Annotated in this window: 206 protein-coding genes, 10 tRNA genes and 5 riboswitches (2 of these 221 running past the window's edge); of the genes, 66 read left to right on the top strand and 150 right to left on the bottom strand. The window is 61.1% G+C overall.

The window, feature by feature from the left end; translation table 11 throughout:
• From ldhH to GPICK_RS07450, 4 genes are all read left to right on the top strand, one after another.
• A protein-coding gene (gene ldhH / locus GPICK_RS07465; protein WP_039741807.1) for an L-lactate dehydrogenase (quinone) large subunit LdhH crosses the window boundary here: on the top strand, positions 1-1,639 show its 3' portion. The gene continues 491 nt to the left of window position 1, outside the view; only the last 1,639 of its 2,130 coding nucleotides appear in the window; its start codon lies off the left edge, out of view; it ends in the stop codon at positions 1,637-1,639.
• Positions 1,640-1,796: 157 nt separating this feature from the next.
• On the top strand, positions 1,797-2,156 hold the full coding sequence (locus tag GPICK_RS07460) for a response regulator (RefSeq protein ID WP_039741804.1): 360 nt from the start codon (positions 1,797-1,799) through the stop codon (positions 2,154-2,156).
• A 58-nt stretch (positions 2,157-2,214) separates the two neighbouring features.
• Entirely contained in the window at positions 2,215-3,078 is an 864-nt protein-coding gene (locus GPICK_RS07455) for a chemotaxis protein CheX (RefSeq protein WP_039741803.1), read from the top strand.
• Positions 3,079-3,323: 245 nt separating this feature from the next.
• Positions 3,324-4,151 (top strand): hypothetical protein, encoded by an 828-nt coding sequence (locus GPICK_RS07450; RefSeq protein ID WP_039741801.1) that lies wholly within the window; start codon positions 3,324-3,326, stop codon positions 4,149-4,151.
• 37 nt (positions 4,152-4,188) lie between these two features.
• Here GPICK_RS07450 and GPICK_RS07445 read toward each other — a convergent pair whose 3' ends face one another.
• The 3 genes from GPICK_RS07445 to GPICK_RS07435 all read right to left on the bottom strand — a co-directional run bounded on the left by GPICK_RS07445 (position 4,189) and on the right by GPICK_RS07435 (position 9,892).
• Entirely contained in the window at positions 4,189-6,813 is a 2,625-nt protein-coding gene (locus GPICK_RS07445; protein ID WP_236685676.1) for a cation-translocating P-type ATPase, read from the bottom strand.
• Entirely contained in the window at positions 6,810-9,284 is a 2,475-nt protein-coding gene (locus GPICK_RS07440; protein WP_039741800.1) for an AMP-binding protein, read from the bottom strand. Before GPICK_RS07440 ends, GPICK_RS07445 begins: the two co-directional genes overlap by 4 nt.
• 143 nt (positions 9,285-9,427) lie before the next feature.
• A complete protein-coding gene (locus tag GPICK_RS07435; RefSeq protein ID WP_039741798.1) occupies positions 9,428-9,892 on the bottom strand; it encodes a hypothetical protein in 465 nt (154 codons plus the stop codon).
• Between the two features lie 283 nt (positions 9,893-10,175).
• Between GPICK_RS07435 and GPICK_RS17570 the strand changes: the two genes are divergently transcribed.
• Positions 10,176-10,328, top strand: a complete 153-nt coding sequence (locus GPICK_RS17570) for a hypothetical protein (protein ID WP_169745365.1) — start codon at positions 10,176-10,178, stop codon at positions 10,326-10,328.
• A gap of 115 nt (positions 10,329-10,443) precedes the next feature.
• On the opposite strand, the gene GPICK_RS07430 is transcribed toward GPICK_RS17570, so the two are convergent.
• Positions 10,444-11,154: a PEP-CTERM sorting domain-containing protein gene (locus tag GPICK_RS07430; protein WP_039741797.1), complete on the bottom strand. Its 711-nt coding sequence runs from the start codon at positions 11,152-11,154 to the stop codon at positions 10,444-10,446.
• A gap of 477 nt (positions 11,155-11,631) precedes the next feature.
• On the opposite strand from GPICK_RS07430, the gene GPICK_RS07425 reads away from it, so the two are divergent.
• The gene (locus tag GPICK_RS07425; protein ID WP_039741795.1) at positions 11,632-13,077 is read left to right on the top strand and encodes a glyceraldehyde-3-phosphate dehydrogenase; all 1,446 of its coding nucleotides are present in this window, start codon (positions 11,632-11,634) and stop codon (positions 13,075-13,077) included.
• Between the two features lie 164 nt (positions 13,078-13,241).
• A complete protein-coding gene (locus GPICK_RS07420; RefSeq protein ID WP_039741793.1) occupies positions 13,242-13,502 on the top strand; it encodes a hypothetical protein in 261 nt (86 codons plus the stop codon).
• 105 nt (positions 13,503-13,607) lie between these two features.
• Here GPICK_RS07420 and GPICK_RS07415 read toward each other — a convergent pair whose 3' ends face one another.
• From GPICK_RS07415 to GPICK_RS07385, 8 genes are all read right to left on the bottom strand, one after another.
• Entirely contained in the window at positions 13,608-13,916 is a 309-nt protein-coding gene (locus tag GPICK_RS07415) for a hypothetical protein (protein WP_039741792.1), read from the bottom strand.
• 2 nt (positions 13,917-13,918) lie between these two features.
• Positions 13,919-14,386 (bottom strand): bacterioferritin, encoded by a 468-nt coding sequence (gene bfr / locus GPICK_RS07410; RefSeq protein ID WP_039741790.1) that lies wholly within the window; start codon positions 14,384-14,386, stop codon positions 13,919-13,921.
• A 171-nt stretch (positions 14,387-14,557) separates the two neighbouring features.
• Entirely contained in the window at positions 14,558-14,764 is a 207-nt protein-coding gene (locus tag GPICK_RS16945) for a 4Fe-4S binding protein (protein WP_084201370.1), read from the bottom strand.
• A gap of 144 nt (positions 14,765-14,908) precedes the next feature.
• Complete coding sequence (acnB, locus tag GPICK_RS07405) at positions 14,909-17,452, bottom strand: bifunctional aconitate hydratase 2/2-methylisocitrate dehydratase (RefSeq protein WP_039741789.1); 2,544 nt, start codon at positions 17,450-17,452, stop codon at positions 14,909-14,911.
• A gap of 206 nt (positions 17,453-17,658) precedes the next feature.
• Positions 17,659-18,912 (bottom strand): histidine--tRNA ligase, encoded by a 1,254-nt coding sequence (gene hisS, locus GPICK_RS07400; RefSeq protein ID WP_039741787.1) that lies wholly within the window; start codon positions 18,910-18,912, stop codon positions 17,659-17,661.
• Positions 18,913-18,953: 41 nt separating this feature from the next.
• A complete protein-coding gene (locus tag GPICK_RS07395) occupies positions 18,954-20,333 on the bottom strand; it encodes a GGDEF domain-containing response regulator (RefSeq protein WP_039741785.1) in 1,380 nt (459 codons plus the stop codon).
• A gap of 77 nt (positions 20,334-20,410) precedes the next feature.
• Positions 20,411-22,795 carry a DNA internalization-related competence protein ComEC/Rec2 gene (locus tag GPICK_RS07390; protein WP_039741782.1) on the bottom strand — a complete coding sequence of 795 codons (2,385 nt, stop codon included), beginning with the start codon at positions 22,793-22,795 and terminating at the stop codon, positions 20,411-20,413.
• An 11-nt stretch (positions 22,796-22,806) separates the two neighbouring features.
• Positions 22,807-24,000, bottom strand: coding sequence for a carbohydrate-binding protein (locus GPICK_RS07385; RefSeq protein WP_236685675.1), 1,194 nt, complete (start codon positions 23,998-24,000; stop codon positions 22,807-22,809).
• A gap of 169 nt (positions 24,001-24,169) precedes the next feature.
• On the opposite strand from GPICK_RS07385, the gene GPICK_RS07380 reads away from it, so the two are divergent.
• The 3 genes from GPICK_RS07380 to GPICK_RS07370 all read left to right on the top strand — a co-directional run bounded on the left by GPICK_RS07380 (position 24,170) and on the right by GPICK_RS07370 (position 28,876).
• Positions 24,170-25,441: a GGDEF domain-containing response regulator gene (locus GPICK_RS07380; RefSeq protein ID WP_236685674.1), complete on the top strand. Its 1,272-nt coding sequence runs from the start codon at positions 24,170-24,172 to the stop codon at positions 25,439-25,441.
• Positions 25,442-25,674: 233 nt separating this feature from the next.
• Entirely contained in the window at positions 25,675-27,786 is a 2,112-nt protein-coding gene (locus GPICK_RS07375; protein ID WP_236685673.1) for a response regulator, read from the top strand.
• Between the two features lie 37 nt (positions 27,787-27,823).
• Positions 27,824-28,876, top strand: coding sequence for an HD domain-containing phosphohydrolase (locus GPICK_RS07370; RefSeq protein ID WP_039741776.1), 1,053 nt, complete (start codon positions 27,824-27,826; stop codon positions 28,874-28,876).
• A gap of 89 nt (positions 28,877-28,965) precedes the next feature.
• Here the strand turns inward: GPICK_RS07370 and GPICK_RS07365 are convergent, their stop codons facing one another.
• The gene (locus tag GPICK_RS07365) at positions 28,966-29,235 is read right to left on the bottom strand and encodes a hypothetical protein (protein ID WP_039741774.1); all 270 of its coding nucleotides are present in this window, start codon (positions 29,233-29,235) and stop codon (positions 28,966-28,968) included.
• Between the two features lie 39 nt (positions 29,236-29,274).
• On the bottom strand, positions 29,275-30,219 hold the full coding sequence (locus GPICK_RS07360) for a class 1 fructose-bisphosphatase (protein WP_039741772.1): 945 nt from the start codon (positions 30,217-30,219) through the stop codon (positions 29,275-29,277).
• Between the two features lie 170 nt (positions 30,220-30,389).
• On the opposite strand from GPICK_RS07360, the gene GPICK_RS07355 reads away from it, so the two are divergent.
• The 4 genes from GPICK_RS07355 to GPICK_RS07340 all read left to right on the top strand — a co-directional run bounded on the left by GPICK_RS07355 (position 30,390) and on the right by GPICK_RS07340 (position 33,249).
• Positions 30,390-30,809: a QcrA and Rieske domain-containing protein gene (locus GPICK_RS07355; RefSeq protein ID WP_039741770.1), complete on the top strand. Its 420-nt coding sequence runs from the start codon at positions 30,390-30,392 to the stop codon at positions 30,807-30,809.
• Positions 30,810-30,820: 11 nt separating this feature from the next.
• A complete protein-coding gene (locus GPICK_RS07350) occupies positions 30,821-31,924 on the top strand; it encodes a cytochrome b (protein WP_039741768.1) in 1,104 nt (367 codons plus the stop codon).
• The gene (locus GPICK_RS07345) at positions 31,921-32,751 is read left to right on the top strand and encodes a cytochrome c3 family protein (RefSeq protein ID WP_039741767.1); all 831 of its coding nucleotides are present in this window, start codon (positions 31,921-31,923) and stop codon (positions 32,749-32,751) included. Before GPICK_RS07350 ends, GPICK_RS07345 begins: the two co-directional genes overlap by 4 nt.
• A gap of 294 nt (positions 32,752-33,045) precedes the next feature.
• Positions 33,046-33,249 (top strand): GSU3473 family protein, encoded by a 204-nt coding sequence (locus GPICK_RS07340; RefSeq protein ID WP_039741766.1) that lies wholly within the window; start codon positions 33,046-33,048, stop codon positions 33,247-33,249.
• 81 nt (positions 33,250-33,330) lie between these two features.
• Here GPICK_RS07340 and ettA read toward each other — a convergent pair whose 3' ends face one another.
• A complete protein-coding gene (ettA, locus tag GPICK_RS07335; RefSeq protein ID WP_039741764.1) occupies positions 33,331-35,010 on the bottom strand; it encodes an energy-dependent translational throttle protein EttA in 1,680 nt (559 codons plus the stop codon).
• 156 nt (positions 35,011-35,166) lie between these two features.
• On the opposite strand from ettA, the gene GPICK_RS07330 reads away from it, so the two are divergent.
• The gene (locus GPICK_RS07330; RefSeq protein WP_039741763.1) at positions 35,167-36,141 is read left to right on the top strand and encodes a Tim44 domain-containing protein; all 975 of its coding nucleotides are present in this window, start codon (positions 35,167-35,169) and stop codon (positions 36,139-36,141) included.
• A 109-nt stretch (positions 36,142-36,250) separates the two neighbouring features.
• Here the strand turns inward: GPICK_RS07330 and GPICK_RS07325 are convergent, their stop codons facing one another.
• Positions 36,251-37,207 carry a diguanylate cyclase gene (locus tag GPICK_RS07325; RefSeq protein ID WP_039741761.1) on the bottom strand — a complete coding sequence of 319 codons (957 nt, stop codon included), beginning with the start codon at positions 37,205-37,207 and terminating at the stop codon, positions 36,251-36,253.
• A 136-nt stretch (positions 37,208-37,343) separates the two neighbouring features.
• On the opposite strand from GPICK_RS07325, the gene GPICK_RS07320 reads away from it, so the two are divergent.
• Positions 37,344-37,841 (top strand): ferritin-like domain-containing protein, encoded by a 498-nt coding sequence (locus tag GPICK_RS07320; RefSeq protein WP_039741759.1) that lies wholly within the window; start codon positions 37,344-37,346, stop codon positions 37,839-37,841.
• Positions 37,842-37,913: 72 nt separating this feature from the next.
• Here GPICK_RS07320 and GPICK_RS16640 read toward each other — a convergent pair whose 3' ends face one another.
• From GPICK_RS16640 to GPICK_RS07300, 4 genes are all read right to left on the bottom strand, one after another.
• Positions 37,914-39,263, bottom strand: a complete 1,350-nt coding sequence (locus GPICK_RS16640; RefSeq protein ID WP_052263342.1) for an HD-GYP domain-containing protein — start codon at positions 39,261-39,263, stop codon at positions 37,914-37,916.
• Positions 39,264-39,485: 222 nt separating this feature from the next.
• A complete protein-coding gene (cydB, locus tag GPICK_RS07310; protein ID WP_039741758.1) occupies positions 39,486-40,514 on the bottom strand; it encodes a cytochrome d ubiquinol oxidase subunit II in 1,029 nt (342 codons plus the stop codon).
• A 1-nt stretch (position 40,515) separates the two neighbouring features.
• The gene (locus GPICK_RS07305) at positions 40,516-41,868 is read right to left on the bottom strand and encodes a cytochrome ubiquinol oxidase subunit I (protein ID WP_039741757.1); all 1,353 of its coding nucleotides are present in this window, start codon (positions 41,866-41,868) and stop codon (positions 40,516-40,518) included.
• Between the two features lie 128 nt (positions 41,869-41,996).
• On the bottom strand, positions 41,997-42,407 hold the full coding sequence (locus tag GPICK_RS07300; protein ID WP_039741756.1) for an RrF2 family transcriptional regulator: 411 nt from the start codon (positions 42,405-42,407) through the stop codon (positions 41,997-41,999).
• 312 nt (positions 42,408-42,719) lie between these two features.
• Positions 42,720-42,796, top strand: a riboswitch (cyclic di-GMP riboswitch).
• A 190-nt stretch (positions 42,797-42,986) separates the two neighbouring features.
• On the opposite strand from GPICK_RS07300, the gene GPICK_RS17810 reads away from it, so the two are divergent.
• The gene (locus GPICK_RS17810) at positions 42,987-44,138 is read left to right on the top strand and encodes a c-type cytochrome (protein ID WP_052263341.1); all 1,152 of its coding nucleotides are present in this window, start codon (positions 42,987-42,989) and stop codon (positions 44,136-44,138) included.
• Positions 44,139-44,218: 80 nt separating this feature from the next.
• Here the strand turns inward: GPICK_RS17810 and GPICK_RS07285 are convergent, their stop codons facing one another.
• The 6 genes from GPICK_RS07285 to xseA form a co-directional block, all read right to left on the bottom strand.
• Complete coding sequence (locus GPICK_RS07285) at positions 44,219-45,499, bottom strand: peptidase MA family metallohydrolase (RefSeq protein WP_039745462.1); 1,281 nt, start codon at positions 45,497-45,499, stop codon at positions 44,219-44,221.
• 7 nt (positions 45,500-45,506) lie between these two features.
• The gene (locus GPICK_RS07280) at positions 45,507-45,797 is read right to left on the bottom strand and encodes a J domain-containing protein (RefSeq protein ID WP_039741754.1); all 291 of its coding nucleotides are present in this window, start codon (positions 45,795-45,797) and stop codon (positions 45,507-45,509) included.
• 113 nt (positions 45,798-45,910) lie between these two features.
• On the bottom strand, positions 45,911-47,788 hold the full coding sequence (gene dxs, locus GPICK_RS07275) for a 1-deoxy-D-xylulose-5-phosphate synthase (RefSeq protein WP_039741753.1): 1,878 nt from the start codon (positions 47,786-47,788) through the stop codon (positions 45,911-45,913).
• On the bottom strand, positions 47,788-48,681 hold the full coding sequence (locus GPICK_RS07270; protein ID WP_039741752.1) for a polyprenyl synthetase family protein: 894 nt from the start codon (positions 48,679-48,681) through the stop codon (positions 47,788-47,790). Before GPICK_RS07270 ends, dxs begins: the two co-directional genes overlap by 1 nt.
• Positions 48,682-48,750: 69 nt before the next feature.
• Positions 48,751-48,981 carry an exodeoxyribonuclease VII small subunit gene (locus GPICK_RS07265; RefSeq protein WP_039741750.1) on the bottom strand — a complete coding sequence of 77 codons (231 nt, stop codon included), beginning with the start codon at positions 48,979-48,981 and terminating at the stop codon, positions 48,751-48,753.
• A gap of 75 nt (positions 48,982-49,056) precedes the next feature.
• A complete protein-coding gene (gene xseA / locus GPICK_RS07260) occupies positions 49,057-50,397 on the bottom strand; it encodes an exodeoxyribonuclease VII large subunit (protein ID WP_039741749.1) in 1,341 nt (446 codons plus the stop codon).
• Positions 50,398-50,493: 96 nt separating this feature from the next.
• Between xseA and GPICK_RS07255 the strand changes: the two genes are divergently transcribed.
• On the top strand, positions 50,494-51,900 hold the full coding sequence (locus tag GPICK_RS07255; RefSeq protein WP_039741748.1) for a ParA family protein: 1,407 nt from the start codon (positions 50,494-50,496) through the stop codon (positions 51,898-51,900).
• 51 nt (positions 51,901-51,951) lie between these two features.
• Here the strand turns inward: GPICK_RS07255 and GPICK_RS07250 are convergent, their stop codons facing one another.
• The 48 genes from GPICK_RS07250 to tilS all read right to left on the bottom strand — a co-directional run bounded on the left by GPICK_RS07250 (position 51,952) and on the right by tilS (position 97,190).
• Entirely contained in the window at positions 51,952-52,929 is a 978-nt protein-coding gene (locus GPICK_RS07250; RefSeq protein WP_039741747.1) for a divergent polysaccharide deacetylase family protein, read from the bottom strand.
• 146 nt (positions 52,930-53,075) lie between these two features.
• Positions 53,076-54,443: a cohesin domain-containing protein gene (locus GPICK_RS17315; protein WP_144400059.1), complete on the bottom strand. Its 1,368-nt coding sequence runs from the start codon at positions 54,441-54,443 to the stop codon at positions 53,076-53,078.
• Positions 54,444-54,692: 249 nt separating this feature from the next.
• Positions 54,693-55,337, bottom strand: a complete 645-nt coding sequence (locus GPICK_RS07240) for an AfsR/SARP family transcriptional regulator (protein ID WP_039741746.1) — start codon at positions 55,335-55,337, stop codon at positions 54,693-54,695.
• 149 nt (positions 55,338-55,486) lie between these two features.
• On the bottom strand, positions 55,487-56,818 hold the full coding sequence (locus GPICK_RS07235; protein ID WP_039741744.1) for a S41 family peptidase: 1,332 nt from the start codon (positions 56,816-56,818) through the stop codon (positions 55,487-55,489).
• A gap of 30 nt (positions 56,819-56,848) precedes the next feature.
• Entirely contained in the window at positions 56,849-58,033 is a 1,185-nt protein-coding gene (locus tag GPICK_RS07230) for a murein hydrolase activator EnvC family protein (RefSeq protein ID WP_039741742.1), read from the bottom strand.
• Positions 58,030-58,980 (bottom strand): permease-like cell division protein FtsX, encoded by a 951-nt coding sequence (gene ftsX / locus GPICK_RS07225; RefSeq protein WP_039741740.1) that lies wholly within the window; start codon positions 58,978-58,980, stop codon positions 58,030-58,032. The genes GPICK_RS07230 and ftsX overlap by 4 nt, the downstream gene beginning before the upstream one ends.
• On the bottom strand, positions 58,967-59,638 hold the full coding sequence (ftsE, locus tag GPICK_RS07220) for a cell division ATP-binding protein FtsE (protein WP_039741738.1): 672 nt from the start codon (positions 59,636-59,638) through the stop codon (positions 58,967-58,969). Before ftsE ends, ftsX begins: the two co-directional genes overlap by 14 nt.
• A gap of 51 nt (positions 59,639-59,689) precedes the next feature.
• Positions 59,690-60,109, bottom strand: coding sequence for a type IV pilin protein (locus tag GPICK_RS07215; protein WP_039741736.1), 420 nt, complete (start codon positions 60,107-60,109; stop codon positions 59,690-59,692).
• Positions 60,110-60,114: 5 nt separating this feature from the next.
• Positions 60,115-60,609 carry a type II secretion system protein gene (locus tag GPICK_RS07210; RefSeq protein ID WP_039745457.1) on the bottom strand — a complete coding sequence of 165 codons (495 nt, stop codon included), beginning with the start codon at positions 60,607-60,609 and terminating at the stop codon, positions 60,115-60,117.
• Between the two features lie 10 nt (positions 60,610-60,619).
• Positions 60,620-63,220: a cohesin domain-containing protein gene (locus tag GPICK_RS07205; protein WP_236685672.1), complete on the bottom strand. Its 2,601-nt coding sequence runs from the start codon at positions 63,218-63,220 to the stop codon at positions 60,620-60,622.
• Positions 63,183-63,800, bottom strand: coding sequence for a hypothetical protein (locus GPICK_RS07200; protein ID WP_039741734.1), 618 nt, complete (start codon positions 63,798-63,800; stop codon positions 63,183-63,185). The genes GPICK_RS07205 and GPICK_RS07200 overlap by 38 nt, the downstream gene beginning before the upstream one ends.
• Positions 63,797-64,345: a type 4a pilus biogenesis protein PilO gene (gene pilO / locus GPICK_RS07195; RefSeq protein ID WP_039741733.1), complete on the bottom strand. Its 549-nt coding sequence runs from the start codon at positions 64,343-64,345 to the stop codon at positions 63,797-63,799. The genes GPICK_RS07200 and pilO overlap by 4 nt, the downstream gene beginning before the upstream one ends.
• Entirely contained in the window at positions 64,342-64,881 is a 540-nt protein-coding gene (locus tag GPICK_RS07190; protein ID WP_039741731.1) for a PilN domain-containing protein, read from the bottom strand. Before GPICK_RS07190 ends, pilO begins: the two co-directional genes overlap by 4 nt.
• Entirely contained in the window at positions 64,881-65,780 is a 900-nt protein-coding gene (pilM, locus tag GPICK_RS07185) for a type IV pilus biogenesis protein PilM (protein ID WP_236685671.1), read from the bottom strand. The genes GPICK_RS07190 and pilM overlap by 1 nt, the downstream gene beginning before the upstream one ends.
• Positions 65,781-65,827: 47 nt before the next feature.
• The gene (locus tag GPICK_RS07180; protein WP_039741727.1) at positions 65,828-67,549 is read right to left on the bottom strand and encodes a GspE/PulE family protein; all 1,722 of its coding nucleotides are present in this window, start codon (positions 67,547-67,549) and stop codon (positions 65,828-65,830) included.
• A 34-nt stretch (positions 67,550-67,583) separates the two neighbouring features.
• Positions 67,584-68,795 (bottom strand): type II secretion system F family protein, encoded by a 1,212-nt coding sequence (locus tag GPICK_RS07175; protein WP_039741725.1) that lies wholly within the window; start codon positions 68,793-68,795, stop codon positions 67,584-67,586.
• A gap of 553 nt (positions 68,796-69,348) precedes the next feature.
• A complete protein-coding gene (locus tag GPICK_RS16940; RefSeq protein ID WP_084201369.1) occupies positions 69,349-70,443 on the bottom strand; it encodes a multiheme c-type cytochrome in 1,095 nt (364 codons plus the stop codon).
• Between the two features lie 11 nt (positions 70,444-70,454).
• Positions 70,455-71,270 carry a cytochrome C gene (locus tag GPICK_RS16935; protein ID WP_236685670.1) on the bottom strand — a complete coding sequence of 272 codons (816 nt, stop codon included), beginning with the start codon at positions 71,268-71,270 and terminating at the stop codon, positions 70,455-70,457.
• A complete protein-coding gene (locus GPICK_RS07170; protein ID WP_236685703.1) occupies positions 71,270-72,382 on the bottom strand; it encodes a 6-bladed beta-propeller in 1,113 nt (370 codons plus the stop codon). The genes GPICK_RS16935 and GPICK_RS07170 overlap by 1 nt, the downstream gene beginning before the upstream one ends.
• A gap of 114 nt (positions 72,383-72,496) precedes the next feature.
• A complete protein-coding gene (locus GPICK_RS07165; RefSeq protein ID WP_039745451.1) occupies positions 72,497-73,240 on the bottom strand; it encodes a polyprenol monophosphomannose synthase in 744 nt (247 codons plus the stop codon).
• A 232-nt stretch (positions 73,241-73,472) separates the two neighbouring features.
• Positions 73,473-73,549: transfer RNA gene (locus GPICK_RS07160), tRNA-Asp, on the bottom strand.
• A 22-nt stretch (positions 73,550-73,571) separates the two neighbouring features.
• Positions 73,572-73,647: transfer RNA gene (locus GPICK_RS07155), tRNA-Val, on the bottom strand.
• A gap of 7 nt (positions 73,648-73,654) precedes the next feature.
• Positions 73,655-73,731 (bottom strand) — tRNA-Asp (locus GPICK_RS07150).
• A 106-nt stretch (positions 73,732-73,837) separates the two neighbouring features.
• Positions 73,838-76,252 carry an endopeptidase La gene (lon, locus tag GPICK_RS07145; RefSeq protein ID WP_039741724.1) on the bottom strand — a complete coding sequence of 805 codons (2,415 nt, stop codon included), beginning with the start codon at positions 76,250-76,252 and terminating at the stop codon, positions 73,838-73,840.
• Positions 76,253-76,264: 12 nt separating this feature from the next.
• Positions 76,265-77,518 (bottom strand): ATP-dependent Clp protease ATP-binding subunit ClpX, encoded by a 1,254-nt coding sequence (clpX, locus tag GPICK_RS07140; protein WP_039741722.1) that lies wholly within the window; start codon positions 77,516-77,518, stop codon positions 76,265-76,267.
• Positions 77,515-78,114 (bottom strand): ATP-dependent Clp endopeptidase proteolytic subunit ClpP, encoded by a 600-nt coding sequence (clpP, locus tag GPICK_RS07135; RefSeq protein WP_039741720.1) that lies wholly within the window; start codon positions 78,112-78,114, stop codon positions 77,515-77,517. Before clpP ends, clpX begins: the two co-directional genes overlap by 4 nt.
• Before the next feature lie 15 nt (positions 78,115-78,129).
• Positions 78,130-79,431 (bottom strand): trigger factor, encoded by a 1,302-nt coding sequence (gene tig, locus GPICK_RS07130; protein ID WP_039741719.1) that lies wholly within the window; start codon positions 79,429-79,431, stop codon positions 78,130-78,132.
• 115 nt (positions 79,432-79,546) lie between these two features.
• Positions 79,547-79,629 (bottom strand) — tRNA-Leu (locus tag GPICK_RS07125).
• Positions 79,630-79,684: 55 nt separating this feature from the next.
• A tRNA-His gene (locus GPICK_RS07120) sits at positions 79,685-79,760 on the bottom strand.
• 11 nt (positions 79,761-79,771) lie between these two features.
• Positions 79,772-79,848, bottom strand: a tRNA-Arg gene (locus GPICK_RS07115).
• 5 nt (positions 79,849-79,853) lie between these two features.
• Positions 79,854-79,931 (bottom strand) — tRNA-Pro (locus tag GPICK_RS07110).
• A 46-nt stretch (positions 79,932-79,977) separates the two neighbouring features.
• Positions 79,978-80,577: an XTP/dITP diphosphatase gene (locus GPICK_RS07105; protein WP_039741717.1), complete on the bottom strand. Its 600-nt coding sequence runs from the start codon at positions 80,575-80,577 to the stop codon at positions 79,978-79,980.
• Positions 80,574-81,290, bottom strand: a complete 717-nt coding sequence (rph, locus tag GPICK_RS07100) for a ribonuclease PH (protein WP_039741716.1) — start codon at positions 81,288-81,290, stop codon at positions 80,574-80,576. The genes GPICK_RS07105 and rph overlap by 4 nt, the downstream gene beginning before the upstream one ends.
• A gap of 60 nt (positions 81,291-81,350) precedes the next feature.
• Positions 81,351-82,427: a DHH family phosphoesterase gene (locus tag GPICK_RS07095; protein WP_039741715.1), complete on the bottom strand. Its 1,077-nt coding sequence runs from the start codon at positions 82,425-82,427 to the stop codon at positions 81,351-81,353.
• 472 nt (positions 82,428-82,899) lie between these two features.
• On the bottom strand, positions 82,900-83,466 hold the full coding sequence (locus GPICK_RS07090; RefSeq protein ID WP_039741713.1) for a ComEA family DNA-binding protein: 567 nt from the start codon (positions 83,464-83,466) through the stop codon (positions 82,900-82,902).
• A complete protein-coding gene (gene cimA, locus GPICK_RS07085; RefSeq protein WP_039741711.1) occupies positions 83,463-85,049 on the bottom strand; it encodes a citramalate synthase in 1,587 nt (528 codons plus the stop codon). Before cimA ends, GPICK_RS07090 begins: the two co-directional genes overlap by 4 nt.
• A gap of 107 nt (positions 85,050-85,156) precedes the next feature.
• Positions 85,157-86,374 (bottom strand): aspartate kinase, encoded by a 1,218-nt coding sequence (locus tag GPICK_RS07080; protein WP_039741709.1) that lies wholly within the window; start codon positions 86,372-86,374, stop codon positions 85,157-85,159.
• Positions 86,375-86,450: 76 nt separating this feature from the next.
• Positions 86,451-86,927, bottom strand: coding sequence for a tRNA (adenosine(37)-N6)-threonylcarbamoyltransferase complex ATPase subunit type 1 TsaE (gene tsaE / locus GPICK_RS07075; RefSeq protein ID WP_039741707.1), 477 nt, complete (start codon positions 86,925-86,927; stop codon positions 86,451-86,453).
• A 5-nt stretch (positions 86,928-86,932) separates the two neighbouring features.
• Positions 86,933-87,382 (bottom strand): CBS domain-containing protein, encoded by a 450-nt coding sequence (locus GPICK_RS07070; protein ID WP_039741705.1) that lies wholly within the window; start codon positions 87,380-87,382, stop codon positions 86,933-86,935.
• Positions 87,383-87,384: 2 nt separating this feature from the next.
• Positions 87,385-88,941: a bifunctional ADP-dependent NAD(P)H-hydrate dehydratase/NAD(P)H-hydrate epimerase gene (locus GPICK_RS07065; protein ID WP_039741704.1), complete on the bottom strand. Its 1,557-nt coding sequence runs from the start codon at positions 88,939-88,941 to the stop codon at positions 87,385-87,387.
• Entirely contained in the window at positions 88,938-89,318 is a 381-nt protein-coding gene (locus GPICK_RS07060; protein ID WP_039741701.1) for a holo-[acyl-carrier-protein] synthase, read from the bottom strand. The genes GPICK_RS07065 and GPICK_RS07060 overlap by 4 nt, the downstream gene beginning before the upstream one ends.
• Before the next feature lie 7 nt (positions 89,319-89,325).
• The gene (locus tag GPICK_RS07055) at positions 89,326-90,045 is read right to left on the bottom strand and encodes a pyridoxine 5'-phosphate synthase (protein WP_039741697.1); all 720 of its coding nucleotides are present in this window, start codon (positions 90,043-90,045) and stop codon (positions 89,326-89,328) included.
• Positions 90,046-91,401 (bottom strand): phosphoglucosamine mutase, encoded by a 1,356-nt coding sequence (glmM, locus tag GPICK_RS07050; protein WP_039741694.1) that lies wholly within the window; start codon positions 91,399-91,401, stop codon positions 90,046-90,048. It lies immediately after the preceding gene.
• A gap of 22 nt (positions 91,402-91,423) precedes the next feature.
• Complete coding sequence (locus GPICK_RS07045) at positions 91,424-91,819, bottom strand: YbbR-like domain-containing protein (protein WP_039741691.1); 396 nt, start codon at positions 91,817-91,819, stop codon at positions 91,424-91,426.
• Positions 91,816-92,580 (bottom strand): diadenylate cyclase CdaA, encoded by a 765-nt coding sequence (cdaA, locus tag GPICK_RS07040; protein WP_039741689.1) that lies wholly within the window; start codon positions 92,578-92,580, stop codon positions 91,816-91,818. Before cdaA ends, GPICK_RS07045 begins: the two co-directional genes overlap by 4 nt.
• A gap of 62 nt (positions 92,581-92,642) precedes the next feature.
• On the bottom strand, positions 92,643-93,845 hold the full coding sequence (gene folP / locus GPICK_RS07035) for a dihydropteroate synthase (protein WP_330217063.1): 1,203 nt from the start codon (positions 93,843-93,845) through the stop codon (positions 92,643-92,645).
• Positions 93,842-95,668, bottom strand: coding sequence for an ATP-dependent zinc metalloprotease FtsH (ftsH, locus tag GPICK_RS07030; RefSeq protein WP_039741686.1), 1,827 nt, complete (start codon positions 95,666-95,668; stop codon positions 93,842-93,844). Before ftsH ends, folP begins: the two co-directional genes overlap by 4 nt.
• Positions 95,669-95,798: 130 nt before the next feature.
• Positions 95,799-97,190: a tRNA lysidine(34) synthetase TilS gene (gene tilS, locus GPICK_RS07025; protein ID WP_039741683.1), complete on the bottom strand. Its 1,392-nt coding sequence runs from the start codon at positions 97,188-97,190 to the stop codon at positions 95,799-95,801.
• A gap of 64 nt (positions 97,191-97,254) precedes the next feature.
• Between tilS and GPICK_RS17805 the strand changes: the two genes are divergently transcribed.
• A complete protein-coding gene (locus tag GPICK_RS17805) occupies positions 97,255-97,488 on the top strand; it encodes an HD-GYP domain-containing protein (RefSeq protein ID WP_039741680.1) in 234 nt (77 codons plus the stop codon).
• A gap of 72 nt (positions 97,489-97,560) precedes the next feature.
• Here GPICK_RS17805 and arsB read toward each other — a convergent pair whose 3' ends face one another.
• The 7 genes from arsB to recC form a co-directional block, all read right to left on the bottom strand.
• Entirely contained in the window at positions 97,561-98,604 is a 1,044-nt protein-coding gene (gene arsB, locus GPICK_RS07015; RefSeq protein WP_039741677.1) for an ACR3 family arsenite efflux transporter, read from the bottom strand.
• Positions 98,601-99,017, bottom strand: coding sequence for an arsenate reductase ArsC (locus tag GPICK_RS07010; protein WP_039741675.1), 417 nt, complete (start codon positions 99,015-99,017; stop codon positions 98,601-98,603). Before GPICK_RS07010 ends, arsB begins: the two co-directional genes overlap by 4 nt.
• Positions 99,018-99,069: 52 nt before the next feature.
• Positions 99,070-99,342 carry an ArsR/SmtB family transcription factor gene (locus GPICK_RS07005; protein WP_407920197.1) on the bottom strand — a complete coding sequence of 91 codons (273 nt, stop codon included), beginning with the start codon at positions 99,340-99,342 and terminating at the stop codon, positions 99,070-99,072.
• Between the two features lie 283 nt (positions 99,343-99,625).
• A tRNA-Met gene (locus tag GPICK_RS07000) sits at positions 99,626-99,702 on the bottom strand.
• A gap of 68 nt (positions 99,703-99,770) precedes the next feature.
• Positions 99,771-101,582 (bottom strand): exodeoxyribonuclease V subunit alpha, encoded by a 1,812-nt coding sequence (gene recD / locus GPICK_RS06995; RefSeq protein ID WP_052263338.1) that lies wholly within the window; start codon positions 101,580-101,582, stop codon positions 99,771-99,773.
• Positions 101,572-105,189, bottom strand: a complete 3,618-nt coding sequence (gene recB, locus GPICK_RS06990; protein WP_052263337.1) for an exodeoxyribonuclease V subunit beta — start codon at positions 105,187-105,189, stop codon at positions 101,572-101,574. The genes recD and recB overlap by 11 nt, the downstream gene beginning before the upstream one ends.
• Positions 105,190-105,192: 3 nt before the next feature.
• Positions 105,193-108,372: an exodeoxyribonuclease V subunit gamma gene (gene recC, locus GPICK_RS06985; RefSeq protein ID WP_039741669.1), complete on the bottom strand. Its 3,180-nt coding sequence runs from the start codon at positions 108,370-108,372 to the stop codon at positions 105,193-105,195.
• A 384-nt stretch (positions 108,373-108,756) separates the two neighbouring features.
• Positions 108,757-108,833: riboswitch (cyclic di-GMP riboswitch) on the top strand.
• A gap of 63 nt (positions 108,834-108,896) precedes the next feature.
• A riboswitch (cyclic di-GMP riboswitch) is annotated at positions 108,897-108,973 on the top strand.
• Between the two features lie 67 nt (positions 108,974-109,040).
• Positions 109,041-109,117: riboswitch (cyclic di-GMP riboswitch) on the top strand.
• Positions 109,118-109,848: 731 nt separating this feature from the next.
• Here recC and GPICK_RS17305 point away from each other — a divergent pair.
• Entirely contained in the window at positions 109,849-110,379 is a 531-nt protein-coding gene (locus tag GPICK_RS17305; protein ID WP_039741667.1) for a c-type cytochrome, read from the top strand.
• A gap of 162 nt (positions 110,380-110,541) precedes the next feature.
• Positions 110,542-112,860, top strand: a complete 2,319-nt coding sequence (locus GPICK_RS06975) for a TolC family protein (protein ID WP_084201366.1) — start codon at positions 110,542-110,544, stop codon at positions 112,858-112,860.
• Positions 112,861-112,952: 92 nt separating this feature from the next.
• On the opposite strand, the gene gltX is transcribed toward GPICK_RS06975, so the two are convergent.
• The 4 genes from gltX to GPICK_RS06960 form a co-directional block, all read right to left on the bottom strand.
• Complete coding sequence (gene gltX / locus GPICK_RS06970; protein WP_039741664.1) at positions 112,953-114,353, bottom strand: glutamate--tRNA ligase; 1,401 nt, start codon at positions 114,351-114,353, stop codon at positions 112,953-112,955.
• A 71-nt stretch (positions 114,354-114,424) separates the two neighbouring features.
• Positions 114,425-114,610, bottom strand: a complete 186-nt coding sequence (locus GPICK_RS06965) for a DNA gyrase inhibitor YacG (protein WP_236685669.1) — start codon at positions 114,608-114,610, stop codon at positions 114,425-114,427.
• 164 nt (positions 114,611-114,774) lie between these two features.
• A complete protein-coding gene (locus tag GPICK_RS17565; RefSeq protein WP_169745364.1) occupies positions 114,775-114,942 on the bottom strand; it encodes a hypothetical protein in 168 nt (55 codons plus the stop codon).
• A gap of 118 nt (positions 114,943-115,060) precedes the next feature.
• On the bottom strand, positions 115,061-116,350 hold the full coding sequence (locus tag GPICK_RS06960) for an SAM-dependent methyltransferase (RefSeq protein ID WP_039741661.1): 1,290 nt from the start codon (positions 116,348-116,350) through the stop codon (positions 115,061-115,063).
• A gap of 146 nt (positions 116,351-116,496) precedes the next feature.
• Between GPICK_RS06960 and GPICK_RS06955 the strand changes: the two genes are divergently transcribed.
• Positions 116,497-117,507: a methyltransferase gene (locus tag GPICK_RS06955; protein ID WP_039741659.1), complete on the top strand. Its 1,011-nt coding sequence runs from the start codon at positions 116,497-116,499 to the stop codon at positions 117,505-117,507.
• A 200-nt stretch (positions 117,508-117,707) separates the two neighbouring features.
• Here GPICK_RS06955 and GPICK_RS06950 read toward each other — a convergent pair whose 3' ends face one another.
• Positions 117,708-118,307: a YceI family protein gene (locus GPICK_RS06950; protein ID WP_039741656.1), complete on the bottom strand. Its 600-nt coding sequence runs from the start codon at positions 118,305-118,307 to the stop codon at positions 117,708-117,710.
• Between the two features lie 75 nt (positions 118,308-118,382).
• A complete protein-coding gene (locus tag GPICK_RS06945; RefSeq protein ID WP_039741653.1) occupies positions 118,383-118,829 on the bottom strand; it encodes a MarR family winged helix-turn-helix transcriptional regulator in 447 nt (148 codons plus the stop codon).
• Positions 118,830-119,075: 246 nt separating this feature from the next.
• Here GPICK_RS06945 and GPICK_RS06940 point away from each other — a divergent pair, with 246 nt between their 5' ends.
• The 9 genes from GPICK_RS06940 (at position 119,076) to GPICK_RS06905 (ending at position 130,582) form a co-directional block, all read left to right on the top strand.
• Positions 119,076-120,293 (top strand): PP2C family protein-serine/threonine phosphatase, encoded by a 1,218-nt coding sequence (locus GPICK_RS06940; RefSeq protein ID WP_039741650.1) that lies wholly within the window; start codon positions 119,076-119,078, stop codon positions 120,291-120,293.
• Positions 120,290-121,261, top strand: a complete 972-nt coding sequence (locus GPICK_RS06935; RefSeq protein WP_039741648.1) for an ATP-binding protein — start codon at positions 120,290-120,292, stop codon at positions 121,259-121,261. Before GPICK_RS06940 ends, GPICK_RS06935 begins: the two co-directional genes overlap by 4 nt.
• Before the next feature lie 59 nt (positions 121,262-121,320).
• Entirely contained in the window at positions 121,321-121,632 is a 312-nt protein-coding gene (locus tag GPICK_RS06930) for an STAS domain-containing protein (protein ID WP_039741645.1), read from the top strand.
• Between the two features lie 21 nt (positions 121,633-121,653).
• A complete protein-coding gene (locus tag GPICK_RS17560) occupies positions 121,654-121,800 on the top strand; it encodes a hypothetical protein (protein WP_169745363.1) in 147 nt (48 codons plus the stop codon).
• 15 nt (positions 121,801-121,815) lie between these two features.
• Positions 121,816-123,123 carry an EAL domain-containing protein gene (locus GPICK_RS16630; RefSeq protein WP_052263336.1) on the top strand — a complete coding sequence of 436 codons (1,308 nt, stop codon included), beginning with the start codon at positions 121,816-121,818 and terminating at the stop codon, positions 123,121-123,123.
• Positions 123,124-123,232: 109 nt separating this feature from the next.
• Positions 123,233-124,315, top strand: coding sequence for a hypothetical protein (locus GPICK_RS06920; protein WP_039741642.1), 1,083 nt, complete (start codon positions 123,233-123,235; stop codon positions 124,313-124,315).
• Complete coding sequence (locus GPICK_RS06915) at positions 124,312-125,898, top strand: GH3 family domain-containing protein (protein ID WP_039741639.1); 1,587 nt, start codon at positions 124,312-124,314, stop codon at positions 125,896-125,898. Before GPICK_RS06920 ends, GPICK_RS06915 begins: the two co-directional genes overlap by 4 nt.
• A 45-nt stretch (positions 125,899-125,943) precedes the next feature.
• Complete coding sequence (locus GPICK_RS06910) at positions 125,944-128,355, top strand: glycosyltransferase (protein WP_039741638.1); 2,412 nt, start codon at positions 125,944-125,946, stop codon at positions 128,353-128,355.
• A gap of 70 nt (positions 128,356-128,425) precedes the next feature.
• A complete protein-coding gene (locus tag GPICK_RS06905) occupies positions 128,426-130,582 on the top strand; it encodes a hypothetical protein (protein WP_039741635.1) in 2,157 nt (718 codons plus the stop codon).
• 33 nt (positions 130,583-130,615) lie between these two features.
• Here GPICK_RS06905 and GPICK_RS16625 read toward each other — a convergent pair whose 3' ends face one another.
• The 3 genes from GPICK_RS16625 to GPICK_RS06890 all read right to left on the bottom strand — a co-directional run bounded on the left by GPICK_RS16625 (position 130,616) and on the right by GPICK_RS06890 (position 134,989).
• A complete protein-coding gene (locus GPICK_RS16625) occupies positions 130,616-133,087 on the bottom strand; it encodes a methyl-accepting chemotaxis protein (protein ID WP_052263335.1) in 2,472 nt (823 codons plus the stop codon).
• An 81-nt stretch (positions 133,088-133,168) separates the two neighbouring features.
• Positions 133,169-133,906, bottom strand: a complete 738-nt coding sequence (locus GPICK_RS06895; RefSeq protein WP_039741633.1) for a substrate-binding domain-containing protein — start codon at positions 133,904-133,906, stop codon at positions 133,169-133,171.
• Positions 133,907-134,242: 336 nt separating this feature from the next.
• Positions 134,243-134,989, bottom strand: a complete 747-nt coding sequence (locus GPICK_RS06890; RefSeq protein WP_052263334.1) for a hypothetical protein — start codon at positions 134,987-134,989, stop codon at positions 134,243-134,245.
• 228 nt (positions 134,990-135,217) lie between these two features.
• Here GPICK_RS06890 and GPICK_RS06885 point away from each other — a divergent pair, with 228 nt between their 5' ends.
• From GPICK_RS06885 to GPICK_RS06870, 4 genes are all read left to right on the top strand, one after another.
• Positions 135,218-137,635, top strand: a complete 2,418-nt coding sequence (locus GPICK_RS06885; protein ID WP_052263333.1) for a hypothetical protein — start codon at positions 135,218-135,220, stop codon at positions 137,633-137,635.
• Positions 137,636-137,648: 13 nt separating this feature from the next.
• On the top strand, positions 137,649-138,650 hold the full coding sequence (locus GPICK_RS06880) for a phosphatidylserine decarboxylase (RefSeq protein ID WP_039741630.1): 1,002 nt from the start codon (positions 137,649-137,651) through the stop codon (positions 138,648-138,650).
• 36 nt (positions 138,651-138,686) lie between these two features.
• Positions 138,687-139,739 (top strand): prolipoprotein diacylglyceryl transferase family protein, encoded by a 1,053-nt coding sequence (locus GPICK_RS06875; RefSeq protein WP_039741627.1) that lies wholly within the window; start codon positions 138,687-138,689, stop codon positions 139,737-139,739.
• 165 nt (positions 139,740-139,904) lie between these two features.
• Entirely contained in the window at positions 139,905-141,827 is a 1,923-nt protein-coding gene (locus GPICK_RS06870) for a pyruvate kinase (RefSeq protein ID WP_084201365.1), read from the top strand.
• Between the two features lie 22 nt (positions 141,828-141,849).
• On the opposite strand, the gene GPICK_RS06865 is transcribed toward GPICK_RS06870, so the two are convergent.
• The 9 genes from GPICK_RS06865 to GPICK_RS06825 form a co-directional block, all read right to left on the bottom strand.
• Positions 141,850-143,415 (bottom strand): Ppx/GppA phosphatase family protein, encoded by a 1,566-nt coding sequence (locus tag GPICK_RS06865; protein WP_039741625.1) that lies wholly within the window; start codon positions 143,413-143,415, stop codon positions 141,850-141,852.
• Positions 143,412-144,242: a CHAD domain-containing protein gene (locus GPICK_RS06860; RefSeq protein ID WP_236685668.1), complete on the bottom strand. Its 831-nt coding sequence runs from the start codon at positions 144,240-144,242 to the stop codon at positions 143,412-143,414. Before GPICK_RS06860 ends, GPICK_RS06865 begins: the two co-directional genes overlap by 4 nt.
• 65 nt (positions 144,243-144,307) lie before the next feature.
• The gene (locus GPICK_RS06855; RefSeq protein ID WP_039741619.1) at positions 144,308-144,694 is read right to left on the bottom strand and encodes a hypothetical protein; all 387 of its coding nucleotides are present in this window, start codon (positions 144,692-144,694) and stop codon (positions 144,308-144,310) included.
• Positions 144,695-145,381 carry a dTMP kinase gene (locus tag GPICK_RS06850; RefSeq protein ID WP_236685667.1) on the bottom strand — a complete coding sequence of 229 codons (687 nt, stop codon included), beginning with the start codon at positions 145,379-145,381 and terminating at the stop codon, positions 144,695-144,697.
• 10 nt (positions 145,382-145,391) lie between these two features.
• A complete protein-coding gene (locus GPICK_RS06845) occupies positions 145,392-146,078 on the bottom strand; it encodes a dTMP kinase (RefSeq protein WP_039741616.1) in 687 nt (228 codons plus the stop codon).
• The gene (locus GPICK_RS06840; RefSeq protein WP_039741613.1) at positions 146,078-146,602 is read right to left on the bottom strand and encodes a helix-hairpin-helix domain-containing protein; all 525 of its coding nucleotides are present in this window, start codon (positions 146,600-146,602) and stop codon (positions 146,078-146,080) included. The genes GPICK_RS06845 and GPICK_RS06840 overlap by 1 nt, the downstream gene beginning before the upstream one ends.
• Before the next feature lie 52 nt (positions 146,603-146,654).
• The gene (gene sixA, locus GPICK_RS06835; protein ID WP_039741610.1) at positions 146,655-147,164 is read right to left on the bottom strand and encodes a phosphohistidine phosphatase SixA; all 510 of its coding nucleotides are present in this window, start codon (positions 147,162-147,164) and stop codon (positions 146,655-146,657) included.
• A 289-nt stretch (positions 147,165-147,453) separates the two neighbouring features.
• On the bottom strand, positions 147,454-148,401 hold the full coding sequence (locus tag GPICK_RS06830; RefSeq protein ID WP_039741608.1) for a DMT family transporter: 948 nt from the start codon (positions 148,399-148,401) through the stop codon (positions 147,454-147,456).
• A gap of 192 nt (positions 148,402-148,593) precedes the next feature.
• On the bottom strand, positions 148,594-149,043 hold the full coding sequence (locus GPICK_RS06825; RefSeq protein WP_039741605.1) for a methylglyoxal synthase: 450 nt from the start codon (positions 149,041-149,043) through the stop codon (positions 148,594-148,596).
• A 100-nt stretch (positions 149,044-149,143) separates the two neighbouring features.
• Between GPICK_RS06825 and GPICK_RS06820 the strand changes: the two genes are divergently transcribed.
• Positions 149,144-149,767, top strand: a complete 624-nt coding sequence (locus GPICK_RS06820) for a phosphatase PAP2 family protein (RefSeq protein ID WP_052263332.1) — start codon at positions 149,144-149,146, stop codon at positions 149,765-149,767.
• Between the two features lie 38 nt (positions 149,768-149,805).
• Here GPICK_RS06820 and GPICK_RS06815 read toward each other — a convergent pair whose 3' ends face one another.
• The 15 genes from GPICK_RS06815 to GPICK_RS06745 form a co-directional block, all read right to left on the bottom strand.
• Positions 149,806-150,732, bottom strand: a complete 927-nt coding sequence (locus GPICK_RS06815) for an AraC family transcriptional regulator (RefSeq protein ID WP_144400057.1) — start codon at positions 150,730-150,732, stop codon at positions 149,806-149,808.
• Between the two features lie 467 nt (positions 150,733-151,199).
• Positions 151,200-152,231 (bottom strand): sulfate/molybdate ABC transporter ATP-binding protein, encoded by a 1,032-nt coding sequence (locus GPICK_RS06810; RefSeq protein WP_039739734.1) that lies wholly within the window; start codon positions 152,229-152,231, stop codon positions 151,200-151,202.
• A 127-nt stretch (positions 152,232-152,358) separates the two neighbouring features.
• Positions 152,359-153,195 carry a sulfate ABC transporter permease subunit CysW gene (cysW, locus tag GPICK_RS06805; protein WP_039739732.1) on the bottom strand — a complete coding sequence of 279 codons (837 nt, stop codon included), beginning with the start codon at positions 153,193-153,195 and terminating at the stop codon, positions 152,359-152,361.
• A gap of 15 nt (positions 153,196-153,210) precedes the next feature.
• On the bottom strand, positions 153,211-154,044 hold the full coding sequence (gene cysT / locus GPICK_RS06800) for a sulfate ABC transporter permease subunit CysT (RefSeq protein WP_039739730.1): 834 nt from the start codon (positions 154,042-154,044) through the stop codon (positions 153,211-153,213).
• 161 nt (positions 154,045-154,205) lie between these two features.
• Complete coding sequence (locus tag GPICK_RS06795) at positions 154,206-155,219, bottom strand: sulfate ABC transporter substrate-binding protein (protein ID WP_039739727.1); 1,014 nt, start codon at positions 155,217-155,219, stop codon at positions 154,206-154,208.
• A gap of 68 nt (positions 155,220-155,287) precedes the next feature.
• Positions 155,288-155,749, bottom strand: coding sequence for an RrF2 family transcriptional regulator (locus tag GPICK_RS06790; RefSeq protein WP_039741602.1), 462 nt, complete (start codon positions 155,747-155,749; stop codon positions 155,288-155,290).
• 71 nt (positions 155,750-155,820) lie between these two features.
• The gene (locus GPICK_RS06785) at positions 155,821-157,134 is read right to left on the bottom strand and encodes a radical SAM/SPASM domain-containing protein (RefSeq protein WP_039741599.1); all 1,314 of its coding nucleotides are present in this window, start codon (positions 157,132-157,134) and stop codon (positions 155,821-155,823) included.
• A 20-nt stretch (positions 157,135-157,154) separates the two neighbouring features.
• On the bottom strand, positions 157,155-158,000 hold the full coding sequence (locus tag GPICK_RS06780; protein ID WP_039741596.1) for an FAD/NAD(P)-binding protein: 846 nt from the start codon (positions 157,998-158,000) through the stop codon (positions 157,155-157,157).
• Between the two features lie 129 nt (positions 158,001-158,129).
• Complete coding sequence (locus GPICK_RS06775) at positions 158,130-159,134, bottom strand: 4Fe-4S dicluster domain-containing protein (RefSeq protein ID WP_039741594.1); 1,005 nt, start codon at positions 159,132-159,134, stop codon at positions 158,130-158,132.
• Between the two features lie 8 nt (positions 159,135-159,142).
• Complete coding sequence (locus tag GPICK_RS06770; RefSeq protein WP_039741591.1) at positions 159,143-160,072, bottom strand: 4Fe-4S dicluster domain-containing protein; 930 nt, start codon at positions 160,070-160,072, stop codon at positions 159,143-159,145.
• 159 nt (positions 160,073-160,231) lie between these two features.
• Positions 160,232-160,729 carry a hydrogenase iron-sulfur subunit gene (locus tag GPICK_RS06765; protein WP_039741588.1) on the bottom strand — a complete coding sequence of 166 codons (498 nt, stop codon included), beginning with the start codon at positions 160,727-160,729 and terminating at the stop codon, positions 160,232-160,234.
• Between the two features lie 134 nt (positions 160,730-160,863).
• A complete protein-coding gene (locus GPICK_RS06760) occupies positions 160,864-162,861 on the bottom strand; it encodes a CoB--CoM heterodisulfide reductase iron-sulfur subunit A family protein (RefSeq protein ID WP_039741585.1) in 1,998 nt (665 codons plus the stop codon).
• A gap of 191 nt (positions 162,862-163,052) precedes the next feature.
• Positions 163,053-163,943: a CoB--CoM heterodisulfide reductase iron-sulfur subunit B family protein gene (locus GPICK_RS06755; RefSeq protein WP_039741583.1), complete on the bottom strand. Its 891-nt coding sequence runs from the start codon at positions 163,941-163,943 to the stop codon at positions 163,053-163,055.
• On the bottom strand, positions 163,940-164,524 hold the full coding sequence (locus tag GPICK_RS06750; RefSeq protein ID WP_039741580.1) for a 4Fe-4S dicluster domain-containing protein: 585 nt from the start codon (positions 164,522-164,524) through the stop codon (positions 163,940-163,942). Before GPICK_RS06750 ends, GPICK_RS06755 begins: the two co-directional genes overlap by 4 nt.
• Before the next feature lie 447 nt (positions 164,525-164,971).
• Entirely contained in the window at positions 164,972-166,312 is a 1,341-nt protein-coding gene (locus GPICK_RS06745; RefSeq protein WP_052263331.1) for an aldehyde dehydrogenase family protein, read from the bottom strand.
• A 313-nt stretch (positions 166,313-166,625) separates the two neighbouring features.
• On the opposite strand from GPICK_RS06745, the gene GPICK_RS06740 reads away from it, so the two are divergent.
• Positions 166,626-168,596: a sigma-54-dependent Fis family transcriptional regulator gene (locus GPICK_RS06740; protein ID WP_039741575.1), complete on the top strand. Its 1,971-nt coding sequence runs from the start codon at positions 166,626-166,628 to the stop codon at positions 168,594-168,596.
• A 120-nt stretch (positions 168,597-168,716) separates the two neighbouring features.
• On the opposite strand, the gene GPICK_RS17495 is transcribed toward GPICK_RS06740, so the two are convergent.
• The 9 genes from GPICK_RS17495 to GPICK_RS06700 form a co-directional block, all read right to left on the bottom strand.
• Positions 168,717-168,890, bottom strand: coding sequence for a hypothetical protein (locus GPICK_RS17495; protein ID WP_158414160.1), 174 nt, complete (start codon positions 168,888-168,890; stop codon positions 168,717-168,719).
• Positions 168,891-169,009: 119 nt separating this feature from the next.
• The gene (locus GPICK_RS06735; protein WP_144400056.1) at positions 169,010-169,621 is read right to left on the bottom strand and encodes a TetR/AcrR family transcriptional regulator; all 612 of its coding nucleotides are present in this window, start codon (positions 169,619-169,621) and stop codon (positions 169,010-169,012) included.
• Complete coding sequence (locus GPICK_RS16620; RefSeq protein WP_084201484.1) at positions 169,618-170,028, bottom strand: TetR/AcrR family transcriptional regulator; 411 nt, start codon at positions 170,026-170,028, stop codon at positions 169,618-169,620. Before GPICK_RS16620 ends, GPICK_RS06735 begins: the two co-directional genes overlap by 4 nt.
• An 87-nt stretch (positions 170,029-170,115) precedes the next feature.
• Positions 170,116-170,412 (bottom strand): putative quinol monooxygenase, encoded by a 297-nt coding sequence (locus tag GPICK_RS06725; protein WP_039741572.1) that lies wholly within the window; start codon positions 170,410-170,412, stop codon positions 170,116-170,118.
• 28 nt (positions 170,413-170,440) lie between these two features.
• Positions 170,441-171,319, bottom strand: coding sequence for a hypothetical protein (locus GPICK_RS06720; RefSeq protein ID WP_039741569.1), 879 nt, complete (start codon positions 171,317-171,319; stop codon positions 170,441-170,443).
• A 106-nt stretch (positions 171,320-171,425) separates the two neighbouring features.
• Positions 171,426-171,710: a hypothetical protein gene (locus GPICK_RS06715; protein ID WP_039741567.1), complete on the bottom strand. Its 285-nt coding sequence runs from the start codon at positions 171,708-171,710 to the stop codon at positions 171,426-171,428.
• A 30-nt stretch (positions 171,711-171,740) separates the two neighbouring features.
• Entirely contained in the window at positions 171,741-172,271 is a 531-nt protein-coding gene (locus tag GPICK_RS06710; RefSeq protein ID WP_039741562.1) for a hypothetical protein, read from the bottom strand.
• A 68-nt stretch (positions 172,272-172,339) separates the two neighbouring features.
• Positions 172,340-172,612, bottom strand: coding sequence for a DUF4242 domain-containing protein (locus tag GPICK_RS06705; RefSeq protein WP_039741560.1), 273 nt, complete (start codon positions 172,610-172,612; stop codon positions 172,340-172,342).
• A gap of 46 nt (positions 172,613-172,658) precedes the next feature.
• Entirely contained in the window at positions 172,659-173,864 is a 1,206-nt protein-coding gene (locus GPICK_RS06700) for a porin family protein (protein ID WP_039741558.1), read from the bottom strand.
• A 591-nt stretch (positions 173,865-174,455) separates the two neighbouring features.
• Here GPICK_RS06700 and GPICK_RS06695 point away from each other — a divergent pair.
• From GPICK_RS06695 to GPICK_RS16920, 10 genes are all read left to right on the top strand, one after another.
• Positions 174,456-175,619, top strand: a complete 1,164-nt coding sequence (locus tag GPICK_RS06695; protein WP_039741555.1) for an iron-containing alcohol dehydrogenase — start codon at positions 174,456-174,458, stop codon at positions 175,617-175,619.
• Position 175,620: 1 nt separating this feature from the next.
• Complete coding sequence (locus tag GPICK_RS06690) at positions 175,621-176,829, top strand: two-component system sensor histidine kinase NtrB (RefSeq protein ID WP_039741553.1); 1,209 nt, start codon at positions 175,621-175,623, stop codon at positions 176,827-176,829.
• Entirely contained in the window at positions 176,817-178,190 is a 1,374-nt protein-coding gene (locus tag GPICK_RS06685; RefSeq protein ID WP_039741549.1) for a sigma-54-dependent transcriptional regulator, read from the top strand. The genes GPICK_RS06690 and GPICK_RS06685 overlap by 13 nt, the downstream gene beginning before the upstream one ends.
• 670 nt (positions 178,191-178,860) lie before the next feature.
• Positions 178,861-180,066, top strand: a complete 1,206-nt coding sequence (locus GPICK_RS06680) for an iron-containing alcohol dehydrogenase family protein (protein ID WP_039741546.1) — start codon at positions 178,861-178,863, stop codon at positions 180,064-180,066.
• A gap of 217 nt (positions 180,067-180,283) precedes the next feature.
• Positions 180,284-181,186, top strand: coding sequence for an AAA family ATPase (locus GPICK_RS06675; RefSeq protein ID WP_039741543.1), 903 nt, complete (start codon positions 180,284-180,286; stop codon positions 181,184-181,186).
• Between the two features lie 2 nt (positions 181,187-181,188).
• The gene (locus GPICK_RS06670) at positions 181,189-182,580 is read left to right on the top strand and encodes a VWA domain-containing protein (protein WP_039741539.1); all 1,392 of its coding nucleotides are present in this window, start codon (positions 181,189-181,191) and stop codon (positions 182,578-182,580) included.
• Positions 182,581-182,598: 18 nt separating this feature from the next.
• Complete coding sequence (locus GPICK_RS06665) at positions 182,599-184,512, top strand: PAS domain-containing sensor histidine kinase (RefSeq protein WP_039741535.1); 1,914 nt, start codon at positions 182,599-182,601, stop codon at positions 184,510-184,512.
• Positions 184,513-184,586: 74 nt separating this feature from the next.
• Entirely contained in the window at positions 184,587-185,408 is an 822-nt protein-coding gene (locus tag GPICK_RS06660) for a DMT family transporter (RefSeq protein ID WP_236685666.1), read from the top strand.
• A gap of 143 nt (positions 185,409-185,551) precedes the next feature.
• Positions 185,552-185,848 (top strand): type II toxin-antitoxin system Phd/YefM family antitoxin, encoded by a 297-nt coding sequence (locus GPICK_RS06655; protein ID WP_039741531.1) that lies wholly within the window; start codon positions 185,552-185,554, stop codon positions 185,846-185,848.
• A 128-nt stretch (positions 185,849-185,976) separates the two neighbouring features.
• Positions 185,977-186,273: a Txe/YoeB family addiction module toxin gene (locus GPICK_RS16920; protein WP_084201364.1), complete on the top strand. Its 297-nt coding sequence runs from the start codon at positions 185,977-185,979 to the stop codon at positions 186,271-186,273.
• Between the two features lie 379 nt (positions 186,274-186,652).
• Here GPICK_RS16920 and GPICK_RS17295 read toward each other — a convergent pair whose 3' ends face one another.
• From GPICK_RS17295 to GPICK_RS06645, 3 genes are all read right to left on the bottom strand, one after another.
• Positions 186,653-187,126: an SHOCT domain-containing protein gene (locus tag GPICK_RS17295; protein ID WP_144400054.1), complete on the bottom strand. Its 474-nt coding sequence runs from the start codon at positions 187,124-187,126 to the stop codon at positions 186,653-186,655.
• Positions 187,127-187,262: 136 nt separating this feature from the next.
• The gene (locus tag GPICK_RS06650; protein WP_039739717.1) at positions 187,263-188,348 is read right to left on the bottom strand and encodes an IS5 family transposase; all 1,086 of its coding nucleotides are present in this window, start codon (positions 188,346-188,348) and stop codon (positions 187,263-187,265) included.
• A gap of 514 nt (positions 188,349-188,862) precedes the next feature.
• Positions 188,863-189,375, bottom strand: a complete 513-nt coding sequence (locus GPICK_RS06645; RefSeq protein WP_039741529.1) for an NUDIX domain-containing protein — start codon at positions 189,373-189,375, stop codon at positions 188,863-188,865.
• Between the two features lie 358 nt (positions 189,376-189,733).
• Between GPICK_RS06645 and mftA the strand changes: the two genes are divergently transcribed.
• The 13 genes from mftA to GPICK_RS06585 all read left to right on the top strand — a co-directional run bounded on the left by mftA (position 189,734) and on the right by GPICK_RS06585 (position 201,740).
• A complete protein-coding gene (gene mftA / locus GPICK_RS16915) occupies positions 189,734-189,841 on the top strand; it encodes a variant-type mycofactocin precursor (protein WP_084201363.1) in 108 nt (35 codons plus the stop codon).
• 1 nt (position 189,842) lies between these two features.
• Positions 189,843-190,100, top strand: coding sequence for a mycofactocin biosynthesis chaperone MftB (mftB, locus tag GPICK_RS06640; RefSeq protein ID WP_039741528.1), 258 nt, complete (start codon positions 189,843-189,845; stop codon positions 190,098-190,100).
• Positions 190,081-191,124, top strand: a complete 1,044-nt coding sequence (gene mftC, locus GPICK_RS06635) for a mycofactocin radical SAM maturase (RefSeq protein ID WP_039741526.1) — start codon at positions 190,081-190,083, stop codon at positions 191,122-191,124. Before mftB ends, mftC begins: the two co-directional genes overlap by 20 nt.
• A gap of 118 nt (positions 191,125-191,242) precedes the next feature.
• Positions 191,243-193,204 carry a mycofactocin system FadH/OYE family oxidoreductase 2 gene (locus GPICK_RS06630; RefSeq protein ID WP_039741524.1) on the top strand — a complete coding sequence of 654 codons (1,962 nt, stop codon included), beginning with the start codon at positions 191,243-191,245 and terminating at the stop codon, positions 193,202-193,204.
• Positions 193,204-194,208 (top strand): electron transfer flavoprotein subunit alpha/FixB family protein, encoded by a 1,005-nt coding sequence (locus GPICK_RS06625; RefSeq protein WP_039741523.1) that lies wholly within the window; start codon positions 193,204-193,206, stop codon positions 194,206-194,208. The genes GPICK_RS06630 and GPICK_RS06625 overlap by 1 nt, the downstream gene beginning before the upstream one ends.
• Entirely contained in the window at positions 194,205-195,509 is a 1,305-nt protein-coding gene (locus GPICK_RS06620) for an FAD-dependent oxidoreductase (protein WP_052263329.1), read from the top strand. Before GPICK_RS06625 ends, GPICK_RS06620 begins: the two co-directional genes overlap by 4 nt.
• Positions 195,506-195,784, top strand: a complete 279-nt coding sequence (locus GPICK_RS06615) for a ferredoxin family protein (RefSeq protein WP_039741519.1) — start codon at positions 195,506-195,508, stop codon at positions 195,782-195,784. Before GPICK_RS06620 ends, GPICK_RS06615 begins: the two co-directional genes overlap by 4 nt.
• A 12-nt stretch (positions 195,785-195,796) precedes the next feature.
• The gene (locus GPICK_RS06610) at positions 195,797-196,678 is read left to right on the top strand and encodes an electron transfer flavoprotein subunit beta/FixA family protein (protein WP_039741517.1); all 882 of its coding nucleotides are present in this window, start codon (positions 195,797-195,799) and stop codon (positions 196,676-196,678) included.
• The gene (gene mftF, locus GPICK_RS06605) at positions 196,675-198,108 is read left to right on the top strand and encodes a mycofactocin biosynthesis glycosyltransferase MftF (protein ID WP_039741516.1); all 1,434 of its coding nucleotides are present in this window, start codon (positions 196,675-196,677) and stop codon (positions 198,106-198,108) included. The genes GPICK_RS06610 and mftF overlap by 4 nt, the downstream gene beginning before the upstream one ends.
• A 7-nt stretch (positions 198,109-198,115) precedes the next feature.
• A riboswitch (molybdenum cofactor riboswitch) is annotated at positions 198,116-198,238 on the top strand.
• Positions 198,239-198,277: 39 nt separating this feature from the next.
• Positions 198,278-200,014, top strand: a complete 1,737-nt coding sequence (locus GPICK_RS06600; protein ID WP_039741514.1) for an aldehyde ferredoxin oxidoreductase family protein — start codon at positions 198,278-198,280, stop codon at positions 200,012-200,014.
• A gap of 70 nt (positions 200,015-200,084) precedes the next feature.
• Positions 200,085-200,690: a hypothetical protein gene (locus GPICK_RS16615; protein WP_052263328.1), complete on the top strand. Its 606-nt coding sequence runs from the start codon at positions 200,085-200,087 to the stop codon at positions 200,688-200,690.
• Between the two features lie 5 nt (positions 200,691-200,695).
• Complete coding sequence (locus GPICK_RS06590; protein ID WP_039741513.1) at positions 200,696-200,920, top strand: MoaD/ThiS family protein; 225 nt, start codon at positions 200,696-200,698, stop codon at positions 200,918-200,920.
• Between the two features lies 1 nt (position 200,921).
• The gene (locus GPICK_RS06585) at positions 200,922-201,740 is read left to right on the top strand and encodes a HesA/MoeB/ThiF family protein (RefSeq protein ID WP_039741511.1); all 819 of its coding nucleotides are present in this window, start codon (positions 200,922-200,924) and stop codon (positions 201,738-201,740) included.
• 204 nt (positions 201,741-201,944) lie between these two features.
• On the opposite strand, the gene GPICK_RS06580 is transcribed toward GPICK_RS06585, so the two are convergent.
• The 7 genes from GPICK_RS06580 to GPICK_RS06555 all read right to left on the bottom strand — a co-directional run bounded on the left by GPICK_RS06580 (position 201,945) and on the right by GPICK_RS06555 (position 207,460).
• Positions 201,945-202,021, bottom strand: a tRNA-Met gene (locus tag GPICK_RS06580).
• Between the two features lie 61 nt (positions 202,022-202,082).
• The gene (locus GPICK_RS06575) at positions 202,083-202,874 is read right to left on the bottom strand and encodes an SPOR domain-containing protein (RefSeq protein WP_039741508.1); all 792 of its coding nucleotides are present in this window, start codon (positions 202,872-202,874) and stop codon (positions 202,083-202,085) included.
• 13 nt (positions 202,875-202,887) lie between these two features.
• A complete protein-coding gene (gene argS / locus GPICK_RS06570; protein ID WP_179944516.1) occupies positions 202,888-204,573 on the bottom strand; it encodes an arginine--tRNA ligase in 1,686 nt (561 codons plus the stop codon).
• A 17-nt stretch (positions 204,574-204,590) separates the two neighbouring features.
• On the bottom strand, positions 204,591-204,746 hold the full coding sequence (locus GPICK_RS17555) for a hypothetical protein (RefSeq protein ID WP_169745362.1): 156 nt from the start codon (positions 204,744-204,746) through the stop codon (positions 204,591-204,593).
• A gap of 55 nt (positions 204,747-204,801) precedes the next feature.
• A complete protein-coding gene (locus tag GPICK_RS06565; protein WP_039741504.1) occupies positions 204,802-205,140 on the bottom strand; it encodes an FtsB family cell division protein in 339 nt (112 codons plus the stop codon).
• Between the two features lie 16 nt (positions 205,141-205,156).
• Positions 205,157-206,092 (bottom strand): UDP-glucuronic acid decarboxylase family protein, encoded by a 936-nt coding sequence (locus tag GPICK_RS06560; RefSeq protein WP_039741502.1) that lies wholly within the window; start codon positions 206,090-206,092, stop codon positions 205,157-205,159.
• A 12-nt stretch (positions 206,093-206,104) separates the two neighbouring features.
• A complete protein-coding gene (locus tag GPICK_RS06555) occupies positions 206,105-207,460 on the bottom strand; it encodes a UDP-glucose dehydrogenase family protein (RefSeq protein WP_039741500.1) in 1,356 nt (451 codons plus the stop codon).
• A gap of 174 nt (positions 207,461-207,634) precedes the next feature.
• Between GPICK_RS06555 and GPICK_RS06550 the strand changes: the two genes are divergently transcribed.
• Complete coding sequence (locus tag GPICK_RS06550; protein ID WP_039741498.1) at positions 207,635-208,198, top strand: Slp family lipoprotein; 564 nt, start codon at positions 207,635-207,637, stop codon at positions 208,196-208,198.
• A gap of 69 nt (positions 208,199-208,267) precedes the next feature.
• On the opposite strand, the gene GPICK_RS06545 is transcribed toward GPICK_RS06550, so the two are convergent.
• The 6 genes from GPICK_RS06545 to GPICK_RS06520 form a co-directional block, all read right to left on the bottom strand.
• Positions 208,268-209,467: a cofactor-independent phosphoglycerate mutase gene (locus tag GPICK_RS06545; protein ID WP_039741496.1), complete on the bottom strand. Its 1,200-nt coding sequence runs from the start codon at positions 209,465-209,467 to the stop codon at positions 208,268-208,270.
• A 40-nt stretch (positions 209,468-209,507) separates the two neighbouring features.
• Positions 209,508-210,395 (bottom strand): site-specific tyrosine recombinase XerD, encoded by an 888-nt coding sequence (gene xerD / locus GPICK_RS06540; RefSeq protein WP_039741495.1) that lies wholly within the window; start codon positions 210,393-210,395, stop codon positions 209,508-209,510.
• A gap of 15 nt (positions 210,396-210,410) precedes the next feature.
• The gene (gene glnD / locus GPICK_RS06535; RefSeq protein ID WP_039741493.1) at positions 210,411-213,119 is read right to left on the bottom strand and encodes a [protein-PII] uridylyltransferase; all 2,709 of its coding nucleotides are present in this window, start codon (positions 213,117-213,119) and stop codon (positions 210,411-210,413) included.
• A 12-nt stretch (positions 213,120-213,131) separates the two neighbouring features.
• Positions 213,132-214,508: an N-acetylmuramoyl-L-alanine amidase gene (locus GPICK_RS06530; RefSeq protein WP_084201362.1), complete on the bottom strand. Its 1,377-nt coding sequence runs from the start codon at positions 214,506-214,508 to the stop codon at positions 213,132-213,134.
• 5 nt (positions 214,509-214,513) lie between these two features.
• Positions 214,514-217,132 carry a DNA mismatch repair protein MutS gene (mutS, locus tag GPICK_RS06525; protein WP_039741491.1) on the bottom strand — a complete coding sequence of 873 codons (2,619 nt, stop codon included), beginning with the start codon at positions 217,130-217,132 and terminating at the stop codon, positions 214,514-214,516.
• 142 nt (positions 217,133-217,274) lie between these two features.
• Positions 217,275-217,349: transfer RNA gene (locus tag GPICK_RS06520), tRNA-Cys, on the bottom strand.
• 185 nt (positions 217,350-217,534) lie between these two features.
• Here GPICK_RS06520 and GPICK_RS06515 point away from each other — a divergent pair.
• A complete protein-coding gene (locus GPICK_RS06515; RefSeq protein ID WP_039741490.1) occupies positions 217,535-217,723 on the top strand; it encodes a hypothetical protein in 189 nt (62 codons plus the stop codon).
• 2 nt (positions 217,724-217,725) lie between these two features.
• Here the strand turns inward: GPICK_RS06515 and pgsA are convergent, their stop codons facing one another.
• Entirely contained in the window at positions 217,726-218,316 is a 591-nt protein-coding gene (gene pgsA, locus GPICK_RS06510) for a CDP-diacylglycerol--glycerol-3-phosphate 3-phosphatidyltransferase (RefSeq protein WP_039741488.1), read from the bottom strand.
• 9 nt (positions 218,317-218,325) lie between these two features.
• Positions 218,326-218,916 (bottom strand): lytic transglycosylase domain-containing protein, encoded by a 591-nt coding sequence (locus GPICK_RS06505; protein ID WP_236685700.1) that lies wholly within the window; start codon positions 218,914-218,916, stop codon positions 218,326-218,328.
• Between the two features lie 218 nt (positions 218,917-219,134).
• Between GPICK_RS06505 and nadB the strand changes: the two genes are divergently transcribed.
• From nadB to GPICK_RS06490, 3 genes are all read left to right on the top strand, one after another.
• The gene (gene nadB, locus GPICK_RS06500; RefSeq protein WP_039741483.1) at positions 219,135-220,730 is read left to right on the top strand and encodes an L-aspartate oxidase; all 1,596 of its coding nucleotides are present in this window, start codon (positions 219,135-219,137) and stop codon (positions 220,728-220,730) included.
• A 74-nt stretch (positions 220,731-220,804) separates the two neighbouring features.
• A complete protein-coding gene (locus GPICK_RS06495) occupies positions 220,805-221,095 on the top strand; it encodes a chorismate mutase (protein WP_039741481.1) in 291 nt (96 codons plus the stop codon).
• A 5-nt stretch (positions 221,096-221,100) separates the two neighbouring features.
• Positions 221,101-221,310 (top strand): hypothetical protein, encoded by a 210-nt coding sequence (locus tag GPICK_RS06490; RefSeq protein WP_039741480.1) that lies wholly within the window; start codon positions 221,101-221,103, stop codon positions 221,308-221,310.
• A 45-nt stretch (positions 221,311-221,355) separates the two neighbouring features.
• On the opposite strand, the gene amrB is transcribed toward GPICK_RS06490, so the two are convergent.
• From amrB to GPICK_RS06450, 8 genes are all read right to left on the bottom strand, one after another.
• Positions 221,356-222,159, bottom strand: coding sequence for an AmmeMemoRadiSam system protein B (gene amrB / locus GPICK_RS06485; protein WP_039741478.1), 804 nt, complete (start codon positions 222,157-222,159; stop codon positions 221,356-221,358).
• A 116-nt stretch (positions 222,160-222,275) separates the two neighbouring features.
• The gene (gene scpB / locus GPICK_RS06480; protein ID WP_052263327.1) at positions 222,276-222,878 is read right to left on the bottom strand and encodes an SMC-Scp complex subunit ScpB; all 603 of its coding nucleotides are present in this window, start codon (positions 222,876-222,878) and stop codon (positions 222,276-222,278) included.
• Positions 222,865-223,683, bottom strand: coding sequence for a segregation and condensation protein A (locus tag GPICK_RS06475; RefSeq protein WP_052263326.1), 819 nt, complete (start codon positions 223,681-223,683; stop codon positions 222,865-222,867). Before GPICK_RS06475 ends, scpB begins: the two co-directional genes overlap by 14 nt.
• The gene (gene trpS / locus GPICK_RS06470; RefSeq protein WP_039741476.1) at positions 223,680-224,663 is read right to left on the bottom strand and encodes a tryptophan--tRNA ligase; all 984 of its coding nucleotides are present in this window, start codon (positions 224,661-224,663) and stop codon (positions 223,680-223,682) included. Before trpS ends, GPICK_RS06475 begins: the two co-directional genes overlap by 4 nt.
• A gap of 19 nt (positions 224,664-224,682) precedes the next feature.
• Positions 224,683-225,363 (bottom strand): site-2 protease family protein, encoded by a 681-nt coding sequence (locus GPICK_RS06465; RefSeq protein ID WP_039741473.1) that lies wholly within the window; start codon positions 225,361-225,363, stop codon positions 224,683-224,685.
• 139 nt (positions 225,364-225,502) lie between these two features.
• Complete coding sequence (gene glnA / locus GPICK_RS06460) at positions 225,503-226,915, bottom strand: type I glutamate--ammonia ligase (RefSeq protein ID WP_039741472.1); 1,413 nt, start codon at positions 226,913-226,915, stop codon at positions 225,503-225,505.
• A gap of 39 nt (positions 226,916-226,954) precedes the next feature.
• Entirely contained in the window at positions 226,955-227,293 is a 339-nt protein-coding gene (locus GPICK_RS06455; RefSeq protein ID WP_039741470.1) for a P-II family nitrogen regulator, read from the bottom strand.
• 261 nt (positions 227,294-227,554) lie between these two features.
• The gene (locus tag GPICK_RS06450) at positions 227,555-228,472 is read right to left on the bottom strand and encodes a 2-dehydropantoate 2-reductase (protein WP_039741468.1); all 918 of its coding nucleotides are present in this window, start codon (positions 228,470-228,472) and stop codon (positions 227,555-227,557) included.
• A 109-nt stretch (positions 228,473-228,581) separates the two neighbouring features.
• Between GPICK_RS06450 and GPICK_RS06445 the strand changes: the two genes are divergently transcribed.
• Complete coding sequence (locus GPICK_RS06445; RefSeq protein ID WP_039741466.1) at positions 228,582-229,328, top strand: M23 family metallopeptidase; 747 nt, start codon at positions 228,582-228,584, stop codon at positions 229,326-229,328.
• Between the two features lie 90 nt (positions 229,329-229,418).
• Here the strand turns inward: GPICK_RS06445 and hrpB are convergent, their stop codons facing one another.
• Positions 229,419-230,686, bottom strand: partial view of an ATP-dependent helicase HrpB gene (hrpB, locus tag GPICK_RS06440; RefSeq protein WP_039741464.1) — the final stretch only. Its footprint extends 1,273 nt past the window's final position; the window shows 1,268 of its 2,541 coding nt (coding positions 1,274-2,541); the start codon falls outside the window, past its right edge; its stop codon occupies positions 229,419-229,421.

Below are 230,686 nucleotides of genomic sequence, written 5' to 3'. Positions count from 1 at the left end.
CGGCAGGGAGTGCACCCCCGACATCCCCCAGCTCGTCCAGCTTGCCCGGGAGACGCTGCGCAGCGGCTTCCTCACCGGCCAGGTGGGGCTGTCGGGAGCCAACGTCGCCGTGGCCGACTCCGGCGCCATCGGCATCGTCACCAACGAGGGGAACGGCCGGCTCGTCACCACCCTCCCCCGCACCCACATCGCCCTCATCGGGGTGGAAAAGATTGTCCCTTCCCTGACGGAGGCCCTCGACGTCATCACCATCCTGCCGAAGAACGCCACGGGGCAGAAGATCACCTCCTACGTCTCGTTCATCAAGGGGCCCACCGGCGGCGACGGGAGGGAGCTCCACATCGTGCTCCTGGACAACGGCCGCCTGCGGCTGGCGGCGGACCCCGACTTCTCCGAGGCGCTCAAGTGTGTCAAGTGCGGCGCCTGCGCCAACGTCTGCCCCATCTACGAGATCGTCGGCGGCCACGTCTTCGGCCACATCTACGTCGGCGGCATCGGCCTCGTGCTGACCCCGTTCTTCCACGGCTTCGACAAGGCGGAGGATATCCTCAAGCTCTGCATCGGCTGCCGCAAGTGCAATGAGGTCTGCGCCTCGAAGATCGACATCGAGGGGCTCATCGTCGACCTGCGGGACAAGATCCGCAAGCCGGTGGGACAGAAGTTTCTCTTCGGCACCCTCATGAAGAACCGGAAGCTCTTCCACGCCACGCTCCGGGCCGCCTATCTGGCGCAGAAGCCGTTCCAGGGCGAAGGGGGGCGCATCCGTCACCTCCCCCTCATCCTGAACCGGGAGACGGCGAACCGGTCGCTTCCCCCCATCGCGGAGAAGCCGTTCCGGGACCTGATGGCGGAGCGGTCCGGGAGCCGGAAGACGGCTGCCGGGAGCCGGGAGAAGGTCCTGTTCTACTCGGGGTGTCTCGCCGATTTCGTCTATCCGGAGATGTGCATGGATACGGTGACGAGCCTGGAGGCCCTCGGCTACGAGGTGGCGTTCCCCCAGAAACAGAGCTGCTGCGGCATCCCGGCCCGCTATTCGGGCGAGATGGAGGTGGCCCGGGATCTGGCGAAGATCAACACCGATGTCCTGCTGGAGGAGGATGCCGACTACGTGGTCACCATCTGCCCCACCTGCACCATGTCGCTGCGCCACGACTTCCCGAAGCTCCTCTCCGCCGACCCAGTCTGGCGCGAGAAGGCAGAGCGGCTGGCGGCCAGGACCTTCAACTTCTCCGAGCTGGCGGCGCGCAAGAGCGAGGCTCCGGGAGTGGGACGCGGGGCTGGCAAGGGCGAACGGCCGGCCGTCACCTACCACGACGCCTGCCACCTGAAGCGGGGGTGCGGGGTGCACGAGGAGCCACGACGGGTCCTCACGGAGCTGGTGGGGGTCGAAATCAGGGAGATGACCGACTGCGACAAGTGCTGCGGCTTCGGCGGTTCCTACTCCATCAAGTACCCGGAAATCTCCCAGGAGGTGCTGAAGAACAAGATGGAAAACATCGCCGCCACCGGGGTGAAGACCGTGGCGGTGGACTGCCCCGGCTGCAAGCTCCAGATCGAGGGGGGGCTCGAAGCTGCCGGCACCGGCATCACCGTTGAGCATTCGGCCACCCTGCTGGCGCGGCGCCTGGAGGAACAGTAACGGGCAAATCCGCCCGCTTTTCAACAGCTTGCTTTAACGCATCGGGGCCGGGAACGGCCCCGATATTTTTTTCTAAATATAATCAGCAACCTGCCGATATAATGAAGTGTGCGAGCTAACTAAACGCGTGTTGCGTACCGATAGGAAGGAGGAGCGCATGAAAAAGGTGTTGGTTGTGGATGATAGTATCACGGTGGCACGTCAGTTGGAGAAGATCCTCACCGAGAGCGGCGAGTTCCAGGTGGTCGGCCACGGTAAGAACGGCATGGAAGCGATCCGGCTGCACCAGACGGAGCACCCCGACATCATCTGCATGGACATGAACATGCCGGGAATGGACGGCCTCACGGCGCTTCGGACCCTCGTGGCCCTTGACAAGAACGTGAAGGTGGTTATGGTCACCTCCCTCGGGGGGGTTGGCGACAAGTTTACTGAGGCGCTTCGGCTTGGGGCCCGGACGGTCATCTCCAAACCGTTCGAAGGGGAAAACGTCCTGAAGATCCTCCGCGAACTGTAGCCGCCTGCGGATCCTCACCACGTTCGGACAGCACTAAACTTCTCAAGGAGGACCGGATATGGCGGTCAAGTTTTTCGGACAGTTTCTCGTGGAAAAAGAAGTTGTATCGAGGGAAATCCTCTTGCAGGCCATAGAGTTGCAGGAGTCGGTCAACCTGAGCTTTGGGGCCACCGCCCAGACCATGGGGCTGCTCGCCGAGGCCGACATCGATAAGGTTCACGACGCCCAGCGGACCGAAGATCTCCGTTTCGGCGACATGGCGGTGAAGCTGGGGCTTCTGACCGGCGACCAGATGATGCAGGTGTTGGGGCGCCAGAAAAATACCCACCTCTACATCGGCGAGGCCTTGGTCAAGGTCGGCGGCATCACTACCGAGCAATTGCCGGCGCTCCTCGACGAGTTCAAGGCCGACCAGGCCCAGTACGCCACCGACAAGGTGGCAATCCCCGCCGGGGTCGCCGACGCGCCGTTCTGGGAGATGCTGGCCGACCTCTCCTACAAGATGCTGACCCGCGTGGCGCTGCTGAATTTCCGCCCCGAGCCGATCTTCCTGGCACAGGCGGTGCCGGCCCGTGATGTCTACGCCGCCATGGACTTCTTCGGAGACGTGTCGGGCCGGTACATAATGGGGGTCTCGGCCGATACCCAGAAGAAGATCGCCAAGGAGATTCTCAAGGAAGCCACCGTTGACGGCGAACCGAAGGAAGTGCTCGACGACACGATCATGGAGTTCGTGAACGTGGTGCTCGGCAACGTGGCGGCCAAGGCTGCCCAGATGGGGAAGGCGATCGAGATCGCCCCCCCCGAACTCCTGGACGGGGCTGCCGGCATCGCCCCCCCCGCCGGCCAGACGGCGCTCTGCTTCCCGGTCTGCCTCGCCGAGGGGGGCCGGGTGGAACTGGCGATCTTCATTAATCAATAAGTAACGGCGAACAATTCCGTCCGCTCCTCAAAGGGGGTGCCACCATCCGCACGGTGTGGCATCCCCTTTTTTTTCATCTGCATCCGCACGTGTCGGATAAATTTACAGTACGAGAAAAAACCTCAAGGCAACAGGCCAGATTTATTAGCAAAATTAGCACATTACATTGAGGCACCATTATTGCTTTTCCAATCAGTACCCGTCCGCAGCAGACACTCATGCCGGACCGGCAAGGGAGAGTGATCGTGAAGAGCGCCTCCGATACAGACAGGTCAGTGCCGGGCATCTCTTCCGGCATCCTCATCGACGTCGGACCCGATGCGTCCCCCGAGGAGATCCGTCACGCCTTCAGGGCATTTCTCCGGGAACAGTTTCCCAACGGCGTCGCCACGGATCCCGGGGAGGAGCTGGAGGTCCTGAAGGAGCTCTATTGCACCTACCGCAGGCTTCTGGCATCGGCCCAGGAGCACGCCGTGGTGCCCGCATCCGCAGGGGAGGTCGTCGTCATCCCCCCCACGCCGCCGGCGGTGCAGAGCCGGATTGCGACCCGGCGCCGCAGGCTCCGGCTCCCCTGGTATGCAGCGGGAGTCCTGACAGCAGCGCTGCTGCACCTGCTCTCTCCTCCCGTTGCGCCCGACAGAGTGCCGGCCGCCGGCAGCTCCATCCCTTCCCCCCCTTTGAAGCCGGCCCCTCGGGCAGCACACCCCCCGCTTCCGGCCATGGGCGTACCGGCGGAGATCCCCCATAAAACGGCATCGCTGCCCATTCCGAACCCTCCTCCGGTTATACGGGATGAGATCCCCAAACCCCCGCCAGTCGCTTCGCCCGGCAAGGGAGCACTGGGACCGGCGCACAACGTTGGCAGCGCCAGGCCCACCCCCTCCGCCCCTTCAGAGCGAAGCGCCACTCCCGTGCAATCGACGGCCAAAACGAAGGCGGGCACCGTCTCGGTGACACCAATTCCGGCACCGCATGATACTCCGCCCGAGGCAGCGCCGGCAAAGCCCGTTGCTGCCTCACCCACCGCTGACGCTGAAGTGCAGCGCTATTACCTCATCCTCAACAAGCGGTGACAGCCGCGCGCCCCCATCTTTGGGCCGCGCATCGGGTTTATGGCGCCCGGCGTCTTCGATGCCAGAGGCGCAGTGCGAGCTTGTGGCCTTCCGACCCGACGAGGATGCCGCACGCCAGCAGCAGCGTGACGGCGAGGGATTCAAGGGAGAGGGGCGAGGTGGAAAAGATCGCCGCGAGAAAGGAAACGTAGACCACCGCCAGTTGCAGGATGAGCGTGACGGCGATGGCACCGGCAAGGGGGAGATTGGCGAGAAGGCCGACCCGGAAGAGGGATTCGCGCTCGGAGCGGACCATCTGGGCCACGGCGAGGCGGTTTACGACCAGGAAGGTGAAGACCATGGTCTGCCAGGGGAGCCCGCGGCGAAGGGACCAAGCCTGGAGCGCCAGGGCAACACCGCCGATGAGGAGGCCGTAGCCGGTCACGTACAGACCGCGGCCGCCGGAGAAGATTCCTTCCGCGGGGTTTACCGGCGGGCGGCTCATGATCCCCCGGCCGGCGGGCTCCCCCGCCAGCGCCAGCCCCGGCAGGCTGTCGCAGAGGAGGTTGAGCCACAGGATCTGGATCGGCAGGAGCGGCAGCGGCAATCCGAAGAACGGAGCGAGGGTGATGGCCACGAGGGTGCCGGTGTTGCTCGTGATGGAGTAGACGATGAATCTGAGGATGTTGGCGTAGATGCGCCGCCCCTCGCGAACCGCCTTGACGATGGTGGCGAAGTTGTCGTCAAGCAGGATCATGGCCGACGCCTCCTTGGCGACGTCGGTGCCGGTGATCCCCATGGCGACCCCGATGTCGGCGCGCTTGAGGGCCGGCGCGTCGTTCACCCCGTCGCCGGTCATGGCGACGAAGTGTCCCTGGGCCTGGAGCGCCTTGACGATGGCGAGTTTCTGCTCCGGCGCCACCCGGGCGTAGACCCTGATTGCCTCCACCCGTTGCGCCAGCTCCTCCGGCGCCATTGCCGCCAGTTCCCGGCCGGTGACGACCGCCTCCCCCCCGTCCCCCACGATCTCCAGCCGCCGGGCTATGGCCAGGGCCGTCAGCGGATGGTCGCCGGTGATCATGACCGGGGTGATGCCGGCGGTGCGGCACTGCTCCACCGCCTTCTTCGCCTCTTCCCGCGGCGGGTCGAGCATTCCCGCCAGTCCCAGGAGGGTAAGACCCCGCTCTGCCGTTGCACTCTCAAGGTTATGGGGGACCGCCTCCCACCTCCGCATGGCCACCGCCAGCACCCGGAGCCCCTCCCCCGCCATCCGTTCGATGACCCGCCCGATGACGTGCCGGTCCAGAGGGATCTCGCCGTGGGCCGTCAGCACCGTCTCCGCCCGGCCGACTATCACCTCCGCCCCCCCTTTGGTGAAGGCGACGACGGCGCCGCCGGACCGATGGAAGGTGGTCATGCACTTACGCTCCGGGTCGAAGGGGAGCTCCGCAACCCGGGGATACCCCTCCTCCAGGACCGGCCGGTCGTGCCCGGCGGCACGGGCCGCCGCCAGAAGCGCCGTCTCCGTCGGGTCGCCGACGGGGTTCCCGCTCTCGTCGAACCGGGAATCGTTGCAGAGGGCCATGGCCGTCATGAAGAGGTCGCGGGGAGCCCCCTCCCCCGCCGCTTTCCCCGCTGGATGAAGAGTCCCGTCGACGTAAAGGGACTCCACCGTCATCCGGTTCAGGGTCAGGGTTCCGGTCTTGTCCGAGCAGATGTAGCTGACCGAGCCGAGGGTCTCCACGGCCGGCAGCCGCCGGATGAGGGCATTCTGGCGCACCATCTTCCGGGCCCCCAGGGCGAGCGTGATGGTAACCACCGCCGGCAGGGCCTCGGGAATTGCCGCCACGGCGAGAGAGATGGCGGTGAGGAACATCAGGAGCGGCGGCTCGCCCCGCAGGAATCCCAGGGCGAAGATCGCCGCACAGACCATGATGATGGCAATGGCGAGGCGCCTGCCGAAGGCGGCGAGGCGGCGCTGGAGGGGGGTCTTCGTCTCCGCTTCCGCCTGGATCAGGGTCGCGATGCGGCCGAGCTCCGTCGCCATGCCGGTGGCCACGGCCACCCCCGCGCCCCGGCCGCCGGTGATCACCGTCCCCTTGTAGGCCATGCAGCGGCGGTCGCCGAGGGGGACGTCATCCCCGACCACCGGCTCCGTCCCCTTCTCCGCCGGGAGTGACTCGCCGGTCAGTGCCGCCTCCACGGCGGTGAGCCGGACCGCCTCCACCAGCCGCAGATCGGCAGGGACTACGTTCCCCGCCTCCAGAAGCACCAGATCTCCCGGTACGATCTCCCGCGCCGGAACCGTCGCCGCCACCCCATCGCGCAGCAGCGTCGCCGTGTTCCCCGCCATCTCCCGCAGGGCCGCCATGGCCCGCTCCGCCCGGTATTCCTGAACGAAGCCGATGATGGCGTTGAGGATCACGATGGTCACGATGGGAGCTGCGTCCCCGGCATCCCCGATGACACCGGCCACTACCGCCGCCGCCAGGAGGACGAGGATCATGAAGTCGGTGAACTGGGAGACGAACATGGCGAGGGGGGAGCGCCCTCCCCGCTCCTCCAGCTCGTTGGGCCCGTACCGTTCCAGGCGAAGGCGCGCCTCTTCCGCCGCAAGCCCCTGCCGGCCCGACGCCAGTTCTGCCATTACCGCCGCGGCGGTGAGGCCGTGCCATCTCTTCACAGCAGCTCCTCCACCGCCCGGCGCGCCCGCGCCACGATCTCGGCCGGCGACTCGACACCGAAGCGAAGCGGCTTCCCGAACAGGACCCGCACCCGGCCCCGCCGCGGCCACGGAGCGCCGCGGGGGAAAACGCGCTGGAGCCCGTCGATCCTCACCGGCACCACCGGGACGCCGAGCTCGCGGACCATGATCCCGAGTCCCTGCCGAAACGGCAGCAGCGTCCCGTCGAAGGAACGCTCCCCCTCGGGGAAGACGAGGGTGTGCATCCCGCGGTCCGTCAGCTCACCCATGTGACGGAGCGCTCCCCTGAACCCGCGGCTCTGGGGGAGCGGAAAAACCGTGAAGGCGACGGAGGTGTAGTCGTAGGCGAGGCGCTTCCAGAGCTTCTGGGGCAGGTTGCGGTAGTTGCGGAAGAAGAACTCTTCCCAGGCCGCCGTGGCGGTGTTGTAGCGAAGTTCCGGCGGCAGGGCGAGCATGATCGCCGGATGATCGAAGTAGCTCTGGTGGTTCGAAACGAACATGACCGGGCCGGCGATCCCTTCCAGATTTCGGACGCCGGCGGCCTCCAGGCTGACGAAGCGGCGGACGAGGGGAAAGTGGAGGACGGCATCGAGAACGCGACGGACTCCCCGGGCGGCCCGACCGGCGGCCCAGGGGCGGAAGCGCTCGCGCAACTCGACCTTTTCCCGCCTGCGGACGATCTCCCGCAGGTCGCCCACCCGAGTCGCCGGCCCGATGACCGAGTCTTCCAGATCGAGGCGGAATTCGATTTCCAGGGCATTCACGAGTTCGAGGCGACCGATGGAGGTGAGCCCCAGATCGGTGGCGAGCACCGCCTCGTCGGTCACCCGCTCCGTCGGCATGCCGGTGACGGAGGCGATGAGCGCCGCCAGCCGGTCGACGGTGGTCGCCTCCCCGGCGCCGCTCCCCTGCAGCACCCGCTCCCGGACCTGGAACTTTCGGATCTTGAGGGTGGTGGTCTTGGGAAAGTCGGCCTCGGGCCAGACCGAAAACGAGGTGATCCGGTGCAGCTCGTCGAGCCTCCCGTTGACCTCGGCAATGATCTCCTCCAGAGGACGCCCGCTCCCGTCAGGAATGAGGACGGCGTGGACCTCCTCCCCCGCTCCCCGGTCGAGGCCGATGACGCATCCCTCGTGCACCCCCGCCGTCCGGTCCAGGAGCGATTCGATCTCGTCGGGATAGACGTTCACCCCGGCACCGGTGACGATCAGTTCCTTGCGCCGCCCCTTGATCCGGAGCCATCCTGAGGGGTCGAACTCGCCGAGGTCGCCGGTGCGAAACCATCCGTCGGCGAAGGCCTCCCGGGTCGCCTCCTCGTTTTCGTAGTAGCCGGAGAAGATGTTGTCGCCACGGGCAAGGACCTCCCCGTCCGCAAGGCGCAGTGCCACCCCCGGCAGCGGCGGTCCGACGGAGCCGGGCACCTGGCGCTCCATGGTGTTGGCCGTCAGGACCGGCGCACACTCGGTGAGCCCGTACCCTTCAACGACGGTGAACCCCATGGCGTTCCAGAAGCGGAAGAGCTCGGGGTCCAGGGGGGCCCCCCCCGATACGAACAGCCTGAAGTGGCGACCGAACTTCCGGCGCACCGGAAAGAAGAGGAGCTGACGCCGGGCGGGAGACATCCTGTCTGCCGCTGCCAGGAGCCGTTCGAAGATCCGCGAGAGCCCCTTTGCCGCCAGCTCCCGCTCGATGGAGCCCCGAAGGAGCTGCAGCAGCCGCGGCACCGCGATGACGGCGGAGACGTCCTCCGCCCCCAGGGCGTCGAGGATTGCCGACGGTTTCAGGGTCCGGATGTAGACGATGGCTGCCCCGTTGAGGAGAGGGGTGAGGAATCCCCCCATCTGTTCGAACATGTGGGAGAGCGGCAGGAGCGAGAGAAAGGTGAATCCCGGCGTCACCACGGGGATGTGTCGGTCCACCTGGAGGAGGTTGGCCATCAGGTTGCGGTGGGAAAGGATCACCCCCTTGGGATTGCCGGTGGTGCCGGAGGTGTAGATGAGCTCCGCCATCTCGTCGGGATCGGGGGAATGGACGGCGGAGCACGGCTCCGTCTCCGCCAGCAGGAAGGGAAGCTCCTCGAAGAGGACGGACGCCCGGCCGGCGAGACGGTCGAGCTTGTCACGGCTCTGGATCACGAGGGCGACGTCGGTGAGGCGGGCGATGGTCTCCGCCCGCTCGGCACCCGACATGAAGTCGACCGGAACCGCCACGGCACCACGGGCGACGATTCCCCAGAATGCCACCCCCCACCAGGGGGAATTGGGCCCCCAGAGGATGACGCGGTCTCCGCGCCCCACCCCCTGGCCGGTGAGCCACCCGTTCATCCGGAGAGCGAGGAGATGGAGATCAGCATAGGAATAGGTGAGGCGACGCACGCCAGTCCGGTGGACAAAGGCGGTGCGTTCGCCATGGTCGGGGAAGGTAGCCAGCAGATCGGCCAGAGTGTTCATTGCCTGCCCTGAAAGGAAAGTGGAGCTGCCGCAGCGGTGGAATACAGTATAAGGTCCAATTCAGGCCACGCAACCGTGCCCCTCGCAGGGCACAAAAAAACCGGCCCTGGTGCCGGTTGATTCCACTCGGTGTCGATTCGCTGTTATGTGCGGTCGCAGTCGGCTATGCACGGCTCGCGTTCCGACACCTCTTTCAGGAATGCCTCGCGCCGATGGGGGCGAGTCTGGCGAAGCGATGTCAGGTAATCCTTCAGGCAGCGGTCATAGAGATACGCACGGCGGATCATGGTTGCCTGGCCGCGCAGCAGAAAAACGACGAGGGGTATCGCCACAACGGCAATGAGGTTGCGCACGACGATGCCGAACCCTGCCGCGAGGATCGCGAGCCCGAGCCGGATCAGACCGCTGCGGAGCGCGGCTTCGAACGAGCTGCCCCGCAGGAAGACGAGTTCACGGTGACAATTATCTTCGTGGCGGTCAAAGAACCGGCCGGCGTTGTAGACAAGGGCGTGGGACTCCCCCCGTTTCGCCTTGGTCTTGAGGAGGAAGTGTATCTGCGAAAGATGGCTGTCCGTCGCAATGAACTTTTTCAGCGCTATGCAGTCCATGACCGTCCGCACCGTTGCGAGTGGATTTCCCTTCAGGCCATTGCGCGGCTGCCCCCGGCTGGCAACACTGTATACACAATGTGACTCTCTCGCAAGTGCTTTTCTTGTCGGAAATCAATCCAAACGAGGCGACTCCTGCAGCTTCGGGCAACGTGCATTACGGAATATACTCAGACGGGGCTTCTCATGAATTTTTCTGCTGTCGCACACTTGCTATTGGAACGGAGTTTGGATAGAGTGTGAATACACTATCAATCCTGAACGCGCGACGGAAAGGAAGAGCATGGGCAGATACTTCCGGGAGACAAGAACGCCTCAGGAAAAGGTTCGTGATACCGCCAACCTGATCATCGCCATTGTCCTGACCGTGATCGCGTCGGCACTCGTCGTTCTTCTCATCTTTCTCTTCTATGAAAACATGAAGGGTGGTGGCTAGTCCGCCGCCACATTCCCGGATTTTTCAGAATCACTGTTGTCAGCACCACGTGAAACGGGGGTACCATTCGGCACCCCCGTTCCTGTTTCCTCCATCGGCGAAATCCGCCTCTCCCCTATCCTCTCGTCCTCCATCTCGCGACCGCCGCACCGATCAGACCGATGCCAAGCAGCAGATACGTGGAAGGTTCGGGGACCGGCGCGGGCTGAGCAGCCTGCCGTTGCACCAGCGGGTTGTTGATGGCGAAGTCGTTGTGTCCCGTGACACTTGCGACACTGAACGCCACCTTGTCGATATTTGCCAGATTACTCAAGACACCGATGAACAGGGCGGTGTCGGTTTTTGAATAGTCGGAGTGCCCGTTGAGAACGAACGATCCCAAGGATGCGCCACCCTGATCAAAGGCCTCGATCGTGGCGAGGAAATCGCCAAACCTGTTGGCCTGGATCTGGGCGCCGACGCCGCTGACAGCAGAGTCGAAATCAAGGATAAGCGGGCCGTTGGAGTACCTTGTCCAGAGGAGGCTTTCGCCTGAACCGAAATTGCCCGCCCACGATTTCCCCTGGACCCGAGTCTCCATGAGACCAGACGAGGGCATACTCACCGTCACACCCAGTCCCGGCATGCCGCCAACAGCGTTTGAGAAGGGCTGCGAGAGCTTCGTACGACCCGGGCCCAGCGTTCCCCAGTCGATCGTGTCGCTGCCGGAGAATGCGCTGGCATCGGTTGCGAGACTGAGTGCGTTTGCCTTGAAGGCACAGCAAAGGACAAACGCCATCACCAACGCCACCGACAGGGAGACCAGTTTCACACGTGTGGTTTTCATAGTGTTCCCTCCTTTTCCAACCAAAAAATTATGCATTAAAACATTCAAACAATATGCCATTAACAACCCATTGATATTAAAGACAATATTTCGCAACGCAGGTGTCAGGATCAAATTTATGTAAGACAATCCGACGGACAACGGAAAGAACTCCATAATCGCCTTCAATTTTCATGAGCGCACCTCTTCCACTGCCTGCAACGACAGCATGGCGTCAACAGGCCTCATGTTTGTCCCTGAATGCCCGCATGATACAGACTTTTAGCCCAAGACCGAACGGTACGCCCCGCCACCCGTGGCGCCCGACACCGTATCCCCTTGCAGTCATCACGGCTGTGATTTTTATTGAGAAAGTGCGGTCCATATTTTACTATATGTAGTTAAAATCTGAGCTGCCATCCCGCCAACAGGGCCAGACGATGCCCTTCTGCCGGCAGTAGAAGCCAGCACTACACACAAACGGAGAAGGGATTCAAGATGACCAGCAAGAAACAGGAAACCTACCTGAAGGAGTGGCAGAGCCACGAAGAATGCGCCGAGCAGATGCTTCCGCTCATCGGCCATCTTTACCGCGAGCATAACATCGTAACCTCGGTCTACGGCCGTTCGCTGGTCAACAGTACCCCCATCGATATCCTCAAGGCGCACCGTTTCGCGCGCCTCATCCTTGACGAAGAGCTTTCGGTTCTCGACACCTATCCGCTCCTGAAGGCCATGACTTCCCTCGATCTGGCCCCGGCGCGCATCGACATCGGAAAGCTGACCGTCGCCTACCAGGCCAAGGGAGGGACGGAGGAGGTGGGTGCGTTTGTCCGCCGGGAACTGGCGGCGGTCAACACCGGCCGCGTCCCCCTGCTGAGCGAGCCGCAGGATGTGGTCCTCTACGGTTTCGGCCGGATCGGGCGGCTCCTTGCCCGCCTCCTGGTGGAGAAATCGGGGAGCGGTGAAAAGCTTCGGTTGCGGGCCGCCGTGGTCCGCAAAGGGGGGGCCGACGACCTGGCCAAGCGCGCGAGCCTTTTACGCCGCGACTCGGTCCATGGCCATTTCAACGGGATCATCACCATCGACGAGGAAGAAAACGCCATTATCGCCAACGGCAACATGATCCGGATCATCTACGCCGACGCCCCGGAAAGCGTCGACTACACCCAGTACGGCATCCACAACGCCATTCTCGTCGACAACACCGGGAAGTGGCGCGACCGCGAGGGGCTGGGCCGGCACCTCCAGGCCAAGGGGATCGCCAAGGTCGTCCTCACCGCGCCGGGCAAGGGAGACATTCCGAACATCGTCGCCGGCGTGAACAACGAGCTGATCACTCCCAGCGAGCGGATCTTCTCCGCCGCCAGTTGCACCACCAATGCCATCGTGCCGGTGCTCAAGACAGTGAACGACCGCTTCGGCATCGTCAGCGGACACGTTGAGACGTGCCACTCCTACACCAACGACCAGAACCTCATCGACAACTACCACAAGGCGTCCCGCCGCGGCCGGAGCGCCCCCCTCAACATGGTCATCACCGAGACCGGTGCCGCCAAGGCCGTCGCCAAGGCGCTCCCGGAGCTGACCGGGAAGCTGACCGGAAATGCCATCCGCGTCCCGACCCCGAACGTCTCCCTGGCGATCCTGAACCTCGAACTCTCCCAACCGGCGGACATTGCGGAAATCAACCGCCATCTGCGCGAGATTTCCCTCAACTCGCCGCTGCAGAACCAGATCGACTACACCAACTCCCCGGAAGTCGTCTCCAGCGATTTCGTCGGCTCCCGCCACGCCGGGGTGGTCGACTCCCTTGCCACCATTGTTCAGGGGAATCGCTGCGTCCTCTACGTCTGGTACGACAACGAGTTCGGCTACAGCTGCCAGGTGGTGCGCATGGTCCAGAAGATGGCCGGGGTGGAGCTCCCCTCCGTTCCGAACTGACCACGCCTTTCACCGTTGAACGAAACAAAGCGTTCCCTCAATCGTAACGTCATGTTTCGGGACGGAATAACGCTGGACGCCCCCGACACCATGCAGTATTCTGGGCCATCCGGCAGCACGAAGATCGCGGCCCCTGAGCGGCGGCCACCAGGGAGGAAGAGAGCATGTTGCACGCTGATTTGGGAGCATCACTCTACAAGACGTGGAGCGCTGAGCAACAACGCGACGAAATCGCCAAGTTGGTGGAGGGATACCGTGCGGGGCTGCCGGTCCTCATCCTCTGCCGGATGACCGAGGCCATTGCCGGCAGCCGCAAGCGTGCCCGGGAGATCCTCCACGAACTGATGACCCCGGAAGAGCGGCAGGAGGCCGCGGGGCGCGAAACCGGCGAGGCCCGCGCGCTCGTGCTCGACTTTCTCCGCTAGCCGATTGCGAAACAGCAAAGCCCGCACACTACTGCGGGCTTTGCTGTTTTACGGGAGACACGAGCCTCCCTTCTCTATTGCCAGAACGTCCCCGTCCTTCCCCTATTATACCAACTGCACCTCACTTACCCGCACAATCAGCAACTCCTGCAGGAAGCGCCGTGACAGTTCCTCCCGGTACTCCCGCCACCACTGCCGATCCAGAACCTCGGCCATCACCTCGTAAATAACGATGTCGTCATGAACCGTACTGGTGGGTGACTCTTTCCACAACCCCTTGGCAGGGGATCTCACATAGGTGGTGATCCCGCCGAAGCGCTCCGTGAGTTCGTCCCGCACCCGCAGGTACTCATCTTGCGGAAACGGTTTCCCGCCATTATCATAGAGCGGCAGAAGGATCTGGATGAGGTTCATCGCTAACCGATCTGTTCGCTCAAGTAGGAGGGTACGCCCATCTGCTTCAGTTGGTCGAGCTGCGCTTCGAGCAGGTCGATATGCCCCTCTTCCTCCCGCAGTATCGATTCGAGCAGTTCCCGCGTACCATTGTCCCCCACCTCCACCGCCAGACGGATACTCTCGTTATACCCCCGGATGGCCGCCTCCTCAGCCGCATGGTCATTCTCGTGCATCCGGGGGATCTCGGCGCCGATATGAATTCTGTTGAGATTGCTGACGATCGGCTTCCCCTCCAGGAAGAGGATGCGGGCGATCAACTTCTCGGCATGCTTCATCTCGTCGATGGAGCGCTTCCTGATCATGGCGTGGAGCCGCTCATACCCCCAGTTTTCACACATCTCGGCATGGACGAAGTACTGATTGACGGCGGTCAGTTCCTCGGCAAGACGCATATTCAGGTGCTCGATGATCTTTTCGTTCCCTTTCATGAATATCCTCCCTTCACCGGTCCGTAGCATTAAAGAACAGTCCGGACGGACGGTTCTTTCCGTAAAGTGAAGCAGAGACTGCCCAAAGGTCAAGAAAAGGAATTGGAGGAGCGGGCACAGAAAAATCTCGTCCCACGAAACGGAGGGGGGAAAAATCGGCACCACTTAAAATCAACGAGCGGAAGAGGCTGGAGGGGGAATGGTGATCACGCCGAAAGGACACTCGGTGACACACCGGCCACACCGCGTACAGCAGCCGGTGGAGATAACGGACGCACACTTTCTCGTGCCCGCCGTCTCAAGGCTGACAAAACGGTTCGGACACGCCGCCACGCAGCGTCCGCAGCCTTTGCAACGGGTGGAATCGATCTCTATCATGGTGGTCCATCCTGAGTATTCGAAGATCCGTCACGTACCGCTTCGATAATACCAGAATCCCTCCATACAAAAAAAGCCCCCGATCGGCGATTCCGACCGGGGGCTCTCGACAGTGCAGCGGGGGAGAATTCCCCCAACAGTCACTTACTTGTACTCAGGCATTTCGTCGAACTGGAGGTACTTGTAAATTGCCTCTTTCTTCGGCTCGATCTTCTCCTTGTAGAGCTGGAGATACTCGGCAGGAGTCGGGAGCTTGCCGAGATTGGTGCAGACCGCGCCGAGCTCGGCGGAACCGAGGAACACCTTGGCACCGTCGCCTATCCGGTCATCGAAGTTCCGGGTGGAGGTGGAGAAGACGGTGACGCCGTCGGGGACGCGGGCCTGGTTCCCCATGCAGAGGGAGCAGCCGGCGATTTCGATGCGGGCACCGGCGGCGCTGAAGACCGAGAAGTACGCCTCGTCCTTGAGCTGCTGCTGATCCATGCGGGTCGGCGGGCAGATCCAGGTCCTGACGGCGGGGTTGAACTTCTGCCCCCTCCAGATCTCGGCGGCGGCGCGGAAGTGGCCGATGTTGGTCATGCAGGAACCGAGGAAGACGTCATTGATGGTGGTGCCGGCAACCTCGGAGAGCAGCTTCACGTCATCCGGGTCGTTGGGGCAGGCAAGGATCGGTTCGGTGATCTCGGCGAGATCGATCTCGATCACGTCGGCATAGGCGCCGGTTTCGGCGGCGTTCTTGTCGGCCTCAAGAAGTTCCGGCTTGGCAAGCCATGCGTTGACGGCATCGATGCGGCTCTGGAGAGTCTGGGCATCCTGATAGCCATCCTTGATCATCTGCTTCATCAGGGCCACGTTGGAGCGGAGGTAGGTGGCCACGCTCTCCTTGGAGAGCTGGATGCAACCGGCAGCGGCAGAGCGCTCGGCGGCGGCGTCGGTCAGTTCGAAGGCCTGCTCGACGGTCAGGTCGGGAAGTCCTTCCATCTCGAGGATACGGCCGTTGAAGATGTTGATCTTGTTCTTCTTGGGCACGGTCAGCTTGCCCTGCTTGATGGCCCAGAACGGGATGGCGTTGACCACGTCACGCAGGGTGATGCCGGGGTTCAGTTTCCCCTTGAAGCGGACCAGGACCGATTCCGGCATATCGAGGGGCATGAAGCCCATGGCACCGGCGAAGGCAACGAGGCCAGAACCGGCCGGGAAAGAAATCCCGATGGGGAAACGGGTGTGGGAGTCGCCGCCAGTACCGACGGTATCGGGGAGGAGGAGGCGGTTCAGCCAGGAGTGGATAACGCCGTCGCCCGGCTTGAGGGGAACGCCGCCCCGCTCGATGATGAAGCCGGGAAGGGTCTTGTGCATCTTCACGTCGGCCGGCTTCGGATAGGCGGCGGTGTGGCAGAAGGACTGCATGAACATCGGGGCCAAGAACTTGAGGCAGGCCAGTTCCTTGAGCTCGTCGGCGGTCATGGGTCCGGTGGTGTCCTGGGAACCGACGGTGGTCATCTTCGGCTCGCAGGCGGTGCCGGGGAGGACGCCGGCAACGCCGCAGGCCTTGCCGACCATCTTCTGGGCCAGGGAGTAGCCCTGACTAGCCTTGGGCTCGGGGTTTACCGGCTTGGTGAAGACGTCGATATCGCCGAGGCCAAGGGCCTTGCGGGCCTTCTCGGTGATGGCGCGGCCGATGATAAGCGGGATCCGGCCACCGGCACGGAACTCGTCGGCAATGGTGTTGGGGGAGAGCTTGAAGGTGGAGATGACCTCACCGACAGCATTGGCAATCTCACCCTTTTTGGTGTTAATGGTGATTACGTCGCCATCGTTCAGCTTGGTGACGTCTGCCTTGATGGGGAGCGCGCCGGAATCTTGGGCGGTGTTGAAGAAGATCGGGGCGATGACGCCGCCGATGATGACGCCGGCGGTCTTCTTGTTGGGGACGGCCGGAATATCCTGCCCCATATGCCAGAGGACCGAGTTGCAGGCAGATTTACGGGAAGAGCCGGTGCCAACGACATCGCCGACGAAGGCCACCTGATGGCCGGCGGCACGCCACTCGGCGATATCCTTCAGGCGATTCGGGAAGCGGGTCTTGCCCATGGCAAGGGCGTGCAGGGGGATGTCCGGGCGACTCCAGGCGTCGCCAGCGGGCGAGAAGTCGTCGGTGTTGATCTCTCCTTCCACCTTGAAGACCTTGACCTTGATGGTTTCGGGGACGCCGGGACGGTTGGTGAACCACTCGGCGTTGGCCCAGGACTCCAGGACTTTCTTGGCGGCGGCATTGCCCTTGCTGAGTTCCACCACCTGATCGAAGCCGTCGTACACGAGGGTCAGCCCCGTGAGGGCCTTGGCAGCCTCTTCAGTCAGCTCGGCATCCTTCAGCGCCTCCACCAGCGGACCCACATTGTAACCGCCGATCATGGTGCCGAGGATGCGAATGGCGTCCACTTTCGATACGAGCGGCGATTTTTTGCTCCCCTTGACGATTTCGGCCAGAAACGCAGCCTTCACCTTGGCAGCGGGGTCGACGCCGGGGGATACGCGCTCCTTCAGCAGGTTGAGCAGAAACTCTTCCTTGCCGGCAGGCGGATTTCCAAGCAGATTGCACAGCTCGGCGGTCTGCTCGGGGTTGAGCGGAAGCGCCGGGATTCCCTGCGCCTTGCGCTCGGCTTCGTGGGCGAGATAGGCTTCGATCATGGTACGTATCCTCCTCTGAATTTACTGCCTTAATTGATCGTCATTTCGAGATGTTGACACTACGGAGAGACTGCGGAAAATGGATACTGTATACAATTTTCACGGTCGAATGTCAATTGCTTATGTGGGATGAAAAAAGCGGTGAGGAGGAACGAACGGGTGGAGGGAAAGGAGGCGGGGGCGGGAATAGTCCGCCCCTCAGGAGATCAGCGATTATCGGAGTGAAGCCGTGAAGCTATCCCCTCGGGGTTGAGGGAAACCTCGTCCTGGCTCCCGGCGTCCATATTCTTGAGCGCGGCGCTCTTTTTCGCCAGTTCGTCGCCGCCGATAATGAGAGTGAAACGGGCGTTGAACTTGTCGGCACGACGCATCTGACTCTTGAGGCTCTTCCCCTCATAGTCCATCTCGACGGTGAACCCGAGACGCTGCAGAGAGCTCATGAGGAGGAAAGCCTCGTCCTGGGCCTCGTCACCGAGGGCGGCGATAAAGAGATCGGGGCGCCGGGCAAAAGTCTGTTCCTTCAGGAGCAGCGCCACCCGCTCGACCCCCATGGCAAAGCCGATGCCGGGGATCCGGGGACCACCGAGATCGGAGATGAGGCCGTCGTACCGACCTCCCGCAGCCACGGCGCTCTGGGAACCCAGAAGACCGGTCACCAGCTCGAAGGTGGTTCGGGTGTAATAGTCAAGCCCCCGGACCATCCGGTCGTTGATCGCATAGGGAGTCCCGGCCCGGTCCAGATGGCGGCGCGTGGCCGCAAAATGGCCGTCGCACTCCGGACAGAGATGATCGAGCATGGCCGGCGCATCGGCCGTCGCCTCCTTGCAGTGGGCCGACTTGCAGTCGAGCGCCCGCAGGGGGTTGGTCTCGTAGCGCCGATTGCAGTCGTCGCAGAGGTGATCGAGCCGTTCCCGCAGGAAGCCTTTCAGTGCCTCGCGGTAGGCGGGGCGACACGCCGGGCAGCCGAGGGAATTGATCTGCAGTGACGGCTCCGTAAGTCCCAGCTCGGCAAAGAAGTGGCAGAGCATGGTGAGAACCTGGGCATCGATCTTCGGATCGGTGACACCGGTCACCTCGGCCCCGATCTGGTGGAACTGGCGGTAGCGCCCCTTTTGGGGACGCTCGTAACGGAACATCGGACCGATATAGTAGAGCTTCGCCACCGGATCCTGGGCATACAGCTTGTGCTCAATGTAGGCGCGCATGACGCTCGCCGTCCCCTCGGGGCGCATGGTTACGGCATTCTCGCCCTTGTCGACGAAGGAATACATCTCCTTCTCCACGATGTCGGTGGTGTCGCCGATGGAACGACAGAAAAGCTCGGTCTTTTCAAGGATGGGAATTCGTATCTCGGAAAGCCCGTAGCAGCCGAAAACGCGGCGGGCCGTTGCTTCTATGTGCTGCCAGGTCTCGACCTCGCCGGGGAGAATATCGTTAAACCCCTTGATACCGGTGATCATGTATTACCTACTCCTTCATTGCATAATGGCAGAATCCAGTACTAACGGATAGCGGTAGCCCGGAACACGCAGTTCTTGCCCTTCTCTTTTCCCTGATACATTGCCTGGTCGGCGAGCTCCAGCAGTTCGAGCTTGGACTGAGTATCGACGGGGTAACAAGCGTAGCCCAGGCTTGCGGTGAGCTTCACACCGAGGTCAACGTCGGTGAGAAAGGTGTGCCCTTCGATGGAGCGACGGATTCTCTCGGCGACGGTGGCGGCCCCCCTCTCGCCAGTCTCGACGAGGATAATGGTGAACTCGTCGCCACCGTAGCGAATGACAATGTCCACTTCACGCACCGATTTCTTGAGCAGTTGCCCCACCTCGTTGAGAACCTTGCTCCCCATCAGGTGGCCGTGGGTATCGTTCACTCTCTTGAAATGGTCCAGATCGATGAAGATCATCGAAACCGTCGCGCCGAACCGGTCGGCCCGCTTCAGTTCCCGGTCGAGGGAAATATCGAGATACCGGTAGTTGAAGAGCCCCGTGAGCTCGTCAATGTAGAGCATGTCCCGGGCATTGGCGTAACGGGCAGCATTGTCGATGGCAAGCGACGACTGCTCCAGCAGGAAGTGGATGCTCTTCTGCTTGAATCGGGAAGGAAACGGCACCCCAACTTCGTTGAAGAGTGCCACGGCCCCCTGGACGAATGTCTTCGAGTAGATGAAAAGAAACACCCCACCGGTCAGCCCCGTTTTCCTCAGGGTTTCTCCCTCGGAGAAGAGAAGGGGGTCCAGTTGCCTGATCCCGTTGCCGTCAGCCGGCAGTTCGCCGCAGCGCGGGAGGAGTATCTCGGCAAGCTGCTGTGCCTCGGCCGTGGAAAATCCCCGGTTTTCCTTGAGGTTCAGCAGATTGTTCTTCTCGGGAAAGAGACCGATGGCCCGACAGCCTCCGACCTCCTTCATCAGCGCGTCGACCACCACGGCCGAGAGCCGATCGAGATCGAGACAGTTGGCGATGCTCTGTCCCACCTGGAAGAGGTTCAGCAGTTCACGCAGCTCGAAATTCTCGTTGATCAGGCGGCGCTGTTCGAAACAGAGGGCGACCGTATGCTTGAATTCTTCGTGGTTGAATGGTTTGAGAATGTAATCCCGCGCCCCGTTTTTGAGGGCGAAAACGGCCGTTTCCAGGTTGGCATGGCCGGTGACGAGGATCACGTCGACCGTGGGGGACTGCTGCTTTACCCGCGAGAGGACTTCGAGCCCGTTCATCCCCGGCATGACCAGATCGGTAATGATGAGCTGGTACTCGTCCTGCGCCAGGAGGTCGAGCGCTTCGGCACCGGAGGTGACGGTCGTGACCTCGTATCCTTCCTCCACAAGGAGATCGGCATACATCTGTCGAAAAAAGCGGTCGTCTTCGACAACGAGTATCCGTTCCATGGGGAAAGACTCCTGACGGTGGTGGGCGGAATAGCTTCCGCATTTGTTTTAGACTATCAGATAATCGTCGGTATTTGTCAATGGAAATGCCCGTGCGCGGCGGTACGGACCGTCTCGCTGCGTCCGTCGCTCTCCACCTCGATGGTCCCGTCGCGGTCGGTGCGATAGACGGCGATCCGGCGTCGTTCGAGGCGTTCCAGGGTCTGTGCCGACGGCAGGCCGAAACTGTTCCGCTTCCCTGCCGAGATGAGCGCCACACGGGGTGATGCGGCATCAAGGAATTCCTCGGACGAAGAATGCCGACTGCCGTGATGGGGAACCTTGAGAACGGTACAGCGAAGCCTCGCCGGAGCGGCCAGCAGGCGTGCCTCCGTCGACCGGCCGATATCGCCGGTCAGGAGCACCGCCGTCGAACCATAGGAGAGGCGAAGGACCAGCGACTCCTCGTTGGCATCCTCCCCACCTCCCCCTCCCGCCGGCCAGAGCGCCTCCACCGTCACGCCCCCCACCGTGAGCGCCGGAGAGGAGGCATCGACCCGGCGGACCGGAACGCCCCGGTCCGCCAGGAGCCACTTGAGCCGCCCGTAGTCCGCTCCGCCGGACCAGGTGCCGCTCTCCCAGAACTCGCCGATCGGAAACGAAGCCGCCACGGCCGTCAATCCTTTCATATGATCCGGATGGGGATGGGTCATGACGATGTAATCAATTCCGTCGACACCCATGGTCCAGAGGGCGGGAGCCAGGAGGCGCTCCCCCACATCCATCCCTCCCTCGTAAAGACTCCCCCCGCCGTCCACCAGCATCCGCTTGCCATTGGGAAACGTCACGAGGGTCGACTCCCCCTGTCCCACGCTCAGAAACGTGAGGACGAGCCTGCCGGTGCCGGCGCTGGCAGGAAGATGAAAGAGGAGCAGCACGGCAACCGTTGCACCGCACAGCACTCGCCGCATCCTTTCGCCTGAAACGATGGTCAGCACCGTGAGGCAGAGATAGAAAAGAGCCAATTCGCCGAGGGATACGCTCCTGAGCGGTACGAGGGGAATCCGCGCCATGAAGACAATGATTGTATCGGAGATCCGCACCATCGCTGCGGCGAGCCATAACAGCGCCGTTGCGGCGCCAGGGAAAAGGGGGACGAGAGGGAGCGCGGCGAAGCCGGCAATGACGGCCCCGTACCCAAGAAGCGGCACGATGAGGAAATTGGCGGCAATGCCGGCGAGCGACGCCCGGTGAAAGGTGTGCGCCACCGGCAGAAGGGTCACGACCGTTGCCGCAACCGATGCGACGAGAAAGAGAATGAGCTTCCCGGCCACCTTGTTCTCGACGGCGCGAAACGGCTGCATGAGCACGGGAGGAAGCACCACGAGTCCCCAGAGCGCCAGGAACGAAAGCTGGAACGAGAGGTCGAAGAGATCCTGCGGAAAGCACGCGAGAATGGCGAATGCCGCCAGGACGAGGGTGTCGAGGGGGTTGCTCTCGCGTTCCAGAAGGAGAGCGACGGTAAAGGCGGCCAGCATGACCACCGACCGGACCGTGGCAGGGGCTGCTCCGCTCAGGAAGAGGTAAAAGACGATCGGCGGCAGGGTCGCCACCAGTGCAAGCCGGCGGAGGTTGCAGTAGAGAGCGCACCGCTCGGACAGGGCGAGAAGCCGGAACAGCAGCTGGTAGAGGACGATGCCGATGACGCCGACATGAAAACCGGAGATGGACAGGATGTGGTTCACCCCGGCCCGGGCGTAGGCGTCATTGGTGACATTGGAAACGGATCCCCGGTCGCCGATGAGAAGCGCCTTGAGGACTCCCCCCTCCCGGGGAAAGCGGTCGTCGATGAAGGTGCCGAGCCTCACTGCCGCCCCGTCGAACCAGCGTTGGACCGAAAAAGCGGTCCGTTCCCGCATCAGGACGATCCGGTTCGCCTGCGGGACAAAGGCGGTGGCAAACACGCTGCGGTAGGCCAGATGGCGGCGATAGTCGAACTCGCCCGGAAGGCCGTAATTCTCGGGCTGCCGCAGCCGAGCCGAAAACCTGATCCGGTCGCCGGAGAGAAAGGTCGTCCGCCCCTCTTTCACGAAAAGGAGGAGTCGCCCCGTTGCCCGGCGCTCCTGGGTGCCCGAAACGATGCGCTCCGCCTGGAGGAAAATCCGCTCCCCGGCATCGGCTCCCTCAGGACGGCTGTCGACAACCCCTTCCACGATGACCGGCTCGGGAGTGATCTGTTTGACGATGTGATCCGCGGGGAGATCGGGGGTGAGAAACGGCTTGAGCGCCACGCTCCCCCAGGTGAAGAAGAACAGCGTGAGGACGAGGGCAAAGGGGATCCGGCTGCGGAGAAAGAGCGTCGCCCCGGCGGCTGCCAGGGCTGCCCAGAATACCGGTTCGGGGAGTTCAACGGCCAGATGATGGGCGGCACACAACCCCGCGATCATCCCTCCCAGGAGGAGCAGCAGAGGGCTTCGCGTCACCCTCCCCGCCCCTAGTTGCCGCCGCGAAGCCGGCTCAGCATCCCGTTCAGGGTGTTCTCGAACTCGGCGCGGCTCACCGGAGCCTGGGGATTGCCGGTCAGGCCGACGACGGCGAGGAAATCGGCAGGGGAGCTCTTTCGCTTCACGATCTCAACGACGTCCACCCCACCCATGGGAGGGAGGACGAGCTTGAGGAGATGACGCCCTTCCCTCAGGCGCATGGTGCCGAGGTCGTACCAGGCGAGAAACGGTTTGCCGGGGCGCTCGAACCGCCTGCCGTCAAGGTCCATGATGACCGGCTCCCCCAGTAGCCGCACCCGAAGGTCGTACACGCCGGTCGCATCGAGCACCAGCGGAACCTCGATGACGGCGCCGCCGGCCCCGGCCCGGACCCACTGCGGCGGGGTGAAGGGGCCGAGGAAGGTGGCCGTGGTGACGGCGGCACCGACGGGAAGCCGTGCCACACCATGGGCGGCGATTGTCCGGCTCCCCACCCCCTTATCCATCGGCAGTTTCCGTTCGGCGCCGAGGAGCGCGGCAAACACCTCGGCCATCTCTCCCCAGGTCAGAGGAGCATCGGGGCGCCAGCCGGCCAGCGGCTCCACCGGAGGGAGGTCGTCGGCAGCCAGCGCGAACCAGTCGACCCCCCCCTCGGGGGGGAGCTGGACGGTAATGATCTGGGTCCCCGCCTTGAGCGGGATCCGTCCCGCCACTGCCTCCCGAAACGCTCCCCCCGTGCTGACCGGGAGCTCCCTGCCGCCGGCCTGCCAGATCTGGCCATCGCCACGGGAGCTCACCTTCAGTTGGTACTCTCCGTCACGGGGGAGAAAGACGGTGAATTTGACCGTCGTCGCGACGGCGAGGCCGCTCACCCATCCCCTGCCGGAGAAAGGGCCGTAGAGCGGATAATTCTTCACGGAGACGCTGTCACCTTCCGCATCATAGACATCCTCAGCCTCGAAGCGGTATTGGCGCCTGCCGCCAAGGATCGTCTGGTAGTCGGACGGCTTCGGTTCGGCAGGGAGCCCCTTTTCCAGCCCCAGCTCCTTGACGAGCCTCATCGCCAGCTCACCCTGCGTCACGGCGGGCTGTTCCTTGTCGGCGGCAGCCACCGGTACCGCGAACGCGGCCACGGCAAGCGAAAGGCTCACCATCGTCATCGCCATAGAACGAAGCTTACCCACCAGATCGACCATCGGCACCATCCCCCGTAACCCAGCGAAAAATATGATAGATCGCTTATACCACAGCTTTCTCCCATTTGCCAAATGGCAATTGGGTGCTATACGTATTGGGATTACGCAATTAATCGCTCTTTCCTGCACCACTTCTCCCCCGATCTCGTGGAGACATCATTTGAGTCAGCCACTTCGCGTGCTCATAATCGAAGACTCGGAAGACGACTGTTTTCTCCTCGTCCGGGCACTCAAGCGGGAATTCGACGTGACGTACGAGCGGGTCGACACCTCCGCCGCGCTGCGTGACGCCCTGCGGGCAGGCAAATGGGACGTCATCCTCTCCGACTACTTCATGCCCCAGTTCGACGCCCCGGCGGCCCTGGCAATTCTGCAGGAAGAGGAGCAGGACCTTCCCTTCATCATCGTCTCGGGGAAGATCGGCGAGCTCGAGGCCGTCCGGGCGATGAAGGGGGGAGCCCACGACTACGTCATGAAGGGGGACCAGGCCCGCCTGATTCCCGCGATCCGGCGCGAGCTGCGGGAAGCCGCCATCCGCGAGGAGCGCCGCAAGGCCGACCTCGACCTCCGCGAGCAGCTCCACTTCAGACAGGCACTCATCGACTCGATTCCCACCCCGATTTTCTTCAAAAACCCCGTCGGCATTTTCCTCGGCTGCAACAAGGCGTTCGAAGCATTCTCCGGCCTCGATCAAAGCCAGATCGTCGGCAGAACCATCTTCGACATCGCCCCGGGCTCCCTTGCCGAGAACTTCGAGGAGTCGGACCGCGAACTTTTTCTGCGCGGCGGCACCCAAATCTACGAAAGCTCCATATCGTTCGCCGACCGCGCCATCCACGACGTGATCTTCTACAAGGCCACGTTCCAGAACGTCGACAACTCCCTCGGCGGCCTTGTCGGCACCATTCTCGACATCACCGAGCGGAAGCAGACCGAGGAAAAGCTCCGCTACATGAGCACCCACGACGCCCTGACCGGCCTTTACAACCGCGCCTACTTCCAGGAAGAGATGGAACGGCTCGAGCAGGGGCGCCAGTTCCCCGTCAGCATCGTCATCGCCGATGTCGACCGCCTCAAGTATGTCAACGACACCCTGGGGCATGCCGCCGGTGACGAGCTGATCATCAGCGCGGCACTTGTCCTCAAGGGGGCTTTCCGCGCCGAAGACGTGGTTGCCCGCATCGGCGGAGACGAATTCGCGGTACTCCTCCCCAGTGCCGACACGGCGGCGGTGGACGAAGCGCTCCACCGGTTGTCCACCAGACTCGGCTCGCGCAACGGGTCCGACGACCAGTTGACGCTGAGCATGTCATTCGGCGTGGCAACCGCCGTCAAGGGGGAACGCCTCGAAGAGACTCTCAAGCTGGCAGACAAGCGGATGTACCATGACAAATCGACCAAGAGTTGCATCCCTGCCGAGGGGAGCGGAATATCCTTTCCTCAACCATGACCCCCCCCTGCCCACACCCCCACGGTGTGAGCGTCCGTTGTCCGGCAGTGCCGTCGCAACCTCTCGCTCCATGCCTCGTGGGGTCATCGAGCCGGTGAACCAGAAATTTCGTGCTCAACTTACCAGCCGGAATGCCGATGAATAGAATTGAAACAAAATTCCCCACGCGGTGTGCTTGCAACCGTGGACCTCGAGGAGAGGCCAGGCGGCGCGCCAAGCCTCCACGGAGCAGCATGATGATTCTCCCTCCCCTCCGCGCTCTCATCATTGACGACTCTCCGCTTGACGCAGAGCTGGTCATGCGGGAGCTGCGCAAAGGATTCACCCTCACCGTAGCCCGCATCGACTCACCCGAATCACTGGCCGACGCCCTGGCCACCGGCGAGTGGGATATTGCCATCTCGGATTACGTCATGCCCCGCTTCAGCGGCCTTGACGCCATCGCCATGCTGCGGGAAAAACAGTACGACATCCCGATCATGGTCTGTTCGGGGAAAGTGGGAGAGGACGCCGCCGTAGAGACTATGCGGGCGGGGGCCAACGACTATATCCTCAAGGACAACCTGGCCCGGCTTCTGCCGGCCATCAGACGGGAGCTTTCGGAGGCCAGGATGCGCCGGGAACGGGAGGCTGACGAACGCCGCAGCAGGGAACTTTCCGAGGCTATGGCCGCCGCCAGTCTCCGTTTTCTGGAGACCGGCAGCATCTGCCGAATGGCTCAGGTACTCGTCGATCGCTGCGTAACCCTTACCACGTCATCATTCGGCTTTCTGTATGACCTGCGCCCTAACGGTGATGCCCGGATTCTTGCCGTTTCCGCAACCTCCTCCCTGGCCGCCGGCAATTGCCGCTGCTTTACCGAGCTGGACGGTCCCATCGAAAACGAAACCGGCCATGTGGTCGCCCGTAACGACTGCCTGCTGTTCGCGCCGGTCATCGACGAGCAGACCATCCTCTGCAACGACTTTGACGCCGGCACCCATCGCCTCTGTCTCCAGGAGCACTCACGCCGCCGGATCAGCTCGTTCCTCGGCACCCCCCTGAAGGTTGGCGGTAAGGTGGTGGGAGTGATCGGTCTCGCCAACAAGCCGGGAGGGTTCACCGAGCGGGAGCGGAGAGAACTGGAAACCTTCGCCCAGACCGCGGCCCTGGCACTGCACAGTGCCCGGGCGGAACTGGAGCACAAACAGGCCATGGAGCAGCTGCGCCAGGCCCAGAAGATGGAAGCGGTCGGCCAGCTGGCCGGCGGCATCGCCCACGACTTCAACAACCTGCTCACGGTGATCAACGGCTACAGCACCCTGCTGCTCCATGAAATGCCCTCCGACGACCCGTACCGCCCCGAAGTGGAGCACATCCTCCAGGCGGGTGAGCGCGCCGCCGACCTGACCCACCAGCTGCTGGCCTTCAGCCGCCGCCAGATTCTCGAGCCGAAGGTTATCAACATCAACCACTTGGTCAAGAACATCGAAAAGATGCTGAAGCGGCTGATCCGGGAAAACGTGATCCTCAACACCCGCCTTGCCGATGAAATCGGCATGGTGAAGGCAGACCCGGGACAAGTTGAACAGATCATCATGAACCTGGTGGTAAACGCCCGCGACGCCATGGAAAACGGCGGCATCGTCACCATCGAGACCGGCGAGGCCGTGTTCGACGACCTTTTTGTGGCGGAAAACCGGGGTGCCCTGGCCGGCAATTACGTGATGCTCGCCGTCCACGACAACGGCATCGGCATGTCGGAGGAGATAAAGCGGAAGATTTTCGAGCCGTTCTTTACCACCAAGGCCCAGGGACGGGGGACGGGGCTGGGCCTGGCGACGGTGTACGGCATCGTGAAGCAGAGCGGCGGCTATATCCAGGTGCTGAGCGAATCCGGCAAGGGTTCGTCGTTCCGGGTATTCCTCCCCCGTGAAGAGGCGGCGGCCGATGCGGCGGGGGCGCGCTCCCGGCACGAGGGGCCGCGGGGCTCGGAAACGATTCTCGTGGTGGAAGACGAGGTCGGCGTGCTCAATCTGGCCGCCCGCACCCTGAGAAGCCGGGGTTACAACGTGCTCCAGGCCGGCTCGCCGGAGAGCGCCGTAGAGATCTTCCGCCAGAACCGCGACCGGATCGATCTGGTTCTCTCCGACGTGGTCATGCCGGACAAGAGCGGACCGAAACTGGCCGCTGAGTTCCGAGAGCAGTCACCCGGCCTCAAGGTCATGTTCATGTCCGGCTATACCGAAGAGAGCATCGTGCCCCAGGAGATCGCCCACGACCGCACGGCCTTCATCCTGAAGCCCTTCAGCCCCGATGATCTGGCGGGGAGAGTGCGCGAACTTCTCGGCAGCCGGGCCGGCTAATGATGTTTTACCGAATGCACTCCAGGGAGGAGATCACGTGCAGACGACGATCCTGACAGTCGATGACGAGGAGATGATCCGGGAACTCCTCGTCACCGCCCTATCCCGCGAGGGGTACCGATGCTTCCAGGCCGGCAGCTCCGAGGAGGCACGGACCGTGCTCAACGCCGCCAAAGTGGACCTCGTGCTGCTCGACATCATGATGCCGGGTCGTTCCGGCGTCGACGTTCTCAAGGACATCAAGGCACTGAACAGCGAGATCGTGGTGCTCATGGTCACCGCGATCAGCGACATGGAAACCGCCATGCGTTGTATCCACCTGGGGGCCGACGACTATATCCTCAAGCCCTTCGATATCGAACGGGTGCTTCTCACCATCCGCAATTCGCTGGAAAAACAGCGCCTGCTGGTGGAAAACCGGGAATATCAGGCAAACCTGGAACGAAAAGTCGAGGAACAGACCGGCCAGATCCGAATGGCCATGGAAGAGCTGAACCAGACCTACGATCACACCCTGACCGCCCTCGTCAGGGCCCTCGACGCGCGGGAAAAAGAGACCGGCTCCCATTCGGAGCGGGTGATGAACTACACCATTCTACTGGCGGAGATGATGGGGATCGCGGAGCCGGAACTCGGCATCATGGCCCGGGGGGCGCTGCTGCACGACATCGGCAAGATCGGCATTTCGGACAACATTCTCCTCAAACCGGCTCGACTGGATGACGCGGAATGGATCGAGATGAAACGCCATCCGCAACTCGGCTACGACATCCTCTCGGGGATCAGGTTCCTCAAAGGAGCGGCGGAAATGGTCTACGCCCACCACGAACGGTTCGACGGCACTGGCTATCCGAATCGCCTTGCCGGGAGCAGCATCCCGCTCGGCTCCCGGATTTTCGCCCTTGTCGACACCCTCGACGCCATGACGTCGGACCGCCCCTACCGCAAGGCACTTCCCTTCGAGGCGGTGACTGACGAGATCAAACGATGCACCGGGAGCCAGTTCGACCCGGACATCGCCCGGATCTTCCGGTCCATTTCCCGCGCCCAGTGGGAAGATGCCGGCAAATACCGTTTCAACGGCCGGTAGCTCTCCAACCGCACCAATCAAAACAAAAAAGGGGCTGCCCACCAAGGACAGCCCCTTTCTCATAACCGCACGGCTTCGCGGGGACCGTGTTATTCCTCTTCCTCTTCTCCATACTCGTCGACGCCGAACGCTTCATCGTACCCCATATCTTCGGCCCCCTCGGCATCGTCCAGTTCATCGGCGAGATACTGCTCGGGGGAACGGAGGTCGTCCTCGGCGATCGCTTCGAACTTTGCAATCAAATCCCCCTTGGTGCAGTAGCGGCCGTCACGGTGGCCACAGGCGTCCGAGGCTCCCTCGCAGAGGTCGAACAATTGAATTTCCGTGCAGAGTCTCTGCTGTTTTGCGTTCTCTTCCATGAAAACCTCACTCGATGCCAATAAAGAGATTGACGGGAATCAGTTCCCGTTGACGAACTCCATCGCCTTGTTGACGTCATTGCTGCACCCGATGAAGACCGGAGCCCGCTGGTCCAGGGAATGGGGTTCGATGTCAAGAATCGGGTTTTTGCCGTCGGTGGCCGCCCCGCCGGCATTCTCGATCAGATACGCCATGGCGTTCAGCTCGAAAAGAACGCGCAGCTTGCCGTTGGGCGAACCGTTGAGGGCCGGATACATGAAGATCCCCTTCCCCTTCATGAGCACCTGGTTGATGTCGGGGACAAACCCGCCGGAGTAGCGGAGCTTTGCCCCCTTGTCCTCGAGGTAGCGGACGAACTTCTCGGTTCCCGCAGGGTACTTGTTACGCAGCCCCCCCGGAGCGTAGATGTCGCCTTCGGGCTTCATGGTGACGTTCTCGCGGCTGAGGGTGTACTCCATGAGGTGGTTCATCGTGAACTCGTGAACCCCTTTCCCGACGGAGTACACCAGGGAGACCCGCGGTCCGTAGAGGATGTACATCGCAGCGACCTGGTTGCGTCCCTTCTGGAGCAGATTGCACCCCTCGTAGATCGAGACGATGGTTCCCACCGCCAGATTAACGTCGACGAGCGACGAACCGTCGAGGGGGTCGTAGGCCACCGAGTAAAGGCCGTCGGCATCGGCCTGGGCCTGGAAGATCTCGTCCATCTCCTCGGAGGCGATGTTGCAGACGACCCCCGAATGAATGAGCCGCTTCCTGATGATCCGGTCCGAGAGCACGTCGAGGGCAAGCTGCTCCTCGCCGTAGAGATTCGAGGTACCCGCCACGCCGAGATCGCCGGTCCGCACCGCGTTGATCACGTACTTGCTCGCCTCGGCGATCTCGCAGATCAGATGGACAAGGTTGTCACTGATATCCTGATCGCGCAGATGGCGGCGCAGGTCCACCTGGAATTTCGTTTTGCCCGGCTCAGACATCGGCATGCTCATCCTCCTGTGGCATAGGTAATTAAACGATCAAACAGTCAGAGAGTATATGTAAACAGCGGGTCAAATCAAGCGAAATCTGGGGAGGTTCCTTCGGGCCAGAACGTTGAAAAGTGCCGGCCAGCGTCTATACTTGAGGCCGAAAGCGTACCAATCTCGGAGGTCCCATGCAGACACCCACCAGGCGAACCTTTCTCGGCATCTGCCTCGGCGGCCTCGCTGCAGCGGGGGCGGTGGCCGCGGCATATCCGCTCCTGAGCTATCTCGCCCCGCCCTCCACCGGCAGTGAGGGTGCAAAGGTCTCGTTTCCCGAAACGGACATCCCCCCCGACGGCGCCAAGTTTTTCGACTATCGGGGGTCGACCGGTGTTGTAATCAGGACGAGACAGGGACAACTGCTGGCTCTTTCGGCCATCTGCACCCATCTCGGATGCATCGTGCAGTGGGAAAAGGAAAAACAGGACTTCCTCTGCCCCTGCCACGCCGGGCGATACTCACCCGAAGGGACCGTCATTGCCGGCCCTCCCCCTCGCCCCCTGGCAAAGCTTCCCTTCGTCGTCGTCAACGGCGTGATCACGGTCGGATAGGAGGCCATTCCATGACGATCATCCGTGCGATCCGCCGCTGGCTCGAGGTACGGCTCGGTATTGACGAGCTTGTGGAGAAGCAGCTCACCGGCTATCTGCTCCCCCGCAACATAAACGCCTGGTACTCACTGGGAAGCGTGCTCCTCGTCATCTTCGGCATCCAGGTGGCAACCGGCATTCTGCTCCTCGTCTACTACGTTCCCGACGCCCAGAAGGCTTTCAGCAGCGTTTCGCAAATCATGAACGACGTCCCCTTCGGCTGGCTGATCCGGATGTCCCACGCCGTCGGCTCCAACATGATGGTGGCGGTTCTGCTGCTTCACATGCTCTCGACGCTCTTCATGGGGAGTTACAAGAGCCCGCGGGAACTCAACTGGCTCACCGGCTTCATCCTCTTCAACCTGGTCCTGGCAATCTCGCTCACCGGCTATCTCCTTCCCTGGAGCCAGCTTTCCTTCTGGGCCACCACCGTTGCCACCAACAGCGCCGGAGCCATCCCGGTCATCGGCACGTACCTCACCGAATTCCTCCGGGGGGGAAAACTCGTCGGACCGGCCACCCTCGGCCGCTTCTTCGCCGTTCATGTGGCGCTGCTTCCCGTCGCCATCGCCCTCCTCGTCGGAGCCCACCTTTTCATACTCGAACGGATCGGCGTATCCACTCCCCCCTTCGGCCTGAAGGAAACGACTAACACCTGGCAGGGAGACCGGTTCCGCTATGAAGGGCATCCCGGAGGGATTCCGTTTTTCCCCAACTATCTCCTTCAGGACGCAACCACCATCATGATCTATCTGGCGGTCTTCTTTGCCGTGGTCTTCTTCGACCCGTATCTCTTCTTCCCCCCCACGGCCTTCGTGCCGGCAGATCCGTACCGGACTCCCGCCCACATCAAGCCGGAGTGGTATTTTCTCGCCAATTACCAGACCCTCAAGGTCTTTCCGAACGAGTTGCTGGGGTTGATGGTGCAGGGGGCCGCCATGACGTTCCTTGCCCTGCTCCCGTTCATCGACCGGGGAAGAGAGCGGCATCCCCTGAAAAGACCGGCCTTTCTCGTCTGCTTCATCGGCGGGATCATCCTGTATCTCGCCATGATGATCTGGGGGCACTACTCATGAGACCGACACCTTCCGCGCTGCTTCTGCCCCTCATGGCCGGGATTGCGGCGGTCCTGACACTCGCGATCCCCCTCCCCTCCTTCGCCCAGGCGGTAACGGCCTGCCTCCAGTGTCACGGAGCGCAAACCGGCCGGGGTGAAGCCCCCGTACCGAAGTGGCAGGGGAGCGTACACGCCGACAACGGAATTTCCTGCCACGATTGTCACGGCGGAGACCCCAAAGACATCGTCAACGCCATGAATCCAGCCCGGGGCTTTCTCGGCGTTCCCAGGGAGAAGGCCATTCCGGCATTTTGCGGCCGGTGCCACGTCGGCATCATGCGCGAGTACCTTCGGAGCGCCCACGGCAAAGCGCTCGGCGCGGGGGGGCCGACCTGCGTCACCTGCCACGACTCCCACGCCGTCAAACGGGCAACGATCGATCTCATTAACGAGGCATCCTGCGGCCGCTGTCACCCCTACGCCCGCGCTGTGGAGATCAAGGAGGCGATGCGCCAGACCGAAGGGATCATTGGCGGTATAGAGAAGGATTTGACACGACTGCGGAACGAGGGGATCGATGTCGAGGCCAGCGAAAAGAGCCTCTTTTCTCTCCGAAACACGTATCGCCGGCTCTTTCATGTGGTCGACACAGCCAGGGTCAAACGGGAGTCGGGCACGATCCAGCAGGAACTCGGAAAGATCAGACTCTCCCTGACGCAGATCGACGAACGGCAGAGGATCCGGAAGATTGCCGGTGCGTTCGTGGTCGGCTCGCTTCTGCTCTCAGCACTGCTTCTTCACCTCCTCAGAAGAACCTATGACGATGCGTCGCCACCGGGTGACTAACCGGTCAACATGAACGGGCACGCTCCCAGGGCGACGCTTGCTGTCCCTCAGCCTCCACCGGCGCCAGACAGGTACCTGAAATCCTTGACATTCGGCAACGCAAAATAATTAATTTAAACTAATTTTTTTATTTACTCCCAAAGGATTTTTATGTATACACTAAGGGCGTTTGCTCGATCCGGTGATGGAACGGAGGTGAAACTGCCCAAGCGCACGGATGCGTCGCAGGACGGCCCGACACCGGCCGTTCCGGAGAAACCTCGTACCAAGGCTTGCGTCAAAGGAGGAAGTGACATGGTTGTACTCGTACGCTTGATCGACGACACCGTTACCGTTGCCCTGGAGGCGAATCTGGGCCGGCTCATTAAGGACGGCCTGATCAAATCGTTTCTGAGCTCCGGTGACTGGATCGAGACGGTGAATCGTCAGTGTGATCGCAAACAGCGCACGACCCCGCTTTCCGACCCCCGCCACACGGCATACGTTTCCTGCTTCTGAGCAGCTGCTCCCCCATCAGCATGCAAAAAGGGCGACTTTTCAGTCGCCCTTTTGTGTTTCGCTCCCCTTACCGGCCCGCCATTACGCTCTGGTCAACTGCCGGTACTTGATCCGGTGCGGAATGTCGGCGGCGGTGCCGAAACGCTTCTTGCGGTCTTCTTCATACTCCGAGTAGTTGCCGTCGAACCAGACCACCTGGCTGTCCCCCTCGAAGGCGAGAATATGGGTGGCGATGCGGTCGAGGAACCAGCGGTCGTGGGAGATGACCACGGCGCATCCGGCAAAATTCTCCAGCGCCTCCTCCAGCGCCCGCATGGTGTTCACGTCCAGGTCGTTGGTCGGCTCGTCGAGGAGAATGACGTTCCCCCCCTCCTTCAGCATCTTGGCGATGTGGACCCGGTTCCGTTCCCCTCCCGACAGCATCCCGACCTTCTTCTGCTGATCGCTGCCGGAGAAGTTGAACCGGGCCACGTAGGCGCGTGAATTGACGTTCACCTTGCCGAGCTGGAGCGTTTCCTGGCCGCCGGAGACCTCCTCCCAGATTGTCTTGTTCGGATCGAGGGCATCGCGGCTCTGGTCGACGTAGGCGAGCTTCACGGTCTCGCCGACGCGGATCGTTCCCGAATCGGGCTGTTCCTGACCGGTGATCATCCGGAAGAGCGTCGTCTTGCCGGCGCCGTTGGGGCCAATGATGCCGACGATGCCGCCGGCGGGCAGCCGGAAGCTCATCCCCTCCACCAGAAGACGGTCGCCGTAGGCCTTGGCAACGGCATCCGCATCGATGACGATATCACCGAGACGCGGTCCGGGGGGGATGTAGATTTCCAGTTCCCTGGCCCGCTTCTCACTCTCCAGGGAGAGGAGCTGCTCGTAGGAGCTGATGCGCGCCTTGCTCTTGGCGTGGCGCCCCTTTGGGCTCATCCTGATCCACTCCAGTTCGCGCTGCAGGGTCTTCTGACGATCGCTCTCGGACTTCTCCTCCTGGGCAAGGCGGTTCTGCTTCTGCTCGAGCCAGGATGAGTAGTTCCCCTTCCACGGGATCCCCTCGCCCCGGTCGAGCTCCAGGATCCAGCCGGCCACGTTGTCGAGGAAGTAGCGGTCGTGGGTAACGGCGATGATCGTGCCGGGGTAGCCCTGCAGGTGATGCTCGAGCCAGGCGACGGTTTCGGCGTCCAGATGGTTGGTCGGCTCGTCGAGGAGGAGGATGTCCGGCTTCTGGAGAAGCAGCCGGCAGAGAGCCACCCGCCGCTTCTCACCGCCGGAGAGGACCGTAACGGAAGTCTCGCCGGGGGGGCAGCGCAGGGCATCCATGGCCATTTCCAGGCGGGAGTCGAGGTCCCAGGCATCCAGGTGGTCGAGCTTCTCCTGCACCGCCGCCTGCCGCTCCAGCAGCTTGTCCATGTCGGCGTCGGGATCGGCGAAGGCGGCCGTGATCTCGTTGAACTCGTTCAGGAGGTTGACGGTTTCCTGCACCCCCTCTTCCACCACTTCGCGAACGGTCTTCGTTTCATCGAGTTTCGGCTCCTGCTCCAGGTATCCGACCGTGTACCCCGGCGAGAGGACTGCCTGGCCGTTGAAATCCTTATCAACACCGGCCATGATCCGCAAAAGCGTCGATTTGCCGGCGCCGTTCAGGCCGAGAACGCCGATCTTCGCCCCATAGAAATATGAAAGGGAAATATCCTTGATGACCGGCTTCTTATCGTAATACTTGCTCACCCGCATCATCGTGTAGATGATCTTGTTGCCGTCAGTGCTCATGGCAGTGCCCAACCTCCTGGAATGAAATCGGTCCTTTTTACCTTTTCGCGCAACAGGCTGTCAACTGCCCATTGATTTTCACTGTCTGAATGATTATCGTTAACGCCAACGATCCGTCATCACTCCCGATTACCCGGAGCACAAAAGGAGCTCTCCATGAAACTTCCCCTTCCCGCCCGCCTTGCCGTCACGGCATGCATTCTCGCCATTCTGGCAGCTTCCTGCCAGGAATCCTTCGCCCGCGCCGGCGGCGGCAGATCCATCGGCAGCCGCGGGACACGCACCTACCGCGCACCGGCCTCACCGACGTCACCGTCGTCGCCCACTTACTCCCAGCCATCACCGGCGCCGGCTGCCCCCCAGCCGCTCCCCGGCCAGCAGCCGTTTCCCCAGCGTCAGGGGGGCTTTTTCCGCAGCCTTGCAGGAGGGCTCGTTGGTGGACTCCTCGGCGGGATGCTGTTTCGCAGCCTCGGCTTCGGCGGCGGCTGGGGCGCCGGCGGCGGCTTCGGGCTCTTCGACATCTTGCTGATCGGCGGCATCCTCTATCTCATCTACCGGTTCGTGGCCGCCCGCCGGCAGTCGGCCGCCGGCTCCGACTGGCAAAACACCAACCGAAACGCACAGCAGGAGCCGTTCCGCTCCGAAGCCTCCTCGGCTTTCACCAGCCGCGAGGGGGGAAGTGTCGATGAGACAAGCTTCGGCATCGCCCATATCCGCCAGATGGACCCATCCTTCAGCGACGCGCAGTTCCTGGAAACGGCCCAGGACATCTTCTTCCGGATCCAGGGGGCGTGGACCCGCCGGGACCTGACGCCCGCCGCCGACCTCCTCACGCCCGAAATGCAGGTCATCTTCCGCCAGGACATCGACGCCATGAAGCAGCGGGGAGAATTCAACCGGCTCGAAAACATTGCGGTACGCGAGGCGCGAATCACCGAGGTGTGGCAGGAGGAAGGGAGGGACTATCTTACGGTCCATCTCCTGGCAAACCTCCTCGACTACACCACGGACGAGTCGGGAAAAGTCATTTCCGGAAGCGATGTTGCACCGGTAAAGTTCGAGGAGTACTGGACCTTCACCCGTCCCGTGGGACCCAACCCGTGGAAACTCTCCGCCATTCAGCAAAGTTGAGCCGTACACGGCGCAGCTGAAGCGTTCTGCGCCCCATCCGCCCATTAACGAGAAAAGCCGCCGGAATCGCCCGGCGGCTTTTTCTTGTTTCCATCCGACGGAAAGGGGGTCAGAGTTCCGCCCCTTTCACGCGGTTGCGCCCCTCCCCTTTCGCCACGTAGAGCAGATTGTCGGCACATTCGACGAGACTCTCGGCCACCGCCAAATCCTCGGTCTGATCGGGTGGGGTAAAACTCGCCACGCCAAAACTCGCCGTTACGGTTATGGTTCCCTGGCGCGTCTCGACTGCATGGGCCTCGATCTGCCGGCGCAGCCTTTCCGCCACCACCAGGGCGCCGGAAAGGTCGGTTTCGGGAAGCACCACGATGAACTCTTCCCCGCCGTAACGTGCCAGCCAGTCGATGTTCTCCCTGATCCCGTGCCGAACGCACTCCGCACACCCCCGCAGCACCTGATCCCCCGCATGATGACCATGGGTATCGTTCACCTTCTTGAAGTGATCGATATCGAACATGATGAGCGACAGAGGCCGTTCGTACCGAAAGGTCCGCTTCAGTTCCTGGACGAGGCGGTCGTCAAGATAGCGGCGGTTGTACACGCCGGTGAGCGGGTCGCGCATCGAGAGGCGCCTGATCTCCTCCATGCTCTGCTTGAGGGAGCCCTCCAGGTCGATGATTCGACGGGCGGTCTTGAGCCGGACCGTCAGTTCCGCCGGGTCCACCGGTTTCACGAGATATTCGTCGGCTCCCGCCTCCAGCCCCTTGATGATGTTCTCCCGCGAGTCCTGCGAAGTGAGGAGTATGATGTAGGTATAGTGATCGAGGGAGATCGAACGCACGGCACGGCAGAGCTGGACGCCGTCCATCTCGGGCATCACCCAGTCGGTGATGATGATGGGATAATATCCCTTGGCGAACATTGCCAGCGCCTCGCGGCCATTAGTGGCCGCGACCACGTCATAGCCGATCTCCCGCAGATGTCCCTCCAGGATCTTCCGCAGCAAAAGATTGTCCTCGGCGATCAGGATCGGAAACGGATGGCTCGTTTGGAAATTATCTTCATTCATGACAGTCCGCTTTCGATTCGGCCGGGAGACGGAAGTCGACGTCCGATGCCGCCTGGCCGCTCATTTGACTTCGCTTCATAATCCGGTAAGGTTAGCACTATCATTACCCGTATACATCATGTCAAGGAGGAATGGAATGTTTGAAGAGATCGACGTGCAAGGCGCCATCAGGAAATCGATCCAGACGGAAAAGAACGCCATGAACTTCTACGAACTTGGGGCCAAGCAGATGAAGGACCGGGACGCGGTGCGGGTATTCGAGACCCTGGCACGGGAAGAGCGCGAGCACGCCGGCCATTTTTTCAGAATCTACAAAGGAGGGGATATCTCCGACTTCGACGAGTTCATGGATGCCCCCCCCGACCATGAATCAAGCTGGATGGCTGCCATAGCCAAGGCTATCACCTCCGATTTCACCGAGCAGAAGGCGATGGAACTCGCCATGGAAAAGGAACAGAATCTGGAGCAGGCGCTGCGCGAAACTGCCGCGCAGATGACGGACCCGGAGGTGCGCTCCATTTTCGAGCTCAATGCAACGGAGACGCACAACCACTACGAGATGATCGAATCGGAGTATGCACGCATCATGACCATGGTCCACGAATCCGACATGGACATCTACGTACGCGAATAGCGGCATCCGCCGTCAGCAATTTCTCGCGAGACAGAAACGGGCGCGCCATCGGTGCGCCCGTCGCGATCTCAATCAGTCACCCTTCCCATCGACATTGAGCCGGCACAGAAGGTTCTCGACCGCGGCATTCACCGTATGGTGGATCCCCCGGTCGACGATTTCATTACCCAGTCTCGCATACTCCTCCTGGCTTATCCCCATGAATACATCCACGATCTCAGGGTCGAAATGCTTTCCCCTCCCCTCCTGTATCACCACACTCGCCGCTTCGAACGACATGGGGCGACGGTACGGGCGCTCGCTGATCAGCGCATCGAAGACATCGACCACCGCAAAGATTCGCGCCGTCAGCGGAATCTCGGCCCCGTTCAGACCGGCGGAGTAGCCGGTGCCATCCCATTTTTCATGGTGGTACCGCACCACCTCGGCCGCCGGTCCGAGGAACTCGATGGTGCTGATGATCTCCAGCCCCTTCTCGACATGGGAATGGATGATCATCTCCTCTTCCGGTGAAAGCCCGCCCGGTTTGAGCAGGATGGAATCTGGAACCCCAATCTTGCCGATATCGTGGAGATAGGAGCCGAGGACCAGCTTGTCGAGTTCGTCCGCAGGAATGCCGAGCCGTTCGCCGATGAACAGGGAAATGGCAACGACGCGCTCCGAATGGCCTTCTGTCTCCATATCGCGCAGTTCCAGGGCCTTGATGAGGCTTCTGATGGTATCGAAATAGGAAAGCCCCAGAGAACGGTACGCGCCCTGAAGCTTGTCGTCATAGGCGATGATGCTTGTGGCGGCCGCCTTGAACCGGCCGTAGAGCAGGACGTAGAGGAGCATGAAGATGACAACCGCCGTAGATACCACCAGCACGATGTGCGCCGTGAGGAGCTCGAACTTCGGCGCTTTGCGATAGACCTCCGCCGCCCCCCGTACCGTGCCGTCGACAAAAACCGGCGCATATATCTCGACCAGCGTGCCGAACTCCGCCAGATCGGAATTCTCGCTGTCGCGCGTATCCTCGATCTCCACAAACGTCTTGCCGGATCGCAGCGTTTTTATCAGGCGTGGGTTGTTAGGGAAGCGGTGCCCGACAAGCGGTTTGGCATGATAGGAATAAATCAGCGTTGCATCTGTCGACCAGAGCCGGAACTCTACCAGATCTCCAAACTCCATAAAGACGTTGATGTTGGAAACGGTTGCCTCAAGACTCTTTGGATTGTCGAGGAGGTCGTGGGGCGAGAAGCAGATTTCTCTCTGGATGAAGCGATTGAGAAGCGCAGCCGACTCCGCCTCGTACTGGCGGAGATGGTAGCGGTAGATTACCAGGGGAACAACGATCGAAAGAATCAGGGCGAGGATAACGGTAATCCAGAAGCTGCGCTTGAAGAACGTCCTGAGGAGTTTGTGGGCAACCGTGTTTGACATGGATATGCTCTCAGTTGCGGGTAACCAGCGGGTGATGCCACGCGAAACCGTTCAGCTCCTTTCTTACCGTATCGGTTGAAAGTACTATCACTTTACCGGAAAGGACAGAATTCTCCGCCCCAACAGCCATTCAGCGGTCACGGCAAAGGGGGGCGTACTATACAATGAAAAAAGCCTGCAGTCACGCAGGCTTTTTTCCCGGCATATCGATCTGGTCGTGAATCAGTAGGCGTGCTTGTCGCCGAGAACCTCGGCCTCCGTCACCGGCGCCCGGAAGATGCGGTAGACCCAGATCTTGTAGGCAATGACGATCGGCACGAAGATGAAGGCAACAATGGTCATGAGTTTCAGCGTATAGGGGCTCGACGATGAGTTGTAGATCGTCAGGCTGAAGTTCGGGTCGAGACTCGACGGGATCAGATTCGGGAAGAGTCCCGTCACGCCGGTGGCAACCACCATCAGGACCGTCACACAGGAGGCTGCGAAAGAAGCCAGCGTCGCCCCTCTGGCGGAGAGGATTCTCGTGGCAAGGAGCGCCGCCACCGCCAGGAGCGGGACGATGAAGAGAACAGGCGTCGAGAGGTAGTTGTCGAAGAGCTTGGTGGCAAACTTGGTGTAGGCCAGGAAGGCCACCGCCACGACAAGCAGTGCCGGCCACGTTTTGTCGGCAAGGGACTTGGCCCGCGCACTCAGGTCGCCGACGGTCTTCACCGCCAGATACAGCGCGCCATGCACCGTGAAGAGCAGTACGAAGAGGACGCCGGTCAGCAGGCCATATGGGTTGAGCAGCGAGACGAGCGAGCCGTGGTAGCCGGCGGCATCCATGGGGAGCCCCATGAAGATGTTGCCGAAGGCCACGCCGAAGAGAAGCGCCGGCAGGAAGCTCGACACCTGAATCGCCACGTCCCAGGCACTCTTCCACCCGTCCCCCTCTATCTTGCCGCGGAATTCGAAGGAAACCCCGCGAACGATGAGCGCGAAGAGCAGGAGCAGCAGCGCCGTGTAGAGATAGCTGAACATCAGCGCGTAGGTGGTTGGAAACGCGGCGAAGGTGGCGCCGCCGGCGGTGATAAGCCAAACCTCGTTCCCATCCCAGACAGGACCGATCGTGTTGATGAGAACCCGCTTCTCGCCGTCGGTTCTGGCAAGCACGTTGTGCAGGATGCCGGTGCCGAGAACAAAGCCGTCAAGCATGAAGTAGACTGCCCAGAGAACAGCCCAGAGCACGAACCAGGTAATCTGCAGTTCCATGTTACGCCCCCCTTACCGATGCAGGTTTGATGATGCCGGACAGATCGTCGTCGGGCCCTTTCCGGGCGTACTTGATCAGAAGATAGATATCGATCACCCCGAGGAAGCCGTACAGAAGCGTGAACCCGGCGAGCGAGCCGAATACCTGGGCGCTCGTGATCGATTTGGAAACCCCGTCGGAGGTCTTGAGCACCCCGTACACGATCCACGGTTGCCGCCCTACCTCCGCCACCACCCACCCCAACTGGTTGGCGATATAGGGGAGCGGGATGGCATAGACCAGGATCCGGAGAAACAGCGGATAGTTCGCCAGCCGCCCCGTGCGGGAGAGGAAGACGGCCACCAGCGAGAGGAGAATGAAGAGCGTGCCGAGCCCCACCATTGCCCGGAAGCTGAGGTAGGTGAGCGTCACCGGCGGACGGAGCTCGCGGGGAAACTCCTTGAGTCCCTTGATCTCGGCGTCGGGCTGGTGAAACGCCAGGAGGCTGACCATGTTCGGGATGCAGAGACGCTCGATCGCGTTGCATTCGCGCTTCTCGTCCGGGAGGAGGATCAGGTTCATCCCGACCCCCTTCTTGGTCTCCCAGACTGACTCCATGGCGGCAAACTTCGTCGGCTGGGTCTTGGCCACTTCCACCGCGTGGAAATCGCCGATCACTCCGACAAGTATTGCGGAAACCAGGCCGAAGACCGCTGCCAGCTTGAAGGACCGGGTGAAAAATTTAGGCTGGTTCTTGCGCAGAAGGTGCCAGGCGGAGATTCCCATGACGAAGAACGCCGCCACGGTATAGCCGGAAACGATCTGGTGGCCGAATTTCAGCACGCCATAGGGGTTTGTCACCATTGCCAGAAAATCGACCATCTCGGCGCGGCCGTTGCGAAGCACGTACCCTACCGGATGCTGCATCCAGCCGTTCGCCAGAAGGATCCAGAGGCCCGAGAGATTAGTGGCGATTGCCACCAGCCAGATGGAAACGGCGTGGAAGCTCTTCGAGACCTTGTTCCAGCCAAAGATCCAGACACCGATGAAGACCGACTCCATGAAGAAGGCGACAGTGGCCTCGATGGCGAGCGGCGCGCCGAAGATGTCGCCAACGTACTTGGAGTATTCGGCCCAGTTCATGCCAAACTGGAACTCCATCGTGATCCCCGTGACGACCCCCAGGGAGAAGTTGATCAGGAAGAGCTTTCCCCAGAATTTGGTCATCTTGAGCCAGGTTTCGTCGCCGCTGATAACGTAGCGCGTTTCCATGTACGCCGTGAGAATGGAGAGGCCTAGGGTGAGCGGTACGAAGATGAAATGGAACATGCAGGTGACCGCAAACTGCAGCCTGCTCAGGGATAGTACATCCATTGCCGTATTTCCTCCTTTGAAGTTTGGTTTTTTCTATGAGTGAGCCGTTGCAGGCCCTAAGATTCCCGAAGGTAACGGGTAAACATTACCATACAAGACCGATTTTATCCTGTATACGGGCAAAAAAATTACCTCGTCCGGGCAGCCAGCTCTTCGATGGTCACCCCTTCGAGGACTTCAACCACTTTTCCCTGCACTTCACGCCAGACGGGGTGAACGCCGCAGGTCCCATCCCGCTCACAGCTGCCGGCGCCGAGCAGGCACCGGTTGGGCATGATCGGCCCTTCCACGGCCTCGACCACCTCACGCAACGTGATCTTCCCGGCGGAACGGCCCAGAGTGAAACCTCCGCCGGCGCCCCGGAACGACTTGACGATGCCGATCTTGGCGAAACTCTGGAGAATCTTCGCCAGAAAGGTCTGGGGGACGTCCGCCGCCTCGGCAATTTCACTGATGAGCGCCACTTTCCCCGGTGGAAGCTGCGCCAGGTAGACAATGCCCCGGATTGCGTATTCGCCCTTGCGGGTCAGTTCCATCATAAAAACACCTTTAGGACCGTTTTGGTCTTATTTATAAATGAGCCGATGAAGACTGTCAAGGGATAATCTCCCCTTTCTCGCCCTGACCAGAGATTCCTGCTCAAATTTCTCTGGAACCGTCACCGACGCAACGGCCGCAAGCCATCAATTAAAATCGTGCTACTAGTCATATTAGCCATAAATACGCTGAGTTGCCTTACACTTACGACATCAAATTTCATACCGGTAACAACATGACAACATTTTTATTGACAAGGCGAAACCGTATTTGCTATCTCTTAGAAAAACGACGCCATAAGCAGCACGGCAGATAGACGACAATACTAAACCATCCGCGAGGATGGGACGGAAAGCCTACAGGGTCTCACCGAGACAGCCGGGTCGCCGAAATATCTCACGATATTCCGCCCCGGCTTTTTTTGTGCCCGGGCGCCTCTCTGACAAAACCCGACGGAACCGATCTCTTCACCCCTGCGCGGAAACCGCGACAGGCAATACGGCACGAAGCGAACGACACACGGTAGCTGGTGAACCCAGGGACGGCAACAATCCAGGCCCCCCCATACGAAAGGAGCTCTCATGACGAGAACGATGACGAAACTGATAACACTCTGCGCTGCGGCAGCGACGCTTGCGCTTGCCGGCTGCGGCAGCAGCGGCAGTGGCGGGACTACCGCGACGGTGGGCAATCCGGCCCCCTCGACCGCAACCAATCCTGCCGATACCACCCCCCTTACAACCACGACGATTGACGGTGCAGCACTGTACGCATCCAACTGTGCCGGCTGTCACGGCTCGCTGGCCTCATCGTCCAAGACCGGCGCCACTGTCACCAGGATTCAGAACGCCATAAGCGGCAATGTGGGCGGCATGGCCTTCCTCGCTTCCCTGTCGGCCGACCAGATCCAGGCCATCGCCAATGCGTTGAACGGCACCCCCACCACCACGGTGACTACTCCCGCACCGACGCCGACGCCTGCTCCGACCCCGACCCCGGCGCCTGCGCCGACCCCCTCACCGACGCCCGCTCCGATCGACGGTGCTGCCCTCTATGCAAGCAACTGCGCCGGCTGCCACGGTGCCCTGGCCACCTCCTCCAAGAAGGGAGCGACCCTCGCGCGGCTCCAGAGTGCCATCAGCGGCAACACCGGCGGCATGGGCTTCCTTTCCACCCTGACCGCTGCCCAGCTACAGGCCATTGTCAATGCGCTGAACGGAACAACTACGACAACTCCTGCGCCAGCTCCGGCACCGACACCTGCTCCAACCCCGACTCCCACGCCTGCTCCGACACCGGCCCCCGCGCCGATTGACGGTGCCGCCCTCTATGCGAGCAGCTGCGCCGGCTGCCACGGCGCCTTGGCCACTTCTTCCAAGAAAGGGGCAACCACCACCAGGATCCAGACCGCCATCAACGGCAATGTGGGCGGCATGGGCTCTCTTTCCACCCTGACCGCTGCCCAGGTACAGGCCATCGCCACGGCGTTAAGCGGCACCACCACGACCACCCCCCCCACGCCGGCTCCGACTCCTGCACCGGCCCCCACGGATGGCGCTACTCTCTACGGTACTAACTGCGCCAGCTGCCATGGCGCCTTGGCACAATCCGGCGTAAGAGGTGCATCGGCGACCTTGATCCAGTCGGCGATCAAAGGGAACACCGGCGGGATGGGTTTCCTCTCAGGCCTCACCGCCACGCAAATCCAGAACATCGCCACCGCCCTCAAGTAGCATCGGGCAGTAGCACAAAAAGGAAAAGGGCCTGCATTCGCGGGCCCTTTTCGTATCTGCCATCTCTTTTACGGCGGAATTCAGCGCCCGTTGCCGCCATATTCCCGCGCCATGTACGCATGCCACTCCCCCACCACCCCGTCGTAGTCCAGCCCGAAATCTTTCAGCCCCGCGGCGATGGCAGCCTCAATGGTCGCCCCGCCGCCAAGGGCCGTCAATATCGCACGCACCCGGTACCAGCCGTAGGTCGACACCATGAAGTTGACCGTGGCATAGCTCTGTTCGTAGGCCAGGCGGACCTCCCGGGGACCGAGGGATGAAAACGATCCCTCCAGCGTCTTGAAGGGGAGGTATCGACCCTCCTTGGCCGCCCGTCCCAGTTCCGTCAACGGCGTATTGTACTCGAGCCGCTCCTGGAGTTCGGCGAGGCCCTCGTTGAGCCAGGTGGGACAGTTCCCCTTCGTCAGATCGCGGACAACGGCATGGGTGAACTCGTGGCGAAGCGTGGCCCTGAGTTCGGGGGTGATCTCCGTCAATCCCCGCACCGGAAGGCGAATCTTACCGTCGTAAAGTCCGCCCGACCAATCGGGGGAACGGGTCACCTCGCGGTAATCCCTGGTGGTGTAGAGGATAACCGGTACCCGTGCTTCGGGAAAGTAGTCGAAATCGGTCCCGACGCTGTTGTAGATGGTTTCGAGGGCACTCAGGACCGCGAGGGCGATGTCGGGCTTGACGTCTGAATCGTAGGAAACGATGAAGCGCGAACTGTGCCCCCGGTCCATCTTCGCTTCAACCGCCTGCTCCCTCCGGATCCGCTGGAGCAGAGCCTCAAGGGACGGATCAGACGGAGCGAGCGTGGCTGCCTTCTCCCAGTATCTCAGGGCCTCGTCCGTCTCGCCGTTCTCGTACTGGATCCGCCCGAGGAAATAGAGACCCTCCGCCGTCTCCCCGCCGAGCGACCGGGCGCGTTCGAGCTCATAGCCGGCGGGAAGATAGTTCTTCGCCAGGGTGAGCGCGATCCCCTTCAGAAGATGGTAACGGGGCTCATCGGGGAAGAGGGCGCTTGCCTTGTCGAACTGCTCGGCTGCCTCCGGATAGGATTTCTTGTCGAGCAGCCGGTGGCCGAGGAGAACATATGCCATGGCCAGATTCCCCTTGAGGGTCTGGTCCATGCCATACAGGCTGTACGCCTTCTCCAGCTGCTCGATCCCCTTTTCGAGTTCCCCGCGGTCAAGGAGCTGGACGCCGTAATTGTTGTGCAGAATGGGATCCGCAGCATAAACATGCCGGGAGGAAACGGGGAGAGAGGCCGTGGCAAGGAGACAGGCGAGCGGAACGAGGGGGGCGATGCTCCGTTTCATGGCACGCTCAGCGGACATTCCATAGCGGGGTACCTTCGAACTGCATCCGGAGTCGTTCTTCGGGATTCTGCTCGTAGAACTCCTCTTCCGAGAAAGAGAAGCGGTAATTCTCGGCATAGTCGACAAGGAGCCGGTAGGCGGCGTTGATGAGCCGAATCTCCGTGGAATCGGCGGCCGCGCCGGCATCGGGATGACAGCGCTTCACCAACTCGCGGTGCCGGCGCTTGATTTCCCGAAGCGTTACCCGATCGGTCAGGCCGAATATCTCCAGGGCCTTCATGAGATCTGGATAGGTCATAGTTCCTCCGGTTTCCTGGCGCATAGTATATCAGTCCCCCTCGTTTCTAGCCACGCCTGGAGTGCCTCAGGGAAAAAACAAGGCCGGGTGATCGCCCGGCCTCCGTATCTCTCTTATTTTCCGAAAAACTCCCGCGCCCGGGCCGTAATCCCCGGCGCATCGAGCCCGTGGATCGCCCGAAGTTCGTGCTGTTCGCCCTGCTCTACGAAATCATCGGAGTAGCCGAGCCGAAGAACCGAGACGCCCGTCACCCCCTCCTCTTCCAGAAGTTCCAGTACCGCCGTACCGAACCCGCCCTGAACGGCGTTCTCCTCGACGGTCATCAGCCGGTCGAACCGCTGCGCCAGGGAAAGGATGAGCTCGCGGTCCAGGGGCTTCACGAAGCGGCCGTTGACCACGGTGAGGTCGATCCCCGCGCCGGCAAGCTCCTCCGCCGCATCCCGGGCCGGATAGACAGTGGTTCCGAGGGCAAGGATCGCCCCCCGGCTCCCCTCGCGGAGCACTTCGCCCCGGCCAAGCGGCAGGGCATGGTACGTCTGGTCGAGGGAGACGCCGTAGCCGTTGCCGCGGGGATAGCGGACCGCGGCAGGCCCGTCATGCTCCAGGGCGGTCTTGAGCATGTGCTGCAGCTCGTTCTCATCCTTGGGAGCCATCAGAACCATGTTCGGCAGATGCCGCAGGTAGGAGAGATCGAAGAGTCCGTGGTGCGTGGGACCGTCGCTCCCGACCACGCCGGCACGGTCGATGGCGAAGGTTACCGGGAGATGCTGGAGACAGACGTCGTGGAACACCTGATCATAGGCCCGCTGGAGAAACGATGAATAGACGGCGAATACCGGATGGTACCCATCCGCGGCCAGCCCTGCGGCAAAGGTGACGCCGTGCTGTTCGGCAATCCCCACATCGAAGAAGCGCTCTGGAAACTCGGTGGCGAAGGGGGTCAGGCCGGTGCCGTCGGGCATGGCGGCGGTGAGGGCGACGATCCGTTCGTCCTCGGCCGCCAGCTTCTTGATCGCCTCGCCGAAGACCCCGGTGTAGGAGGCTGCTCCCCCTTTTCCCTTCAGCACCTTGCCGGTCTCGATCTCGAAGGGGCCAACCCCGTGGAAAAGGGCCGGCCGTTGCTCCGCCGGGGGGTACCCCTTCCCTTTCTTGGTCAGAACATGGATCAGGACCGCATCGTCGAAACGTTTCACCTTCTCGAAGGTTTCCGTCAGCCGACCGATGTCGTGGCCGTCGATGGGGCCGATGTACTCGAAGCCGAAGGCCTCGAAGAGCATCCCCGGGGTGAAAAGCCCCTTGAGTGACTCCTCCGCACGCTTGGCAACCTTGAGAACGCCGCGGCCAAGCCGGTCGAGGCTGCCGAGGAATCCTTCGAGCTCCTTCTTCATGGTGTGGACGAATTCACTGGTGACGGTACGGTTGAGAAAGTTGGAGAGCGCTCCCACGTTCTCGGCGATGGACATCTCGTTGTCGTTCAGGACCACCACAAGATCCTTGTTCAGGTGGCCAGCATGGTTGAGCCCTTCGTAGGCGATCCCGCCGGTCATGGAGCCGTCGCCGATCACCGCGATCACCTTGTTGCGCTCCCCCCGCAGGTCACGGGCAGCGGCAAAGCCAAGGGCAGCGGATATCGACGTGGAGGTGTGCCCCGTATCGAAGGCGTCGTGGGGCGACTCGTTGCGCTTCGGAAATCCGCTGATCCCGCCGAGGGTACGGAGGGAGCCGAATCGCTCCCGCCGGCCGGTAATCAGCTTGTGGGCATAGGCCTGATGTCCCACGTCCCAGATGATCCGGTCCGTTGGCGATTCGAACACGCGGTGCAGCGCCAGGGTTAACTCCACCACCCCAAGGCTCGGGGCGAGGTGCCCGCCGTTTTTCGCGCAGACGGCGATGATCTCCTTGCGCAGTTCGCCGGCAAGCTGCGCCAACTCTTTGGGACCCAGCCCTTTCAGATCGGCAGGGGACGCGATGCGATCGAGAATACCGGTCATCAGGACTTCCTTGAGACGATGTAGCGGGCGATCTCCCGCAGCGGTTCGGCCTTGGCGCCGAACGGCTCCACCGCCGTCAGGGCGATATCGACCAGTTCCTGGGCGCGGCGCTTCGAATCGGCAAGTCCCATGATCGCCGGATAGGTTGCCTTCCCCCGGGCCTCGTCGCTGCCGGCGTCCTTGCCGATCTGCTCCGTGGTCCCCTCAATATCGAGGATGTCGTCGGCGATCTGGAAGGCGAGACCAACGGCCTCACCGTACTTCGTCATTGCCTCCAGCGCCTTTTTGTCAGCGCCGCCGAGGATGGCGCCAGCCTTGACCGATGCCTTCATGAGGGCGCCGGTCTTGTGGGTATGGATGTACTGCACCGTGGCGAGGTCAATCTCTTTGTTCCCCTCACTCTCCATGTCGACCACCTGCCCCCCTACCATGCCGCGGGAGCCGGCGCAGTAGCCGATCTCGCGGATCACCGGCAGGAGACGCTCGGTGCCGACCCTGGCGGAATATTCAGGGGAGCTCATCAGGATGAACGCTTCAGTGAGCAGCGCGTCTCCCGCGAGGATCGCGATGGCGTCGCCGAAGACCTTGTGGTTCGTCGGCCGGCCACGACGGAAATCGTCGTCGTCCATGGCCGGCAGGTCATCATGGATGAGGGAGTAGGTGTGGATCATCTCCATGGCGCACGCCGCCGGCATGGCGTCCTCGATGGTTCCTCCCACCGCCTCGCAGGCGGCGAGCATCAGGATCGGCCGGACCCTCTTCCCGCCGGCAAAGACCGAATAGCGCATGGAACGGTGGATGGAGGAAGGGAGCTCATCCTCAGCCGGAAGGTAGCGCTCGAGGGCGTTGTCAACGATCGTGCAGCGTTCTTTCAGATAACTTTTCAGTTCCATGGGATCTCACTTTGATTATGAATGGATTGCTGTATCGCGGGAGGGAGGAGCAAAACCGGGCAGAAGGCGTTATTCGTCGTCGAGTCGAAACGCTTCCTTCACGAAACTCCCATCCTTTTTCCTGAGGAGGAGTTCCACCTTTTTCTCGGCCTCGTCGAGCTTCTTCGTGCAGAAAGAAGCCATCTTGACCCCTTCTTCAAAGGCCTTGAGGGAATCATCGAGGGAGAGCTCCCCTTCTTCGAGCCTCTTGACCACATCTTCGAGTTTTTTGAGGGCGGTTTCGAACTTTTCGACGGCCATAGCGCTACTTTCCCGGTAAAAATAAAGGAATTATTATACCGATTGTATACTTTGAGTCAAGGAATTGCACACCTTTCACTCGTCGACCGACTCGACCAGGCAAAGGGCGGAGCCCCGGTGAAACCGAAGTTCCAGCCGGTTTCCGGGGACAATCTGGCGAGCTTCCCTCACCACGTGCCGGGCGGGAAGCCTAAGGGCAATGCTGTACCCCCGGGCCAGGGTTCCGAGGGGCGAAAGCGAGTTAAGCCGCGCCGCCGCCACGGCCGTCTCCTCCCCCATCCGGTCAAGCCGGCGCCGCACGGCTGCTTCGTTTCGCGCTGCCAATACCAGAATCCGCTCCCGGATCCGCTCAACTTCAAGGGCCGGGTTCGTCAACCGCAGGTGAGTGCCCAAACCGTCAAGGGTTCCGCGGTGCTGGCGCAGTATCCCGGCAATCGCCCGTTCTCCTCGGAGCGCAAGATCGTCCACCCGCTGGGCGAGATGACCGAGGAGCATGGTCGGGTCGCGCAGTGACCGGCTCAGGCTGTCGAGCTCGCCCCGGAGCTCAGCGAGCTGTCCCCTCACGCCCTGAACGAGCCGGTGGCGCAGGAAATCGACGCGGGCTCCCAGCTCTTCCTTGCTCTTGACCACCATCTCCGCCGCCGCGGATGGCGTCGGTGCCCGAAGATCCGCCACGAAATCGGCGATGGTGAAATCCACCTCGTGCCCCACGGCAGAGATGACGGGAATCCGGGACCGATGAATCGCCCGGGCGACCGCTTCCTCGTTGAAGGCCCAGAGATCTTCGAGGGACCCTCCTCCTCTGCCGACAATCATGACATCGATCGAACCATGGCGGTTGAGGTCGTCGATGGCAGCGGCGATCTCCTCGGCGGCCCCCTCCCCCTGCACCTTCACGGGGCGGATCAGCACCTCAACGTTGGCAAAACGGCGATTCAGGACGTTGAGCATGTCGTGGATGGCCGCACCGGTGGGAGAAGTCACGATACCGATTCGCTGCGGCAGGGCCGGGATCGGCCGTTTGCGCTCCTCGGAAAAGAGCCCTTCCCGACCGAGTTTCTCCTTGAGCTGGATGAAGGCAAGCTGCAGCGCCCCGATCCCCCGCGGCTCCAGATACTCCACGAGGAGCTGGTAATCGCCCCGCTGGTCGTAGACGGTGACCCGTCCCCGCACGATCAGCCCCATGCCATCCTTTGGCCGAAACTTGAGTGCCCGGGCGGAGGCTCGGAACATCACGCACCGCAGCTGCGCCCCGGCATCCTTGAGGGTGAAGTAGAGATGGCCAGACGACGGCATGGCAAGGTTCGACACCTCGCCCTCGACCCAGACGTGCTCGAAGTTTTCCTCCAGGACACCACGGATGAGGCCGGTGAGCTGGCTTACCGTAAGTATGCGTTTTTCAGCAAAAAGCTCCACGTATCTCCTCGTTCCGGTCCGACCTTCTCACCGTTTCTAACACAGGGGTGTGTGAGTGTCAAACCGGGTTGACCGCCGATGCGGCGACAGTGTAGTATGGTCGCCATGCAGAGTTACCCATACGTAATCACCGTCTCTTCGGAAAAAGGGGGGGTCGGCAAGACCACCCTGGCCACCAATCTGGCAATCTACCTCAAGGCGCTCGACGAGAACCTCCCGGTTTCCATCTTCTCCTTCGACAACCACTTCACCGTCGACCGGATGTTCGAGATCAGGGGTCAGCGCACCGCCGGCACCGTCGCCGACCTCCTCATGGAGACCCCCGGCAGGGATCTCATCCATACCGGACAGTACGGTGTCGGCTACATCCCGTCGTCAGGAACCCTCGCCGATCTCAAGGGGGCCGTAAAGGGACCGATGGTGCTGGCGCGGCTTCTGGCCCTTTCCCGCATCCCCGGCATCATCATCGTGGACACGCGCCCCGATCTGGACATACTCACCCAGAACGCCCTGTTCGCCGCCGACCGGGCGATCATCCCGGTGAAGGATATGCCGAGCCTGGAAAACTGCAAGAATATCTTCACCCTCTTCGATCAGCGGGGGCTGGACCGCAAGAGCCTCTCCCTCATCCCCTGCCTGGTGGATGAGCGGATCAAGTTCGACGGGCCCTTCGCCGATCAGAAGTCGCTCCTGAAGGCCTATGCCATCCATCGCGGCTACCGCTGCTTCGACACCTACATCTCCAAGAGCCCGAAGGTGGAAAGCCTCAATACCAACCCGGACGGGAAGATCTATCCGATCCTTACCCACGCCAAATGGACCGAGGTGCACGGCCAGTTTGCCCAGCTCGCCCAGACCATCATGGAGGAATACCGGGCAACCACCGAGCCCCGCGCCATTCTCTTCCATCAGTGGCTCCAGTCCGAGGAGGAGCGGAAGAAGGAAGCCTTCTTCGCCCGGCTTTCGGGTCTGAAATCGGAGTGCATTCTCTGCAATCGTCCCGTTTCCGGCGAGGGGAACGACCGTGTCTCCTTCTATTTCGAGGTTTCCGACGGCAGCGCCGCCGGGTTCCTTGAGGAAGCGTGTTTCTTCAACCTCCTCACCACCAACATCTACAACCTGGACGCCACCCTTGACGACGATGACCCGACGCTGCACATCCTGCGCGACACGGCACGGGAGTCGGCGTTCGTCTTCAGACCCGTTACCAACGGCAGCGGCACCACGGTCGACTTCCACCGCTTCGATCTCGATGGGGCTCACCTGATGCGGAAGAGTTACTCTCTGAAAGAATACGACGGGGGACTGTTGCGACGGGAACGGAGCAGGCTCTACACCATGATGGCGGAAACGTTTGCGGGACGGCTCGAAACGACTGCGGACAGCTTTCTCCTCGTGCATCCGGTAAACCGGGAAAAACCCGAGGCGATCCTGAGCGAAGACAACTACCGGGGGATTGCACGGCTGAAGAAGCGGATCGCCCAGGAGGTCATGGCGGTCTGACCGACGCGGCAGCGCCTCCCCCGCGCCGCGAACGGCGATCAGGCCATCGCCCTATCTGACGAGTTGCGACACGGGGACGAAGGTGATCCCTTCATCTCTCAACCGTGGCAATTCTGCGGCAAGGGTCTGGATGGTGGCCGGATGGGGGTGACAGATGGCAATGGCGCTTCCCCGCTTGCGGGCGATGGAGATCGCCTGGGCCAGCTGCTTAGCGATGTAGCCCCGTTCCTGGATATTATCGAGAAAGACGTTCCGCGCCGCCGTCCGCACTCCCTGGGCACGGGCCACGTCGTATCCCACCGAGACCGGCGAGGTCTTGCTGTCCACGAAGAAAAGCCCCCGCTCCTTGAGCACCCCGAGCACCACCGCCATCTTTTCCCGATTCTCCGTGAACGCGGACCCCATGTGATTGTTGGCACCCACCGCCCGGGGGAGTTCCCGCAGGTAGGCATTCAACCGGCTCACGATTTCCTCGTCACTCTCCCCGAGTAAAAGACCGTTCCCCTCGATCTTCTGTGCCGGATATCCCTTCGGTTCCATGGGCATATGCACCATCACCTCGATGCCGCGCCGGTGTGCCTCTTCCGCAACCTGCTTCACCTTGGCCAGTCCGGGAATGATGGAAAACGTGACCGGGACCCCGATATCGCTGAGCGAACGGGCCTCCTGGACCCCTTTCCCCATGTCGTCAATGATTATGGCGAGGGTGCCCGGGCCGGTGCTCGCCGGCAAGGGGTGCCTCTCGGAACGAGGCGTTGGAGGCGGCGGCACAACTGCCGTGTAATCCTCATGGACCGGCTCTTTGTCCTGCTCGCGAACGGGAAGTCTATGCTGTTCGCGTGCCGGGAGGTGCGCTGCCTTGCCGTTTCCGGGAAGCTGCCGGTTCACTTCCTTGCGGGAATTGGTGAAATAGACGAGGGAGCCGACAACGATCAGGAGGAGGACTGCTGCCAGGGCCAACGGGAGAAGAGCCCTTCGTCCCTCGCCCCGCTTGCGGTTCGACCGGACATTTTTGCGCGGTTTTGCCAACGGAACACACCTTCGGAATGGATTTGCCAACGCCTCGTTGTATAGCACACGACTTGATGAGACATAAAGGAGAATGTATCCTCAAAGACAAAAAGCCCGCTGGAGTTCCAGCGGGCTTTTTGCAGGTAATCAATGCAGAAGCAGAGTTACTTTTTCTTCCCCTTCGCCTTTCCTTCACCCTGAGCGACCAGATAGTTGGCGGTGAAGATGAACTCGTCGACATAATCGCGCTTGCCATCACCGTTGAGATCGAAACGGGGAGCCTTGTCGGTGCCCGTCTCCTTCAGGAACAGGTTGAAGTCCTTCTCGGTCAAGGCATCGGTCTTGTCAATATTCACATCAACGGGAGGGGCGACCGTCAGTGGATACTCGATCATCCGCTCACCGGCGACAATGATCAGTACCGCTTCGGTGCGGCGGGCCTCCGGAAGCACCACTACCACCCATTTGCCACCATCCTTGCTGAGAGACTTGAGGGTCGCCCCACGGAGGGCGAAATTCGGGGCGGCGCCACTCTCGTCAAGATCAACCTTGAGGGTGACGGTCTTCACGCCGTCGCTCAATGCGATGGGAGGGATCTGAGTGATGGTGGCAGCGACCTGCTCGCTGAAAAGAGCCATGAGATTCTTGGGATTCTTTTCTCCCTTGAAGTCACGGAACCGTTCGATAATCCCTTTATATACCGTGTACTTGCTGTCGGCACTCTTCTCGTTCACGGCAGGCCTCTGCTCGGCCATCGGAGCGGTTTCGTCCACATGCTCGACCTCCTCCAACGGGACAAGGGGACCGGTATCGCGCGGCGGCTCTGCCTGCGGAGGCGGTGCAGCAACGCCGCCCGTGGTCGGTGCAGGAACTCCGGTGGTGGGTATCACAGTGGTTGTCGCAGTGGCTGGCGTCAATGCAGTTACTGTAGTTTCACCGAGCGCTACCGTTCCAGCCGTCCCTCCTGCTGTCGCCGTTTTTCCCGTGACGACCGTGGCCGCGCCGGAACCGGTCTGTGAAGCAGTTGCAGGAACACTTCCAGTAGTCGCGGCAGGCGGCTGAGCAGTGACCGTCCCGCTCTCTCCCGGCGCAGCACTCGCACCGGCGTCAGCGGTGGGCTGGGCAGCCTCGCCCTTGGTGATGGTATCGTCGCCGGTCAGCTCATACATGAATCCAATCTTGATCGGCGTGGTGGTCTTCTTGTCGAAACGGATGGTGGCCAACTGACCGCTGCCGGAATTCGGAGAGGTATTGAGGAACACGACCGTCACCTCTCCAGGTTTCTCAACACTAGGGAAGAATACCATCCAGCTTCCGAATCCCCCCCGCTCGACGCGGGGATTCGTCAGAGCGTTCTGGTCATACGTTACGGTAAAACGAACGGCCTCAATTCCGGTCAGTCCGTTGGCGCTGACGATATAGACGCCGTTACCACGATCATCATATGTCACCGTCCCGCCCGCAAAACAGACAGAACCAAACGACAGGACAACAAGCAGCGAGAACAGGCAGTTAAACCATTTGATATTCATTCATAGTCCCCTTTTCGTCCCGTAGATAAGAAATTCGTCCTTCCCTCTCATAATTTGGAACAGAAAAAACCCGTTTTATTATACCCCTCATTACCTCCAATTTCCATTCAAACGGACGGCAACCAGATGAACATAACCCTCCGCTACCACGAGACGGTGAGATGATGAGATTCCCTGAGAAAATCGATCTTAGCGTTGACAACTTTAAGGGGCTGAGCGGAGTGAAAATAATCTTTATAAAAAGAGTGGTTAAGAGGCAGAAGCAGAGACTGGGGGCGTAAGGAGGGATATAGCTTCGACGGCATCGTGATTGCCTTCAAGGTGATACACCTTCTGGAGTGAGAACAGCACGGAACCGTAAAGTTTCTCCAATTCGGCCCGTTCGACGGAAATGACTGCGTCAAACGGTTCTTCAGGCAGAAACTCGCTGACATAGATGTCCTGGGCGGCCTCAAGATATTTGCGTGCGGCGGATATCTCACCCCGAGCCAGCATCTTGATGCCATGTGCCGCATGGTATTTAAACTGGCTGGAGTCGAGCTGGAAAAGATTGAAATCGAGCCGGATCGCCTCGCCAAGGGTCAGGACAGGGTTGACCGTCCGGGCCCCCGAAAATGATTTTCTGAGGCGACTCAAAGTGGTCTTGAAATTCTTTGCACCGGCAACCATGTCGCAACCGGGCCAGATCATCTCGATGAGCTTGTCACGGTGCAGCCATTGATCGTACGAAATGAGAAGATAGCAGAACAGTATCCGCGCCTTTTGACTTTCCCATATGATGGAGACAGGACTTCCCTGATACGTAAGCGCAAGCCCGCCAAAAGTCTTTATGCCGATCCCTTCCCGTCCTGAAGAAGTTCGATCGTTTACCGGTTTTTCATTCCGCAGACGCATACTTATTAACCATTATTAAGACATTGAACGCTTGTGCCTTTTTACTATAAACGCGCTGGCTAGTCAACATAAAGAGAATCGAATACAGTCCCTGTCAATCACAAAAAAGGGGGAGCTTGGCTCCCCCTATGTTTCGTGTGATTGATAACCTATTCCGACTTGCCCATCTTCTTGAGTATTTCCCACCCCTTGAGCAAATCGAGGGCCCGGAGCACTTGATAGTCTCCTTTCAGCTGGTCATCGGACTTATATGCCGGCTGCTTTTCTTTCTCAAGTTTCTTCTCGTCGGGAGCACCTTTCTCACCCGACTCGAAGTGATTTTCAAGGTCCTTCTCCCGGATGTGCCCTTCTTTTTTCTCGGTGGACTGGATCTCGGCACGCTCAACCGTAATGTCAGGCGTTATCCCTTTTGCCTGTATCGATCTTCCGCTGGGGGTGTAATAACGGGCCGTGGTGAGGCGCAAGCCCGATTCATCGGAAAGCGGAATGATGGTTTGAACTGAACCCTTCCCGAAGCTCTGGGTCCCCATGACCACCGCCCGCTTGTGATCCTGCAGTGCACCGGCCACGATCTCGGACGCACTTGCGCTCCCGCCGTTGATCAGGACGACCATGGGGTAATTCGGCTCGGTGCCCGCCTTCTTGGCGGAAAATTTCATCTTCGAATCTTTCTCGCGCCCTTCGGTATAGACGATGAGCCCATCCTCAATGAAGTGATCAGCAACCCTGACCGCCTGGTCCAGCAGTCCGCCCGGATCGTTACGCAGATCAAGGACAAGCCCCTTGAGCTGACCGCCATTCTCACCTTTCAACGCGCTGAGTGCCTTCGCTAGGTCGTCGTCAGTCTTTTCCTGGAACTGGGCGATCCGGACGTATCCGTAGCCATTGTCAAGGGTCTTGAACCGGACGCTCTTGACCTGGATAACATCGCGCACCAACGTGTAATCCTTGGGCTTATCAAACCCTTCCCGCATCACCGTCAGGGTCACCTTCGTCCCCTTCGGGCCGCGCATCCTCTTGACCGCATCCATGATGCTCATATCTTTGGTGAATCGATCCTCAATCTTGAGAATCTGATCGCCGGATTTAATGCCGGCACGAAACGCCGGAGTATCCTCGATGGGCGAAATAACCGTAAGGATGCCGTCCTTGATCGTTATCTCAATGCCGAGTCCACCAAAGGACCCCTTGGTGTCGATCTTCATCTCCTTGTAGGTATCGGGAGGCATGAAGGAGCTGTGAGGATCAAGAGAGGCAAGCATCCCATTGATTGCACCGTAGATGAGCTTCTTGGTGTCCACTTCCTCGACATAGCTTTTCTTCACAATTGCAAGGACGTCAGTGAAAAGCTCGATCGATTCGTAGTCATTCCCCCCCTCGGCAGCACAGCGCTTCTGAACCACAATCCCGCTCACGGCAACCACTACGAGCAGAGAGGCCACCAGAAGCGCAATCTTCTTCCCCTTCATCTTTTTAAACATCGTTCCTCCCAGAACTTGCCGTGTGGATACCTATCTGAACCAGGGGGCCGGATCCACCGGTTTTCCCTGGTATCGTAATTCGAAGTAGAGCATCGGCCCGCGCGGAGAATCGACATCCCCGACGCTGGCCACCACTTCGTTGCGGGTGACCTGCGCCCCTACCCGCCTGGCGATCCGTGATGCATGAGCGTAGAGACTAAAGTAGCCCCCGCCATGATCGATGATCACCATATTGCCGTACCCCTTGAAGTAGTCGGCAAAGATGACCTTTCCTTCGTAAACGGCGTGAATATCAGCTCCGGCGGATGCCACGATCGATATTCCGTTATTGACGGTGTACGAATTGAATTCCGGGTGTTTGTGCCTACCGAATCGTCCGACGAGGTCACCGCTTACAGGCATGGAAAGTCGCCCGCGCTGCGAGCCGAATCCCTTATCGGGAACAGGAGGGAGGTCACGAGAAGGCCCTTTTGTCGCACCCTTATCAGCTTTCGAAGTATAACTCTTTCTACTCATCGCTTCAAGCTTTTCCACCATTGACTGAAGACGGTGAGCGTTGACCTGAAGCTCTCGCAGGGATGAGAGGTATTGCTGCTTGTCCTGTCTTACCTTGGTCAGATAAGAGGATTTCTTCTGCTTTTCCTCCTCGACTTCCTGTTTCTTGCGGGCAATCCCCGACAACAGCTTTCCCTTGCGGGCGGCATCAGCCTCAAGACGGGTTTTCAGGGTGGAAAGTTCGGCAACCTTGCCGTTGTACTCGGCAAAAAGCCGCCGGTCGTTCTCGATTACCCCCCTCATGTACCGGAGATTTTCGACCATCTGGGGAAATGTCCCGGAAGAATAAAACATTCGCAGATTTCCGATCTCTCCTGCCTTGTAGACCGATACGAGGCGTCGCTGGATCTCCTGCTTTTTCCGCTCCGTTTCGCCCTTGACCCGATCGATCTCTTTCTCGGTCCGGGTAATATTCTGCTCTGCACCCTTCAGATCCTGATTGAGAAGTGAAAGTTGCGCCTGTTTCTCCTTCAGGGCCTTGTCGATTTCAAGGAGTTCTCCCGACACCTGCAGCTCAACTTTGGCGGTCTTCCGGAGCAACTGCTTCTTTTCCTTGATCTCTTTCTTGACTCCCTGCAGTTGATCCCGCACATCGGCACCGATCGCAACGGATGAAAAGGTCAGGGCAGAAATGACTGTGACGAGCGCGACAGGTATCATGACAGATTGTTTATAAATTTCCTGAGAGAGGTGATGCTCCCGAGGAAACCGAGGATAATACCCCCCCCGACAATGCCGGCGATATATGCGGGTGGCAGGAACGAAAGTCCGGCGACGGAAACAGAAAAATTGACAAAATTAGTAGCGCTGTGGAGGAATCCGAAATAGGCAGCCACCAGAATGAGCAGGGCAATAAAGGCACCGACTGCCCCCTGGATGATCCCTTCGATGAGAAATGGTGCCTTGATGAACAGACGGGTCGCTCCAACGAGCTCCATCAACTCCAGCTCGTCTTTCCGGGAATAGATAGTCAGCTTTATCGTGTTCGAAACGATAAACAGGACGGCGAGAAGCAGGAAGGCCCCGAGTAGCGCCCCCACAAAGCGGAGGAAATTCATAAAGGCATTGAACCGCTTGACCCACTCTTCGCCGTACTGGACTTCGGTAATACCCGGCACCTTTTTCAATCGGGCAACATAGGTTTCGATTGCCCCATCCTCGCGACTCTTGCGCTTCAGTGCTATCTCCAGCGACGAGGGGAGAACGTCAGCGGGAACACCGTCCAAGAGTGTTTCCTGTCCCTTAAGACGGGCCCGGAAACGCTTCATCGCCTCAAGCTTGCCGACAAACGTAACCTTGTCAGTTCCCTCTATCGCCTTCACTCGGCTCATGAGGGCCGAAAGCTCCGCGGAGTCAGGCTCCTTATCGAAATAGGCGGTAACCTGTATCTTGCCGCTCCACTCATCGGCGGTCGACTCCAGATTCACAAACACCAGGAGAAACAGTGAAACAATGAGGAGAGCAAGGGCGATGGTTCCGATGGTCAGCACGTTCACCATTACATTCTGGCGAATGTTGAGCAGCGCCCTTCCGAGAAAATACGCTACCCGTCCCTGCCCTCTCTCGCCGGAGAGCACCGGACGTTTTGTCTGACTAGTTCGAGACATCACTATCCTCCACAATGCGACCGCTCTCCAGCCTGACCACCCGCTTGTGACTGCTGTCGATGACACGACGGTCATGGGTCGCGACAACAACCGTAGTTCCCCGGATATTGGCTTCCCGGAAAATGGAGATTATCTGTTCTTTGTTCTCGTCGTCCAGATTGCCGGTCGGTTCATCGGCGAGGAGAATCTTGGGGTCGTTAACAAGGGCGCGGGCAAGGGCCACCCGTTGCTGCTCGCCACCGGAAAGTCGGAGCGGCGTTGCATTGATCTTGTGCTCAAGCCCCATCTGTTTGAGCATATGATAGACCTTCTTGCCGATATCCCGCTTCCCCCACCCCAGAACCTCCAGGGTTATGGCGACATTCTCCAGCACCGTACGGTTGGGGAGCAATTTGAAATCCTGGAAAACGACCCCAATATTCCGCCGCAGGTAGGGTATCTGTGAACGGGTGAGCCGTGTTATGTTCTGTCCGTCGACGATCACCTGGCCCTTGCTGGGGGTGAGTGCTCCATAGATCAGTCTCAGCAGGGTGGATTTACCGGCCCCCGAAGAGCCGGTCACAAAAACAAAGTCCCCTTTGGGGACCTTGAGGGATACATCGTTGAGAGCGGCCGTGTCGCGCTGGTACGACATGGACACATTGTGAAACTCAATCATGCTTACCTCTCGTCCAGAGCCCGTAAAGGCAAAGTGCTTCGCCCGAGGCTGTCACCATTCGTTATAGGGTCTTCCGTCATTTCCAACCAAATCTGAACCACTGTGCACGTCAAATACCTTGCCCATATCCTTCGTTCCCGGCCCCGAGGAGCCCGCTGTCGGCTCCGGTGGAGGAACGGTGACCCAGCTGTCATTTTTGCCGGTGAACGGGTCGCGCGGAAGTTCCCGCATGTACTTCTTGTCAACGATATCCTGGAGCGCATCGGGGTATTTCCCCTGGTCGGCAAAGAATTGATCGATCGTATTGCGGAGATTGTAGAGATTCTCCCGCAACACCGCCTCGCGCGCCCTGATGAGCCCCCACTTGTAGTTGGGAACGGCTATGGACGCAAGGATACCGATAATGGTAACGACTATCATCAGCTCGATCAGAGTGAACCCGCGGCGGTTCTTTAACAGGCGTCTCAGCATGCTCGTTACCAATCCTTGTAGTTGCTTCCGTCGATCGCAGTAGCCTCGCTCATGGAATAGACGTCAAACACGTCCTCCCCTCCCCAGTTCCGGCTCTCAGGGTCATCGGCGTACGAACGGAGCCCCCACTGCGGCTTCTCTCCATGTGCGGGGCGGTTGAATGGATCTTGCGGAACCCGCCGCAGATACTTTTTCTTCAGGGGCGAGGCCCCACCGAAATCTTCCCCTTCCACCAACTTCTCAAGGGTTTCCGGATAGCCCGACTTGTTCAGCGACTTTATCTTGACAAGCTCATCATAATCCTTCTTGTAGGCGTCAAGTGCCGTACGAATTTCGCGCAGATCCCTGCGCAACTCAAGCTCCTTGGTCCGCTTCACCGTCATTTGCGAAAACGGCACCACAACCGACGCGAGGATGCCGAGAATTGCAACCGTCATCACCAGCTCAATGATCGTCAGACCGCGAACATCTGCGCCGGAACGCCTTGTCGATGGTAGCAACCGCCTCACGTCATTTCACTTCAACGACCGTGTTGTATGGAATAACATCAAGAGGACGATTGGCCTGGTCGGTGAACCTCACCCCCTGGAATCCTATGCTTGCCGGTCCCTTGTTCTTCGCCGTAAACGTCGCCGCCAGCAGCGTGCCGGAACCGCTCACCCCTTCCGCAGTGCCAGTGCGTGCCAACGTGAAGGTAACCTTCCCTGCAGCTTTCTCCGGGAGGGCGTTGAAGCTGGTCGGCTTGCCGTCGCGGTTCAGCAGATTCCCTTCGGTCGCACCGACGTACTCAATAAAGATCGGATCGAAGAGAAGAACGAAGGGGGCCTTGGCAAGCCCGTTGACATCCGAGGCCTTTATCTCCACCCGGAATTGCGCCCCAACGGCGACGGACGCCGGTGCGGCGATATTAAGGCTTCCTCGGGTGACGGGCTGAGGTGCCTCGGCAACGGGCGCTGCCGCAGCCTGAGGGATTGGAACTGCAACTGTCGGTACCGGCGCAGGGACCGGTGTTACAGCCTGCACCGTCGGTGACGAGGTCGCGGGAACAGCCACCGCCGACTGGGGAGCAGGAGCCACGGGCGTAGTCGGCGCTGCAGGAACAGCAGGAGGTGCCGTCACAGGCTGCGGAACTGCAGGCTGCAAGACTTTGGCCGGTGCTGCGGGTTTAGGCTGGTGAGGCACGACGGGAGCAGCAAACTCAGGCTCCTGAACAAATGAGGAAAAGACCTTGGTCACGGCAGGGTCGTCTTCCTTGCCGGACCAGAAGGATACAACATCCGATTCCGGCACGGAGACCGCCCGGACTATCCGTGGCGTAATGGCGAGAATCAGCTCATTCTTGGTGCCGGTATTTGCGTTGTTCGACAGAAGCGGTCCAAGGAACGGAATATCTCCAAGAAGGAATATCTTCTGCTTGCTCTTGGTTTTATTGTCCTGGATCAACCCCCCGATAATGCTCGTCTCGCCATCCTTGAGATTCAGCACCGTATCGAGGTTACGGGTGCCGATAGTAACGACCGTCGTTGCCGAATCGGTCCCGCCGACGGTCTTCGTGTCGATGATGGAGCTCACCTCAAGGCCCAGCTTAATGGAAACGTCGTTGTTAAGCTGGATGGTCGGTTCGGCGTTGAGCTTCACGCCGACATCGACATACTGGACGTTGACGCTGAACCCGCCGGTGGTGCCGGTGGTGGAAGTCGTTGTGATCGGCACCCGCGTTCCGACGGTAAATTTCGATTTCTCGCGGTTTTTGACCCGAATTTTCGGATTGGCCAGGACTTCGGCATTGGAGATGTCCTTGCTGAAATTATATGTGGCGCTCGGAACGGTAATGAAGCCGCCAAATCCCTTCCAGCTGAATGTCTGCAGAAGGTTTGTGGGCTGCGTTCCCTGGGTGGTGTTGACCGTCGAGCTAGTAGTCGACGAGGCGGTGAAGCTGTCAGCGAGAAAAGCTCCCCCCGGCGCCAGCGTATTCAGCGATACGGCACGCCGGCTCAGTCCGAGCCCAAAATTCTCCGAGTTGGTCTTCGAGACCTCAATCACCTCGACCTCAAGCAACACCTCGGCGTCGGGGATGTCGTTGGCATCAAGAATCTTGCCCGCAACGTCTATAACATCGGGGGTGTCGCGGATGACAATCGCATTCATCTCCTCGTTCACATAAACCTTGCGGACCTGGAGCATGGTCCGGAGCAGGTTAACCGCCTTCTTGGCATCCAGTGAGTTGAGGTAGAAAGTCTTGACAACCAGATCTTCGTACTGCTTCGCTTTTTCCGGGTTCTTCGGGTAGATGATGAGAGTGCCCTCGTTCAGCACCTTCTTCCCCAGTTTGTTCATGTTGGTGAGAATATCAAGGGCCTGCTCGAACGTTGCGTTCTCGAGATGAACCGTCACGTTCTGGTCCTTCACCGCCTCGTCGAAAATGAAATTGATGCCGGAAAGCTGGGTTATGATATAGAAAACATCCTTGATCTTGGCATCTTTAAACTTGAGCGTGATCGGCTTGGTCGACTTCAGGTTGAGATCATATCCCTCAAGCCGCGTCTTCTTGGTTTGAAGCAGGCGGTTGAGCGCCTCCTTGGCCGCCGTGTTATCCTGATTGAGATCAAGGGCCTTACGGTACGACTGAAGCGCCTCCCGCGGCTTGTTCCCTTTTTCGAGCTCCTGCCCCTCTTTGAGATATGCCAGAGAATTCTTGAATCGGACCAATTTTTCGCTCTGCTGCCGCGCTCGGTCCAGGGACGCGTCAAGAGCGACGGCATTCTGATACTCCCGTAACGCCTCATCGTACTTCTGCTGATGAAAGAGCTCTTCCCCCTTCTCGAAGTGGATACGTGCAGCGCGTTCGCTCGCCTTCATGAGCCTCATGCGATACTCATTGGTCTCAGGGCTTGATGCCGCGGCCTCGGCATACTTCAGAACCGCCTCGTCCAATCGCCCTTCCTTCTCAAACTTTTCACCCTTGTTGAATGCAGTCAGTCCCGCACCGCAACCGGTCAAAGCCAGCAGTGACAGAAGGAAAGCTATCTTGAGCATGGTTCGCATCATAAGGCTCCTTGAACCTGATCGTCGTTCATCGTACCTGCGCAGCCAACGGCCTGTTCTCAACAAGCGGGATTACAATCTCGCTTCCATCGCTCAGCACCCGAATCGTGAGCGCCGTGTCGGTAACGCTTGTTGCCTCGTACTTTCCGGCCAACTTGTCTCCTTGCCGGACGAGAAGAATCTCCTTATCCTTGGAAAGGAAAATTGTCTTCTGATTATCTTTTTTCAGATACCCCAGAAAGGTAAACCGTGCCATATCCCGCACCACAGGAGGAGGCTCGGGCGGTGCAACAACAGGAGGGGGTGAGGGCAACTTCGGAACCGGCGGGACCAGCGGCGGAGGGACCGGCGGCGGCAAGACCGGAACTGCTGCCACCTTCCCTTCGGCATGAAAAATGGGGCTGAAGATATTCCTGCGAAAACCGGCAAACCGTCCCTGACGGCATTCCATCAGATCCAACCGCAGCTTCTTGCCATCGTCGGCAGGCGGAACAGCTCGCGGGGGGACCTTGGCAGAGCGGGCATCCACGGGTGAATGCCTCAACTGACCAACGGTCTGCTGTCGTGGCATCCTGAAATAACTGTATACCAAGGAAACGACAAGGACCGCGAGCAGAATGAAGAGAACGAGCCGCTGCCGGTTCATCGCGCCTCCGCCCTAAGATACAAGGAAAGATCCAATTTGAGGCTCAGCGTCTCTTCAGTGACACTCCCGGAAGCAATCTGGAAAGAATCGACTGTCATGAGCGTATGCTGGCATTGCAGGTCTGACACAAAGCTCTTAATGCCGGCATATCTCCCCGACAGATTCAAGGTAATGCCATTGATCAGGAGATCTCCATCCTTTGATGCAGCTGGTTTGTAGGCAATTGAAACGACCTTGAGGCCATTATTGGAAGCCATTTCAAAGATTTCCATGATCAGACGGGTGAAATCCCTCTTGAGAGGGGCGCGCTCCCGAAATTGGGCCAAGTCGGCGAGACCCTGGCGATAAATTTCAGAAATGTCTCCCCGGCCCCCGGCACTTCGCGAACGTTTCGCGGCCCATTCCTGCTCAAGGCGTACAATCCGTGGCTCCTGAACGGTGTGTTCGTAGACCGCCAGCCCCACGTTCACGAGGATCAGGAGAACCAGGAGTATCAGGGTTTTGGGTCTGGAACGGCAAAGCTCCAGCAATTGCTGTTTCGTCATGAAAGCTGAACCTTGCAGATAACGGTAAAGGAGATTCCCTTTTGCGTTGCTCCGACCGCAGTTTCACTCTGACTTTGCAGAAAAACATCCGAAACCTGCGGCGTGCTCTCCAAATTTTCGACAAACTCCCTCAGGCCTCGAAACTCGCGAGTTATTCCGGTGATTTTGAGCGACCCGTCCTTGGGGCTCGGATCGACCGATGCGAGCGCGACACCATTGGGTACTGCAGCTTCCAGGCGATCAAGAAGCACGAGCCAATCGAACGACTTCTTGCGGATAATCCCGTTGGCAGCGGTGATCCGCTTGAGAAGTGCATCGTAGTCCTTCTCGGACACGCCACGGGCTGATGCGCTGAATCGTGCCTGAAACGCCGCGATATCGGCCGTCAGACGCTTTTCCCTGCCAGCGTTGCCTGCAATGGTGGCAACCAGATACCAGAGAACGAGAAGCATCAGAACGGCACACGAAATGGTCACAGCGGAGAATTTTCTCGCATCGACAAAATAGCGGGTTGCAAGATTGATCTTCAGTTCCATCAAAGATTCCTCATTGCAGCGCCCAACGCCGCGCAAAGGGATGTAGGCGCACCGTTTCCGCCGGCCATCCCGTCGGGGAGCGTGATGAAACGCCCGAGTTCAAGAGCCTGTGGCTCAACACCGCTCGCTTCGCTGATCACCGAACGGAACATATCGACATCTCCGCTCCCCCCAAAACAGAAGACCTCTTTCAGCTCACGCCCGGCGTTCTTATCACGGTAGATGAGGAGAGAACTGTTGATTTCCATGAAGACCCGGTTCATATCGGACTCGGTGCCGCCAAGCTCTTTGGTTCTGAAGAACTCAAGTATCCCCTCGGAAAACACCAGGATGCTCAGCACTCCCTCATAATAGGCGACAAACAGCGAACTTTCACCTAACTCCAGTCTGCGCGCAAAGGGACGACAGAGATTGAAGGCGGTGAAGTCAATACGGTTCGGCTGGATGCCAGCCTCAAGAATAAGATCTTCGTACTGTGTGACAACGTGGCGGGAAATGATCGCGACAAGCACCGAAAGCTCACCGTTCTCTTTCTCGCGTAAAGTCTGATAATCGAGATGGATATCACTCACATCATAGGGGAGACTCTTCTTGAGTTTCCAACGAATGATATCGCGACCTTCCTCGTGGCTGCGGAAGCGGGTTTCAACGTCGAGAATCATGACGTGGCCGGCCGCATCAGGAAGCGATACCGACACCTGGTTTGACTTCACCAGGAGGCGATGATACGCCTCTCGCACCGTCTTGACGAAAACGCCAGGGTCGAGCACGTTCGGCTCGCGATGGAGAATGCAAAGCTTCCCCTCTGGAAACGCGGCACTGCCGTGAGCGACCAGCTTAGGAGCTTTCGAGCCCCCCCCCACAGCCGCCACCGTAATGCCGTGCGGGGTAATGTCCATACCGACTGCCGTGCGACTGAATAACATGAATCCCTATTCCCCGTCCCCTACTCCACAAAGGTAACGCGATTTATCTCGCGGAGCGTCGTCTCGCCCGCAAAAACTTTTTCCACCGCCGACTCGCGAAGGAAAACGGTCCCTGCCTCTTTGGCTGCGGCCTTGAGCTGAACCGCCGGCACCTTGGATATGATCAGTTCACGGATGTGATCATTGAGGTCGAGTAACTCGACAATTGCCGATCGGCCGCGATAGCCGGTACCATTGCACTCTTCGCAGCCGCGGGAGTCGTAGAAGGTTACGCCACGACACTGCAGCGGGTCAAGCCCTGATTCGACGAGGACTGCATCGGAGTGTTCCGTCGGGTGCTTGCAATGAGGGCAGATCTTGCGCACGAGGCGTTGGGCCATAACACAGTTCAGACTCGAAACGAAGTTGTACGGATCGATCCCCATGTGGATGAACCGGCCAAGGACATCGAAAACGTTGTTGGCATGGACGGTGGTAAAAACCAGGTGGCCGGTGAGGGCTGACTGGACGGCGATCTGGGCGGTTTCGGGGTCACGAATCTCACCGACCATGATTTTATCAGGGTCATGCCGGAGGATGGATCGCAGACCTCGGGCGAACGTAAGCCCTTTCTTCTCATTCACCGGAATCTGGACGATCCCCCTCAATAGGTACTCGACCGGGTCCTCGATGGTGATGATCTTCTCTTCACCGGTATGGATCTCTGTGAGGGCGGCATACAGGGTCGTAGTCTTGCCGGAGCCGGTCGGACCCGTAACCAGGACCATGCCGTAAGGTTCACGAATCTTCTTTCTCAGGCGCTTCATCTCACGGGGATTCATACCGAGGGTTTCCAGCGTAAGCCCACGCAGATCGGACGCAATACTCTCCTTATCGAGAATACGAATTACCGCATCTTCTCCAAAGGCGCTCGGCATGATGGAAACCCGGAAGTCGATGGCCTTGTCATTGATTCGAACCTTAAAGCGGCCGTCCTGCGGGATGCGACGCTCCGAGATGTCGAGCTCGCTCATGACCTTGAGGCGGGAGATGATGGGGGCCTGAAAATGGATATCAAGGGGCTCGGTCGCCAGGTAAAGAACCCCGTCGATCCGGTACTTGATAATGACCCCTTCCTGGGCGGTTTCAATGTGGATGTCGCTTGCCCTCCTGCTGAGGGCATCAAGCACCGTGGAGTTCACCAACTTGATGATCGGGCTGGTATCGGCAGAGATCTTTTCCATTGAGAGGATCTCTTCGCCCTTCTCGGTCTCCCGCACCAGCTGCAGCATGAAGTCCTCGGAAACCTCCTTGAGAACCCTGCTGGTGGCCTCTCCCTTCTTGAGGATTGAGGATATGGCCGACTCAGTGCCGAGCTTGATGATGAGCGGGCGGTCAAGCAGCAACTCCAGTTCATCGAGCTTGATGACGTCGGTCGGATCAGAGATCAGAATGACGAGACTATTCCCCTGCTCTTCCAGCGGCACGAAACGGTAACGGTGCATGGCGTCGGGAGGGAGCTTGCCGATGACTGCTTCTGTGAGCCGCACCCTCAACGCATCAACAAACTCGATACCGAACTGCTCGGACAGTGCCCGGGCCAGTGCCTCCTCGGACACAAGACCTTCCTCGACGCAAATCTCTCCGAACCGTTTGTGGCCGATCTTCAGCTTTTCGACGATAAAAGGAATCTTGTCGGGATCGAGATCACCCCGCTCCACAAGAAGATCACCGATATTTTTCCGTCTGAAAATATGTTTCATAATGACTCTAATGTACCCTGAGGAATGAAGCTTCCTAGCCTCCAACCGCTCCCGCGATCTTGAAAATAGGAAGATACATGGTGATGATGATAACTCCTACTACCAACCCCATGAAAATCATGATGAAGGGTTCGATGGCTGTGGTAAGCAGGTGAAGCCGGGCATCAATCTCTCCCTCAAAATAGTCGGCGATATCGGAAAGCATCTCCTCCAAAGAGCCGGTGGATTCGCCTACACCGAGCATCCTGAGCGCAAGGGGCGGCATGATCCGGACCGATTCTATGGCTGACGAGAGACTCGTCCCCTCCTCCACTTTAACGACCGCTTCCAGCAGCTTTCGTTCAAGGACCACATTATTCAGAGTCCCGACTGACATCTTGAGTGACTCCACGATCGGAATACCGCTCCCGATAACAGTGGCGAGGGTCCTCGTAAAAGAAGTAACCGCAAATTTCGAAAAGACTTCTCCCAGGAAGGGAAGCCCTATCTTCAGGCCATCAACCCGGTAGCGCCCCGTTTCGGTGGCAGCCCAACGCCGCACTGCCATACCTCCAAAGATCAGCAACACAGTCAGCAGGAAGAAATATCGCTTCAACGTCGAAGAAAACGCAATGAGAATCTGTGTCGGCAACGGCAATTGAGAACCGGCGTCGGCATATATTTGACTGAATGTTGGCACGACGTAGACGAGCAGGAACGTGACGGCAACCGTTGCGACGGTTACAAGGATCGCGGGATAGACGAGGGCTGAAAGGAATTTCTTCCGAACCTCTTCGATCCGTTTGAGAAAGGCAATGTATCGACGGATTGTCATCGGAAGATCACCGGTGCGCTCACCGGCTCTGATCGAGGCTACATAGAGGTGCGGGAATGCCCGTGGGTACCGCTCCAGGGAATCGGAGAGAGCCGTCCCCCCCTTGACGTCCTCTCGAACTTCCCGAAGAATCTCGGGAAGTAATCCCCGTTCGCTCCGTTCGAGGACCGTATCAAGCGCCTGAATGATCGGAAGTCCAGCCTTTATCAGAACCAGAAATTCCTGATTGAAAACCAGCAGGGTCTTGTTGTCGACCTTTCGACGGGAAGTCCCTCTATTCCACAGAAACTGGAGTGGCTTTTTTTTTATTTCAAAAACGAAAAAACCCTGCTCTTCCAACGTAGTCCGCAACATATCCGGGCTTACGGATTCAAACTCCTTGACAACAATTCGCCCTTCGGCGGAGCCGAGCTTGCAGGTGTAGAGAGACATGGGTTTCTCTTAGCACAAAAACTGGAAAAAATGAATCCAAAAACCCGTAAAATACGGGCTTCGGCATCATGTGACACGATTGAAACCTACTTGTTGTGACAAGACACGCAGAGCTTTTCAATGGGGAGGCGAAGATGATAGCGCCCCTGATGACGGTCTGATACAGCCGAGAGGTGCATATTGTGGCAGGTGACGGCACAGGTGATAGTGCCATCCGCGGTAAGGGGGAGTGATTCGCGGTTCAGTTCAGGCTTTTTGCCGACGCCATGACCAAACCCGACACCATGGCACTGTCGGCAAACGGCCGCTAAATCGGCACGGAGGTTTCGCTTTTTGTTCCCTGCCGTAGAAAAATTGTTGAGTTCGACCACAGACAGAACATGACATACTTCACAGTTTGCATCCCCACCATGGGGATTCGCACTTCCTGGCGGAACGGAGATCCCCCCCTCACCCTGCGCCCATACCACACCCGATGACGCAACGAGTATCAGCAGGGTCATGACAAGTGAAAGAGCTTTCCCGCTATCAGTTGTCACGTGGCTGACTCTCCTCAGTAGGATTTGGGGTTGTGATCAACTCCGTGGCACGAGAGGTAACACTCACCGTGGAACGTCGCAACACCCTTCTCGACAAATTTTAGCATCCCTTTGGAATTTGGATAGACCACGGCCGTATTAAATCGGATGAGATACCTGTTATCGACACTTCCGTGGGAATTATGACAGGTGTAACAGGATGTCCCGTTGGCTCCCGCCAGTCCGCCGCTCCCCTGAATGTGGAGCGCATGATAACGGAAGCTCTCGTTACCGAGGATACTCGTACGGTTATGGCAGCGGTAACAGAGGGCGTAGGCGTAGGTACTTTCGGATTGATTGTCGCGAGTTGAATAGCTGTCGACGAGAATGTGCTCGTGAAGCGAACCGTGGGGCCCCCGCGGCGAGGAGGAACTCTCGCTGCCGTGGCAGTCACCGCAGGTGATCATCGCAACGTCCCCCGCATTCACTTTTTTCTCTTTGTATGGCTTGAGAAGACTTACAACGGCCGTATTCTTCCCTTCTGCCTCAACCGGATGATATGAGGGGTTTGTGGTATTGAATTCCATCCTCTTGTTCGTGTAGCGACCGGGAAGATTTGCGCTCTCGGCATGACAGCGGTAGCACAACTCATATTCCTGCGAAACGGACGAAACCAGGTTGCCGACTCTTTTGCCGCGAATCCCGGCAAACTTGTTCGCCGATGAAACAAAGTGCGGATTGTGGCAATCAGCGCAATCCGCATGGCGAGGTGCGCGGGAATCCGTCTCTGGCAACGTCTCGCTCCCGACATGAACTCCTCGGACATCAAAGGTCGGATGCCGATAGGGTTTGGTGAATTCGGCCTCGATATTCTTCATATCGCGTGCCACCGGAGCAAACCCTCTGGGCATCGAGCTGTTTTGCTGCCTGAGCCGTGAAGGGTCGCCATGACAAACGATACAGGTTTCAGGCCCGCCCCCCGCCTTGAAATTGAATTTCAGGTGGCAGGTGGAACACCCCTGCGGAACGGACTGGGGATCCAAATGGATACCGATCCCGCCGGGAGCGGCTGACGTAACGAGGGGCAACGCGAGAAGAAGTACTACGAGAGAGACCCGCACGAAATTCATGATTCGTCCTTTTACGGGTTTGGTGAGACAAAGTTGTGACAGGCAGTGCATACTTCGTCATGGACTGTAGTGGGAGAAACTGTTGCAAGTCCCGAACCGTCATAGACCCAGAACGGGGTGAGCGGCGGATTGTTAACAGTGTCCAGATACTGACTCTGATGGGGTTCGTGGCAACTGATGCACTGTGCCCGCTGGTCCCTGTCAAACTTGATGAAAGTCCTGGCATTGGAAGTCGAATTTACCGGAAGGGTATAGGTATGCGTAGGGTTCTCAAGAGTGTTAAGTCGGGCAACAACGTTCGCCGTGTACTTGAACGAAACGGGATGATGGTGGCTGGTCACTTTCGCCTTATTGAAAACTTTTACCCCTGTCATTACGGTCGAAACACTGTTGTTGATTTCGATAGCGGAATTATCGAACCCGCCATGGAGAATCGCCCCCAGAGCAGTAACCCCATCGTGGCAGCTGAGGCAAAGACGTGAAGAGCCGTTCGGTTCAGCCACATAGTCGCTCAAGCTTTGGGCAGTGGCATCCTTATTTATTTTCAATGTTGAAGAGGTGTAATGGCCAAAGGTCTGAGTGCTGTCGGCACGGTTCCAGAGAGGGGTCTGGGCGCGGGCATTGTGAGGGGTGTGACAGAATATGCAGACCTGAGTGGCGCGCGGGTCCGTCGCATTGGTAGCCTTGTAGTTTACACCGGTATTGCTGAAGGAAAGGTTATGAGGGTTTCCGCCTTGTCTGAATAACGGTCCCTTCGCGGCTTGACCCGTTGTAGCCCAGAAAAACGCGAGGGAAACAACCGAGAACAGAAGAAATATTCGGACCATCAGTTAGCACCCTTCTTCAAATATTCAAACACCTGAATCCGTCTGTTAAATGTATCCGTTAGAAAAATACGGTCGTTTTGGTCGACATATATCCCGCTCGGGAGAGAAAATTCGCCGGCCTTTTTCCCTTTACTCCCCACGAAAAGCAAGAGACGCCCCTCTTGGTCAAATATCTGAAAGTTATCAAAAGTAGCGTCAACCACGTACACATGGAGCTCACTATCAACGGCAATTCCCCGCGGCCTCGCGAAAGAACCGGGTGCATCCCCAATTTCACCGATACTCCGCCGGTAAGTGCCGTCGCGGTCGTACACTTTGACGGCGAAGTTCATCGAATCGGTCACATAAACGGTGCCAGTACGGTCCACCGCCACATTGGATGGAAAGCTGAGCGGCTCGCCACTTCCCTGTTTGGGGAACTCACCGAGATAAGCACCATCCGCTGAGAAAACCTTCAAATTATGTGCCAAGACATCAACTACAAAAATTTCACCGGCACTATTGACAGCGATCCCGGCAGGACGCTTAAAAGCAATCTTCCCATGACCAAGCTCATACTTGAACTTTCCCCCCGGGGAAAAGACGTAGACCCTGGCATTCACCGAATCTGACACGAGGAGGTTTCCAGCGCCATCAAGTGCAACGGCAACGGGGCTGATCAACTGCTCATCACTGCCCGCGTGGAGAAGATAATCAACCTCATGCCGAGCAAGATCGTAACAATGGACTACCCCGGCACCGGGATCCGCCACGTAAAGCATGGCACCATTCCAGACCAGACCATAGGGGGCGGAGAAGGGAACTGAAATTTTCTTCTCACCGGTGATCATTTCCCAGAATTGGCCGACCTTCCCCTGCTTTTCCACAACCTGATCCGGACCGGTTATTTCACGAAGAAAACGTATTTTAGGAGGGGCAGGTGGCGGAGGCCAGACGAGATCGACAGCAGGATCACGAAGGACAACCGGTGCAGGAGAAAACGCAGTGCATGCAGGGAGAACGGCCAAAAACATGGCCATCAGAAAGGGCCACGTGAAACGAGTCATGCGTATCATGCCTGAACCATTCCCACTATCCATAGCGAGAAAAAAACGACGACCGCCATCCCCCATCGCCACGCGGGAGTTCTTTCAAAAATGCCGCGAGAGGGGAATGCTGTGACGATAAAACAGACCGTCGACGCAATCCATCCCCACAACCCGAGTTCGCAGGCTATTGACCATCCATCATGAAGCATTGTCACTGCTCCTCCGCCGGAAAATCCTGTTCAGAATGGTTCCCACCTTCAACTTCCAGACCATAACAACAGCTTCCCGGACGATTCTCTTCGACATTTTCGAACTTCCGGAGTGTCGATCAATGAAAATGATGGGAATTTCTCCGACCCGAAAACCTTTTTCAACGCAGCGATAATTCATTTCGATTTGAAATGAATAGCCATCGGAGCGGATCCGGTCAAGTTCTATCGCTTCAATAACGCTTCGCCGAAAACACTTGAAGCCACTGGTGCAATCCTGAATTCGCAAACCGGTAATCAGGCGGGTATAAACATTGGCGAAATAACTCAGCATAAGGCGGCGCAACGGCCAATTAACCACACTGATACCATTGAGGTACCGTGACCCTACAAGAACATCATAATTTCCCATCTGCTCAAGAAAACGTGGGAGTACAGCGGGATCATGCGAAAAATCAGCATCCATCTCGATAATGAAGTCGGCACCACGACCAAGCGCAACCTTGAACCCTTCGCGATAGGCTGATCCAAGCCCCATTTTCCCTGGTCTGTGGAGCAAATGAACACGAGGGTTAGAGGAAGCAATTTGGGAAACGAGTGCGCCGGTCCCATCAGGAGAGTTATCATCGACTATCAACACTTCGATATCTGTGCGTTGCGCGAGGACCTGCTCAATCAACCGCTCTATATTGTCGCGTTCATTGTACGTTGGTATTACTGCAAATACCTTCAATCGCACCCCCACCGCTCCGCAAAATATGGAGCAAGGCAAATCACAGGCTCTCTTGGTGAATCCCGCAGTGCGGGGGAGTTCACTAAGCACAATCCCTTGTTTTAATGAAATGATAAACGAATTACGCCGAAAGCGTCAAGAAAAACACCCTGCCGACAGAGGTGGATCAAACTCTCTGATTTCAACGCAGCCAAAACCAAAAAAGGCCATGCAATGCATGACCTTTCGATGTTGGCGGGGTCGACGGGGCTCGAACCCGCGGCCTCCGGCGTGACAGGCCGGCGTTATAACCAACTTAACTACGACCCCAAACTGTAAATATTCGGTTGTATGGTGGGCGAAGAGGGGATCGAACCCCCGACATCCAGCTTGTAAGGCTGGCGCTCTCCCAGCTGAGCTATTCGCCCTCTAAATTGGCGGGGTCGACGGGGCTCGAACCCGCGGCCTCCGGCGTGACAGGCCGGCGTTATAACCAACTTAACTACGACCCCAGTAAGTTCCAACTATATGCGGTACAATAATCCGCTGCCATCCCACTCGCAAACGGATTTCTCTTATAACAAAGGCAGCACATAGAGTCAAGCAGTATTTTCTCCCCTAGTGAGCCGTCAACGGCTCCGAAGCCATTTCGTCCCCCGATGGTATACCTTGCGCTGCCGCCTGAATGGGCTCGCCGAGAAGGGCTCGAGAAAGCACCTCGTCCATATGCGCTACCGGATGAACCACCATCCCCCGATACACCTCACCGGGGACTTCTTCCAGATCCTTCCGGTTATCCTGCGGGATGATCACCTCGGCAATCCCTCCGCGACGGGCGGCAAGAAGCTTCTCTTTGAGCCCACCAATGGCAAGAACATTGCCGCGAAGCGTGATCTCACCGGTCATTGCGACATCCCTTCGCACCGTCCGCCCCGTCAGCGCAGATGTTAGGGCAGTCGCAATCGTTATCCCCGCAGATGGTCCATCCTTCGGTACCGCTCCTTCAGGGACATGAATGTGAATCTCGATGTTCTGGTAAAAATCCCGCTCAAGTCCCAGTATCTGCCACCGCGAACGGACATAGGTCATGGCGGCCTGGGCAGACTCTTGCATTACCGCGCCCAGCTTCCCCGTAACCGTCAGCTTTCCTTTGCCGGGGACCACAGACACCTCTATTGTCAGAAGATCCCCTCCGACCTCCGTCCAGGCCAGACCGGTGGCAGACCCTATAACATCGCGCTCTTCAGCGAGACCGATTCTAAAGCGTCGCGGACCGAGAAAGTCCTTGATATTTTTCAATTGAACGGCAATCTTTTTCTTCTCGCCTTTTACCACCCGATGGGCAGCCTTGCGGCAGAGAGTTGCAATTTCCCGTTCCAGATTCCGTACCCCTGCCTCGCGAGTATAGTAGCGAATAATATCCAGAAGTGCTTTCTCGCCGATGCTTATCTGGGCGGCGGTCAAGCCGTTTGCTGCCACCTGCTTCCTCACGAGATACCGCTCGGCAATATTGAGCTTCTCGTGCTCCGTGTACCCTTCGAGTCGAATGATTTCCATGCGGTCAAGAAGTGGCCGCGGAATCGAGTGAGTACTGTTGGCCGTGGCAATGAACATGACACGGGAAAGGTCATACTCAACATCAAGGAAATAATCGCTGAAATGGGAGTTCTGCTCGGGATCAAGCACCTCAAGCATCGCGGAGGCCGGATCACCGCGGAAATCGGAACTCATTTTGTCAATTTCGTCGAGGAGAAAAACCGGGTTGTTACTCCCGGACTTTTTCAGGTTCTGAATGATCTTGCCCGGCATGGCTCCAACGTAAGTGCGACGATGTCCTCTGATTTCCGCCTCATCGCGCATCCCGCCGAGTGACATCTTCACAAAGTTGCGACCTGTCGCAGTGGCGATCGAGCGTGCAAGGGATGTCTTGCCGACACCCGGTGGACCAACCAGGCACAGTATCGGACCTTTGAGAGATTTTACGAGGGTCTGTACGGAGAGAAATTCCAGAATCCGCTCCTTTACCTTCTCAAGTCCGTAATGGTCCGCCTCCAGAACCTCCTCGGCAGCCACAATGTCATGTTTCTCGCGACTGGTCTTGCCCCAGGGAAGGGACACGAGCCAATCGACGTAATTACGGACCACGGCAGCTTCTGCCGAGGTCGGCGCCATCAGCTTAAGCTTTTTCAGTTCAGCAAGCGCCTTCTGCTTCGCCTCCTTTGACAGCTTCCCCTTTGAAGCCTTCTCCTCAAGGTCAAGAAGTTCCTGCTTGAAGTCGTCCTTACCCCCAAGCTCTTTCTGGATTGCTCTCATCTGCTCGTTGAGGTAGTACTCCTTCTGGTTCTTCTCCATCTGCTTCTTGACGCGGGAACGGATCTTGTTTTCGAGCTGCAGGATCTCAAGCTCAGCCTCCATAAACGCAAGGAGTTGCTCCAACCGCTCTGCACCGTTCGCTACGGCGAGGAGATTCTGGCGATCAGACAGTTTAAGGGTCAGATGGGGTGCAAGGGTATCGGCAAGTCTGCCAGGGTCGGCTATCCCGGCAACAGCAGTCGAGGTTTCCTGAGGCACCCCTTTGGTGAGTTTGGCGAAAAGCTCGAAGGTCGTCTTTGCACTTCGAATGAGCGCTTCGCTCTCCGCTGTCGGATCTGCAATTTCGTCGACCGGCTGAACATCAACGACAAAATAGTCGTTTACGGGAAGAAATGATTCGATAGTGCCGCGCCGTTTCCCCTCCACCAGCACCTTGACCGTACCATCCGGTAATTTGAGGAGTTGGATGATCTGGGATATCGTCCCCACCGAATAGATATCTTCCTTTTTCGGCTCTTCGGTCTTGGCGTTCCTTTGAGCGGCCAGGAAAATGAGACGATTGCCGTTCATTGCCGCTTCCAGCGCCAGGATGGATTTCTCCCTCCCCACGAAGAGCGGGACAACCATATGCGGAAAAACGACAATATCTCTTAAAGGCAAAAGAGGGAATCTTTCCAGATTCCCTCTCGTAATGCTTTCGTCGTGCGAGTTCAATTCCATGCAATCCTCTGGTCAGGCAGACTCCGCTACATTCTCATAAACTATGATAGGTTTCTCTTTGCTGTAGATGACATCCTCGCTGATGACCACTTCCTTCACCATGGTCTGCGACGGTATCTCGTACATGATGTCCAGCATGGCGTTTTCAAGGATGGACCGAAGTCCACGGGCACCGGTCTTGCGCTTCAAGGCCTCCTTGGCAATTGCAACCAGAGAGCCATCGGTAAACTTGAGTTTCACGTGCTCCATCTCGAACAGCTTCTGGTACTGTTTAACGAGCGCGTTCTTCGGCTCCTTGAGAATTTGCACCATGGCACTCTCATCCAACTCGCTCAGGGTCGCAAGCACGGGAAGACGGCCGATGAACTCCGGAATAAACCCAAACTTCAGCAGATCCTCGGGGGTCACATCCGAAAGGAGTTCTCCGGCTTTCTTTTCCATTTTCTTCTTGACTTCGGCTCCGAAACCGAGCGTCTTTACGCCGATCCGTTGCTGTATGATGCTGTCCAGGCCGGCAAAAGCTCCCCCGCAGATGAAGAGTATGTTGGTCGTATCGACCTTCAGGAACTCCTGTTGCGGGTGCTTACGCCCCCCCTTCGGCGGAACGCTTGCGACGGTGCCCTCGATGATCTTGAGCAGAGCCTGCTGAACCCCCTCACCTGAAACGTCCCGGGTAATGGACGGAGAATCCGATTTCCGCGCGATCTTGTCGATCTCGTCGATATAAATGATCCCCTTTTGGGCCCGATCAACATCATAGTCGGCGGCTTGCAGAAGGCTCAGGACGATGTTTTCCACGTCCTCGCCAACATATCCCGCCTCGGTGAGGTTTGTGGCATCTGCCATCGCGAAGGGAACCTTGAGAATACGGGCAAGAGTTTGCGCCAGAAGTGTTTTACCCGAGCCCGTGGGACCAAGCAGAAGAATGTTGCTCTTCTGCATCTCAACATCACTCGGCTTGCCCAACGATTCAATCCGCTTGTAATGGTTATAGACTGCAACGGCAAGTATCTTCTTGGCCTGATCCTGTCCGATCACATACTCGTCAAGGACATCCTTGATCTCGCGGGGTTTGGGAAGCTTCTTGATATCGGGCCCCATCGCCTCTTCAAGCTTGGTTTCTTCGGCGATGATGTCATTGCACAACTCTATACACTCGTCGCAGATATAGACGGTCGGCCCGGCAATGAGCTTCTTGACCTCGTCCTGACTCTTTCCGCAGAAGGAACAGGTCAGGTTGTCGCTGCTGTCGTTTCTCCTACTCAACGGGAACCTCCGGTGATGACATTCCGCTCAATTATGTCATCAATAATACCATACTTCTTCGCTTCCTCACCAGACATAAAATAGTCCCGCTCGGTATCGGTCTCAACCTTATCCAGCGGTTGGCCGCAGTTCTCGGCGAGGATTTCATTGAGGCGCTTCTTCATCTTGAGGATTTCCTGGGCGTGGATGTGTATATCTGTCGCCTGCCCCTGAAACCCTCCGATCGGCTGGTGAATCATGATCCTTGAATGAGTCAGACTGAACCTCTTTCCCTTTTCGCCGCCCGAAAGGAGAAGCGCCCCCATCGAGGCGGCTTGCCCGACGCAGATGGTCGAAACGGGAGCCTTTATGTATCTCATGGTGTCATAGATGGCCATCCCCGCCGTAACGACCCCCCCGGGAGAGTTGATATAGAGGTGGATATCCTTGTCAGGGTCTTCGGCCTCCAGGAACAGAAGCTGCGCGATTACCAGGTTGGCGACACCATCGTCAATCGCCCCCCCGAGGAAGACGATCCGATCCTTGAGGAGTCGTGAATAGATATCGTACGCCCGCTCACCCCTGCCGGTCTGCTCAACTACCATCGGTACGAACATACTGCCCCCCGCGATTTAGAGTTCGTCCTTCGAGACTTCAGTCACAATGGCTTTCCCGAGAAGAAAATTCAGCACCTTATCTTCATTCAGGTGAGCCACAAGGTTCTCTTTGGCATTATTATTCTGGTCATAGTACGACTTGACCTTTTCGTACTCCTGGCCACTCTCTACCGATATCTCACGAAGTTTTGCCTCGATATCAGCCTCTTCAACCTTAACTGCTTCCTTTTTCCCGACGGCATCAAGAAGCAACGACCCTTTGACCTGGCTCTCGGCAACACTGCGGTACTGCTCCTTGAACTTCTCATCGTCCATCCCCATCATCTCCAGGGAAAGGCGCTGATAGGCAAGCCGGTTCTTCATGTTCGAGAGCATCATCTCCAGCTGACGCCCCACGAGGGCAGCGGGAACTTCAATCTCGTTCCGCTCGATGAGCGCCTTTACGAGACGGTCCTGAAGGTCGGACTGGACCCGGTCAGCCTCCTGCTTTTCGAACATTTCAGCAATTTTAGCCTTAAGTTCGGCAAGCGTCTTAAATTCGCCAAACTGGCCGGCAAACTCATCATCAAGCTCAGGAAGTTGCTTTACCTTCACCTCCTTGACGGTGACCTCGAATTTTGCCTCTTTGCCCGCGAGATCCTTATTCCAATATTCATCAGGGAAAGTCACCGTGATCGTCTTCTCGTCGCCAACCTTCATTCCCACAACCTGTTCTTCGAAACCGGGAATGAAACGGCCAGAGCCAAGTTCGAGCTCATAACTCTCGGCAGCCCCCCCCTCGAAAACAGCACCATCCACCGAACCACTGAAGTCGATAACGACAAAGTTTCCGTTTTCCGACTTCTTCCCTTCTTCAACCGAGACCATCTGCGACATGCTCTCCCGCATCTCGCCCAGGCGCTTCTCCACCGCCGAATCGTCAAGCACCAGCTTTTCCTTCTTGACGTCGAGACCCGCATAATCCTTGACGTCAATCTCGGGCATGACCTCGACGGTGGCGGAGTACTTGAGAGGGGCTCCGCGCTTTATCTCGTCACTCTCGATAACCGGATGCGAAACAGGGAAAATCTTGTGTTCGGCAAGAGCCTTGAAATACGTCTCGTCGAAGATGTTTTTCAAAACGTCATTTTCCATCATATCCGCATAATGCTTCTCAACGAGCGCCTGGGGAACCTTACCCTTCCGGAACCCTTTGATGGCGGCGCGCTTACGGATTTGCGCAAAAACCTTCTCGATTTCCGCAGCAACCCGTTCGGCGGGAACGTCGAAAGTGATTTTTTTCTTTACAGTGCTGAGTGCTTCAACGGTACTTGTCATGAGTCGACCTCTCTTGTGGATTAGATTGCAGAAAATTTGTTTGCCTGGAGGATATAACTAAACCTTTGCGGAGTCGAGTTGGCTCTGGGGCGGGATGTCTTTCAGTCCACATGGTTGGTGCGAGAGAGGGGAGTCGAACCCCTACGGTTGCCCGCTGGATCCTAAGTCCAGTGCGTCTGCCAGTTCCGCCACTCTCGCACAAGCTTCCTGCACATACGAATAAGCCCCGTTTGTCACGGGGCTCTCTGTTAATTGGGGTGGCTAGTGGGATTCGAACCCACGCATGAACGAGTCACAGTCGTTAGTGTTAACCGCTTCACCATAGCCACCATATTGGGATTGGCACGCCTGAGAGGATTCGAACCTCTGACCTACGGATTAGAAGTCCGTTGCTCTATCCAGCTGAGCTACAGGCGCAGAGTTGGTCGGGGTGAGAGGATTCGAACCTCCGACCCCCTGCTCCCAAGGCAGGTGCGCTAGCCAGGCTGCGCTACACCCCGTGGAATTTGTATAACTAGCACATCACGTTTCGCCATGCAAGCATTTTTATACGGACCCGCCAGCAGCCAGATACTCCTTGAGAGCGTTCAAAGCCCTCCCCCGATGACTGACCTGGTTTTTTTCATCCAGTGAAAGTTCGGCAAGGGTCTTATCGAAAGCAGGAACCAGAAACAGTGGATCGTAGCCAAACCCTTCCGTCCCCCTCTCCTCTGTGAGCAACACCCCCGAAAGCGTGCCTTTGAACGACTCGCATCTCCCGTCGGGGCAGCAGAGGGCGATAACGCAATGGAACGCGGCGCTCCTTTCAGAGGGCGGGGTATTTGCCAAGGCCTGTAACAGCTTCATGTTGTTCTGTTCGTCGGTGGCCGATTCACCGGCATACCGGGCCGAGTAGACCCCGGGCTCCCCTCCCAGGGCATCGACAGCAAGGCCGGAATCATCGGCAAGTGCCATCACCCCCGTGGCCTGCGCCGCTACCCGGGCCTTCTTGACGGCATTCGCCTCGAATGTTTCGCCATCCTCGACCACGTCAGGGAGATCCGGGAAATCTGCTGAAGAGAGGAGCAAAAACCCCATGCCGGACAGCAGTTGCTCGAACTCCTTCAATTTACCCCTGTTGCGAGTTGCGACAACCAGTTGCTTCATTGCCGCAGTGCCTCTTGCTGAACGACGAAGAGCTGCCGAATTCCCGCCATGGCCAGATTACGCATGGCATCCATCTGCTCACACGTAAAAGGCTCGGCTTCGGCCGTCCCTTGAACCTCCACGAACCGGTTCGAAGAAGTCATGACAAAGTTCATGTCAACCTCGGCGGAAGAGTCCTCGCGGTAGTCAAGATCAAGCAGAGCGGTACCATCAACGATCCCGACGCTTACGGCCGCGACTGCCTCCCTGATCGGCAGCGACGCGAGTGCCCCACGGTCAACCAGCCACTGAAGCGCATCAACAAGGGCAACATAGGCCCCGGTAATGGAAGCGGTCCTGGTGCCTCCATCGGCCTGGATTACGTCACAGTCTATCAACACCGACCTTTCGCCGAGAAGCGTCAAATCCATGACGGCCCGAAGGGACCGTCCGATCAAACGCTGAATCTCGTGGGTCCTCCCACCGATCTTCCCCCGTGCGGCTTCCCGAGACGAGCGGCTATGGGTTGCACGGGGGAGCATGGAATACTCAGCCGTCACCCATCCGCTCCCTTTTCCGCGCAGAAAGGGAGGAACACTCTCTTCCACCGAGGCGGTACAGATAACCTTGGTATCTCCGAACTCCACAAGTACGGCCCCTTCGGCATGTTTGAGATAATTGCGGGTGATTTTTATCGCTCTGAGGGATTCGGCCCCACGACCATCAGTACGCATATGACTCCTCTTGTTCTGGATTCAAGCAGCAACGTACCTTAAACGATCGGCATACCCTTGTCAATCAGCCGTTCGGGAGCCTCGCGACGCATTCCTCAGATTGCCAAGAGAAACGGCCTCTGCCTCTTCGAGTCCCAGCTCGACCAGAATTCTTGTCACCAACAGATCCCGAATCTCTCGCGTGTCCTTATCCGACGCTCCGGCCGCATCGATTTTGCCACCGGCCATCATGCCATGACCACCGGCGAGGCCACGCCCTTCGACGAGCTTTCTGATGAGCACACCGGCATTGAGATCGTGGCGGACCGTTCGCACTGAAAGGATCATCTCGCCAGCATAGTGCCCCATCGCCAGCACCGTCTCGATTCCTTCCAGTCGGAGAAAATAATCGGCCATTTCCGCCACGATTTCAGGGAAACAGAGATTACCAAGATTCGTGATGAGGAGGCGGTCGTAAATCGAGGTGTTCTCGATGGCTCTGTTAATGGTGAGGAAGTATTCAACTGGCAGTTTGGGGTGAGTTATCTCGTAAAGAAGCTTTTTGTTGGCGATTGCAAAAAGTCGCAGATACGCATCGCGATCAGGCCTGTTTGCCTCCCTCCCCAAGTCCTGGGTCTCGGATTTGATCGCATAGAACAATGCCGTTGCGAGCTTGGTGCTGATGGGGACCTTCTGGGCACTGAGGTATTCGTAGAGAATCGTCGCCGTAACCCCGTAATCGTCCCGGATGTCGACCCAGCGACATGACCTGCTTGCCTCCCGGCTCGGATGGTGATCGATAAGGATGTCAACCTTGACATCCGCAGGGAGTGAATTATTCCCTGTTCCCGGCTGAGTGTCGAGCATACAGACAACGGAAAACTCACGAAAATCAAGCAACCCCATCGGAGCGAGGGGAATCTGGAGTTCCTTTGCCATCGCGAGATTTTCGCTTCGCCCAATCATGCCCGAAAATGCAATGGTCGCGTCACGGTTGAGCTTCATCACAAAGAGATGCCGAAGGGCCATTGCCGATGCAAGACAGTCGGGATCAGGGTTATCATGCACCACAATAAGTATCTTGCCGCGCCCTCGTACCCAGTTGAGCAGTTCGTCAGTGAAACGCTCCGTATTCTGAACAAGGCTTTCCCCGGCCATCGCCCCTCCCGGACACTCGATGAAACACATTATCCTCACAAACGGTACGTGAGTACTCTAATGCCAACGACGCATCTCTGCAAGATGACCACATTGACTTTTTTGCGGACAAAAAAAGAGGGGAAAGCCGGAACTCTCCCCTTTTTTTAATCTATGTCGTCTCAGGCCTAGCCGAGGAACAGATTGTAATTCCTTGCCCTGTTCGCCAGAATAGTGGGATCAATAACTTCTCCGCAGCAAGTGCACTTCCATGCGTCGAAGGATCTCACAAAATCATAAAACTTCTCGGCAAACATTCTACCCCTGCATTTCGGACATTTCATATGGCATCCTCCCATCCGTGTAGTTTACTAAAGTGAGTGCTCAGGATGATTTCACCATATGTGCCAAACTCTGAAAATAATCATGTACCGGAACTAACCATTACCCCCTTACAGCAAAAAACTTTTTAATTTACACATGTTACAGGGAATCAAAAGTAGCCCCGTAATTTCTCCAGTGTTGCAGGACCAATTCCGGGTACCTGCTCAAGCTCCTGCCAGGCATGAAAACCGCCATTCTGTTGACGGTACTCCACAATCCGCTTGGCAAGAGTCGGACCGATACCGGGAAGCAGCTCCCACTCAGATTCGGTCATCGTGGTCGGGTCAAGGGGAATTCCGAGAACCATTCGTTCTCCCACTGAGATGCTTTTCAGTGTTATTTCAACAGGTTCCCCCTTTTCATTCTTTATTGCGACCAGATCACCATTTTTCAGACGTTGGTGAAGCACGGGCTTCCCTTGCAGTTCCGTTGGGACCCTACCGACCGCCATAATAATGACGGTCTCGGACGAAACGCCTGGCGAGAGATGATAAATGCCACTCGCTCCCGGGATTCCCTCCAGCTTCACACACACCTTGCGGGAGTGGTCGCCGAAATGGAACGAGGCCACGGAGAGCACCCTTGAAGAAGGTTGTCCGTGGCCTCGAAATACAAAGGGAAGAGCGATCAGGGCGGCCAGCAAGAACAGTGCAAGCCGCCGACCCCGCTCGATCACTTTTTGACGTTCTCCGTTTCCTCGCTTTTGTGAAGCTTGTACTCGATGCTATCGATAAGCGCCTGATAAGAAGCGTCGACGATATTTTCAGAGACACCGACGGTCCCCCACCGACTCTCCTTGTCCCCCGACTCGATAAGGACTCGGATCGACGATGCGGTCCCCTGACCGGCGGGAAGAACCCGCACTTTGTAATCGAGGAGTTTCACTTCCTTGAGCTTCGGATAGAATTTCTCGAGGGCCTTGCGCAGAGCATTGTCGAGTGCATTGACCGGCCCATTCCCCTCCGCGGCGGTATGCTCGATCTTGCCGCCCACCTTTACCATGACCGTCGCTTCGGAAAGGGGCTTCTGGTCCTCGTGACGCTTCTCGTCGATACAACGGAAGCCGATGATTGAAAAGAATTTCCGATGGGTACCAAGGGCGCGCTTCATGAGGAGCTCGAAGGAGGCCTCCGCTCCTTCGAACTGGTAACCGCGGTTTTCCATCTCCTTGATGTTGTCGAGGATCTCGAGGGTTACCGGATCCTTGCTGTCCATGTTGATCTGGAACTCTTCGGCCTTGGCAAGAATATTGGAACGGCCGGACAGGTCGGAGATCAGCACTCTCGTCATGTTGCCGACGAGCTCGGGACGCAGATGCTCGTACGTCTCGGGATGACGCTGGATCGCACTCACGTGCACTCCCCCCTTGTGGGCAAAAGCGGAGTTCCCGACGTAGGGCTGGTGCTTGTTGGGAGAGATGTTCGCGAGTTCGTAGACGAACCGTGAGAGAGCGCGGAGTTTCTTGAGTTGCTCGTCGCTAACGCACTCTTTCTGCATCTTCAGTCTGAGAGCCGGAATTATGGAGCAGAGATTGGCATTGCCACAACGCTCACCGAAACCGTTGATGGTTCCCTGAATCTGCACGATCCCCTGGTCGACTGCATGGAGCGAATTGGCGACGGCGCAGTCGGAATCGTTGTGGGTATGGATCCCCAGCGGCGTCGAAATATGCTTGCGAACTTCCTTGATGATATCGACAAGCTCAAACGGCATGGTCCCGCCGTTGGTATCGCACAGAACGATACAATCCGCCTTGGCGTCCTGTGCCGCCTTGAGGGTCTTGATGGCATATTCGGGATTGGCCTTGTAGCCGTCGAAGAAATGCTCGGCGTCGTAGAATACTTCGGGAACCCGGGACTTGAGAAACTCCAGAGAATCGAAGATCAGCTCCACGTTCTCTTCGAGTGATATCCGCAGGGCCTCGCGGACATGGAAATCCCATGTCTTGCCGAAGATGGTGCAGACGTCCGGCTCGGCCTGGACGAGCGTTTTCAGATTGTGGTCCTTGTCAGGCGTAATCTTCGCCCGGCGAGTGGAACCAAACGCAGCAATTTTTGCCTGCGAAAGCTTTTCCTTCTTAATGTCTTTGAAGAAAGCCACATCCTTGGGGTTGCTTCCGGGCCACCCCCCCTCGATGTAGTGAATGCCGAGCTCGTCGAGCCTGTGGGCAATACGAAGTTTATCTTCAACGAGAAACGAGATGTCCTCCGCCTGTGTGCCGTCGCGGAGCGTGGTGTCATACAGTTTCACGAGACTCATTGGTCCACCCTTGCATGTATGAGATTAGATACGCGAATAGCGTTTAGCATCGCGATGGGCCACCGGACACTAGACGCTATCCGCAAAACGTTTCTTTGCCGTGGCAGTTACTTGCCGGAGAGTCCGAAGGCGTCGTGAAGGACCCGGACCGCCAGCTCCGTGTATTTGGCATCCACGATGACAGACACCTTGATCTCGGAAGTGGAGATCATCTGAATATTGATCCCCTCCCTGGCGAGAGTCTGGAACATCTTGGTCGCCACACCGGCGTGACTGCGCATCCCCACGCCGACGACGGAGATTTTGGAAATATTCTCGTCTTCGGCGACTTCCTTCGCACTGATCTCCGTCGCCACTTCCTTGGTGATGGCGAGCGCCTTCTTGAAATCCGCCTTCGTGACCGTGAAGGTGAAGTCGGTCATCCCTCCTTCACTCGCGTTCTGGACGATCATGTCAACCGAAATATTGGCATCGGAAAGAGGCGACAGGATCTTGGCGGCGATTCCCGGCTTGTCCGGAACCCCCATGACAGCGATCTTCGCCTCATTCTTGTCGTAGGCAATCCCTGAAACGAGAACAGCTTCCATATCCTTATCCTCCTTGGTAACCATTGTTCCTGGATTATCATTAAAACTGGAACGCACGTGCACGTCCACATTATATTTTTTGGCAAATTCGACGGAACGGATCTGGAGCACCTTGGCGCCAAGGCTCGCCAATTCGAGCATCTCGTCGTAAGAGACTTTCTCGATCTTCCGGGCATCCTGGCAGATGTTCGGATCGGTGGTATAGACACCGTCGACATCGGTGAAGATTTCGCAGACATCGGCCTTCATGGCGGCAGCCAGAGCCACCGCAGAGGTGTCCGATCCGCCGCGGCCCAGCGTGGTGACGTTACCGTCGCGGTCAATGCCCTGGAAGCCGGCAACGACGACAATCGTTCCGTCCTTCAGGTCGGCACGGATCTTCGTGTCGGGAATCTCTTCGATGCGGGCCTTGCTGAAGGCGCTGTCGGTGATCACCGGGACCTGCCACCCATGGTACGATTTCGCCTTGTACCCCATCGACTTGAGGCACATGGCCAGGAGAGCAATGGAGACCTGCTCACCCGAGGCGACCAGGACATCGTATTCGCGGTTATCCGGGAATTCACAGATATCGTTGGCCAGGGCAACAAGCTTGTTGGTTTCACCGGACATCGCGGAGACGACGACCACCATGTCGTTGCCGGCATCGTATGTTTTGGCGACCCGCTTCGCAACGTTGCGGATACGTTCAACCGACCCCATCGAGGTGCCGCCATATTTTTGGACCACCAGAGCCATCTACAGTTCCTCCTTTGCCATGTTCAGTGCGGACAGGCATCTACCCGTATACAGCCCGGCGCATCGTCCCTTAATATCAGGAATCAATACGCCGGTCAAAACATTTTTTTAATAATGCCTCATAGTTCGGGCCGTGGGGAACGAACTCGAGCCTGCGGGTAGCTTCATCCACGTAAGAAAGGGCGACATCCAACCGTTCCCCGGGAAGCTCTTCGCCAAGGCGCTCGGCCCACTCGACAAGACAGGCGCCTCTCCCGTGGAAGTATTCGTCAAAACCGAGTTCTACCGCATCACTCCCCCCACCGAGGCGATAGAGGTCGAAATGATACAGAGGAATTCTCCCCGGGTACTCGTTCAACAAGGTAAAGGTGGGGCTGGTGACGGGAACGGTCGCCTCGACGCCAAGCCCCGACGCCACCCCCCGGGCAAAATGGGTCTTGCCGCTGCCGAGCTCTCCCGAAAGGGAAACGAAGCTTCCAACGGTCAGCACCCCCCCGAGACATTCGCCGAGGCGGACCGTCTCATCGACACTGCGCGAAATAATGGTAATCACGAACCTTACTTCACCATGGTCTTGATGAGATCGATGCGCGACACGATGCCGACGAGTTTCGTCCCCTCGACCACCGGCAGGGTGTGAACCTTCTTGGTGCTCATGATGTCGGCGACGTCCGAAACCGACGTCTCGGGCGTTACCGTTTCGGCCGTACCGGTGTAGATGTCCGCCACCGTCTGGCCGGTCATCTTCAGCAGCTCCTTCTCGAATTTCTTCTCGCTCTCGACGTAGAAAACCCAGTCGAACAGGGAAACAACCGTCGGAATATGAAGATTGCGATCCTGCTCGATCAGGTCGGACTCGGTAACGATTCCGACCAGGTTCCCCGCTCCGTCCACCACCGGCACGCTGCCGATGCGGCGGGTGGTGAAGATCTCCGCCAATTCCCTGATGCCGGTTTCCAGCCTCACGGTGACGACCTCCGTCGTCATTATGTCCCGAACCTTCAGCATGGTCATTCTCCCGTCTGCATTATGAGGTTGTTGAATGCCCAGGGGAGATGCTCCTGCACATCGACTGCCGACATGCCGATCTCCCCCTTCTCCGCGGCAACGATATCGGCCGCATGTCCGTGTATGAATACTCCCAGGCAACAGGCGTCGAACGCCTCGTACCCTTGCCCCAGGAGCGCCGAAAGGACGCCGGTCAGGACATCCCCCATCCCCCCCGATGCCATTCCCGGGTTGCCACTGCCGTTGATCGCAATCCTGCCGTCGGGGGCGGCCACTACCGTCCGCGCTCCCTTGAGGAGAAGGTAAACGCCGTATCGCGCGGCAAATTCCCGGGCCACACCCAGGCGGTTCGCTTCCACCTCAACCGTGGATAGTCCCGCCAGCCGGGCCATCTCCCCCGGGTGCGGCGTGAGCACGACGACCGGTGATCGCTTGCCCTTCAGCACATCAATCTGCTCCGAAAGGGCATTCAGGCCGTCGGCATCGACCACGAGGGGGGCCTCAATCTCGGAGACGAGCTGCCGGACCAGGCAGGCGGTCTCCGGGGCCCACGAGAGTCCGGGGCCGATGGCTACGGAGCCCTTCCCCGCCGCAGCCTGCATCACCAGAGGGAGAACCGTTTCATCGAGCAGTCCTCGTCCCCCGTCGTCGAGGGGAAACGTCATCGCCTCGGTGGTCTTGATTTCCAGGACCGTATTCAGCGCCGCGGGTGCCGCCAGCGTCACGAGTCCCGCACCGCTTCGCACCGCGCTGTTCGCCGCCATGGCCGCTGCACCGCTCTTCCCCGTGGAGCCGGCGATGATGAGACAGTGTCCGAAACTCCCCTTGTGGGCATTGCGCTCACGCCGATGGACAAGCAGTCGTGCCGCCCGACGGTCGACGTACTCGATCCCCGGCGCCCCTTCGGCCAGCTCTCCGGGAATCCCGATATCGACGACCCTGAGGATGCCGCAATGATCGACCCCCGGGAAAAGGACGTGGCCGCGCTTTGCCAAGGCGAACGTCACGGTAAGAGCGGCCTTCACCGCCACCCCGAGCACCGTGCCCGTCGCCGCATCGATGCCCGAGGGGATATCGACCGCCACCACCGGTTTCCCGCACCCGTTCATCAGGGAAATGGCTTCGGCGTAGACACCCTGCACCTCGCTGCGCAATCCCGTCCCCAACAGGGCGTCGACGACGACGGTCGCCTGTTCCAGGTCGGTGTGCCAGGGAGCGAGCCCCGAAGGAGCGGGAGAGAAAACAACCGCAGCGGGAGCGAGTCGATCCAGATTTGCCCGAGCGTCACCGGTAATCTCGTCCCGCTCGGCCAGGACGATCGTCTTGACCAGCCACCCCTCCTCCCGCAGAAGGCGCGCGATCACATAGCCGTCTCCTCCGTTGTTCCCCTTCCCCGCCACCACGAGGATCTTCCCCGGCCCCTGCAGGCCGAAGGTCGCCTTGATGGCATCGGCACACCCCCGGCCGGCGTTTTCCATCAGGACGAGCCCCGGCACCCCGTATTCCCGAATGGTACGCCGGTCCATCTCCTGCATGACTTCGCCGGTAACCACCTTCATGAGCGCTCCAGGACCACCATCGCCACGGCAAAGTTGCCGTCGTGCGAAAGGGCGACGAACGTCTTTGCCAGTTCGAGATCCGTGAAAATTGCGAGCGCCCTGCCGTGGAGCCGCAGTTCGGGCTTGCCGAGGCGGTCGCTCACCACCTCCACATCGTGCCAGGTCATCCCTTCCCGCAAACCGAGGCCGCAGGCCTTGAGGAACGCCTCCTTGGCCGCAAACCGGAGCGCATAGTGCTGGGCACTCCGCGCCTTGCCGGCGCAGTATTCGCGTTCGTGCTCCGTGAAGAGCCGCCCGAAGAGCCGCTCGTTCCCCTCTCCGAGCAGACGCTCGAAGCGGGTGATGTCAACGATGTCCACCCCCGTACCGAAGATCACGTTGCGCCTACGCGTACTTCACGAGATCGACCATGTCCCGCACCGCGCGGTCGAGTCCGGCAAAAACCGCGCGGGAGATGATCGAATGGCCGATATTGAACTCCTCGATGCCGCCCAGGGCCGCAACCTTCCGAATGTTGCTGTAGTTGAGGCCATGGCCGGCGTTGATCCCCAGGCCGAGCTTGGTGCCGAGCTTGATGGCGTTCTCGATCCGCTCCAGTTCGGCACGCTCGCTCTTCCAGTCCCGCGCCTCGGCAAAGGTGCCGGTATGGATTTCGATATAGTCGGCGCCGATCTTGCTGGCGGCCTTCACCTGATCGGGATCGGGATCGATGAAGAGGCTAACGACGATGCCGCCATCCTGCAGCCTGCCGACGGCTTCCGCGAGCCCTGACATGTTCAGCCGGACGTCGAGCCCCCCTTCGGTGGTCAGCTCCTGTCTCTTCTCCGGGACGAGGGTGCACATGTCGGGTTTGAGCGTCAGGGCGATCCCCACCATCTCCTCGGTAGCCGCCATCTCCAGGTTGAGCCTGGTCTTCACGGTCTGGCGCAACAGCTTCAGGTCCCGGTCCTGGATATGCCGCCGGTCTTCGCGCAGGTGGACGGTTATGCCGTCGGCACCGGCCATCTCAGCCAGTGCGGCCGCAGCGACGGGATCGGGCTCGGCTCCTCCCCGCGCCTGACGGATCGTTGCCACGTGATCGATGTTCACCCCAAGCTTTGCCACTTACTTTCCTCCGATCTTCTGCTCCACCAGATCGGCGATCTCCTTCGCCCAGCCGGTGATATGATACTTGTCCTGCCCCTCGAGCATGATCCGCAGGAGCGGTTCGGTCCCCGAATAGCGGATGAGGATCCTCCCCTCATCCCCGAGTTTCCCCTCAATGTCCCCGATGAGGGAGGCGACCTCCGGGATCGTCCTGATGTCCTTCTTCTCCGCAACCCGGACATTCACCAGGACCTGCGGCAGCGGGATCATGACCTCGGCCAGCTCCGAAAGGGTCCTTCCGGTCCGGCGCATGATGGCGAGGACCTGGAGTGCCGAGAGCATGCCGTCGCCGGTGGTGTTGTGATCGAGGAAGATCATGTGGCCGGACTGCTCTCCCCCGAGATTATACCCCTCCTTCAGCATCTCCTCCACCACATAGCGGTCGCCGACGGCCGTTTTGACCACCTTCCCCCCGCCCCGCTTCACGGCGATGTCGAGTCCCATGTTGCTCATGACCGTCGCCACGAGGGTATTCTTGTGCAGTGTCTTATTCTTCAGCATATCGGTGGCACAGATGGCCATGATGTGGTCGCCATCCACCTCGTTGCCGAACTCATCAACGAAGATCACCCGGTCGGCATCACCGTCGAGGGCGATCCCCAGATCGGCCCGGTGCCCCTTCACCGCTTCGCTGATGACCTCGGGATGGAGCGAGCCGCAGCCGGCATTGATATTGGAGCCGTTGGGCTTCACGCCGTAGGGGATCACCTCCGCGCCAAGCTCTTCCAGAACCGCCGGCGCAACCTTGTACGCCGCGCCGTTGGCGCAATCGAGGACGATCTTCATGCCGGTGAGGTCGAGTTCCTTCGGGAAGGTGTTCTTCAGGAAAACGACATAGCGACCCACGGCGTCATCGATCCGGTACGCCTTTCCGACCTCGGTCGCGATGGGACGCAGCGAATCGATCTTTTTGGAAAAGATGAGATCCTCGATCTTCAGCTCGATCTCGTCGGGAAGCTTGAAGCCGTCGCGGGAGAAGAACTTGATCCCATTGTCCTGGAACGGATTGTGGGAAGCGGAGATCACAACCCCTGCGTCGGCCCGCATGGACGAGGTAATGTTGGCGATGCCGGGGGTCGGAAGGGGGCCCACCAGCAACACATCGACCCCCATGGAGCAGATTCCGGCAACCAGCGCATTTTCAAGCATATAGCCCGAAAGACGGGTATCCTTTCCGATCACGATGCGATGCCGCCGGTTGCCGTTCTTGAAGAGATAGGCGGCGGCCCGGCCGATCTGCATGGCCATCTCGGTAGTCATCGGGTAAACGTTGGCGACGCCGCGGACACCATCGGTGCCGAAGAGCTTTTTCATAGATACTCCTGCGTGATATTCATCAGGGATTTTTTTCGGCGGGACTCCGGACGAGCAACACTTCGACCGAAGCGGGGTAAACGCGGGTCACCCGCACCTCGCGCGGGAGAGGAAGCGACCGGTCGAAGCCAGCGAAAAGCACACGCCCCTCTTTGAGCCCCCCCATGTCGAGCGGCATGATAATCTTTTCACCCCGGAGCTTCAACAAAAGAATTTTCGGACCCGAGAGGGTCACCTGGAGACCGTCGTGCTCCATCCGGGCAACGGCAAGACCGGCAGGAAGAGCCCGGGCTGACAGAGGAACGGTGAGCGTCATTTCAGCCGTGCGGTTTCCCGCCACGGAGATCCAGAGCGTACCGGCAAGGACGAGAGAGAGGAGCTTGATCTCGGCGTGTCGTGTCAGATCGGCCCACTTCATGTCAGCCACCGCCGCTCGAGAAGTCGTCTCAGGAGTTTGCGCAGCGCCCCGGCGTCCGCCACGGGAGTCAGTTTCCCCCCCGACGAGACCGACATCATTCCGGTTTCTTCGGAGACTACCAGCGCCACCGCATCGGTCAGCTCGGTCAGGCCAAGTGCCGCCCGGTGGCGAGTCCCCAGGGACTTGCTGATGTTCGGGTTCTGCGAAAGGGGGAGGAAGCAGCCAGCCCTGGTCAGCTTCCCCTTGCGTACGATCACCGCTCCGTCGTGAATCGGCGAATAGGGAAGAAAGATGGAGGTGAGGATCTCGCTCGTAATCTTGGCGTCGATCTCGGTACCGGTCTGAACGTAGGGCATGAGCCCCATTTCCCGTTCCACGATGACCAGGGCGCCGTGGCGACGGGAGGAGAGGTCGGTCATGGCGCCCACCAGTTCGTCAAGGACCTCCGAGGCCTCATCCTGGTCGACTCCCCGTGCTGGCCGCGACCGCCCCAGCGTCACGAGAGAGCGGCGGATATCGCTCTGGAACACGAGGACCAGGATGAGGACGAGCGAACCGAAAAACGAATCGAGCAGCCACTGAAAGGTCTCAAGACCGGCAAGGCGGGAAAACGACAGGAGAAGAGCGAGGGACGCCAGGACGAAAAGCAGGCGGACCGCCACTCCGCCCTTGAGGAGCAGAATGAGCCGATAGATGATGAACGCGACAACGGCGATGTCGACGAGGTCACGCCATTCGAATAATTGAAGGGAATCGGGCATCATTGCCACCGGACAGGAAGAATCATACCCCCGCTTCCCGTCCGGCGAACCGGCAGGAACGGTCAGTCGGCGGGATACGCAATGGCATGGGCCATGTCCGCAACGTCACGCATCGCCTTGACGTCGTGGACCCGGAAGATGGAAGCTCCCCGCGCGACACCGAGGGCTACGGTAGCCGCAGTGCCGAAGAGCCGCTCATCCACCTCTCGACCGAGGACCTTGCCAATGAAGGTCTTGCGTGAGGTGCCGAGAAGAACGGGGCGCCCCAGGCCCGCAAACTCGGACAGCCGCCGCAGAATCTCGAGATTGCCTGCAACGCTCTTCCCGAAGCCGATGCCCGGATCGATCACCACCCGCTCGTCGGGGATGCCGGCTGCCCGGGCGCGGTGGAGGGATTGGCCCAGAAAGGAAACCACATCGGCCATGATGTCGTCGTAACCCGTGCTGAGCTGCATGGAGTCAGGCGTCCCCCGCGTATGCATCACAACGAGGCCGGCACCGCTCTCGGCGACGGCGGCCGACATGGCGTCATCGAACGTGAGCCCACTGATGTCGTTTGCGATCTCCGCGCCGGCGTTCATGGTGGCACGGACAACGGCGGCCTTGTACGTGTCAACGGAAATGGGGATCGAGAGCCGGCCCGCCAATGCTTCGACGACCGGCACGACCCTCCGCAGCTCCTCATCGACATCCACTGGCGGAGAAAATGGTCGGGTGCTTTCACCGCCGATGTCGATGATGTCGGCCCCTTCAGCCTCCATCTCCAGGGCCCTGTCCACGGCCCGAAAACGATCGAAGTATGTATTTCCGTCCGAAAACGAATCGGGAGTTACATTGAGAATCCCCATGATGCAGGGGCGACGCGACAAGTCCAATGAACGCCGGCCGAAGGCCCAGAGAGTCGCGGAGGGGGATTCCTGCTCAAGGAGCCTCATCGCCCGATCGGCAAGGGGAGCCAGACCGGGTTGATTGAATTGCTGCGGTGAAAAAATGCTTCGGAGAATCTGCAGGGAAGCCGCAACGGCAAGGCGATGGCCACCACCGGAAACGGAATGGACCGTGTCGACCGCACCACCGTGGAGTGCAGCCAGGGCAGAGATGGTGCGGGCCTCGTCAGCCCCGAGCCCTTCCAGGAGGAGAACCCGGGCCGAACCGTTCGCCGCGAGCGAACGCGCCGCCTCTTCCCCTACCCCCGCAGTTACGAGGCAGCGCACCGCCTCGCCGGGTGAGGCGGCGGCAGCAAGGACTCTGACCGAAGGGATCATGGAGCCTCGGGAGCCGCCTCAGGTGCGCCCTTCGCGCGGCCGGCACTGATGATCCTGTCGACCTCGTCGCCGCTCAGGTTTTCCTTCTCGATGAGTTGGAGGGAAATATCGTGCAGAAGGTCGACATTGTCCCTAAGCAGGGTCTTCACCCGGCTGTAGCTTTCCTCCACGATCCGCCGGATCTCGACGTCGATCTCCACGGCGGTCGCCTCGCTGAAGTTCTTGTGCATCGACATGTCGCGGCCAAGGAAGATCGATTCTTCCTTCTTCCCGAAGGTGACCGGCCCCATCTTCTCGCTCATCCCCCACTCGCAGACCATCTTCCGGGCGATTTCGGTGGCGCGCTCGATATCGTTCCCCGCGCCGGTGGTGAGGCTCGCGAAGATGAGTTCCTCGGCGGCCCGTCCCCCCATGAGAACGGCAATCCGGTTGAGGAGCGACTCTTTCGAGTAGCTGTGCTTGTCCTCGATGGGGAGCTGCATGGTGACCCCCAGGGCGCGTCCGCGGGGGATGATGGAGACCTTGTGAACCGGATCGGTGCCGGGGATGAGCTTAGCGACGAGGGTATGGCCGGCCTCGTGGTAGGCGGTGTTCTTCTTCTCCTCTTCGGAGATTACCATGCTGCGCCGCTCGACCCCCATCAGAACCTTGTCCTTGGCGTCGTCGATGTCCTGCATGTCGACCACGCTCTTATCCTTGCGGGCGGCAAGCAGCGCAGCCTCGTTCACCACGTTGGCGAGATCGGCACCGGAGAAACCGGGAGTCCCCCGGGCAATCACGGCGAGATCGACGTTGGGTCCCAGCGGGGTTTTCTTGGTGTGGACCTTGAGAATCATCTCCCGCCCCTTCACGTCGGGCTGCGGCACCACCACCTGCCGGTCGAAGCGCCCCGGGCGCAGCAGCGCCGGATCGAGAACGTCGGGGCGGTTGGTGGCGGCAATGAGGATGACCCCCTCGTTGGACTCGAAACCATCCATCTCCACCAGGAGCTGGTTCAGGGTCTGTTCCCGCTCGTCATGCCCCCCCCCCAGGCCGGCACCGCGATGACGACCGACGGCATCGATCTCGTCAATGAAGATGATGCACGGCGCATGCTTCTTACCCTGCACGAAGAGGTCGCGGACCCGAGAAGCGCCGACGCCGACGAACATCTCCACGAAGTCGGAGCCGGAGATCGAGAAAAACGGCACCCCGGCCTCACCCGCCACCGCGCGGGCCAGAAGCGTCTTGCCGGTTCCCGGAGGGCCTACCAGCAGGACCCCCTTGGGGATGCGGCCGCCGAGCTTGGTAAATTTCTTCGGATCCTTGAGAAACTGGATGATCTCCTCCAGCTCTTCCTTCGCCTCGTCAACACCGGCGACGTCTTCGAAGGTGATCCGCCCCTGGGCCTCGGTGAGGAGCTTTGCTCGGCTCTTGCCGAAAGCCATCGCCTTGCCGCCCCCCCCCTGCATCTGCCGCATGAAGAAGATCCAGACCCCCACGAGGAAAAGCAGCGGGAACCAGGAGATGAAGATGGAGAACCAGGAGACCTTTTCCTCTTCCGGCTTGGCGGTTACGGTGACCTTTTTCTCCAGGAGCTTGTCGGAGAGCATGGCATCCATCGGCCGGTAGCTGCGGAACTCCTTCCCGTCCGAGAATTTGCCGATGATGTCGTTCCCCTGAATGACGACCGAATTCACCTTCCCCGCATCGACCGAGGCGATGAAATCGCTGTAGCTCAAGCGTTCGGCAGTGGTGCGCGGCTTGTTGAAGAGGTTGAAGAGAAGAATCATCATCAAGCTGATCACCAGCCAGAGCGCAAGGTTTTTGTAGAACTGGTTCAAGGTTACCCCCGAGGAATGGATGGAGCGAACGCTCCGGTGGCGGCCACCGAAACGGGCACCCTCAGCGCGAAGTGTCTGATTAATTGAAAAAAGCTATCATAACCAACATCGGTTGACAAGTGATTTCAGGTCACTTCAGGGGCCTGTAGCGGACCTCCGCGCGGGCGACGAGGACGGTATCGGCGGTGACCCGCCCCCCTTCGGCCACCCGGTATCCACAGACCCAGATCAGTTCGCCGCCACTGAAAACCAGGGGGATATTCCGCCGCAACTCCCGCGGGACCTTCTCGTCGATGAAGATGTCCTTGACTTTCCTGCTGCCACCCATCCCGAGGGGACGAATCCGGTCACCCGGTTGCCCTCCCCGCACCAGCCAGGGGAAGGGAGTCCGCGCCAGGTCGAAACACCCCGCGTGCGGCGGCAGATCGACGCCTTCAGGGGGTCCCCCCACCTCCACGACCAACTCCCCCCCCCCCGGCAGGGGGAAGGTGCCGGGGCCATCGACGAAGAGTTCCCCTTCAAACTCCTCCTTCACCGCCGCCGGCCCGACGACGAGCGTCCCGTATGCCCTCGTTACGTTCACCCCCTCCGGCAGCGTACAGGAAAGATTGGGCCGTGGGGAACGGACGAGGTCGTCGATCTGCCTGACATGGCTGAAGGCGAGGCGGGCAAGATCCCCTTTCACCAGCTCCACACACCGGCGATAGAGCCGATAGCGGATCCCCCGCGGCTCCCGAAGCAGCGCCGCCACGTCAAGTTCGACTCCCGCATCACCTCTGCCGTGACAAATTCGCTCAAAGGCTGATGCCACGGCCCGCTCCAGCACCTCCTCGTCGGCAGCGAGCAGCTCGGCCGTCACCGCCAGCCGGCGGGAGATCTCCGGATTGTACCCGGCAAGGGCCGGGAGGAGCTCATGGCGGAGCCGGTTGCGCAGAAACGCGATATCGGCATTGGACGAATCGACCCGGAAGGAAAGGTGCCGCTCGCGGAGATAGCGCTCGATCTCGTGACGGGTGAGTGCCAGCAGCGGCCGGACATAGCGCCCCGCCGTACGCGGTGCCATGGCGGAAAGCCCCGTCGTCCCCGCCCCCCGCAGCAGCCGCAGCAGCAAGGTTTCGGCCTGATCGTCGGCATGGTGGGCCAGCACCACGGACGACGCCCCGCAACGTCCGGCGAGCCGGTCGAAAAAAGCGTAGCGGCAACGGCGGCCGGCGTCTTCCAGCGAGAGGCACTCCCTCCGGCTGAAATCGCGCACATCGACCGTCTCGCCGTGGAACGGCAGGCCATAGGATGCCGCCAGACTGGCGACAAACCGCTCGTCTTCATCCGATTCGGCTCCGCGCAGACAATGGTTCACATGGGCCACGACCAGTTGCAGCTCCAGCGAGGAGAGGGATGCGAGGATATCGAGGAGGGCTACCGAGTCAGGGCCGCCGGACACGGCGACGACCACCGTGTCTCCGGGAGAAAAGAGCGAATGCTCCGTGGCAAAGGCGAGGATTTTCGATGAGATCGTTTTCACCGGCGGGCTCCAGGGAGAACTAAAGCTTGCACAATAAACGTCGATGGTATAGAACGCCAACGGATTGACGAAACGAAAGGCGCGCGACTACCCCGTCGGGCTCAAGGGGAACGATATCCCCCGCAACGCCCAGTTGGGAGCAATCTGTGATGTCTATCTGGCTCTGACGGCCGACCGATCATACCAGAAGGCAGTCTCTTCTTCGCAAGCGCTTAAAACCATGCAGGCAGAATTGAAGGGACAGTTTAACAAGGAGCTGCTCCAGCGGTTTGCAGCAATAATCACCGGTAATGAGTAATTCTGGCCGGTCAGATTAAATACCACGAGCGCCATAAAAAAATCAGGGCCGTAGCGTCCTCATCCTACATCATCACGCAAAAATCCTCTTCCTCAAACCAAAGGCCACATTCACAAGACCTATCATGACCGGCACCTCAACAAGTGGCCCAATGACCGCAGCAAACGCAGCCCCCGAGTTCAACCCGAACACAGCCACGGCAACGGCTATAGCCAGTTCAAAATTATTGCTGGCCGCAGTAAATGCAAGGGTGGTGGTCTTACCGTAGTCGGCTCCAAGCTTCTTTCCCATCCAGAAGGATACCAGGAACATTACAACAAAATATATCAGCATCGGGATAGCGATTCGCACAACATCCATTGGCAGATGCACAATCAGCTCCCCCTTGAGGCTGAACATCACAACGATGGTGAATAGCAAGGCTATCAGGGTTATGGGGCCTATCTTGGGGACAATATCACGATGATAGCGCTCCTTGCCCATGATCTTTACTCCAATGAGCCGTGTTGCTGCTCCGGCTATGCAGGGGATGCCAAGATAGATGAATACGCTCTGGGCAATCTGCCCGATGCTCACGTCAACAATACTGCCAGACAACCCGAACAGTGGGGGGAGCTTGGTAATGAAGAACCACGCATAGACGCTGTAAAAGAGTACCTGGAAGACGCTGTTGAAGGCCACCAGGCCAGCCGCATATTCCGTGTTACCCTTTGCCAGCTCATTCCAGACAATCACCATCGCAATGCATCGTGCCAGACCTATCATTATCAGACCGACCATGTACTCGGGCTTATTCGGCAGAAAAACAACCGCAAGTACGAACATCAACACCGGCCCAATCAACCAGTTCTGCACCAACGACAGCCCCAGCACCCTCTTGTTACGGAAGACCTCGGGCATCTCCTCATATTTGACCTTGGCGAACGGTGGGTACATCATCAGAATCAGACCGACGGCGATAGGAATGTTAGTCGTACCTACCTGGAAGCTGTTGATGAAGGTCTCGACACCAGGGACCAGATAACCAAGGCCCACACCAACAGCCATTGCCGCAAAGATCCAGACGGTCAGCCAGCGATCAACAAACGACAGTTTTTGTCCCACACGTTCGCTCATGCCTTTACTCCTGTCAGGTAAGCAATCAGTCTATCCTTTAGTTCATCCCGTACCCTACGGAATTCACTCAGCACATACTCCTCGGCACCTACAACCCTCGATGGGTCTTCAAAACCGATATGCACCCTCTGAACTCCACCAAAGAACAGAGGACATTGCTCATTTGCTGAACCACAAAGCGTTATCACGCGATCGAACTGCACTCCGGCAAACTGGTCAAACACCTTGGAATAGTGCCCGGACATATCAATTCCCAGCTCAGCCATTACCTTTATCGCCAGTGGATTGACCCTTGTCGCCTCAGTACCGGCAGAGCAGGCCTGATAGGTTTCTCCAAGATAGTGGTTCACCAGACCTTCGGCCATTTGAGAACGACAAGAGTTGTGGGTACAGAGGAACAGCACTTTCTTCACCCGTCTTTCCTCCCTTATATCCGGATTAGCATATGTGATAGCTCAAAAAAAATCAGGCGCAACTCCTCCCCTTAGCCAACCCTTTAAGATTCTCGGAATCCAGCCTTACAATCTCTTGTTGCTGCGAGAAGTACCGTATGGTGGGCAAGAGGGATTGGTGCACCGGTCCTGGCTGCTTGACTATAGAGTAGTATATCCAGATTCCTACCCGACGGTCCTGGAGCCAACCAGCATTCTTGAGGTGGGAGAGATGCCGAGAAACGGTAGATTGTGGCAGCTGCAATACCGCTATCAGGTCGCAGACGCACAACTCACCAGCCTCCATCAACAACGCCAGAATGCGGAGGCGGATTTCCTCTTCCAGGGATTGAAATATACTGGTCAGCTCTTGCATGGGCACAATATATCCGCCTTAACGGATTTCGTCAAACTACTTCCTTGAACACCACAATCCCGCCGTCTCACAGCATCCATGAAGGCTTGTGGGTTACCTACCGCTCCGCCGTGGTTCATTGTAGACCTTTCTGTGGATCTACAGAGACCGAAGCATGGACGGTAAAACCAAAAAACCCTCTAGCCTTGGCGACTTAGAGGGTTCCTCAGTTAAATGGTGGCGGTGCAGGGACTTGAACCCCGGACACTACGGATATGAGCCGTATGCTCTAACCAGCTGAGCTACACCGCCGTAAAGAGACGTGTTTAATAACCCACCTTTGCCGCATTGTCAAGGAAAAAGCTGCTACGAGGGAGCCGTCAGGGCGCGGGCGCACCGGCGACCTCCACGGAGCTTCCCCAGAGAGCTTCCCGGAGCCCCGACCGGCGCTCGATCCGGCGCAGCACCGCCCGGCGGAAAATCTCCTCACCGCACCAGAGTTCGACCCCGGAGCGGGCGCGGGTGATCCCGGTATACAGAAGCTCCCGCGTCACCACCGGTGACTCCACCGGCGGAACAACCAGCAAAACGGCATCGAACTCGCTCCCCTGACTCTTGTGGACGGTCATGGCGAATGCCGTCTCATGGGGGGGGAGCCGCAGCGGCGACAGTTTCCTGATCCCTCCGTCGGGTGCCGGGAAATAGACGGACAGCCCGCCCGAAGCCTCGTTGTCAGGGAGCGCGATGCCGACGTCACCGTTGAAAAGCCGCAGCGAATAGTCGTTCACAGTGATCATGACCGGCCGCCCCCGATACCAGCGCCGCCCGCACTCGGCAAGTCGTGCGGAGGTGAGAATCCGCTCGACGGCATGATTGAGGCCGTTGACGCCGTACCGCCCTTCGCGGACGGCGGAAAGGATCCGGAACCGGTCGAAGGCGGCCAGCGCGGCAGCGGGATCGTCCCCCCCCAGGTAATGGCGGTAGCCGTCGATCACCCTCTGTTCGAGAACCGAGTGAAGCGAGTCCGCAGCAGGAGTCTCGCGCCACGTCACCCCGGCGTGCTCTTCGCCGTGGAGCAGCGCGAGCGCCCCCTCCGCTTCCCCTTCGTTCACCAGCCGGCTCAGGCGGCCGATGCCGCTGTCGGTACCGAACCGGTAGTTCCTCCGGAGAATGACCACCGAATCCGCCAAGGGGGCCGGATCAGGCTCCGCATCGCCGGGACCGGCCCCCTCCCCCGTCACATCGGCGACAAACTGCCGGAACGAGAGAGAAAAGCGGTGCAGTCGCCCCACATCGCAGATATCGCCGAGGACTGCGCCCGCCTCCACCGACGCGAGCTGGTCGCGGTCGCCGAGAAGAATCAGGCGGGTGCGGGCGCCCAGGGCGGCCGCAAGTTTCGCCATGAGCGGCAGGGCCACCATGGAGGCCTCGTCGACGATCACCACATCATAGGGGAGAAGATGGTCCGCATGGTGACGGAAGCGGTTCGAATCCGGGATGACGCCGAGCAGCCGGTGGAGCGTCATCACCTCGTCGGGGATCAGATCCCGGATCTCCCCGGAGACGGCAAGGCGCTCCTTTGCCCCGCGGATCGATTCCCTGAGCCGCGCCGCCGCCTTGCCGGTGGGGGCGGCAAGGGCGATGCGCACCGGCCGTTCCCCCCCCTGTTCAAGGAGGAGCGCCATGATCCTGACCACCGTGGAGGTCTTGCCGGTGCCGGGTCCGCCGGAGATGACCGATACGCAGCTTCGCACCGCCGCCGCAGCGGCGATCCGCTGCCAATCGATATCGCGCGGGTCAGGAGGGCCAAAGAGCCGGACGATGCCGTCGGCGAGCCGCTCCCCGTCCACCTCCGGCGACACTGAGGCTTTTTCCTTCAGTGTTTCAGCAAGATCGGATTCATATCTCCAGTAACGATAGAGGTAAAGGCGCCCCCCCTCGTCGAGGATCAGGGGGGCATGCTCCCCCGGCCTGCCGACCGCCCCCGATGCGCGCAGCGCCTCCACGCGGCGCTGGGCCCCACCTTCCGCACAACCGTCGGTCAGGTCGATGCAGACGTGGCCCTGCCCCACGGCGCTGCTCAGGGCGCGCACGGCATCGGTCAGCTCCTCGCTCGGACGGAGGGCGATGCGGCCGATGAACTCGGCGAAGCGGTGATCGATGTCGCGTAGAACCGTGGCTTCAGAGAGCATGATTCCCTCCCGCGCTCCCAATCAAGAGCGATCCGAGTTCCTTTACCAGCGCAGCGGGAGGGGTGTCGCGGTAGATGCCGAGCTCGGGCCGCTGCGGGTCCACTCCCCGGAGAAAGACGTACCGGACCCCGCCGAAGTGCGTTTCATAGCGATAGCCGGGGATTCGCGCCGCAAGGTAGCGATCCAGGGCAACGGTGTAGAGGAGGTACTGGAGGGGGTAGAGTTCGCGCTCCATTTCGCGGACGAGGCGCTCCCGGCGATACTCCTCGGTGCGGTTCCCGAGGTGGTTCGACTTCCAGTCGATCAGGTAATATCGCCCGCCGTGGCGAAAGACCATGTCGATGAATCCCCGCACCATCCCCCGCGCCGGCCTGAAATCGAGGCGGTCCGCGACTTCCGCCAGACTGGCGCCGCCGGGGAGCCCCCCCCACCGCCGCAGCACCTCCGCCACCCTCTCCGAGGTGACGAACCGGAGAGGAACGTAGAATTCCAGCTCCGGAATCCATTCGCCCTTTTTCAGGGCGGCAAGGAACCCGGTCCCCTCCGCATCCGCGAGAGGAGCCCGGAAAACGTTCCAAACCAGAGCGCAGACCGGCCCGCACCACGCGGCGTCGAATCCGTACCGTTCGAGCTGGCGCGCCACAACCCCGCGAACCGCACCCTCGTCGGCCCCGGCAAAGTCGAGTTTCTCGAAGATGGCATGGAGCGCGATACCGGCCTGGGCCCCGCGCGGGAACGCGAAGATCGAATCCGGCGGCGGGACGGAACGCTCTGCCTCCGGCGGCTCCGCAGCACCTCCGTCCCGTTGATCGCGGTCGGGGAGCTCCTCCTCCGGCCGGTGGCGGGCGACAAAGGAGGTAAAGCTGGCAACGCGCCACTCCCCGTCGATCCGCCCGCGAAACTGGCGGCAGACGGCGGCGGAAGGGATGCCGCGGTCGCCCCGATAGCGTTCCCCCGCCGGCTCGGGGTTGACGGTGACGGTGAGGAGCGCCTCGTTACCCTGGCGCAGGTCGGCAAGACGCTGCACCAAGGTGGCGTCGGAGAGCTTCTCGAACGCCTCCGCCAGGGCAGCCGCCACATCGGCGGCGTCACCGCCGGCGGGGGGGTGGAGCAGATAGGCCGGGGCCGAGGTCCCGGCATACCGGATCTTCCCCCAGGCGAGATAGCAGCGGTATTTCGCCCGGGTGAGGGCAACGTAGAGGAGGCGCAGGTTTTCGGCAAGGTTCTCGGTGCGCGCCTTTCTCCGGTGCTCGTCGAGCCGATCAGATCCGAAATCGGCCACCATGCGGTACCCGTCGTGGTAGACCGCCATCCCGTCGTCGTCCCGGACCCCGCCCCAGGCGAAGGGGCAGAAGACAATGGGATATTCGAGCCCCTTGCTGACGTGGACGGTGACGATCCGCACCGCCTTCTCGTCCGATTCGAGGCGGATCTGGTACTCCTCCCCCTCGGGAGGGGTGCTCACCCGCTCGCCGAACCAGGCGCAGAGCCGGTCCATGCCGAGACCCCCCGCCACGGCGGCGCCGTGGACCACCTCACTGCAGTGGTTGATGTCGGTGAGGCGCCGCTCGCCGTCCTCCAGCGGCAGGAGACGCTCCCGCACCCCCTCCTGGGCCAGAAGCGTCCGGAACATCGTCATGAAGCCGCGCGTCTGCCAGAGCTCGTGGTAGGTGCGAAATGCCGCCAGCCGCCCCTCCCACCCCTTCTCGTCGTCCAGCAGCCGGGCAATCCCGATGGCCGGGACGCCGAAGAGCGACGTGGCGAGGGCGGCCCGCACCCGGGATTCCCGGCCAGGCTCGGCAACGGCCTGCATCACGCGCAGGACGTCCCGCGCCGCATCGGTGTCAAAGAGGCTCCCGGTGCTCTGGACCACCGACGGAATGCCGAACCCCGCCAGGGCCTCGCGGACGAGGGCCGCCTGACCGTGGCTTCGAACCACCACCGCAATATCCTCCGGCACGAGCGGTTCGCCCTCGATGGTTGCCGTGCCGGCGCGTCCGTCGGCAAGGAGAGAGGCGATCTCCCCCGCCACCGCGGCAACGATTCGCTGCCGCGCCTTGGCGATCCCGATGCTGGCGCCGTCGTCCCCAGTCCGCTCCAGAAACCAGAACTGCAGCGGCGCACGGTCGCGCCCCTCAAGAGACAGGGGGTGCCCCTCCCGGGCCGCGGCAACATTGGGATAGCCGATATCCTCCACCACAAAGGGGCGGTCGGCGCGCTGCGCGAAAAGATGATTCACCGCCTTTACCATCTCCGGCGTGGAGCGCCAGTTGCGGTCCATGGTGAACCGCCGCTCCGGCGGCACGTCGGCCCGGGCCTCCAGGTAGGCGAAGATGTCCGCCCCGCGGAAGCCGTAGATCGACTGTTTCGGGTCGCCGATCAGGAAAAGGGGGACCGTGCCGTCGGCGTAGATGCGCCGGAAGATCCGGTACTGGACCGGATCGGTGTCCTGAAACTCGTCGATGAGAGCTGCCCGGTACTGCCGGCGCAGGCGCAACGCCAGCTCGTCCCCCGTCCCCCCCTCCAGCGCGCGATAGAGATCGGCAAGGAGATCGTCGAAGAAGCGGATGTTCCGCCGTCCCTTCAGCGCGGCGAGGCGCTCCGCGGCGAAGGTCACCAGGCTCCCCCGCAGGGCGAGGAGCCGGCGCCTCACCACGTCGGTCATCGTTTCGCAGAGGTCGAAGAAGCGGTGCTCCGGCGGATCGGCCTTCTTCATCCGGTTGTCGCGCATGAAGGCGGCGGAGAACTTCTCGAAGCCGGCGGGGAGGTCGAAGGGATTCCCTCCGTCCACGTAGGTGGCCATCCCCGCCAGAAGGAGCGGCACGAGGTCGGGGTGGTAGTTGTTCCGTGAACGACTCAACCCCTTGTGCTCGTGGAGGATCGCTTCGATCTCCCCCCGGCGCTGGCGCCAGAGGTCTGCAAGGGCGGCGTAGACTGCCCCACCCTCCCCCGCAAGCGCCGCCACCTCGTCAGGGGTGAACGCCGGCAGGAGGAGGAGTTCGGGATTGCCGACCTTCCCGCGCAGGAACGAGGCGAGTTTCTCGGGGGTCCATCCGTCACGCAGGGCCGCCGGCAGCAGCTCGGCATCGGCGCCGAAAAAGGAGCGGCGCCAGAAGTCGTCGGCGATTTCCTGCAGGAGCCCGCGCTGGTCGGCGACGAGCTCGGTATCGTAGAGGGAGCCGCTTTCGAAGGCGTTCTCCTTGAGGGCCCGGAGGCAGAAGCCGTGGATCGTCGAGATGGCGGCGCAGTCGAAGGTCTGGAGGGCGCGGTCGAGGCGCTCGATGGCGGCCGTGGTTCCCGGGCCGGCGCCGTTGCCATTGGCGACCAGCCCCTTGAGGAACGGATCGATGTGCGACGGCGGGAGGAGGCCGGCGAAGGCGTCGCGGGCATCCCGCAGCCGCTCCCTAATCCGGGCACGCAGCTCCTTGGTGGCCGCTTCGGTGAAGGTGACCACCAGGGTCTGCTCCGGGAGCAGCTCCTTTTCCACCACCAGCCGCAGGAAGAGGCAGGCGATGGCGTAGGTCTTGCCGGTGCCGGCGCTCGCCTCGATGAGGTTCACCCCCTCAAGCTCCATACCCAGGTTGTCGTAGGTCAGCATGGCATCCATGGCTCATTCTCCCCGGTGGTGCGCGAGGGGCTCGAAGATGACCCGGGCGACCCGCTCGAACTCCCCGTCGAGGGGATCTTCCCCCCCGTAGCAGAGCCGGTAGTAGGGATTGTTCCCCTCGGGATTGAATTCCCCTCCCCAGGTGGTCCGGGCGCTCCCGATTTCCCACTTCCTGGAGTAGGCGGCGGCAGCGCGGGGGAAGAACCGCAGCGGCGTCCGGAGCCCGTCCCAATAGAAGTTCAGCAGCGTCTCCAGGCAGGCGCGGCTCTCCGCCACCGGCACGAAGGAGAGGGAGCCGTCGGTCATGGCCAGGGCGCTGGCGGTGGGGTACCCCGTCTCGGCAACGGCGTTCAGCACCAGATGCTCGATCCAGAGCCGCACCTGGTCGCGCCCCGAAAGGCGGGCGCAGCGGTAGCGGACAAGCCGCTCGCTCCGGATTCCGTCCAGAAGTCCCGTCACCCGGAACGGACCGATGGCCAGATCGACGGCGAGGGGCTCCAGCGGCTCCCCCGCCCCCCTCAGTCCGGCGACCCGCCCGGCAAACTCCGTCACCTCCGCGGCCAGGGCATGAAATGCCATCTCTCCCTGGCGGGCAGGGGGCAATACCCCTTTGGCGCGGGCCACGGGGAGGAGTGCCGCCGGATCATCGCCCGCCAGCGCCCGCTCCAGCAGCTCGCGCCGCAGATCATAGGCGGCGAGGGAATCGAGGCCGAAGGGCTCCCGGTCATCCAGGGGGGAAGCGGCTTCATCAAGGGTAATCCCCAGTCGGGTGCGGACGAAGGCGCGGGACGGGTTGTCGAAAAAGGCAAGGAGGCTCCCGAGGGTAACGGTACGCAGCTCGTCGGGAGGGGACGGCAGCGGCTCCGCGACGAAGGAGGGAGCCGGCACGCTCCCCCGCAGCCGGTTCGCCACGGCCCGGCACTCCTCGTCGGCATAGCTGAACAGCTCTTCCGTCCCGGTGAAGTATGCCGGGCTGAAGGGCTGGAGGCGGTGACGCGTCACGAGCGATGCCGGGAAACCGGGAGTGCCGTCGGTGTACCGGCGCTCCAGATAGTCGAGGAGCTCATCCACCAGGACCGACGGCGGAACGGGGCTGTTGTCGCGCACGCTCTGGCCGATGGAGCTGATGATGAGCCGCTCGCGGGCAGAGAGGAGCGCCTCAAGGAAGAGGTAGCGGTCCTCGTCGCGCAGCGAGCGGTCGCCGGGGCGGCGCTCGGCGGCGATCAGGTCGAAGCCGGGGGGGCGGTTCTGCCGGGGGAAGGAATCGTCGTTCATCCCGAGCATGGCGATCACCCGGAACGGGATGCTCCGCATCGGGAGCATGGCGCAGAACGTGACGCCGCCGGACATGAAGCCGACCGCGGGCTGCTCGCGCCGGAGGCGGCCCTGGAACCAGGAGCGGATCACCGGCAGCCCCACCGTGCCGCCGAATCCGGACGCGCTCTGAAGCTCCCGCACCTCGTCGAGGATCCCCTGGAGCGTCGCCATCTCGAAGCCCGACTCCTCCGGTGCCGCAAAGAAATCGTCGGGAATCCGCCGGCAGAGCCCTTCCCACTCCATCAGCGAACGGGGCCGCTCGAGATCGGCCAGCAGCCCGTGCAGCCGCTCAACGAAGGTGAGAAACCTGCCGAGGATCGCCGGCCCCTCCCCTTCCATGGCATCGAAGGGGAGAATGCCGTCGAAGAGGCGCCCCCCCTCGTCGGGCATGGCGTAGCCGAGGAGGAGCCGGTCGAGCCCCGCCCGCCAGCTGTTCTCCCGGAAGGGGGGAAACCCGGCGGCGCGCCGCTCCTCCTCATCCATCCCCCACCGGATGCGGGTCTCCTCGAGCCACCGGCGAACGAGGTCCAGCTCCGTGTCGCGGACGCCGAACCGTTCGTGCACCGGAGCGGCGGCGAATATCTCCATGACCGCCGTGACCGGAAAGCGCCTGCCGGGGAGATCGAGGATCGCCAGGAACGTCTCGGCGAGCCCCCCGCCCGCACCGATGCTCCGGTCGGCGATGGTGTACGGAATCCGTTTCTTCGGGTCCTGGCAACCGTCGAAGACCGCCGCGATATACGGCGCATATGCCTCGATGTCCGGCGTCATCACGAGGACCTGCCGCGGCTCCAGATCCGTCATCTCCTCGAAGTACGCGAGCAGGGTGTCGTGGAGCACCTCGACCTCGCGCATCGGGCTGTGGCAGGAATGGAGCCGGAGGGAGCGGTCCCCCCCGTCGATGGCCGTCTTGGGGCGGTGCGGCTCTCCACCCCGGAGGTTGAGGATGTCGTCCTGGATCGCCGCCAGCAGGGTCCCGTCGTCCCCGCCGCGGTAGAGGTCGGCCTCGCCGCCGGCGGTAGCGCTGAGCTCGACGATGGTCTCCGAAAACTCCCGGCCGAGCCGGCCGAGAGAGGCAAGGAGCGGATTCCCCTCGATCCGCGCCGTACGCTCTTCCGGGGTGAGCCGGGCGAGCACCCGCTCGGGAAGGATATCGGCCCAGTACTCCCGGCAGGGGCTCAGCACAAAGAGGTTCACCTCGGTAAAGGGTGCGATGCGGGAAAAGATTTCCAGGTGAAATTTCGGCAGGTACGAGACGCCGAAGACGGCGATCCGCTCCGGCAGCCCAAGGGTAGCGACATCGCGCCGGGCAAGCCGGGCGAAGAGCTCCTCGCGCAGCCGCTGACGGTGCAGCCCCCCCTCCGTTGCCAGTGCCCGCCAGAGCAGCGCCTGCCAGTGGTCCTCGCGCCCCCTCTCCCACCCGGCAAGCATCTCGGGGCGGAAAATGGTGTACTGGTCGAAGGTGTCGGCGATCTTTCCGGCCAGCTGGTACCGCTTCAGCTCCCGCTCCCCCCCCGCAAGATAGCCGCCGATGCTTGCGAAGGCCGGCTGATCGAGGAAGCCGGGCAGCGTCTCCATGACCCGCCAGGTCATCACCGCCGGATCGAAGGGAGAGAGGTCGCCCGCGCCGGGAACCGCCGCCGTGAAGAGCTCCTGCACGAATGCGTTGGGGAAGGGATAGCGGGCATTGGCCCAGACGCCGAACCGCGTTGCCAGCTCCATCGCCAGCCAGCGCTGCATCCCCCTGCTCTGGACAACCAGAACCTCGGATGAAAAGGGATCGGCAAGGGGCCGGGCGCCGAGAACATCACCAAGCCGTGCGACCAGTTCCTCCATCCGGTTGCTCGTATAGACATTAAGGGGCACGGATAAAGTCTCCTCCCGCGTCGTTTCTAACCGTCGCCGGAACGGGTTGCGGCGGCTTCCGGGATACTCTGCACCATCAGCGGGTCAGAATACGTCATATCGGTCCTGGCGGGCAAGCACCTTCGGCGAAGCCCTCTCGGGTCGCCACCACGATGCGGCAATGCACGAGTCTGATCGGCATGAATGCGTTATGGCAAGCAGATCTCGCCTGACTGTCAAATCGGTGTTCGCGCCGATAAACAATGGGCTGAGGACCCCACCAATATAATGTGTTTAACTTCATGAAACGTCACAACAGAAATTATTTTCGTTTTTGACTGACAAAAAAAATATTGACATAATTTTTTCGATCAAATAAAGTCACAGAAAACTTGCTGAGAAGATAGACGATAATACTAAACCACTCGCGAGGGTGGGGCGGAAAGCCTACAGGGTCTTACAGAGACAGCCGGGATGCCGAAATATCACTAAATGATAGTCGGCCCCGGCTGTTCTGTTTTCTCAATCGTTTATCAACGCTCGATAGTCGATAATACTAAACCATTCGCGAGAGTGGGGCGGAAAGCCTAAAGGGTCTCTCTGAGACAGCCAGGATGCCGAAATATCACATTGATATCAGGCCCTGGCTGTTTTTGTGTGTATAGTATTATCGTCTGTCAATAGGCGATAGCCGACAAGACTAAACCATTCGCGAGAATGGGGCGGAAAGCCCATAGGGTCTCACTGAGACAGCCGGGATGCCGAAATATCACCTGATCTTCGGGCCCGGCTTTTCTGTGTCCGGACACAGACAAAGCCGGGACAACCACAAGGAGGTGTTCTGAACAAGAACGAAGAACAGAGTGGACACATTTTCAGAAACAGAATCAAAACAGGAAACACAATCTCAAAGCAGCACACAACACAAATTCGGAGGAATCACAATGTTTAATAAGTCCAAGAAGTTTGCATCTGTCTGTGGTATTACCAGCCTTCTCGTCGCGGGTATCGTTTCTGCCGGTTATGCCGAGTATGAGCGTGGCGAGAGAAATGACGACGGCGTAAGAAAAGTGCGCCGGGTTCCGGCTCCGACTCCGGCTCCGGTTCCGAAGCCTACGCCTGCTCCGACCCCGACTCCTACGCCTGCTCCGACTCCGGCTCCTACGCCTGCTCCGGCCCCGGCTCCTGCGCCTGCTCCGACTCCTGCACCTGCTCCTGCACCCGCTCCGGCTCCGACTCCTACGCCTGCTCCGGCTCCTGCTCCGACCCCGACCAAAACCTGGGCAACTTACAACCAGTACTGCGCCGGTTGCCACGGCACGGCAAAACAGGGTAGGTCTGCATCCGCCATTCAGAGCGCGATTAACGCCAACACCGGCGGCATGGGCTCCCTCAGCTTCCTGACCTCTGCCCAGATCACTGCCATCGCCTCCGGCCTGTAACACCCCGACAGTTGCAACCCAACACGAAACAAAGAAATACCAAGGAGTTATACTGATGAAGAATATGACGAAACTCGCAGCACTGTTCCTTGCCCTGACCATGGCTCAAACCGCGGTGGTTCCGGCCGGCTATGCCGATGACTATGCCACCAAGGTCCAGAAAGAGCAGAAGGAAAAGCAGGAAAAAGAGAAGAAGGATAAAGAGCGTGCCGAAAAGGAGCGCAAGGAGAAGAAGCGGAATACCTCGCCCAAGCCCGTTCCCGCTCCGACTCCGACCCCCACGCCGGCCCCGGTTCCGAAGCCTACGCCCGCTCCGACTCCGGCCCCGGCCCCGGCGCCTGCTCCCACTCCGGCGCCGACCCCGGCCCCCACGCCTGCTCCGACTCCGGCTCCGGCTCCGACTCCGGCTCCGACCCAGACCTGGGCTCTTTACAACCAGTACTGCGCCGGCTGCCACGGCACGGCAAAACAGGGTAGATCCGCTTCCGCCATTCAGAGCGCGATCAGCGCCAACATCGGCGGCATGGGCTTCCTCAGTAGCACGCTGACCTCCGCCCAGATCTCCGCCCTTGCTGCCGGGCAGTAACGTTCGACACCGGTAGAATACCTGCCAGACAGAGCCCTCCCCTCCCCGGGGAGGGCTCTTCTTTTTTCCACTCTCGCTACGCTCGACCTTCACGCGCGGCACACGTGAGATTCCACCAACAAATGATATACTTTGCCCACCTATGCGAAGGAGGAGATCCGTATGAAGCATCATGCCGGCGCACCAGCAATCCAGTTTTCTGCCAGGGGGGCCCTTGTCTTAGGGCAGGCACTCCTCGCCTTTGGCCTCCTCGCTGCCAGCAGCGCCCGGGGTGAAGGTGTTCCCACCACCCTGGATCTGTCGCGAAAAGCCGCCATCGAGATGGCGATCCGCAAGAATATCGACCTGAAGACCGAGGCGCTCAACTCCTCCATGGCGGTGATCGATGTCAGCAGGAGCCGGGGGATCTACGACCCGCTCTTCGGCATTTCGGCCAATGGCGGAGTCGTGTCGACCCCGGGTGATCCGTTCTTCAGAACGAAGAGCGGGGTTGCCTCCATCAGCCTGAGCCAGCTCCTGCCGACCGGCGGCAGCATCAGTGCCGCAACCCAGTCCGGCTTCACCAACGCGGAAGCATCGACCCTCACCACGACGACCACCGAATGGCAGTCCTCGGTCGGCCTGAGCGCCACCCAGCCCCTCCTGCGGAACGCGGGGAAGGAGGCCACGGAACTCAGCATCACCCTGGCCGAGAACAGTCAGCAGGACTCCGTGGAACGGCTGCGCTTCTTCATCTCCGACACCGTCCTGTCGGTCATCACCTCGTACAACCGCCTCTTCACGCTGCGCAAAACGCTGGAATCGAGACTGACGGCCCTGAACTCCGCCCAGGGGCTCCGGGACGAAATCCAGACCAGGATGAAGGGAGGGAAGAAACAGGACCTTGAGATTGCCAACGCCGAATATGCCATTGCCCAACGGCGCAAAGACCTGGTTGAAGCCGAACGGAACGTCCGGGACCAGGAAGCAACGCTGCGCTATCTGATCGGGATAGAAGACAAGACCCAGATCGTCACCGTTGATCCCCCCTCGCGGGAAGAGCCGCCGGAAACGGAAGACCAGGTCCTGAAAAAGGCGCTGGAGCTCCGCAACGACCTGAAGCAGCTCCAGCTGTCCTTGAAGTCGAGCCAGTTGCAGGAACGGGTCGCGCGGCACCAGGCGCTCCCCGACCTCTCGCTCAGCGCCAGCGGCGGATTCACGGGAACCGCGGACAACTTCGGGAGAAGCTATCGGCAGATCGGGGAGCGCCCCGGGAGTTACTGGTCTGCCGGAATGGTGTTCAGCGTTCCGCTCGGCAACACCGCACTGAGAAACGACTATCTCAAGAGCAAGATCAGGACCGAGCAGCTGGGAAATCAGATCAAGGCGCTTGCGTGGAAGATCCGCAATGACGTGGAGTCCGACCTGCGCGCCCTCATCTCGGCGCGACTCCAGATGCAGACGGCCGACCGGGCGCTGCAGTATGCCGAGCAGCGTCGCGAGGAGTACCGCAAGCAGGGCCGGGCCGGTACCACCACGGTTCAGGATGTGATCAACGCCGATAACGACCTGACCGCTGCCAGGACCGCACAGATGGAGGCGCTGGAGACGTTTGCCTACACCGTCTCCAAGCTCTGGCGGGATGCGGGCGAGCTCCTCGAGCGTCAGGGAATCCAGATTGATGCGGCACAGCCGGAAAAGATCGTGGGAGATGATGGCGGGGAAGGATCGCCACCCAAAGGGGATGGGAAGCAGAGCGAAGAGACGACCTCCCCCTCCGTCGCGCTTCAGCGCGTGGCGTTTCACACTGACCGAGACGCCCTTGCCGTGTCAGACGGAGGGAATGCGCTCTTCACCGGGCCGGTGAAAACGGCATCGGAGCAGCCGGGAGACGTACTACCCCATCGTCAGGGTGACAGCCAGCCGGCGGCCGGAAGTGCCGGGTCGGCGAAGGGGGTGACCGTTCCGGGAGCTGATGCAAAGGTTCCCCAAGATGCGCCCTCCCCCACTGTCGAAGGGAGTGACCCATCCGGCAGAGAGAAGCGTTACACCCTGAGGATCGGAGAGTATGTGGCGAGAAGTGCGCTTGAGGAAAGCCGAAGCAAGGTCGCCGAAGCGGGCCTCTCCTCGACGGTGGAACAGGGGTCGAAAAAGACGGTGCAGATGCTTCGGCTCTACCTCGACGAATACCCGAATCGCGAGGCGGCCCGGATGGCCGTGGAGAAGCTTCGCGCCCTCGACGCCGATCCCTTCATCATCAGAAGCGGCGAACACCGTCACCGGGTCTACGCCGGCTCGTATTCCGACCGGGAGAGCGCCCTCCGGGAACAGGCGCGTCTCTCCGGCAAGGGGATGAAGTTACGCATGGTGGCCGCCTCCGTGACGATGCCGACCCTCGTGCTCGTGGCGGGTAATTTTTCGACGGAGGAGGCGGCGAGGATCGCGGTGGCGAGACTGGAAGAACGGGGGATACGGGCGAGCGTGGCGGAGAGCGGTCTCTAACACGGCTGCACCGCCATGCCGCACCGCAAAAAAAGAAAGGGCGCCCGATCAACGACCGGGGCGCCCCGTTTCTGCCCGTGCCGGCGGCAGATCTATCCGGCGATGAACGCCACGGCCCGCCGGAGCCTGGCGACGGTCTCCTCCCGCCCCAGGGCCTCCACCACCTCGTAAATGCCGGGGGACGCCGTCCCGCCGCAGAGGGCGACGCGGACCGCCGGCCCCACCTGCCCCAGCTTGATTCCCTTGTAGGCGATGAACTCCTTGAAGAGGGCCTCGATCCCCGTCTGGGAGAAGTCGGCGAGCGCTTCGAGCTTCCCCGCGAGCGCCGCAAGAAGCGGTGCCGCATCGGGAACGAAATGCTTGGCGGCCGCCTGCTCCTCGTAGGCAAAATCACCCTTGTAGTAGAAGATAGCCCCATCGGCCATCTCCACCATGGTCCGCGACCGCTCCTGCAGGGTCTTCACCACGAGGGGAAGCCTCGGTCCGGCCGCCGGGTCGACACCCCGCTCCTTCAGGAACGGCACGAGGAGCTCCGCCAGCCGCTCGGGGGCGCTCTCCTTGATGTAATGGTGGTTGAGCCAGAGAAGTTTGTCGGGGTTGAAGACCCCGGCCGATTTCCCTACCGCCTCGATGGAAAACTTCTCGATGAGGTCGTCGCGGCTGAAGATCTCCTCGTCGCCGTGGCTCCAGCCGAGCCGCACGAGGTAGTTCACCATCGCCTCGGGGAGGAAGCCCATGTCGCGATAGGCCATGACGCTGGTGGCGCCGTGGCGCTTCGAGAGGCGGGTCTTGTCGGCGCCGAGGATCATCGGCACATGGGCGAAGCGGGGAACCGGATAGCCGAGGGCCTCGTAGAGGAGGATCTGGCGCGGGGTGTTGTTCACGTGGTCGTCGCCCCGGATCACCGTGGTGATCCCCATGGTGGCGTCGTCGATCACCACGACGAAGTTGTAGGTGGGGGTACCGTCGCTACGCTGGATGATCAGGTCGTCGAGCTCCTCGTTGTTGAAGGCGATCCGTCCCTTGATGAGGTCGTCGAATGCCGTCACCCCCTCGTAAGGGGCCTTGAAGCGAACGGTGTAGGGGCGGTCCGGCAGTTCGCCGGTCCGATTGCGGCAGGTGCCGTCGTACTTCGGCTTCCGTCCCTCCCGCATCGCCAGCTCGCGCCGCTCCTCAAGCTCCTCCGGCGTGCAGTAGCACTTGTAGGCCTTCCCCTCGGCCAGCAGCTTCTCGACAAATTCCTTGTAGACCGGGAAGCGCTCCGACTGGTAGAAGGGCCCCTCGTCCCAGTCGAGACCGAGCCACTCCATCCCCTGAAGGATAGCGTCGACCGATTCCTGGGTGGAACGGGCCACGTCGGTATCCTCGATACGGAGGACGAACGTCCCCCCCTGCTTTCGGGCGAGCAGCCAGTTGAACAGCGCAGTCCGGGCGCCACCTACGTGGAGATAGCCGGTGGGGCTCGGTGCAAAACGGAGACGTACGGTGGACATGTCAACTCCTTCTCGATGCGAAGCGTTTGCGAAACGATTGCGGGGCCGCTCTGCGTTGCGAGGACCCCATGTCAGCGATCATTCGATTCGTCATCGACGGCAACCTCGTCGCTGGCGATGCGGTATTCCTCGTCGGCCCACGCCGCCAGGTCGACGTTCTTGCACCGTGCGGAGCAGAACGGGCGGTGGGGGTTCCCCTCCCAGACGGTCTCGGTCCGACAGCGGGGGCAGTTTATTTTCATGATCTTCTTTTCCATGGGCGTACAAACAAAAAACCCCAGGCGCTCACGCATCCCCGGGGGCTGGTGTATCAACTCCGGCCACGCTTCCGAAGCCGGATTCTACTTCCAAAGACGCCGGCAAGTCAACGGGTAAACACCCCCGCCACGCCGGCACCGGCAGACGACGCTGCAGGCAAGACTCAGGGGCAAAACTCGAAACCGCGCCGATAGAGTTCCTGGGCGAGCCGGTCGGAAACAACCCAGTACATCTGGTCCGGCCCGAACACGATGGAGACGGGGCGGTCCATGGCAAAGGAGTGGACCTGGGCCAGGGAAAGGAACGGGAATTTGAATACGGCCTCTTCCATGAAGCTGCTCCAGAAGGCGATTGATGCGGAGATGTTCTCTCCTTCCAGTGTTCTATCGGCAAACCTGTCAGAACCTTTAGCTTTTTATGCCCCGACAGGTACATCACTGCCGATAAGCTTAAGAATAGAGATAGTCCCGCGTGAGCGGAAACCCGCTCGCCCCTCCCTGCGGCTTCACGAGCAGGAGCTGATACAGGTTCAGCCGCCCCGTGGCGAAACCGTGGGCCGATCCGGCCATGTAGAGGCGCCAGACGCGGCACGTCACCTCGTCGGTTGCCTGCCGGGCGGCGTCCCAGGCGGCATCGAGGCGCGACACCCACCTCTGCAGCGTCAAGGCGTAGTGCTCCCGCAGGCTCTCCATATCGCGCACCTCGAAGCCCGCTGCCTCGGCGACCCGCACCATCTCGCTCACCGGCACCAGTTCGCCGTCGGGGAAGACGTAGCGGTCGATGAACGATCTCCCTCGGGGGGGAGGATTGGTGAGGCTCTCGGAGATGCCGTGGTTGAGGAAGATCCCTCCCGGCCGCAGGAGTTGCCAGGCCAGCGCGAAGTATTCGGGCAGGCGCTTGCGTCCCACATGCTCCACCATTCCGATGCTCACCAGCTTGTCGAACGCCCCCTCGTTTTCCAGGTCGCGGTAGTCGCGAACCGCCACCCGGCAGCGTTCGCCGAGCCCCGCCCGGCCGATTTCCCCGGCGGCCAACTCCGCCTGGGCCGCGCTGAGGGTGATCCCCAGCGCGTCCACCCCGTAATGCCGCGCCGCGTGCATGACCATCGCCCCCCAGCCGCAGCCGATGTCGAGAAGCCGCTCGCCGCGCTCCAGGCGGAGCTTCCGACATATGTAGTCGAGCTTTCGCTCCTGGGCCGGGTCGAGCTCGTCATCCGCAGAGGAAAAGTAGGCGCAGGAATAGACCATCCGCCGGTCGAGCCAGAGACGGTAGAAGTCATTGGAGATGTCATAATGGAAGCCGATCGCCTGACGGTCCCGTTCCCGGGAGTGGACCGCCCCCCGCAGCGGCGTCCCCAGCCCGCCGCTGCGTTCGGGCGCCGGCATCCGCAGCAGCCGGCGCCCCAGGGCGAGCCGCTCCCGCCATCGCCGCGACCGGTCGAGGAGCGCATCGCCAAAAGAGAACGCGGCATCGAGATCCCCTTCGATGTCGAAATCACCGTGGATATAGGAATCGCCAAGGGAGAACTGGCTCGGAGAGAGGAACATGCGGCGCAGGGCGCCCGGATGATGCAGGACGAGGGTGAAGCGGGGGGGAGCATGGGGGACCGGACTCCAGACGGTGCCGTCCCAGAGGCGGATCGCGAACTCCGCCGGCCGTACCTGCGCCAGGGCTGCCTCCAGAAATTCCAGGGCGACGCTCCGCAGCTTCTCCCTCCCCCCGACGACGTGCTCGTGCATGACGTCCCTCCGTGGTCATCATGGAATCCAATATCCCAATTCTACGACGGAATGTGATGCTGGCAAGGGCCGACAACGCCCCGTTGCGCTGCCGGTCATCCCGGTTTAAACTGGGAGAAACGTGAATTCACCCCAAGGAGGCGCCCATGGAAAAAAACGGATGGACTCCGGCCGATCTGCTGCAGCTTTCGGGTGGCTACTGGAGCACCTGCGCCCTGCACGCCGGCGTAAAGCTCGACCTCTTCACCCCCCTGACGGAAGGAGCGCTCACCACCCCCGCACTGGCCGGACGCCTGGGGTGCGATGCACGCGGCCTCGCCATGCTGCTGAACGCGCTGACGGCCATGGGGCTGCTGACCAAGGAGGGGGAACGCCATGCCGCCACCCCCTTTGCCACCCGGTTCCTTGCCCGGACCTCCCCGGAGTATCTCGGCCATATCATCCTCCACCACCATCATCTGATGGCGAGTTGGCTCCGTCTGGCCGACGGGGTGCGGAGCGGCCGGCCGGTCCGGGACCAGGTCTCCCATACCGATGATGCGGCGGTGCGGGAGAGCTTCGAGATGGGGATGTTCAACCTCGCCATGCTGGTGGCGCCCCGCATCGTCCCCCACATCGACCTCGCGGGGCGGCGCCGACTCCTCGACCTGGGTGGCAGCCCCGGCACCTACGCCATCCACTTCTGCCAACAGAACCCCGGCCTCGCCGCCGTCGTGTACGACCTCCCCTCCACCCGCCCCTTTGCCGAGAAAACCATCGACCGCTTCGGGCTTGCCGACCGTATCGAATTCCGGGATGGCGACTTCATCGTGGGCGAGATCGAGGGGCGCTATGACGTGGCCTGGCTCTCCCACATCCTCCACGCCGAAGGGGCGGAAGGGTGCGCCGTGATCCTCCGCAAGGCGGCGGCCGCCCTCGATCCCGGCGGCATGGTGCTGGTGCAGGAGTTTATCCTCGACGATTCGAAGGACGGCCCCCTCTTCCCGGCGCTCTTCTCTCTGAACATGCTCGTCGGCACCACCGCCGGACAGGCCTATTCCCAGGGCGAATTGACGGCCATGCTGGCGGCGGCCGGGTTCGAGGAGATCCGCCGCCTTCCGCTGGAGCTTCCCAACGGCGCCGGCGTCATCGTCGCCACGGTTCCACGCGGCAGGTAACCCCGGCCGTTCAGGACGCCGGATGCAATCCGGGCCGGTCAGCTGTGTGCCGACCGGCCCGGACGCCATCCTTCGTGATTTTTACCCCTCACCCGGCCTTCGGCCACCCTCTCCCCGTGGGAGAGGGTTTGACTTTCCCCCCCGTCCATTGGGAGAGGGGCGGGGGGGGGGGAAGTTGCCAACGAGAAGGCAACGTGGAATTACTTGGCCTGGGCCTTGACCATCTCGATCTCGAGGGTGATGGTCACTTCGTCGCCCACGACAACGCCGCCGGACTCAAGCGCCTTGTTCCAGACGAGGCCGAAATCCTTGCGGTTGATCCTGGTGTTGGCCGTGGCGCCGCGACGGATGTTGCCCCAGGGGTCCTTGCTCTCCTTCGACGGCCCTTCCACATCGAGCACCACCTGGCGGGTCACGCCGTGCAGCGTCAGATCGCCGGTCACTTTGAGCCTGTCTTTGCCGGCCCGGGCCACCTTTTTCGACACGAACGTCATGGTCGGATACTTGGCCACATCGAAGAAATCGGCACTGCGCAGATGCTCGTCGCGCTTCTGCACATTCGTGTTGATGGAACTGGTGTCGATGGTGACCTCCACCTTCGACTTGGTGATGTCCTTTTCGTCGATCTCGACGGTCCCGGAATGCTTCTCGAAGTTCCCCCTGACGTTGGATACCATCAGGTGGCGCACCTTGAAACCAACGTTGGAATGGTCGGGGTCGATGTTCCAGCTGGCTGCCGGGGCGACCGCCGGCAGGGCCAGTGCGATGATGGCGGCTACGGATGCAATAAGGCGTTTCATGTTTCGTCTCCTTTTTTGTGTAGTACATCACTCATGATTAGTTTGATGTTAAATTGCTAGCTCAATTTTTTTGCGTCAACTGCCCCCTTTCTTCAATCCCAGCGTCTTGCACAACCTTCCCAGCAGTTCCTGCTCTTCATCGTTGAGCGCCGCCATCTCCGCGAAAATGGCCGCCTCCACCCGGGCGAAGGCCTCGGCGATAATCGCGGTCCCCTCGCCGGTAAGATGCACGGTCAGATAGCGCCGATCGGCGCTGTCCCGCTCCCGGCGCACCAGTCCCCGCTTCTCCAGATTGTCGATGACCAGGGTAATATTGCCGGTGCTCTTGAGGATCTTGGCCGCGATGTCCCGCTGACAGAGCGGCCCTTTGTGGTAGAGGGCCTCCAGGACACCGAACTGGCTGATGGTCAGGTCGAACGCCGCCATGGAACGGTTCACCCGGCCCGTGACCGACTCCGCCGCGCGCATCAGCTTGGTGTACGTGTTCAGGGCGCGATATGTCGTGGTGTGTGATGATTTCATTTTTATCTCCGCAACTAATCCATGTCAAACGATTTGATATTAAACTATACCTTGACACCGATCCTGTCAAGTATGAAAAAGAGCGCCGTTATCATTGACAGATGTGCCGTTCGAAGTACTGAAACATTCAATCAAATGTGACATAACGGTAACATTTCGGGCCGATACTGTTTAATGAAAGGATGACGCCCCGGGAGATTCGGCGGGGCACCGACCGGGGGGGGCGCCGTCACAGCGGGTACCGACATGGCCGAAGGATCTGAACTGACCGAAGTACCGCGGGTGCGGGAGATCACGGTGGCAAGCGCGGGGATCTCCCCGGATACCCTTGTGCGCGATGTCGTCGGCATATTCCGCCGGGACGAGACACTTCTCGCGCTGCCGATAATCGACGGTGAAGAGTTTCTCGGGATCATCAGCCGGAAGGTGCTCTTTTTCCGCCATCTCGGCCGTCCCTTCTCCATGGAGCTCTTCGGGAAAAAACCAATCCGATTCCTCCTGGAAGAACGGCCGCTCGCCCTGGATGCCGATCTCGACGTGAACAGCGCGCTGGAGCGACTCCTCGCGGCCGATCCGGCCCTGGAGATCGACTCGTTTCCGGTCATGGAGGGCGCGCGCTGCCTCGGCATCGCGTCGGTGGCGCTCCTGATGATGAGCATCGCCCGGACCCAGGCGGACCTGCTGAAGACCCTGAACGCCCTCACGGCGCGCATTCGCGAGGAGGTCGACAAGGCAAGCCGGATCCAGCAGGATCTGCTCCCGCTCCAGACCGCCCGCTTCGGCGACATCGTCATCAGCGCGGAGATGATCACCTCCACGGAGATCGGAGGCGACTTCTACGATTACGTCCCCCTCGCCGACGGCACGGTCTGCATCGTCATGGGAGACGTGAGCGGTCACGGCGTTCAGGCCGGAATGGTAACCACGGCGGCCAAGGCGAGCCTCCACACCCTCATCGCCGCGGGAGTCACCACGCCGTCGGCCCTCCTGTCGGGGATGAACAACGCCGTGCTGGCCACGGCACGGCAGAGACTCCTCATGACCTGCATCGCCATCAACATCGATCAGCAGCGGCGGATCGCCACCATGGCCAATGCCGGCCACACCTTTCCGTACCGCTTCCGGCACTCCTCGGGGGCGCTCGAGCTGATCGAGGAGGCCTCCGGCTTTCCGCTCGGTTTCGAACACGACGCGTTCTATCCGGAGTGGAGCACCCCCTTTGATACGGGTGACCGGCTCTTCGTCTATACCGACGGGATCATCGAGGCCGCCGACTGGACGGGGAGCGATTTTGGATACGACCGGTTCGAGGCGTTTCTTCGCGAACACCTGGAGGCCCCGCCCGGTCTTCTGAGACGACAGCTTCTGGCGGCAATCCATAGGTTTACCGCCGTCTCAACCCTCGACGACGATGTCACCCTCCTCGTCGCATCGTTCAACAACCGTACACAGGAGGAGTCATGACCACCTACCCGACCATCCTCGCCATCCTCAGGGACGACGCGGATCGATACCTCTGGCAACGTGACCTTGCCTCGATCCCCGGCACCCTGACCGCCGTGGCCCGCGCTCCGCTCACCGCCTCGATCCGGGAAGCGTGCGAAGCCGTTCCCCATCCCCGTTTCATCCTCCTGTCGGCCCGGTTCTACCCCAATGAAGCCTCGGATGTCATCGAGACGATCAGGGAGTATCACGCGGCGGTGGAAATTCTCCTCGTTTCGCCGGCGGACGATCCGTTTCCCGCCGTCGCCCCCCTCTTCCGGGACGGCATCCGCAATCTCGTCGTCGCTCCGGTCCCGCCGGGGGAGGGTGACGGCCGGCGAGAGTCGCCCCTGCGCATCGCCGTTGCCTCCCTCGGAGACAACGCCGGCGACCGCGTGTCGACCTGCCTCATGCCGGGCACGGCGATCCACGAGTTCGCCCTCTCCTCCAGCGACGACAAGGAAGCGCTCATTGCCCGCCTCGAACGGACGGTGAACGGCACCACGGCCGAGGCCGAGTTTCTCCGCCAGCGGGCCGCCCTCGTCGCGGACGAAATGATTGAAAACTCCCTCTCCGGCGCTCCCCGCGACAGCGGAGGGGGGCGTCTCTTCCACAAGGGAGAGTCCCGCAGCATGCTCCCCGGGGAAAAAATCGCGTTCCGGTTCGGGTTCGACGGAGAGACCCTCGCCATGGAAGTGGCCGACGGCTGGGGAAGTCTGCGGCCGGAAGAGGTTATCGAGCATTTCAGCCGAAACCGCGACCGGGAGGGGCTCCCCCCCACGGACGGCGGGTTGGGGCTCTTTCTCATCTGGCGCTTCATCGACCACCTCCATGTCTCCATAACTCCCGGCCAGGAAACCGTCGTGAGCGGTCACGTGAAGCTCGCCCCCCCCGGCGACCTGCCGGACGCGAAGGGATTCCACATCACCGCGTGGCGCGACTGCGCCTGAATTGCACACCGTGCAGCACTCAGGGAGGAGGGAGGCACACGAACGAAAGGAGAGATTTCATGGAAACCGATTTCAAAACCGAGGTCATGCGCGATGGCATCGTTGAGGTCATCAACTTCTACGGGACGATCGATGCCAAGGCGGAACAACAGATGGCCGCGCTGGGCGGCAGGGTGAGCGGCCCTGACATCCGCTGCGATTTCAGCGGCACCGGAAGGATCAATTCCATGGGAATCGCGTTCCTGCTGCGACTCTTCAAGGCATTGCGGGATGAGCGGAACATCCGGATCACCATCCGCGGCCTGAGTCAGATGAACGCCATGCTTTTCAAGATGACGGGCATCTTCCTTCTGGCCACCCCCGAATCCTGACGGGACGAAAGGAGCTCCTCCATGAAATTCATTCGGCGCCTCCCCTCCATCAGCGGCCTCTCGGAACTGGACCGACAGATCGAAAAGCTGCGCGGCCTCAGGGATTCCTACTACGAGGCGAACGTGGCCTACTACGGCAGAGAAATTGCCGACATGCTGAACGGCTGACCGCGGTCCCATCCAGTGAACAATCTCGACATCACATATCCGTCCGCACCGATCCCCTTCCGCCCCCCCCTTCCCCGGGTCGAAGACTCCCTCGCCGACTGCGGGTATCTCTTCGCCCGGTTCCGGGAGCGGCTCCTGGCCTCGCGGCAGGTGGGGATCATCGGCGTCTATCTCTCGCCATCCCTGGAGATCGCCGAGAGCGGCTCGCGGCTGATCACGCTCTTCCTGCGCATGGTCAACGGCAGGCTCACCGGGACCATCGAGGGGGGGTACCAGGCGGGCGAGGGAGAATTCTTTTTCCTGCTGGCTCCGGAAGGGGAGTACGGAGATGAGGAGTTCCGGCGCGACCTGGAGCTGGCACGGAGGAGCCTGAAGCGCCATCTCCACGTCCTGGGGGGGCAGGAGCATGCCCTGTTCTCCCCGGAAGAGAACGACGGAATCCACGTCGACGGCGTGCTTCTGGTGAACCAGCCGGGCGAGACCACCGACAACGCCCTGTTCAGGGCCTTTCAGGAGCTCTTCGGCGCCCAGTCGCCCGCCTCGCGCCGGGCCACCGAGGAGCGGGACGAGATCCGGAGGATCATCGCCGCCGCCGGGGTCACCCCCGTCTACCAACCGATCTTCTGCCTCGCGACCGGGGAGCTGCACGGCCACGAAGCCCTCAGCCGCATCTCCGGCTCCTCCCTGTTCGCCAACCCCGATGAGCTCTTCGAGAAGGCCCAGGAGCACCAGCTGGTTTCCCCCCTCGACATCCTCTGCCGGCGGAAGGCGCTGGTAAAGGCAGCGGCACTGGGAATCGGCGGACGGATCTTCCTCAACGCCTGCCCCACCCTGCTGGCGGACCCCCGGCACCGCACGGGGGGAACCGCCGAACTCCTCGACGATCTCGGCATCGACCGGACCCGCGTCACCTTCGAACTCACCGAAAAGGCCCTGATATCCGATTACGGGCTCTTCCGCAAACTCGTCGACCACTACCGGGACCAGGGGTACTCCATCGCCATCGACGACCTGGGCGCCGGGTACGCCGGACTCGGGATGCTGACCGAGATCGTGCCCGACTACGTGAAACTCGCCCGCTTCCTGGTGGCGGGGATCGACAGCTCTCCCATGAAGCAGGCCCTCCTCGACTCGCTGGTGATCTTCTGCGACCGGATCGGCGCCCGGATCGTCGCCGAGGGGATCGAGCGGACCGAAGAGCTCGACCACCTGATCAAGGCGGGAGTCGCCTTCGGCCAGGGGTACCTCCTGGCGAAGCCGTCCGCCACTCCCTACTCCGCCACGCATCACCCCTTCCTGCACCTGCGCAGCGACCAGCCGTAACCGCGGTTTTGGCCCTTCTCCCGCCGTCACAACCCAACTTTTTCATTCCCGAAACAGCGCTGTAACCGTCCCATGCCATAACAATAGGCAAAAACGACGGAGAATTTAGATGATCAACAGCGCCGTGCTCCCCCTGGCTCACAAGGTCACCCGAGGCAATCCAACCCTGATGGGAATGGCAAGCGCCGCCAGCAGCATCTTCCGCCAGATGGCCATCAAACCGTTCACCGCCAGGATCCGGCGGCGGGAGTTCGCGCTGAGGGAACGCCTGTCGGGCTTCCACGCGGTCCGCAATCATATTTTCAAGGAGAAGGGGGCCGGCACCACGCCGACCATCGTCATCGGCGGATTCGTCCCCGACGCCACGGAGGCGGTGGAGTTCCAGCGGGAGCTCTTCCGCCGCTACGGCAGCATCTACTACCTCAACTTCGCCCGCAACGGCTTTTCCGCCGAGATGTTCTTCGCCCAGCTGGCCGATCTCATCGAACACCTGAACCGCCGCGGCGAACGGCCGATCATCTTCTCCATCAGCTTCGGCTGCTCCCTCGTCAGGCGGTTTCTCCGGGCCTGCGCCCACGACTCCCTCGCCATCGGCGGGACGGTCTTTGTGAGCCCGGTCCTCTGCACCGCCGACCTCGTCCGCCCGGAACGGGAAAAAGGGGGCGGGGTCAGGATGCTGGAGAGCAGCCTGCGGCGCATCTTCCAGGCGGAGCCGGAAAAGGCCGGCGACGTGGAACGCCAGATCGAGCGGGCCCGCCGCGGCTTCCAGGCCCTCTTCGAGACGGGGGCGGAGAACCGGACGCTGTCCCACCGTCACCTCTCCATCCGCCGGAAGATCATGGGGGTCATCCAGTCGACGCCGTATTTCGGGGGGTACCAGCGGACCCTGGCCCTCAAGGATGCCTCCTTCGACGTCGCGGCCCCCATCTTCGGCGGCCCGGCCCTGGTCATGATCGCCGAGGATGAAGAAAATACCCTCGTCCCCACCTCCCCCACCCTGACGGCGCTGCGCGACTCCACCCTCCGGGTGCGGCTCTTCCCCCGCGGGAAGGTCCGCACCGTCGCCTCCAGCGGGAACGGGGACACCGTCGCCCATGCCTCCCTCATCTTCCACCACCACTGCTACAATCCGCTCATCGAGGGGTGGTACGACAAGCTCGTCTCCGGCGTCAGACTGGCGGTGGTTTCATGATCAGATCCGGCATCGACCTGATGCTCAAGGCCGGAGCGAGCGCCATGGCGCGGAATTTCGAGTGCCGCGACCCACAGGCCATCCAGCGGGAGATCCTCTCCAGCCTCGTCGCCACGGCCGCGACCACCCGCTTCGGCCGGGAGCACGGCTTCGCGGAACTTGCCGGCGAGCCGTTCGAGCGCCTTTACGCCGAGTTCCGGCGGCGCGTCCCGATCAGGACCTACGCCGATTTCTGGCGGGACTACTTCAGCGCCGGCCTCCGGGAGGTGAACGGCGCCCGGCGCCTCATCCTGGAGGACGTCACCTGGCCGGGAAAGATCCCCTTCTTCTGCGAGACCTCGGGGACCACGGCGCCGACCAAATACATCCCCTTCTCCCGCGCCATGTTCGCCGCCAACAAGCGTGCGGCCCTTGACATGACCGCCTGCTACCTCCACCGCAATCCCCGGAGCCGGCTCTTCAAGGGGAAGCTCCTCTACATGGCGGGGAGCACCGATCTCTCCGACCTGGGCCCCGGCGTCAGGAGCGGCGACATGAGCGCCATCACGCTCCGCCACCGCCCCTTCTACCTCCGCCCCTTCGTGGCGCCGGGAATGGCGGTCTCGGCCCTCCCCTGGGAGGAAAAAGTCGTCTCCCTCGCCTCTCTCCTCCTGACCGACAGCTCCATCCGGGGGATCTCCGGCGTCCCCCCCTGGATCATCCTGCTCCTGCAGCGGGTGGAGGAGATGGGACACCGCTCCGTGGGCGAGCTCCTGCCAAACCTGGAGCTCATCATCCACGGCGGCACGAGCATGAAGCCGTACCGGCGCGAGTTCGACCTCCTCTTCGGTGAGCGGCGCCCCCACTTCCTCGAAGTCCTCCCCTCCTCCGAGGGGTTCATGGCGTTCCAGCTCCTGGACGAGGAGCGGATGCGGCTCGCCCCCTCCTACGGCATCTTCTTCGAATTCGTTCCCTTCGAGGCCCTCGACGAGCGGGGGGTGCCGGCACCGGACGCCGCGGCGGTACCGCTTGAAGAGATCGAGACGGGACAGCGCTATGCCGTGATCCTCTCCACCTGCGCCGGCCTCTGGCGCTACCACATCGGCGACACCATCCGCTTCACCGACCGCTCTCCCCTCTTCATCGAGTTCACCGGCAGGGACAAGTTCCTCGACCGCTTCGAGGAGAAGGTGACCCAGGGGGAAGTGGAGGAGGCCGTCGCCCGGCTCAACCACCGGGCCGGGGTGGAGATCCGGGAGTTCATGGTGGGCCCCGACATCGCGGGGCGGCGACACCTCTGGGTCCTCTCCGTCGGGGAGATGCACGACGAGCGGGGAGCGGAACCGGGGCGACACCTCGACGCGGCCCTGCGCTCCCTCAATGCCGACTACGCCACCTTCCGCGAGCAGGGGAGAATCGCCGAGCCGCGCGTCGTCTGCGTCGACGAGGCGTGCATCTATCACTGGTCGAAAGAGGTCCGCGGCAAGCTTGGCGGCCAGAGCAAGATCCCCCACATCGACCCGACGGTGGATGGCGAGCTGATCCAGAGCCTCGCCTCCTTTGCCGAGCGCCCGGCGGGATCGTCAATTGTTTCGCACCCGTAACGGACCGTTCAAGCGGTCGTAAGACGGCCGCGCCATACTTGCGCCATGAAAACATACAAGTGTGACCTCCACGTTCATTCGAGCCACTCCAACAAGCCGACCTACTGGGCGCTGAGGAAGTTCAACTGCCCGGAGAGCTTCACCTCCCCCCAGCATCTTTACGCCACCGCGCGGGAGATGGGGATGGACTTCGTGACCATCACCGATCACAACACCATCTCGGGAGCGCTGGAAATCGCCCACCTCCCCGGCGCCTTCATCAGCGTGGAGGTGACGGCCTACTTCCCCGAGGACAACTGCAAGGTGCACGTGGTGGTGCTCGACATCACCGAGGCGGTCTACCGCGACATCATGCAGCTGCGGAAGAATATCTACGAACTCGCCTCCTACCTTCACGCCAGCGGCATCCCCCATTTCCTCGCCCATCCGCTCTACGCCCAGAACGAAAAGCTCAGCGCCGACCACATCGAAAAGCTCCTCCTGCTCTTCACCATCTTCGAGGTGAAAAACGGCGCCCGGGCCAGGCGGTTCAACACGTTCACCGAGAATGTCATCTCCTCCCTCACCCCCCAGCGGCTGGCGCACCTGGCGGAGAAGCACGGCCTTGAGCCGATGGGTGCGGAGCCGTGGCGCAAGGGGATGGTGGGCGGTTCGGACGACCATGGCGGGCTCTTCATCGCCCGGGCCCATACGGCCGCCTCCCGCGGCGAGACGCTGACCGAATTCATGACCGAGGTGCTCGACCGCCGCTCGTGGGCCGAAGGGGAGGACGGGGATGCCCTGACCCTCGCCCACAGCATCTACGGCATCGGCTACAGCTTTTACCGCGAGCGCCTTAAAGGGGGCTCTAACCGCGCGACACCCTTCGTCAACGCCCTCCTGAAGAAATTTTTCGACAGCGGCGCCGAGCCGCTCTCCCTCATGGAAAAGATCCGGTTCTTCGTCCGGAAGAACCTCCCCGAGGTCTACGAGAGCCGGGAGGGAGGGAGCTTCGAGCAGCTCCTGGACCGGGAAGCGCGGCGGCTGATGAACGACACCGGCTTTCTGCAGAAGATCGACAGCGAGACCCGGAACCGGAAGATCTTCACCATCACGAGCTACCTCGCCAACCGGATGATCTACCTCTACACCGAACGGCTGACGCGGCTCTCGCTGAAGGGTGGGATCTTCGACCTGTTCCAGTCCTGCAGCACCATCGGCCTGGTGCATCTCCTCATCTCCCCCTACTATGTCTCGTTCCATCACCAGCACCGCGGCAAGGGGCTCATGAAGGAGCTGGACGACCGGTTCATGCTCCTCGGCAAGGTGGAGCGGAAGGAAAAGATCGCCCTTTTCACCGACACCCTCCACGAGATCAACGGCGTCGCCATCACCATCAGGCGGCTCATCGAGACCGCCCGCAGCCGCGGCATCGAGCTGACGGTCATCACCTCGTCCCCCGCCGAGACCGGCTATGCCGACGGCGTGATGAACTTCAAATCCATCGGCGATTTCGTCCTCCCCGAGTACCCGGAGATCAAGCTCCACTTCCCGCCGATCCTCGACGTCATCGACTACTTCGAGCGGGAGGGATTCACCAGCATCCACGTCAGCACCCCGGGGACCGTCGGCCTCCTGGCCCTGCTGGCAGCCAAGTTGATGGACATCCCCATCGCCGGCACCTACCATACCGACATCCCCCAGTACGTGAAGAGCCTGACCAACGACGAGATGCTGGAGAAGGCCGCCTGGAGCTACATGGTATGGTTCTACGGCCAGATGGGTGAAATCATGGTCCCCTCCGCCAGCACCCGGACGCAGCTGATCGAGCAGGGAATCCCCGCGGAGAAGACCCGCCCGCTGCCGCGGTGGGTCGACACCGCCGCCTTTTCACCCTCCCGGAGAAATCCCCGCTACTGGGACCACTACGGCCTCGGTGACGGGGTGAAGTTTCTCTATGTCGGCCGGGTCTCCCGCGAGAAGAATCTGGAACTCCTGGCCGAGGCGTTTATCGCCGTCTGCGAGGGGGGGCACGACGCCCGGCTGGTGATCGTCGGCGACGGCCCCTACAAGCGGGAGATGGAGGAACGGCTGGCGGGGTACCCGGCCCTCTTCACCGGCTACCTGGCGGGGGAGGAGTTGCAGGAGTGCTACGCCTCGGCCGATGTCTTCGTCTTCCCGAGCACCACCGACACCTTCGGCAACGTCGTCCTGGAGGCCCAGGCTTCCGGGCTTCCGGTCATCGTCTCCGACGAGGGGGGGCCGAAGGAGTTGATGGTTGACGGCGAGACCGGCCTCGTCATCGAGCACATCGGCCGGGAGGGGCTCGTGAACGCCCTCCTCTGCTTCCTGCGCAATCCCCGCAGCATCGGGGCGATGGGGGAACATGCCCGTGCTTTCACCGAAGCGGGGGCCCTCGCCACCGGTGACGCCTACAGCACCATCCTGCGGCAGCACCACCGCACCGTCAACGGCTGAGGCTGCACCGCCGGTTCAGGCTGCGCCCCTTCCGTTTTCACCCAGTCGCACACTGCCGCCCTTCCCTGCCATGATCCGTCTTCGCCTCGTCCTCTTCGTCATCTTCATTCTCAGCGCCTGGGGCAGCGCCGCCGCCTCAGCTCCCCCCGCGGCATCGCTCAGCATCATCGCCCCCGCACCCCTCCTGGCCGATCCCGTTGCCCGCAGCGCCGTCGACGACTCGCTCGCCCTGCTGAAGCAGGCATTTCCCGCCGCCCGGGTCTCCCTCAACGACCGCACCGCCCGGGTCGCGCTGGTTCTCACGGCACCGGCGGCCCGCGGAGGCGGCTCCGTGGCTGACGACGCCTATGCGTGGCGCTCGGAGCGCACCGGCGGCAGGATCGTGCTGCGGGAAGAGAGCCGTTCGTCCCGCGGGACGGCGGCCGCCCTCTACGGGCTTCTCCAGGAACGGCTCGGCTTCAGGTTCTACCATCCGGCCCGGACCATCGTCCCGCACCACCGGCACTGGCCCCTGCCGGACCGTTTCACCTGGGAGGCCGCCCCGCGCTTCGCAACGAGGGGATTCCACCTCCACACCCTCCACCCCATCGAGCTCACCGAGCAGCTCCACGACCCGACGCGCCCCGGCGCCCTGGCCGACGTCCAGGGATACATCGACTGGCTCGCCCGCAACGGGCAGAACACCATGCAGTTCTACCTCCTGCGGGATGTGGACCGGAGACGCTGGCCTCCCCACGCCCGGGCCATCGTGGAGTATGCCCACCGGCGCGGCGTCGCCGTGGGGGTGGAGTTCTCCCTCTGCATGCTCCAGCAGCAGGCGTTCCAGCTCTTCAAGCCGCTGCGCCCCGTCCCCTACCGCCGGCAGGTGGACCGGACCCTTGCCTGGCTCTTCCAGGTGCCGTGGGATTTCGTCTCCGTGGAGCTCGCCATGGGTGAGTATCTCCCCGACCTCGGCGGGGTCCTCACTGGCCTCAAGGGCTACCTCGTGCAGGAGATAACGGGGCGCTACCGGACACGGGTCATGGAAGTCACCCACGTCATCCGGAGCAGGGAGGAACGGGCGGACGAATCCGCCGGCGCCACCCCACCCCCGACCGAACCGGAGAAGAAGAACTGCGGCGTCCTGATCCACACCGTCATGTGCTATTCCGCCACCGAACCGAAGGCACCGGTCTACGGCAACGTCAACCAGCGCTTCATGATGGAGCGGGCCCGGCGGGAGAGCCTCCGACGGGAGACCTGGTACTGGCCCGAGTCGGCCTACTGGGTCGCCTTCGACAACTCGGTCCCCCTCTTCCTCCTTCCCTACCTGGAGGCCCGCTGGTCGGACATGGAGAGCATGGAAAAGGCCGGGGTCCCCGGCCATCTCACCTTCACTTCAGGGTGGGAATGGGGGTACTGGCTGACGGACTGGAGCATCGCCCGCTGGTCCTGGCGCTTCCGCGCCAATGGCAGCCCCGTCCCCACCACCCCCCTCAGCGTCCTGGGCGACCTCGCCCCCACCCCGCGGCTCCGGACCCTCTGGCAGGAGGCACTCCAGGTGCAGACCCGCTACCTGAAAGAGCACGAACTCCTCCGGTACCTGGCGGCCCTGGCTCCCTTCTCCGAGCTTCCGCCCCCCTTCAACGAGCCGTTCCAGCCCGAGCCCCCCTTCCGGTATGGGTGGCTCATCAGTGGCGCCTCCGACCGGGAGGCGGATGCGGTCCTGAAGGGGCCGGTTGCCCTCCTGGAGGAGTATGCCTCCGTCGTGGAGGACCTGGTGACGCGGATCGAGCGGGAAATGGCGCGGGAACGGGAACGAAACGAAGGGGGTGAGGAGGAACGGGGACTCTGTGGTGAACTGGTCCGCGGGATGCGGGTCACGGCCCTGCGCGCCCGGCACCGCGCCCTCACCATCAGGGGGCTTGTGGCGCAGCGCGCGGCGCCGCACTGGTGGCAGCCCGCGGGCTCCGCAGCGAAGGAGTGCCTGGCCCGGGCCGCCGCCCTCCGGGAGGAGGGACTGACCCTGGTGCGGGAACAGGAGGCAGGGTACCGCTACCCCCTCCCCCTCATCGCCCGCCGGCGGCCGGACCATACCGCCTACGACTTCGGCTATCTCTACCCGGCTAGCGATCTCTTCTTCTGGCGGCGCGAGGAAGAACAGGTGCGGCAGCGGCGGTTCGACGCCCTGTTCATGAAGCTGTGGAACTTCAGGAAGACCCTCGGCCTGGAGAGCCTTCTCTTCTGAGGACGGACGGTGCGGACGAGGCACCGCCCCCCGCTACGCCGCCCGGTTTCCGCTCACCTTGAACCATGCGGCCATGCTGGAGAGTTCGTCCGCAATCCGCTGCAGTTCGGAGGAGGAGCGCATGATCTCGTCGGTTTCGGCCTCGGTCCGGCGCGTGATGTCGGCGATGCTCTCGACGCTGGCGGCCACCTGCTGGGCGGTGGCCGATTGCTCCTCGGAGGCGGTGGCGATCCGCCCGACCATGTCGGTCCCCCGGTTGGAAGCCTCCACGATCGCCTCCAGGGCCTGCCGCGCCTCCCCCGCCTTGCGCACCCCCTCCACAACCCGGGCATTGCCGGTCTCCATGGCGCTCACCGAGTGGGTGATCCCTTCCTGAATGTCCCGGACCATGCCGGCGATCTCGGCGGTCGCCTCCGTGGTGTGATGGGCGAGCTTGCGCACCTCGTCGGCCACCACGGCAAATCCGAGCCCCACCTCGCCCGCCCGGGCCGCCTCGATGGCGGCGTTGAGGGCCAGGAGGTTGGTCTGGTCGGCGATCTCCTCGATGGTCCGGACGATGTCCCCGATCTTCTCCGAGCGGATGCCGAGCCGGTTGATGAGGGTCGCCGTCTCCCGCACCGATACGGCGATGAGCTCCATGCCGGCCAGGGTTTCGGTGACCACCTCGTTCCCCCGGGTGGCGGTGGAGAGTGCATCCCGGGAGGCCTCGGCCGCCGCCAGGGCGTTGCCGGCCACTTCCGTGATGGTCTGGGTCATCTCCGTCATGGCGGAGGCCGACTGGGCCGTCTGCAGCGCTTGGCCCCGCGCCCCTTCCGAGAGTTCCCCGGCGGTGCCAGAGAGGTGCCGGGAATGGTCGGCCAGGTAGCGGATCGCCTCGGAGAGCTTGCCGGTTATCTCCGAAATCCGTGACGAGGCCTGATTGAACGGTACCGCCAGTGCGCCGAACTCGTCCCGGCGCGTCTCGTCCATCCGCCGCGAGAAGTCGCCGCTGCCGAAGCACTGGGCGATATCCCCCAGCTCCCTGATCGGTCGGGTGATGCTGCGGCCGACCACGGTGCTGAAGAAGATCGTAAAGACGAGGACGGCCCCGCCGACGGCGGCGAGGGTGGTGATGCTCAGGCGTACGATCCGGTTGACTCCCCGCGCCGAATCCTCCTGCTCCTTGTGGGCGGTCATGATTTCCGCCCGCCCCTTTTCCGCATAGCGCTGCACCATCACCCGCATCTCTTCGTTCATCCTCGCGGCGTCACGCTTGAGGGCGAGCTCTCCGCGGACGCGGGCGATGATCCCTTCCCCGCCGCTCAGCAGCCCGCGCATATCCCGCAGGGAACCCTCCGCCGTCTTCAGGAGCTTCAGCTCTGCCGTGGCCCGCGCCGAGGCCAGGGCCTTTTCCAGCCCCCGCTGGCTGGCGTCGATCCGGGAGAAAAGCCGGTTCATCTCCGCCTCCAGACGAGCGATCTCCTCGGGGGTGTCGGCGATGAAGAGGCGGGTGGCGATGCCGTCCAGCGTCAGGCCGGCGGCGACAAGGGTGGCGTTTTCGGCCAGAATCCCGGCCGAGACATTGGATTGCTGGAAGGCTGTCTCCTGGGCGCGGCCGGCGGCAGAGGAGTCGTGGCTTGCCCGCTCCACCGCCACGTCGAAGGAGGCGATGAGGGAACCGATGCTCTGCTCCTTCGTCTCGGCAATGAGCTCGTCGAGCTTCTGCCGGCCCCCGTCATCGGGCTGCTTCAGCAACTGGCCATGGAGGGCGAGGATGTCGGCAATCTTCTGCCTGATGGCCTTGCCGCCGGCGGTGAATTCCTTCGATTCGCGGACGGTGGGGTTTTCCAGGAAGTTGTCGACGATGCCGTTGAGCCTGCTCTTGAGGACAACCACCTGTTTCCGCTCCCTGGCGGCCGGGAGTGTCGCCAGGAGCAGCTGGAGCTGATCGAGGGAGGCACGGAGCGTCTCAAGGTTGACCCGCTGGGCAGTGGCCCCTTTGGAGGCACCGAAGGACTTCGCGAAGCTCCGGGCATTGGTCGCCTGGAGCGCCGTGATGCGGCCGTCGAGCTCACGCAGCGTGGCCGCCATCCTCTGGCTCCGCTCCGTAATGGTCCGGTGAGCGGCCGCCACATCCCCCTCCGCCTTCAGCCGCTTCTCGGTCACTGCCGTCAGCTGTCCGGCGGTGCGCGACAGCTCGTCGTGGATGTCGCTTCGCTGCCCCGAGAGACCCTCAAGGGCGTCCTGGGACTTCTTCACCTCGCCGAGGGCCTCGCCCAGCGCTCCTTTTGCCTGGGAGAATTCCTGGGTATTGGCGGCCACGCTCAGCTTCACCAGCGCGGCGACGGCCTCCTGGATCTTCTGCTGCAGCTCGGTGGTCCGGACCTGGAACGGGGTGCTCGTCTGGATGAGATAGGAAAGTTTGCCTTTAACGAGGCCGAGGCTGACGATGCCGGTCCCCGCCAGGAGGCAGACGACGCTGGCGACGATAAGGGCGTTCAGGCGGAGTTTGGTGGTTATGGTCATGGGTCAGAGTGCTCCTTCAGGAAAACGACTGAGAGCCCGGAGGGGTCCCCGGGCTCAGGTTAATGCGGTTGCTGACGACAGCTACTTGAGAAATTTCTGTCCCTCGCCGCCGATGAACGTCAGCAGTCGGGCAACGCCCGGCTTCGGCTCACCCTTGGTGATGATAAGGAGCTGCCGGGCGATCTTCGGAGTCTCCACCACCTTGACCGTATCGTTGATGAACGCCTCGCCGATGGCCGATATTGCCTCCTTCATGGTCGCCACTTCCTTGAGTTCCGCCACGTCGGTTGCGGTTTCAACGGCGTCGGCCGAGTACGGCTGGCCGTCCATGACGAGATTCATGAACGCGGAACGGTTCCCGGACCCTTTGTGGGAGGTCACCACCACAACGTCGGCATTGGCTCCCCCTACCTCCTTCCAGTTCTTGATCGCACCGGTATGAAGCCCCTTCACCTCCTCGCGGGTCAGCTTCGAGACGGGATTTGCCTTGTTGACGAAGACCTTGATCTCGTCCTCTGCCACGACGTTCGCCTTGACATCGGGAGCGGCCAGCCCCGGCACCCCCTGCTGGAGCTCCTTCAGGCTTTCGGAGGCCATGCTCGCGTCGCACGTCCCGGCAAGGAGATCCTTTGCCCCGTTCCCCGAACCGTTGGGGTTGACGGCAAGGTCGATCCCGGTGGCCTGACGGAACGGCTCCTGGATCTTCGAGATCACCTTCTTGGTGACGGTCGACGATCCGCAGAGTTTGATCGTCTCGGCACCGGCTGATGCCGTAATCGCCAGCGAACAGATTGTCAGAAGTACAAACGTTTTCCTCATGTAGCCCTCCTTTTATTGATCACTCTGATTCTATGTATCGGAGGGACTGAACATTTCTTGAGCAGGCTTTATTATGTTTACCAAATCGTAACAGAGCCAACAGTTAATTAATTTTAAGTATACAATTCATAAATTTCTATACTGTCTAATATTGGCAATATCATTTATTTCAGACTAAGTATATATGAGATTAAAATATCAATAAAATTTGATACAGATATATATTAACTAAACAAAATAACATAATACCAAACTAACATAAACTTGCTCTGCTATGGCAGTACCAACCAACAACCAAAGATAACAATGACTATCCCGCAGCATAGCTTCCGGGTGTCAGTTCTCACCAGGATAGCCGGAGAGTTTCGTCATCCGCAGCGAATAGCTCCCCCCCTGTCCGCTCCCCTCCTGGCGGGCGATGACGACTCCCGCCTCGTCTCCCCTGATCCACCGGCGCCCTTTCTTGTGGGGATCGTCGAAGTCGATGACCTTGCAGGCGATCCGCGCGCCGTTGATGGTCACCACCTCGTCCTTCACGTACCGGTAGTGCCGCACCACCACCTCGAGCCGCTCCAGGTCCAGGAGCCGGAGCGACAGCCGCTCCCCGGGCGTTTTCATGGCGGTTTCCGGGCACTCCATGGTTGTGTGGTCGTAGGCGTGGCGGTCGATGGCGATGCGGCGCCGCGTGCCGTTCTCGTTCACGTCGAACTGGAACTGGCCGCTTTCGAGCCGCCCCTCCACTTCGGCCCGGGACTCCTTCTCCCGGGTGGTGCGCCGGTAGCGGAATGCCCCCTCGCTCCCCACGAGCGCCTCCTCCTTCGTATCGAGGGCATAGGAGTAGAAGACGAAATTGGCGTTCACCTTGGTGGTGGAAGAAAACTTCACCACCTTTTTCCCCCCGTTCGGGACGGGGGTGCAGACCGTCTTCAACTCTCCCACCCGAAAGCCCCGGGAAAAGATGGAGTAGAGCGATTCCCGGGATTCGGACTCGGCACCGCCGGCGGCGACGGCAGCAAAGAGCAGGCCGGAGAGGAAAACGGCACCGGCACCGAGACGTCTGGCCGGGAGTATTCTTCGGAGCATCGTGACACCTCATCGTTACATGAAAATCGTGCGCGTCTGCCGCCATGATGGCGGCGAAACCACACCATTGTCAACGCCACCCGGGTAACAATTGTGTGACAATTCCCTGTGCCGTTCTTGTCGAATGTTTAACACCGTCGCCACATCCGCTCAACAATGTCTCCGTACGATGATTCAACTCATGAGAGCGGCGCCCGACAGCAGGGGGCACGAGAAACGGAGAGGCCGTTGTCCACGCAGCACGCATTCACCCTGGAAGAAGGCGGGACCGCACCGGAAGCACCGGCGAACGGCTTCCACTCCATCCGGCAGGCGCTGGAGCTGGCCGGCGTCTCATTCGCGTCCCCCCGGCAGATGGCGGCATCGCTCCCCTTCACCGCCGGCGACACGACCGCCGGTTCCGAAACGGAGCTCCAGGCGGTGGTGATGGGGGCGAAGGAGGCGGTGGACCTGCCGCAGATCATCGAGCGGTCGAACTACTTCGCCAACATCATGAAGCGGGCCGCTGCCGGTGAGGCGCCACGGCGGCTCGTGAGCGATCTGGAGCGGTTCCTGAACGACAATCCCTCCCGGGTCTGGGAGAACAGCTGGGTCCGCTTCCCGCGCCGGCTCCTCTCCCCCTTCGCCGCGCATCTCTTCGCAGCCGATCTCCGAGCCGACAAGGGGAATCCGGCGGCGGGCCTCCGCAGCGACGCGGAGCGCTTCTCCATAACCGTCGCCGAGGGGGAGGAGCACCTCCGCCTCCCGATCAGCTACCTCATAAAGCTCTCCCTGGCCGACCATATCGGCACCCAGGGGATTCTCCCCCCCGTCATCCGGCGGACTGGCATCCGGCTCCTAGGCCACTACCTGAACGACAACACCTCGCCGGAGACCTTTTCGTTCAACGTCGTCCCCCTCTCCCCCCAAACCGGCATGGGACGGGGAATCGCCCGGGAAACGGCCGTCCGCTTCCTCCTGACCCAGCTCCTCGTCAGCTACGCCAACGGGCAGTTCGGCTTGGAGCGGAGCGGCCAGCAGGCAATGATCTACTTCGCCCCCCATCCGCCGGTCCGCCAGAAGGAGCTGAACGACCTCGTTCCCGACGCCTTCTACCGCGAGCTCTTCATGAGCCCCTGCCTCTCCGGCTGGGACCGGGGCGAGGAAAAATACCGCTACATGCAGCTCTGCCACCAGGTCCTCTCCCGCAGCCAGCTGAACGCCGTGGCCAAGCTCCGGGAGGCGGGGATCATCTGCAACAACCTGGTGGTCCTCCCCAACGTCTCCAGTGTGAGCCTCGCCAACAACGGCACCCACGTCAGCCTCGGCAGCCGGCTCCTCACGGGGGCCCTCGGCAATCCCGCGTCGGGCTTCACCCCCCGGCACGAGAAGTATCTCGGAGATCTGGCCACCAAGGTCATCGAGCACTTCCTGCCGCTCTTCGTCGGCACCTACAGCGCTGCCCCCTACCGGCTCGCCTATACCGATTTCCACCCCGAACGGGCGTTGGGTTTCCTCCCCCACGAGCTCGACTACACCCATCTCCGGATGCTCTGGCGCCGGTGGCGGAAGAAGGCGCGGCTGTCGTTCTTCGGCACCCCCATCACCCCCTTCGGCCCCCAGTGGCTCGACCGGATGGCGAGCGGCATCTTCGGCCTAAAGGGGGATTGCGTCCCCGATTACCGTCTGGTCGATTACCTGGTCTGCATCCTCTCCACCGTCCGCAGCCCCGCGCTGGACGGCACTCCGGGCAATGCCGACCGCCTCCGGAAAGATCTGGCGGACATGGGGGTGTTCGACGAGCAGATGTCGGTCTATCTCCTCTACAAGCAGCGCGAGTTCGCCAAAATGGGATTTTCCGGCTTCGAGGGGAGGTATTACAGCCAGTTCGAAAGCATTGCCGAGGACATGGGGCGTGGCGTGGATATCCAGACGCTGGTGACCGCCCTGGCGTTCAAATATATGGCCACCGGCATGGTCTCCCACGCCGACATCCCCGACGACCCCTCCGTGGAGAGCGAGCGCCGCCAGATCTTCTTCGGTGCTGCCGTCGGCATTCCGACCTTCTACGTGCACCGCACCAGCGGCAACGCCTTCCTGCGCCGGCTCCTCGAACGGACCCGCGGCATCCGCGCCAGTCGCCGCTACCCCGGCTATCTGCGGGTAACGCTTCACGAATACCGTCGGGCACTGCTGCGGGTCCTCGCCGAAGACGGCGCCGATCTCGTCGAGATGATGGGGCTCGGCGAAACGCTCCGTGACCTTAGTGCACGACTGGATGACCCGGACCGGTACAGCGCCGCGGGCCGGCTGACCCGCGGAATCCTCGCCGAGGTGAACGCCTCCTCCCCCCTGGCGGTCAATGCCCGGGAGTTCAACGAAGGGGCGGAGCGCTACTACCGGGAGACCCTCCGTCGGCGGCATCTGGCCGAGGCGCTCCGATTTCTCGAAGAAGATTTCGCGCAGATCGACCGCGAACCTTCCGGGGAGGACGAGGCGTTTCGCAAGGCTCTCCGCTTTGTCCTCCAGGGAGAGCAGGCCACGGCATACCTCTCGCGAATCAGGGAGGAACTGCTGCGGGGCGAGGCGCCGCTTCCCGAACTGCGCCGGCTCATCAACCTCGTTCTCCTCACCGTCCACCGCGACGGGGGAGATGCCAATTCATAATAAGGACAGATCCATGCACCTCTCACTGCAGCACCAGTACATCGACCGGGAGAGCGGGGAAGTCCGGACGGAGCAGCTGATCGGCGACCGGATGGTGAGGCTGCTCTACACCGGAGCCCGGGAAAACGCACCGATCTTCTTCCGGCTCGCCACTAGCAGCTGGTCGACGGCTCTCCTCGGCTACCTCAATTTCGACTTTCCCCTCCGCTCGGCAGGGAACTTCATGGCACAGTGCGGCATCGACCCGACGGAATGCCTCGTCCCCCCCGACCGGCTCGACACCCCCCGCAAGGTATTCGAACGCCAGATCCGCTACTGGGAATGCCGCCCCCTTCCGGAGGGGCCCGGCACCATCGTCTGCCCGGCGGATGCCCGGGTGCTCGTCGGCTCCTTCGCGGAGACATCGAGCCTCTTCCTGAAGGAAAAGTTCTTCTCCTTCGAGGAGCTCCTCGGCGGCCGGCGGGAATGGCTCCGCGCCTTCACCGGCGGGGACTTCGCCATCTTCCGCCTCACCCCCGACAAATACCATTACAACCATCTCCCCGTCTCCGGGCGGGTCGTCGACTGCTACGAAGTCGACGGGACCTACCACTCCTGCAACCCGACGGCGGTGGTGACGGTCGCCACCCCCTATTCGAAGAACAAGCGGGTAGTGACCGTCATCGACACCGATGTCCCCCGCGGCAGCTGCGTCGGCCTCGTGGCGATGGTGGAAGTGGTGGCGCTCATGATCGGCGAGATCGCCCCCTGCTACAGCGCCCACCGCTACGATGCGCCCCAGCCGCCGGAACCGGGGATGTTCGTGGAGAAGGGGCAGCCCAAAAGCCTCTTCCGCCCGGGGAGCAGCACCGACGTCCTGCTTTTCCAGAAAGGACGGGTGCGGTTCGCCGATGATCTGCTCCGCAACCTGGAGCACCCCACCGCCACAAGCCGCTTCACCCGCGGGTTCGAGCGCCCCCTGGTGGAAACCGACGTCACGGTCCGCTCCCTTCTTGCCCACGCCATAGCCGGTTAAGGGTGCGCGGCCCCGCCGGCACCCCGGAGATCACCCATGACCACGCTCTCTTTCATCTCGATAGTCGCCCTGGCAATCATCCTTTACTTCTGGTGGGGTTTCACCGTACTCCCCGACGAGCAGTGGCAGATCCTGGCGACGGTTCCCGTGGCGAAGGCGGCGCCGGAGTCGTGGCGCGGCGTCAACCTCACCTGGTACGGCCTCCTCACCGCCAACGCCTACGCGGCCGCCGTGGCGATATTCTTCATCCTGCTGGGGGCTATCAGGGTCACGCCGACGGGGGTGGCCATCCTGGCAGTCGCCCTCCTCCTTGTCTGCGTCCCCGCCTCGCGGCTCGTGGCGCGGATTGTGGAGAAGAAATCCCATACCTTCACGGTGGGCGGCGCGGTCTTTGTCGGCATCGTCATCGCCCCCTGGCTCATCCCGCTGGTGAACCGCACCGCGGGGGTGGCGCTCGGCTTCTACCTCCCCCCCCTGGCGACCCTCGCTGCCATTGCCATCGCGTACTCGTTCGGCGAGGGGCTCGGCCGCATGGCCTGCATCAGCTTCGGCTGCTGCTACGGCAAGCCGCTGCAGGACGCCCCGTCGCTCCTGCGCCGGATCTTTGCCGGAAGCTGCTTCATTTTTTCGGGGGGGACAAAGAAGATCGCCTATGCCCATGGGCTGGAGGGAGTCCGGGTGCTGCCGGTCCAGGCGATAACCGCGGTCCTCTACGCGGCCTGCGGGCTCTTCGCGACGGTTCTCTTTCTGGAAGGGAAAACCGCCATTGCCTTTATCACGGCAACGGCGGTGACCCAGGCCTGGCGGTTCCTCTCCGAGACCCTCCGGGCGGACTACCGGGGAGAGGGGCGCATTTCGCCGTACCAGATCATGGGGGTCCTGGGAATTTTGTACGCCGGGGTGGGAGCATTTCTGCTGAGGGGCGAATCCGCGCGGGGTGCCGACCTGACGGCGGCTCTCTCGGCGCTCTGGGATCCCGCCATGATTCTCTTCCTTCAGGCGCTCTGGCTGGCGATCTTCTGCTACACCGGCCGAAGCACCGTGACCGGTGCGACCCTCACCTTCCACGTCCACCGGGAACGGGTATGACCGCGGCAGAGAACGGCCCGACCTCATCCCTCATTGTTACAGTTATGCAACATTTGCCCGGCACGGTCGGCCGATTCCGGAACGGGGCGAAAAACTGCGGTATGATGTTCTCAACTTGAGCCACCATTTCAGCGTCCTGTTTCGGGTCTTGAGGGGGAGAACGCGATGTCAGCGCCAGGGAAAGGCACGACCGACCGCTCCGGGGGATGGAACAGGGGGGAACTCCTGCCGCTCATCGCCGAGCTGCAGGAACTCATGCAGGGCATGCACGCGCTGGAAGAAGGGTGTGCCCCCTATCAGTCGGCGATCCATCCCCAGTGGCGCGGCAGCGTCAACAACCTCCTCCACTATCTCGCGATGAGGCGTCGCGATATCCGTCCTCTCCAGGACAAGCTCGCACTCCTCGGTCTTTCGTCCCTCGGAAGGGCCGAAAAGCACGTCCTCGCCTCGATTGCTTCCGTGCACAAAATCCTCCTGAGTATTGCGGGGCTCCCCCCGACACCGCCCGTCGAACTCCCCGTCAGCTTCGACGCGGGGAGACTCCTTCTCGAAGAACACACCGAGCGTCTCCTGGGGCCGAAACCGGGACAGCGGCGCGTGCGGATCATGGTGACCATGCCGAGCGAGGCGGGGGAGGACTACCTGCTGGTCCGCGAACTTCTGGACGCCGGCATGGATTGCATGCGGATCAACTGCGCGCACGATGGGCCGGCCGTGTGGGAGCGCATGATCGAGAACCTGCGACGGGCCAAGAGGGAGCTCGGGAAGAAGTGCCGGATCCTGATGGATCTGGGCGGGCCCAAGCTCCGCACGGGAACTGTGGAGTCGGGGAACAGGGTCGTCAAGTGGCGCCCCCGACGTGACCCCTTCGGCAGGGTCCTGGAGCCGGCTCGGATATGGCTTGCGCCCCAGGGGAGCGCCGACCCGCCGGATGAGATCGCCGATGCAATGCTTTCTCTTCCCGAGAAATGGCTCGCATCCCTGCGCACCGGCGACTCGGTGGAATTCTCCGACGCCCGCGGCGCATCCCGCTCCCTTCTGATTGTCGGCGAGGCGGGTCCCTGTCGCTGGGCAGAGGCGGTGAAGACCGCCTACGTCACTACCGGCACCATCTTTCACCGCCGACGCACCGGGAAGAGTGCCAAAGAAGACGGCAGGGCCGGGAGGGTCGGGGAGATCATCCCCCGGGACCCTCACATCCTCCTCAAGCGGGGAGAGATGCTGGTGTTGACCCGCGCCCCCATCCCCGGCAGGGAAGCCCAGCGCGACGCCCGGGGAAAGATCATTCACCCCGCCTCCATAGCCTGCACCCTCCCCGAGGTCTTCGACTCCATCCATCCCGGCGAGCGGATCTGGTTCGACGACGGCAAGATCGGGGGAATCGTTCGGACGGTGACCCGCGACCAGGTACGGGTGGAAATCACCCATGCCCGCCCCCAGGGTGAAAAGCTCCGGGGGGAGAAGGGGATCAACCTCCCCGACACAAAACTCGGCCTTGCGGCCATGACCGCCCAGGACGAGGAAAATCTCCGCTTCGTCGTCAAGCATGCCCACATGGTGGGTATGTCATTCGTGCAGGATGTGGAGGATGTGTACAGACTGCAGCGGGCGCTGAAAGAATTGGGGGGCGAGCAGTGCGGAATAGTGCTGAAGATTGAGACGCGACGCGGGTTCGAAATGCTCCCCGACCTGCTCCTCGCGGCAATGGGAAGCCAGAACGTGGGGGTCATGATTGCACGGGGCGATCTGGCCGTCGAATGTGGCTATGAGCGACTTGCTGAGGCGCAGGAAGAGATCCTCTGGCTCTGCGAGGCGGCCCATATGCCGGCAATATGGGCGACCCAGGTACTGGAAACTCTCGCCCAAAGCGGCCTTCCATCCCGCGCGGAGATCACCGATGCAGCCATGGGGGAGCGGGCGGAATGCGTCATGCTCAACAAGGGGCCTCACATCATCGATGCCATCCGTGCCCTCGACAACATTCTCCAACGGATGGAAGCGCACCAGAACAAGAAAAGCCACCTGCTGCGGCAGCTCCGCTGGTGGGAACAGGCCCACACCCATTGCCGCCTCCCGCCGACAAGCTGAAGCTGCCTCCCCCCGTGTCTCCCTACCCTGCAGCCGCCGGGCCTTCCTCGACCGACGGCGATTCTGCCACGAAAACGAGCTTTCTTTTGAAGGCGTCTTCGAACAGATCCCCCTTCAGCTTGGCGCCGAAGAGTTCCACCGAGATCTCGTCCCGGCTCAGGAGGGTGACGAGGAAGTTGCCGTTGGCGGGGGTGCAGGTCACCGACTGCACCACGCTGCTACGCCGGCGGTCGAGTCCGTCCGCCAGGCGCAGGATGCCGCCGAGGCGCGAGACCAGAAGCCGGTCGGCTTCGACCAGCCTCAGGTAGGCATCGTGCTTCTTCTTCGGAAGCGCCTTGCGGTGATAGCGGGCGATGTTGGCGATGATCTCCCGTTCCCGCGGGGCGAAGCCGAACAGGTCCGCGTGGCGGATCAGGTGGTAGGAATGTTTGTGGTGGCTGGAATAGTTGATGAAATAACCCACATCATGGAGGATCGCCGCGGCTTCGAGCATCCTCCGCGCCCCCTCGCCAAGGTTGTAGAGGGGATTGACGGCGTCGAATATCTGGAGCGAGAGCTGCGCCACATGGAGGGCATGCTCTTCCTCGACATGGCAGGAGCGGGCGAAGTCCAGAACGGAATCGCGCCAGGTGTGCCGCTCTGATTCTTCGGCCACCAGTTCATGCTTGCGCAGGCTCTTGAGGATGAGCCCTTCCCGGATTCCCCGTTCGTTGACCCGCAGCAGGTTGGCGTCGAACATCCGCATCAGCTCGTCCACCACCGTGATCCCCGCGATGATGATGTCCGCCCGGTCGGGGTTGAGTCCGGGGATCTCCCGCCGCTCCTTGAGGCTCTTTCTCGCCAGCATCGCCAGGAGATGCACCACCTCCGAACGGAGGACCTCGTAGCGGTGGATCGAGCCGTACTCCTCGTTGCGCAGGGCCATGACCATGGCAGCGAGGGAGGTTATGGTGCCTCCGGAGCCGACGAGGGATTGGACCACGGGGCGCTCATCGGCGAAGATCCCCTTCAGCCGCCGGCGGATATACCGGCGCAGCTTCTGGATCTCGCTCGCCTTCACCGGGTCGCCAGCGAGATATTTTTCCGTCAGGAAGACCGCTCCCAGGTCGAGGGAGTAGATTTCCTCGATGAGCCCCCCGCGGGCGGTCACCACCTCCAGGCTCCCCCCCCCGATGTCGACCATGGCGTAGCGAACCCCTTCCATGTCGAAGTGGTTGCGGACCGACAGGGAGGCGAGCTCCGCCTCTTCCTCGCCGCTGATCACGGCAACCTCGATCCCCACCTCACTGCGGATGGCCTCGATAAACGCCGCGCCGTTGGCCGCTTCCCGGACGGCGCTCGTGGCCACCGCCTCAATGGCCTGAACGCCGTACCCGGCGACGATTTTCTTCATCCGGACCAGGGCAGCCAGGGCCCGCTCCCACGCCGCCGGCGATATCCTGCCGCTGGTGGAAAGCCCTTCGCCAAGGCGCACCGTCGCCTTTTCGTCGTCAAGGACCCTGAATTTCCCGTTCTTCATCACCTCCACGACGATGCAGCGGATCGAGTTGGTCCCTATGTCAATGGCAGCCAGCCTGTTCTGCTTCACAATGCGCTCCTCACCCGCTCTCCGATGGTTTCCAGGGGGATCCGTTCCAGCATCACCGCAAAGCGGGCATAAAAACGACCGCGTCGTTCGGCAATGGCATCCAAGAGGGGAGCCTCCTCGGCGGGGGGAAATCCCGCTTCGTGCACGATCCCCGCGAAGACGTCCAGGTCGTGCATCTTCCCCAGCGTTTCCTGGTAGCTCTTCACCGCGCCGTGGAGCTCCTCATAACCGTCTGTCATGAGAAGAGAGATGATCTCCAGCCGGTAGCGGTAATGCTTCACGGCAATGCGGAGTTGGTGCTGGGCCGCGATGTTCTCCTCGCTTCGGGCCGCCGGCACCAGAGCCAGGAGATCGGCCAGGCGCTGCTCCATACTCTCCCGGGCGAAAGCGGCAAAGGGTTCGAAGGGGTCGATGCCGGCCGGCGGCGGGGAAAAGAGGTACGGGCTGTTGACGGTCCGGGCGAAGAGGCTCCGCATGGCCGCCGGATCCAGCGAGGAGAGCGCCGTCTCCAGCCTCTGCCGCTCCTCTCCCCTCAGTTCCTCAAACCGGGAGATGAGCAGGTGGAGCGGCGCGCAATCCGGCAGTTCCGGAGCGTCCGCCAGGTCGCTGAAGAAGAGAAGCGCCTCGTCCGTGTTGCGCATCTCCCCCAGAAGCCGCGTCACCCTTCGGACCTTCTTCGCAACCCGGACGATGGCATCGGGGGAATAGGCCGGATTAAACAGGAGCAGCGCTTCCCGGAGACGACGGGACGACACCCGGAGGTCGTGGATCTCTTCCGGGTCGAAGGTCTCCCCGACCCTCTTCCAGCGCCGGAACAAATCGTCCACGCGGGCTCCAAGAAGAACCCGGGCAGCTACCCAGAGCGGCGTCTCCCCCGTGACATCCATGGCTGCTACTCTGCGGATTCCGCCGCCTGAATCGCTGCTGCCGACCTGTTTCTGGCGGACTTGGGTTGAATTTTCTGGGCATTTATGAGCCGGTCGGTAAGGATCTCGATGGTCCGGTCGATCTCCCTGAGGTCCTTGAGGCGCCCCTTGGCCGGCTTCAGCTTGAGCCGGTGCAGTTCCCGGAGCCACTCCGGCAACTCTTCCCGCACGCTCTTGCGGGAGAGAGACGCCAGGTAGGAGAGGATGGTTTCGATCTCCCCCTCGCGGCGCAGGATGAAATTCTCCCCCGCCTCGCGCACCACGGCCCGAAGGTGTTTCAGCTCCTGTTCGAGCTCCTGGAGGTGGTCTCCGCCGTTTGTCCCGGTCTGTTTCGTCTTGTTTTCTTGATTCATTTACAACTCCAGTGCCGCTTCGACCTTGAGGGAGATCTCGCCGGCAACCGAGCGGACCGAGCGGTTGCCGTTCACCACGTGAAAGCCATATTCAGTCTGCATCAGGCTGAACTGCTTCTGGATCAGGCGCTGATACTGCATGAAGCTGTCGAAAATGTCGCGGGAGAGCCCCAGGTCCATCCCCGATTCCCAGTAGTCGAGGGTGGCGTTTTTGCGGAAGTTTCGCTCCACCAGCTGGCCCGGGCTGACGCGCAGGTAGATGACCAGGTGGGGAACCAGGGCGACGCCGTAGAGCGAGCGGACCCACTCGGGGTCGGCACCGCGGACCACGTCCCGCGCCATGAGGGTGTAGATGTAACGGTCGGCAAGAACGATGAAGCCAGCCTTCAAGGCCGGGATGATCCGGTTCTCCAGCTGATCCGCAAAATCGGTGGCGTAGAAGAGGCTGCGGGTGATCTCGCCCAGGACGTTTCCCTGTTTCGCCTCGTTCAACTCGTCGGATACGAGGGTTGAGCGGCGCAGCCCCACGTTCAGGGTGGCGTGCCCCTTGTTCTCCAGGTAGTCGCGGAGCAGCTCCATCTGGGTCGAGCGCCCCGAGCCGTCGGCCCCTTCGATGACAATCAACCTGCCGATAAGTTCCTCGGGCTTAACGCCCGGTATTCCTTCACCATAGAATTGCATGGGCATCTGACCTCGGTTATCTCAGGGTTTTCCACCGGAAACGCGGCAGATCGAATGTGGCGGCGACAATCTCCCGGACCTTCTCCTGCTGCTCCTCGATCGGTGCCGAACCATCGATCGTCACGAAGGAGAACTCGTCCCTCATGGCGAGATATTCATTGTAAATCCGCTCCTGGAAGAGGCGAAAGCTCTCGTAGGGATCGGCGGAAAGTCCCAGGTCCATCCCCGCCTCATGGTACTTCAGCTGTGGTCTGCCAGAGAGAATGCGGTTCAGCGCCACGGGGAGCGGGGTGTTGAAGAAGAGGGCCAGGTCGGGGTGACGGGCGAAGCCGTAGAGGCTTCGCAGCCACGGTCGGGAGCAGCCGCGCACCGCGTCGCGGGCGAAGGCGGTGTAGATGTAGCGGTCACACAGAACGAGGTAGCCGGCCTTGAGAAGCGGCAGAATCTGTCGTTCGTAACGGTCGGCGAAATCGGTGCAGTGGATCAGGCTGAAGGTGGTCGGGGTCAGAAGCTGCCGCTTCTTCCCCTTGCTCGTCGCCTTCTTGACGATGACCGACGAGTTCCACTCGGTAAAGCAGACCTTGAGTCCGCGCATCTCGAGCCACCGTTTCAGGAGGTAGATCTGGGTCGATTTCCCCGAACCGTCCAACCCCTCCACCGCGATGAGCCTGCCGGGGAGTTCCGTGTTCACGTCCCGTTTCATCAGGCGATCACCCGCTTCAGCGATTTGCGGCTCTTCTTCAGCCCCTTGCCGATCCCCTTGAGCCCCGCTTCAGCGAGCCCCGCAAGGCGTTTCTCGGCCTTGGCCAGCCCCTTGCCGGCACGTTTCATCCGCGTTTCCAGCTTTCCTTCCACCTTTTCGAGGGAAGAGAGCAGCTTGAGGATATCCTTTTCGATCTTCTTCCCCCCCTTCCCCGCCAGCTCCTCACTGAAGCGCTCCCGCACGCTCTTCGCGATCCCCTCCACCTGCTCCTTCACGGTCGTGACCGCCCCCTTCAGCTGTTCCACCCGCTTCGCGCGCTCGTCGCTCCCCTCGCCGGCAAGGGCAACGGCCTGCTCGAGGATATTCTGGATGGCACGGGGAGGCACCCCTTTGATCTTACCGATACCGTCGCTGCCGGCGGCGACGATGCTCTCGAAGGTGCCGAGTCCCGCCTCCACAAAGCGCCGGGCCAGGACATCGCCGATCCCCTTGATCCGCTGCAGTTCCTTCATCTCTTTCTTCACGCCTGCTCCTCTCTCCGGGGTAACCGGGGCACGGTATACGGTGATTCAGATCTTATTCCGCTCCTGCATCTTCCAATTTTCTGATCGGCTTCCTGCCGTTGTGGACGAGCCACCGAAACCGGGCGGAGGCTTCCCGGACCGTCGGCTCCACATCGAGGGCAACCACGGCACCCTTCTTCATCCGGAACGGTGCTTCGAGCCCGAGAAGGGATGAAACCAGGCACCCCAGATCCGGCTCGTGCCCCACGATGGCGACCTTGCGGCATGGTCCGATCGCGTCCAGAAGCAGGCGCAGGGCATCGAGGTCAAAGCCGGGAGCAAGGGAAGCGGTGGCTTGCACCTCGCCTTCGAATGAGAGGGCCTCCACCAGGATGTCGGCCGTCTGCACGGCCCTGACCAGGGGGCTCGTCAGGACGAGATCGGGGAGGACTCCTTTTTTCTTCAGCACCGCTCCCGTTTGTCGAAAAGTGATTCGTCCCTTCGGGGTGAGGTATCGTTCTTCCTCTGCAACGGTGCCGTTTCTCTCGATCGCTTCCGCATGCCTGACGATATAAAGTTTCATGCGACATCCCCTGTAGCCCGTTACGGCTTGCAATGTTCGACCAGAGCCGATTACACGTGATATTTAATCAAAATCCGCCGAACTATCAACCAATATGCCCGCTCATTGCCAAATAAAATCAAATTGTTGCACGAATGTAACATTTATCGGTCCGAAGGGTGCGCCGTCTGTATATGCTTTGGTGTCGATCCCTCCTCGCGACCGTCAACAGGTGGCGTAAAACAAAAAAGGGTCACGGCTATCTGCGGTGACCCTTCGAATCATCAACTACCTGGTTGCAACCCTCATCTCAAGGCTGGCCCTGAACACGAATACCTCCGTCGTTCCATAACTGCTTCAGCCAGCCGTGGCCGGTAACGAGAACGATGCCGGTCAGGACGAGCAGCGCCCCGGAGAGAAAACCTTGCTCCAACTGCTCATTCAGAAGCCACGCCCCCAGAGCTACCCCGAATAGCGGCGTCATGAACGAGAGCACTCCCAGCCGCGACGCAATATAGTGGCGGAGCAGCCAGAACCAGACGAGGAAGCTAGCGAAGGAGACGATCACCGTCTGAAAGAGGAGACTCGACCAGCCGAGGCGGGTCGGGTTGAAGGAGGTCTGGCCAAGTCCTGCCGCTGCCAGCGTCAGTAGGACAAACGCCCCCAGAAGCTGGAACAGGAGCGTCTGCGTCGCGGAGCAGGCGGCCAGACGCGACGTTCGGATGACGACCGTCGTCATCCCCCAGGCCACCCCGGCGGCAAGCCCCAGAAGGTCACCCCATATGACGCTCTCTATCGAACTGGCGGGCCCATGGCCGCCGCGCCCGTAAAAGCTCACCACGATCCCGCAGAACGCCACCGCGATCCCGAACCACTGCACGGGCTGCAGCCGCTCGGAACGGAGCTTCAGGTGAAGCCCTATGGCCGCGAATACCGGCGCGGTGTACAGGAAGATCACTATGTGGGATGCCGTCGTGTGGCGCAGCCCCTCTCCGACCAGCAGAAATTCCAGGGCGAACAGGAATCCGACCGCGAAACCGGGCCGCCACATTCCTCCCGCCAGCGACAGCCGCTCTCCCCGGAGAGCCATCATGATGGCGACGAGTAGCGCCGATACGCCTGAACGGATGGCGATCTGCAGGAGTGGCGCGATTTCAGCGGAAGTCGCCTTCAACGCCACCTGCTGGAGCCCCCACGTCAGGCAGAGTATAATCATCAGGACGGCGGCCCGTCCGTCTATGGCCTTACGAGTATCCATGTCATTTCCTATCTGCTCGTTGAATCTGGAAAAAGTGAAGCCTTTGCCACTTCTTCAGTCTGCCTGCGTGCGGTGGTCCATCGGCGTGGCGAATAAACCTCTTCAATAAATCGTGCGAATCAATTATTTTGTCCGCTGGCAGTGCAGTAAGGGGGCATGCAGCCATCGATTCAGCACGCCGTCCGGCGGGGTCTATGCCTTGAACCGCTCCTGGTGCTCCTTGAAGTCCGGGACCATCCGCTCGTAGTCCGACGCCATCAGAGGTGACGAGATCAGGAAATCTGCCGTTGCACGGTTGCATGCGACGGGGATGTTCCAGACGACAGCGATGCGGAGCAGCGCCTTGACGTCCGGATCATGGGGTTGCGGCTCAAGGGGGTCCCAGAAGAAGATGATGAAATCGATCTCTCCTTCGGCGATCTTGGCCCCGATCTGCTGGTCGCCCCCGAGGGGGCCGCTCCGGAATTTGGTCACCGGCAGCGCCAGAGTCTCCTCCAGAAGGCTTCCGGTCGTGCCGGTTGCATACAGGCTGTGGATCGAGAGCGAGCCCCGATTGAATCTGGCCCATTCGAGAAGATCCTTCTTCTTGTTATCATGGGCCACCAACGCGATTCGTTTTTTTGCATGAATGGATTGCTGCACGCTGGCCTCCTTGCAAAGCCATTACAGGATGGTGAAGCTGGCATTGTAGCATCGCGGCTTCAAAATGGATAAATGTTTACGATAGACACCGGCGGTCAGAATGACAAACAACCACACCCATCGCCACCCACTGCTGGCGCTCACCCTCGGGACCATGCTGACAATCCTCGGCAGCATCAGGTTTCTGGACGAGGCGGTCGCCGTGGCGGTCATGCGTATTCTCACCTCGTACCGCACCCTGCATAGCGCCACTGCCAACCTGCCGGACACCTTGCTGTATCTGGTTTGCATCGGCACGATTGCCATGTGGCTGGCCTACTTCTTCCTGGCCCGACGTCAGGACAGCGGTCTGCATCTGCGCTTCCTGCGGCTTGCCGCCACGGCGGTCCCCTGTTCCTACCCGATCAAGGCGTTTTTCCAGTTCGCCTTTGGCCGTACCAATACCCGGCTCTGGCTGCTCAAGGGTATGCCGCTCCGGTTCGACTGGTTTCATGGTTCAGGGATCGGGTGTTTCCCTTCCGGGCACATGACCGTCTTCGCCGCATTCGGAGCCGCCGTCTGGTACGTATACCCCCCCGCTCGCCGCTTCGTGGTCTCTGGGCTCGCCCTGCTCGCGGCGGCGCTGATCGTCACGGACTACCACTTCCTGAGCGACGTTATCGCCGGCACCTATCTCGGCTTCCTGGTGACCGGCATCATCTCCCGTTTTCAGTCAGGAAAATAAGAGGTCGTCCCCGCCTCCCTGTCCAGCATCCCCGCACCCTATGCCCTCCCCCCAACGGCCATTTGTCGCAACTGGGTTATGTCCCGCAACGGCGGAGCCCCGAACAGGCGGCTGTATTCACGGCTGAACTGCGAAGGACTCTCGTAGCCGACCTGAAACGCTGCGGTTGCGGCATCCAGGTGTTCCATCAACATGAGGCGCCTGGCCTCCTGCAAGCGCAGCTGCTTCTGGAATTGCAGCGGGCTGAGGGCGGTCATCGAGCGGAAGTGGTGATGAAAGGTCGAACTGCTCATGCGCGCCTGAGCAGCGAGGTCGTCGATTCGCAACGGTTGTGAAAAGTTACCCTTCAGCCACTCGATTGCGCGGGCGATCTGATGACTCTGGCTCCCCGTCGCCGCGATCTCGCGCAGTCGCCCCCCCTGATCTCCCACCAGCAGGCGATAGATGATTTCCCGCTGAATGATCGGTGCCAGGATCGGAATGTCCTGCTCGTCGTCCAGCAGGTCGATCAGCCGTTGGAAGGCGGTGAGGAGCGGCAGCGTCACCCTGCCAGTGGCCATGCCCCGGCTCGACTGCTGCGCACGGGGAGGCGGAAGATGGCTGTCCCCCATCAGCTGGGCAATCTCCCGCACGTCGAGCTTCAGCATGAGCCCCAGATAGGGCTTCTCCCGGCTCGCCTCGACCACCTGCACCACCGTGGGGAGATGCACCGACGTGATCAGGTAGTGCTGCGCATCATACACGTAGGTGTCGTCTCCGAGCAGCACGCGCTTGGCCCCTTGGGCAACCAGACAGATGCTCGGTTCGTACATGCCGCTCATCGGTTCAGTCGGTTCTTCGAGGCGGGAGAGCCACAGGCTCGGGATGGCGGTTTCAAGCCGGCTCTCCTTATCGGTCCATCGGGCAATGCTCTTTCTCAGAGCTTCGCGTGTGCCTTCCATGTTGGCATCGGCATTTTCCGGCATAATAGCCTCTCTTTGCGTAGTTATCATCTATCTAAATACTATCCGCTTTCCACTTCGCATGACAACCGTTTTCCCGGCAAACGGAGTATCGGGCAATAATTGAGCAGGATTGATCTATCTGTCCCGGCATTTTCAGGGGTACGATGGCATTCAAAAGAGCCCACAAGAGAAAGGGTCCGGAGATGGAGGTCGATACGAGCGCCTCGAAAATCAAGGCGCACGAGGCGAGGTTATCAGAAGTTTTGCCCGAGATGACCGGAGGCTGAGCGGCCGGCCCCGGTGCGGCATTCCTCGTCAGCACGCTCGTCGTGTTAGAGAATAAACCTCTTCAGTAAATCATGCTTTTGTCTGCTGGCAGAGAGCGACGCCCCTGTTCGTAAGTCGCTGCTCCACGTTTCACCCCGATTGATAACAGCCGCGTTTGTCATCCCCCTCCTGCCCGCTCAGGTCAACCATCCCTGGCGAGCCTAGATCTGATAATCCCCCGCAAATGTCTGCATCTTGCGCGGCCGGGCGTAGACCGTCTCGCCTAATCCGAGGGCGAGGCGCTCCGCCCCGTCACGGGAGAGCTCCGCCTCCACCGTCTTGCCGGTCCCGCGTACGAGGAGCTCCACCCGCACCGCCGGCCCCACCGCCTGGATGTGGCGCACCTCGGCCTCCACGGCGGCATCGGTGGGGGTACGCTCCACCTCGATGTCGTGGGAGCGGACATACCCCACCGCGAGTTCCGGGGCCGCCGCCCGCGTCTGCCCCTGCTCAGACCGGCAGTGGAAGAGGTTGACGCTGCCGAGGAAGTCGAAGACGAACGGATTGGCGGGCTGATCGTAAACCTCCGTCGGTGTCCCCGCCTGTTCGATCCGCCCCCTGTTCATGACCACGATCCGGTCGGCCACTTCCAGCGCCTCCTCCTGGTCGTGGGTGACGAAGACGCTCGTCACGTGGATCTCGTCGTGGAGCCGGCGCAGCCACCGCCGAAGTTCCACCCGCACCTTGGCATCCAGGGCGCCGAAGGGCTCGTCAAGGAGGAGCACCTTCGGCTCCACCGCCAGGGCCCGGGCCAGGGCCACCCGTTGCCGCTGCCCTCCGGATAGTTGGGACGGGTAGCGGTCGGCGAGCCCTTCCAGCTGCACGAGGCGCAGGAGTTCCAAGACCCGCTCCTTTATTTCCTTCTTCGATCGCCGCTCCCTGCGCGGCTTCACCGTGAGACCGAAGGCGACGTTCTCTGCCACGGTCATGTGCCGGAAAAGTGCATAATGCTGAAAGACGAACCCCACCTGCCGCTCCCGCACGTGGCGGTCGGTGGTCTCCGCGCCGTCGAAACGAATTGCCCCCGCATCGGGGGTCTCCAGCCCGGCGATGATCCGCAGAAGGGTCGTCTTCCCCGACCCCGAGGGGCCGAGGAGCGCCGTCAGCTCCCCCGAGGGGACGGTGAGGTTCACGTCGTTCAGGGCGGTGAAGCTGCCAAAAGCTTTGTTGACACTGACAATCTCTATGCTCATGTCGTTTATCCTTTCGAATCCGCCACAGAGATGCAGAGACTCAGAGAAATACCGTTTCTGACATCAAAGCGCATCACTGCAAGGTACTTGTGGCTGTCTCAGTGTCTCGGTGCCTCTGTGGCAGGTTTCATGATTGTTCTCCCCGCATCCGCCACTCGACGAAGCTCTTCGCCACCAGGGTGACGAGGGCGAGAAGCGCCAGGAGCGAGGCGACGGCGAAGGCGGCGGCGTAGTTGTACTCGTTGTAGAGGATCTCCACGTGGAGCGGGATCGTGTTGGTCGCTCCACGGATATGGCCGGAGACCACCGAGACGGCGCCGAACTCCCCCATTGCCCGGGCGTTGCAGAGGATCACCCCGTAGAGAAGACCCCACTTGATGTTGGGGAGCGTCACCCGCCAGAAGGTCTGGAAACCGCTCGCCCCAAGCGTTATGGCCGCCTCCTCCTCGTCCTTCCCCTGGGTTTCCATGAGGGGGATCAGCTCCCGGGCCACGAAGGGGAAGGTGACAAAGACCGTGGCAAGCACAATCCCCGGCACGGCGAAGATGATCTTCAGGTCATGGGCCTGGAGCCACGGTCCGAGCCATCCCTGGAGCCCGAAGAGAAGGACGTAGATGAGCCCCGAGATGACCGGCGACACCGAGAACGGGAGGTCGATGAGGGTGATGAGGAGCTGCTTTCCCCGGAACTCGAACTTGGCGATGGCCCAGGCGGCCACCACCCCGAAGACCAGGTTCACCGGCACGCTGATCGCGGCAGTAATAAGGGTCAGCTTCACTGCCGCCAGGGCGTCAGGCTCGCGGATACCGGCCAGGTAGGCGCCCCATCCCTTCTCCAGGGCCTGGGCGAAGACCGCCGCCAGCGGCACGAAGAGAAAGAGGCCGAGGAAGAGGAACGCCGCGATGATGAGGAGCCAGCGGACCAGGGCCGGCTCGGTGCGGGTGCGGGATGATTTGTTGGACATAGCATAGTCTCCCGGTCAGGCCGCGTGGCGCCTGCTCCATTTCTGGAGGAGGTTCACGGCGAGGAGCATGAGGAACGAGAAGAGGAGCATCACCGTGGCGATGGCGGTGGCGCCGGCGTAGTCGTACTGCTCCAGCTTGGTGATGATGAGAAGCGGGGTGATCTCCGACACCATCGGCATGTTGCCGGCGATGAAGATGATGGAGCCGTACTCCCCCACCCCCCGGGCGAAGGCCAGGGCAAAGCCGGTGAGAAGCGCCGGGAGAAGCTCCGGGAACAGGACACGCCGGAAGGTCTGCCAGCGGGTGGCGCCAAGGCAGGCGGCCGCCTCCTCGATCTCCGCCTCCAGTTCCTCCAGAACCGGCTGCACCGTCCGCACCACGAAGGGGAGCCCGATGAAGGTCATGGCCACGAAGATCCCCAGCGGCGTGAAGGCGACCTTGATCCCCCGGGGCTCCAGGATCGACCCGAGCCAGCCGTTGGCCGCGTAGACCGAGGAGAGGGTGATGCCGGCCACAGCCGTCGGGAGCGCAAAAGGGAGATCGACGAAGGCGTCGATGAGGCGCTTCCCCGGCAGTCGGTAGCGCACGAGCACCCACGCCACCAGGAGGCCGAAGATTGCGTTCACCCCGGCAGCTGCCAGGGCCGCGCCGAAGGTGACCCGGTAAGAGGCCGCCACCCGCGGCGCCGCCACCGTGGCGATAAACTCTCCCCAGGTGAGGCTCGCCGTCTTGAACACGAGGGCCGAGAGCGGGAGCAGCACGATGAGGGAGAGGTAGAAGATCGTGTAGCCCAGGGTCGGTGTAAAGCCGGGGATGACGGTGTTTCGTGTGATTGGTCTTGTCGCCATGGTGGTTGGTCCTTTGCATAATCCCGATGCAGGCCTGCGGATTTTGCGCCAGATCGTCGCACCCGCAGGAGAGACTGCGGAGGCGTAGCAGCGCTACGCCGCACAAAGGAGCGACGAGGACGGCGGCGAGATGGCGTGAAAGTCGCAGCCCCTATATCACGTTATTTTCCCGGCCCGTAGATCTGGTCGAATACCCCGCCGTCGGCGAAGTGCTTCTTCTGGGCCGCCTTCCAGCCGCCGAAGGTGTCGTCGATGGTGAAGAGCTTCACCTTCGGGAAGACCTTGGCGTACCTGGCCGCCACCTTCTTGTCGATGGGGCGATAGTAGTGCTTCGCGGCGATCTCCTGCCCCGCCGGGGTGTAAAGATACTTCAGGTACTCCTCGGCCACCTTGCGGGTCCCCTTCCGGTCAACTACCTTGTCCACCACCGTTACCGGAGGTTCGGCCAGGATGCTGATCGACGGCACCACGATCTCGAACTTGTCTTTCCCCAGCTCGTTCACCGCCAGGAATGCCTCGTTCTCCCACGCAAGAAGGACATCACCCTGTCCTCGCTGGACAAAGGTGGTGGTTGAGCCCCGGGCGCCGGAATCGAGCACCGGTACGTTCTTGAAGAGCCTGGTCACGAACTCCTTCGCCTTGGCCTCGCTCCCCCCCTTCTGCTTCAGGGCGTAGCCCCAGGCGGCAAGATAGTTCCAGCGGGCACCGCCGGAGGTCTTGGGGTTGGGGGTGATCACCTTCACGTCGGGACGGACCAAGTCGTTCCAGTCTTTCACCTTCTTCGGGTTTCCCTTGCGGACCAGGAAGACGATGGTGGAGGTGTAGGGAGAGCTGTTGTGGGGCAGCCGCTTCTGCCAGCTCTCGGGGATGAGCTTCGCCTTCTCTCCGATCTCGTCGATGTCGTAGGCGAGCGCGAGCGTCACCACGTCGGCGTCAAGGCCGTCGATGACCGCCCGGGCCTGTTTGCCCGAACCGCCATGGGACTGCTTCACGGTCACCGTGTCGCCCCCCTTCCCTTTCCAGTACTTGGCAAAGGCGGCGTTGTAATCCTGGTAGAGTTCTCGAGTCGGGTCGTAGGAGACGTTGAGAAGGTTCACCTCGGCGTAGGCTGCCACTGGCGCGGCAAAGGCGATGAGTGCGGTGGTAAGTACGGCGAAGGTCTTGATCGGTTTCATGGTCTGCTCCTTTTTGCTGTTTAGCCTATCGATTTAGTAGTTTTTATGGACACAAAAAAACGCTGCTTTCAGATTGCGTAAAAAAGCGCTCCGTCGCTTTTCTGCTTTTCCTGCTCGATCCGTTCCAGCACGTCGGCAAGGGTGGCGTTGTCGAGGATCTGAGCCATGGCGTCGCGCACATCCTTCATGACGAGCCGGATGCCGCAGCTCCACTCGTCGTCACACTCCTCGCACCGGGCGTAGGCGGTCTCGCTCACGCATGGCACCGGCGCCAAGGGGCCTTCCAGAACCCGGATCACCCGCCCCATGCTGATCTCCCGCGGTGGCCGGGCCAAGGAGTAGCCGCCCCCCTTCCCCTTCTTGCTCTGGAGCACCCCGGCGTTTTTCAACGCCAGCAGGATCAGCTCCAAAAACTTCTTGGGAATCCGCTCGTCACGGGCCATATCCGCAATGAGGATCGGCCCCCGATCGTACTCCCGGGCGAGGTAGATGAGCGCCTTGAGGGCATATTTGGTCTTTTTTGAAATCATTGTCTACCAACCCTATAGGGTGTTAGTACATATTTTCCCGCGTCGCGTCAAGATAAAAAGTAAGGCGCAGATTACCGCAGGCACTGAAACACCCCCATGCACCAGAGACACGAACCGCATGGTTCCGGCCGAATATGGCAGTCCTGCTCGAATTCTTCGGCCTGAACGTAATCGCACGGTGCAAGCGTGCAGCTCAAGCAGTGGGGATAATCGTAGAGAAGCACACTTTCGCGGAATTCGCGGAATCCCCTGTCGTTCCAGACATCGTTGATTCCACGCAGGGTGACGGACCCGAAACTCCGTGGCTGGACCATCTGGTTCCACCCCTGCACGTGGCAGTGGTAGCGGTGCCAGAGGAAATAGCAGGGATGGACGTTTCCGTCCCATGAAATGAACGCTCCGCCCCCCTCAACGAACTCGCAGCAACGCTTTTCCTTCGGAACCAGCTCCGGCAGTTGCAGATCGAGCCCCTCTTCTTCCGCAACGGTACGGGCCTCGTCAAAGATCCCTGCCGCCTCCGTGAACCACCCATCATCCCTCATCAGAAGCTTTTCGAGGTTAAAGAAAATGTTTCGGGAAAGGGCGTGTTCTTTCATCCGGTTGACAAAATCGACGATGCGCTGTTCTTCGAGATTCCTGCTGAATCTGAAAGCCACTTCCCGATAGCGCCCGAGATCGATTCCTTCATGATCTGCAATCTGCTTCCATTCATCGAAAAGGGCTACAGCCGCGTCCGTACTGCAGTCGTAGGCTACCAGAGAGACGTGGGCCTCGTCGTACGGTATCAACTGGGTCACGATGGCGAAGGTGGCACCGCGTCGAGCCGCCCACCGGAGGGCTTCGGGAAGCTCACGGATGTTATCCCTCATGACGACGAACTCTATGCCGATTTCCAGACGGGAAGATGGATACGCTGTCCGGGCGGCAGTCAGGGCACGGAAGGCCCGCTCTATGTCCCCCACCTCCCCTCCCTCGCGAAGTCGCCGGAAGGTTTCCGGGGATGCCGCATCCATGGAGATGCAGATCCGGTCGAGTCCTGCCTTCACGAGGGAGGCGGCCCTATCCTCGTTCATCAGGAGGCCATTGCTCTGGAACCCGACCCACCCCGTAGCCGGCATCAGCTCCTTGGCCTTGCGGATGAACGCTTCAAGCTGCGGGTGGAGAAGGGGTTCGCCGATGCCGTTGAGAATGAGGGTTTCGAGGTGGGGGAAAGCAGGGGCCAGGGCAGAGAAGGTTTCTTCCGCCATGACTCCTTCGGTCATGCCGTGGTGTTTGGTCTGTTTGACGCACATGGCGCAGCCGAGGTTGCAGTGGGTCGTCACCTCGACGAAGAGTTTGGAGGGATGAGTGCGTTGTGCGGGGCTTTCAGCGGGTGACGGGGACATGGTGTCAGTCCTTATGCTGCTCAGAACTCCTGCGGCATGGCCTTGACCCGGGCGGCGGTAAAGACGGGTCCATCCTTGCAGACGTAGACGTTGCCCACGTTGCAGCGGCCGCACTTGCCGAGGCCGCACTTCATCCGGTTCTCCAGGGTGGTGTAGATGGCGTCGTCACCGAAGCCGAGCTTTTCCAGCACCGGGAGCGTGAACTTGATCATGATGGGGGGGCCGCAGACGAGAGCGATGGTGTTCTCCGCTACGGGCGCCGCCTCTTCCAGGATCGTCGGGACGAAGCCGACCTTACCGTCCCACTTGGGGGAGTTCCCGCCGGGGTCCACGGTCTTCACCAGCCGCACGTCGTCTCTCTCTTCCCACTCCTTGAGCTCCCGCTTGTAGACCAAGTCCCCTTCCGTGCGGGCGCCATAGACGATCGTTATCTCCCCGAACTTCTCCCGCCAGTCGAGGCACTGCCAGATAAGGGTCCGCAAGGGGGGCAGCGCGATTCCTCCCGCCACAAAGACCAGGTTCTTGCCAAAGAACTCCTCAATGGGAAAGGAGTTGCCGTAGGGGCCACGCACCCCGATGGTGTCGCCGATTTCCAGGGAGCGGAGCGCCTCGGTCACCCGACCGACAGCCCGGAAGCAGCACTCGATGTACCCTTTTCTCGTCGGTGCCGAGGCGATGCAGAAGGTGGCCTCCCCGGCCCCGAAGGCGGAGTACTCGGCGAACTGGCCGGCCCGGAAGGCGAAGCTTTCCCGCACCGCCTCGTCCTGGAAAACGAGCCGGAAGGTGCGGATGTCGGCGGTCTCGTCGACGATCTCCGCAATGGTTGCCAGCTGGGGGAGGTAGATGTTCTTGCTGTGGTCGCACATAAATAAACCTGTGAATCTGCCACGGAGACACGGAGACGCAGAGAAAACCTGCCAGGCTTCAGACAATACTCGCTCTGTTTGTCTTTCTGGCCTTACTCGGTGCCTCGGTGTCTCCGTGGCAGATTTGTTTTATTTGCTGTTGATCTCTTCGAGGACAGTGGCGATGTCGATCCCCACCGGGCAGGCGCGGACGCACCTGCCGCAGCCGGTGCAAAGGCGCTGGTCGAACTTGTCCACGTAGTACTTGAACTTGTGCATGATCCGGTTGCGGTAGCGGCTTGGCTGCACGTCCCGGGGATTGTGCCCCGAGGCATGGTTGGTGAATTTCCCGAAGCCGCAGGCGTCCCAGCTCTTTCTCCGTGCCCCCTTCTCTTCGCCCCCCTCGTCGACGATGTCGAAGCAGTGGCAGGCAGGGCAGAGGAAGGCGCAGGCGCCGCAGCCGGCGCAGCGCGCCGCGATCTCCTCCCAGAGCGGGTCCTCGAAGTGGGTGTCGAGCCACTGCCTGATCTTTTCCAGATCGAGCTTCCCCAGGGTCGGCTCGGCCAGGGGGAGCGGCTCAGCCGTGGCCGCATCGCTAAAAAGGTCGGCGTGGGCAGCGAGGAGCGCCTCCCCCTTCTCCGTGATGGCGTCGCAGCGGTAGCCGCCGTCGGTGAGCGGGGCGAGGAACAGATCACTCCCCTTCGTGTCACCGGGAGAAAGCCCCACGGCGGTGCAGAAACAGGCGTCGTCGGCCCTTGCGCAGGCGAGACCGATGATGGTGGTCTTGCGCCGTCGCTCCAGGAAAAACTCGTCCTTGAAGTCCCAGGAAAAGACGCTGTCCAGAACCGGCGCCGCGGCCACGTCGCAGGGGCGGGCAGCGACGAGCACCGTCTCGGGAATGGCTTGAGGGTCCACGTCGGTGACCCGCACCCCCTCCTTGTCCCGCTCGTAGGTGAGGATGGTCTCGCAGAGGGGAAAGAAGGCCTCCTTGGCGGAGCGGCGGGGGAGCTCCCCCAGGTTTAGCTCCTCGCCTTGCGAGAGCGGCTCGTAGAGGGTCATGGTGCCGGCGGCTTTTGGGCCGATGACCCGCTTCCCCTCGCTTACGAGCGTGTCGATGAGGAGGCGGAGGTTTGGTTCGGTGATGGTCTTTTGCATGGCGTTCCCTACTTGATGAACGACTGGTCGTCGTCTTCCCGGTACTGTGCCAGGGGTCCCTTCTCCTTCACCTCGAAGCCCGCTTCAAAGCCGTAGAGCTCCTTCAGTTCCTTGGCCATCTTGCGGTTCAGGAGATTGAGAGGGATATCCATGGGGCAGGCCCGCTCGCACTCGGCGCACCCCGCGCAACGGCCTGCCAGATGCATCGCTCTTACGATGTGCCAGGCCATGTTCCCGGCCGGCCGCGGGGTGCTCTCCACCGCCTGGGGGCGGTTGCGGTCGCAGAGGCACTGCTCGCAGTAGCAGAAGGGGCAGACCTGGCGGCAGGCATAGCAGCGGATGCAGCGGGAGAAGTGCTCCTTCCAGAAGCCCCACCGCTCGGCCGGGGTCATCGCCTCCAGGCGGGCCAGCTCCTCGCTTTCGGCCGGGGTGAAGTGGGGGAGCTGCGGCAGGGTGCCGACGGTGACGTCCGCCCCCTCGGGGGTGTGCACCGTGCACTCCCGGCACTTGCCGGCGATGGTCGTCTCTGAAAGCGGCTGTGCCCGGTCGGCATTGGCCCCCTGCACCCCGGGGCAGACCACGCCGATGATGTGGATATCCTCCCGCTTCAGCTGGTTTTCACCCATGAGGCCAACCAGGGCCTTCAAGTCGCACCCCTTGGCGACGATGGCGATCTTCCCCTTGGCCCGGATTTCCTTCTTGGCCTTGGTGAGGTAGAGGGCCAGGTTGTTGACGCAGGCCGGGGAAAAGATGAGCTCTTTCGCCTTGGCCGGGTCGGTGACGATGGCCGGCAGGGCGGTGCCCTTTCTTCGTCCCGCCTGCCACCCCACCACGGCGGCCACAATGCCGGCTTCCAGGACCTTCCGTGCCTCGGCCTGCACCGCCTCGGTGACGGCGGCATAGAGGCTTAAGTCGATTGTCTGTGCGGTATTGGTCATAAAAACCCTTAAAAGCCTTAACCACAGAGGAGATGGAGAAACACGGAGGAAAGCAAAAACCTTAAAGATTTCTTTGGGTAAAACCAGAATCGCAAACAGACTGTTGACGTTACGTTTGTGGTTTTCCTCTGTGCCTCTGTGTCTCTGTGGCAGATTTTATCAGATCGCGTTATACGCCTCTTTGAGTTCCGGCGTGTCGATCACCCCGGACCACTGCTCCTCGCTCTCCAGCTCCTTGAACTCCCGCATGGGACCCATCTGGCGTACCCGCTCGGTGAGCTCCGTGGCCACCTCCACCCATTTGCCCCCTTCGGCGGCGGAGACCCAAGAGAACTGCAGCCGCTGCAGGTCCACCCCGATGAAGTCCAGGAGCGCCCGGAAGGCGGCAAAGCGCCGGCGGGCATGGAAGTTCCCCGCCATGTAGTGGCAGTCGCCGGGATGGCACCCTGACACCAGCACCCCGTCGGCCCCCTTCTGGAAGGCCCGCAGGATAAAGACCGGGTCGATGCGGCCGGTGCAGGGGAACTTCACCACCCGGGTGTTGGCCGGGTACTGCAGGCGCGAGGTCCCCGCCAGGTCCGCCCCGGCGTAGGTGCACCAGGTGCAGACAAAGGCGACTATCTTCGGTTCGAATGCGTGCGTTTTCGTTTGATGCATGAAAACCTCAAATCTGCCACAGAGACACGGAGACACAGAGAAAAAACAAAATCTTGGTCTTAGGGGATAACCCTAAAATCGTTTCTTTGGGGTCAAAGGTTTTCTCCGTGTCTCTGTGCCTCTGTGGCAGGTGTTCAGAGTGATTCGATCATCGCCATGACCTGTTCATCGGTATATCCATCCAGCTCGACCGATTTCGACGGACAGCTCGCCTGGCAGGTGCCGCAGCCGCCGCAGACCCCGGGGTTCACGTAGGCCACGACGCGGATGAGGTTCCCCTGCCGGTCCCGGATCTCCTTCTCCTCCACGGCGCCGTAGGGGCAGACCTTCTTGCAGTAGAGGCAGGCCACACAGTTATTTTCATTCACCTTGGCGACGATGGGCTCCCGCTCCAGTTCGCTCTTGGCAAAGAGGGTCATCACCTTGGCCGCGGCGGCGCTCGCCTGGCTCACGGTGTCGGGGATGTCCTTGGGACCCTGGCAGGCACCGGCCAGGTAGATCCCGGCAGTGGCGCACTCGACCGGTTTGAGTTTCGCGTGGGCCTCGCTGTAGAAGTGGTAGCTGTCGTAGGAGATGCCGAGCTTCTGGGCCAGGGTGTCGGCGCCGGACCGCGGCTGCACCGCGGTGGCGAGCACCACCAGGTCGGCCTCGATCTCCACCTGAAGACCCACGGCGATGTCGCTTCCCATGACCACCACCTTCTCCCCCTTCTGGTAGAGACGGGAGACCATGCCGCGGATGTAGACCGCTTCCTCTTCCTCCACGGCCCGGCGCCAGAATTCGTCGTAGCTCTTCCCTGGCGTGCGGGCGTCCATGAAAAAGACATAGGCCTGACCGTCGTGGACCTTGTGTTTGTAGAGCATGGTGTGCTTGGCGGTGTACATGCAGCAGATCTTGGAGCAGTAGCTGATCCCCTTCTCCCGGGCCCGGCTGCCCACGCACTGGACAAAGACCACCTGCTTCGGCTCCTTCCCGTCGGAGGGGCGCAGGATCTTGCCGCCGGTGGGGCCGGAGGCACTGGCCAGCCGCTCGAAGGTGAGGCCGTCGATGACGTCGGGGATGGTGCCGTGGCCGAATTCGCCGTACCCCTTGATGGGGGAGCCCTTGGGTTTTTCGCCGATGCTGTAGAGCTCGAAGCCGGTGGCCACCACGATGGCCCCCACGGGCTCCACGATCAGCTCATCTGTTTGCTCGTAGTCGATGGCGCCGGGGCCGCAGACCTTCTGGCAGACCCCGCATTTGCCGTTGATGAACTTGGTGCAGTGCTCCCGGTCGATGACCGGGGTGTTGGGGACCGCCTGGGGGAACGGGACGTAGATGGCGGGGCGAACGCCCAGGTTCTTGTCGAAGGCGTTGGGGATCTTCTTCTGGGGGCACTTGGCGGAGCAGACCCCGCAGCCGGTGCACTTCTCCTCGATGACGCTGCGCGCCTTCTTGCGGATGGTCGCCTGGAAGTTGCCGATGTAGCCGTCGACGCTCTCGATCTCCGAGTAGGTGTGGAGGGTGATGTTGGGGTGGTTGGCGGCATCCACCATCTTGGGGGTCATGATGCACTGGGAGCAGTCAAGCGTCGGGAAGGTCTCGGAGAGCTGGGCCATGTGGCCGCCGATGGAGGGCTCCCGCTCCACCAGCACCACCTGGTGGCCGGCGTCGGCGATGTCGAGGGCCGCCTGGATCCCGGCGATGCCGCCGCCGATCACAAGGGCACGCTTGGTGACCGGGACGGTGATCGGGACGAGCTTTTTGTCCTTCTTGACCCGCGCCACCATCATGGCGACGATGTCGGCGGCCTTGGCCGTGGCCTCCTCCCTGTCCTCGTGGACCCAGGAGCAGTGCTCGCGGATGTTGGCCATCTCGCAGAGGAAGGGGTTCAAACCCGCGCTCTTGGCGGCGCTTCGGAAGGTTTTTTCGTGCATGCGGGGGGAGCAGGCGGCCACGACGACGCCGTCGAGATTGTGCTCGGAAACCGCTTTTTTCAAGAGGCTCTGGCCGGGATCGGAGCACATGTACTTGTAGTCGCAGGAGAAGGCGACGCCGGGAAGCTTGGTGGCCTCGGCAGCCACCTTCTCCACATCAACGGTGCGCGATATGTTCTCGCCGCAGTGGCAGACAAAAACGCCGATTCTGGACATTCGAATAACCTCGTAGAACATCTGCCACAGAGACACAGAGACTCGGAGAAAACCACAACCCTTTTGCAGAGATATTCAGGATTGAAACCAAAAAAACAATTTTTCTGGTTTACGTCGAAAAGCTTTTAATCCTGCCTATCCCTGTTGCTTTTCTTTGCCTTTCTCTGTGTCTCCGTGGCAGATTGCAAGACTTACAAAAGATTCTTCTCCCGCAACAGCGGCAGCGGGTTCACGATCATGCTGTCAAAGCCGAGCTTTCCCGGTGCGACCCCCACGGCCAGGGCCAGGAGCTGGGTCATGTAGAAGACCGGCATGCCGAAGCGATTCCCCGTGGCCTCTTCGATCTCCTTCTGCCGGATGTCGAGGTTGCCGTGGCACAACGGGCAGGCGACCATGAGGCAGTCGGCCCCGGCGGCCTTGGCCGAGGCGAGGATCTCGCCGGAGAGCTTCAGGACCACGCCGGGGCGCGAGAGGGTGAAGTTGGCGCCGCAGCATTCGAGCCGATGGCTCCAGGCAACGGTGTCGGCCCCGGCGGCGCCCACGACCCGCTCCATGATGGTGGGGGCCTCGACGCAGTCCAGTTGCGGCACCTCTGGCGGCCGGGTGAGGAGGCAGCCGTAGTAGCAGGCGACCTTCAGGCCGGAAAGGGGCTTCTGCACGGTGGCGGCAAGTTTGTCGAGGCCGAAGTCCTTCGCCAGGATCTCCAGCAGGTGCTTTACCGGCTTGTCGAAGGAGACCTTCCCGTCGATGGCGTACTCCACCTGTTTGCGCTTGGCGTCGCTGTCGGCCAGGTGGTGCTGGGTCACTTTCAGGCGCGAGAAGCAGGCGGCGCAGGCCACGGCCAGGTCCCCCTCTACGCCGTCGGCCAGGGAGAGGTTCTTGGCACAGAGGGAGAGGGACAAGAGCTCGTCCACGTTGTGGGCCGGGGTGGCGCCGCAGCAGAGCCAGTCGGGGACTTCCTTGAGACCGATCCCCAGGGCCTTGAAGAGCCCCCGGGTCGATTCGTCGTATTCCTTGGCCGAGGCGTGGAGGGAGCAGCCGGGATAGTAGGAGTAGGTGAGGAGATTTTTCGCGGGGGTCACGGCGCCTCCCCTTTCTTGCGCAGCTCTTCGATCCGCTTGAAGATCTGCTCGATCTCGGCCAGGTTCCGGTTCTTCTGGTGGAACATCTTGAGTTTGCCGCGGGTGATGAGCTTCGGGCCCAGCATCAGGTCTTTGAGGAACTGACCGCTCTTCACGTTGAAGACCGCAGCGAGCCGCATCTCGTACTGCCGGCCGTAGGTGCGGATGTTGTCGAGAAAGAGCCGGTTGGCCAGTTGCACGTAGCTCTCCTTGGAGGGGCCCTGGGCGTCCCAGGAGAGCTTCCGCAGCGCATCCATGATGGCCGCCAGATCCACCTTGTTGGGGCAGCGGGTGGTGCAGGTCTCGCACGAGGCGCAGTACCAGATCGAGCGCCCCGCCAGCACCCGCTCGTACTGCCCCAGCTGCAGAAGGCGCACGATCCGGTTGGGGGGGTGCTCCATGAAGCTGCGCATCGGACACCCCGCCGAGCACTTGCCGCACTGGAAGCAGCGCCGCACCGAACTGCCCGAGAGCGCCTCCACCTTGCGCACAAAGCCGAGATTCATCGTCTCGGTCGATAGGGTCATCTTGGTGTGTTTCATGGAGACTCCCGCAGAACGGTAAATCGCGTTAGGAAACGTGCAAATTGGGTTCAACAACGACCGACACGGATGTATTCAAGGCTGCGTGTATTGCGACCTTAAAGCAAAAGACAAGCCAATGGCGGAATCCGACGAGCTCCCACTGGAATATGCCAATAAAAAAGAAGCGTTAGCAATGATTTGATGCAAAACGGAAGGGAGGAACCGGAAACGGTGCCGCGATTCATCGGAAGGGGGCTTGGTGTGCCCAATCGACGTCAGGCGAGGGGTCGTGGGGCGCGGACGATTATCGACGCGAGAAATATGATTCCAATCGCATCTATAGTAAATTTCCACACTGTTGAACTTTTCCCCACACGCCTGAGTAGGCAGCAGTTCAGGTGTCGATAGCGGCGGCCTCCGATCCTCCTTGATCGGGGCCGCCGGCAATCATTGGCGCTATATCTGCTACGCGGCCTTTCTTCTGGCAACCCGCTTGATGTTGAGGAGGTTCTTGAAACCGACGTTCTCGGTGGTGATGTTGCCACCCATGGCGCCACAGCCGAGAGTAAGAGACGGCACCAGGTCGTTGTAGAGGGCGCCGATGGTGCCGTGGACCGAGGGCTGGTTCCAGACGACCCGGTTGGCCGGTACCCGGAGGGCGAACTCTTTGGCCACCTCTTCGTCCTCGGTGAAGACCACGGCCGAGTGGCCGGCGCCGCCAAACTCCAACTGGCAGACGGCGGCGGAGATGGCCTTGTCCCTGCTGTCTACGATGTACCAGCCAAGGACCGGCGAGAGTTTCTCGTGGCTCATCCAGTCCTCGGGGCCGGTGGTGGTCAGCGGCACCATGAGGAGCTTCACGTCGGCGGGAATGGTGAACCCGGCCAGTTCGGCAATAACCTGCGGTTTCTTGCCGATAATCGCCATGGCCGGAACGCCGCGCTCCTTGTCGAACATCACCGCTTCCAGCTTGGCCTTCTCGTCCTCGCTGCAGAGGTAAGCCCCCTGCTCTTTGAAGAGCTGGAGCGCCTTTCCCGCCACTTGGGCATCGTCGAAGATGACCGACTGGTCCGAGGAGCAGATGGTACCGTTGTCGAAGGTCTTGGAAGCGATCACATCAGGGATGGCGATCTCCAGGTTGGCGCTCTTCTCGATGAAGACCGGCACGTTCCCCGGTCCGACGCCAAGGGCCGGGTGCCCCGAGCTGTAAGCTGCCTTCACCATGGCACCGCCGCCGGTGGCGATGACCAGGGCCACGTCGGGATGCCTCATGAGGGCATCGGTTGCCTCGATGGAGGGCTCGGTGACCCACTGGATGCAGTCGGCCGGGGCACCCGCCTCGACGGCGGCCTCCAGCATGATCCGGGCAGCCGCCTCGCTGCACTTCTGGGCCTTGGGGTGGAAGGCGAAGCAGATGACGTTGCGCCCCTTGAGGGCGATGAGGGCCTTGAAGAGGGTCGTGGCGGCCGGGTTCGTCACCGGGGTGACGGCGGCGATGATGCCGAAGGGCTCGGCGATGGAGAGGATGCCGTCCTCTTCCTCGATGATCCCCACCGACGGCTTCCCCTTCATGTAGTCATAGACAACCTGGGTGCCGAAGTGGTTCTTGATGACCTTGTCCTCCACGTTGCCGATGCCGGTCTCCTCCACCGCCATTTCAGCAAGTTTCCGCTCGTTGGCCACGCCGGCCCGCGCCATGGCGGCCACGATCCGGTCAACCTGTAGCTGATCGAACCCCCTGAACGACTCCGTCGCCTTCTCCGCCCGTCCTATCATCTGATTGATCTGCGCTGATACATTCGACATGACTGTTTCCTTTCTCCCCATAGGTAATTAATTTATGTCGGGCGAACCCTTGTGATGTTTAGCCATAGCAGCCCACATGCCAAGCTATAAAACTTGGTTTTATGTTTTTGAACTCGTGCGCTTGTAATCTGAAAAAGCATGCAATTCAAAGGAATTGGAGGGTGGGGAGGGGGATGGAAAGGATAAGGGTGCCTATGGCCAATGGAGCTTGGGTGGGTCGAGTGTCGCAGGATGGCACAGGTGTTGCTGTTTCATGTGTTGCAAAAGAAAACAGTGTTACAGCTTTGGCGACTTCGTGTACAGGGAGGTGGATATGTCCTGGGCAGCATCCAGCCGGATGGCAAACCCGATCGAAACCAGATCACGTTTTCTTGCGGGAGAAACGCTTCCCGACGGACTCCTCCCCGATGTCATCGGCCGTTCGTGGCAGCGGTGCGTCGACCGGAGGGTCAACGTCGGGAGGCAGGCCCGGGAGATTCCGGTGGTTTCCCCCGGGGCGCTGGGTGGGTTTCGCGAACGGAGCCGACGGCTGATCCTCCACGCGGAGCCGGTTATGGAGCAGCTCTACGAGCAGATATCCGGAACGTCCAGCGTGGTGGTCCTTACCGATGCAACCGGGGTGGTGCTCCATTCGGTGGGTGATCCGGACTTCGTGGACAAGGCCCAGCGGGTGACGCTCCAGGCGGGGGGGATCTGGACCGAAGAGGCGAGCGGCACCAACGCCATCGGCACCGCCCTTGTGGAGCAGGCCCCGGTCTCCGTCCACAGCGCCGAGCATTTCATCGACATCAACCATTTCCTCACCTGCTCGGCGGCCCCCATCTTCGACCCCCAGGGGAAGATGCTCGGCGTGCTCGACGTCTCCAGCGATTCGGCCTCCTACCAGCTGCACACCATGGCGCTGGTGCGGATGTCGGCCCAGATGATCGAAAACCAGTTTTTCGCCCACGAGTGCACCGACCAGATCCTGATCCATTTCCACCTGCGGCCCGAATTCATCGGCACCCTCTACGAGGCAATCGCGGTCTTCTCCCTGGACGGCCGCTTCGTTGCCGCCAACCGCTCGGCCCTGGTGCAGCTGGGACTCAACCGCTACGACGCGGAGAAACGGACCATCAGCAGTATCTTCGACCTCTCCCTTGCGGGACTGTTCGAGCAGGCCCGCTCCCTCCCCCAGCCGGTCATCAGGCTTCGACTCCAAAACGGCATGGAGGTCTTTGCCCGGGTGAAATTCGGCACCAGGGCTTCGCCCGTCATCCATCCGCCGATCCGCGAGCCCAATGCCGCCGCCCGTGTGTCAGCCCCGGAGCCCGCGATCGCCTCCATGGCCGCCCTCGACCTGGGGGACCCGGCCGTGGGTGCGGCCATCCGCAAGGCAGGCAAGATCATCGGCCACGACATCCCGCTCATGATTGAAGGGGAGTCCGGCAGCGGCAAGGAGATGTTCGCCCGCGCCTTCCACGCCGACGGTCCGCGGGAAAAGGGGCCGTTCGTGGCCCTCAACTGCGCCGCCATACCCGAAGGGCTCATCGAGTCGGAGCTCTTCGGCTACCGTGAGGGGGCCTTTACCGGCGCCCGCCGCTCGGGGAGTGTCGGCAAGATCCAGCAGGCCGACGGCGGCACCCTTTTCCTCGACGAGATCGGCGACATGCCCCTCACCCTCCAGGCGAGGCTGCTCAGAGTTCTGCAGGACCGGACCGTCACACCGCTCGGCGGGACCAAGTCCCAGCCGGTCGACATCAAGATCGTCTGTGCCACCAACCGCAGGCTCCGTGACGAAGTGGCCGCCGGCCGTTTCCGGGAGGATCTCTACTACCGGCTCAACGGGCTTCTCCTCTCCCTCCCGCCGCTGCGCAGCCGCACGGACCGGATCGGCCTGGCGGTCAGCATCCTGGCAACCCTTTCGCCGGGTGATGAGCGAATCTCCCTCTCTTCGGAAGTGCTCGACCTCTTCTACCGGCATGCCTGGCCGGGGAACATCCGGCAGATGACGAACGTCATCCGCACGGCCCTGGCGTTGCGGGACGGGGAGAACGAAATACGGGTCGAACATCTGCCGGAGGATTTTCTTGAGCAGGCCGGTGAGCGGACGGAAGCATCGCCCCCACCGGCGGGACGGGAATGGGACGACATCTCGGGACGCCTTGAAGATGTGGAGGCGGCCGCCATCAGGGAGGCACTCCGGGAGTGCAACGGCAACGTCTCTGCCGCGGCCCGGAAACTGGGGGTTTCCCGTTCGACCCTCTACCGGAAGGCGAAGGGTACCCCCTTGCCGCTCACTTGAACCATGATACACGGCGCCACTGGACGCCGTGACTTTCCCAATATAACAAAAAAGCCGTCCGGTTCTTTCCGGTACGGCTTTTATCATCACAACCCCAAAATGGACGATGGGAGATGAACGTCAGGCGGCCTTTCCCTCGGCCTTCTTGATCTCTGCAAAGGACTCTTTGTCATTGTTGAGGCACTTGGGGCATTCGAGCGCCCTGAAATCCGCGCTGACGGTGACGGGGGTAAAATCCTTGGCTACTCCCTGAAAATAACAGATACCGCATTCGACGATCTTGTTGGCTTCCATGGTGTCCTCCCTTTCTTACGGTGTGGGCCGCCCCATGGGGCGGCTGTTGATACCTGCGTCATCGTCCAGGGCCATGCATGCATTAAACAAACGTTCGCTTAACGCACAGACAAAAAAAATTACTTCAACACTCCCTTCGAGAAAATATCCATGATGTGTTGGATAAGTTCCTCGTCGCGCTCGGGAGAATGGTCCACCAGTTCCCCCGTAGCCGGTTCGATCAGGAAATAGAAATTGATCATGCCGGCCAGGGCCAGCGCCGTGTCCGTCGGATCGAGCCCCTCCCGGAACTGGTGGTGGGACAGGCCGTCGGCAAAGGTCTCCTGAAGGATCTTCACAACCCCCTGGATGGCTGGCTTGACGATAGTGGCGAAGCAGGGGGTCGGATTAGTGAGCTCGCTCGTGTAGAACCTGAGCAGATAGGGGCTCTTGCGGTACCGGGCAACGGTGGCCCTGACGTACAGCTCGAATTTCTTCAGGGGATCGGACTCCATGGTATTGATCTCCGCGACGCGTTTGAGGACGGCGAACTGCTTATTGAGAACGGCAGCGTAGAGCCCTTCCTTGCCGCCGAAATAGTAAGAAATCATGGAGATATTGACGCTGGCATAGCCGGCGATCTCCCGGACGCTGACACCGTTGAACCCCTTCTCGGCGAAAAGCGGGGTGGCAACGGTAATGAGGGTTTCGCGGCAATCGGCATCACCCTTTGTCACATCACGTTCGGTCATGCGGCATCCTCCACCTTCCTCGCCACTCTGGCGAAGGTGTCGGCATCGTTGTTGAGGCAGTGGGGGCATTCAGGGACATCGGGGTTGGCGCTGGCGGTTGTCGGCACGAACCGGTCGGCGCCTCCCCTATGGAAGCAGATGCCGCATTCGAGCAGATAGGATGCAAATTTTTCCTCAACGGCAAGGTCACTGTCGGCAATTTCGGCTATCCGGCCCAGACCGGCGAACTGTTCCCGGATGACCGCCGCGTACAGCCCCTCCTTGCCGCCGAAATGGTAGGAAATCAGGGAGGGATTGACCCCGGCGGCCCGGCCGATTTCGCGCACGTTGACGCCGCTCAGTCCCTTGACGGCAAAGAGCGGCGTGGCGGCGGCAATCAGTTGTGAACGCTGATCGGACTTCGACATGGCAGCCTTGTTCAAACGTTTGTTTAACTCAATTTTACTCCGCAGTAAAACTTATGCAAGAAGAAATTTTTCGTCGAAGGGAAATTATCAGATCATCGTCCAGAAAGATAAATCAAGGGGTTCGGCCAGCAGATCCGGAGCCTTCGCCTTGAATGCCTCCAGGTACGGCATGGCCAGATGCTCTTCGAGGGCGTGCATGCTGACCCAGTTCTCGTGGAGCATGAAGAGAGCCGGATCGGACGCGGACTGGTGGAGGTCGTAGTTGATGCAGCCGGGCTCCGCCCGGGTCGGTGCGATGAGGGCCGTGATCTCCTGCCGCAGTTGCTCCTCCAGGCCGGCCTTGGCCCGGGCCCGGGCAATCACTGTCACTTTTGCATCTGCCATGGTGCGCCTCCCTGTGGTGTCGTTGTTGCTATATCTCATCCAGAATATTCAGACGCTTCGACCGGTACTCCTCGTCGGTGATGAGCCCCTTCTGTTTCAGGTCGTTCAGCAGGATGAGCCGCTCTTCAAGATTTCTCGGCTTATCAGCCGGCCGTTCAACCCGTTTCGGTATCTCCTGAGCCGGTGCTGATGGCCCGGCGGCCGGCACGGCCGGCGGCGTAGCGGGCTTGAGACTCTCCACGACAGGCGGAGGAGCAACATACCGGTCGAAGACGAGCCAGTCCACCCGCTTCATGGTGAACGGCGCCCCGTCATTCAGCACTTTGATCCGGCCATCAAGGTCGGACTGCTTCAGACGGGAGCCCGGCACAAACGGGTTGAGCCTCCGGTCTTCGGTGTCCATGACGTCACGCTGGACGATGCCGAGGATAAGGTTGAGCTTTCCATCCTGGTAAAACATCCGGCCGGTGGTAACTTTCGTTTCCTTGAGAAACCCCTGGAGCGCAGCGTGATAGCCGTAGACGGCGAAGGTGACGTCCTCATCCGGCCCTGCCTGGTTCAGCCCTTTGACGGCGGCATCTTCAAGAATCCTCAATTCCGTATCGGAAAAGAGGGGGGCTTCGCTCCCCTGCCGCGCCAGCCCCACCGACGCAAGCAGCCCGCGGATTTCAGAGGCGGAAACCGTTGCGGGATGCTCGTTGACAACGACGGTCCCGCTCCCTTCCCGCTCCCGGGGCACCACTTGAACATACTGGTCCCGTACCTTCCAGATGGTCTTCACGGATGGGGTTTCAGCAGTTCCCCCCTTGAGAGATGCACACCCGGCAAGACCAACCGCCACGAAAAGAGCCATGACAAGCAACCGCCCTGCTGCACCGTCCATTGAGATCCGCTTCGCCGTTTCCATGCTGTTCTCCTTCCCGGCACCCATTTCCAAGAGAATAACAGATTTTTTCGATACGTCCGTGACGCAGGAGCAGGGAGAGGGGCGCTCGGCCCCTCTCCTCAACTTTCTACTTTTTCGTCGGCTTCCCTTCGATCTTGTCCAGGATCTCCTGGGCTTCTTTCAGCTTCTGCTCAAGCTTCTGCACATCTTCAGGCGAATACGTCTTTTTCCCCTTCTGCATTTCGGACTGCAGCTTCTTTACCCGCTTCTGAATGGCAGCAGCCTCGCCCAGGCAATTCTTCGCGGAGAGGTTGCAGATGACCTGATCCTGCTTGGTCGGTTCCTGGGCCAGGGCTGGGATGGCACTCGAAACAAGGAAAGCCGTCATAATGATAAGTGCGCTTTTTTTCATGTAAGACTCCTTCTGTCAGTTGATTGTGGTCTAGAAAGGAAGTTTCCCGTATCCCATCAGAGAAAACGCCGGGGTCAGCAGACAGGTGAACGTAAGGACAATGAACATCCCCGCGGCAACCTTGCCGCTGATCTTGCCATAGGTCACACCGGTAACGGTCAAGCAGATAACGACGAAGGTCACGTTCATGAATGCCAGGTAGGGGGCAACGCCGATGATAGTGCTCCCATCAGCCTTATGGCCGCCGCCGGTGGCAAAGAGATATGCGTAAACCGCACAGACGATGCCGACGATCAGGGCACCGTTCCCGACGGTCCGCAGGTCCGTCACCCCCGTCAGAAGGGCATGGCCTGTCTGCATGTACAGGACGCCGAACACGAACAGCAACCCCGCAGTGAAAGGATCGGTAAAAACAGCCGCCTGAAGGGTCGCGCCCACAACAACAAGTACACCAACAACGGCACTGACGAAACCGGTGCTTTTGGCCTCCCCGAATCCCAGGAAGAACATGCCGACCGGTATCCACATGATGCTGATCAGAACGAGTAGTGCTAACGTCATAACCTGTCTCCTTGATGATCTGGCCTCTCCCGTCAGGCGCCGCTGCCATTGCCGGGAGAGGGTTGGGGCTATTCGGCAGTGGTCGGATCGATAACGGTTCTCACTTCCGCTACGCTGTTGGCCGGAAATCCGCCCTGCTTCGCATGCTCAAGAACCATTTCCCTGTTGGGCGCGATGTAGATGCAGTAGATCTTGTCGTCGGTCACATAGCTCTGGATCCACTGGATCTGGGGACCAAGACCAGACAGCACGCTGCATGACTTCCGGGACACGGCGTTCAGATCCTGGGGGGACAGGTTGCCTGCTCCCGGCAGGTCGCGCTCAATGACATACTTTGGCATGGTAAACTCCTTTCGTGGTCAGCTGTTATGGGCGACGGCCCCGTTGTTACCAGTAGAAAAAGGTGCCGAGCGCCACCATGTTGCCATTCTGGTGCGAACCGTTGAACCACTTGTCCTGGGCCCAGGTATACTCCGCCATGATCTGCCAGTTCTTGTTGACGTTGTAGGTTACTGCGCCCACCGCGGCATGCTGCATTTTGATATGGGAGCTCACATCCGCCCGGTCCGCATCGGTTTGTTCCGCCCGTGACTGGCCGTAGTTGACACCGAGCTTCCACTCGGGGGTCAGCTGGTAGGTCGCCTGAGTCAAGAAACCCCAGTTATACCGCTCCTTGCCGACGCCATCGGTGGCATCGGCACCCTGCATGCCGAGCATTCCCAGTGCCCGTCCACCGTAGCCCGAGGTCAGGAGTTCGAGGTTCCCCAGGAAGACCTGAACACCACCGGCACCGCCAACCGAGGTGGCATGGCCGCCGGGACGGACGGCACTGCTGTCGTAGAATCCTGCCGTCTGGTAGAGGCCTTCCAGCCAGGCCTGCATCTTGCCCCCGTTGAAGGTGGTGGCATAGGAAACATCGGCTTCCAGACGGGGGACGTTTCTCTTCTGCGCGGCACCGATATCATTGGTGTCGTTGACGCTGAAGGCAACCTTGACCCCCTTCAGGTCCGGAGTGGTGTAGCGGAACTGGGCACCGAAGTTGGGATAGAGATAGCCGTAGCCGATGTGCCCCATGGTCGGTCCGGAGGTGACCGGCCCCACCACGCCGACGCCGAAGAGAGACATGTCGGTCAGGATGTTCTTCGACTGGTAGAGGTTAATGGCCCGACCGGCCAGAATCTGACCGAACTTGCCGTCGGCAGTGAAGTAGATCTCCCGGAAATCGATATTCGGGGAAAGGTCGGTACGGCTCCCCCCCTTGTTCTGGATCTGGGGATAGAGGCCGAGTCGCACGGTATAATCAACTTCCTTGATGGTGGGCGACTTGATGTTGAGCCCGATCCCCACCGGCAGAAGCCCGGTTCTCACCCTGAACTGCTGGGAAGACTGGTCTGTGGGGAGATCGCCGTTGAGCTGCCCCCCCGTGACCCCTGCGGGCTTCTTGTCGATCGACTCGTAGGTGGCAAATACGTTGATGAAGCCGTCAGTGGTGAATTGCCAACCATTTTCACCGCCAACCACGAAGCCTGCATGCGCAGTCCCCGCCGTCAGTCCACCCACCAGCATTGCCGCAATCATTCCGGTTTTTCGCATGAACTTACCTCCTCTTGGGTTAGTGGGCCCCGGACACAGCCGGCCCGTCAGCATCATGTAAAACATTGTTATCAATAAAGTTTGTGCAGACAAAAAGGGGGCAGGAGAATGAAGGAGGTCCCTCCTGCCCCAACGGAGTAACAACCTGGCTGCTTTCGGCCGGCAAGTACTTTCCTTGCTTTCCGTCTGCATCGGCTGTATTGACAACTGCCCTGTGCAACGGTGGTGCCACAAATAAAACATGGGTTTTTTAGAACCATCCTGGTAGTAATCGGAGACAACGAGACGGCTTCAGGTTGATAACATCTCAATATAACTGGATTTCAACAATATACCCCCCCAATTCTGGCCACGCTGGTTCGGTGGGGAGTATTCCCACAGCGGGGAATTTTTTCTCACCACACCCAGAACAAAGAGAAAAGCAGAATGAATCGAATCACCATAATTCGAAAAAATCAGATTAATCGTTTTCAAAAATATAAAACCTCGTTTGACATTAAGGCATAACTATTGCTAATCTGTTTACTACACAATCGCAGTCATATCAGCCGCAGACAGCCCGCAGCAAACCAAGAGCCGGACGGAGCAGCAATGGATCAGAGCAAAACCACGCTTCACCACTGCAAGTTCGAGGTTCCCGAGATCATCTTCGGAAGGGGGCTGCTGAACCAGATCGGGTCCTGCGCGCGACGCCTGGGGGGACACAAGGTCTTTCTGGTAAGCGATCAGGGGCTCTTCTCCGCCGGGTGGGTGGACCGGGCACTCAAAAGCATCATGGAGGCGGGTCTTGAGGTTATATACTTCGATCACATCACGCCGAACCCCAAGGATGTTGAGGTGGAAGAAGGCGCACTGGAGTATATCCGCCAGGGGTGCGATGTAATCGTCGGGCTCGGGGGCGGAAGCGCCATGGACGCCGCCAAGGGGATCGCCATCCTCGTTTCCAATGGTGGCCGCATCAGGGACTATGTGGGATCGGACCGGATCATCCGCCCCCTTCCCCCGCTGGTCCTCTGCCCCACCACCTGCGGGACCGGCTCCGATGTCTCCCAGTTCGCCATCATCAACGACACCGAGCGGCGCTGCAAGCTGACCATCATGAGCCGCTGCGTCGCTCCCGACATCAGCCTCACCGACCCCGACACCCTGGAAACCCTTCCCGACGAATACGTCTGCACCACGGCCACCGACGCGTTGAGCCACGCCATGGAGGCGTTCTTCTCGGTGGCCTCCACCTCACTGACCGACGTGCATGCCATCAAGGCCCTGCGATTGGTCTCCGCCAGCCTGGTAAATGCCGTCAGAGAACGGACACCGGGCGACCTGGAAAACCTGGCCCGGGCCAGCCTCCACGCCGGCATGGCCTTCTCCAATTCTCTTCTGGGGATAGTCCACGCTCTGGCGCATCCCATCGGCGGGCTCTACGACGCCAACCATGGCAGCATCAACGCCGTGCTCCTGCCGGAGGTGATCAAGTATGACATTCCCGTCGTGACCGAGAAGCTTCCCGAGCTGGCCTGGGGGCTGGGGCATCGGACCGAGGTGGGCGGCAGCGAGGCGTCCGAGGTGGTTCAGGAAGTATTGGATACGATGCTGGACGCCGCCGGAGCACCCCGCAGCCTGAAGAGCCTCGGGGTCAAACGGCAGGATCTCCCCGACCTTGCCCGTCGCGCCCTCGACGACGTCTGCATAGTCACCTCGCCACGCCAGGCCGACGAGCGGGATCTCCTCTCCATACTCGAGAAGGCCTACTGACATGGCAGAGGTGAAGCGCACCAGGATCGACGAATCGAACCTCGAACGGCTCTTGGGGCTGGACAGCTCCAAGATCGGCTTCTATGCCGAGGTGAAGCAGAAGATTCAGGAGCTGGAAACCGCCAACCTGGGGCTCAAGAGCAAGAGCAGCGAGCTCCAGGCGGTCTTTGACGCCATCAGCGACGGCGTCGTCGTGTACGACCATCACGGCAATGTCCAGCACCGCAATCATATCTGCCCGCGCCTCTTTCCCGCCCAGACCCTGGTCGGCAGGTCGTGCCGGGCGCTGTTCCATCCCGACACCGACCATTCGCCCGGCCAGTGCCCGGTGGAACAGGCCCTTGCCGGCGAAAGCACGCAGATATCGTTCACCACCACGCACGTGGGAAAGGAGACACGGTACTTCGATGTCACGGCGACCCCCATTGACGACCACAACGGCAGAACCCGTGCCCTCGTTTTTCTCAGGGACGTCACGGAGAAACGCCTCAGCGAGCTCCAACTCATGCAGGCCGAGAAGATGTCGAGCATCGGTATGCTGGCGGCGGGGGTGGCCCACGAGATCAACAATCCCCTGAATTCAGTGGCGGGCTATGCCGAGGCCCTGCTGCGCCGCCTCCGGGATACCCCGGAGCTGACGGAAGACCCGCGGCTTGCCGACTTCAGGAAGTATCTGGAGGTCATCATCCGCGAGTCATACCGCTGTAAGGGGATCATCGACAGCCTTCTCTCCTTCAGCAGAAAATCCGACGGCTCCGTGGGCGACGTGGACGTGAACCTGCTGCTCCGCGAGGTTCTCCAGTTGGTCATACATAAGTCCCGGTTCGACAGGATCGAGATCCAGGAATCCCTCGATGAGGGGCTTCCCCTCATCAAGGGAGATGCCGCGGGGCTTCGGCAGGTGTTCCTGAATCTGGCCATGAATGCGCTCCAGTCCATAGAAGGGGCCGGTCAGGTGGAGATCATCACCCATTGCAACGGCGAATCGGTATCAGCCACCATCAGCGATACCGGCTGCGGCATTCCACCTGCCATGCTGGACCAGATCTGGGATCCGTTCTTCACTACCAAGGATGTGGGAAAGGGGCTCGGCCTCGGTCTCGCGGTCAGCTACAACATCATCAAGAAGCATGGCGGTGAAATCCGCGTTGAGAGCACTGAGGGAAAAGGATCGAAATTTACGGTGAGGCTTCCGATATGTCAGCGATAGGAACACGCAAAGAGACGAAAATTCTCATTGTCGAGGACGAGCACCCCCTCAGGGAGCTCCTTGAAACGGAGCTGCAGCGGAGCGGCTACAAGGTCGATTCGGCTGCCAACGGCGAAGAGGGGTTCGAAAAATACCGGCAGGAAATCTTCAACGTGGTGCTGCTCGATGTCCGGATGCCCGGCATGGACGGGGTCGAGACCCTCAAGCTGATGCGGAGCGAGTCCACGGTCCCCGAGGTGATCGTCTTCACCGGCCACGGCACCATCGAGACGGCGGTGGAATGCATCCGCAACGGCGCCTACGACTACCTCACCAAACCGGTGAAGCTCGACGAACTGGAAATGGTGATCGACAAGGCCTACGAAAAGAACCGACTCCGGATCGAGAACATCAGCCTGAAGATGGAGATCAGCAAGCTGGACGAGCACCGGATCGTCGGCAAGAGTCAGGCGATCGTGAAGGTGCTCGAAACCGTGAAGCGCTGGGGCCCCACCGACGAGAACGTCCTCATCTGGGGCGAGAGCGGCACCGGGAAGGAACTGATCGCCCGGGCCGTCCACGATGCTAGCCGCCGGGTCAGCAAGCCGTTCATAACCGTCAACTGCGGCCGCCTCAACGCCAACACGGCGGAGAGCGAGCTTTTCGGCCACATGCAGGGGGCCTTCACCGGCGCCACCAAGGGGCGGGCCGGCCTCTTCGAGCTGGCAGACACCGGCACCCTCTTCATGGACGAGGTCTCGGAGATGCCCCTGGACGTGCAGGTGAAGCTCCTCCGCATCCTGGAAACCGGCACCTTCCGCCGGCTCGGGGGGAATCACGACATCAGCGTCAACGTCCGCTACGTCTTCGCCTCCAACAAGAAGCTGGACGAGTGCGCGGCCCGGGGTGAGTTCCGGGAGGACCTCTACCACCGGATCAACCTCCTCCCGGTCAATCTCCCGCCGCTGCGGGAGCGGACCGACGACATCGTCCCCCTCGCCTACTACTTTCTCAAATCGGTCAACGAAGGGGGCTGCGCGAACTGGGAGATATCCGAGGAAGCCATGGCTGCCCTCTGCGCCTACTCCTGGCCCGGCAACGTGAGGGAGCTGAGGAATACCATCCGTCGCGCCAGCATCCTGGCCACCGAACCGGTCATCTCCTCCGACCTTCTGCCGTTTTCGCCCCCCCGGATAGCCCCGCCCCCCATCCCGAAGGGCGCAGCCGACGCGCCGCAGCTCCCCCTTTGGGTCGTGGAGCGGGATCACATCCAGCGGGTCCTCGAAAAGTTCGACGGCAATAAGAGCAAGGCGGCAAAAATCCTGGAAATCGACCGCAAGACTCTCTACACAAAACTGGAACGCTACGGCCTCCCCACCTGACCTTTTCCCTCATCGCAGCTGTAGAAATTCACCACACCCGGCCACCCGACACATGCAGCCATGCCATCGGGTGGCCGGGAAAGTGCCTGTCAGAAGCCTTGTTGCAGGGTTGTCGCAAGCCATTCGACACATGTGTGTGGTGAATCTCTACAGTGGCGCAAAACTCCACACATACCTGGCCGCAATCACATCTCCGCAAACTGCCCCACCCAAAATCAGTTATTCGAAAAAAATATCAGTCCTCACCCTCCCCCACCCCGTCACGAATCGCGACCCGCTGATCACAGGCGGGGCGAAATTCCCCACTGTGGATATTATCCATACCGGTTTCAGGGCCTACAGACAGCATAAATTCTAGAATTATGTTTCATATTTCCCCTCACTGCAAAACCTAAAAAAAGTCAGTCCTTTCCCAAAAACAGCATAAATACAGAAAAATAAACCATTGTTTGTATTGGCACTGCCCTTGCTCATAGGAGTAACACATGCAACGAAACGCTCATGGTTGCACTGTTCGCTTGCAAGAGTAACGAATACCGCAAATCACTATAACGATGTTCCAAGGAGGTGGCCAGCACAACGAGACGGCGAATTCCCAGTCGATTCATGGATCAGAGATTAAGCGGAAGTTCTCTTGACGAGAACCACATCACCCAAAGGAGGAAGTACCATGCCACATTTCAGAGATGTAAAGCGGACCCTCAGCCTCGAACCACGCGAATACCCGATCAAGATGCAGCACGCCTACCCCTCCGTGAACATCGGCATTGGCGCCCACACCATGGTCGGCAACGACGCCAAGGCCCTGGGCATGACCAATGCACTTATCGTCACAACGGGGCTCAAGGGGACCGGCATCATCGAGGCGATCCAGGGGGTCCTGAAGCACGCAGGCGTTGCCTCCGAAGTCTTTGACAAGGCGACCCCGAACCCGAAGGACTACGAGGTCATGGAAGGTGCCAAGGTTCTCGCCTCCGGCAAGTTCGACGGCATGATCACCATCGGCGGCGGCTCCACCACCGACTGCGGCAAGGCCATCAAGCTGGTCTACAGCCACGACGGTCAGGATGTCCGCAGCTTTGAAGGGGCCTTCAAGTGCACCAAGAAGAACAAGATTCCGCACCTTGCCATCAACACCACCTCCGGCACCGGCTCCGAGGTCTCCTGCTTCTCCATCATCAACCACACCGAGAAGATGTACAAGATGGCCCTCTTTGATCCCAACTGCACCCCGAGCAAGTCGGTCAACGACCCGCTCCTCCATCAGTGCATGTCGTCGAATCTGGCGGCTTACACCGGCATGGACGCCCTGACCCACGCCGTCGAGGCCATCGCCTCCCGGCTCTGCGTGCAGTCCGCCTACGGTCCCGGTCTCTGGGCCATCACCGAGATTTTCGACAACCTGCGCCAGTCGGCATCCAACCGGAACAACATCAAGGCCATCGAGCAGATGGTCTGGGCCGAAATGGCCGCAGCCTACAGCTTCAACAGCGCCGGACTCGGCATTGTTCACTCCATGGCCCACGCCATGGGCGGTCTCTACGACTCCCCCCACGGCCTCTGCAACGCCATCGCCCTGGTGGACGTCTGCCGGCTTAACCTCCCGGCCTGCCCCGAGCGCTTCGCCATGATGGCCCGGGCCGCCGGCATCGACACCCGCAGCATCTCCGACATGAAGGCTGGCGAGCTGTTCATCGACATGATCCAGGAACTGAAGGACGACCTAGGCATCACCACCAAGTTCGGCGACCTGGGACTCCAGGAGAAGGACCTCGACGGCCTCTCCAAGTTCGCCGCCGCCGACATCTGCTCCGAAGGAAACCCGATTGACATCGGCTTCGACAATATGCGCGCCGTGTTCAAGGGTTGCATGTAACACTTAAAGCAAAACAGTAAGTTCAGGCTGGACAGAAAAGCCGCTGGGCCCGGAGAGGCTTTCTCTCCGGGTGCCAGCGGCGCTTTCACATCTTAGAAACACGCACTCCCCCCTTTGCGAAAGGGGGGCTAGGGGGGGATTTAGCTTTTCACACTCCAGGCAAATCCCCCTAAATCCCCCTTTCTCAAAGGGGGACTTGAAATACGCGAGGTTTTCCATGATCACCGAACTTGAGGTTAAAGACCTTCTCCGTCGCGGCGGCTACATTGCCGATGAAACCATCTCCACCGCCGTTTTCCTCGCCCTCCGGATGGAGAAGCCGATCCTCATCGAGGGGCCCCCCGGCGTCGGCAAGACCGGCCTCGCCAAGACCCTCTCCGAGGTCATGGACTTTCCCCTGGTGCGGCTCCAGTGCTACGAGGGGATCGACGAGGGAAAGGCGCTCTACGACTGGGAGTACGGCAAACAGCTCCTCTACACCCAACTCCTGCGGACCCAGCTCGACAGCTACCTCTCGGAATCGGCCGACCTGCGGGCCGCGGTGGAGCGGCTCTCGGCGGAGGAGAGCCTCTTCTTCTCCCGGAATTTTCTCGTGCAGCGCCCGATCCTCCGGAGCTTCCTCTCCGAGAAGCGCTCGCTCCTCCTCATCGACGAAATCGACCGCTCCGGCGACGAGTTCGAGGCGCTTCTCCTGGAATGCCTGAGCGATTTCCAAGTCTCGGTCCCCGAGCTCGGCGTCATTCCGGCACGGAACAGGCCCCTGGCCATCCTGACCAGCAACGGCACCCGGATGATCTCCGACGCCCTGCGGCGGCGCTGCCTCTTCCTCTACATCGGCTACCCCGAATTCGACCGCGAGGTGGCCATCGTCCGCGCCCGCTTCCCGGAACTGTGCGAGGGGCTCGCGAGGCAGATGGTCGAATTCCTCCGGAAGGCGCGGGAACTCAACCTCCGCAAGCCTCCCAGCGTCTCGGAGACCCTGGACTGGGCACAGGTCCTCTCCATCCTCCACACGAAGCAGCTGACGCCGGAGGTGGTTGCCAACACCGTGGGGGTGATCGCCAAGCACCAGGCGGACCTCCAGCAGGTGAACGAGCTGGCCGCCCAGGTGATGGGATAACCATGGAACGGATCATCACCAGATTCGTCACGGCCCTGCGGGAGCGGGGTATCAGGGTCTCCCCCGGAGAGAGCCTCGACGCCGTCCAGGCCCTGACCTTCGGCGGCCTGTCGGGACGGGATTCGGTGAAGGCGCTCCTGCGCCTGACCCTGGTGAAGAACATGAACGACATTCCCGCCTTCGAGGAGGTCTTCGACCGGTTTTTCAGCACCGGCCAGCACGGCGCCGTCGGCCTCGACGCCACGGAGCTCCTGACCGCCATGATCCACATCGTCGAGGGGGAGCGGCTGAAGGACGAGGAGTACCGGACCCGGGAAAAGGACGACCCGCTCCTCATTATTGACGAGGAAGTGACCGCCGAAGATCTGGAAAATCTCCTCGCCATGGCGGAGAGCGACGACGATGCCGCCGGGGCGGAGATCATGGTGCAGATCGATGGCCATCGGGGGAAGATGGACAAACCCTCCCCCTCGGACTACGCCATGAAGAGCCCGCCCACCGTCGCCTTCAGTCAAGGGGTCATCAAACCCAAAGTGGTCCCCTTCACCCCCGAGGAGCTGGCGGACATGCAGGAGGTGGTCTCCCGGATGCTCGTGCGGATCCGCAAGGACGTGCAGCGGATGAAGGAGATGGAGAGCCGGGGGAAGCTCCACGTGATCCGCACAATCCAGAAAAACTACCGCCACGGCATGGTCCCATTCCTCCTGGCGCTCAGGCGCAAGCGTAAGGAAAAGCCGCGGCTCGTGGTGCTGTGCGACGTGAGCTACTCCGTCAGCCACGCCACCCGCTTCATGCTGCTCCTCCTCCACACCCTGCAGAACCGGCTCATGCACGTCCGCAGCTTCATCTTCAACCGGGAGCTGGCCGAGATAACCCCCATGCTCCGCAATATGCCGGTCAACTGCCTCCTGGAGACCATCGACCGGGGGGAAATCGTCAACCTGGACGACAACAGCGACTTCGGCAACGTCTTCGTCGAGTTCAAGAAGAAGCACCTGGAGAACCTTCGGGGGAAGCCGGCCTTCATCATCATGGGGGACGCCCGCAACAACTACAACGACGCCAACGAGTGGGCGCTGGAAGAGATGCGGGAAAGGGCGGGCTACATGCTCTGGCTCACTCCGGAGGAGCGCGAAACCTGGCACCGGGGCGACTGCCTCATGGAGCTCTACGGCACCTACTGCGACCGCGTCGAGGTGGCCCGGGACGTGGACGAGCTGAGCCGTCTGGTGGAAGATCTCTTCCATACCCTCTACGACCACAACGACACCCGGGCCTGGAAGGGGCGCCGGCCGGAGAAGAAAAGCGAAGAGCCCCACGACTACCGTTCCTACTACACCCGGAAAGGGGGCGCGGCGCCTGCCTTCGACCCCACGGTCCGGAGGCAGTGGTAGAGTGCCCCCAGGGACGCCATGACACCGAGAGAGCTCCATGAAATCGAGGCCCACCAGGCCGAACTGGAGAAGACGATCGAAGAGCTTCGCCGATCCCGGCAGGAGCTGGAGGAATCGCGCAACAAGTACGCCCTGCTCTACGATTTCGCCCCGGTCGGCTACTTCACCTTCGACCGGGACGGGGCGATCCAGTCGGTGAACCTCTTCGGGGGCACCCTCCTCGGCATGGAACGGTCCCTTCTCATCAACCGCCGGTTCGAGGAATTCGTCGCCGACAGGGACCGGTTCCTCTTCAGCAAGTACCTGGAAAAGGTCTTCACCGGCAAGGGGAAGGAGACCTGCCGGCTCCTCCTCGCTACCGGCAGGGACGAGCCCCAGTATGTCCGCATCGAGGCCATGGGGACCGAGTCGGGGGCCGAGTGCCTCGCCGTGGTCATGGACATCACCGAGCGGCGGCGTGCGGAGCAGGCCCTTTCGGAGAGCGAATACAACCTGTCCAAGGCCCAGTCCATGACCCACGTGGGCTCCTGGAGCTTCAACCCCGACACCGCCGAGGTGAAGGGGTCGGCAGAGCTGCTGCGCATCATGCGCCTCCGCACCGAGGAGACGACCCAGGAGTCCTTCGCCGGCGTCGTCCATCCGGAGGACCTGGAAAGCGTCATGGAGCATCTGCGGCTCGGCATCGAGCACGGCAGGAACTACGAGATCGAACACCGCCTCCTGTTCCGCGACGGCACCCTCAGGTGGGTCTACACCATCGTCGAGCCCTTGGTCGACAGCGCCGGGAAGGTCCTCATGCTCTACGGCACCACCCAGGACATCACCGAGCGCAAGCAGGTCGAAGTCGACCTGAGAAACAAGACCAACGAGCTGCAGGCCATCTTCGACTCCATCACCGACGGCATCACGGTCTACGACCATGACGGCCGGATCCAGCACCACAACCCCATGGGCCCCCGGCTCTTCCCCCGCGAAATCCAGTCGGGGAAATCGTGCAGCGAGCTCTTTCACCCCGAAACCGCTACCCTTACCCATGAATGCCCCGTCGAGAGGGCCATTCGGGGCGAGCGGGCCGAAACCTCCCACGTCTCGGTGCGGGAGGGGAACAAGACCCAGTACGTGGACATCACCGCCACCACCATCAAGGACGCCCTGGGCGAGAAAAACCGGGCACTGGTCTTTTTCCGTGACGTCTCCAAGAAGCGGCTCCAGGAGATGCACCTGATCCAGTCCGAGAAGATGTCCAGCATCGGCGTGCTGGCCACCGGCATCGCCCACGAGATCAACAATCCCCTCACCTCCGTGGCGGGCTATGCCGAGGCGCTCCTGCGGCGCTTCCGCGACGAGCCCGCCCTGGAACGGGACTCCCGCCTCGACGTCTTTCCCCGCTACCTGGAGGTCATCGTCCGGGAATCCTACCGCTGCAAGGGGATCATCAACCACCTCCTCAGCTTCGGCAGGAAATCGGACGGGATCGCCGTTATGGCGGACATGAACGCCATCCTCCTGGAGATTCTCGAACTGCTGCGCCATCAACCGGACTACCGTCGGATCGACGTGGTCACCACCCTGAAGGAAGACCTTCCCCGGGTCCTTGGCGACCCGTCCGGTCTGCGCCAGGTCTGCATGAATCTCCTCGTGAACGCCCACCAGGCAATCGCGGGCGCGGGAAGGGTGGCAGTGACGACGGAGATTGCAGGCGACACGGCGATCTCCATCACGATCCGGGACACCGGCCCCGGCATCGCCCCGGACATGCTCGACCGGATCTGGGACCCCTTCTTCACCACCAAGGAAGTCGGCAAGGGGGTCGGCCTCGGCCTCGCCCTCACCTTCGACATCATCAAGCGGCACGGCGGCGAAATCCACGCAGAGAGCCGCCTCGGCGAAGGATCACTCTTCACGGTGATTCTGCCTGCCTGCGACCGATGACCGAGCTTTCCTGCTCGAAATCCCCAAGTATGGTACTATCCCGTGCAATGACCTTTTTTCTGACCATGTTGGCAATGATTGCATTCGCGGGCAATTCGCTCCTCTGCCGGTTGGCGTTGAAACAGACTGCCATCGACCCCGCCAGTTTCACCTCCCTTCGCATCCTCTCCGGCGCCTTAGCCCTGCGCCTGATCATGGGCCTCCGCGCCGGCTCCCCCTCGTCGGGCAACTGGCCCTCCGCCCTGGCCCTCTTCGCGTACGCGGCCGGCTTCTCCTATGCCTACGTCAGCCTTCCGACGGCCACGGGGGCGCTGCTCCTCTTCGGCGCGGTGCAGGCAACGATGATCGGCTACGGGGTGTGCAGGGGCGAGCGCCTGGGAATGCTCCAATCCGCGGGGCTTCTCTGCGCGTTTGGCGGACTTGCCATTCTCCTCCTTCCCGGCCTCTCGGCTCCGCCCCTTGCCGGTTCGGCACTGATGGTGGTCGCCGGTGTCGCCTGGGGAGTCTATTCCCTGCGGGGAAAAGGCGCCGAAGACCCGGCCGGTGTTACCGCCGGCAATTTCCTGCGCGCCGTGCCGATGGCGGCGGCATTGAGCGCCATCGGCATTCCCTGGGCCTCCATGGACAGTTCCGGCTTCTGGTACGCCGTCGTTTCCGGGGCACTGGCTTCGGGGTGCGGCTATGTGCTCTGGTACATGGCTCTGGGGGGGCTCAAGGCGACGAGCGCCGCCATCGTTCAGCTCAGTGTGCCGGTCATCGCGGCGGTCGGGGGGATTGTCCTGCTCGGCGAGGCCATCACCGTCCGCCTGATGATCGCGTCCACGGCGATTCTCGGCGGGATTGCGCTGGTGATAGTCGAACGGCAAGGGGGAAAAGGTGGCGGGACGGATCAGTAATGGCGGTTCATCGGATGCTTTGGTTGTCTGTCAATCGGCTTTGAAAAATGACCCACCATCGGCGTCCAAGGGCCCAAATTTATCTTGCATAATCACGTTATGATATGTACTGTTTTACTGTACAAGTAAGGAGGTGTCACCGCATGTTGCAAACAACCTATACCAACGCCAGAGCACATTTTGCGGGCCTTTGCGACGAGGTCACGGAAAATAGAGAGATCGTCGTCATTCGTCGTCGCAAGGGTGGCAATATAGCCATGATTGCCGCTGACGAATTGCAGAGCCTAGTGGAAAGCGCTCACCTCATGCGTTCTCCCAAAAATGCGGAAAGACTGCTTTCTGCCTTGGAACGGGCATTAAAGGGAGGCGGAGAAGCATCATCGTTGGAGTCGCTCCGCTCCGAGGTAGGTCTTGAAGACCAAGAACTTGTCCGTAAATAATGTTTCAGAAGATCGCGCCCGGATTTATGCCGGATTTGGCTTGGCCGATTGAGTAAAACCGCAGGCGTAGCAGGGCTACGTCGAAGATTTTGCGATTGAGGGCCGGCCAAAGATGGTGTGAAGACGGGATGCGAGACGGGAACAATTATTTACGGACAAGTTCTAAGCTGCAGGAGTCGATTTTCCAGCCTGAGTTCCGCGAGGATTTGCGGCATTGGGTCGAAACCGATCGAAAGGTCGCGTTACGTGCCTTCGATCTGATTGAAGCAATCATGCGTGACCCATTCTCTGGGATTGGAAAACCGGAGCCTCTCAAATACTTGTCTAGCGGCGCATGGTCAAGGCGCCTCACTCAAGAACATCGGATAGTTTATCTCGTACGTGATGATCGCATCGATTTTCTCCAGGCACGATATCATTACTGAAGGCTTCATTTTTTCTAATTCTCGCCAATCGGGTAGGAGGCAGGGGCTTCCCCGCCGTCCTCCCACACCACCGTGCGTACGGTTCTGTACACGGCGGTTCCTGTCAGAATGCTCCGTTATTGACTTCCATCCTTGGTGTCCTATAAGCACCTGACCCCTTTCTCACGGATTCTCCTTTTCCTTTTCTTTGTTCAACGGCTCAAGGCACACCGGCGGAGCACAGCGAAGACCATGTGCCGCCGCGGGTTGAACTATCACAGAACTTTACGCCCAAGTCTGTCCCATCTCACACTTGAGTTTTTGCGGTCACATGACCAATAAATTTGCCGGTCTCATATGTGGCTTTATTCTATCTAACTATGTTGTTAGTGATGCATTTTTATATTTCATTTAGAATAGTCTGACGTTTCTTCTGATATTCTTCTTCATCTATTAAGCCTTTCAAGCGAAGGTCTTGTAGTTTGACAAGGCGGTCCTCAGCCGATATTCCATTAGGTGATTGTTCATGTAGATTCACAATGTTAACTTCAGGTGGTTTCGTTGCCCTTCTTCCAGTTTTTACTACCGCAATAATGACACCAATGACAAAACCACCAGGTGCGCCCCAAAAACCAAAAATATTGTAACCTAGATAGCCAAGTCCGAGACCAAGTATCATTGCTAATACGGTATAAGCTTGGTCATTTGACTTATCTCGTTGGCAGTATGGACAAACAGCTCCAGCAAATGGGATATCTTTTCCGCATCCAGAACAATACATACGTCCTCCGTTTTTTGGGTTCAACTCGTTATTAGGAGGTTTTCCTGTATAAGAAACTTGCTTCCCATATAGCAGGCCGTTGAAAATCGACATTCTTTTAGTTCGCTGAACTTTGCAGTTCGTTTTTTGAATCCGTTTCGTTGCTCAGAACCTTTGCTTTACGTTCTTTTTGCTCTTTATCAACCTCATATACTGCTGATGTAGCCTGATCCGAGGGAGTTTTCCCCTCTCAGGTGACACCGAGCCCCAGGTTTTTCATCCGAACCAGGTTGTAGGCCGCAGCGTGCAGGTCAAGTTGCATGGCGATCTTCTCGATTCCCCGGTACATCGTCTTGCGTAATCTGCCCACGGTCTTCATCCAGCCAAAGCCTTCTTCGATTCGTTTTCTGATCTTCTGGCTGATGGTGTAGTTCGGATGATTGGTTGTTCTGCCGTCGATGGCTGATCTCCTGTTGGTGGTGTTCTGAGCCACGTGCGGCGTAATCTTGAGCCGGCGCAGCTCTCGGACAAAGGGCTCAGTGTCGTAGCCTTTGTCCCCGCCAAGAGTGATGCGCCGAGTCGTCCTTGGCAATTGCTGCACCATGGTCTTAGCTGCGTCGCGTTCCCCGGAACCGGTTGCCGTTGTCACCTTGGTCCTGATGATGAGGCCACTGCGATTCTCCATCAGGGTATGTCCCTGGTAGCAGAGCTTGGCTTCCTTGTTCTTCCCCTTGCGGTAGAGCCTGGCATCAGGGTCAGTGGTGGAACCATGGGTTTCGTTGGTAAGTTTCTGCCCTTTGAAATCCACGGTATCGTTCCTGCCGCCACCACCTGCTGAAGGAGGTCCATCCTTGGGCTTGAAGCTCTTGATGGAGGCCCAGGCTTCGATGAGAGTACCGTCAACGGTGAAGTGCTCACGAGACAAGAGACGCTTACGTTCTGCCTGGGCCAGAACGCGGGAAAGAAACTCGGCGGCGACCTCGGAGCCAATCAATCGTTCGCTGTTCTTGGTAAAGCTGGAATGGTCCCAGACTTTCTCGTCCAGGCCCATGCCGAGAAACCAGCGGAACAGGAAGTTGTAATGGATCTGCTCCACCAGCTGCCGGTTGCTGCGGATGGAGTAGAGGATCATCAGCAGTTGGGCCTTGAGCAGCTTCTCCGGCGGGATTGAGGAGCGGCCGGTTGTGGCGTACATGCTATCAAAGAGCTTGTCCATCCCTGCCAGCGCTTCGTCGGCCATCTTACGGATGGCCCGCAACGGGTGGTCCTTCGGGACAAAGGATTCAGGTGTTACGTAGGTAAAGAGTGCTTCTGTATTGCTGTCAAAACCGCGCATAACTTTCCTCAATAATTGTAGAGCGTTATGCGCGATAAAGTACCACAGATAGGCCGTTTTCTCTATTTCAATTTCAACAGCCTGATAGGACACTTGTTTCTTACATAGAAAACCACAACAGCATCCTATGTAAGAAATTTACATTCTCTTGCTACCATTCTTGAACTCCCTTGGAATTCTCGCCTCAACCCCAGTTCCACCGGTATCAGGATGAAACGGGTTTTCATCGGCTGTTCGTGAATTGGTAAGGATTGGATAATCCGAAACTATACGCAAACTTTAATGGCCTGCAAATTAAAATTTCCAATAAAAAAACGGTTTACACCCCGCTGTGAGCCGCTCGGGACGGTAAAGAAAGTGAATAACCCGTTGGATTTTAACTGCAGAAGGAGAATCCGGGGCGGGAAGGCGCCGATCTGGCCTTTCCAAAAGAGCGTGATGATCGCCGTGGGGAAGAGGGTCGCAGAAGGTCTGGAGTTTGGCGATGGTGGGGGACAATCATTTCATGCCGGTTTCATACACGGTCCTGCCCCAGCACACCTCTGGCGGCGAAGTACCTCCGCACAACATCGGTATGCATGGGAAACCCCAGCTCCATGGGGCGGTCGATGAGGAGGACCTCCTGGGTCTCCGGCGAGGAGAACGGGCGGATGATCTCGCGGGGCACCGGTGGGGCCAGGCCGAAAATCACAAGGGTATCGTCGAATCCGTTCTGCACATCGTAAAGGGTGAACGTCCCCCCGTTGCCGGCGTCGATGCCGGTCTCCTCGAAAAGCTCCCGCCGGGCCGCCTCCTGCCAGGTCTCGCCGCAGTCGATGTAGCCGCCGGGGAGGGTGAGGGCCCCTTTCCGGGGCTCGATGTTCCTCTGGATGACCACCAGCCCCTCCCCCGCCGGCTGCAGGACCACGGCCACCGGCAGCGGGTTCAGGTAACTGCTGTTGCCGCACGCCGGGCAGCGCCGCGGCCAGGGGGCGCCATCGGCGAACCGGGTGCCGCAGTATGAGCAGTGGGAGTTCTTTTCATGCATGGGGTGTATCCTCCTGGTGCCGCTCCGATGCCGGCCATGATTAACAGATAGCGCAGTTTCCGCTCCCTTGGCAACCACGTATTCGTAATTACATAACACTGGTTTGTAAACATGTGGTGAAAATCCTCGTTGAGGAAATTCGCTACAGTTCCACCACCGTCCCGCCTCGACCCCACCCTCCCAAGTTGTCCTATTTCTCCACACATTCGCATTGTCTGTTTGCGGAACAGAGCCGAAATCCTTCTATTTTTCAATACAAATCGCTGTTTTATTATTTGGCATTCTGGTTGCTATAAGGAATACAAACGGACGCATCACCCATCGGTGCGATACCGACAACCATCGAAAGGAGAAAACAATGGAAAAGGAACTTCAAGCAGTCGAGACGTGCCACGAGGAGCCCCGCATCCTGGAGGAAATCCAGGTTGAAGAGCTCGCCATCGACGGCATCTGCGGGGTGTACTGAGATGGCGGCGGCAGGCGTTCAGTTTCATCCGGCCTGCCGTGCGCGGCAGGAAGGGTTCGGCCTCCTGTTTTACGATTCACGGGGGCCGCGCCTCCTCTTTGCCGAAACCGGCAATCTTCTTCCCGCCGATTTCTTCGGGACCGTTCGGGACAGGGACGAGCTTCCCGACGGGCTGTCCGATCAGCAGAAAACGGCTTTACAGAAGTTTGTGACGAAACTTCTAGAAAAGGGGTTCCTCCGTGAGCAACCGCTACGTTGAAATGGGGATGCGCTCCCCGGTAAACCTGACCTGGGAAGTATCGCTGGCCTGCAACCTGCGCTGCACCCACTGTCTCTCCTCCTCGGGAGAGCCCGCCAGGGGCGAGCTCACCACGACAGAGGCCCTTGGCCTGGTGGAGCAGCTCCACGAGGCCCGGGTCTTCCAGGTGAATTTCGGCGGCGGCGAGCCGTTCATGCGCCCCGATTTTGAAGAGATCCTGGATGCCTGCCACGACAAGGGGATCATGACCTGCATCTCCACCAACGGGACCCTGCTGGACGCCGGGCGGGTGGCCCGACTGACCAAGAGCCGCCTGGTGGCGATCCAGGTGAGCATGGACGGCGCAACGCCCGAGACCTGCGACGCCATCCGGGGCACGGGGGTCTTCCACCGAGCCATCGAGGCGATCAGGCTTCTGGCGGCCACCTCCATCCCCACCAGCATCAATACGGTCCTCACCGCCCAGAACGCCGGCGAGATCCCGGCCATGCACGACCTGGCCCGCTCCCTCGGCGTGTCGCTCCGGGTGAGCCGCTTCCGCCCCTCCGGGCGCGGCGCGGACAACTGGGAAGATCTCAGGCCGACTCCGGCCCAGCTCCTGGAGTTCTCCGACTGGCTCGCCCGAAGCGGCGACGTGCGGACCGGCGACAGCTTCTTCTCGCTCACCTCCCAGGAGCGCCAGGGACTGGGGCTGAACCTCTGCGGCGCGGCCAAGCTCACCTGCTGCGTCGGCCCCACCGGCAACATGTATCCCTGCGCCTTCCTCCAGACCGACCGGTTCAAGGCGGGGTCCCTGCGGGAACAGAGCTTCCAGGAGGTCTGGGACAGCTCGGAAATCTACGAATCGTTCCGCAGCCTGAGGATCCACTCCTGCGAGGAGTGCCAGCGGTTTGACCAGTGCCACGGCGGCTGCCCGGCCGTTGCCTGGCACCTGAAAAACGACATCAACGGCGGCGACCCTGAGTGCCTGGAGCGCTGCGTAACGAGCATCGCCGACGCGAACAAGGCAGCGGCTGCCGCATAGAGTTCAACCTCCCCCTTTATGAAAGGGGGATTGAGGGGGATTTGCCTTAACGCCAAAAAAATCCCCCCCGCCCCCCCTTTCTCAAAGGGGGGAGATATAACCACGAGGAGACCTCATCATGATGTTCCCGAATCTGTTCTCGCCCCTGAAACTGGGGACGGTTGAAGTGAAGAACCGGATTTCCTTCCAGCCGCACCTGACCAACCTGGCGGTGGGCAACCTCCCCAGCGAGCGTCAGATGTACTACTGGGGCGAGCGGGCCAAGGGGGGGGCGGGCCTCGTCATCACCGAGGAGATGAGCGTCCACCCCACGGACATGGCCTACGAGAAGCTGATCGACGTCTACCACGCCGAGGTGATTCCGGGCTTCAAGAAGATCACCGACTACGTCCACCAGTTCGACGGAAAGATCTTCGCCCAGTTGAACCACAACGGCCAGCAGGGTGACGGCTCCATCTCGCGGCTGCCGGTCTGGGCACCCTCCCCCATGCCCGACGTCCTCTTCCGGGAGACCCCCAAGGAGATGGAGCACGAGGACATCGAAGAGGTTGCCCGCTACTTCGCCAGAAGTGCCATCCACGTCCGCGAGGGGGGCTTCGACGGGATCGAGCTCCAGTTCGGCCATTCGAGCCTGGCCCGCCAGTTCCTCTCGCCGCTGACCAATTTCCGGGGCGACGAGTATGGCGGAAGCCTGGAGAACCGGATGCGGGCGCCCCTGAAGTTCATCAGCGCGGTCCGCAAGGCGGTGGGGAACGACTACCCCCTCGGCATCCGGATGTGCGCCGACGAGATGATCCCCGGCGGCCTCGATCTGGGGCAGGTGCAGGAGATCTGCGCCCGGTTCGAGGCGAGCGGCCTCATCGACTTCATGGACCTCTCCATTGCCACCTTCTACAACCTCTATCTCGTGGAAGGCTCCATGCACACACCCCTGGGCTACACCATCCCCCTGGCTGCCGGGGTCCGGGAGCGGGTCAAGATTCCGGTTTTCTGCACCGGCCGGATCAACGACCCGGTCATGGCGGAGAAGGTGCTGGCCAACGGCCAGGCCGACATGATCGGCATGTGCCGGGCGCTCATCTGCGACCCGTTCCTCCCCAGGAAGGCCCAGGAAGGGAGGATGGACGACATCCGCTACTGCATCGCCTGCAACCAGGGGTGCATCGGCCGGATCGGCATGAACAAGCTCCTCGGCTGCGTCCAGAACCCGGCAGTGGGCCGGGAGAAGGAGTGGGGCGAAGGGACCCTCACCAGGGCCAACACCAGGAAGAAGGTGACCATCGTCGGCGGCGGGCCGGGCGGCTTGTGGGCCGCCAAGATGGCCGGACGCCGCGGCCACAGCGTCACCCTCTACGACAAGAACGAGGCCCTTGGCGGCCAGGTGCTGACCGCCATGAAGGGGGCGGGGCGCGACGAGTTCGGCGTCATCATCCGCAACGAGAAGGAGCAGGTCCACAAGGCCGGCGTAACGGTGAAGCTCGGCGTTGAGGTGACGGCGGAGCAGCTGCTGGCCGAGAAGCCCGACGTGGTGGTGGTCGCCACCGGGAGCCGCCCCAAGGAGCAGCCGGTGGGTGGCGCCGACGGGCCGTCGGTCTACAACGTCTGGCAGGTTCTGGACGGGAAGACCGAGCTGGGCGAAAAGGTCTGCCTCATCGACTACGACGGCCACCATCGGGCCAGCGCCACGGCCGAGTTCCTGGCCAACCAGGGGAAGACGGTCCACGTGATCACGTCGAGCCTCTTCGTGGGGGCCGAGCTGGGCCCCACCCAGGACCTCTACCTCACCCGCCAGCGGCTCCTCCAGAAAGGTGTCACCTTCACCCCCGACATCGCCGTGATGGAGGTTGCCGGCGAGACCGGCGCCAAGACCGTCAAGGGGTTCAACGTCTACTCCAACCAGTGGGACGAGTGGGGTCCCTTCGACGCCATCGTCCTGGCCATGGGGCAGAAGGTGGACGACTCCCTCTACCACTCCCTCAAGGGTAAGGTGGGTGAACTCTACCGGATCGGCGACTGCGTGGCTCCCCGCAAAGCGGACATGGCCATCTGGGAAGGGCACCGGATAGGGAGGGAGATCTGATGGCCGCCAACGGGAAACTCCTCGTCTTTGCGGATCTCCCCGGCGGCGAGCTGGACGAGACCGGCCGGGGGCTCCTCTCCTACGGCGGCCGCCTGGCCGGGGTCCTCGACTCCCCCTGGGGCGTCGCCACCCTGCAGGAGCCGACGAGGGAGCCGCTCGCATCCTTTGCCGCCTACGGCGTGCCGTCCGTCACCACCATTGCCGGCGGCGAGCTCCTTCTCGACACCCCCGCCCACCTGGGAAAGGCCCTTGCCCGGCTGGCCACCGACGAGGGGGCCTCGGTCACCGTCCTCCCCCACAACGACCTGGGCTCCACCCTGGCGCCGGTGATCGCCGCCGCCCTTGACGGGGCGCTTCTCACCGAAGTGGTATCCGTCCGGCGCGAGGGGGAGACCCTGCGCCTCTCCCGCCACGCCCTCGGGGTCCGGGTGGACGAGACGAAGGTGTGGGACGGCTCCCGTCCCCTGGTCATCACCGTGCCGGTCCGCAACCTGAGCCAGGTGCTGATGCCGACGGTCCAGCCATCCATACCGAATCTGACGGTCTGGCATCCCGTTGCCGCACCCGAAGGGGCAACGGCCCGGGTAGGGGAACGAATCCCCCCCGACCCCCAGACCGTGGACCTCATGGAGGCCGAGGTGATCTTCAGCGCCGGCAAGGGGTGCGATCAGGCCACCTTCGACCAACTGGCAGAGCTCTGCCGGCTCATGAACGTCTCCTTCGGCGTGACCCGACCGGTCTACGACTTGGGGTGGACCGGCTTCGAGCGGATGGTGGGGCAGACCGGCCGCACCGTCACCCCCCGCTTCTACCTGGCGCTGGGGATCTCCGGCTCCATGCACCACGTGGGGGGGATCAAGGATTCCCGCCGGATCATCTCCATCAACAGCGACGCAAAGGCTCCCATCTTCGCCAACTCCGACGAGGGGTTCGTGGCTGACCTGAAGGAGGTGCTGCCGCGCCTCCTGGATCGGGCCAGATCGGAAGTCGGAGGTACACCGTGAGCAGTGCATACTCATTCGATGCGATCGTCGTCGGGGCCGGGCCGGCCGGCTCCTCCGCCGCCCTCACCATGGCCCGGGCCGGCCTGAAGGTGGCCCTGGTGGAACGGGGGACGTTCCCCGGCGAGAAGAACATGTTCGGCGGGGTGCTCCACCGTCTCCCCTCCCTGGAAGAGGTCTTCCCGGACTTCTGGGAACGGGCCCCCCTGGAGCGCCACATCGTCAAGAAGGGGGTCACCTTCATGACCGGCGACTCCACCTTCTCCACCACCATCGAGGCCGGGAACTTCGACCGCCCCCCCTACAACGGCTACACCATCTTCCGCCCCCGGTTCGACCGCTGGCTGGCGGAAGAAGCGGTCAAGGCCGGCGCCACCCTCATCACCCGGGCCACGGTGGATGAGTTGGTGATCCGCAACGGCCAGGTGGCCGGGGTCACCATCCTGGACCGCAGGGGCGAACTGACCGCCCCGGTGGTGGTGGCGGCGGACGGCGTCCTCTCCTTCACCGCCAAAAAGGCGGGGCTCCGCCAGCCCACCTTCGACCCGGGCCAGATGGCTGTCGGCGTCAAGGCCCTCATCGACATGCCCCGGGAGATGATCGACGACCGCTTCGGCCTGGTGCGGGACCAGGGGTTCGCCAACGAATTTGTCGGCGGCACCGGCGGGGTCCGGGGGGGGGGCTTTCTCTACACCAACTACGACTCCCTCTCCATCGGCCTCGTCTTCCACCTGGGGAGCCTGCGGACCAGCGGCAAGACCCCCTACGACCTCCTGAACGCCTTCATGGAGCAGCCCCAGGTGGACAAGATGATCCGGGGCGGGCGGCTCCAGGAGTACTCGGCCCACGTCATCCCCGAGGGAGGATACGCCATGATCCCCGAACTGGTGGGGGACGGCATCATCGTCGCCGGCGATGCGGCGGCGCTCTGCAACGCCACCGGCCTCAACCTGGAGGGAATCAACCTCGCCTCCCACTCCGGTGTCCTGGCCGGCAAGGCGGTTATCGCCGCCCACCAGGCGGGAGATTTCAGCCGGCGCGGGCTCCAGGTGTACCGGCAGCTCATGGACGACAGCTACGTCATCAAGGACCTGAAGCTCTACCGGAAGGCGCCCCACATGCTCCACAACGACCGGATCTACAACGAATACCCGGAACTGGTCTGCGGCATGATGGAGTACATCTACCGCATCGACGGCGCGCCCAAGGAAAACCTCTCCAAGCTGTTCCTGAAGACGGCCAGGGAGAAGGTGGGGCTCAAGAACCTGGCAGCCGACGCCTTCAGCGCATGGAGAGCCCTATGAACATCGACGAGATCTTTGACTTCACCAGCTTCACCATCGACCGGGAGCCCCACATCGTCCTCGATCCCCAGGTCTGCGTGAACTGCGACAACCGCGGCTGCACCAACTCCTGCCCGGCCCGCTGCTACACCTGGTCGGAGGAGGAGAAGAAGATGACCTTCGTCCACGACGGCTGCCTCGAATGCGGCACCTGCTACGTGGTCTGCCACCGCAACGCCTTCACCCGCTGGCGCTATCCGAGAGGGGGGTTCGGCGTAGCGTACCGGATGACTTAGGAGATTTCAGATATGCCCTACAACAACCTTCACATCCTCGTCCTCCTCCGGGAGATCGCCGACCCCCGCCCCCCCGCGCGGGTAACGACGCGGGGCGCCGGCATCGGCGACCGGGGGCTGCGGCGCCTCCCCAACCCGGCCGACCTCGTCGCCCTGGAGGAGGCCCTGCGGCTCAAGGATTCCCTCGGCGCCACCGTGACGGCCCTGGCAGTGGGCCCCGAGCGCCTCGACGACACCCTCCGCCTCGCCTTCTCCCTGGGGGCTGACCGTGGCATCCGCTTCTGGGATCACGGCGTGGAGGGTGGCGATGCCGCAGCCGATGCCCGCATCCTGGCCCGCATCGTGGGGATTCTCTCCCCTTCCCTCGTCTTCACAGGCAACCGGATGCAGGACCGGGGCGACGATCCGGTGCCGGCCCTGGCTGCCGCCACCGCCGGCATCCCCTGTGTCACCGCCGCCGTTTCGGTTCTCCCCGTGGAGAACGGAGTCGAGGCCCTGCGCAAGGGTGACCGGGGCTCCCGCCAGAGGGTCCGGGCGCCGTTCCCCTGCACGGTCCTCTTCGACGAGGGACACACCCCCCGCTATCCCTCCCTTGAGGCGGTCACCCGCTCCCTCGCCTTAAGCATCGAAGAGTGGGAACTGGCCGACCTGGGGATTCCCTTCTGGGAGGTGGGGGCCACCGGCTCCCGCCTGGCGACGGCCGAATTCTCCGCCCCCCGTCCCGATCCGGTGCGGGTCGTAACCCCGGACCCGACGCTCCCCGCCTTCGAGCGGATACTCTCCCTCCTCTCGGGGGGGATCAAGGCCCGGGAAGGGAAAACGCACCAGCTCACCGCCGATGAGACGGCGACGAAACTCTGGCAGATCTTCCGCGAGGAGGGACTTGCACAATGAACTATCGCCTGGCGCAGCATGTGGAGCTGGTGGAACGCGAAGGGGAGCACTTCCTCATGGCAAAGACTCCCCTCTGCGTCGTGCGACTGAACGCCCCGCTCATGGAGCTCGTCAGGCGCGCCCGGGAAGGGGCCATCACCGCCGCGACCCCGGCGGAGACCGCTGTGCTGGAACAGCTGGTGGCAAAGGGATTTGTGGAGAGGGACCGGCAAGTCTCTGAAGAGCACTCGGACCTTCCCAGCGTCAGCATCGTCATACCGGTGAAGGACCGGGCCGGAGAGCTCGGGCGCTGTCTGGCCTCCCTCAACGGCCTGAACTATCCCAAGGAACTCCTCCAGATAATCGTGGTGGACGACGGGAGCAGCGACGACTCGGCAGAGGTGGCGCGCCGGGCCGGAGCCCGGGTTGTCCCTTCAGGGGGCACGGGCCGGGGGCCGGCCGCGGCCCGCAATGAGGGGGCCGTGGCCGCCCGGGGGGATATCCTCGCCTTCATCGATTCCGACTGCACCGCCTCCAGGGAGTGGCTCATGGAGCTGATACCGGCGTTCAACGATCACCGGACCGCGGCGGTGGGGGGGCTCGTGGACGGCATGTGCACCGAATCAGCCGTGGACCGCTACGAGGCGGTCATGTCGAGCCTCTCCCTCGGCTCCCGGGAGCGCACGGGAAGCGGCGGAGACGACACCTTCTACCTGCCGAGCTGCAACCTCCTGATGCGCCGCCTCGCCTTCCGGAGCGTGGACGGTTTCGACGACTCCATGCACGTGGGGGAGGACGTGGACCTGACCTGGCGCCTGCGGGACCATGGCTGGACCATCACCTACCTCCCGGCGGGAAGGGTCTTCCACGAGCACCGGAGCACCCTCCGCTCGTTCATGTCCCGCCGGTTCGACTACGGCACCTCCGAGGGGATGCTCCAGATCCTCCATCCCCAGCGGCGGAAGCGGATGGTCGTCCCCCCCCTCCTGGCTCTCCTCCTGGCCCTGTGCGCCATGGCCCCCTTCACCGGCTGGTGGACGCTCCTGATGGCAGCCGGAGTCCTCGCAACGGACGCAACGGCCGTGAGGTTCAGGATGGCACGCCGCAACATCCCCATCGGACTGGGCGCGCTCATCTCCGGCCGGCTCCGGGCCCTGGGAAGCCTCGTCTACTACCTCTGCTACCACCTGGTGCGCTACTACTCGATTCCCCTCGTGTCCCTCGCACTGGTGGTGCCCCTCTTCTGGCTGGTTCCCTTCGGCGCCCTCCTCTGCGCGGCCAAGGTGGACCATGCCATCAGGAAACCGAGGCTGTCGTTCGTCCCTTTTGCCGGCATCTACTTCCTTGAACAGGTGGCCTACGGGGCCGGCGCCTTCTGGGGATGCCTGAGCCGGAGATGCTTCGCCTCCTATCGGGTGGTCATCCTCCGGCAGATGGAGGCGTCGGGGTAAGAGTCGGAAATAATGCCTTCTCCGAGCCTGCCTGCCTGCGGGGATAACTGGTATCCCATGGCGTCAGGCCAATGGGTTTTGCTGGAAACGGCAAGGCCTCCCTTTGGAAAGGAGAATTATCGTGGTTCGCCAAAACCACACAATTCAATAAAGGGAAAGGAGTATCGGTATGGACAGAATCGCGCGGATTGACATGGGGGCAGCGGGTGGTCCCAAGGTGACCTTCGAGGAGGTTGGCGAGTATGCCGGTTTGGGCGGCCGTGCCTTAACGTCGCTCGTCATCGCCACGGAGGTGCATCCCCTCTGTCATCCCTTGGGAGCGGAAAACAAGCTGATCTTTGCCCCGGGAATGCTCTCCGGCACCACCGGCTCCATGACCGGCCGCCTCTCGGTGGGGTGCAAGAGCCCCCTGACCGGCACCATCAAGGAGTCCAACGCCGGCGGCCAGGCGGCCCAGGTGCTAGCCCGGATCGGCTATGCCGCGGTCATCCTGGAGGGGAAACCTGCCGGTGACGACCTCTACAAGATCATCATCAACAAGGACGGCATCACGGTGGAGGTGGACAACAGCCTGCAGTTGATGGACAACTACCCCCTCGTTGAGAAACTGCGGAAGGAATACGGCGACAAGGTTGCCTACATCACCATCGGCTCGGCCGGTGAGCGGCAGCTCCTGGCCGCCTCCATCGCCTGCACCGACCCGGAGCTGCGCCCCACCCGCCACTGCGGCCGCGGCGGCGTCGGCGCGGTCATGGGTGCCAAGCGGGTGAAGGCGATCATCCTAGACGACGCCGGCATGAAGATGCGTCCGGCCAAGGAGCCGGAGAAGTTCCGGGACGCCAACCGCAAGTTCGTGGAGGGGCTCCGCAAGCACCCGGTCACCGGCGAGGGGCTCCCGGCCTACGGCACCAACGTCCTCACCAACGTCCTCAACGAGGCGGGGGGCTATCCGACCCGCAACTTCAAGGGGGGTGTCTTTGAAGGGTCCGCCAAGCTTTCCGGCGAGGCCCAGGCCGAGCTGGAGGTCAAGCGGGGGGGGACCGCCACCCACGGCTGCCACCGCGGCTGCGTCATCCAGTGCTCCGGCATCTTCAACGACAAAGACGGCAACTACGTCACCAAGCAGCCCGAGTACGAGACGGTCTGGTCCCACGGTGGTCACTGCGGCATCGACGATCTCGATACCGTGGCAAAACTGGACTACATGGATGACAATTTCGGTCTCGACACCATCGAGATGGGGGTCACCATCGGCGTGGCCATGGATGCGGGGCTGGCGGAGTTCGGCGACCGCGAAGCGGCCATCAGGCTCATGGAGGAAGTGGGCAAGGGTACGCCCCTGGGACGCGTGCTCGGCTGCGGCGCCGAGATCACCGGCAAGGTCTTCGGCGTGGAGAAGGTGCCGGTGGTGAAGGGGCAGGCGCTTCCCGCCTACGACCCACGCCCCATCCAGGGGATCGGCGTCACCTACGCCACCACCACCCAGGGGGCCGACCATACCGCCGGCTATGCCATCGCCACCAATATCCTGAAAGTCGGCGGGGACGTGGATCCGCTCAAGACCGAGGGGCAGGTGGAGTTGTCGCGGAACCTCCAGATCGCCACCGCCGCCATCGACTCCACCGGCATGTGCCTCTTCATCGCCTTCGCCATCATGGATCAGCCGGAGACCTTCCAGGCGCTCCTCGACATGCTCGGCGCCTTCTACGGCATCACCATGACCGGCGACGACGTAGTGGCTCTCGGCAAGAAGGTGCTCTCCGCCGAGCGCGACTTCAACAAGCGGGCAGGCTTCACCAAGGAGCACGACCGGCTCCCCCGCTTCTTCTACACCGACCCGATCGCGCCCCACAATCAGACCTTCTCGGTACCGGACGAGGAGCTCGATCAGCTCTTCAACTGGTAGCAGCATGGGGGGCGGACCCGACGGTCCGCTCCCGTCCCGTCAGACAGTCCGAAAAGGGAGACGCCCGGCAATGGAAGCCCCTCTCATACATCTAACCCTGACCCTGCCCTCCTCGCTGATTGGAGAGTTCTTTCCCATCCTTCAGCAGGGCTTTCTCGTCACGGCCCACGTGGGATGCACGCTTCAGCGGCTTCTGTGCCGGCAGTGGGGGATCGCCCCTGACTACGTCGCCACGAGAATCACTACCATCTTCCTCGATTCCAAGGCCACCGACAACGTGGAGACCGCCATCGTGAGGGACGGCGCCACCATCGCCCTGTCCGGGGCCATGCCGGGACTGGTGGGGGCCACCATGCGCCGCGGCGGGCACCTGGCCGCCATGCGCGGGGCCATGACCCACCAGGAAACCGCCGCCGACGCCACCGACCGGATCGGGACGGTGCGGGTGAAACTCTTCAATCTCCTCCTCACCGAACTGGGACCGGTATTTCTCAAACGCGGCATCCTCATGGGGTGCAGCGATGTGATTTCCTTTTTCCGGGAGCGCGACGAGACGTTCTGGGAATCGTGCGACGGGGGGAACATCAACGGAACACCGGTGGGTGCGGGGCTTCTGCGGACAACTCAGCCCCTCTGCGTGGGCGGCAGCGTCCGCCTCACCGTCAATTTCAGGTGACAGCCATGAACATAACCGTAAAACTCTTTGCCACCTTCCGCACCGGCCGGTTCGACATCGAATCCCGCGACTACGCCGAAGGGACCACAGTGGCCGACGTAGTGCGGGAACTCTCCCTCGCCGAAAAGGAACTGGGAATCATGCTGGTGAACAGCCGCCACGTGAAGCTGGACCACCGGCTTGCGGAAGGGGATACCCTGGCTCTCTTCCCGCTCCTGGGAGGAGGGTAGGATGCCATCCCTGGAGGAGTTCATCCGGGAACACGCCGACGGGGATCTTGTGCCATGGCGCAGCCAGGTGGAGGCGGCCGGGCGTTTCTCCCTCACCCTTGCCGAAGCCGAAGGGACGATCCTGAAGATGGGTCTCCTGCCGGCCCGCTACCAGCGCAACCGCCAGATGCTCACCATCGACCAGCAGCTTCGCCTCTTCCGGAGCACGGTTGCCGTCATCGGCTGCGGGGGGCTGGGTGGATACATCATCGAGGAACTGGCGCGGCTCGGCGTCGGCACGATCATCGCCATCGACCCGGACACCTTCGTGGAACACAACCTGAACCGCCAGCTCTTCTCCAGTCTCCGCCTGCTGGGTCAAGCCAAGGTAGAGGCGGCGGCGGCGCGGATTGCCGAGATCAATCCGGCGGTCACCCTTATCCCGCTCAGGGAAGCATTCACCAGAGATAACGGACAGGAACTTCTGAGATATGCCCACGTGGCGGTGGACGCGCTGGATTCAGTCTCTGCGCGCCTGGAACTGGCAGACGTCTGCGATGCGCTGAATATTCCCTTTGTGCATGGGGCCATCGGTGGTTGGTACGGCCAGGTTCTTACCCAACTGCCCGGTGAAAGGACGCTGGAAAAGCTCTACGCAGGCAGGGAGGATGGAACGGGAATAGAGAAGAGGCTCGGCAACCCTTCCTTCACACCAGCGGTCATCGCCAGCATGGAGGTGGCGGAAACCTGCAAAATTCTCCTTGGCCTGGGAAGGCAGAGGAAAGGACGAAAACTCACCATTAACTTGCTTGATATGGACGTGGAGGAAATATTCATCTAGTGTCCGCCCGTGAACTCTAACCAACTGATTTTAGAGGTGTCCGGCGGGGCCACCGGGACCCTGACCCAGACGGCGAATGGGTCGGCCACTGGCTTTGCATTGAGCAGTACGGAGATCGTGATCGGGGTGAAATAAAGTGCGCCCACTAGGTAAGTATGAACTAAAAAAGCCGATTCGCTAACTATGCGAATCGGCTTAATTTTTTGGTTGCGGGGAGAGGATTTGAACCTCTGACCTTCGGGTTATGAGCCCGACGAGCTACCAGACTGCTCCACCCCGCGTCACAAGAGATCCAATATGTACCACAGCCTTCCGAACGAGTCAACAAAGAAATTCATTTTTTTATTCCGGGACAACGATTGCCCCTTTGCCGATCATGGTTGCCATCTCGCTTGCGGCCGGCTGATCCATCTGCTTGCCGACGCGCACCCGATACCAGGTGCCTTTGCCCGCCACCGATGATTCGACGATATAGGCAGCAAACCCTTTTTCCGCAAGCTTCCCCTTTATGGCCTCGGCCTCTTTTCGGTCCTTGGCTGACGCATACTGAACGGCGAACTTCCCCTTGGCGTTCCCCCCTGTCTTCTTGGCACCGGCTTCCTTGCCTGGTTCCGACTGAGCCTTGCCACTCGGTTGTTCGTTTGTCCCGCTTGCCTTTTTCTCCCGGCCATCGGCCGGCGTGGTGCCGCGTTCTTCCTTGACAGAGACCGGGCTCGGCGCAGCCTGCTCTTTGGACGAAGGTGGTGCCGACTGGGGATGTTTCGCCGGCGAAGCTGCCCGGGCCTCTTCATTTCGCGGGTTAATGCCGCTTCCCAGGATCGCTTTCCCCCCCTTGGGCAGGGTATTGTAGAACGTGAGGGAGGGCTCTGCGGGAGGGGACGGTGCCGCGGCTGCTTTGGTGTTTGCAGTCAGGGGGGCAGACGCTGGAGGGGGCGCCTGCGATGGTGCGGTCTGTGGAGCAGATGCAACCAAAGCCTTCGGAGGGCGGATTTTCAGCAGAAGGCGATCTGCCATCATTCCGAGAGCGAATGACCCCACTGTGGCCACGGCAAAGCCGAAAAACACCATCCCCATCGGCTTGGACTTTGGCCGATTCTTGGTGACCTGTTTACGTTCGCGATAATCGACAACCATGATCGTCAGTCCGTCACATCTTCTCCGGGGCTGATACCCCGAGGAGTCCGAGGCCGTTTTTCAGCGTGCGCGCCACGCAGGCGAGCAGATGGAGCCGGACGCCAGCCAGCTCAACATCTTCGGTTATGACCCGGTTTTTATTGTAGAACGAGTGGAATGAACCGGCAAGCTCCTGAAGGTAGTAGGTAATGCGGTGAGGTTCAAAGGCAAGGGCCGCTCCCTCCACCACCTCGGGGAACGAGGCGAGAAGCTTCACGATTGCCATCTCTTCCGGCGTCCCAAGCCGCTCCAACGATGCCGAAGCGAAGGATGGCACCGCAATCCCCTTCTCCGCTGCGTTTTCGAAGATGCTGCAGATGCGGGCGTGGGCGTACTGGACGTAATAGACCGGGTTTTCGAGGGACTGCTGCTTGGCCAGATCGATGTCGAAGACGAGTTGGGAATCGGGCTTGCGCATCAGAAAGAAGAAGCGGGTTGCGTCGCGCCCCACTTCGTCGATCAGGTCCCGAAGGGTGACATAGCTGCCGGCACGCTTGGAGATCTTTACCTCCTCGCCGCCACGCATGACCGTCACCATCTGGTGGAGCACATATTCCGGCCACCCCTGCGGGATGCCGGCGTTCAGAGCCTGCAGGCCGGCCCGGACCCGGGTAATGGTGCTGTGGTGGTCCGCCCCCTGTTCGTTGATGACGCGAACGAAACCACGCTCCCACTTTGCCAGGTGATAGGCTACGTCGGGGACAAAGTAGGTGTATCCGCCATCGCTCTTGCGCATGACGCGATCCTTGTCGTCACCGAAGTCCGTGGTGCGGAGCCAGAGGGCGCCATCCTGCTCATAGGTATGGCCATTCCCGATGAGGCGCTCCACCGCTGCCTCGACACGCCCCTCGGCGTAGAGGCTCGATTCCAGTGAGTAGATATCGAAGTGGACATCGAAGGCCAGGAGATCCTGATCCTGCTCCCGCCGCAGGTACGCCACGGCGAACCGGCGGATCGCGTCGAGGTCGTTCGGGTCGCCGGCGCCGGTGACATGCTGATCGCCGGCATCGACGGTCTCCCGCGCCAGATAGGAGCGGGAGACATCCTTGATATACTCGCCCTGGTAGCCGTCGGCCGGCCACCGTGGGTCGTCCGGCTCGATACCGAGGCCGCGCGCCTGAACGGAACGCGCCAGATTGGCGATCTGGGCGCCGGCATCGTTATAGTAGAATTCGCGGGTCACTTCCCACCCCGTGGCATCCAGAAGGCGGCAAATGGTATCGCCAATGGCCGCGCCACGTCCATGACCGATATGGAGCGGACCGGTGGGATTGGCGCTGACGAACTCCACCTGCACCTTCCGGCTCTCCCCTGAACGACTCGTGCCGTAGGCGGCCCCTGCCGTCTCGATGACGCCGAGGGTGCGGCACCAGGCGGCATTTCCAACCCTGAAATTGATAAAGCCGGGACCGGCAATCTCGATACTCTCGATGATTCCGTCACGGTCTTCGATATGTTTCACGAGCAGCTCGGCTATCTGGCGGGGGGCCTTCCGCTGCGCCTTGGCCATTGACATGGCGACGTTACAGGCGAAATCGCCGTGCTCCTCATGGGCCGGCTTCTCTATGACCACAGCAGGCATCTCACCCGGGGCGAGGGAGCCGTCGGCAAAACACCGCTCAAGCCCGTCGCGCACCAAGGTGCGCACGATTTCCTTCATCGATCCCTCCAGCACATTCATTCGGCATCCCCGCTGTCATCGTCCGGGGCTTTTATGGAAATGTCACGCGTGAAATCGGGGCAGTGCGCCCCGCCGTCGGTGACGCAGAACTTCTTGGCACAGGTTTCACGCCAGGCGCAGACCGCGCACGATTGTCTCCGGGAACCGCTCATTGTCTCATCTCCTGCCATATAAACGCTGAAGAGCGGTCCAGAACCGCTCTTCAGACTATCGCTTCTTTTCCGCTGCCGTCGGTGCCGGCTTCTGCTGCTTCTGCTCAGCTACCGGCTTTTCCGCCGAGGGAAACTGGTAGACCATCTCGTTGGGGCGTACCAGCCCAAAATCCTTGCGCGCAATGCTTTCGAGGTAACGGCGGTCGGTCTTCAGCGCCTCGATCTCGCGCTTGAACTTGTCGTTCTCGGCCTTGATCTCGCCAAACCGCTCCTGGATCTGCTCGCGCTCGCGGCTCAGATGGTAGATCCTCAGGAGTCCCCGCTCACCGAAAACGGTGAAGTAGAGAATGAACAATATGCACGCTGCAGGAATGGCATACATCCGTTTCCGCATGCGTCCTCCGGTGGTACTATGCCTCGGCGAAAACGCCGGCGAAGTAGTCAATGGTCTTTCTGAGGCCCGTATCGAGGGTTACGTACGGTTGCCAGCCGAGCCGCTCCCGCGCCAGCGAGATGTCCGGTTGCCTCTGCCGGGGGTCATCGCTCGGCAGGGGCATGGCAACGATTTTCGAACTGGATCCGGTCATCGCCACGATCCGCTCGGCAAACTCGCGGATCGTATTCTCGACGGGATTCCCAAGGTTGACCGGGCCGATGAAGCCGTCGCACTCCATCATCCGGATCATTCCATCCACGAGGTCATCCACGTAGCAGAACGAACGGGTCTGGCTGCCGTCGCCGAAGAGGGTGATGTCCTCCCCCTGCAGCGCCTGCACGATGAAATTGGAGACCACCCGCCCGTCGTGTACCGCCATCCGCGGCCCGTAGGTATTGAAGATCCTCACGATCCGGATATCGACGCCGTTCTGGCGGTGATAGTCCATCATGAGGGTCTCGGCCACCCGCTTCCCCTCGTCGTAGCAGCTCCTGATCCCGATGGGATTCACATTGCCCCAGTACGATTCGGGCTGCGGATGCACCTGGGGATCACCGTAAACCTCGGAGGTTGAGGCTTGCAGGATCCGCGCCTTCACGCGCTTGGCAAGACCGAGCATGTTGATGGTTCCCATGACGCTGGTCTTGATGGTCTTCACCGGGTTGTACTGATAGTGCACCGGAGAGGCAGGACAGGCAAGATTGTAGACCCGGTCGACCTCCAGCAGAATCGGCTCGGTGATGTCGTGGCGGATCAGCTCGAAACGGGGGTTCCCTAGATGGTGGGCGATGTTTCGCTTACTGCCGGTAAAAAAATTGTCGAGACAGAGAACGTCGTGCCCTTCGCCGAGGAGCCGCTCGCAGAGATGCGAGCCGATGAAACCGGCCCCGCCGGTGACAAGAATCCGCATCGCCCGTCCCCCCTATTTCTCGACAAATCCCGCGGCGTTGCGACCGATGGAGAAGTATTCGAAGCCGATTTCTTTCATCCGCCGCACGTTGTACAGATTGCGCCCGTCAAAAATCACCGGCCGCGTCAAAGATTCCCGGATCCGGTCGAAGTCGGGATTGCGGTATTCGTTCCACTCCGTGACGATGGCGAGGGCATCGGCTCCGGAGAGGATGTCGTACTGGCTGGAACCGCTGTAGGTGATCCGGTCGCCGAAAATCTTTCGCGCCTCTCTCACCGCTTCGGGGTCGTGGGCACGGACGGTTGCCCCCATTTCCAGGAGCCGGCTGATGATGACGACCGACGGGGCTTCGCGCATGTCGTCGGTGCGGGGCTTGAAGGAAAGCCCCCAGACGGCGATGGTCCTGCCGGCGAGCGGTGCAGTGGCGTTCTCGCGGGAGAAATAGGCGATGAGCTTTTCGGTCAGGACGCTCTTCTGGCGCTCGTTGACCTCCTCCACCGCCTTGAGCAAGGCGAAATCGTAGCCGCACTCTTCGGCGGTCTTGACGAGGGCCTTCACGTCCTTGGGGAAACAGGAGCCGCCGTAACCGACGCCGGGAAAGAGAAAGTCGTAGCCGATGCGGGAGTCGGAGCCAATCCCCTCGCGAACGGCGGAAACGTCTGCATTCATCCGCTCGCAGAGATTGGCGATCTGGTTCATGAACGATATCCGGGTGGCCAGCATGGCGTTGGCGGCATACTTGGTCATCTCGGCGCTCCGGACGTCCATGACGATCAACCGGTTGGTCTTGCGCATGAAGGGGGAATAGAGCTCCTTCATGATCTCGGCGGTCCGGACATTGTCGGCGCCGATGACGACCCGGTCGGGCTTCATGAAATCGTCGATGGCGGCCCCTTCCTTGAGGAACTCCGGATTGGAGACCACGTCGAACTCGATCCCCACCCCCCGGGCGTCGAGTTCCTCCTGCACCGCCTGGCGCACCTTGTCCGCGGTGCCGACCGGAACCGTCGACTTGTCGACAACAATCTTGAACCCTTCCATGTGCCGGCCGATCTCGCGCGCCACGGCAATGACATGCTGAAGATCGGCAGAACCGTCCTCACCCGGGGGGGTGCCGACGGCGATGAAATTAACGAGCGACGCCTTGACGGCGGCCGCCAGGTCGGTGGTGAAGGAGAGGCGCCCTTCGGCGCTGTTGCGCAGGACAAGCTCCTTGAGTCCCGGCTCGTAGATCGGTATGATCCCCTCCTTGAGCCCCTCGATCTTCTCCCTGTTCACATCGACACAGATAACGGTATTGCCGCTCTCGGCAAAGCAGGTACCGGCCACAAGGCCGACATACCCGGTTCCAATGACGCATATTTTCACGGTGACTCCTCTGGATCAATCAAGTCAATGGGTGGTTATAGCATGGATACCGACGCCAATTCCAGACTTTTTCCTCCCCGGATCGTGTCGGAAAAGGAGATATCGGCCCCCAGTTTGACTTTAAATCGGGTCGGGATAGTATAAAAAATAGATGGGAAAATCAGGAGGTCCGCCATGAAGAATTTCTTCGCCCTGCTTCTTCTGACACTCACGGCGCTTGCCGGGTGCGCCCACGTGATCAGCGACGAATCGCGCCGACTCGTTGATCCGGGCATCACCTTCAGCATGCTCAAGGAGAAGCCCGACAGCTACACCGGCAAATACGTCATGCTCGGTGGGGTAATCGCCGGAATCAAGAACACGAAGGAGGGGAGCCAGCTCGAAGTGATGCAGGTGAGGCTCGACGACTCGGGGATGCCGGAGGATACCTTTCGCACGGAAGGAAGATTTCTCGCCACCACCGACCGATTCCTCGACAGCATGATCTTCAAACCGGGAAGGCTCGTCACCGCCGTCGGCGAAGTCAGGGGGAAGAAAACCGTTCCCCTCGACGAAGTGGACTACACCTACCCCGTGATCGCCATCAGGGAGATCCATGTCTGGAAGAGCTACGACTACGAGCAGGGCTACCCCTACCCGACTCCCGCCCCCTATTACTATTACGATCCCTACTACTACGGCTTCTGGCCCGGCCCGTACTGGTATCGCCCCCTCGGCCCCGTCTACCGGCGTTGGTAGCCGGTTGAGCCGTGCCACGACGCGCGAAGGGGGCGGAATCCATCCCGCCCCCTCCATACATTCCGACAGTTACCGGCCGAGCATCATCTCCATGAGACGGAACCCCTCGTCGAGGAAGAGTCCCGCGTTCCGGGCCGATTCCTCGTCGTACCCCCGCACGCCTCCCCGCTCTTCGCCCTCGCCGCCATAGAGGATGAACGGCACCGGATCGTCGGTGTGGGTCTTGATCCGGAGCGGCGTCGGATGGTCGGGGGTGCAGAGGATGCGATACTCTCCGAACTTCTTCATCCCCTCCATGATCGGCCCCACGACCCGGGCATCGAAGTCCTCGATCGCCTGCAGCTTGTGCTCCAGGTTCCCCGAATGGGCAGCCTCGTCCGGCGCCTCCACGTGGAGATAGACGTAATCGCGTGTCTCCAGCGCTTCGAGGGCCGCAGTCACCTTCCCCTCGTAATTCGTGTCGATGTAGCCGGTGGCACCCTCGACCCGGATTACGTCAAGGCCGGCGCAGACGCCGATACCCCGCACGAGGTCCACCGCCGAAATGACCGCCCCCGTGAGGCCGAACCGGTCGCGGAACGGCTCCATCCGCGGCGCCTTGCCATGCCCCCAGAGCCAGATGGAATTGGCGGGGACCTTGTCCGCCTCCAGCCGGCGACGGTACTGGGGATGGTTGTTGAGGATCATCTGAGAGGTGTTCATCAGGTAGATGAGCCGGTCCGCCCCTTCCCCCTTCGGGAGATGATCCAGAATGCCCTGCCCCGAGATGTCGTGGGGAGGGGTTGCCGTGAGGGCATGCTTGCCGTTGCGCCAGACCATGAGGTGCCGGTAGCCGACGCCGGGATAGAAGTGAAACTCGTCGTCGCCCATGTCGCGTTGGAGCGCCTCGATCAGCTCCCGCCCCTCCTCGGTGGAGATGTGCCCCGCGGAGTAGTCGTTCATGATGAGGGTGCCGCGTGCCGGCTGCAGGTTCACGAGGTTCACCCGGAACGCTACGTCGTCGGGGCCAAGCTCGACCCCCATACTCGCCGCCTCCAGGGGAGAGCGGCCGGTGTAGCAGCTGCGCGGGTCGTAGCCGAACACCGAGAGGTTCGCCACGTCGCTCCCCGGCGGGAGCCCCTTCGGCACGGTCCGGGCCAGCCCCAGCCGGCCGCGCCGGGCCATGTAGTCGAGATTTTCCGTCCTGGCAGCCATGAGCGGCGTCCGGTCGCCCAGTTCCTTCAACGGCTCGTCAGACATTCCGTCGCCGAGCAGCACGATGTACTTCATTGGTCGGTTCCTTTCGGTGTCGTGGTAGAACGCATTCCCCTCATCCCCGCGGGTGAAACTGCTCGTGGAGCCGCTTCAGCCGCTCGCGGGTGACGTGGGTGTAAATCTGGGTCGTGGAGAGGTCGGCATGGCCGAGCATGGTCTGTACGCTTCGCAGGTCCGCGCCGTTCTCCAGGAGATGGGTCGCAAACGAATGGCGCAGCGTGTGGGGCGAAATCGATTTCCTGATCCCGGCCTCCCGTGCCCATTTTTTAATTATATTCCAGAACGCCTGGCGCGTCATCCGGTCGCCAAGCCGGGTCAGGAACAGGAACGGATTCTCCCCCTCCCGGTCCAGGGCCGGCCGCAGCTCGTTGACGTAATGCGCCACCGCCACGCAGGCCGACTCCCCCATGGGTACGAGCCGCTCCTTCCCCCCCTTGCCGAAGGCCATGAGGTAGCCCGCCGCGACGTTCACCTCCCGCAGTTTCAGGGTGACAAGCTCCGACACCCGCAGCCCCGTTGCGTAGAGAAGTTCCAGCATGGCCCGGTCGCGCCCCTCCCGGTGCCCGTCCCCCGTCGGCGCCGCCAAAAGCGCCTCCACCTCCCGTCCGGTCAGCACCTGCGGGAGCTTCCCGATGGTCCTGGGGGCCTCGATGATGGCGGTGGGATTCACGTCGGCATACCCCTCAACCAGCAGAAAGCGGTGAAACATCCGGGTAGCCGACAGCGCCCGGGCCCGGCTCCGGGCCCCGAGCCCCCCCTCCTTGAGGGTGACCAGGAAATCGACCACCATGGCGGCGGTGACGGCGGATGGCTCACGACAGCCGCGGGCTTCGAGAAAATCCAAATATTTTGCCATGTCGCGGCCGTAGGAGTCGAGGGTATTCCGGGAGAGCCCCTTCTCGACCAGCAGATAGCTGAGGAACAGATCGAGGTACTGGTTCATGGCCGTCCAGTTGCGCTACGCGCCGTCGTCGATCGCCTTCGCCACCCGCACCTTGACTTCCTCCAGCCGCTCGGGGCTCGTAATCTTCTGGCCAAAGATATCCTTGACGTAGAAGACGTCGGCGACCTGGTCGACCTTGGTCGATATCTTCGAAATGCCGATGTACAGCCCCAGCTCCGTGAGGGTACTCGTGATCATATAGAGCAGCCCCACCTTGTCATGGGTATAGATATCGATGACGGTGTAGTCGGACGAAACCTCGTTGTCGATCTCCACGCGGGTGGGGAAACGGGGCTTCACCCGCTCGGAGAGGAGCGTCGGCCGCTGCCGCTTCGCCACCAGCGTCCCCACCTGGATCTTGCCGGTGAGGACCTGCCGCAGGTCATCCTCGACCCGCTTCCAGCGGCTCTCGTCGGTGATGACAAATCCCTGGGGTGAATTGACCTGGAGGATGTCGAGGGCCTTGCCGTTGGAGCTGGTGTGGATCTGGGCGCCGAGGATGTTGATCCCGTTGGCCGCCATGACGCCGGTGATCATGGAGAAGAGCCCGGGGACGTCCACGGTGCAGATGGTGAAGTTGGAGTACCCCCCGTCGGGCTCGTGGGAGACGCGGGTCACGATCTTCTCGTGCTCGAGCAGGAGCAGATTCTGCACGTGCTCGGCGATCACCGCCGGCGGGTTGGAGAGGAGATGGCGGATCGTCATCGCCTTCAGCTCTTCTTTCGCCACTGCCGCCGGACAGTCGGGGCCGAGGATCTCCAGGACCTTCCGCTTGACGTTCTTGACCCGCTCGCTCCGGGCCTCGAGCCGAAAATCTCCCCGCTCCATGACGCTGAAGGCCTTCTCGTAGAGCTCCTGGAGGAGCATCGCCTTCCACTCGGTCCAGACATCCACCCCCACGGCGCGGATATCGGCGTAGGTCAGCAGGTAGAGCATCTTCAGGTTCTCGCTCTTCTCCATCTGGCGGGCGAACTGGATGATCATCTTCTCGTCGTGGAGGTCGCGGCGCTGGGCGATATGAGCCATGAGGAGGTGGGTGCCGACAAGGAACTCCAGTCGTTCGCTGTCCTCTTTGGAAAGCCCCATGCGACGCGTGATGGTCGGCATCATGGCCGCCCCCTTCTCGGCGTGCCCCCCCCCTTCCCCCTTGCCGATGTCGTGGAAAAGGACCGCCAGCAGGAGGAGCTCCCGCTTGTCCACCTCCCGCGCCAGCTGCGTCAGGAGCGGCAGCTCCTCCCCCCGTTCACCGCGGAGGAGCCTGATGATCTCTTCCACCGCGAACAGCGAGTGGATGTCGACCGTGTAGATGTGGTAGAGGTCGTGTTGCACCTTGCAGAAAATGTGACCGAATTCGGGGATGAAGCGGTTGAGGAACTCCAGGTGGTGCATCAGCCGCAGGGTCTCGGAGACCCCCTTGTCGCTGCGCAGGATGGCGAAGAACGACTGGTTGACCTCCTTACTCCGGCGGAACTTGTCGTTCACCAGGTACAGGCTCCTGCGGATGAGTGCCTTGGCGGCGACGCTGATGGCAACGCCATGCTTCTGGGCGTACTCGAAGATCTTCATGAGTCGGGCCGGTTCCTTCTCGAACACCGACTCGTCGGGGACCACGAGCTCCCCCTTGAGGATGTAGAACCCTTCGCCTATGGGCCTGCGGATGAAGTATCCGAGAATCCGGAACGCCCCCTCGTCGCGGCGGGAACAGGTGGCGATGAGCGACGACGAGATATGCTCGACCTTCGTGGCGTGGAGATAGTAATCCCGCATGAACTCTTCCACCGCCAAGGTCCGGCCCGAATCCTCGTAGCCGAAGAAGGCGGCGAGGCGGGTCTGGGCATCGAAGGTGAGCTGATCGCTCTTGCGGCCGGCGGAAAAGTGGAGCTCGTTGCGGATCCGCCAGAGATACGTGAGCGCCTCGTGGTAGCCCGCCAGATCCTCCTCGCTCAGCACCCCCTTGACGATCAGCTCCTTGGGGTCGCTCACCTTGTACTTGATCTTTGCCACCCAGAGGGCCGTATGGAGATCGCGCAGCCCCCCTTCGCTCTCCTTCACGTTCGGCTCCAGCAGGTAGACCGACGAGCCGTACTTGTCTCGCCGCTTCTTCAGCTCATCGACCTTCTCCCGGATGAACGAATCGCTGCGCTTGGCGAGGATCTGGGTGAGCATCACCTTCTCGAATTCCTTGGCGAGGATGCGGCTTCCCGACAGGACGCGGGCATCGAGGAGCGCGGTGCGGACCGTGGTATCGGCAGCCGCCATTTCGACGCAGTCCTGAAGGTTGCGCACGGAGTACCCCACGTCGAGCCTCATGTCCCAGAGGAAGTAGAGGAGTTTCTGGGCGATGTCCTCCACGCGGGCCTGGTCCTTCCCGCTGTACAGGAACATGAGATCGATGTCCGAGAAGGGGTTGAGCTCGCCGCGGCCGTAACCGCCGATCGCCATGAGGGTGAGGTGGCTCTTCCCTTTGCCGTGCTGGGAGAGGTCGCGGGTGATGCTCCGGAAGAGCTTGCGGATGAGGGTGTCGGTCATGGCCGTGATCTCGCGGACCACGGTATCGCCGGGGGCGCCAGCGCGGTGCAGGGCCATGATCTCATCCCGATAATGGGTGAGAAAATGCTTGCTGGCGGCCAGATAGAGGGGACGCTTCTCCTCGAAGGAGGCCCGCCCGGCGTCGCCGGCCTCCTGGGAGGTGTCAGGGAAGTATCGATCGATGTTGAATTCCATGGCCCCTTTCGTCTACTTCAGGCTGCTGATGTACCCCTTGATCCCTTCGAGAATCCCGTCGGCGGTCCGCTCCTGGTATTCGGGGCTCTTGAGCCGTGCCTCCTCGGCCTCATTGCTGACGAAGGCACTCTCCACCAGGATGCTCGGCATGGTCGCCCCGACCAGCACGTAGAACGGCCCCTGCTTGACCCCCAGGTTCTTGGCGGTGGGATAACTGCCGTGAATCTTCTTGTAGAGCGCCTTCTGCACCTCCTCGGCCAGGTGGGCCGAGTCATTGATCTTGTAATTGGCCATGAGGTCGAAGAGGATCGCCTGCAGCAGGCTCACCTTCTCAAGGGAGGTATTGTTCTCCCGGGCCGCCACCTGGGCCGCCTTCTCGGTCTTGGCCAGATTTAGATAGTAGGTCTCGATCCCCGACGCGCTCCGGTTGAGCGAGGCGTTGGCGTGGACCGACACGAAGAGGTCGGCGTTCACCTTGTTGGCGATGGCGGTCCGCTCCTCGAGGGGAATGAAGACATCGGTGGAACGGGTCATCACCACGTCGATGCCGAGGTCCCGAAGCTTTTCGGCGAGCTTGAGACCGATGGCGAGAACCACATCCTTTTCCTTGATACCGTTGGCACCCAGGGCTCCCGAATCGTGGCCGCCGTGCCCGGGGTCGACGACGATCCGGCGGATTTTCCCCGGCTTCAGCTTGGCGACGGGGCGAGGCTTCTCCTCACGCGGTTCGGGCTTTTTCACCTCGGCCGCCGCCGCAGGAGGGGGCTGGATCTGCTCGGTGAGCCGCGAAAACTCCAGGGGGCGCTCCCCCTTCACATCGATAATGATCCGGTTCGGATCGGAAAGTGGAAAGATTTTGTAATCCTTGATCTTTTCAAGATCGAGCACCACCCGCACCACGTCAGGTCGGTACTGGGCGGCACGGACGGTCCTGAGGAACCCGTCGCCGATGGGAACTTCCTTCAGTCCCGGTGCGAGACGGGCTCCTTCCAAATCAATATAGATACGGGAAGGATAGGGATCTGCGGGGTTCTGCTTGATCTGGTGGGCCTCATAGCGGGCTTCCTGGTCGACCGCGATGGAAATGCGGGTGTAGTCGGGGTTCGACCAGTACCGGATCTCCTTCACCACGGCCTTTGCCGCACTCCCGCCGTCACCCCCATCCTCCGTTCCCTTCTTCTCTGCGGAGGCGGCGGACTTTTTGGCACCCTTGGCCTTCTTCGCGGAGGCAGCCGCCGACTTCTTGACGTGTTTCTTCTTCTTTACCGAAACCGTACCCTTCCCGTCGGCAGAGCCCCCCTCCCCCTCTGCGGCGGCAAACGTACTGAGGAAGAACAGCATGAGAAACAACGATACGGTGACCAGCAATCGTATGCGGCAGAACTTCATCGCTATCAAACCATCCTTTTCAACTCGTCGAGAATATTGAGCGCCTCAAGGGGGGTCAGCGCTGCAATATTCAAACCAGCAAGCCGTGTGCGCACCAGATCGGCACCTTGCTCGAAGAGGGAGAGCTGGGGCGACTCCTTCGCCGCCGTTCCCCTCTTCCCCTTGGCGATGCGCGGCACTCCACCCTCGGCGTACTCCCCCTTTTCCAGGTTCTGCAGGATCTCCTTGGCCCGCTCGATCACCTCATGGGGAAGACCCGCCAGTCGGGCCACCTGAATGCCGTAGGAGTGCGACGCCCCACCGGGGACGATCTTGCGCAGGAAGATCACCTGATCGTTCCATTCCTTCACGGCGACGTTGCAGTTCTTGATCCGTCCCCGGGTCACCGCCAGCTCGGTCAGCTCGTGGTAGTGGGTAGCGAAGAGGGTCTTGGCCGCACAACGCTCCGTATCGTGCAGATACTCGGCCACGGCCCAGGCGATGGAGACGCCGTCAAAGGTGGAGGTTCCCCGGCCGATCTCGTCAAGGACGATGAGGCTGCGGGGGGTGGCATTGCGAAGAATCGCAGCGGTCTCCATCATCTCCACCATGAAGGTCGACTGCCCCCGTGCCAGATTGTCGGACGCCCCGACCCGGGTGAAGATCCGGTCGACGACCCCGATGCGGGCCTCGGCGGCAGGGACGAAACTCCCCATCTGGGCCATGAGGGCGATGAGGGCCACCTGCCGCATGAAGGTCGACTTTCCGGCCATGTTCGGTCCGGTGATGATGACGAGCTGATTCTCGGCGTTGTCGAGCAGCACATCGTTCGAGACGAATCGTTCGGAGACGTTGAGGGCTTCCACTACCGGGTGGCGCCCCTCGGTGACGGAGAAAACATCCCCCTCGTCCACGACCGGACGGCAGTACCCCCGCTCGTGGGCCACCTCGGCCAGGGCCACGAGGACGTCGAGGGTGGCCAGGCGGTCCGCGGTCCGGGCTATCCGCTCCCCCTGGGCGGCAACCTGCTGCCGGATCTCCTGGAAGAGCCCGTACTCAAGCTCCACGATCCGTTCCTCGGCACCGAGGACCTTCTCTTCGTACTCCTTCAGCTCCGGGGTAATGAAGCGCTCGGCGTTGGCCAGGGTCTGGCGGCGGATATAGTCCTCGGGGATTGACGAAAGGTTCGACTTGGTGACCTCGATGTAATATCCGAAGACCTTGTTGTAGCGGATCTTGAGGGAGGAGATGCCGGTCCGCCCCTTCTCCTGGGCCTCCAGCCGGGCGATGAACCCCTTCCCTTCCCGGCTGATGGCACGGAGCTCGTCCAGTTCGGCATGGTAGCCGTCGGCAATGATTCCCCCTTCGCGCAGGACAAAGGGGGGATCCGTCACGATCCCCCGGGCAACGAGCTCCTTCACGTCTTCCAGGGGGTCGATCTCCGCTCTGATCTCGCGCAAAAGCGAGGCGTCGACACCGTCGAGAAGATCGAACAGCGGCGGAAGCTTCTCCAGTGATGCCCGCAGCGCCACAAGGTCCTTGGCCCCCGAGCTCGCCAGACTGATCCGGCCGTTGAGGCGCTCCAGGTCATAGACGCCGTCGAGCACTTCCCGCATGGCGGTCCGCACCCCGGCGGCAGTTACCAGCTCGGCCACCGCGTCCTGTCTGTTCGTTATCTTTTCGACACTTACCAGTGGATAGTTAATCCATTGCCGGAGCTTCCGCCCCCCCATGGCCGTGGCGGTCCGGTCAAGCAGCCCAAGGAGTGATCCCCGCCGTTTTCCCTCCGACAGGGTGGCGGTCAGCTCCAGATTGCGGCGGGTCGACTCGTCGAGGACGAGAAACTCCTGGCTGCGGTAGACGCGGAGATCCCGGATATGGTCCACCCGCCCCTTTTGCGTCTGCTGCAGATAGTGAAGGACGGCGGCCGCAGCCTGCAGCCCTTCGGCCAGTCCGCCGCAGCCGATGGCGTCGGGAGACGCGACGCCGAAATGGCTGCGAATGAGCCGCTCCACGTAATCCCGGTCGTAGACCCACTCGTCGATGGCCGAGATCATCCTCCCCGCCGCCAGGTCCGCCCGTCCCGCCAGACGACCGCTATCGCGCAGGGAGGCCGGCACCAGGATCTCCCGCGGGTCGACGCAGGCCACTTCGCTCCAGACCGCATCTTCTCCGTCCGTTTCCGTAACCCGGAAATCGCCGGTGGAAATGTCCAGGTAGGCAACCCCCCAGCGGGAACCGCCATCGCCGAAAAGCGAGAGGAGATAGTTGTTTTCCTTGGGGGAGAGGCTCTCGGATTCCACCACGAGCCCGGGGGTGACCACCTTCACCACTTCGCGGCGGACGATCCCTTTGACGCTTTTCGGATCTTCCACCTGCTCGCAGATGGCCACCTTCTCCCCTGCCTCGATCAACCGGGCGATGTAGGGGGCGGCGGAATGGTACGGGACACCACAGAGAGGGACGTCGTTGCCGTCACCCCCTTTGCCGCGCGAAGTGAGGGTGATGTCGAGGATGCGCGACGCCTTGACCGCGTCGTCGAGAAACATTTCGTAGAAATCGCCGAGCCTGAAGAAGAGAATCGCGTCGGGATAATCCGCCTTGATCTCCAGGTACTGGCGCATCATCGGAGTGAGTTCGGACATCGATAAAACCTTGCCGTTACTTGATTGGGAGGGTATGGTACCAGAAAAGGGGGCGCATTGTAAGACCAAAACCGGACCGATTCGTGCACACCGCGTGACGAGATACAAAAAAAGCTGACCGTCAGGTCAGCTTCTGGAATTTTGGAGGCGGCGAGCGGATTTGAACCGCTGAATGGAGCTTTTGCAGAGCTCTGCCTTACCACTTGGCTACGCCGCCTCATTATGTGCCCGTCTTAGTGAACGGATTTTGGTATATACCCTATTCCGCCCCCAGTGTCAACGTGAAATATTCCCGGGCCCGCCGTGATTGCGGGCAACCAATTTGCACAAACATCTGCAGCAAAACAGGTGCATCACTGCAACATCCTGAACCGACAAAACATTTCTGAAAGGAGCACGAAAATGGCTGAGCAAACGAGTTGCAGCTGCGGAGAAAAGCATCAGGGGCACCTCTGCGTCCTCAAGAGCAAGGGGCTCACGGAGCAGGTGCGCCATCTGAGTTCGGCCCCCACGGTAAGCTGCTTCATGTGCGGTGCGGAGGCCAATTCCGCCGACAACGTCTGCGAACCGGTGGCAATCGGGAAACCGTAGCCCTACCTCGCGATCACCCTGACGAACTTCACCAGGTAGTCGACACCCGACCAGATGGTTATGACCGTGGCGATCCAGAGGTAAAACATCCCGATATTGTGCATGTTCACATAGAAAAAGGGGTGATCGATACCGAAGAGCCAGTGGTAATCGTAGTGCAGGAGAAGCCCGAGGATAGCGACGATCTGGAATATCGTCTTGAACTTTCCAAGGTCGCTGGCCGCTATGACGATCCCCTCGCTGGAGGCGATCCCCCGCAATCCCGTGATGATGATCTCCCGTCCCAGGATCACGAGCACCATCCAGGCCGGCACATGGCCAAAGGGGAGGATCATGATCAGGGCGGCCATCACCATCAGCTTATCGGCGATCGGGTCGAGGAATTTGCCAAAGATGGTGACGATCTCCATGCGACGGGCCAGATAACCGTCAAGCCAGTCCGTCACTGAGGCGACGGCAAAAACCGCTGCGGCCCAGAATCCCGCATCCTTCGACGGAGAGAACAACAGCACCGCCATCACCGGGATGAGGGCGATGCGGAGCAGGGTGAGGATGTTGGGAATATTCCAAATGGCGCTGGCGGTTTCGGGCATGGATGGACCTTAGTTCGTTTGATATGACTTTCGGTAGCTCAGGACCTTGTCGACATAGGTGCGGGTTTCCTGATACGGCGGCACGCCACCGTACTGGGCGACCCTGGAGAGTCCGGCGTTATACGCCGCCAAGGCCATGGTCACGTCTCCCTTGAAGGTGTCGAGGAGGAAGCGGAGATAGCGGACCCCACCGCGGATATTCTCGCGGGGGTCGAAAGAGTTGGACACCTTGAGATCCCGGGCCGTCTGGGGCATGAGCTGCATGAGGCCGCTGGCCCCCTTGCGGGAGAGGGCATTGGGGTTGTACCCCGACTCGGCGTGAATGACCGCCTTCACCAGGGATTTTTCAACGCCGTATTCGAGGGCACACTGGTCGATGATCGGCTCGAACTCTTCAGGATTGCGGGCACAGCCGGCCAGCTTGAAGGTGGTACGGAGCCGACGGTCTTTTTTGAGATCGCGCATGAAGACCTTGAACCGCTTGTCGGTGGGGGCATCGGTAAAGTGAACGACCCCCTCGTCGTCTTCATAGCGGTAAATGTCGGCCGTCGCACACGGAATCCGCAGTACCACAGCGCCCAGCACGGCAAACCATACGATGGCGACTCCCCTTGTCACGACTCCTCCGACGGCATTAATGGGCTCTGCTGCGGAATGCCATACAAAATATAGACCAATGCCGTTACCATTTCAACCCTCATGAAAGCTACCCCCGCTCCAACCGCCCAAAATTCCTTGACAAAGCGGTTTTGCGGGCGAATAATCGCCCAGTTTGCGCCGTTTACACTACATCGCAGCACGATCCGAGGAGTACGGCAATGAAGATAGAAAGTGATTTTCTCGTCATTGGAAGCGGCATCGCAGGGCTGTCGTTCGCCCTCCAGGCGGCCCGCCACGGAAGCGTCGCCATCGTCACCAAGCGCGAAGTGACGGAATCTGCCACCAATTACGCCCAAGGGGGGATCGCCTCGGTCTTCTCCCAGGAGGACACCTTCGACGCCCACGTGGAGGACACCCTCGTGGCCGGTGCCGGCATTTGCCACGAAGACGTGGTCCGCATGGTCGTCGAGGAAGGTCCGAAGGTGATCCGGAGCCTCATCGAGTGGGGGGTGCAGTTCACCAAGGGAGACGCGGGCTACGACCTTACCCGGGAGGGAGGACACAGCCAGCGCCGTATCCTCCACGCCGATGACGTAACCGGCCGCGAGATCGAGCGGGCCCTGGTGGCCGCCGCCCGCGAAAACCCGAACATCACGATCTATGAGCACCACATCGGTGTCGACCTCATCACCGAGGCGAAGATTGCCCGCAAGCGGATGAAACAGAACCGCTGCCTCGGCGCCCATGTCCTCGACATTACCAGCGGAACGGTCAAGACCTTCGCCGCCAAGATCACGCTGCTGGCCACCGGCGGAGCAGGAAAAGTCTATCTCTACACCTGCAACCCCAATGTCGCCACCGGTGACGGCGTCGCCATGGCCTACCGTGCCGGCGCAACCATTGCCAACATGGAATTCATGCAGTTCCACCCAACCACCCTCTTCCACCCCCACGCGAAATCGTTTCTGATCTCCGAGGCCGTGCGGGGCGAAGGGGCGATCCTGCGCCGTCGCGACGGCACGGCCTTCATGGAGAAGTATCACAAGCTGAAGGATCTTGCCCCCCGCGACATCGTCGCCCGCGCCATCGACAACGAGATGAAGACCAACGGCGACGACTGCGTCTATCTCGACATTACCCACAAGGATCCCGAATACGTTCGGACCCGCTTTCCCAACATCTACCAGACCTGTCTCGAGTTCGGCCTCGATATGACCAGGGAGCCGCTCCCGGTGGTCCCCGCCGCCCACTATCTCTGCGGCGGGGTGGCCGTCGACAGCAACGCCGAAACCGACATCCGTCACCTTTATGCCATCGGCGAGGTGGCGTTTACCGGGCTCCACGGTGCTAACCGTCTGGCGAGCAACTCGCTGCTGGAGGCGGCGGTCTACGCGGGGCAGGCCTACAAGCATTCCGTCAAGGAACTGGCAGGCAATCACTTCGAGTTTCCCGAGATTCCGGAGTGGGACTGCGGCACCGCCACCAACAGCGACGAGATGGTGGTCGTCTCCCAGAACTGGGATGAAATCAGGCGCTTCATGTGGAACTATGTCGGCATCGTACGGTCCGACAAACGCCTCGAACGGGCACTGCGCCGCATCAGCCTCATTCAGGAAGAGATCGAGGATTACTACTGGGACTTCATCGTCACCTCCGATCTGGTCGAGTTACGCAATATCGCCACCGTTGCCGAACTGATCGTCAAGTGCGCCCTCCAGCGCAAGGAGTCCCGGGGGCTTCACTACACCATTGATTACCCGGAACGCGACGATGTCCGCTGCAGGAAAGACACCTTCGTAAAGAAACAGTTTTAGAACGCATCCCGTGGCCGGCGCGTTACACGGGGGCATCCCCTCACGCGCCGCACGTCACCAGCCAGGAACCACGAATGACCATTGACGAACTGAGACAGGAAATTGACCGGCTTGACGGCGAGTTGCTGCGGATCTTCAACCGTCGGGCAGGATTGGCCCTTGAGATCGGCAAGATAAAAAAGGAACGCGGGCTCCCGGTTTACGACCCGACCAGGGAGAAGGCAATCTTTGAACGGATGAAGGGGGAAAATCCCGGCCCATTGGAAGATGGTGCCATCGTCCGCCTCTTCGAACGGGTGATCGACGAGTCGCGTCGCCTCGAACGGATCATGACCCACCGCGACGAATCGCAGGAGAAGGAGTAACCGACATGCTCATCATCATGAAAAAGAGCGCCGGGGAAGAGGCGCTCGTGCGGATAAAGGAGTATCTCATCAACCGGGATTTCGACATCCATCAGTCGACCGGTGCCAACCGGATCATCATCGGAGTCATCGGCGACACCGACACCCTCGATCAGCACGAAATGGAGCAGATGCCCGGAGTTCTTCAGGTGGTGAGGATTTCGAAGGAAGAATAGACGGGGGGTCATCCGCCCCCTCGTCCGCCACGGACAGCGCCCCTCTCAGGAGACCGCAACCGCGGCGTAGGCCACCACCTGGCGGTCGTCCCCCGTCACATCCCCGCTCGTACCGTAACGAACAACCTCCCCCCGCCCAGCACCCAGGAGTTTTGCCGCCACCAGCATGACCGCCGTGGGAATGACGCCGCACATGGTGATTCCCCGGGAGCGGCAGATCTTCACAAGCCCCTCCGGATCGAGCGCACACACCCTCTCAAGCGCCAGTTCATCCTTCACGCGGGCGGCCTCCGCCGATTCGTAATGGGTCATGTCCGAACTGGCGACGATAAGCACCTCTTCCCCAAAAACCTGAATCGCGCGGGCCACTCCTTCACCCACCTGGCGGCAGCGCTCGAAGTCGTCAAACCCGAGACAGAGCGGCACGATTTGCAGGTTGTCGCGCAGGTTCTGGAGGAAGGGGACCTGTACCTCGAGGGAGTGTTCGAAGCGGTGGGCAGACAGATCGAATTCAACGAGGGGGGTGTATTCCTTGATGAGCGCCGAAAGGCGCCCCGCGACCGGCACGCTGCCGAGGGGGGTAAGCCACTCTCCGTGGGGATAGAGTGCAGCCGCCGCACCGAAACCGTGGTGATTGGGCCCCAGGATAAGCACCGTGCGCGGGATCTCGATGGAGCCGTAGATCGCCCCGGCCACCTCACCGGAATAGACATAGCCGGCGTGGGGAGCCACGATCCCTGTGACTTTCCGTCTGACGGCCGCTGCCGGCGTCAACCTCCGCAGCTCGGCCTGGAGCCGGGAAGGGTCATCGGTGTAGAACTGTCCTGCAACGGCCGGTTGACGTATCATGCATCCTCCTTGATGCGCATGGACAGGCGTCCCGTGGTCGATCCCCGATCACCCGTCCGGCTAGCCGCGCAACCCGCGGCGGTCAAAACACCCGGCACTCCGGCCGGCCATTGGGTTTATTCTCCCGTGTCACCACCCTCATTCTCAGTGTCAGCGGAAACCGCCAGGGGAAGCTCTTCCTGCTGTTCGAACCGCGTCGTTTCCGAAAGTTCGCGGATCTCCTTGAGCGTGGGAAGACTCCTGAGATCCTTGAGCCCGAAAAGCTCCAGAAACTCCTTCGTCGTGCCATAGATGAGCGGCTTGCCGGGAATATCCTTCTTGCCAAGGATCTTGATCAGCTTCTTCTCGAGGAGGGTCTTCAGAACCCCGCCCGAGTCGACGCCGCGCAGGTATTCGATCTCCGCGCGGGTCACCGGCTGACGGTAGGCAATGATCGCCAGAGTTTCCAGGGCGGACTGGCTGAACTTGGCGGGACGGACCTTGGTAAGGCGCCGGAGGTAATCGGCATTTGCAGGAGGGGTCCGAAACTGGAAACCACCCGCCACCTCCACCAGCACCACTCCACGCTCCTCGCCGCTATACTCTTCGCGCAGAGCCGCCACCGCATCGCGGAGCTCGTTACGGTCGAATTCTTCCAGCAGGGCCGAGAGCCGGTCCAAGGTCACCGGGCTCTCGGCGACAAAGATGAGACTCTCGACGATCGATTTAAGCTGAGGCATCGGCGTCACGCCCTTCCGGCAGTTCGGCATTCCCCTCTTCCACGACGGCGGGGGCGATCCAGATGCTCCCATAGCGGTTCGCCTGGACAACCCTTATCATCTTCAGCTTGCAGAGCTCCAGGATCGCAAGAAAGGTGGCCACCAGATAATCCCGGTTGAAGCTCTCGGGGAAAAGATCGTCGAAGAGCATCGACTCTTTCCCTTCCAGCCGCGACAGGATGTCGTTGATCCGCTCCGCAATGGTGATCGACTCCGCCCCGACCTCGTGGAAGCTCTCCTCCGAAACCCGGTCGAGGATCTTGCGAAACGCCTCTATCAGTTCGAACATCTCAACCTCGACCGGTTCTTCCTCCGGTTTGACCGCCTCAAGTTCGGAGGGGATGAATTTGCGGGCATAGGTGTCCCTCCCGAGCATCTCGCTCTCCGCAAGGGTTGCCGATGCTTCCTTGTACTTCTGGTACTCCAGAAGCCGGCGGACAAGCTCGGCGCGGGGATCTTCCTCGTCTTCCTCCCCTCCCTCCTCGTCGGCGGGGGTCGGCAGGAGCATCTTCGATTTGATCTGGATCAGCGTGGAAGCCATCACGAGGAACTCCCCGGCGATCTCCAGATTGAGCTCCTTCATCAGCTTGACGTATTCCAGGTACTCCCGCGTGATGGTCGAGAGGGGGATATCGTAGATATCCACCTCATTTTTCTTGATGAGATGGAGGAGGAGGTCCAGGGGCCCCTCGAACACCTCGAGCCTGACGGTGTAGCGGGCGGCATCCACGTCCTGATAGAGCGGGAGCGTCTCGCCGCCACTCATAGCTGGATGGCGTCCCGGACCTCGGCCATGGTTTCGGCGGCCACGGCGCTGGCGCGGGCGCTTCCCGCTTCGATAATGTCGTCTACCAGCGACGGGTGGACGGTCAGCTCCTCGCGCCGGGCGCGGAACGGCGCCAGGGTCTCCACCAGGTACTCGGCCTGGAGCTTCTTGCACTCGACGCAGCCGATGGCCGCACTCCGGCATCCCTCGTAGATTTCCGCCTTTTTCTCATTCGGGATATAGAGCCGGTTCAGGGAGAAGGCGACGCACCGGTCGGGCTCTCCCGGATCGCTCCGACGCACCCGCTGCGTATCGGTCACCATAGTCATCACCTTCTTGCGGGTCTCATCGGCGCTCTCCGACAGATAGATGGCGTTGCCGTAGGACTTGCTCATCTTGCGGCCGTCGAGGCCGAGAACCTTCGGCGTTTCGGTCAGGAGCGCCGCCGGTTCGGGAAAGACCTCCCGGTACAGATAGTTGAAACGCCGGGCAATCTCCCGGGTGATCTCCAGATGGGGGAGCTGATCGTGGCCGACGGGGACCTTGGCGGCCTTGTAGACGATGATGTCCGATGCCATGAGGACCGGGTAGCCGAGAAAGCCGAACGTCGACAGATCCTTGGTCGCCAGATTCTCCTGCATCTCCTTGTAGGTCGGGTTGCGTTCGAGCCATGAAACCGGCGTGATCATCGAGAGGATCAGATTCAGCTCCGCATGCTGGGGAACGTGGCTCTGGAGGAAGACCGTGCTCTTGGCGGGGTCGACGCCGAAGGCCAGCCAGTCGAGCACCATCTCGCGGGTGTTCTGCCGGATGGCGGCGGTGTTGTCATATTCGGTGGTGAGGGAATGCCAATCGGCGGCGAAGAAGAAACACTCATACGCCTCCTGAAGTTCCCGCCAGTTGGCGAGCACCCCGTGGAAATGACCGAGGTGAAGCTTTCCGGTGGGCCTCATGCCGCTGACTATCCGTTTATCGCTCATCGTATGCGCTCCTTGTGCTCTATCTCATCAGAAACTGGGTGACCTCGTACACAAGCCTGCTGTGGGGCCCGGCGAGGATGGTGATCCCGAAATCGACAACCGGCGCTATGACCCGGCCGAAGATATTGGTAAAGAAAACCAGGAGTATGATTATAATCATCCCGTAGGGTTCCACCCGGGCCAGGGCATGGGCCTGGCGGGAGGGGAGGAGCCCCACGGCAACCCTCCCCCCATCGAGGGGTGGAAGGGGGATCAGGTTGAAGATCGCCAACAGGAGATTGATGTAGATCGAAAAAGCGAGCATGAGGGTAAGGGGATCGAGAAAGGTCAGGATCACCGAACCGTCGGGGAGCGAGGCACCGAAACCGGCCACGACGCGCAGAAAAACCCCTGACAGGGTGGCAAGGGTCAGATTGGTCACCGGCCCGGCACCGGCCACCCAGATCATATCCCGCTTCGGATTGCGCAGGTTGTTGAAATTGACCGGCACGGGTTTGGCCCAGCCAATCCCCACGAGGAAGACCATCAACGTGCCGAAGATATCGATGTGACGGAGGGGATTGAGGGTCAACCGTCCCATGAACCGCGCGGTCCGGTCTCCGAGCCGGTCGGCGACGAAACCGTGCGACACTTCGTGGCAGGTGATCGCCATGAGGGCGGGAACGAGCATGATCGAGAGCTTGAGAAAGAAATTTTCCATGGACCCCGTCGGCTTCAGTTACTGAAAAACCGTATATTTCTAGCAGATACCCCCGTCAAAGTCAACGCACGGTCAGGGAACGCCAAAAAAGAAAGGCGGGATCGCTCCCGCCTTTCTTTCCGCAGCATGTAATATCCGCTTAGATGTCGTAGTAAAGAGCGAACTCGAGGGGAACCGGACGCATCCGGACCGGGTTGACTTCGGCCTCGGTCTTGTACTCGATCCACTTCTCGATGACGTCGGGGGTGAAGACGTCGCCCTTGAGGAGGAACTCGTGGTCGTCCTGCAGTGCCTGGAGGGCCTCTTCGAGGCTCCCCGGAGCCGACGGGATATCCTTGAGTTCTTCGGGGGAAAGCCCGTAGATGTCCTTGTCGAGCGGCTGCCCCGGATCGATCTTGTTCTCGATCCCGTCAAGGCCGGCCATGAGCATGGCAGCAAAGGCCAGATAGCCGTTGCAGGAGGGGTCCGGCGTCCGGTACTCGATCCGCTTCGCCTTCGGGTTGGAAGACATCATCGGAATCCGGAGAGAGGCGGAGCGGTTCCGGCTGGAGTACGCCATGTTCACCGGAGCCTCGAAGCCCGGCACCAGACGCTTGTAGCTGTTGGTGGTCGGGTTAGTCAGGGCGCAGAGAGCCTTGGCGTGTTTGATGATCCCGCCGATGTACCAGAGGGCCATTTGGGAAAGCCCGCCGTACTTGTCACCGGCAAACAGGTTCTGACCGTCCTTCCAGATGGACTGGTGGCAGTGCATCCCGGAGCCGTTGTCGCCGTAGAGCGGCTTCGGCATGAAGGTGACGGTCTTGCCGTTGCGATAGGCAACGTTCTTGATGACATACTTGAACCACTGGAGCTGGTCGGCCATGTCGACGAGGGAGGAGAAGCGCATGTCGATCTCGGCCTGGCCGCCGGAGGCAACCTCGTGGTGCTGGCACTCAACCCGGATGCCGACCTTCTGAAGCTCCATCACCATCTCGTTGCGGAGATCGTTCTGGGAATCGGTCGGAGAAACCGGGAAGTAACCTTCCTTGTGGCGGGGTTTGTAGCCCAGGTTCGGGAACTCTTCACGACCGGTGTTCCAGGCACCTTCCACCGAGTCAACCATGTAGAAGGACTGGTTGGAGGAAGAATCGTACCGGACGTCGTCGAAGATGAAGAATTCGGCTTCCGGCCCGAAGAAGGCGGTGTCGCCGATGCCGGTGGACTTGAGGTACGCCTCGGCCTTGCGGGCGATGTTGCGCGGATCGCGGGTGTAATCTTCTTTGGTGATCGGATCGAAGACGTTGCAGATCAGCGACAGGGTCGGAACGGCGATGAAGGGATCCATCTTGGCCGTGGTGGGATCCGGAAGGAGGATCATGTCGGAAGCGTGAATGGGCTGCCAGCCGCGGATGGAGGAGCCGTCAAAGCCCTGGCCTTCCTCGAAGGTGTCCTCGCCGAACTCCGTAATGGGTACGGAAACATGCTGCCACGTACCAACGAAATCCATGAATTTGTAATCGACCATCAAGGCGCCGTTTTCTTTGGCGAATTCTACTACTTGCTTCGGGGTCATCAACAATCTCCTTTCAGTGCAAAATAGGATTCAGGACGCCTACAGGGCGTCTTCACCGCGTTCACCGGTCCTGATCCGGACCACTTCTTCCACGGATGTGACGAAGATCTTTCCGTCGCCGATCCGTCCCGTCTTGGCGGCCTGCTCGATGGTTTCCACCACCTTGGCGACGACATCATCGCCAACGATGATCTCCATCTTGATCTTGGGGATGAAGTCCACCACATACTCGGCGCCACGATACAGCTCGGTGTGACCCTTCTGGCGGCCGAATCCCTTCACCTCGCCGACGGTGATCCCCTGGATTCCGATTTCGTTGAGAGCTTCCTTCACTTCGTCAAGCTTGAACGGCTTAATGATCGCTTCAACTTTTTTCAAGACACGCACCCCCTGTGGGATAGTTGAAAGTTTGTGGATTATAGGGTTGGCATACCCAAAAAGCAAGGTCAAACAAGCCTTCAGCCTGCTGCAGACACCAATAAAGCAATTAGCTTGCCCAAACGAAAAAACAAGGCAACTAATCACGATTTCAACACATTAGCCGACAAAATCATTCGAACGGCTCGACCAAGCTGGAACTATAGCACAAAAAAGCATCACCACAAGAAACGCCATGCCCACCATTTAGGCACCGGCTTTCTACGGGGCAACGGCAACTGCCAGGCCGAGAAGGCCGGCAAGAGTTTCGACGCACGGCATCGGGACCCCTTTCATGGCTCCCCGCTCAAGGGGGATGGCGAATATCGCCTCTAGTTCCAGCGGCCGCCCCTCCTCACGGTCGATCATCATCGACGGGCGGTACGGTCCCAGACCTGCTGAAAATGTAATCATTCGGGCGGCGAAATCCGCGGCAAGGGGCTCCGAAAGTCCCTGCGCATTGGCGGCTGCAATCACCTCGGCCATAAGGTTTCGGGCCAGCCGGCTGCCGCTCTCGGAGCTCAGAACGTCGGCGACGGTTCGCCCCGTCAAGGCGCAGATGCCGTTGAACGGAATGTTCCAGACGAGCTTTTCCCACCGTGCCTTCCGGAGGTCGGAAACCGCCGAGCAGTCGATGCCAGCAGACCGGAAAACGGTTGCGATCATCTCCGCCTCCGCCATCTTTTCAGAACACAGCGCCCCGAGAAGGATTCTGCCCGCCCCCAGGTGATGCACTTCCCCCGGCACCCCACGGTTCGAGCAGAGGAAGGCAACACCACCGAAAATCCGGTCCGGACCGAAGAGCGCCGCAAGTCCCTCTTCATTGCCGAGGCCGTTCTGGAGCGTCAGGATAAGCGTATTCCTCCCGACGAGGGGGGCGACCAGCTCAGCATAGCGATCATTGACAAAGGCCTTGAGCCCCACGACGACCAGGTCGACCTCGCCGATCTCCTCTGGACGCCGGAAACCGGCTACCCGCGCCAGATGGAAGTCGCCGCCGGTCGAGAAGACCCGGAGGCCGCCGGCCATGATGGCATCGTAATCGCGACGGAGCAGAAACCGCACGTCATTGCCCCCCCGCTGAAGCAAGGCGCCGTAATAAAGACCGAGGGCTCCCGCCCCCACGATTGCAATCCTCATGCTGTCATCCTCCAAAGACAAAAGGCGGTTAAACTTGCGGTAATCCGCGCCGATAGATATAGTATCCGAACATCCGCGCCAGTATCCCAGGGAGAGAACCGCACCACCGATGAAAACGCTTCTTCGACTCTCACTTTTCACTCTTCTCGCGGTACCCGCCGTGGTGCGGGCCGACATCTACCGCTACGTGGACAACGACGGGGTGGAATGCTTCACCGACGCCCCCCGCACCGGAGGCGCAACGCTGGTCATGAAGGAGCGGGATCTCCCCCGCCCCCGCACCACCCGTAGCGTGCCGCGACACCTGGCCGCCACGGGGATCGTCGAAAAGGCCACCGTCACTGCGCCGGCTCCGGCGACCAGCCCGGCGGCGGCAGAGCTGCCGGTCCATGGCAGGATCACCTCCCTGGTGGGCCTGCGCCATGACCCCATTGACGGAACCCTTCGCGAACACAACGGGGTGGACATCGCGGTCCCGCAAGGAACGGCAGTGCACCCCATCGCCGCCGGAAAGGTCCTTTTCTCTGGGACCCGTCCCGGCTACGGAAACATAGTCATCATCGAGCACGGCGACGGCACCATAACCCTCTACGGTCACCACGCAAAAAACCTCGTTTCCGTCGGCGAGGAGGTCAGCGGTGCGACGATCATCGCCCTTTCGGGCTCCACGGGGCGCTCCACCGGACCTCACCTTCACTTCGAAGCGTGGCGGGACGGAAAAAACGTCACCACCTCCTACATTCCCGGCGCCGCCGGGGAGGGCGTCGGAACGGCCGACGTCCGCCGGCAGGCCCAGGACACCATCAGGCGGATCGTGCAGTCGGACGGCTCCCTCGTCTTTACCAACCTGCATTGAACTCGAGCCCCTTGCAAAGCAGTCACAGGGCCGGTCTGCGTTGTTGCTGCCCATGACGAGATGGAGCGGGGGCACCCTCTTGCATCACCTTCACGTCCCGTGGCTCCCTTTCTTCGTCTTCCGGGTCGGCATGGCACTCCACGGGTCGTCGGGCCAGGGATGTTTGGGGTAGCGCCCCTTCATCTCCTTCTTCACCTCCCGATACGCCCCATTCCAGAACCCCCGGAGGTCCGTGGTGACCTGGAGCGGCCGGCCGGCCGGCGAGAGGAGGTGGACCACCACCGGCACCCTTCCGCGGGCGACCGTCGGCGTATCGGCAAGCCCGAACATCTCCTGGAGCTTCACCGCCAGGACCGGCGGTCCGTCGGTGCCGTAATCGAGAGGGAGCCGCGAGCCGCTCGGAACGGCGAGATGGGTCGGCGCCTCGTCGTCGAGCCGGCGCAGGTGCTCCCAGTCAAGAAGCGCCTGAAGCGGCGGCAGGAGATCAACCGAAGCAACGGCCGCAAGAGTCCGTACCCCCGCGAGATGCGGGCCGAGCCACGCGGCCAGGGTAGCGAGGAGCTGGCCGTCTGAGAAATCGGGCCACCCCTCGTCGGGAAAGATCCGGCCGAGAAACCGGACCCGCGCCCGCATCTGTTGCGCCCGGGGGGACCATCCAAGGAGATCGATCCCCCCTCCCCGGGTGATCCCTTCCAGAAGGGCGCCACTGGCCTCGTCCGCCGTAGCGGCCACCGGCCGGCTCCCGAGAACGAGGGCGCCGTAGCGCTCCTCCTCGCGGGCCACGACCCTCCCCTCCCTCCCATCCCACGAAACCACCCGCTGCCGGCAGATCCCCTCGGCGAATTCCCGGCGAAAGGCCTCCCTTCCCAGGACGCTCGCCTGACGGATCAGATCGTCACCCCCCTCGCCCCGGTCCACGACGTAGGCCACCATCAGCGGCTCGTCGTGAACGGAACTGCGCTCGGAAAGTCGCGCCCCCCGCCCATTGGCAAGAAGATACCGTCGTCCGCCCCCCTCGCGGGCCAGAGCGATCCGGTCCGGGTAGGCCCCGGCAAGCTGCAGCCCAACTGCCTCACTCCCCGGAGCGGCCGCATTCTCCCCGGCTTTAACGGCGATGAGCCTGCGGAGATGGGCCGCGGTCCGATCCACCGTTCGACAGGCCTGGAGATCGCCGCGCCCCCCCGCACCGCTCTTGTCCGTCCGCCAGCGGGCAAGGGCCTCAACCCGCTCCAGCATGTCGCTGTCGCTTCGCTCTCCGGCACCGGATCGCTCCCCCCCCCTGAAGATGTCGCGCTCCGACAGGAGGGCGGCCACATCGCAGGCAAGGGCGCCCCATCCCCGCTCCTTGCCCAGAAGCA

The organism is Geobacter pickeringii, assembly GCF_000817955.1.
GTDB lineage: Bacteria > Desulfobacterota > Desulfuromonadia > Geobacterales > Geobacteraceae > Geobacter > Geobacter pickeringii.
Note: the sequence above shows the minus strand (reverse complement) of the source record. Positions and strands in the feature narration are given on the sequence as shown.

Excerpts from the sequence above, each read along its gene's own strand:
- GPICK_RS07430 (WP_039741797.1), bottom strand. The coding sequence starts at position 11,154 with ATGAAAACCACACGTGTGAAACTGGTCTCCCTGTCGGTGGCGTTGGTG.
- GPICK_RS07330 (WP_039741763.1), top strand. The coding sequence starts at position 35,167 with ATGAAACTTCCCCTTCCCGCCCGCCTTGCCGTCACGGCATGCATTCTC.
- GPICK_RS07095 (WP_039741715.1), bottom strand. The coding sequence starts at position 82,427 with ATGGCCGGGGAAAGCCTTGTTCAGAATACGGAGCGTTTCACTGACGAA.
- glnA (WP_039741472.1), bottom strand. The coding sequence starts at position 226,915 with ATGACCCCGAAGCAAGTAGTAGAATTCGCCAAAGAAAACGGCGCCTTG.
- GPICK_RS06770 (WP_039741591.1), bottom strand. The coding sequence starts at position 160,072 with ATGACCAATACCGCACAGACAATCGACTTAAGCCTCTATGCCGCCGTC.
- GPICK_RS07440 (WP_039741800.1), bottom strand. The coding sequence starts at position 9,284 with ATGAACACTCTGGCCGATCTGCTGGCTACCTTCCCCGACCATGGCGAA.
- glmM (WP_039741694.1), bottom strand. The coding sequence starts at position 91,401 with ATGAAAAAGCTCTTCGGCACCGATGGTGTCCGCGGCGTCGCCAACGTT.
- argS (WP_179944516.1), bottom strand. The coding sequence starts at position 204,573 with ATGAAGGAAATCGTGCGCACCTTGGTGCGCGACGGGCTTGAGCGGTGT.
- GPICK_RS06530 (WP_084201362.1), bottom strand. The coding sequence starts at position 214,508 with ATGAAGTTCTGCCGCATACGATTGCTGGTCACCGTATCGTTGTTTCTC.
- GPICK_RS06965 (WP_236685669.1), bottom strand. The coding sequence starts at position 114,610 with ATGGAAAAGAAGATCATGAAAATAAACTGCCCCCGCTGTCGGACCGAG.
- GPICK_RS16940 (WP_084201369.1), bottom strand. The coding sequence starts at position 70,443 with ATGAATTTCGTGCGGGTCTCTCTCGTAGTACTTCTTCTCGCGTTGCCC.
- GPICK_RS07255 (WP_039741748.1), top strand. The coding sequence starts at position 50,494 with ATGGTCGCCATGCAGAGTTACCCATACGTAATCACCGTCTCTTCGGAA.
- GPICK_RS06880 (WP_039741630.1), top strand. The coding sequence starts at position 137,649 with ATGCACCTCTCACTGCAGCACCAGTACATCGACCGGGAGAGCGGGGAA.
- GPICK_RS06650 (WP_039739717.1), bottom strand. The coding sequence starts at position 188,348 with ATGCGCGGTTTTGACAGCAATACAGAAGCACTCTTTACCTACGTAACA.
- GPICK_RS06475 (WP_052263326.1), bottom strand. The coding sequence starts at position 223,683 with ATGAGTGGCGGCGAGACGCTCCCGCTCTATCAGGACGTGGATGCCGCC.
- GPICK_RS06975 (WP_084201366.1), top strand. The coding sequence starts at position 110,542 with ATGAAGCATCATGCCGGCGCACCAGCAATCCAGTTTTCTGCCAGGGGG.
- GPICK_RS16935 (WP_236685670.1), bottom strand. The coding sequence starts at position 71,270 with ATGGTCCGAATATTTCTTCTGTTCTCGGTTGTTTCCCTCGCGTTTTTC.
- GPICK_RS07190 (WP_039741731.1), bottom strand. The coding sequence starts at position 64,881 with ATGGAACTGAAGATCAATCTTGCAACCCGCTATTTTGTCGATGCGAGA.
- tig (WP_039741719.1), bottom strand. The coding sequence starts at position 79,431 with ATGACAAGTACCGTTGAAGCACTCAGCACTGTAAAGAAAAAAATCACT.
- GPICK_RS06745 (WP_052263331.1), bottom strand. The coding sequence starts at position 166,312 with ATGTCGAATGTATCAGCGCAGATCAATCAGATGATAGGACGGGCGGAG.
- GPICK_RS07235 (WP_039741744.1), bottom strand. The coding sequence starts at position 56,818 with ATGTTTAAAAAGATGAAGGGGAAGAAGATTGCGCTTCTGGTGGCCTCT.
- GPICK_RS06780 (WP_039741596.1), bottom strand. The coding sequence starts at position 158,000 with ATGTGCGACCACAGCAAGAACATCTACCTCCCCCAGCTGGCAACCATT.
- GPICK_RS06875 (WP_039741627.1), top strand. The coding sequence starts at position 138,687 with ATGACCACGCTCTCTTTCATCTCGATAGTCGCCCTGGCAATCATCCTT.
- GPICK_RS06710 (WP_039741562.1), bottom strand. The coding sequence starts at position 172,271 with ATGACGTTAGCACTACTCGTTCTGATCAGCATCATGTGGATACCGGTC.
- GPICK_RS06695 (WP_039741555.1), top strand. The coding sequence starts at position 174,456 with ATGGATCAGAGCAAAACCACGCTTCACCACTGCAAGTTCGAGGTTCCC.
- GPICK_RS07395 (WP_039741785.1), bottom strand. The coding sequence starts at position 20,333 with ATGGAACGGATACTCGTTGTCGAAGACGACCGCTTTTTTCGACAGATG.
- GPICK_RS17570 (WP_169745365.1), top strand. The coding sequence starts at position 10,176 with ATGGGCAGATACTTCCGGGAGACAAGAACGCCTCAGGAAAAGGTTCGT.
- GPICK_RS06600 (WP_039741514.1), top strand. The coding sequence starts at position 198,278 with ATGGACAGAATCGCGCGGATTGACATGGGGGCAGCGGGTGGTCCCAAG.
- GPICK_RS17555 (WP_169745362.1), bottom strand. The coding sequence starts at position 204,746 with ATGAGCGGTTCCCGGAGACAATCGTGCGCGGTCTGCGCCTGGCGTGAA.
- GPICK_RS16920 (WP_084201364.1), top strand. The coding sequence starts at position 185,977 with ATGCGAGACGGGAACAATTATTTACGGACAAGTTCTAAGCTGCAGGAG.
- GPICK_RS06760 (WP_039741585.1), bottom strand. The coding sequence starts at position 162,861 with ATGTCCAGAATCGGCGTTTTTGTCTGCCACTGCGGCGAGAACATATCG.
- GPICK_RS06690 (WP_039741553.1), top strand. The coding sequence starts at position 175,621 with ATGGCAGAGGTGAAGCGCACCAGGATCGACGAATCGAACCTCGAACGG.
- GPICK_RS07045 (WP_039741691.1), bottom strand. The coding sequence starts at position 91,819 with ATGAAGTGGGCCGATCTGACACGACACGCCGAGATCAAGCTCCTCTCT.
- mftB (WP_039741528.1), top strand. The coding sequence starts at position 189,843 with ATGGCGGCGGCAGGCGTTCAGTTTCATCCGGCCTGCCGTGCGCGGCAG.
- GPICK_RS07180 (WP_039741727.1), bottom strand. The coding sequence starts at position 67,549 with ATGAAACATATTTTCAGACGGAAAAATATCGGTGATCTTCTTGTGGAG.
- GPICK_RS06560 (WP_039741502.1), bottom strand. The coding sequence starts at position 206,092 with ATGCGGATTCTTGTCACCGGCGGGGCCGGTTTCATCGGCTCGCATCTC.
- GPICK_RS06655 (WP_039741531.1), top strand. The coding sequence starts at position 185,552 with ATGTTGCAAACAACCTATACCAACGCCAGAGCACATTTTGCGGGCCTT.
- GPICK_RS06955 (WP_039741659.1), top strand. The coding sequence starts at position 116,497 with ATGGAAAAAAACGGATGGACTCCGGCCGATCTGCTGCAGCTTTCGGGT.
- nadB (WP_039741483.1), top strand. The coding sequence starts at position 219,135 with ATGAAGATAGAAAGTGATTTTCTCGTCATTGGAAGCGGCATCGCAGGG.
- GPICK_RS06495 (WP_039741481.1), top strand. The coding sequence starts at position 220,805 with ATGACCATTGACGAACTGAGACAGGAAATTGACCGGCTTGACGGCGAG.
- GPICK_RS07080 (WP_039741709.1), bottom strand. The coding sequence starts at position 86,374 with ATGGCTCTGGTGGTCCAAAAATATGGCGGCACCTCGATGGGGTCGGTT.
- GPICK_RS06645 (WP_039741529.1), bottom strand. The coding sequence starts at position 189,375 with ATGCATGAAAAGAACTCCCACTGCTCATACTGCGGCACCCGGTTCGCC.
- GPICK_RS06795 (WP_039739727.1), bottom strand. The coding sequence starts at position 155,219 with ATGAAACCGATCAAGACCTTCGCCGTACTTACCACCGCACTCATCGCC.
- GPICK_RS07200 (WP_039741734.1), bottom strand. The coding sequence starts at position 63,800 with ATGAACCGGCAGCGGCTCGTTCTCTTCATTCTGCTCGCGGTCCTTGTC.
- pilO (WP_039741733.1), bottom strand. The coding sequence starts at position 64,345 with ATGACGAAACAGCAATTGCTGGAGCTTTGCCGTTCCAGACCCAAAACC.
- folP (WP_330217063.1), bottom strand. The coding sequence starts at position 93,845 with ATGATCCCTTCGGTCAGAGTCCTTGCTGCCGCCGCCTCACCCGGCGAG.
- rph (WP_039741716.1), bottom strand. The coding sequence starts at position 81,290 with ATGCGTACTGATGGTCGTGGGGCCGAATCCCTCAGAGCGATAAAAATC.
- GPICK_RS06665 (WP_039741535.1), top strand. The coding sequence starts at position 182,599 with ATGACACCGAGAGAGCTCCATGAAATCGAGGCCCACCAGGCCGAACTG.
- GPICK_RS06790 (WP_039741602.1), bottom strand. The coding sequence starts at position 155,749 with ATGATTTCAAAAAAGACCAAATATGCCCTCAAGGCGCTCATCTACCTC.
- GPICK_RS07415 (WP_039741792.1), bottom strand. The coding sequence starts at position 13,916 with ATGAACCTCATCCAGATCCTTCTGCCGCTCTATGATAATGGCGGGAAA.
- ettA (WP_039741764.1), bottom strand. The coding sequence starts at position 35,010 with ATGAGCACTGACGGCAACAAGATCATCTACACGATGATGCGGGTGAGC.
- GPICK_RS07375 (WP_236685673.1), top strand. The coding sequence starts at position 25,675 with ATGATGATTCTCCCTCCCCTCCGCGCTCTCATCATTGACGACTCTCCG.
- GPICK_RS06515 (WP_039741490.1), top strand. The coding sequence starts at position 217,535 with ATGGCTGAGCAAACGAGTTGCAGCTGCGGAGAAAAGCATCAGGGGCAC.
- GPICK_RS06685 (WP_039741549.1), top strand. The coding sequence starts at position 176,817 with ATGTCAGCGATAGGAACACGCAAAGAGACGAAAATTCTCATTGTCGAG.
- GPICK_RS06905 (WP_039741635.1), top strand. The coding sequence starts at position 128,426 with ATGATCCGTCTTCGCCTCGTCCTCTTCGTCATCTTCATTCTCAGCGCC.
- GPICK_RS06895 (WP_039741633.1), bottom strand. The coding sequence starts at position 133,906 with ATGAGGAAAACGTTTGTACTTCTGACAATCTGTTCGCTGGCGATTACG.
- GPICK_RS06660 (WP_236685666.1), top strand. The coding sequence starts at position 184,587 with ATGATTGCATTCGCGGGCAATTCGCTCCTCTGCCGGTTGGCGTTGAAA.
- GPICK_RS07360 (WP_039741772.1), bottom strand. The coding sequence starts at position 30,219 with ATGCCGATGTCTGAGCCGGGCAAAACGAAATTCCAGGTGGACCTGCGC.
- GPICK_RS07355 (WP_039741770.1), top strand. The coding sequence starts at position 30,390 with ATGCAGACACCCACCAGGCGAACCTTTCTCGGCATCTGCCTCGGCGGC.
- GPICK_RS06445 (WP_039741466.1), top strand. The coding sequence starts at position 228,582 with ATGAAAACGCTTCTTCGACTCTCACTTTTCACTCTTCTCGCGGTACCC.
- hisS (WP_039741787.1), bottom strand. The coding sequence starts at position 18,912 with ATGATCACCGGTATCAAGGGGTTTAACGATATTCTCCCCGGCGAGGTC.
- dxs (WP_039741753.1), bottom strand. The coding sequence starts at position 47,788 with ATGACCGGTATTCTCGATCGCATCGCGTCCCCTGCCGATCTGAAAGGG.
- GPICK_RS07240 (WP_039741746.1), bottom strand. The coding sequence starts at position 55,337 with ATGCGTCTGCGGAATGAAAAACCGGTAAACGATCGAACTTCTTCAGGA.
- sixA (WP_039741610.1), bottom strand. The coding sequence starts at position 147,164 with ATGAAACTTTATATCGTCAGGCATGCGGAAGCGATCGAGAGAAACGGC.
- mftA (WP_084201363.1), top strand. The coding sequence starts at position 189,734 with ATGGAAAAGGAACTTCAAGCAGTCGAGACGTGCCACGAGGAGCCCCGC.
- GPICK_RS06565 (WP_039741504.1), bottom strand. The coding sequence starts at position 205,140 with ATGCGGAAACGGATGTATGCCATTCCTGCAGCGTGCATATTGTTCATT.
- GPICK_RS06810 (WP_039739734.1), bottom strand. The coding sequence starts at position 152,231 with ATGAGCATAGAGATTGTCAGTGTCAACAAAGCTTTTGGCAGCTTCACC.
- GPICK_RS06490 (WP_039741480.1), top strand. The coding sequence starts at position 221,101 with ATGCTCATCATCATGAAAAAGAGCGCCGGGGAAGAGGCGCTCGTGCGG.
- ftsX (WP_039741740.1), bottom strand. The coding sequence starts at position 58,980 with ATGTCTCGAACTAGTCAGACAAAACGTCCGGTGCTCTCCGGCGAGAGA.
- cydB (WP_039741758.1), bottom strand. The coding sequence starts at position 40,514 with ATGGAACTGCAGATTACCTGGTTCGTGCTCTGGGCTGTTCTCTGGGCA.
- GPICK_RS07365 (WP_039741774.1), bottom strand. The coding sequence starts at position 29,235 with ATGGAAGAGAACGCAAAACAGCAGAGACTCTGCACGGAAATTCAATTG.
- GPICK_RS16945 (WP_084201370.1), bottom strand. The coding sequence starts at position 14,764 with ATGATAGAGATCGATTCCACCCGTTGCAAAGGCTGCGGACGCTGCGTG.
- cysT (WP_039739730.1), bottom strand. The coding sequence starts at position 154,044 with ATGGCGACAAGACCAATCACACGAAACACCGTCATCCCCGGCTTTACA.
- GPICK_RS07170 (WP_236685703.1), bottom strand. The coding sequence starts at position 72,382 with ATGGGGGATGGCGGTCGTCGTTTTTTTCTCGCTATGGATAGTGGGAAT.
- GPICK_RS16615 (WP_052263328.1), top strand. The coding sequence starts at position 200,085 with ATGGAAGCCCCTCTCATACATCTAACCCTGACCCTGCCCTCCTCGCTG.
- GPICK_RS06845 (WP_039741616.1), bottom strand. The coding sequence starts at position 146,078 with ATGAAACGGGACGTGAACACGGAACTCCCCGGCAGGCTCATCGCGGTG.
- GPICK_RS07385 (WP_236685675.1), bottom strand. The coding sequence starts at position 24,000 with ATGGTGCCGATGGTCGATCTGGTGGGTAAGCTTCGTTCTATGGCGATG.
- cimA (WP_039741711.1), bottom strand. The coding sequence starts at position 85,049 with ATGAGTCTCGTGAAACTGTATGACACCACGCTCCGCGACGGCACACAG.
- mftF (WP_039741516.1), top strand. The coding sequence starts at position 196,675 with ATGAACTATCGCCTGGCGCAGCATGTGGAGCTGGTGGAACGCGAAGGG.
- GPICK_RS06700 (WP_039741558.1), bottom strand. The coding sequence starts at position 173,864 with ATGCGAAAAACCGGAATGATTGCGGCAATGCTGGTGGGTGGACTGACG.
- bfr (WP_039741790.1), bottom strand. The coding sequence starts at position 14,386 with ATGAAAGGGAACGAAAAGATCATCGAGCACCTGAATATGCGTCTTGCC.
- GPICK_RS06870 (WP_084201365.1), top strand. The coding sequence starts at position 139,905 with ATGTCAGCGCCAGGGAAAGGCACGACCGACCGCTCCGGGGGATGGAAC.
- GPICK_RS06940 (WP_039741650.1), top strand. The coding sequence starts at position 119,076 with ATGGCCGAAGGATCTGAACTGACCGAAGTACCGCGGGTGCGGGAGATC.
- GPICK_RS17295 (WP_144400054.1), bottom strand. The coding sequence starts at position 187,126 with ATGTCGATTTTCAACGGCCTGCTATATGGGAAGCAAGTTTCTTATACA.
- GPICK_RS16640 (WP_052263342.1), bottom strand. The coding sequence starts at position 39,263 with ATGTCAAACACGGTTGCCCACAAACTCCTCAGGACGTTCTTCAAGCGC.
- gltX (WP_039741664.1), bottom strand. The coding sequence starts at position 114,353 with ATGTCCACCGTACGTCTCCGTTTTGCACCGAGCCCCACCGGCTATCTC.
- recB (WP_052263337.1), bottom strand. The coding sequence starts at position 105,189 with ATGGATGCCATGCTGACCTACGACAACCTGGGTATGGAGCTTGAGGGG.
- GPICK_RS06785 (WP_039741599.1), bottom strand. The coding sequence starts at position 157,134 with ATGTCCCCGTCACCCGCTGAAAGCCCCGCACAACGCACTCATCCCTCC.
- GPICK_RS06855 (WP_039741619.1), bottom strand. The coding sequence starts at position 144,694 with ATGAATCAAGAAAACAAGACGAAACAGACCGGGACAAACGGCGGAGAC.
- GPICK_RS06950 (WP_039741656.1), bottom strand. The coding sequence starts at position 118,307 with ATGAAACGCCTTATTGCATCCGTAGCCGCCATCATCGCACTGGCCCTG.
- GPICK_RS06675 (WP_039741543.1), top strand. The coding sequence starts at position 180,284 with ATGATCACCGAACTTGAGGTTAAAGACCTTCTCCGTCGCGGCGGCTAC.
- GPICK_RS06725 (WP_039741572.1), bottom strand. The coding sequence starts at position 170,412 with ATGGCAGATGCAAAAGTGACAGTGATTGCCCGGGCCCGGGCCAAGGCC.
- GPICK_RS07460 (WP_039741804.1), top strand. The coding sequence starts at position 1,797 with ATGAAAAAGGTGTTGGTTGTGGATGATAGTATCACGGTGGCACGTCAG.
- GPICK_RS17560 (WP_169745363.1), top strand. The coding sequence starts at position 121,654 with ATGAAATTCATTCGGCGCCTCCCCTCCATCAGCGGCCTCTCGGAACTG.
- GPICK_RS06910 (WP_039741638.1), top strand. The coding sequence starts at position 125,944 with ATGAAAACATACAAGTGTGACCTCCACGTTCATTCGAGCCACTCCAAC.
- GPICK_RS06465 (WP_039741473.1), bottom strand. The coding sequence starts at position 225,363 with ATGGAAAATTTCTTTCTCAAGCTCTCGATCATGCTCGTTCCCGCCCTC.
- GPICK_RS16620 (WP_084201484.1), bottom strand. The coding sequence starts at position 170,028 with ATGTCGAAGTCCGATCAGCGTTCACAACTGATTGCCGCCGCCACGCCG.
- GPICK_RS06545 (WP_039741496.1), bottom strand. The coding sequence starts at position 209,467 with ATGAAGTACATCGTGCTGCTCGGCGACGGAATGTCTGACGAGCCGTTG.
- GPICK_RS17495 (WP_158414160.1), bottom strand. The coding sequence starts at position 168,890 with ATGGAAGCCAACAAGATCGTCGAATGCGGTATCTGTTATTTTCAGGGA.
- mutS (WP_039741491.1), bottom strand. The coding sequence starts at position 217,132 with ATGTCCGAACTCACTCCGATGATGCGCCAGTACCTGGAGATCAAGGCG.
- pilM (WP_236685671.1), bottom strand. The coding sequence starts at position 65,780 with ATGGACATTACCCCGCACGGCATTACGGTGGCGGCTGTGGGGGGGGGC.
- acnB (WP_039741789.1), bottom strand. The coding sequence starts at position 17,452 with ATGATCGAAGCCTATCTCGCCCACGAAGCCGAGCGCAAGGCGCAGGGA.
- GPICK_RS06715 (WP_039741567.1), bottom strand. The coding sequence starts at position 171,710 with ATGAAAAAAAGCGCACTTATCATTATGACGGCTTTCCTTGTTTCGAGT.
- GPICK_RS07325 (WP_039741761.1), bottom strand. The coding sequence starts at position 37,207 with ATGAATGAAGATAATTTCCAAACGAGCCATCCGTTTCCGATCCTGATC.
- recD (WP_052263338.1), bottom strand. The coding sequence starts at position 101,582 with ATGCTCTCTGAAGCCACGGTTCTACGCGACATCGATCACCGCTTCGCC.
- GPICK_RS07435 (WP_039741798.1), bottom strand. The coding sequence starts at position 9,892 with ATGGACTGCATAGCGCTGAAAAAGTTCATTGCGACGGACAGCCATCTT.
- GPICK_RS07005 (WP_407920197.1), bottom strand. The coding sequence starts at position 99,342 with ATGGAGGCTGGTGAGTTGTGCGTCTGCGACCTGATAGCGGTATTGCAG.
- GPICK_RS06920 (WP_039741642.1), top strand. The coding sequence starts at position 123,233 with ATGATCAACAGCGCCGTGCTCCCCCTGGCTCACAAGGTCACCCGAGGC.
- GPICK_RS17305 (WP_039741667.1), top strand. The coding sequence starts at position 109,849 with ATGAAGAATATGACGAAACTCGCAGCACTGTTCCTTGCCCTGACCATG.
- GPICK_RS07320 (WP_039741759.1), top strand. The coding sequence starts at position 37,344 with ATGTTTGAAGAGATCGACGTGCAAGGCGCCATCAGGAAATCGATCCAG.
- GPICK_RS06735 (WP_144400056.1), bottom strand. The coding sequence starts at position 169,621 with ATGACCGAACGTGATGTGACAAAGGGTGATGCCGATTGCCGCGAAACC.
- GPICK_RS06945 (WP_039741653.1), bottom strand. The coding sequence starts at position 118,829 with ATGAAATCATCACACACCACGACATATCGCGCCCTGAACACGTACACC.
- GPICK_RS06850 (WP_236685667.1), bottom strand. The coding sequence starts at position 145,381 with ATGCCCATGCAATTCTATGGTGAAGGAATACCGGGCGTTAAGCCCGAG.
- GPICK_RS06740 (WP_039741575.1), top strand. The coding sequence starts at position 166,626 with ATGTCCTGGGCAGCATCCAGCCGGATGGCAAACCCGATCGAAACCAGA.
- GPICK_RS07305 (WP_039741757.1), bottom strand. The coding sequence starts at position 41,868 with ATGGATGTACTATCCCTGAGCAGGCTGCAGTTTGCGGTCACCTGCATG.
- GPICK_RS06575 (WP_039741508.1), bottom strand. The coding sequence starts at position 202,874 with ATGGTTGTCGATTATCGCGAACGTAAACAGGTCACCAAGAATCGGCCA.
- GPICK_RS06960 (WP_039741661.1), bottom strand. The coding sequence starts at position 116,350 with ATGCACGAGCACGTCGTCGGGGGGAGGGAGAAGCTGCGGAGCGTCGCC.
- GPICK_RS07455 (WP_039741803.1), top strand. The coding sequence starts at position 2,215 with ATGGCGGTCAAGTTTTTCGGACAGTTTCTCGTGGAAAAAGAAGTTGTA.
- cysW (WP_039739732.1), bottom strand. The coding sequence starts at position 153,195 with ATGTCCAACAAATCATCCCGCACCCGCACCGAGCCGGCCCTGGTCCGC.
- GPICK_RS06890 (WP_052263334.1), bottom strand. The coding sequence starts at position 134,989 with ATGCTCCGAAGAATACTCCCGGCCAGACGTCTCGGTGCCGGTGCCGTT.
- GPICK_RS07285 (WP_039745462.1), bottom strand. The coding sequence starts at position 45,499 with ATGAAACGGAGCATCGCCCCCCTCGTTCCGCTCGCCTGTCTCCTTGCC.
- GPICK_RS06765 (WP_039741588.1), bottom strand. The coding sequence starts at position 160,729 with ATGCATCAAACGAAAACGCACGCATTCGAACCGAAGATAGTCGCCTTT.
- GPICK_RS06720 (WP_039741569.1), bottom strand. The coding sequence starts at position 171,319 with ATGGAAACGGCGAAGCGGATCTCAATGGACGGTGCAGCAGGGCGGTTG.
- GPICK_RS06670 (WP_039741539.1), top strand. The coding sequence starts at position 181,189 with ATGGAACGGATCATCACCAGATTCGTCACGGCCCTGCGGGAGCGGGGT.
- GPICK_RS07105 (WP_039741717.1), bottom strand. The coding sequence starts at position 80,577 with ATGAAGCAACTGGTTGTCGCAACTCGCAACAGGGGTAAATTGAAGGAG.
- GPICK_RS06815 (WP_144400057.1), bottom strand. The coding sequence starts at position 150,732 with ATGCCGGAAAATGCCGATGCCAACATGGAAGGCACACGCGAAGCTCTG.
- GPICK_RS17810 (WP_052263341.1), top strand. The coding sequence starts at position 42,987 with ATGACGAGAACGATGACGAAACTGATAACACTCTGCGCTGCGGCAGCG.
- GPICK_RS06935 (WP_039741648.1), top strand. The coding sequence starts at position 120,290 with ATGACCACCTACCCGACCATCCTCGCCATCCTCAGGGACGACGCGGAT.
- GPICK_RS17315 (WP_144400059.1), bottom strand. The coding sequence starts at position 54,443 with ATGAATATCAAATGGTTTAACTGCCTGTTCTCGCTGCTTGTTGTCCTG.
- GPICK_RS06680 (WP_039741546.1), top strand. The coding sequence starts at position 178,861 with ATGCCACATTTCAGAGATGTAAAGCGGACCCTCAGCCTCGAACCACGC.
- GPICK_RS07175 (WP_039741725.1), bottom strand. The coding sequence starts at position 68,795 with ATGTCTCTCTACACCTGCAAGCTCGGCTCCGCCGAAGGGCGAATTGTT.
- GPICK_RS06820 (WP_052263332.1), top strand. The coding sequence starts at position 149,144 with ATGACAAACAACCACACCCATCGCCACCCACTGCTGGCGCTCACCCTC.
- GPICK_RS16625 (WP_052263335.1), bottom strand. The coding sequence starts at position 133,087 with ATGACCATAACCACCAAACTCCGCCTGAACGCCCTTATCGTCGCCAGC.
- GPICK_RS06615 (WP_039741519.1), top strand. The coding sequence starts at position 195,506 with ATGAACATCGACGAGATCTTTGACTTCACCAGCTTCACCATCGACCGG.
- clpP (WP_039741720.1), bottom strand. The coding sequence starts at position 78,114 with ATGTTCGTACCGATGGTAGTTGAGCAGACCGGCAGGGGTGAGCGGGCG.
- GPICK_RS06590 (WP_039741513.1), top strand. The coding sequence starts at position 200,696 with ATGAACATAACCGTAAAACTCTTTGCCACCTTCCGCACCGGCCGGTTC.
- GPICK_RS17565 (WP_169745364.1), bottom strand. The coding sequence starts at position 114,942 with ATGGAAGAGGCCGTATTCAAATTCCCGTTCCTTTCCCTGGCCCAGGTC.
- GPICK_RS06550 (WP_039741498.1), top strand. The coding sequence starts at position 207,635 with ATGAAGAATTTCTTCGCCCTGCTTCTTCTGACACTCACGGCGCTTGCC.
- GPICK_RS07065 (WP_039741704.1), bottom strand. The coding sequence starts at position 88,941 with ATGAAGGTGGTTACCGGCGAAGTCATGCAGGAGATGGACCGGCGTACC.
- ftsE (WP_039741738.1), bottom strand. The coding sequence starts at position 59,638 with ATGATTGAGTTTCACAATGTGTCCATGTCGTACCAGCGCGACACGGCC.
- GPICK_RS07230 (WP_039741742.1), bottom strand. The coding sequence starts at position 58,033 with ATGATACCTGTCGCGCTCGTCACAGTCATTTCTGCCCTGACCTTTTCA.
- GPICK_RS06705 (WP_039741560.1), bottom strand. The coding sequence starts at position 172,612 with ATGCCAAAGTATGTCATTGAGCGCGACCTGCCGGGAGCAGGCAACCTG.
- GPICK_RS06915 (WP_039741639.1), top strand. The coding sequence starts at position 124,312 with ATGATCAGATCCGGCATCGACCTGATGCTCAAGGCCGGAGCGAGCGCC.
- GPICK_RS06585 (WP_039741511.1), top strand. The coding sequence starts at position 200,922 with ATGCCATCCCTGGAGGAGTTCATCCGGGAACACGCCGACGGGGATCTT.
- GPICK_RS07215 (WP_039741736.1), bottom strand. The coding sequence starts at position 60,109 with ATGCTGAGACGCCTGTTAAAGAACCGCCGCGGGTTCACTCTGATCGAG.
- GPICK_RS07270 (WP_039741752.1), bottom strand. The coding sequence starts at position 48,681 with ATGGAACTGAAAAGTTATCTGAAAGAACGCTGCACGATCGTTGACAAC.
- GPICK_RS06830 (WP_039741608.1), bottom strand. The coding sequence starts at position 148,401 with ATGGATACTCGTAAGGCCATAGACGGACGGGCCGCCGTCCTGATGATT.
- GPICK_RS07345 (WP_039741767.1), top strand. The coding sequence starts at position 31,921 with ATGAGACCGACACCTTCCGCGCTGCTTCTGCCCCTCATGGCCGGGATT.
- glnD (WP_039741493.1), bottom strand. The coding sequence starts at position 213,119 with ATGGAATTCAACATCGATCGATACTTCCCTGACACCTCCCAGGAGGCC.
- arsB (WP_039741677.1), bottom strand. The coding sequence starts at position 98,604 with ATGAGCGAACGTGTGGGACAAAAACTGTCGTTTGTTGATCGCTGGCTG.
- GPICK_RS07280 (WP_039741754.1), bottom strand. The coding sequence starts at position 45,797 with ATGACCTATCCAGATCTCATGAAGGCCCTGGAGATATTCGGCCTGACC.
- GPICK_RS07420 (WP_039741793.1), top strand. The coding sequence starts at position 13,242 with ATGTTGCACGCTGATTTGGGAGCATCACTCTACAAGACGTGGAGCGCT.
- trpS (WP_039741476.1), bottom strand. The coding sequence starts at position 224,663 with ATGAGCGATAAACGGATAGTCAGCGGCATGAGGCCCACCGGAAAGCTT.
- GPICK_RS06930 (WP_039741645.1), top strand. The coding sequence starts at position 121,321 with ATGGAAACCGATTTCAAAACCGAGGTCATGCGCGATGGCATCGTTGAG.
- GPICK_RS07070 (WP_039741705.1), bottom strand. The coding sequence starts at position 87,382 with ATGCTGAAGGTTCGGGACATAATGACGACGGAGGTCGTCACCGTGAGG.
- lon (WP_039741724.1), bottom strand. The coding sequence starts at position 76,252 with ATGGAATTGAACTCGCACGACGAAAGCATTACGAGAGGGAATCTGGAA.
- xerD (WP_039741495.1), bottom strand. The coding sequence starts at position 210,395 with ATGAACCAGTACCTCGATCTGTTCCTCAGCTATCTGCTGGTCGAGAAG.
- GPICK_RS07300 (WP_039741756.1), bottom strand. The coding sequence starts at position 42,407 with ATGATGGAACTGACCCGCAAGGGCGAATACGCAATCCGGGGCATTGTC.
- scpB (WP_052263327.1), bottom strand. The coding sequence starts at position 222,878 with ATGCCTCAGCTTAAATCGATCGTCGAGAGTCTCATCTTTGTCGCCGAG.
- GPICK_RS06610 (WP_039741517.1), top strand. The coding sequence starts at position 195,797 with ATGCCCTACAACAACCTTCACATCCTCGTCCTCCTCCGGGAGATCGCC.
- GPICK_RS06775 (WP_039741594.1), bottom strand. The coding sequence starts at position 159,134 with ATGCAAAAGACCATCACCGAACCAAACCTCCGCCTCCTCATCGACACG.
- GPICK_RS06630 (WP_039741524.1), top strand. The coding sequence starts at position 191,243 with ATGATGTTCCCGAATCTGTTCTCGCCCCTGAAACTGGGGACGGTTGAA.
- GPICK_RS06450 (WP_039741468.1), bottom strand. The coding sequence starts at position 228,472 with ATGAGGATTGCAATCGTGGGGGCGGGAGCCCTCGGTCTTTATTACGGC.
- GPICK_RS07265 (WP_039741750.1), bottom strand. The coding sequence starts at position 48,981 with ATGGCCGTCGAAAAGTTCGAAACCGCCCTCAAAAAACTCGAAGATGTG.
- GPICK_RS07340 (WP_039741766.1), top strand. The coding sequence starts at position 33,046 with ATGGTTGTACTCGTACGCTTGATCGACGACACCGTTACCGTTGCCCTG.
- GPICK_RS07425 (WP_039741795.1), top strand. The coding sequence starts at position 11,632 with ATGACCAGCAAGAAACAGGAAACCTACCTGAAGGAGTGGCAGAGCCAC.
- GPICK_RS07350 (WP_039741768.1), top strand. The coding sequence starts at position 30,821 with ATGACGATCATCCGTGCGATCCGCCGCTGGCTCGAGGTACGGCTCGGT.
- GPICK_RS06625 (WP_039741523.1), top strand. The coding sequence starts at position 193,204 with ATGGCCGCCAACGGGAAACTCCTCGTCTTTGCGGATCTCCCCGGCGGC.
- GPICK_RS06750 (WP_039741580.1), bottom strand. The coding sequence starts at position 164,524 with ATGAAACACACCAAGATGACCCTATCGACCGAGACGATGAATCTCGGC.
- amrB (WP_039741478.1), bottom strand. The coding sequence starts at position 222,159 with ATGATACGTCAACCGGCCGTTGCAGGACAGTTCTACACCGATGACCCT.
- pgsA (WP_039741488.1), bottom strand. The coding sequence starts at position 218,316 with ATGCCCGAAACCGCCAGCGCCATTTGGAATATTCCCAACATCCTCACC.
- cdaA (WP_039741689.1), bottom strand. The coding sequence starts at position 92,580 with ATGCCCGATTCCCTTCAATTATTCGAATGGCGTGACCTCGTCGACATC.